197 protein-coding genes and 3 pseudogenes (1 of these 200 cut by a window edge) are annotated in these 225,337 nt (G+C 67.8%); 107 read left to right on the top strand and 93 right to left on the bottom strand.

What is annotated here, in order from left to right:
* Nucleotides 1-1,035 carry the 3' portion of an aldehyde dehydrogenase (NADP(+)) gene (locus ACIP1U_RS18385; RefSeq protein ID WP_400317481.1) on the top strand. It extends 492 nt beyond the left edge of the window, so the window shows 1,035 of its 1,527 coding nt (coding positions 493-1,527); the start codon falls outside the window, past its left edge; the stop codon is at nucleotides 1,033-1,035.
* Nucleotides 1,036-1,388: 353 nt separating this feature from the next.
* Here the strand turns inward: ACIP1U_RS18385 and ACIP1U_RS18380 are convergent, their stop codons facing one another.
* The 3 genes from ACIP1U_RS18380 to gudD form a co-directional block, all read right to left on the bottom strand.
* Entirely contained in the window at nucleotides 1,389-2,399 is a 1,011-nt protein-coding gene (locus tag ACIP1U_RS18380; protein ID WP_400317479.1) for a Bug family tripartite tricarboxylate transporter substrate binding protein, read from the bottom strand.
* Nucleotides 2,400-2,503: 104 nt separating this feature from the next.
* Nucleotides 2,504-3,529, bottom strand: a complete 1,026-nt coding sequence (locus tag ACIP1U_RS18375) for a Bug family tripartite tricarboxylate transporter substrate binding protein (RefSeq protein WP_400317477.1) — start codon at nucleotides 3,527-3,529, stop codon at nucleotides 2,504-2,506.
* A gap of 94 nt (nucleotides 3,530-3,623) precedes the next feature.
* Nucleotides 3,624-4,997 carry a glucarate dehydratase gene (gene gudD, locus ACIP1U_RS18370; RefSeq protein ID WP_400317475.1) on the bottom strand — a complete coding sequence of 458 codons (1,374 nt, stop codon included), beginning with the start codon at nucleotides 4,995-4,997 and terminating at the stop codon, nucleotides 3,624-3,626.
* Between the two features lie 112 nt (nucleotides 4,998-5,109).
* On the opposite strand from gudD, the gene ACIP1U_RS18365 reads away from it, so the two are divergent.
* Nucleotides 5,110-5,913, top strand: a complete 804-nt coding sequence (locus ACIP1U_RS18365; protein WP_400317472.1) for a FadR/GntR family transcriptional regulator — start codon at nucleotides 5,110-5,112, stop codon at nucleotides 5,911-5,913.
* A 74-nt stretch (nucleotides 5,914-5,987) separates the two neighbouring features.
* Here ACIP1U_RS18365 and ACIP1U_RS18360 read toward each other — a convergent pair whose 3' ends face one another.
* Nucleotides 5,988-6,617, bottom strand: coding sequence for a response regulator (locus tag ACIP1U_RS18360; RefSeq protein ID WP_400317469.1), 630 nt, complete (start codon nucleotides 6,615-6,617; stop codon nucleotides 5,988-5,990).
* A 245-nt stretch (nucleotides 6,618-6,862) separates the two neighbouring features.
* On the opposite strand from ACIP1U_RS18360, the gene fusA reads away from it, so the two are divergent.
* On the top strand, nucleotides 6,863-8,971 hold the full coding sequence (gene fusA, locus ACIP1U_RS18355) for an elongation factor G (protein WP_400317467.1): 2,109 nt from the start codon (nucleotides 6,863-6,865) through the stop codon (nucleotides 8,969-8,971).
* A 57-nt stretch (nucleotides 8,972-9,028) separates the two neighbouring features.
* Here the strand turns inward: fusA and ACIP1U_RS18350 are convergent, their stop codons facing one another.
* Nucleotides 9,029-10,096, bottom strand: a complete 1,068-nt coding sequence (locus ACIP1U_RS18350; protein ID WP_400317464.1) for a DUF1338 domain-containing protein — start codon at nucleotides 10,094-10,096, stop codon at nucleotides 9,029-9,031.
* Nucleotides 10,097-10,287: 191 nt separating this feature from the next.
* Between ACIP1U_RS18350 and ACIP1U_RS18345 the strand changes: the two genes are divergently transcribed.
* The 4 genes and pseudogenes from ACIP1U_RS18345 to ACIP1U_RS18330 form a co-directional block, all read left to right on the top strand.
* Nucleotides 10,288-11,214 carry a LysR substrate-binding domain-containing protein gene (locus ACIP1U_RS18345; protein ID WP_400317462.1) on the top strand — a complete coding sequence of 309 codons (927 nt, stop codon included), beginning with the start codon at nucleotides 10,288-10,290 and terminating at the stop codon, nucleotides 11,212-11,214.
* Between the two features lie 422 nt (nucleotides 11,215-11,636).
* Nucleotides 11,637-12,722: a porin gene (locus ACIP1U_RS18340; protein WP_400317459.1), complete on the top strand. Its 1,086-nt coding sequence runs from the start codon at nucleotides 11,637-11,639 to the stop codon at nucleotides 12,720-12,722.
* 173 nt (nucleotides 12,723-12,895) lie between these two features.
* Nucleotides 12,896-13,321 carry a PRC-barrel domain-containing protein gene (locus tag ACIP1U_RS18335; protein WP_400317457.1) on the top strand — a complete coding sequence of 142 codons (426 nt, stop codon included), beginning with the start codon at nucleotides 12,896-12,898 and terminating at the stop codon, nucleotides 13,319-13,321.
* 154 nt (nucleotides 13,322-13,475) lie between these two features.
* Nucleotides 13,476-13,703: pseudogene (locus ACIP1U_RS18330) on the top strand (hypothetical protein); the annotation flags it as partial.
* On the opposite strand, the gene ACIP1U_RS18325 reads toward ACIP1U_RS18330, so the two are convergent.
* The 5 genes from ACIP1U_RS18325 to ACIP1U_RS18305 form a co-directional block, all read right to left on the bottom strand.
* Nucleotides 13,655-14,482 carry a TonB-dependent receptor gene (locus ACIP1U_RS18325; protein WP_400317455.1) on the bottom strand — a complete coding sequence of 276 codons (828 nt, stop codon included), beginning with the start codon at nucleotides 14,480-14,482 and terminating at the stop codon, nucleotides 13,655-13,657. The pseudogene ACIP1U_RS18330 and the gene ACIP1U_RS18325 sit on opposite strands and share 49 nt — an antisense overlap.
* A complete protein-coding gene (locus tag ACIP1U_RS18320) occupies nucleotides 14,446-14,742 on the bottom strand; it encodes a hypothetical protein (RefSeq protein WP_400317452.1) in 297 nt (98 codons plus the stop codon). Before ACIP1U_RS18320 ends, ACIP1U_RS18325 begins: the two co-directional genes overlap by 37 nt.
* 322 nt (nucleotides 14,743-15,064) lie before the next feature.
* Complete coding sequence (locus ACIP1U_RS18315) at nucleotides 15,065-15,424, bottom strand: DUF3325 domain-containing protein (RefSeq protein WP_400317450.1); 360 nt, start codon at nucleotides 15,422-15,424, stop codon at nucleotides 15,065-15,067.
* The gene (locus ACIP1U_RS18310) at nucleotides 15,421-17,094 is read right to left on the bottom strand and encodes a PepSY-associated TM helix domain-containing protein (RefSeq protein ID WP_400317448.1); all 1,674 of its coding nucleotides are present in this window, start codon (nucleotides 17,092-17,094) and stop codon (nucleotides 15,421-15,423) included. The genes ACIP1U_RS18315 and ACIP1U_RS18310 overlap by 4 nt, the downstream gene beginning before the upstream one ends.
* A complete protein-coding gene (locus tag ACIP1U_RS18305; RefSeq protein ID WP_400317445.1) occupies nucleotides 17,094-17,387 on the bottom strand; it encodes a DUF3649 domain-containing protein in 294 nt (97 codons plus the stop codon). Before ACIP1U_RS18305 ends, ACIP1U_RS18310 begins: the two co-directional genes overlap by 1 nt.
* A gap of 997 nt (nucleotides 17,388-18,384) precedes the next feature.
* Between ACIP1U_RS18305 and fur the strand changes: the two genes are divergently transcribed.
* Together fur and ACIP1U_RS18295 are read left to right on the top strand one after the other, a co-directional pair.
* Entirely contained in the window at nucleotides 18,385-18,858 is a 474-nt protein-coding gene (fur, locus tag ACIP1U_RS18300) for a ferric iron uptake transcriptional regulator (RefSeq protein ID WP_400317442.1), read from the top strand.
* Between the two features lie 54 nt (nucleotides 18,859-18,912).
* A complete protein-coding gene (locus tag ACIP1U_RS18295; RefSeq protein ID WP_400317440.1) occupies nucleotides 18,913-19,218 on the top strand; it encodes a hypothetical protein in 306 nt (101 codons plus the stop codon).
* Nucleotides 19,219-19,222: 4 nt separating this feature from the next.
* Here ACIP1U_RS18295 and ACIP1U_RS18290 read toward each other — a convergent pair whose 3' ends face one another.
* Nucleotides 19,223-20,149, bottom strand: a complete 927-nt coding sequence (locus ACIP1U_RS18290) for a DMT family transporter (RefSeq protein WP_400317437.1) — start codon at nucleotides 20,147-20,149, stop codon at nucleotides 19,223-19,225.
* A gap of 532 nt (nucleotides 20,150-20,681) precedes the next feature.
* On the opposite strand from ACIP1U_RS18290, the gene ACIP1U_RS18285 reads away from it, so the two are divergent.
* Entirely contained in the window at nucleotides 20,682-21,002 is a 321-nt protein-coding gene (locus ACIP1U_RS18285; RefSeq protein ID WP_400317435.1) for a PadR family transcriptional regulator, read from the top strand.
* 79 nt (nucleotides 21,003-21,081) lie between these two features.
* Here the strand turns inward: ACIP1U_RS18285 and ACIP1U_RS18280 are convergent, their stop codons facing one another.
* On the bottom strand, nucleotides 21,082-24,270 hold the full coding sequence (locus ACIP1U_RS18280; RefSeq protein WP_400317433.1) for an EAL domain-containing protein: 3,189 nt from the start codon (nucleotides 24,268-24,270) through the stop codon (nucleotides 21,082-21,084).
* A gap of 371 nt (nucleotides 24,271-24,641) precedes the next feature.
* Between ACIP1U_RS18280 and ACIP1U_RS18275 the strand changes: the two genes are divergently transcribed.
* A complete protein-coding gene (locus ACIP1U_RS18275; protein ID WP_400317431.1) occupies nucleotides 24,642-26,633 on the top strand; it encodes a diguanylate cyclase domain-containing protein in 1,992 nt (663 codons plus the stop codon).
* 77 nt (nucleotides 26,634-26,710) lie between these two features.
* On the opposite strand, the gene ACIP1U_RS18270 is transcribed toward ACIP1U_RS18275, so the two are convergent.
* Entirely contained in the window at nucleotides 26,711-27,097 is a 387-nt protein-coding gene (locus ACIP1U_RS18270) for a hypothetical protein (RefSeq protein ID WP_400317429.1), read from the bottom strand.
* Nucleotides 27,098-27,574: 477 nt separating this feature from the next.
* Here ACIP1U_RS18270 and ACIP1U_RS18265 point away from each other — a divergent pair, with 477 nt between their 5' ends.
* Both ACIP1U_RS18265 and fumC read left to right on the top strand, forming a co-directional pair.
* Nucleotides 27,575-27,925: a four-helix bundle copper-binding protein gene (locus ACIP1U_RS18265; protein ID WP_342914535.1), complete on the top strand. Its 351-nt coding sequence runs from the start codon at nucleotides 27,575-27,577 to the stop codon at nucleotides 27,923-27,925.
* Between the two features lie 250 nt (nucleotides 27,926-28,175).
* Nucleotides 28,176-29,582, top strand: coding sequence for a class II fumarate hydratase (gene fumC / locus ACIP1U_RS18260; protein ID WP_400317426.1), 1,407 nt, complete (start codon nucleotides 28,176-28,178; stop codon nucleotides 29,580-29,582).
* Between the two features lie 50 nt (nucleotides 29,583-29,632).
* Here the strand turns inward: fumC and ACIP1U_RS18255 are convergent, their stop codons facing one another.
* Nucleotides 29,633-29,968 (bottom strand): hypothetical protein, encoded by a 336-nt coding sequence (locus ACIP1U_RS18255; RefSeq protein ID WP_400317424.1) that lies wholly within the window; start codon nucleotides 29,966-29,968, stop codon nucleotides 29,633-29,635.
* A gap of 239 nt (nucleotides 29,969-30,207) precedes the next feature.
* Between ACIP1U_RS18255 and ACIP1U_RS18250 the strand changes: the two are divergent.
* From ACIP1U_RS18250 to ACIP1U_RS18240, 3 genes and pseudogenes are all read left to right on the top strand, one after another.
* A pseudogene (locus ACIP1U_RS18250) lies at nucleotides 30,208-30,564 on the top strand (alpha-ketoglutarate permease); the annotation flags it as partial.
* Between the two features lie 99 nt (nucleotides 30,565-30,663).
* Nucleotides 30,664-31,587 (top strand): LysR family transcriptional regulator, encoded by a 924-nt coding sequence (locus ACIP1U_RS18245; RefSeq protein ID WP_400317421.1) that lies wholly within the window; start codon nucleotides 30,664-30,666, stop codon nucleotides 31,585-31,587.
* Nucleotides 31,588-31,685: 98 nt separating this feature from the next.
* On the top strand, nucleotides 31,686-32,159 hold the full coding sequence (locus tag ACIP1U_RS18240; protein WP_400317418.1) for an aminoacyl-tRNA deacylase: 474 nt from the start codon (nucleotides 31,686-31,688) through the stop codon (nucleotides 32,157-32,159).
* Between the two features lie 51 nt (nucleotides 32,160-32,210).
* Here ACIP1U_RS18240 and eutC read toward each other — a convergent pair whose 3' ends face one another.
* The 3 genes from eutC to ACIP1U_RS18225 all read right to left on the bottom strand — a co-directional run bounded on the left by eutC (nucleotide 32,211) and on the right by ACIP1U_RS18225 (nucleotide 35,736).
* Nucleotides 32,211-33,032 carry an ethanolamine ammonia-lyase subunit EutC gene (eutC, locus tag ACIP1U_RS18235; protein ID WP_400317415.1) on the bottom strand — a complete coding sequence of 274 codons (822 nt, stop codon included), beginning with the start codon at nucleotides 33,030-33,032 and terminating at the stop codon, nucleotides 32,211-32,213.
* A gap of 32 nt (nucleotides 33,033-33,064) precedes the next feature.
* Nucleotides 33,065-34,447 (bottom strand): ethanolamine ammonia-lyase subunit EutB, encoded by a 1,383-nt coding sequence (locus ACIP1U_RS18230; RefSeq protein ID WP_400317413.1) that lies wholly within the window; start codon nucleotides 34,445-34,447, stop codon nucleotides 33,065-33,067.
* A gap of 137 nt (nucleotides 34,448-34,584) precedes the next feature.
* Entirely contained in the window at nucleotides 34,585-35,736 is a 1,152-nt protein-coding gene (locus ACIP1U_RS18225; RefSeq protein WP_400317411.1) for a DotU family type IV/VI secretion system protein, read from the bottom strand.
* An 819-nt stretch (nucleotides 35,737-36,555) separates the two neighbouring features.
* On the opposite strand from ACIP1U_RS18225, the gene ACIP1U_RS18220 reads away from it, so the two are divergent.
* The gene (locus ACIP1U_RS18220; RefSeq protein ID WP_400317408.1) at nucleotides 36,556-37,593 is read left to right on the top strand and encodes an AI-2E family transporter; all 1,038 of its coding nucleotides are present in this window, start codon (nucleotides 36,556-36,558) and stop codon (nucleotides 37,591-37,593) included.
* A 156-nt stretch (nucleotides 37,594-37,749) separates the two neighbouring features.
* Here the strand turns inward: ACIP1U_RS18220 and ACIP1U_RS18215 are convergent, their stop codons facing one another.
* Nucleotides 37,750-38,421, bottom strand: a complete 672-nt coding sequence (locus ACIP1U_RS18215) for a FadR/GntR family transcriptional regulator (protein ID WP_400317405.1) — start codon at nucleotides 38,419-38,421, stop codon at nucleotides 37,750-37,752.
* A gap of 185 nt (nucleotides 38,422-38,606) precedes the next feature.
* On the opposite strand from ACIP1U_RS18215, the gene ACIP1U_RS18210 reads away from it, so the two are divergent.
* From ACIP1U_RS18210 to ACIP1U_RS18195, 4 genes are all read left to right on the top strand, one after another.
* Nucleotides 38,607-39,389, top strand: coding sequence for a (Fe-S)-binding protein (locus ACIP1U_RS18210; protein ID WP_400317403.1), 783 nt, complete (start codon nucleotides 38,607-38,609; stop codon nucleotides 39,387-39,389).
* Nucleotides 39,386-40,093, top strand: coding sequence for a lactate utilization protein C (locus tag ACIP1U_RS18205; RefSeq protein ID WP_400317400.1), 708 nt, complete (start codon nucleotides 39,386-39,388; stop codon nucleotides 40,091-40,093). The genes ACIP1U_RS18210 and ACIP1U_RS18205 overlap by 4 nt, the downstream gene beginning before the upstream one ends.
* A complete protein-coding gene (locus tag ACIP1U_RS18200) occupies nucleotides 40,090-41,535 on the top strand; it encodes a LutB/LldF family L-lactate oxidation iron-sulfur protein (protein ID WP_400317397.1) in 1,446 nt (481 codons plus the stop codon). Before ACIP1U_RS18205 ends, ACIP1U_RS18200 begins: the two co-directional genes overlap by 4 nt.
* A 240-nt stretch (nucleotides 41,536-41,775) precedes the next feature.
* Nucleotides 41,776-43,476: a lactate permease LctP family transporter gene (locus ACIP1U_RS18195; RefSeq protein WP_400317394.1), complete on the top strand. Its 1,701-nt coding sequence runs from the start codon at nucleotides 41,776-41,778 to the stop codon at nucleotides 43,474-43,476.
* Between the two features lie 176 nt (nucleotides 43,477-43,652).
* Here the strand turns inward: ACIP1U_RS18195 and ACIP1U_RS18190 are convergent, their stop codons facing one another.
* The 3 genes from ACIP1U_RS18190 to ACIP1U_RS18180 all read right to left on the bottom strand — a co-directional run bounded on the left by ACIP1U_RS18190 (nucleotide 43,653) and on the right by ACIP1U_RS18180 (nucleotide 47,801).
* Nucleotides 43,653-44,774 (bottom strand): CaiB/BaiF CoA transferase family protein, encoded by a 1,122-nt coding sequence (locus ACIP1U_RS18190; RefSeq protein WP_400317391.1) that lies wholly within the window; start codon nucleotides 44,772-44,774, stop codon nucleotides 43,653-43,655.
* A gap of 42 nt (nucleotides 44,775-44,816) precedes the next feature.
* Nucleotides 44,817-45,791, bottom strand: coding sequence for a Bug family tripartite tricarboxylate transporter substrate binding protein (locus ACIP1U_RS18185; RefSeq protein WP_400317388.1), 975 nt, complete (start codon nucleotides 45,789-45,791; stop codon nucleotides 44,817-44,819).
* A 213-nt stretch (nucleotides 45,792-46,004) separates the two neighbouring features.
* Nucleotides 46,005-47,801, bottom strand: a complete 1,797-nt coding sequence (locus tag ACIP1U_RS18180) for an acyl-CoA dehydrogenase family protein (protein WP_400317385.1) — start codon at nucleotides 47,799-47,801, stop codon at nucleotides 46,005-46,007.
* A gap of 133 nt (nucleotides 47,802-47,934) precedes the next feature.
* Here ACIP1U_RS18180 and ACIP1U_RS18175 point away from each other — a divergent pair, with 133 nt between their 5' ends.
* From ACIP1U_RS18175 to ACIP1U_RS18160, 4 genes are all read left to right on the top strand, one after another.
* A complete protein-coding gene (locus ACIP1U_RS18175) occupies nucleotides 47,935-48,885 on the top strand; it encodes a LysR substrate-binding domain-containing protein (RefSeq protein ID WP_400317382.1) in 951 nt (316 codons plus the stop codon).
* 398 nt (nucleotides 48,886-49,283) lie between these two features.
* A complete protein-coding gene (locus tag ACIP1U_RS18170; RefSeq protein ID WP_400317554.1) occupies nucleotides 49,284-49,613 on the top strand; it encodes a ferrous iron transport protein A in 330 nt (109 codons plus the stop codon).
* A gap of 13 nt (nucleotides 49,614-49,626) precedes the next feature.
* A complete protein-coding gene (locus ACIP1U_RS18165) occupies nucleotides 49,627-51,486 on the top strand; it encodes a ferrous iron transporter B (protein ID WP_400317379.1) in 1,860 nt (619 codons plus the stop codon).
* A gap of 13 nt (nucleotides 51,487-51,499) precedes the next feature.
* Nucleotides 51,500-51,814: a DUF6587 family protein gene (locus ACIP1U_RS18160; RefSeq protein ID WP_400317376.1), complete on the top strand. Its 315-nt coding sequence runs from the start codon at nucleotides 51,500-51,502 to the stop codon at nucleotides 51,812-51,814.
* Between the two features lie 451 nt (nucleotides 51,815-52,265).
* Here ACIP1U_RS18160 and ACIP1U_RS18155 read toward each other — a convergent pair whose 3' ends face one another.
* Complete coding sequence (locus tag ACIP1U_RS18155) at nucleotides 52,266-53,579, bottom strand: hypothetical protein (RefSeq protein WP_400317373.1); 1,314 nt, start codon at nucleotides 53,577-53,579, stop codon at nucleotides 52,266-52,268.
* 646 nt (nucleotides 53,580-54,225) lie between these two features.
* Here ACIP1U_RS18155 and leuA point away from each other — a divergent pair.
* Together leuA and ACIP1U_RS18145 are read left to right on the top strand one after the other, a co-directional pair.
* Nucleotides 54,226-55,923, top strand: coding sequence for a 2-isopropylmalate synthase (leuA, locus tag ACIP1U_RS18150; protein ID WP_400317551.1), 1,698 nt, complete (start codon nucleotides 54,226-54,228; stop codon nucleotides 55,921-55,923).
* A gap of 352 nt (nucleotides 55,924-56,275) precedes the next feature.
* On the top strand, nucleotides 56,276-56,920 hold the full coding sequence (locus ACIP1U_RS18145; RefSeq protein ID WP_400317370.1) for an OmpW family protein: 645 nt from the start codon (nucleotides 56,276-56,278) through the stop codon (nucleotides 56,918-56,920).
* 78 nt (nucleotides 56,921-56,998) lie between these two features.
* On the opposite strand, the gene ACIP1U_RS18140 is transcribed toward ACIP1U_RS18145, so the two are convergent.
* Entirely contained in the window at nucleotides 56,999-58,486 is a 1,488-nt protein-coding gene (locus ACIP1U_RS18140) for an AMP nucleosidase (RefSeq protein WP_400317367.1), read from the bottom strand.
* Between the two features lie 188 nt (nucleotides 58,487-58,674).
* On the opposite strand from ACIP1U_RS18140, the gene ACIP1U_RS18135 reads away from it, so the two are divergent.
* Nucleotides 58,675-59,064 carry a GNAT family N-acetyltransferase gene (locus tag ACIP1U_RS18135; RefSeq protein ID WP_400317364.1) on the top strand — a complete coding sequence of 130 codons (390 nt, stop codon included), beginning with the start codon at nucleotides 58,675-58,677 and terminating at the stop codon, nucleotides 59,062-59,064.
* A 49-nt stretch (nucleotides 59,065-59,113) separates the two neighbouring features.
* Here ACIP1U_RS18135 and ACIP1U_RS18130 read toward each other — a convergent pair whose 3' ends face one another.
* From ACIP1U_RS18130 to ACIP1U_RS18110, 5 genes are all read right to left on the bottom strand, one after another.
* The gene (locus tag ACIP1U_RS18130) at nucleotides 59,114-59,866 is read right to left on the bottom strand and encodes an NADPH-dependent F420 reductase (RefSeq protein WP_400317361.1); all 753 of its coding nucleotides are present in this window, start codon (nucleotides 59,864-59,866) and stop codon (nucleotides 59,114-59,116) included.
* 91 nt (nucleotides 59,867-59,957) lie between these two features.
* Nucleotides 59,958-60,950 carry an MBL fold metallo-hydrolase gene (locus ACIP1U_RS18125; protein WP_400317548.1) on the bottom strand — a complete coding sequence of 331 codons (993 nt, stop codon included), beginning with the start codon at nucleotides 60,948-60,950 and terminating at the stop codon, nucleotides 59,958-59,960.
* Between the two features lie 287 nt (nucleotides 60,951-61,237).
* Nucleotides 61,238-62,206: a Bug family tripartite tricarboxylate transporter substrate binding protein gene (locus ACIP1U_RS18120; RefSeq protein ID WP_400317359.1), complete on the bottom strand. Its 969-nt coding sequence runs from the start codon at nucleotides 62,204-62,206 to the stop codon at nucleotides 61,238-61,240.
* A gap of 35 nt (nucleotides 62,207-62,241) precedes the next feature.
* Nucleotides 62,242-62,598: a hypothetical protein gene (locus tag ACIP1U_RS18115; RefSeq protein ID WP_400317356.1), complete on the bottom strand. Its 357-nt coding sequence runs from the start codon at nucleotides 62,596-62,598 to the stop codon at nucleotides 62,242-62,244.
* Between the two features lie 13 nt (nucleotides 62,599-62,611).
* On the bottom strand, nucleotides 62,612-63,973 hold the full coding sequence (locus ACIP1U_RS18110) for an acyclic terpene utilization AtuA family protein (protein WP_400317353.1): 1,362 nt from the start codon (nucleotides 63,971-63,973) through the stop codon (nucleotides 62,612-62,614).
* 112 nt (nucleotides 63,974-64,085) lie between these two features.
* Between ACIP1U_RS18110 and ACIP1U_RS18105 the strand changes: the two genes are divergently transcribed.
* Complete coding sequence (locus ACIP1U_RS18105; RefSeq protein ID WP_400317352.1) at nucleotides 64,086-64,991, top strand: LysR substrate-binding domain-containing protein; 906 nt, start codon at nucleotides 64,086-64,088, stop codon at nucleotides 64,989-64,991.
* Between the two features lie 46 nt (nucleotides 64,992-65,037).
* Here the strand turns inward: ACIP1U_RS18105 and ACIP1U_RS18100 are convergent, their stop codons facing one another.
* The 8 genes from ACIP1U_RS18100 to ACIP1U_RS18065 all read right to left on the bottom strand — a co-directional run bounded on the left by ACIP1U_RS18100 (nucleotide 65,038) and on the right by ACIP1U_RS18065 (nucleotide 73,365).
* On the bottom strand, nucleotides 65,038-65,847 hold the full coding sequence (locus ACIP1U_RS18100; RefSeq protein ID WP_400317349.1) for an SDR family oxidoreductase: 810 nt from the start codon (nucleotides 65,845-65,847) through the stop codon (nucleotides 65,038-65,040).
* Nucleotides 65,848-65,923: 76 nt separating this feature from the next.
* Nucleotides 65,924-67,060 (bottom strand): ABC transporter substrate-binding protein, encoded by a 1,137-nt coding sequence (locus tag ACIP1U_RS18095; RefSeq protein ID WP_400317346.1) that lies wholly within the window; start codon nucleotides 67,058-67,060, stop codon nucleotides 65,924-65,926.
* Between the two features lie 275 nt (nucleotides 67,061-67,335).
* Nucleotides 67,336-67,848 (bottom strand): DUF1269 domain-containing protein, encoded by a 513-nt coding sequence (locus ACIP1U_RS18090; protein WP_400317344.1) that lies wholly within the window; start codon nucleotides 67,846-67,848, stop codon nucleotides 67,336-67,338.
* Between the two features lie 239 nt (nucleotides 67,849-68,087).
* Complete coding sequence (locus tag ACIP1U_RS18085) at nucleotides 68,088-69,524, bottom strand: acetate kinase (protein WP_400317341.1); 1,437 nt, start codon at nucleotides 69,522-69,524, stop codon at nucleotides 68,088-68,090.
* A 75-nt stretch (nucleotides 69,525-69,599) separates the two neighbouring features.
* A complete protein-coding gene (locus ACIP1U_RS18080) occupies nucleotides 69,600-70,514 on the bottom strand; it encodes a flagellin (protein ID WP_400317339.1) in 915 nt (304 codons plus the stop codon).
* A 10-nt stretch (nucleotides 70,515-70,524) separates the two neighbouring features.
* Entirely contained in the window at nucleotides 70,525-71,223 is a 699-nt protein-coding gene (locus tag ACIP1U_RS18075; RefSeq protein WP_400317336.1) for a C39 family peptidase, read from the bottom strand.
* Nucleotides 71,220-71,654 (bottom strand): hypothetical protein, encoded by a 435-nt coding sequence (locus ACIP1U_RS18070; protein WP_400317334.1) that lies wholly within the window; start codon nucleotides 71,652-71,654, stop codon nucleotides 71,220-71,222. The genes ACIP1U_RS18075 and ACIP1U_RS18070 overlap by 4 nt, the downstream gene beginning before the upstream one ends.
* A gap of 184 nt (nucleotides 71,655-71,838) precedes the next feature.
* Nucleotides 71,839-73,365 carry a hypothetical protein gene (locus ACIP1U_RS18065; protein ID WP_400317332.1) on the bottom strand — a complete coding sequence of 509 codons (1,527 nt, stop codon included), beginning with the start codon at nucleotides 73,363-73,365 and terminating at the stop codon, nucleotides 71,839-71,841.
* A gap of 710 nt (nucleotides 73,366-74,075) precedes the next feature.
* On the opposite strand from ACIP1U_RS18065, the gene ACIP1U_RS18060 reads away from it, so the two are divergent.
* From ACIP1U_RS18060 to ACIP1U_RS18045, 4 genes are all read left to right on the top strand, one after another.
* Nucleotides 74,076-74,858, top strand: coding sequence for a GntR family transcriptional regulator (locus ACIP1U_RS18060; RefSeq protein WP_400317330.1), 783 nt, complete (start codon nucleotides 74,076-74,078; stop codon nucleotides 74,856-74,858).
* Between the two features lie 97 nt (nucleotides 74,859-74,955).
* On the top strand, nucleotides 74,956-76,005 hold the full coding sequence (locus tag ACIP1U_RS18055; RefSeq protein ID WP_400317328.1) for a tripartite tricarboxylate transporter substrate binding protein: 1,050 nt from the start codon (nucleotides 74,956-74,958) through the stop codon (nucleotides 76,003-76,005).
* Nucleotides 76,002-77,321, top strand: a complete 1,320-nt coding sequence (locus ACIP1U_RS18050) for a 3-isopropylmalate dehydratase large subunit (protein ID WP_400317325.1) — start codon at nucleotides 76,002-76,004, stop codon at nucleotides 77,319-77,321. Before ACIP1U_RS18055 ends, ACIP1U_RS18050 begins: the two co-directional genes overlap by 4 nt.
* 54 nt (nucleotides 77,322-77,375) lie before the next feature.
* Nucleotides 77,376-77,897, top strand: a complete 522-nt coding sequence (locus ACIP1U_RS18045; protein WP_400317322.1) for a 3-isopropylmalate dehydratase — start codon at nucleotides 77,376-77,378, stop codon at nucleotides 77,895-77,897.
* A 26-nt stretch (nucleotides 77,898-77,923) separates the two neighbouring features.
* On the opposite strand, the gene ACIP1U_RS18040 is transcribed toward ACIP1U_RS18045, so the two are convergent.
* Nucleotides 77,924-78,619, bottom strand: coding sequence for a phosphoribosyltransferase (locus tag ACIP1U_RS18040; protein WP_400317319.1), 696 nt, complete (start codon nucleotides 78,617-78,619; stop codon nucleotides 77,924-77,926).
* Between the two features lie 300 nt (nucleotides 78,620-78,919).
* Between ACIP1U_RS18040 and ACIP1U_RS18035 the strand changes: the two genes are divergently transcribed.
* The gene (locus ACIP1U_RS18035; RefSeq protein ID WP_209762021.1) at nucleotides 78,920-79,099 is read left to right on the top strand and encodes a hypothetical protein; all 180 of its coding nucleotides are present in this window, start codon (nucleotides 78,920-78,922) and stop codon (nucleotides 79,097-79,099) included.
* Between the two features lie 8 nt (nucleotides 79,100-79,107).
* On the opposite strand, the gene ACIP1U_RS18030 is transcribed toward ACIP1U_RS18035, so the two are convergent.
* A complete protein-coding gene (locus ACIP1U_RS18030; RefSeq protein WP_400317316.1) occupies nucleotides 79,108-79,998 on the bottom strand; it encodes a LysR family transcriptional regulator in 891 nt (296 codons plus the stop codon).
* Between the two features lie 150 nt (nucleotides 79,999-80,148).
* Here ACIP1U_RS18030 and ACIP1U_RS18025 point away from each other — a divergent pair, with 150 nt between their 5' ends.
* Nucleotides 80,149-80,607 carry a nucleoside deaminase gene (locus tag ACIP1U_RS18025; RefSeq protein WP_400317313.1) on the top strand — a complete coding sequence of 153 codons (459 nt, stop codon included), beginning with the start codon at nucleotides 80,149-80,151 and terminating at the stop codon, nucleotides 80,605-80,607.
* A gap of 10 nt (nucleotides 80,608-80,617) precedes the next feature.
* Nucleotides 80,618-81,916, top strand: coding sequence for a cyanate transporter (locus tag ACIP1U_RS18020; RefSeq protein WP_400317310.1), 1,299 nt, complete (start codon nucleotides 80,618-80,620; stop codon nucleotides 81,914-81,916).
* A gap of 16 nt (nucleotides 81,917-81,932) precedes the next feature.
* Here ACIP1U_RS18020 and cynS read toward each other — a convergent pair whose 3' ends face one another.
* Both cynS and ACIP1U_RS18010 read right to left on the bottom strand, forming a co-directional pair.
* Nucleotides 81,933-82,376 carry a cyanase gene (gene cynS, locus ACIP1U_RS18015; protein WP_400317307.1) on the bottom strand — a complete coding sequence of 148 codons (444 nt, stop codon included), beginning with the start codon at nucleotides 82,374-82,376 and terminating at the stop codon, nucleotides 81,933-81,935.
* Nucleotides 82,377-82,444: 68 nt separating this feature from the next.
* A complete protein-coding gene (locus ACIP1U_RS18010) occupies nucleotides 82,445-82,582 on the bottom strand; it encodes a hypothetical protein (RefSeq protein WP_165971554.1) in 138 nt (45 codons plus the stop codon).
* 597 nt (nucleotides 82,583-83,179) lie between these two features.
* Here ACIP1U_RS18010 and ACIP1U_RS18005 point away from each other — a divergent pair.
* Nucleotides 83,180-83,305 carry a hypothetical protein gene (locus ACIP1U_RS18005; protein WP_400317303.1) on the top strand — a complete coding sequence of 42 codons (126 nt, stop codon included), beginning with the start codon at nucleotides 83,180-83,182 and terminating at the stop codon, nucleotides 83,303-83,305.
* A 74-nt stretch (nucleotides 83,306-83,379) separates the two neighbouring features.
* Nucleotides 83,380-83,697, top strand: coding sequence for a hypothetical protein (locus ACIP1U_RS18000; protein WP_400317301.1), 318 nt, complete (start codon nucleotides 83,380-83,382; stop codon nucleotides 83,695-83,697).
* Nucleotides 83,698-83,810: 113 nt separating this feature from the next.
* On the opposite strand, the gene ACIP1U_RS17995 is transcribed toward ACIP1U_RS18000, so the two are convergent.
* A complete protein-coding gene (locus tag ACIP1U_RS17995; protein ID WP_400317298.1) occupies nucleotides 83,811-84,077 on the bottom strand; it encodes a hypothetical protein in 267 nt (88 codons plus the stop codon).
* A 322-nt stretch (nucleotides 84,078-84,399) separates the two neighbouring features.
* Here ACIP1U_RS17995 and ACIP1U_RS17990 point away from each other — a divergent pair, with 322 nt between their 5' ends.
* The 3 genes from ACIP1U_RS17990 to ACIP1U_RS17980 all read left to right on the top strand — a co-directional run bounded on the left by ACIP1U_RS17990 (nucleotide 84,400) and on the right by ACIP1U_RS17980 (nucleotide 88,992).
* Nucleotides 84,400-85,350 carry a response regulator transcription factor gene (locus tag ACIP1U_RS17990; protein WP_400317296.1) on the top strand — a complete coding sequence of 317 codons (951 nt, stop codon included), beginning with the start codon at nucleotides 84,400-84,402 and terminating at the stop codon, nucleotides 85,348-85,350.
* Nucleotides 85,351-85,436: 86 nt separating this feature from the next.
* Nucleotides 85,437-86,390, top strand: coding sequence for a glycosyltransferase family 2 protein (locus ACIP1U_RS17985; protein WP_400317293.1), 954 nt, complete (start codon nucleotides 85,437-85,439; stop codon nucleotides 86,388-86,390).
* Nucleotides 86,391-86,907: 517 nt separating this feature from the next.
* Entirely contained in the window at nucleotides 86,908-88,992 is a 2,085-nt protein-coding gene (locus ACIP1U_RS17980) for a polysaccharide biosynthesis protein (RefSeq protein ID WP_400317290.1), read from the top strand.
* 94 nt (nucleotides 88,993-89,086) lie between these two features.
* On the opposite strand, the gene ACIP1U_RS17975 is transcribed toward ACIP1U_RS17980, so the two are convergent.
* From ACIP1U_RS17975 to ACIP1U_RS17955, 5 genes are all read right to left on the bottom strand, one after another.
* Entirely contained in the window at nucleotides 89,087-90,118 is a 1,032-nt protein-coding gene (locus ACIP1U_RS17975; RefSeq protein ID WP_400317287.1) for a GNAT family N-acetyltransferase, read from the bottom strand.
* A 2-nt stretch (nucleotides 90,119-90,120) separates the two neighbouring features.
* Nucleotides 90,121-91,170, bottom strand: a complete 1,050-nt coding sequence (locus tag ACIP1U_RS17970) for a hypothetical protein (RefSeq protein WP_400317285.1) — start codon at nucleotides 91,168-91,170, stop codon at nucleotides 90,121-90,123.
* A 94-nt stretch (nucleotides 91,171-91,264) separates the two neighbouring features.
* On the bottom strand, nucleotides 91,265-91,933 hold the full coding sequence (locus ACIP1U_RS17965) for a phosphatase (protein WP_400317283.1): 669 nt from the start codon (nucleotides 91,931-91,933) through the stop codon (nucleotides 91,265-91,267).
* Nucleotides 91,933-93,117, bottom strand: coding sequence for a DegT/DnrJ/EryC1/StrS family aminotransferase (locus tag ACIP1U_RS17960; RefSeq protein ID WP_400317282.1), 1,185 nt, complete (start codon nucleotides 93,115-93,117; stop codon nucleotides 91,933-91,935). Before ACIP1U_RS17960 ends, ACIP1U_RS17965 begins: the two co-directional genes overlap by 1 nt.
* A 56-nt stretch (nucleotides 93,118-93,173) precedes the next feature.
* A complete protein-coding gene (locus ACIP1U_RS17955) occupies nucleotides 93,174-93,773 on the bottom strand; it encodes a sugar transferase (RefSeq protein ID WP_400317279.1) in 600 nt (199 codons plus the stop codon).
* Between the two features lie 197 nt (nucleotides 93,774-93,970).
* Here ACIP1U_RS17955 and ACIP1U_RS17950 point away from each other — a divergent pair, with 197 nt between their 5' ends.
* From ACIP1U_RS17950 to ACIP1U_RS17925, 6 genes are all read left to right on the top strand, one after another.
* Complete coding sequence (locus tag ACIP1U_RS17950) at nucleotides 93,971-95,143, top strand: glycosyltransferase (protein ID WP_400317276.1); 1,173 nt, start codon at nucleotides 93,971-93,973, stop codon at nucleotides 95,141-95,143.
* A 123-nt stretch (nucleotides 95,144-95,266) separates the two neighbouring features.
* Nucleotides 95,267-96,418: a glycosyltransferase family 4 protein gene (locus ACIP1U_RS17945; RefSeq protein ID WP_400317273.1), complete on the top strand. Its 1,152-nt coding sequence runs from the start codon at nucleotides 95,267-95,269 to the stop codon at nucleotides 96,416-96,418.
* Nucleotides 96,419-96,568: 150 nt separating this feature from the next.
* Complete coding sequence (tviB, locus tag ACIP1U_RS17940) at nucleotides 96,569-97,846, top strand: Vi polysaccharide biosynthesis UDP-N-acetylglucosamine C-6 dehydrogenase TviB (protein ID WP_400317271.1); 1,278 nt, start codon at nucleotides 96,569-96,571, stop codon at nucleotides 97,844-97,846.
* 40 nt (nucleotides 97,847-97,886) lie between these two features.
* A complete protein-coding gene (locus tag ACIP1U_RS17935; RefSeq protein ID WP_400317269.1) occupies nucleotides 97,887-98,972 on the top strand; it encodes an NAD-dependent epimerase/dehydratase family protein in 1,086 nt (361 codons plus the stop codon).
* 19 nt (nucleotides 98,973-98,991) lie between these two features.
* Nucleotides 98,992-101,001, top strand: a complete 2,010-nt coding sequence (gene asnB / locus ACIP1U_RS17930; protein WP_400317266.1) for an asparagine synthase (glutamine-hydrolyzing) — start codon at nucleotides 98,992-98,994, stop codon at nucleotides 100,999-101,001.
* A 4-nt stretch (nucleotides 101,002-101,005) separates the two neighbouring features.
* Complete coding sequence (locus ACIP1U_RS17925; RefSeq protein ID WP_400317264.1) at nucleotides 101,006-102,148, top strand: glycosyltransferase family 4 protein; 1,143 nt, start codon at nucleotides 101,006-101,008, stop codon at nucleotides 102,146-102,148.
* Here the strand turns inward: ACIP1U_RS17925 and ACIP1U_RS17920 are convergent.
* A complete protein-coding gene (locus ACIP1U_RS17920) occupies nucleotides 102,111-103,676 on the bottom strand; it encodes a hypothetical protein (protein ID WP_400317261.1) in 1,566 nt (521 codons plus the stop codon). The genes ACIP1U_RS17925 and ACIP1U_RS17920 overlap by 38 nt on opposite strands.
* A gap of 305 nt (nucleotides 103,677-103,981) precedes the next feature.
* Between ACIP1U_RS17920 and ACIP1U_RS17915 the strand changes: the two genes are divergently transcribed.
* From ACIP1U_RS17915 to ACIP1U_RS17905, 3 genes are all read left to right on the top strand, one after another.
* Nucleotides 103,982-105,190 (top strand): carboxylate--amine ligase, encoded by a 1,209-nt coding sequence (locus tag ACIP1U_RS17915; RefSeq protein ID WP_400317258.1) that lies wholly within the window; start codon nucleotides 103,982-103,984, stop codon nucleotides 105,188-105,190.
* Nucleotides 105,187-106,500 (top strand): NAD(P)-binding domain-containing protein, encoded by a 1,314-nt coding sequence (locus tag ACIP1U_RS17910; protein ID WP_400317255.1) that lies wholly within the window; start codon nucleotides 105,187-105,189, stop codon nucleotides 106,498-106,500. The genes ACIP1U_RS17915 and ACIP1U_RS17910 overlap by 4 nt, the downstream gene beginning before the upstream one ends.
* A gap of 72 nt (nucleotides 106,501-106,572) precedes the next feature.
* Nucleotides 106,573-107,658 carry an acyltransferase family protein gene (locus ACIP1U_RS17905; RefSeq protein ID WP_400317253.1) on the top strand — a complete coding sequence of 362 codons (1,086 nt, stop codon included), beginning with the start codon at nucleotides 106,573-106,575 and terminating at the stop codon, nucleotides 107,656-107,658.
* Between the two features lie 51 nt (nucleotides 107,659-107,709).
* Here ACIP1U_RS17905 and ACIP1U_RS17900 read toward each other — a convergent pair whose 3' ends face one another.
* A complete protein-coding gene (locus ACIP1U_RS17900) occupies nucleotides 107,710-108,891 on the bottom strand; it encodes a hypothetical protein (RefSeq protein WP_400317251.1) in 1,182 nt (393 codons plus the stop codon).
* A 45-nt stretch (nucleotides 108,892-108,936) separates the two neighbouring features.
* The gene (locus tag ACIP1U_RS17895) at nucleotides 108,937-110,190 is read right to left on the bottom strand and encodes a lipopolysaccharide biosynthesis protein (RefSeq protein ID WP_400317248.1); all 1,254 of its coding nucleotides are present in this window, start codon (nucleotides 110,188-110,190) and stop codon (nucleotides 108,937-108,939) included.
* 610 nt (nucleotides 110,191-110,800) lie between these two features.
* On the opposite strand from ACIP1U_RS17895, the gene ACIP1U_RS17890 reads away from it, so the two are divergent.
* The 4 genes from ACIP1U_RS17890 (at nucleotide 110,801) to ACIP1U_RS17875 (ending at nucleotide 116,478) form a co-directional block, all read left to right on the top strand.
* Complete coding sequence (locus tag ACIP1U_RS17890) at nucleotides 110,801-111,970, top strand: polysaccharide biosynthesis/export family protein (RefSeq protein WP_400317245.1); 1,170 nt, start codon at nucleotides 110,801-110,803, stop codon at nucleotides 111,968-111,970.
* A 14-nt stretch (nucleotides 111,971-111,984) separates the two neighbouring features.
* A complete protein-coding gene (locus tag ACIP1U_RS17885; protein WP_400317242.1) occupies nucleotides 111,985-112,458 on the top strand; it encodes a low molecular weight protein-tyrosine-phosphatase in 474 nt (157 codons plus the stop codon).
* Complete coding sequence (locus ACIP1U_RS17880) at nucleotides 112,455-114,692, top strand: polysaccharide biosynthesis tyrosine autokinase (protein WP_400317240.1); 2,238 nt, start codon at nucleotides 112,455-112,457, stop codon at nucleotides 114,690-114,692. Before ACIP1U_RS17885 ends, ACIP1U_RS17880 begins: the two co-directional genes overlap by 4 nt.
* Before the next feature lie 238 nt (nucleotides 114,693-114,930).
* Complete coding sequence (locus ACIP1U_RS17875) at nucleotides 114,931-116,478, top strand: glycosyl hydrolase family 28-related protein (RefSeq protein ID WP_400317237.1); 1,548 nt, start codon at nucleotides 114,931-114,933, stop codon at nucleotides 116,476-116,478.
* Between the two features lie 121 nt (nucleotides 116,479-116,599).
* Here ACIP1U_RS17875 and ACIP1U_RS17870 read toward each other — a convergent pair whose 3' ends face one another.
* The 7 genes from ACIP1U_RS17870 to ACIP1U_RS17840 form a co-directional block, all read right to left on the bottom strand.
* Nucleotides 116,600-119,029: a polysaccharide biosynthesis tyrosine autokinase gene (locus ACIP1U_RS17870; RefSeq protein ID WP_400317234.1), complete on the bottom strand. Its 2,430-nt coding sequence runs from the start codon at nucleotides 119,027-119,029 to the stop codon at nucleotides 116,600-116,602.
* Between the two features lie 87 nt (nucleotides 119,030-119,116).
* Complete coding sequence (locus ACIP1U_RS17865) at nucleotides 119,117-119,839, bottom strand: Crp/Fnr family transcriptional regulator (protein WP_400317232.1); 723 nt, start codon at nucleotides 119,837-119,839, stop codon at nucleotides 119,117-119,119.
* A 305-nt stretch (nucleotides 119,840-120,144) separates the two neighbouring features.
* Nucleotides 120,145-120,933 carry a hypothetical protein gene (locus ACIP1U_RS17860; RefSeq protein ID WP_400317229.1) on the bottom strand — a complete coding sequence of 263 codons (789 nt, stop codon included), beginning with the start codon at nucleotides 120,931-120,933 and terminating at the stop codon, nucleotides 120,145-120,147.
* Entirely contained in the window at nucleotides 120,930-121,913 is a 984-nt protein-coding gene (locus ACIP1U_RS17855) for a DUF1839 family protein (protein WP_400317227.1), read from the bottom strand. Before ACIP1U_RS17855 ends, ACIP1U_RS17860 begins: the two co-directional genes overlap by 4 nt.
* A 701-nt stretch (nucleotides 121,914-122,614) precedes the next feature.
* Nucleotides 122,615-122,893 (bottom strand): hypothetical protein, encoded by a 279-nt coding sequence (locus ACIP1U_RS17850; RefSeq protein WP_400317225.1) that lies wholly within the window; start codon nucleotides 122,891-122,893, stop codon nucleotides 122,615-122,617.
* 158 nt (nucleotides 122,894-123,051) lie between these two features.
* Nucleotides 123,052-123,516: a DNA-binding response regulator gene (locus tag ACIP1U_RS17845; protein WP_400317545.1), complete on the bottom strand. Its 465-nt coding sequence runs from the start codon at nucleotides 123,514-123,516 to the stop codon at nucleotides 123,052-123,054.
* Between the two features lie 321 nt (nucleotides 123,517-123,837).
* Nucleotides 123,838-124,650: a response regulator transcription factor gene (locus ACIP1U_RS17840; RefSeq protein ID WP_400317223.1), complete on the bottom strand. Its 813-nt coding sequence runs from the start codon at nucleotides 124,648-124,650 to the stop codon at nucleotides 123,838-123,840.
* A gap of 604 nt (nucleotides 124,651-125,254) precedes the next feature.
* Between ACIP1U_RS17840 and ACIP1U_RS17835 the strand changes: the two genes are divergently transcribed.
* Nucleotides 125,255-126,925, top strand: a complete 1,671-nt coding sequence (locus ACIP1U_RS17835; RefSeq protein WP_400317220.1) for a phage integrase family protein — start codon at nucleotides 125,255-125,257, stop codon at nucleotides 126,923-126,925.
* 174 nt (nucleotides 126,926-127,099) lie between these two features.
* On the opposite strand, the gene ACIP1U_RS17830 is transcribed toward ACIP1U_RS17835, so the two are convergent.
* Both ACIP1U_RS17830 and ACIP1U_RS17825 read right to left on the bottom strand, forming a co-directional pair.
* Nucleotides 127,100-128,113, bottom strand: coding sequence for a ParB/RepB/Spo0J family partition protein (locus ACIP1U_RS17830; RefSeq protein WP_400317218.1), 1,014 nt, complete (start codon nucleotides 128,111-128,113; stop codon nucleotides 127,100-127,102).
* 3 nt (nucleotides 128,114-128,116) lie between these two features.
* Nucleotides 128,117-128,776: an AAA family ATPase gene (locus ACIP1U_RS17825; RefSeq protein WP_400317215.1), complete on the bottom strand. Its 660-nt coding sequence runs from the start codon at nucleotides 128,774-128,776 to the stop codon at nucleotides 128,117-128,119.
* A gap of 376 nt (nucleotides 128,777-129,152) precedes the next feature.
* Between ACIP1U_RS17825 and ACIP1U_RS17820 the strand changes: the two genes are divergently transcribed.
* Nucleotides 129,153-129,356, top strand: a complete 204-nt coding sequence (locus tag ACIP1U_RS17820; protein WP_006159056.1) for a cold-shock protein — start codon at nucleotides 129,153-129,155, stop codon at nucleotides 129,354-129,356.
* 115 nt (nucleotides 129,357-129,471) lie between these two features.
* On the opposite strand, the gene ACIP1U_RS17815 is transcribed toward ACIP1U_RS17820, so the two are convergent.
* Both ACIP1U_RS17815 and ACIP1U_RS17810 read right to left on the bottom strand, forming a co-directional pair.
* Nucleotides 129,472-130,566, bottom strand: a complete 1,095-nt coding sequence (locus ACIP1U_RS17815; protein ID WP_400317208.1) for a replication protein RepA — start codon at nucleotides 130,564-130,566, stop codon at nucleotides 129,472-129,474.
* 1,573 nt (nucleotides 130,567-132,139) lie between these two features.
* The gene (locus ACIP1U_RS17810) at nucleotides 132,140-132,343 is read right to left on the bottom strand and encodes a cold-shock protein (protein ID WP_400317206.1); all 204 of its coding nucleotides are present in this window, start codon (nucleotides 132,341-132,343) and stop codon (nucleotides 132,140-132,142) included.
* A 415-nt stretch (nucleotides 132,344-132,758) separates the two neighbouring features.
* Between ACIP1U_RS17810 and ACIP1U_RS17805 the strand changes: the two genes are divergently transcribed.
* The 3 genes from ACIP1U_RS17805 to ACIP1U_RS17795 all read left to right on the top strand — a co-directional run bounded on the left by ACIP1U_RS17805 (nucleotide 132,759) and on the right by ACIP1U_RS17795 (nucleotide 136,882).
* On the top strand, nucleotides 132,759-134,123 hold the full coding sequence (locus ACIP1U_RS17805; RefSeq protein ID WP_400317204.1) for an NCS2 family permease: 1,365 nt from the start codon (nucleotides 132,759-132,761) through the stop codon (nucleotides 134,121-134,123).
* Between the two features lie 792 nt (nucleotides 134,124-134,915).
* Nucleotides 134,916-135,389: a hypothetical protein gene (locus ACIP1U_RS17800; protein ID WP_400317202.1), complete on the top strand. Its 474-nt coding sequence runs from the start codon at nucleotides 134,916-134,918 to the stop codon at nucleotides 135,387-135,389.
* 125 nt (nucleotides 135,390-135,514) lie between these two features.
* The gene (locus tag ACIP1U_RS17795; RefSeq protein ID WP_400317199.1) at nucleotides 135,515-136,882 is read left to right on the top strand and encodes a sigma 54-interacting transcriptional regulator; all 1,368 of its coding nucleotides are present in this window, start codon (nucleotides 135,515-135,517) and stop codon (nucleotides 136,880-136,882) included.
* A gap of 155 nt (nucleotides 136,883-137,037) precedes the next feature.
* On the opposite strand, the gene ACIP1U_RS17790 is transcribed toward ACIP1U_RS17795, so the two are convergent.
* Nucleotides 137,038-137,445 (bottom strand): hypothetical protein, encoded by a 408-nt coding sequence (locus ACIP1U_RS17790; RefSeq protein WP_400317196.1) that lies wholly within the window; start codon nucleotides 137,443-137,445, stop codon nucleotides 137,038-137,040.
* Between the two features lie 1,218 nt (nucleotides 137,446-138,663).
* Here ACIP1U_RS17790 and ACIP1U_RS17785 point away from each other — a divergent pair.
* Nucleotides 138,664-139,680, top strand: a complete 1,017-nt coding sequence (locus ACIP1U_RS17785; protein WP_400317194.1) for a YihY/virulence factor BrkB family protein — start codon at nucleotides 138,664-138,666, stop codon at nucleotides 139,678-139,680.
* Between the two features lie 125 nt (nucleotides 139,681-139,805).
* A complete protein-coding gene (locus ACIP1U_RS17780) occupies nucleotides 139,806-141,419 on the top strand; it encodes a peptide chain release factor 3 (protein ID WP_400317193.1) in 1,614 nt (537 codons plus the stop codon).
* A 213-nt stretch (nucleotides 141,420-141,632) separates the two neighbouring features.
* Here ACIP1U_RS17780 and ACIP1U_RS17775 read toward each other — a convergent pair whose 3' ends face one another.
* Nucleotides 141,633-143,792 carry a TonB-dependent receptor family protein gene (locus ACIP1U_RS17775; RefSeq protein ID WP_400317190.1) on the bottom strand — a complete coding sequence of 720 codons (2,160 nt, stop codon included), beginning with the start codon at nucleotides 143,790-143,792 and terminating at the stop codon, nucleotides 141,633-141,635.
* A gap of 373 nt (nucleotides 143,793-144,165) precedes the next feature.
* Here ACIP1U_RS17775 and ACIP1U_RS17770 point away from each other — a divergent pair, with 373 nt between their 5' ends.
* Both ACIP1U_RS17770 and ACIP1U_RS17765 read left to right on the top strand, forming a co-directional pair.
* A complete protein-coding gene (locus ACIP1U_RS17770) occupies nucleotides 144,166-145,413 on the top strand; it encodes an MFS transporter (protein WP_400317187.1) in 1,248 nt (415 codons plus the stop codon).
* A gap of 227 nt (nucleotides 145,414-145,640) precedes the next feature.
* Nucleotides 145,641-146,531, top strand: coding sequence for a helix-turn-helix domain-containing protein (locus tag ACIP1U_RS17765; RefSeq protein WP_400317184.1), 891 nt, complete (start codon nucleotides 145,641-145,643; stop codon nucleotides 146,529-146,531).
* A gap of 194 nt (nucleotides 146,532-146,725) precedes the next feature.
* On the opposite strand, the gene edd is transcribed toward ACIP1U_RS17765, so the two are convergent.
* Nucleotides 146,726-148,561 carry a phosphogluconate dehydratase gene (gene edd / locus ACIP1U_RS17760; protein ID WP_400317181.1) on the bottom strand — a complete coding sequence of 612 codons (1,836 nt, stop codon included), beginning with the start codon at nucleotides 148,559-148,561 and terminating at the stop codon, nucleotides 146,726-146,728.
* Between the two features lie 206 nt (nucleotides 148,562-148,767).
* Here edd and zwf point away from each other — a divergent pair, with 206 nt between their 5' ends.
* The 5 genes from zwf to ACIP1U_RS17735 are packed head-to-tail and all read left to right on the top strand — an operon-like array spanning nucleotide 148,768 to nucleotide 154,043.
* The gene (gene zwf / locus ACIP1U_RS17755; RefSeq protein WP_400317178.1) at nucleotides 148,768-150,225 is read left to right on the top strand and encodes a glucose-6-phosphate dehydrogenase; all 1,458 of its coding nucleotides are present in this window, start codon (nucleotides 148,768-148,770) and stop codon (nucleotides 150,223-150,225) included.
* A 53-nt stretch (nucleotides 150,226-150,278) separates the two neighbouring features.
* Nucleotides 150,279-150,959, top strand: a complete 681-nt coding sequence (gene pgl, locus ACIP1U_RS17750; RefSeq protein ID WP_400317176.1) for a 6-phosphogluconolactonase — start codon at nucleotides 150,279-150,281, stop codon at nucleotides 150,957-150,959.
* Between the two features lie 38 nt (nucleotides 150,960-150,997).
* Nucleotides 150,998-152,017 (top strand): glucokinase, encoded by a 1,020-nt coding sequence (gene glk / locus ACIP1U_RS17745; RefSeq protein ID WP_400317174.1) that lies wholly within the window; start codon nucleotides 150,998-151,000, stop codon nucleotides 152,015-152,017.
* A gap of 2 nt (nucleotides 152,018-152,019) precedes the next feature.
* Nucleotides 152,020-152,715, top strand: a complete 696-nt coding sequence (locus ACIP1U_RS17740; RefSeq protein ID WP_400317171.1) for a response regulator transcription factor — start codon at nucleotides 152,020-152,022, stop codon at nucleotides 152,713-152,715.
* Nucleotides 152,715-154,043 (top strand): sensor histidine kinase, encoded by a 1,329-nt coding sequence (locus ACIP1U_RS17735; protein ID WP_400317169.1) that lies wholly within the window; start codon nucleotides 152,715-152,717, stop codon nucleotides 154,041-154,043. Before ACIP1U_RS17740 ends, ACIP1U_RS17735 begins: the two co-directional genes overlap by 1 nt.
* Nucleotides 154,044-154,066: 23 nt before the next feature.
* On the opposite strand, the gene ACIP1U_RS17730 is transcribed toward ACIP1U_RS17735, so the two are convergent.
* Nucleotides 154,067-155,002 carry a 2-hydroxyacid dehydrogenase gene (locus ACIP1U_RS17730; RefSeq protein WP_400317166.1) on the bottom strand — a complete coding sequence of 312 codons (936 nt, stop codon included), beginning with the start codon at nucleotides 155,000-155,002 and terminating at the stop codon, nucleotides 154,067-154,069.
* A 402-nt stretch (nucleotides 155,003-155,404) separates the two neighbouring features.
* Between ACIP1U_RS17730 and ACIP1U_RS17725 the strand changes: the two genes are divergently transcribed.
* Nucleotides 155,405-155,860: a YccF domain-containing protein gene (locus tag ACIP1U_RS17725; RefSeq protein ID WP_400317164.1), complete on the top strand. Its 456-nt coding sequence runs from the start codon at nucleotides 155,405-155,407 to the stop codon at nucleotides 155,858-155,860.
* Here ACIP1U_RS17725 and ACIP1U_RS17720 read toward each other — a convergent pair.
* From ACIP1U_RS17720 to ACIP1U_RS17710, 3 genes are read right to left on the bottom strand one after another with little or no spacing between them, the layout of a single operon-like run.
* Nucleotides 155,857-156,327, bottom strand: a complete 471-nt coding sequence (locus ACIP1U_RS17720; protein WP_400317161.1) for a MarR family winged helix-turn-helix transcriptional regulator — start codon at nucleotides 156,325-156,327, stop codon at nucleotides 155,857-155,859. The two genes, ACIP1U_RS17725 and ACIP1U_RS17720, sit on opposite strands and share 4 nt — an antisense overlap.
* Before the next feature lie 34 nt (nucleotides 156,328-156,361).
* A complete protein-coding gene (locus ACIP1U_RS17715; protein WP_400317158.1) occupies nucleotides 156,362-156,541 on the bottom strand; it encodes a hypothetical protein in 180 nt (59 codons plus the stop codon).
* Complete coding sequence (locus ACIP1U_RS17710; RefSeq protein ID WP_400317155.1) at nucleotides 156,531-158,231, bottom strand: FAD-dependent oxidoreductase; 1,701 nt, start codon at nucleotides 158,229-158,231, stop codon at nucleotides 156,531-156,533. The genes ACIP1U_RS17715 and ACIP1U_RS17710 overlap by 11 nt, the downstream gene beginning before the upstream one ends.
* 191 nt (nucleotides 158,232-158,422) lie before the next feature.
* Here ACIP1U_RS17710 and ACIP1U_RS17705 point away from each other — a divergent pair, with 191 nt between their 5' ends.
* The 3 genes from ACIP1U_RS17705 to ACIP1U_RS17695 all read left to right on the top strand — a co-directional run bounded on the left by ACIP1U_RS17705 (nucleotide 158,423) and on the right by ACIP1U_RS17695 (nucleotide 162,098).
* Entirely contained in the window at nucleotides 158,423-160,219 is a 1,797-nt protein-coding gene (locus ACIP1U_RS17705) for an OPT/YSL family transporter (protein ID WP_400317152.1), read from the top strand.
* A gap of 119 nt (nucleotides 160,220-160,338) precedes the next feature.
* Nucleotides 160,339-161,496, top strand: coding sequence for an acyl-CoA dehydrogenase family protein (locus ACIP1U_RS17700; protein WP_400317150.1), 1,158 nt, complete (start codon nucleotides 160,339-160,341; stop codon nucleotides 161,494-161,496).
* A gap of 32 nt (nucleotides 161,497-161,528) precedes the next feature.
* Nucleotides 161,529-162,098, top strand: a complete 570-nt coding sequence (locus tag ACIP1U_RS17695) for a hypothetical protein (protein ID WP_400317148.1) — start codon at nucleotides 161,529-161,531, stop codon at nucleotides 162,096-162,098.
* Between the two features lie 116 nt (nucleotides 162,099-162,214).
* Here the strand turns inward: ACIP1U_RS17695 and ACIP1U_RS17690 are convergent, their stop codons facing one another.
* Together ACIP1U_RS17690 and ACIP1U_RS17685 are read right to left on the bottom strand one after the other, a co-directional pair.
* Nucleotides 162,215-162,592, bottom strand: a complete 378-nt coding sequence (locus ACIP1U_RS17690; RefSeq protein WP_029045162.1) for a hypothetical protein — start codon at nucleotides 162,590-162,592, stop codon at nucleotides 162,215-162,217.
* 184 nt (nucleotides 162,593-162,776) lie between these two features.
* Nucleotides 162,777-165,626 (bottom strand): M16 family metallopeptidase, encoded by a 2,850-nt coding sequence (locus ACIP1U_RS17685; protein WP_400317145.1) that lies wholly within the window; start codon nucleotides 165,624-165,626, stop codon nucleotides 162,777-162,779.
* A gap of 184 nt (nucleotides 165,627-165,810) precedes the next feature.
* Here ACIP1U_RS17685 and ACIP1U_RS17680 point away from each other — a divergent pair, with 184 nt between their 5' ends.
* Genes ACIP1U_RS17680 through thpR form a run of 3 tightly spaced genes read left to right on the top strand, consistent with a single transcriptional unit; the run spans nucleotide 165,811 to nucleotide 168,374 of the window.
* Nucleotides 165,811-167,295, top strand: a complete 1,485-nt coding sequence (locus tag ACIP1U_RS17680; RefSeq protein ID WP_400317142.1) for an AlkA N-terminal domain-containing protein — start codon at nucleotides 165,811-165,813, stop codon at nucleotides 167,293-167,295.
* Nucleotides 167,292-167,795, top strand: a complete 504-nt coding sequence (locus tag ACIP1U_RS17675) for a methylated-DNA--[protein]-cysteine S-methyltransferase (RefSeq protein WP_400317140.1) — start codon at nucleotides 167,292-167,294, stop codon at nucleotides 167,793-167,795. Before ACIP1U_RS17680 ends, ACIP1U_RS17675 begins: the two co-directional genes overlap by 4 nt.
* 9 nt (nucleotides 167,796-167,804) lie before the next feature.
* Complete coding sequence (gene thpR / locus ACIP1U_RS17670; protein ID WP_400317137.1) at nucleotides 167,805-168,374, top strand: RNA 2',3'-cyclic phosphodiesterase; 570 nt, start codon at nucleotides 167,805-167,807, stop codon at nucleotides 168,372-168,374.
* Between the two features lie 141 nt (nucleotides 168,375-168,515).
* Here thpR and ACIP1U_RS17665 read toward each other — a convergent pair whose 3' ends face one another.
* Nucleotides 168,516-169,142 (bottom strand): LysE family transporter, encoded by a 627-nt coding sequence (locus tag ACIP1U_RS17665; protein ID WP_400317134.1) that lies wholly within the window; start codon nucleotides 169,140-169,142, stop codon nucleotides 168,516-168,518.
* Between the two features lie 152 nt (nucleotides 169,143-169,294).
* On the opposite strand from ACIP1U_RS17665, the gene ACIP1U_RS17660 reads away from it, so the two are divergent.
* The 3 genes from ACIP1U_RS17660 (at nucleotide 169,295) to ACIP1U_RS17650 (ending at nucleotide 172,416) form a co-directional block, all read left to right on the top strand.
* A complete protein-coding gene (locus ACIP1U_RS17660; protein ID WP_400317131.1) occupies nucleotides 169,295-170,209 on the top strand; it encodes a LysR family transcriptional regulator in 915 nt (304 codons plus the stop codon).
* Between the two features lie 189 nt (nucleotides 170,210-170,398).
* Nucleotides 170,399-171,166 carry a flagellar brake protein gene (locus ACIP1U_RS17655; RefSeq protein WP_400317128.1) on the top strand — a complete coding sequence of 256 codons (768 nt, stop codon included), beginning with the start codon at nucleotides 170,399-170,401 and terminating at the stop codon, nucleotides 171,164-171,166.
* An 89-nt stretch (nucleotides 171,167-171,255) separates the two neighbouring features.
* Nucleotides 171,256-172,416: an NAD(P)/FAD-dependent oxidoreductase gene (locus tag ACIP1U_RS17650; RefSeq protein ID WP_400317125.1), complete on the top strand. Its 1,161-nt coding sequence runs from the start codon at nucleotides 171,256-171,258 to the stop codon at nucleotides 172,414-172,416.
* On the opposite strand, the gene ACIP1U_RS17645 is transcribed toward ACIP1U_RS17650, so the two are convergent.
* From ACIP1U_RS17645 to ACIP1U_RS17630, 4 genes are all read right to left on the bottom strand, one after another.
* Nucleotides 172,413-173,261, bottom strand: coding sequence for an IclR family transcriptional regulator C-terminal domain-containing protein (locus tag ACIP1U_RS17645; RefSeq protein ID WP_116319139.1), 849 nt, complete (start codon nucleotides 173,259-173,261; stop codon nucleotides 172,413-172,415). The genes ACIP1U_RS17650 and ACIP1U_RS17645 overlap by 4 nt on opposite strands.
* A 147-nt stretch (nucleotides 173,262-173,408) precedes the next feature.
* Nucleotides 173,409-173,831, bottom strand: coding sequence for a DUF6691 family protein (locus ACIP1U_RS17640; protein ID WP_400317122.1), 423 nt, complete (start codon nucleotides 173,829-173,831; stop codon nucleotides 173,409-173,411).
* A 1-nt stretch (nucleotide 173,832) separates the two neighbouring features.
* Nucleotides 173,833-174,267, bottom strand: coding sequence for a YeeE/YedE family protein (locus ACIP1U_RS17635; RefSeq protein ID WP_400317120.1), 435 nt, complete (start codon nucleotides 174,265-174,267; stop codon nucleotides 173,833-173,835).
* Between the two features lie 268 nt (nucleotides 174,268-174,535).
* Nucleotides 174,536-176,860 (bottom strand): patatin-like phospholipase family protein, encoded by a 2,325-nt coding sequence (locus tag ACIP1U_RS17630; protein WP_400317117.1) that lies wholly within the window; start codon nucleotides 176,858-176,860, stop codon nucleotides 174,536-174,538.
* A gap of 243 nt (nucleotides 176,861-177,103) precedes the next feature.
* Between ACIP1U_RS17630 and ACIP1U_RS17625 the strand changes: the two genes are divergently transcribed.
* The 5 genes from ACIP1U_RS17625 (at nucleotide 177,104) to ACIP1U_RS17605 (ending at nucleotide 180,237) form a co-directional block, all read left to right on the top strand.
* The gene (locus ACIP1U_RS17625; protein WP_400317115.1) at nucleotides 177,104-177,340 is read left to right on the top strand and encodes a hypothetical protein; all 237 of its coding nucleotides are present in this window, start codon (nucleotides 177,104-177,106) and stop codon (nucleotides 177,338-177,340) included.
* Between the two features lie 65 nt (nucleotides 177,341-177,405).
* Complete coding sequence (locus ACIP1U_RS17620; protein WP_400317112.1) at nucleotides 177,406-177,732, top strand: hypothetical protein; 327 nt, start codon at nucleotides 177,406-177,408, stop codon at nucleotides 177,730-177,732.
* Between the two features lie 173 nt (nucleotides 177,733-177,905).
* Nucleotides 177,906-178,100 carry an oxidoreductase-like domain-containing protein gene (locus ACIP1U_RS17615; protein WP_400317542.1) on the top strand — a complete coding sequence of 65 codons (195 nt, stop codon included), beginning with the start codon at nucleotides 177,906-177,908 and terminating at the stop codon, nucleotides 178,098-178,100.
* Nucleotides 178,097-178,924, top strand: a complete 828-nt coding sequence (locus ACIP1U_RS17610) for an NAD-dependent protein deacetylase (protein WP_400317109.1) — start codon at nucleotides 178,097-178,099, stop codon at nucleotides 178,922-178,924. The genes ACIP1U_RS17615 and ACIP1U_RS17610 overlap by 4 nt, the downstream gene beginning before the upstream one ends.
* Nucleotides 178,925-179,322: 398 nt before the next feature.
* On the top strand, nucleotides 179,323-180,237 hold the full coding sequence (locus ACIP1U_RS17605; RefSeq protein ID WP_400317106.1) for a DMT family transporter: 915 nt from the start codon (nucleotides 179,323-179,325) through the stop codon (nucleotides 180,235-180,237).
* Between the two features lie 61 nt (nucleotides 180,238-180,298).
* On the opposite strand, the gene ACIP1U_RS17600 is transcribed toward ACIP1U_RS17605, so the two are convergent.
* From ACIP1U_RS17600 to ACIP1U_RS17590, 3 genes are all read right to left on the bottom strand, one after another.
* Entirely contained in the window at nucleotides 180,299-180,868 is a 570-nt protein-coding gene (locus tag ACIP1U_RS17600) for a DUF1439 domain-containing protein (protein ID WP_400317103.1), read from the bottom strand.
* A 110-nt stretch (nucleotides 180,869-180,978) separates the two neighbouring features.
* On the bottom strand, nucleotides 180,979-181,182 hold the full coding sequence (locus ACIP1U_RS17595) for a SlyX family protein (RefSeq protein WP_029045176.1): 204 nt from the start codon (nucleotides 181,180-181,182) through the stop codon (nucleotides 180,979-180,981).
* Between the two features lie 111 nt (nucleotides 181,183-181,293).
* Entirely contained in the window at nucleotides 181,294-181,719 is a 426-nt protein-coding gene (locus ACIP1U_RS17590; RefSeq protein ID WP_400317101.1) for a VOC family protein, read from the bottom strand.
* A gap of 263 nt (nucleotides 181,720-181,982) precedes the next feature.
* Between ACIP1U_RS17590 and ACIP1U_RS17585 the strand changes: the two genes are divergently transcribed.
* A complete protein-coding gene (locus tag ACIP1U_RS17585; RefSeq protein WP_400317099.1) occupies nucleotides 181,983-182,918 on the top strand; it encodes a LysR family transcriptional regulator in 936 nt (311 codons plus the stop codon).
* A gap of 19 nt (nucleotides 182,919-182,937) precedes the next feature.
* On the opposite strand, the gene ACIP1U_RS17580 is transcribed toward ACIP1U_RS17585, so the two are convergent.
* The 3 genes from ACIP1U_RS17580 to ACIP1U_RS17570 all read right to left on the bottom strand — a co-directional run bounded on the left by ACIP1U_RS17580 (nucleotide 182,938) and on the right by ACIP1U_RS17570 (nucleotide 185,963).
* Complete coding sequence (locus ACIP1U_RS17580) at nucleotides 182,938-183,714, bottom strand: enoyl-CoA hydratase (protein WP_400317097.1); 777 nt, start codon at nucleotides 183,712-183,714, stop codon at nucleotides 182,938-182,940.
* Nucleotides 183,715-183,762: 48 nt separating this feature from the next.
* Complete coding sequence (locus ACIP1U_RS17575; protein ID WP_400317540.1) at nucleotides 183,763-184,734, bottom strand: tripartite tricarboxylate transporter substrate binding protein; 972 nt, start codon at nucleotides 184,732-184,734, stop codon at nucleotides 183,763-183,765.
* 65 nt (nucleotides 184,735-184,799) lie between these two features.
* Entirely contained in the window at nucleotides 184,800-185,963 is a 1,164-nt protein-coding gene (locus tag ACIP1U_RS17570) for a CaiB/BaiF CoA transferase family protein (RefSeq protein ID WP_400317095.1), read from the bottom strand.
* Between the two features lie 303 nt (nucleotides 185,964-186,266).
* On the opposite strand from ACIP1U_RS17570, the gene argG reads away from it, so the two are divergent.
* From argG to ACIP1U_RS17545, 5 genes are all read left to right on the top strand, one after another.
* The gene (argG, locus tag ACIP1U_RS17565) at nucleotides 186,267-187,592 is read left to right on the top strand and encodes an argininosuccinate synthase (protein ID WP_116319124.1); all 1,326 of its coding nucleotides are present in this window, start codon (nucleotides 186,267-186,269) and stop codon (nucleotides 187,590-187,592) included.
* A gap of 129 nt (nucleotides 187,593-187,721) precedes the next feature.
* On the top strand, nucleotides 187,722-187,904 hold the full coding sequence (locus tag ACIP1U_RS17560; RefSeq protein WP_400317092.1) for a type II toxin-antitoxin system HicA family toxin: 183 nt from the start codon (nucleotides 187,722-187,724) through the stop codon (nucleotides 187,902-187,904).
* A gap of 22 nt (nucleotides 187,905-187,926) precedes the next feature.
* A complete protein-coding gene (locus ACIP1U_RS17555) occupies nucleotides 187,927-188,316 on the top strand; it encodes a type II toxin-antitoxin system HicB family antitoxin (protein WP_400317090.1) in 390 nt (129 codons plus the stop codon).
* A gap of 74 nt (nucleotides 188,317-188,390) precedes the next feature.
* Complete coding sequence (gene pip, locus ACIP1U_RS17550) at nucleotides 188,391-189,344, top strand: prolyl aminopeptidase (protein WP_400317088.1); 954 nt, start codon at nucleotides 188,391-188,393, stop codon at nucleotides 189,342-189,344.
* A gap of 38 nt (nucleotides 189,345-189,382) precedes the next feature.
* Nucleotides 189,383-190,036, top strand: coding sequence for a glutathione S-transferase family protein (locus ACIP1U_RS17545; RefSeq protein WP_400317537.1), 654 nt, complete (start codon nucleotides 189,383-189,385; stop codon nucleotides 190,034-190,036).
* Between the two features lie 178 nt (nucleotides 190,037-190,214).
* On the opposite strand, the gene ACIP1U_RS17540 is transcribed toward ACIP1U_RS17545, so the two are convergent.
* Entirely contained in the window at nucleotides 190,215-191,510 is a 1,296-nt protein-coding gene (locus tag ACIP1U_RS17540) for an SGNH/GDSL hydrolase family protein (RefSeq protein WP_400317086.1), read from the bottom strand.
* 134 nt (nucleotides 191,511-191,644) lie between these two features.
* Between ACIP1U_RS17540 and ACIP1U_RS17535 the strand changes: the two genes are divergently transcribed.
* Nucleotides 191,645-192,550 (top strand): LysR substrate-binding domain-containing protein, encoded by a 906-nt coding sequence (locus tag ACIP1U_RS17535; protein WP_400317084.1) that lies wholly within the window; start codon nucleotides 191,645-191,647, stop codon nucleotides 192,548-192,550.
* Nucleotides 192,551-192,565: 15 nt separating this feature from the next.
* Here ACIP1U_RS17535 and ACIP1U_RS17530 read toward each other — a convergent pair whose 3' ends face one another.
* From ACIP1U_RS17530 to ACIP1U_RS17520, 3 genes are read right to left on the bottom strand one after another with little or no spacing between them, the layout of a single operon-like run.
* Nucleotides 192,566-193,201 carry a cation:proton antiporter gene (locus tag ACIP1U_RS17530; RefSeq protein ID WP_400317082.1) on the bottom strand — a complete coding sequence of 212 codons (636 nt, stop codon included), beginning with the start codon at nucleotides 193,199-193,201 and terminating at the stop codon, nucleotides 192,566-192,568.
* Nucleotides 193,202-193,252: 51 nt separating this feature from the next.
* On the bottom strand, nucleotides 193,253-193,984 hold the full coding sequence (gene fabG / locus ACIP1U_RS17525) for a 3-oxoacyl-ACP reductase FabG (protein ID WP_400317080.1): 732 nt from the start codon (nucleotides 193,982-193,984) through the stop codon (nucleotides 193,253-193,255).
* Nucleotides 193,985-194,029: 45 nt separating this feature from the next.
* Entirely contained in the window at nucleotides 194,030-195,259 is a 1,230-nt protein-coding gene (locus ACIP1U_RS17520) for an NAD(P)/FAD-dependent oxidoreductase (RefSeq protein ID WP_400317078.1), read from the bottom strand.
* Between the two features lie 292 nt (nucleotides 195,260-195,551).
* Here ACIP1U_RS17520 and ACIP1U_RS17515 point away from each other — a divergent pair, with 292 nt between their 5' ends.
* A complete protein-coding gene (locus ACIP1U_RS17515) occupies nucleotides 195,552-196,586 on the top strand; it encodes an aldo/keto reductase (protein ID WP_400317077.1) in 1,035 nt (344 codons plus the stop codon).
* A gap of 272 nt (nucleotides 196,587-196,858) precedes the next feature.
* Nucleotides 196,859-200,122 (top strand): transglycosylase domain-containing protein, encoded by a 3,264-nt coding sequence (locus ACIP1U_RS17510; protein ID WP_400317075.1) that lies wholly within the window; start codon nucleotides 196,859-196,861, stop codon nucleotides 200,120-200,122.
* Here the strand turns inward: ACIP1U_RS17510 and ACIP1U_RS17505 are convergent.
* Nucleotides 200,095-200,346, bottom strand: a complete 252-nt coding sequence (locus tag ACIP1U_RS17505) for a GlsB/YeaQ/YmgE family stress response membrane protein (RefSeq protein WP_400317073.1) — start codon at nucleotides 200,344-200,346, stop codon at nucleotides 200,095-200,097. The genes ACIP1U_RS17510 and ACIP1U_RS17505 overlap by 28 nt on opposite strands.
* Nucleotides 200,347-200,480: 134 nt before the next feature.
* Nucleotides 200,481-202,037: a methyl-accepting chemotaxis protein gene (locus ACIP1U_RS17500; RefSeq protein WP_400317071.1), complete on the bottom strand. Its 1,557-nt coding sequence runs from the start codon at nucleotides 202,035-202,037 to the stop codon at nucleotides 200,481-200,483.
* Between the two features lie 340 nt (nucleotides 202,038-202,377).
* Here ACIP1U_RS17500 and chrA point away from each other — a divergent pair, with 340 nt between their 5' ends.
* From chrA to ACIP1U_RS17465, 7 genes are all read left to right on the top strand, one after another.
* A complete protein-coding gene (chrA, locus tag ACIP1U_RS17495) occupies nucleotides 202,378-203,601 on the top strand; it encodes a chromate efflux transporter (RefSeq protein WP_400317069.1) in 1,224 nt (407 codons plus the stop codon).
* A 265-nt stretch (nucleotides 203,602-203,866) separates the two neighbouring features.
* The gene (locus ACIP1U_RS17490; RefSeq protein WP_400317067.1) at nucleotides 203,867-204,523 is read left to right on the top strand and encodes a PepSY-associated TM helix domain-containing protein; all 657 of its coding nucleotides are present in this window, start codon (nucleotides 203,867-203,869) and stop codon (nucleotides 204,521-204,523) included.
* A 74-nt stretch (nucleotides 204,524-204,597) separates the two neighbouring features.
* Nucleotides 204,598-205,122: a DUF2271 domain-containing protein gene (locus tag ACIP1U_RS17485; protein WP_400317066.1), complete on the top strand. Its 525-nt coding sequence runs from the start codon at nucleotides 204,598-204,600 to the stop codon at nucleotides 205,120-205,122.
* A gap of 70 nt (nucleotides 205,123-205,192) precedes the next feature.
* Nucleotides 205,193-205,996 (top strand): DUF4198 domain-containing protein, encoded by an 804-nt coding sequence (locus ACIP1U_RS17480; RefSeq protein ID WP_400317534.1) that lies wholly within the window; start codon nucleotides 205,193-205,195, stop codon nucleotides 205,994-205,996.
* 33 nt (nucleotides 205,997-206,029) lie between these two features.
* Nucleotides 206,030-207,049, top strand: a complete 1,020-nt coding sequence (locus tag ACIP1U_RS17475) for an FAD:protein FMN transferase (protein WP_400317064.1) — start codon at nucleotides 206,030-206,032, stop codon at nucleotides 207,047-207,049.
* Complete coding sequence (locus ACIP1U_RS17470; RefSeq protein ID WP_400317062.1) at nucleotides 207,046-208,665, top strand: sulfite reductase subunit alpha; 1,620 nt, start codon at nucleotides 207,046-207,048, stop codon at nucleotides 208,663-208,665. The genes ACIP1U_RS17475 and ACIP1U_RS17470 overlap by 4 nt, the downstream gene beginning before the upstream one ends.
* A 115-nt stretch (nucleotides 208,666-208,780) precedes the next feature.
* Nucleotides 208,781-211,231 (top strand): penicillin acylase family protein, encoded by a 2,451-nt coding sequence (locus tag ACIP1U_RS17465; protein WP_400317060.1) that lies wholly within the window; start codon nucleotides 208,781-208,783, stop codon nucleotides 211,229-211,231.
* 228 nt (nucleotides 211,232-211,459) lie between these two features.
* On the opposite strand, the gene ACIP1U_RS17460 is transcribed toward ACIP1U_RS17465, so the two are convergent.
* Nucleotides 211,460-212,137 carry a type 1 glutamine amidotransferase domain-containing protein gene (locus tag ACIP1U_RS17460; protein WP_400317059.1) on the bottom strand — a complete coding sequence of 226 codons (678 nt, stop codon included), beginning with the start codon at nucleotides 212,135-212,137 and terminating at the stop codon, nucleotides 211,460-211,462.
* A gap of 115 nt (nucleotides 212,138-212,252) precedes the next feature.
* On the opposite strand from ACIP1U_RS17460, the gene ACIP1U_RS17455 reads away from it, so the two are divergent.
* Nucleotides 212,253-213,233, top strand: a complete 981-nt coding sequence (locus ACIP1U_RS17455) for a LysR family transcriptional regulator (RefSeq protein ID WP_400317057.1) — start codon at nucleotides 212,253-212,255, stop codon at nucleotides 213,231-213,233.
* On the opposite strand, the gene ACIP1U_RS17450 is transcribed toward ACIP1U_RS17455, so the two are convergent.
* Nucleotides 213,220-213,912, bottom strand: coding sequence for an SDR family NAD(P)-dependent oxidoreductase (locus ACIP1U_RS17450; protein ID WP_400317055.1), 693 nt, complete (start codon nucleotides 213,910-213,912; stop codon nucleotides 213,220-213,222). The genes ACIP1U_RS17455 and ACIP1U_RS17450 overlap by 14 nt on opposite strands.
* A gap of 198 nt (nucleotides 213,913-214,110) precedes the next feature.
* The gene (locus tag ACIP1U_RS17445) at nucleotides 214,111-215,067 is read right to left on the bottom strand and encodes a LysR family transcriptional regulator (protein WP_400317053.1); all 957 of its coding nucleotides are present in this window, start codon (nucleotides 215,065-215,067) and stop codon (nucleotides 214,111-214,113) included.
* A 216-nt stretch (nucleotides 215,068-215,283) separates the two neighbouring features.
* On the opposite strand from ACIP1U_RS17445, the gene ACIP1U_RS17440 reads away from it, so the two are divergent.
* From ACIP1U_RS17440 to ACIP1U_RS17410, 7 genes are all read left to right on the top strand, one after another.
* The gene (locus ACIP1U_RS17440; RefSeq protein ID WP_400317051.1) at nucleotides 215,284-216,231 is read left to right on the top strand and encodes a hydroxymethylglutaryl-CoA lyase; all 948 of its coding nucleotides are present in this window, start codon (nucleotides 215,284-215,286) and stop codon (nucleotides 216,229-216,231) included.
* Nucleotides 216,232-216,239: 8 nt separating this feature from the next.
* Nucleotides 216,240-217,397 carry a CaiB/BaiF CoA transferase family protein gene (locus ACIP1U_RS17435; protein WP_400317049.1) on the top strand — a complete coding sequence of 386 codons (1,158 nt, stop codon included), beginning with the start codon at nucleotides 216,240-216,242 and terminating at the stop codon, nucleotides 217,395-217,397.
* Nucleotides 217,398-217,467: 70 nt separating this feature from the next.
* A complete protein-coding gene (locus ACIP1U_RS17430) occupies nucleotides 217,468-218,457 on the top strand; it encodes a Bug family tripartite tricarboxylate transporter substrate binding protein (RefSeq protein ID WP_400317047.1) in 990 nt (329 codons plus the stop codon).
* Nucleotides 218,458-218,626: 169 nt separating this feature from the next.
* Entirely contained in the window at nucleotides 218,627-219,127 is a 501-nt protein-coding gene (locus tag ACIP1U_RS17425; protein WP_400317045.1) for a sigma-70 family RNA polymerase sigma factor, read from the top strand.
* Nucleotides 219,114-220,172 (top strand): FecR family protein, encoded by a 1,059-nt coding sequence (locus ACIP1U_RS17420; RefSeq protein WP_400317043.1) that lies wholly within the window; start codon nucleotides 219,114-219,116, stop codon nucleotides 220,170-220,172. The genes ACIP1U_RS17425 and ACIP1U_RS17420 overlap by 14 nt, the downstream gene beginning before the upstream one ends.
* 213 nt (nucleotides 220,173-220,385) lie before the next feature.
* Complete coding sequence (locus ACIP1U_RS17415) at nucleotides 220,386-222,887, top strand: TonB-dependent receptor (protein ID WP_400317041.1); 2,502 nt, start codon at nucleotides 220,386-220,388, stop codon at nucleotides 222,885-222,887.
* Nucleotides 222,888-222,932: 45 nt separating this feature from the next.
* The gene (locus ACIP1U_RS17410; RefSeq protein WP_400317039.1) at nucleotides 222,933-223,319 is read left to right on the top strand and encodes a DUF427 domain-containing protein; all 387 of its coding nucleotides are present in this window, start codon (nucleotides 222,933-222,935) and stop codon (nucleotides 223,317-223,319) included.
* Between the two features lie 14 nt (nucleotides 223,320-223,333).
* Here the strand turns inward: ACIP1U_RS17410 and ACIP1U_RS17405 are convergent, their stop codons facing one another.
* The 4 genes and pseudogenes from ACIP1U_RS17405 to ACIP1U_RS17390 all read right to left on the bottom strand — a co-directional run.
* Entirely contained in the window at nucleotides 223,334-223,639 is a 306-nt protein-coding gene (locus tag ACIP1U_RS17405) for a hypothetical protein (protein WP_400317531.1), read from the bottom strand.
* 56 nt (nucleotides 223,640-223,695) lie between these two features.
* Nucleotides 223,696-224,115, bottom strand: coding sequence for a cupin domain-containing protein (locus tag ACIP1U_RS17400; protein ID WP_400317037.1), 420 nt, complete (start codon nucleotides 224,113-224,115; stop codon nucleotides 223,696-223,698).
* A gap of 101 nt (nucleotides 224,116-224,216) precedes the next feature.
* Complete coding sequence (locus ACIP1U_RS17395) at nucleotides 224,217-225,023, bottom strand: GntR family transcriptional regulator (protein ID WP_400317036.1); 807 nt, start codon at nucleotides 225,021-225,023, stop codon at nucleotides 224,217-224,219.
* Nucleotides 225,024-225,112: 89 nt separating this feature from the next.
* Nucleotides 225,113-225,337 (bottom strand): annotated as a pseudogene (locus tag ACIP1U_RS17390) (allantoinase); the annotation flags it as partial.

Below are 225,337 nucleotides of genomic sequence, written 5' to 3'. Positions count from 1 at the left end.
GTCGCGGGCGGCGACACCGCCTCGGCGCTGGCCGCCGGTTGCCCGGTGGTGGTCAAGGCGCACTCTGCGCACCTGGGCACGTCCGAACTGGTCGGCCGCGTGATCCAGAAAGCCGTGCAGGACGCCGGCCTGCCGGAGGGCGTGTTCTCGCTGCTGGTGGGCGCGGGCAATGTCGTTGGCACGGCGCTGGTGTCGCATCCGGCAATCCAGGCGGTTGGCTTCACCGGTTCGCGCTCAGGTGGCTTAGCGCTGATGCAGGCAGCCAACGCTCGTCCGCAGCCAATTCCCGTGTACGCCGAGATGAGCAGCATCAACCCGGTGTTCCTGCTGCCCGCCGCACTGCAGGCGCGCGGCGCCGAGATCGGCCGCCAGCTGGTCGATTCGCTGGTGCTGGGCGTGGGACAGTTCTGCACCAACCCTGGCCTGGTGATTGGCATCGATGGCCCGGCGCTTGACCAGTTCCGTACCGCGGCACTCGACGCGCTGGGCGGCAAGCCGGCAGCGACCATGCTGACGCCGGGCATCCATGCCGCGTATGAAAAAGGCGTGGCGCAGTTGTCGTCGCTGGATGGCCTGCAGCGCATCGGCGACGGCGTTGCCGCCACGGGTGTCAACCAGGCCCGTCCGGTGATATTCGAAACCACCGCCGCGCAGTTCCTGGCCGACCACCGCATGCAGGCCGAAGTGTTCGGGCCGTCGACCGTGCTGGTGGTGTGCCGCGACCAGGAAGAAATGCTCGCGCTGGCGCGCGAGCTCGAAGGCCAGCTCACCGCCACCATGCAGCTCGACGATGCCGACCATGAGGCCGCACGCAGGCTGCTGCCGGTGCTGGAGCGCAAGGCCGGGCGCGTGCTATGCAACGGCTATCCGACCGGGGTGGAAGTGGCTTATGCCATGGTGCATGGCGGGCCATTCCCGGCGACGTCGGACGTGCGCTCGACTTCGGTCGGCGCCACGGCGATCGATCGTTTCTTGCGGCCGGTCTGCTACCAGAACCTGCCGCAGGGATTGCTGCCGGCGGCACTGCAGGGATAAGCGCAGCCGCTTGCAGTGGCTGGCCCCGCCTTGTGCGGACCAGATTGCTGACAAAGGGAAAATGCCAGGCTGTTTGCTCCCCTCTCCCGCTTGCGGGAGAGGGGCTGGGGGAGAGGGCTGGCGCATGGCAAGCACAGTGGCGCCTCACTTCGTGGCAGCTCCTGCCCTCTCCCCTGCCCCTCTCCCAAAAATGGGAGAGGGGAGACAACATTCGCAGACGTTGACTTTGTCAGCAACCAAGCCCCGCCTCGTGCGGGCTTTTTGCTTTGAATCGCCCGCGCAAGGACAAACGGCCCGCGTTCAACACGCGGGCCAGCGCCCCTGCGGGTGTCGGGGGCGAAGATCCCTGCGAATCAAGCCTCCAGCTTGATCCCCGCCTGCTTCACCACGCCCGCCCAGCGCGCCTGCTCGGCAACGAAGAACTTGCCGGTCTCGGCCGGCGTCATCGTCACCACTTCAGCCCCCTGCGCCACCAGTTGCGAACGCAGGTCCGGCGCGCGGATGATCTTGATCAGCTCGGCGTTGATCCGCGTCACCAGCGCATCGGGCATGCTGGCCGGCGCCATCACGCCCTGCCACGTGCCCGACTCAAAGTTGGGCACGCCCTGCTCGGCAATGGTCGGCACGTTCTGCAGCAGCGGCATACGGGTGCGCTTGGACTGGGCGATCAGCTTGAGCTTGCCCGACTGCACATGCGGCAGCGTGGCCAGCATGCCGTTCATCAGCACCTGCGCGCTGCCGCCGACGGTATCGGCGATCGCCTGCGAACCGCCCTTGTACGGAACGTATTGCCACTTCGCGCCGGTGGCCTGCTCCACCGCCACGCCGGCCAGGTGCGGCGCGCTGCCAATCGCGGTCACGGCAAAGTTCAGCTGGCTGCGCTTGGACAGCTCGACCAGTTCCTTCACGCTGCTGACCTGCACCGACGGATGCACCACCAGCAGGTGCGGCGAGTACGCCAGCATCGTCACCGGCTTCAGGTCCTTGGCGATATTGAAGGTCAGTTTGGTATAGACGGAGGGGCTGATCGCCAGCGCGCCGATATCGCACAGCATCAGCGTGTGGTTGTCGGTGGCCTGCGCGACCAGTGCCGCGCCGACGTTGCCGTTGGCGCCGGGCTTGTTGTCGACCACCACGGACTGGCCCAGCGCCTCGCCCAGCTGCTTGCTGATCAGCCGCGCGATGATGTCGGACGAACCGCCGGCGGTGTATGGCACCACCAGGCGGATCGGGCGCGTCGGCCAGGCGGGCTGCGCGGCATGGGCAACGTTCGCGCCGGTGGCCAGGCCGGCCAGCGGGCCGGCGGCAATGCCCGCGGCCAGCGCGGATGTGTGCTTGAGGAAAGTGCGGCGTCCCTGGGTCATGTTGTGTCTCCGTTGTTGTTGCAATGCGCCGGCACGGCACGGTGATCGTGCGGCGGCCGGCGCTATCGGTGTGTTGGTCAGGTAGAGTCGGTGCCTTGTTGCGCTCAGTCGAGCACGATGCGGCCCTTCTCGATCACGGTCTTCCAGCGCTGCAGTTCCTGCGCTTCAAACTGGCTGAACTGCTCGGGTGTGTTCGCGACCACCTCGAAGCCGTTCTCCGACAACTTCTGGCGCATCTTGGGATCGTTCAGCGCACCGACCAGCGCGCCATGCAGGCGCGTCTTCACATCGGCGGGCAGACCGCGCGGCGCGGCCACGCCCTGCCAGGAATAGACCTCGACTTCCTTGACCCCGGCCTCGGCCATGGTCGGCACGTTGGGCAGCACGGCCGAGCGCTTGTCCGCCGTTACCGCCAGCGCCTTGAGCTTGCCGGTGCGGATGTGCTGCAGCACCGCGTTGATGTTCTGGAACGACACATCTACCTGGCCGGCGAGCAGGTCGGAGATGGCCGGCGCGCCGCCCTTGTACGGCACGTGCAGGCCGTCGGTGCCGGTCTTCTGCCAGAACAGCGCCGCGGTCAGGTGGTCGGACGAACCCGCACCGGACGAGGCAAAGCTGACCTTGTCCGGGTTCTTTTTCATGTGCGCCACCAGTTCCTGCACGTTCTTCGCCGGAAATTGCGGATTGGCAACCAGTACATTGGGCGCGCGCACCGCCACCGTCAGCAGGTCAAAGTCCTTGACCGGGTCGTAGCCCAGGTTCTTCTGCAGGAACGGATTGACGGCAAAGACGCCGATCGACGCCACCAGCATGGTGTAGCCGTCCGCCGGCGCGCGCTTGACGAAGGTCGCGCCGATGGCGCCCGTCGCGCCGGGCTTGTTGTCGACCACGAACGGCTGGCCCAGCTTCTCATTGAGCGGCGCCGTCAGCATGCGCGCGATGGTGTCGGTTGAACCGCCCGCGGGGAACGGCACCACCACCGAGACCGGGCGTTGCGGCCAGTCTTGCGCAGCCTGGGCGTTGCCCGCCGCCAGCGCGGCCAGCGCCGCGACCGTCAGCACCGAGCCTACGGCAACCGCGCGCAGCCAGTCTTGCGGGCGCAGCGCGCCCGTGCGTTGGAAGGGATACATCGTTGTCTCCTGCTATGTCTTTATGTCTTGTCGATACCGGCGCGCCGCCGTCGCGGCGGCACGCCGTGCATGTCGGACCGGACTGGTGTCCGGATCAGCGCACCATGCAGGGCGCCTTGTTGTTGAACTGCCAGCCGGGAATCAGGAACTGCATGGCGATGGCATCGTCGCGCGCGCCCAGGCCCTTGCTCTGGTACAAGGCGTGGGCGCGGCCCAGCGCGTCCATGTCGAGTTCCACGCCCAATCCCGGCGTCTTCGGCACCTGTACCAGGCCGTTCTCGATCTTCAGCGGCGACTTGGTCAGGTTCTCGCCGTCCTGCCAGATCCAGTGCGTGTCGATGGCGGTGACGCGGCCCGGCGCGGCGGCGGCCACGTGGGTGAACATCGCCAGCGAGATGTCGAAGTGGTTGTTCGAGTGCGAGCCCCAGGTCAGGCCCCATTCGGCGCACATCTGCGCCACGCGCACTGAACCCTGCATGGTCCAGAAGTGCGGATCGGCCAGCGGGATGTCGACCGACTGCAGGCGCACCGCATGGCCCATCTGGCGCCAGTCGGTCGCGATCATGTTCGTTGCCGTGGGCAGGCCGGTGGCGATACGGAACTCGGCCATCACTTCGCGGCCGGAATAGCCGTCCTCGGCACCGCACGGGTCTTCCGCATAGGCCAGCACGCCGCGCTTGTCGCGGCACAGGCGCACGGCTTCGGCCAGCGACCAGGCGCCGTTGGGGTCGAGCGTGATGCGCGCCTTGGGGAAGCGTTCGGCCAGCGCCAGGATCGCCTGCATTTCTTCTTCGCCGCGCAGCACGCCGCCCTTGAGCTTGAAGTCGTTGAAGCCATAGCGTTCGTACGCGGCCTCGGCCAGGCGGACAACCCCCTCGGGCGTCATTGCGACTTCATTGCGCAGGCGGAACCAGGCGTTGTCGGCATCGGTTTCGGTGCGGTAGTCCAGCGTGGTGCGCTGGCGGTCGCCGACATAGAACAGGTAGCCCAGCATCTCTACGGCGTCGCGCTGCTGGCCTTCGCCCAGCAGTGCCGCCACCGGCACCTCCAGGTGCTGGCCGAGCAGGTCGAGCAGCGCCGACTCCAGCGCAGTGACGGCGTGGATGGTGATGCGCAAATCAAAGGTCTGCAGGCCGCGGCCGCCGGCGTCGCGGCTGGCGAAGGTGGCGCGCACGCGGTTCAGGATGGCCTGGTATTGACCGATGGGCTGCCCGACCAGCAGCGGGCGGGCATCTTCCAGCGTCTGCCGGATGCCTTCGCCGCCCGGCACTTCGCCCACGCCGGTGTGGCCGGCGCTGTCGCGCAGGATCACGATATTGCGCGTGAAGTACGGGCCATGGGCGCCGGACAGGTTCATCAGCATGCTGTCGTGCCCGGCCACGGGCACCACGGTGAGTTCGGTCACCACGGGGGTCTGGCCGGCACCGGCGTACGTGGCGGGGGCCGCGGAAGTGGCGGAATGGGTCATTCGGGTCTGGTCTCCGGCATTGCTATGTTATCGGTCATCGTATGACTGATAACCCAGTATAATAAGGCCATCTCGAACCGGTCAAGTCCGGGAAACCCCGCCCGTATCCGCCATGCCTACCGCACGCAACTCTGCCCTGCCCGATCCGTCCCTCGCTGCCGCCGGTGCGCCCAACGCTGGCGCAAGCCTGCCGTTGCGCCGCCGCGGCCGCACCCTGGCCGAGGAAGTGGTACAGGCACTCTCCGAAGAGATCCGCCAGGGCCAGCTCAAGCCCGGCGACAAGCTGCCGACCGAATCGGAAATCATGGCGACGCAGGGCGTAAGCCGCACCGTGGTGCGCGAGGCCTTGTCGCGGCTGCAGGCCAGCGGCCTGGTCGAGACCCGCCACGGCATCGGTACGTTCGTGCTGGCGCGGGCGGCGGAAGCGCCCTCGCCGTTCCGCATCGGGCCGGATACGCTGGGAACCGCCATGGATGTGATGGCGATGCTGGAATTCCGCGTCAGTCTCGAGGCGGAGGCTGCCGGACTGGCCGCAGCGCGCCGCAGCGACGCCCAGCTGGCGGCCATGCGCCAGGCGTTGGACGAACTCAAGCGCAATACCGGGGCCGGCAGCGATGCGGTGGACAGCGATTTTGCCTTCCACCTGGCCATCGCCCACGCCACCGGCAACCGCTACTTCACCGACCTCATGGGCCACCTGGGCACCATGCTGATCCCGCGCAGCCGGCTGCAGGTCAATACGCCGGAACGCGAGCAGTACCTGGAACGCGTCCAGTTCGAACACGAGAACATCTACGACGCGATCGAGCGCCGCGACCCGGACGCGGCCAAGGCGGCAATGCGCATGCACCTGACCAACAGCCGCGAGCGGCTGCGCAAGGCCTCGGGCTCGAGCTCGGGCACCGCGCAGGCCTGACGCCCGGACGCCACCCAAGGGCGTCTGGGCGCCGCTAGTCATACGATGTCTGAACAATGGCCGGCGGCCGGCGCCTACAAGGAGAGGCGGCAGCGGCGCGCAAAGTCGACCAGCTCCACCAGCGACGACACCTGCAGCTTGGCCATGATGCGCGCCTTGTAACTGCTGACGGTCTTGTTGCTGATAAACAGGCTGGCGCCGATGGCCTTGTACGACATGCCGCGCGCCAGCATCTGCAGCACCACCAGTTCCTTGTCGGAAAGACGGCGCAACATCTCGTCGTCGGCGGAAACGGCATGGCGCGAGCCGCCATCTCGCCCCATCGCGGGGAACACGGTATAGCCGGCCAGCACCGACTCGACCGCGCGCAGGATTTCCTTCAGGTCCTGCGTCTTGCTGACAAAGCCCTGCGCGCCGGCCTGCAACGCGCGGCTGACGAAGACCGCCGGGTCCAGCGCCGTCACCACCAGCAGGCGCACCTGCGGATGGATCGCCCGCAGGCGCGGCGCCAGTTCGAGGCCGCTCGAGCGCGGGATGTCGAGATCGAGCAGCACGAGGTCGGGCATGCGCGCGCGTGCCAGCTCGAGCGCGCTTTGCCCGTTGTCGGCCTCGATCACTTCATCGACGCCGAGCAGTTGCAGCAAGTGGGTCTTGAGAACCAGCCGCATCGCCGGGTGGTCGTCAACGATCAGGATGGTGGTCATGCATCGATTCGCGTGAATGGGTATGTCGGGGCATCGGCCGGCGCGATGCAGCCCCAGTATAGGGAGGCACGGCGGCGCGCAGGATGGGAGGATTCCGCAAGGTATTGCAGCGCCCGCCTCAGACGCTGCGCAGCGGGTTGCGTGCACGACCACGCGCCGCGCGCGCGTTCCCCTGCGTGCGGCAGGGGCAACGGCAAAGGTCCAGTGGTGCTACTCTATTCGGGAGGTGTACCCAGGAGAACACTGTGTCCCGCAAGACCCCCATCGAGCGCTACCGCAACATCGGCATCAGCGCGCATATCGACGCCGGCAAGACCACGACGACCGAACGCATCCTGTTCTACACGGGCGTCAACCACAAGCTGGGCGAGGTGCACGATGGCGCTGCCACCATGGACTGGATGGAGCAGGAGCAGGAGCGCGGCATCACCATCACGTCGGCTGCCACCACCGCCTTCTGGAAAGGCATGGCCGGCAACTACCCCGAACACCGTATCAACATCATCGATACGCCGGGACACGTCGATTTCACCATCGAAGTCGAGCGCTCGATGCGCGTGCTCGACGGCGCCTGCATGGTCTACGACGCGGTCGGCGGCGTGCAGCCGCAATCCGAGACGGTCTGGCGCCAGGCCAACAAGTACGCGGTACCGCGCATCGCCTTCGTCAACAAGATGGACCGCGTCGGCGCGGACTTCTTCCGCGTGCAGGCGCAGATCGCCGACCGCCTCAAGGGGCGTGCCGTGCCGATCCAGATCCCGCTCGGCGCGGAAGACCATTTCCTGGGCGTGATCGACCTGGTCAGGATGAAGGCCATCGTCTGGGACGATGCCAGCCAGGGCGTTCGCTTCGAGTACCAGGAGATCCCGGCCGAGCTGCTGCCGACCGCGCAGGCCTGGCGCGACAAGATGGTCGAAGCCGCCGCCGAGGCCGACGAGACCCTGCTCGAGCGCTACCTGTCGGGTGAGGCGCTGACCGAAGAGCAGATCAAGCGTGGCCTGCGCAAACGCACCATCGCCAACGAGATCGTGCCGATGCTGTGCGGCAGTGCCTTCAAGAACAAGGGCGTGCAGAGCATGCTCGATGCGGTCATTGACTACCTGCCCTCGCCCGCCGACGTGCCGGCCATTCTCGGCCACACCGAGGACGACCGCGAGGCCGAGCGCCATCCGAGCGACGACGAGCCGTTCTCGGCGCTGGCGTTCAAGATCATGACCGATCCCTTCGTCGGCCAGCTGATCTTTTTCCGCGTGTATTCGGGCGTGGTCAATTCCGGCGATACCGTCTACAACCCGCTCAAGTCCAAGCGCGAGCGGCTCGGCCGCATCCTGCAGATGCATGCCAACGTGCGCCAGGAGATCAAGGAAGTGCGCGCCGGCGACATCGCCGCGGCGGTCGGGCTGAAGGAGGCGACCACCGGCGATACGCTGTGCGATCCGGACAAGGTCATCATCCTGGAGCGCATGAGCTTCCCCGAACCCGTGATCTCGCAGGCGGTGGAGCCCAGGACCAAGGCAGACCAGGAAAAGATGGGCATTGCGCTGAATCGCCTGGCGCAAGAGGACCCGTCGTTCCGCGTGAAGACCGACGAGGAATCCGGCCAGACCATCATCTCGGGCATGGGCGAGCTGCACCTGGAAATCCTGGTCGAGCGCATGCGCCGCGAGTTCAACGTGGAAGCGTCGGTGGGCAAGCCGCAGGTGGCTTACCGCGAGACCATCCGCCAGGCGGTCAAGGACGTGGAGGGCAAGTTCATCAAGCAGTCCGGCGGCCGCGGCCAGTACGGCCACGTGGTGCTGAACCTGGAGCCGACACCGCACGGCGCCGGGTACGAATTCGTCGATGCGATCAAGGGCGGCGTGGTGCCGCGCGAGTTTATCCCGGCGGTGGACAAGGGTATCCGCGAAACCTTGCAGGCGGGCGTGCTGGCGGGCTATCCGGTGGTCGATATCAAGGCCACGCTGGTGTTCGGCTCGTACCACGACGTGGACTCGAACGAGAACGCCTTCCGCATGGCGGGCTCGATAGCGTTCAAGGAAGGCATGCGCCGGGCCCGGCCGGTGCTGCTGGAGCCGATGATGGCGGTCGAGGTGGAAACGCCGGAGGAGTTCACCGGCAACGTGATGGGCGACCTGTCGTCACGCCGCGGCATGATGCACGGCATGGAAGACATTGCCGGTGGCGGCGGCAAGATCGTGCGCGCCGAAGTGCCGCTGGCGACGATGTTCGGCTACTCGACCACGCTGCGCTCGCTGACGCAGGGGCGCGCGACGTTCACCATGGAGTTCAAGCACTATGCCGAGGCGCCGGCCAACGTAGCCGAAGCGGTGATTTCGGCGAAGAAGCTGGGGTAATCGCGTTGGCTTCTCTCTCTCTCCCGCAAGCGGGAGAGAGAGAACTCAATTTACGGCTCAACACGCCGCCGCGGTCATCCTGAAAATCCCCTGCGCGTTGCCCGCATCGAACCCGAGGTCATAACGCTGCGGCACAGCTTCCGCTTCGGCAAAGCGCTCGCGCGTGATGAACTCATAGAACGACCCCGGCACCTCGCGCTCGACGGACTCGCCCTGCGCACCGACGAACGTGCGGCGCACGGTATCGGCGCGAAACGCCGTCTGCTTGACGCGTCCGCTGCCCGACACCTCCACCTTGTCCTTCATCGGCCGGCCCAGCCGCTTCTGCTGCTCGGCCAGCGCGAACACATCGTCGACGCGGTCGGTGGCGTGGTTGAAGGCATTGCCTTCGGTGGCGATCCACGCCATTTCGGCAGATTCGCGCAGCAGCGCTTCGTAGTCAGCCAGGCGCGGCGCGGCGTGCTGGCGCTCGAAGCAAGGCACCAGCAGGCCGACCAGTTCAGCGCCGTCGGCCACTGCCAGCGCGCCGTCGCGCTCCAGTTGCCACAGCAGCGTCTGCGCGCGCGGCGTCAGCGGATCGACGGAACTGCCGGTGACGCGGCTGACCGCGGCGCGGAAGTCTTCACTGAAGCGCTCCGGGTGGAATTCGCTGACGAAGAACTGGGCAATGTCTTCCGGTGCGTCGGCGTGCGCGTACGAGCGCCCGGTCATGCCGATGCGGTCGAGCGGATAGGTGCCGTTGAGCACGTATCCCAGCGGGCGCAGGATACGGGTAAAAGCGGCCTCGCCTTCGGGCAACGCACCGTTATCGCGCCATTTGACGGTGCGCAGCGCGCCGTGGTCGAAAGTAACCGTGCCGCCGGCGGCGGCAACATCGTCGGTGTAGGCGCGACCGGTCGGCACGCGATCCAGGATGCCGCCAAACAGCACCATGTTCAGCGCCTGCGCGATCTCGGCGCGGGTGGCGCGGCCTTTCGAGTCTTGCGGGTCTTGCGGGTCTTGCGGGTCTTGCGGGTCTTGCGGGTCTTGCGGCAGGCTGGGCGGCAGCGTGACCAGCGACATCAGTTGCGCGGCGCGGGCGGCGCCGACATTGGCGGTGAGGAGCGTGGAGATATTGGATGACATGGGCGCTTGAAGGTAGGCGTCGCGGACCGGCTTCCGCCCCGGCGGGCGATAAGTCAACGACCTGCGGGGCAGGATAGTGGCCCGCGCAGCCCCCGCACAAGCGCGCTTTGCGCACAACGTTGTGCGCCTGGCGCACGACGTCCGGTGCCGCGCCGCTGTTTATACTGTCGGACTTCCTTCCCCGCCGCCCCATGAGAAACGACATCCCCAACCTGGGCGCGCTGCAAGCCTTCGAGGCCTCGGCGCGGCTGGGCAGCTTTACCCGCGCCGCAGCCGAGCTGGCGTTGACGCACAGTGCGGTGGGACGGCAGGTGGCGCAGCTCGAACAACGCCTGGGCGTGGCGCTGTTCACGCGTGTGCGGCGGCGCCTGGAGCTGACCGAGACCGGGCGCGAATATGCCGCGCGCATCCGCCGGCACCTGGACCACCTGCAGCGCGACACGCTGGAAATCAGCACCGGCCGGGCCATGGGCTACACGCTGGAACTGGCGGTGGTGCCCACCTTCGCCACGCAGTGGCTGATCCCGCGGCTGCCGGACTTTGCACGGCGCCACCCCAACGTCACCGTCAACCTGTCGGCGCGCTCGCAGCCGTTTTCGTTCCAGGAGTGCGCCTACGACGCCGCCATCTATTTCGGCGACCAGTTCTGGCCCGGCACGCGCGGCGGCGTGATCTTCCGCGAAGGCGGCATGGTGCCGGTGTGCAGCCCGGCCTTCCTCGCCGACCATGCCGACCATCCCGTCACCGATGCCGCCAGCCTGGCACGCTGCCGTCACTTGCACCTGAGCACGCGCGCCAACGCCTGGCGCGACTGGTACGCGGCGCAGGGCTGGGACTTCAGCCTCGCGGCCTCGCGCGGGCCGCGCTATGAGCTGTTCACGATGATGACGGCCGCCGCCGCCGCCGGGCTCGGCATCGGCCTGGCGCCACGACTGCTGATCGAGCGCGAACTGCAGACCGGCCAACTGGTGATCCCACTCGCCGGCATGCTGGACGAGCACCAGGGCTACTACTTCGCCTACCCCGACGGGCGGCCGGAATCGGAGGCGCTGGCGGCGTTCCGCGGCTGGATCCTGGGCCTGTCGCGCGACATTCCGGTCGACGCGTCCGACGCCTGACGAGACCCATCCGCACGGCGCCTGATGCGGCACTTTTTCAGAATGCCCGCGCGGACAGGGTAAACTAGCGCCTGTTCGCCGCCCCGGGACCGACCCGGAACCAGCCTGATACGTCACGCCGGCAGTTGCCGGCATGACCGCGAAGCGGGCGCCGGCGAACCTACCCCATGGCCTTCGGGCCACCCCCGTGGCGCTGTCCGACAGCGCCGCAACTGGCTTGCCCGGCCCCGCTGCCGGCATTCGCCGCCTCCTGGCTTCGCCGCCCGCTTCGCCCTTCGCCCGGGCCGCGCGTACCCATGCGCGCGCCCGAAGACGACCCGCGCGCTCCCGCGCGCGACTGGAACCCGCAGGCCAGCTGGCCTGCCCGGATCCATGCCGGTGCCGCACCCGCCCGGCCGGAATCCGCTTTCCGGAGGAAATCCATGCGCAAGACAGCCAGCCCCTGGCTGCTGGCGACCGGACTGTTGTCCGCTGCCGCCCCTTCTGCCCACGCCGAGCCGGGCGTGACCCTGTATGGCATCGTCAGCTCCGCGGTGCGCTATACGTCCAACCTGGACGGACACCACAACGACCAGGCCGCGCTGGTCTCCGGCGGCCTGGTCGGCAGCCGCTTCGGCCTGAAGGGCGACGAAGACCTGGGCGGCGGCAACCGCGCGCTGTTCCAGTTCGAGGCCGGCATCGGCAGCGACAATGGCCGCGTGAGCTACAACGCGTTGTTCGGCCGCCAGGCTTTCGTCGGACTGAGCGGCGACTGGGGCAGCCTGACCGTCGGGCGCCAGTACAACGCGCTGAACAATATCGGCTGGGCCTTCAACCCGCTGGCGCAGGGCTGGGGCAACTTCTGGTCCGATCCGCTGTATATCGGCGGCGATATCTTTTTCCAGGACTATCGCATCGACAACAGCGTGGTCTACAAGCGCGCCATCGGCCCGTTGACCGTGCAGCTGGACTATGGCGTGGGCGAGCAGCGCGGCAGCCTGGCCCGCGGCACCACCCTGGGCGGCGGCGTGATGTACCAGCAGGGCGCGCTCGCGCTGGGCGTGGCCTATGACCAGCGCAAGAGCGACGACGGCAGCAATTCGGTGCGCAACTATTCGGTCGGCGGTTCGTACGCATTCGGCAAGGCCACCGCATACCTCGGCCACATGGGGCGGCGAGAATCGGCGGGCGACGCGCGCTTCAACATCGCCTTTGCCGGCCTGGGCTACCAGCTCACGCCCGCGCTGCACCTGTCCGGCGCCTACTACCGCTACTGGCAGGGCGACAGCGTGACCACGCAGTTCCAGGACGTGCCGGCGCTGCTCGGCAGCGGCAACGCCGACAGCATTGCCGTGGTAGCCGACTACGCGCTGTCCAAACGCACCAGCGTGTACCTGGAAGCGGACGCCGTGCATGCGCGCGGCGGCGCGGTCGGCCGCGAGACCGAATACTGGGCCGGCACCCCGGCCGCCGGCGTGGACAGCAGCACGCGCGTGGGCGTCATGCTGGGGATGCGCCACCAGTTCTGAACGCGGCCGTCCCGACGCGCCTTTTTTGCAATCCGGCGCGAAAGAATTACGTTGCCGCGTGCCCGAACGCGATGCGACGGCCTTGCGCAGCCCTGTGTGTGGCTGCTTGCGGGTCAGGCATGGTCATTGCGCACGCCCCATGTTCCTGCGTTCAATGGCACAAGGAGCCCAACATGCAAACCCAAACTCCCAGCAGTCAAGGCGCGGCCATCGTCGGTTCGGGCGTGGGCGAAGGCCCCGGTCCGGAAGTCATGGCGGCATCCAGCCTGGACGGTACCAAGGCATACTCGTCCGACGGCGAACACGTCGGCAAGATCTCCGAGATCATGCTGGACGTGCCACACGGCCGCATCGCCTACGCGGTGCTGACCACCGGCGGCTTCCTCGGCATTGGCGACACGCTGCACGCCATCCCGTGGAACGCCCTGGTGATGGACACCGACGAAAAGTGCTTCCGGATTGCGGTGACGGCGGATCGCATCAAGTCCGCGCCCGGCTTCAACAAGGACAGCTGGCCGGCCATGGCCGATCCGCAGTGGGGCAAGTCGCTGCATGAGTACTACGGGCGCGACCCGTACTGGATGAGCCCGCCGCTGTAGGCCGTTTTGCCGGCTTGCGTTGCCCCCCAGGCTAGGCAAAGTCTTGCGAGACGCACGGTGCAACGCCGGCGCGGCTCGGGAGACCACCATGAGCAGACCCGACGGCACCGTGCCGCAAGCGCCCGCCACGGCCAGCGGCAGTGCCTCCGCAGACATGCCTGGCTTTCTGGCCGGAGGCGGCGAGATGGGCGCGCTGATCCGCGCGCACGACTGGTCCGCCACCCCGCTGGGGCCGCCGCAAGCGTGGCCCCACGGCCTGAAGACCGCAATCCGCATCATGTTGACCTCGCGCCAGCCGATCTGGATCGGTTGGCGCGAGGCGCTGCATTACTTCTATAACGACGCCGACAAATCCATCATCGGAGGCAAGCACCCCGGCGCGCACGCGGCGCGCAGCGTGTAGCGCTGCTGCGCTGTCTTGAAGCTGTAGCGCGCGCCCAGGTCGAAGCGGTTCCACGATGGCACCCGCACCCGGTTGGCGACATCGGCATACTGCGCGCCGGTCTGCAGGTAGCGGCCCGACACGGTCACTCCCGCCAGCCACGGCAGGTCCCATTCGGCGCTGGCGTTGAAGGTGTAGTTCGGCACGCCCACGCCATGCCTGCCCTCCGTCGTGGCCACGCCGATATTGGTCTGCTTGCTGTCGATATAGGCAATGCCGGCAATCACGCGCACGCCGCGCAGCGGCTCGCCGAAGCCGCTCAGCTCGATGCCGCGGTTGCGCTGGTCGCCGGACACCGAGAACACGCCGTTCTGCGTCACACCGACCGGCTGCTTGATCTCGTAGATCGCCAGCGTGGTGGCGACCTTGCCCGCATCCCACTTGATCCCGGCCTCGTTCTGCTTGCTCTTGATCGGCGCGAACACCTGGCCCGCGTTCAGCGCCGTGTTCGGCGCGGTCGGGCCTTGCGCCAGGCCTTCCATGAAGTTGTAGTACAGCGATACATTGCGCAGCGGCTTGACCACCAGGCCAAAGGCCGGCGAGGTCGCCGATTCGTTGTAGTCGGCGTTCTGCACGCCGGCGTAGCTGTAGCCGCGCACCTTGATGGTCTGGTGGCGCACGCCGCCGGTCAGCAGCACGCGCTCGTCGAAGAATGACAGCGTATCGGAGATCGCGTAGCTGCTCAGGTTGGTGCGGCCGGTGACGCCGGGGTCGGCCATGTTGCCGCCGACAAGATGGTGGCCTGCGTGATGGGCGCATCGGTGGGCGCATCGGTGGGCGCATCGGTGGCGTACTTCGGCACCAGGTTGATCGAGCCGCCCAGGCCGGTGCCGGTCGGGCTGACGCCGCCGAGGAAGGCGTTGGCACCGCGGAACACCTCGACCCGGCCGAGCCCCTCGACCGCCACCAGTTGGCGCGGCGCGATGCCGAACAGGCCGTTGTAGCCGATGTCGTCGCCGGAGAGCTGGAAGCCGCGCACGACGAAAGTCTCGGAAAAATTGCCGGCGGCGGCGCCTGGTCGGCATCGCCGCTGGCGCTGACGGTCACTGCAGGGAGCTCCGCCACATCGGGAGCGGCAGCGCCCTCGCTGGCCTGCGCCATGGCCAGCGCCGGCAATGCCAGTGCGATCGCGGCGACGAGCGGATGCAGGGTCATGCGCGCGGCACGGCGGCAGCGGCTGCGTGGGTGGCGCAGGTCGAGATGGGAATGCACAGGAAAACTCCGGAGAACCTGGACGACAGGATGCGCGTTGCCGCCTTGCGACGGCGGCAACGGCAAGGGATTCGGTCAGGACGGCATCCTCAGCCAGCGAACAAGCGGACGCCGGCCAGCGCGGCCACGCCGACGCCGGCCATGCCCGGCAGCAGCCGCTGCACCACACGCGGCGCATAGGAAAGGCCCAGCGCCACGGCAAATGCGCTGGCCGTCAGCGTGCCGAGCCATGACACCGTACCCAGCGGCCAGCCGTCGGCGCCGATATGGACCGACCAGGCCAAGGCCAGCGCCAACGCCCCCGCAGCGCGCAGCCGCAGCACCGCGGCCGGCGCCTGCACGCTGCCGCGCCCGTGCAGGTCGGCATGATGACGTTCTAGCGATAGCGCCAGCGCGACGAAACCGGCCATCGACAAGGCCAAGGCGGCAACCATGGCGAGCGCGCTCATGCGGCCTCCTGGCCAGCGGCCACCTTGGCGCCGCGTGCCTGCGCGCGCGCCTGGAGCGGGCTGCGTGCGGCGGGCTGGCGGCGTCCCGTCATCCACGCCGCGGCACCCAGCGCGATGCCCAGCGCCAGCGTGACCAGGTCAAATCCCGCCACGGCAGCCGGGCCCCGGCCTTGCAGCAGCGTCACGCCCAGGTGCGAATCCGTGGTCAGCGCATTGAGCACCGGAATGCCGCCGAACAGCAGCGCACCGGCCCACAGTTGCACGCGCCACATCGCGCCGGTCGGGCGAACTTGCGCCAGCAGCGCGCACACGCCCCAGGCGATGAAGAACCAGCGGATTTCGGTTTCCTGGCGTTGCAGCATCTCTGCCGGCAACAGCCGGTTGGCCCAGAAGTAACCGGCAAAGGCGACGGGCAATCCGGCGATGGCGCCGATGTTGAGCGCCTCGACCAGACGCAGGCCAACGCTCGGGCGTGCGCCCGCGCCAATCGCCTTGGCCTGTTGCTGGCGCGTGCGCGCCGCCCACAGGATCGCGCCGGTCGCCACCATGGCCGTGCCGGCGAGCCCACACAGGAAGAACAGCGCGCGCAGGCCCGGCGAGGCGAAGCCGGCGATATGCAGGCCGGTCATGACGCTGTGGGTCAGTTCCGCGCCGGGCTGGTCTTCGGCATAACCCTGCATCAGGGTGCCATCCTTGCCAGAGAACTCCAGCGTCGGCGCAACGTGCGCCAACGCGCGCGGCTCGGCGCGGGTAATGGAGACGGTGGCATTGGCATCGCCCGGCAGGTTGACCACCACGCGCTGCGGCTCGGCGCCTTGCCAGCGCTGCTGCGCCTGCGCCACCATCGCGCCGACCGGCGCCAGCTCGGCCGGTGTGCCGGCCGGCTTGCGCTGCGGCGGCCGCTGCATTGCCTCGGCCTGGAACGCGCGCTGGTCGCCGCGCGGATCGCCACGCTGGTCGCCACGATACGCCGCTTCGATGCCCCAGGGCATGTACATGAACAGCAGCGTGACCAGCCCGGTGTAGGTGATCATCAGGTGGAACGGCAGCGCCAGAACCGCCAGCGCGTTGTGCGCATCGAGCCAGGAGCGCTGGCCCTTGCCACGGCGGAAGGTGAAGAAATCGGCAAAGATGCGGCGGTGCGTGATCACGCCGCTGACGATCGCCACCAGCATGAACATGGCGCAGAAACCGGCAATCCAGCGCGCCCACTTGGCCGGCATGTAGTGCAGGTCGAAATGCAGCCGGTAGAGGAACTCGCCGCCGCGGGTCTCGCGCGCGGCCTGCAGCGGCGCGCCGGTGGCGGGGTCGAGCAGGCGCGTGTCGAAGCGCCGCGGCTTGCCCTCGGCATCGCGCGGCCCCTTGCCCGGCTGGTAGACCCACAGCACGCTGGCATAGGGCTGGCGCTCATCGGGCAGCGAGATAGACCAGCGCGCGGCATCGGGCGCCACGCTGTTCAGGTAGCGCACCGCACCTTCCGTCGCCTGCGCCGCCGGCACGTCAGGAGCGGCCGCCGCATTGCGATGCAGCTCCGGGCGCATCCACAGCGAGATCTCGTCCTTGAAATAGCTGGCGGTGCCGCCGCAGAACATCAGCAGCAACACCCAGCACACCAGCAGGCCGGTCCAGGTGTGCAGCCACGCCATCGATTGCCGGAAACCTGTTCGCATCACGCACCCTGCCCCAACGCCAGCAATCCCCACAGCAGCAAGGCCGGCAGGGCCAGGCCGGCCCAGGCGCGCCATGCGTTGCGTACCGCGAACACCCAGACCGCCGCGCCGGCATAGACGGCAAACGACAGCAGCGTCGCGGCGGTCACGGCCTCGGCGCGCGGCAGCGGCAGCGACACCGCCAGCGCGGCGGTCGACAGCGCAGCCAGGGCATAACCACCGCCGATCGCCGCGACCGCGCGCGATGCGACGCCCGCACGGTAGCGCCAGCCGATGGAATGGGCCTTGCTCATGTGCCGGCCTCCGGCGCGTCATGCAGGGTGTGCGCGCGTGGCAGGAACGAAGGTATTGAGCGGCCGGCCGGACGACGGCGAGGGGTGCGACGCATGACGAGAACGTGGATCGAAATCGTTATGAATGATAACAATTCTCATTAATATTCTCAATGACATACATTAGAAACATAGTCGCTGCTGCAGGACTTACGAATTGGCGTGCCGGCAGTCCCGTCGAAGTTCGGGCGCCATGAAGGTTCTGCGCGTCGGAATGCGCAAAGACGATCGCGCATTGCGCACCACCGTCTCGGCATCCGGCTTGGGGCGTGGGGTCCGTCACAGACGCCAACCTCGCGCAGAACCAGTTACTGCTGGCGCGCAATGCCTCCGCCGATGCCTACAGCGCAGCGCTTGCCGCGGCCGCAGGCCTGGCGTTCGCCACTGGCACGATCGGTTCGGCTCGCGAGTGGCCTGTCCGTTAGCCCTGCCCCAAGTGACAACGTCCAAAAAATCCGAAGCCTGCGAAAATTTTCCTTGTAATGAGATCGATTCCCATTTACTATTCGATCACTGCCTGACGCACGGTGCTTCACCACCCAGGCAGCCCGGCCAGCACCGAAGGCCGCCGCGGCAAGCGGCATTGGCCAGAACACTGGCAGGCACAGAATTTCCGGACGCCGCAACGTGGCAATCCCACGCGGCATCCGACACCGACTTTTGTGGGGACCGCTCCGTCACGCGGAGCGTTTGGCAGTAGCCAGTCTCAGGAAGATCGGGAAAGCAACCAGACCCCGCTTTCCCGATCGCGTCTTCCGGAGGCAAGCCAGGCCGCCTTTTTATTCAGCGCGTCGTGCAGGTACGGCGCGCCGCCAGGGACGCCAGCGCCGCGCGCGGCCGGCCCTGGCGCTCCATCCTGAATATCCCGCCAAGCCATCGACGCCGCCTGTGCGCGGCGCCGGGCACGGTACCGCCCTGCCCGCCGTGGGGCAATCGCAGCATCCCAATGTCATCCGCCATGTCATCCGAACGGTCCAGCCCGATCCACCTCAAGCGCGCCGGCCTGAAGGCCACGTCGCCACGGATGCGGATCCTTGAAGTGTTCCGCACCAGCGCACGGCGCCATCTCAGTGCGGAAGATGTCTATCGCATCCTGCTGACCCAGGACGAGGATGCGGGACTGTCTACTGTGTACCGGGTGCTTAACCAACTGGTGCAGGCCGACATCCTGCTGCGCCACACCTTCGAGTCCGACCACGCCGTGTTCGAACTCAACGAAGGCGGCCACCATGACCACCTGATCTGCGTTGCCTGCGGCCGCGTGGAAGAATTCCGCGACGAGAGCATCGAGCAGCGCCAGCGCCAGGTAGCCGCCGACAACGCCTTTGTATTGCGCGAGCACATGCTGGTGCTGTACGGCGTCTGCCCCGAGTGCCGTGCCAATGCGGCGGACGAATCGCACATGTCCGCGGCGCTGCCCACGCAAGCCTGAGTACGCCCGAGGTCCGCATTGGCAATATCGATGCCGCGCCCTGACGGAGCCATCATGGAGCGCCTGACCAAGCCGCTTTCCGAACTGAAACGCCTGCTCAGCGTGTACCTGAGGCAGGAACCCGGCTGCCATGACTGCCAGCTGCGGACGGTGTGCGTGCACCGGCCCGACCACACCGGCTGCAACTGGAGTGCCGAGGTCGATTTCCCCGAACGCACCGAGGCCGACGCCGTCCGTCACTGGCGCCAGGCGCGCCGCGTGGTGATGATGGTGCGGGAGCAGTACAACGTCGCCGCGGGAACTGGGGCGGGGACGAGGGCGGGGACGGTAACGGCGGCGCGCTCAAGGGCGGCTTGCTGACAGCTCAGCGCTTCGCGGCCGCCCGCACCGCCGCAGCCGCCGGCACGTCGGCGGCCACTGGCCGCAACACCAGCCACACCGCCAGGCCGATCAGCGCGCCGCCCACGGCATGGGCCCATGACAGCGCTTCCCCCAGAAACAGCGCGCCCCAGACAATGCCGAATGGCGGAATCAAAAAGGTCACGGTCAGCGAGCGCACCGGGCCAAGGTCGGCAATCAACCGGTAATAGAGGATATAGGCCAGCGCCGTGCAGAGCACGCCGACACCCGCCATGGCCCACCACACGCCAGCGCCGGCATCGGGCAGCGTGTTGTGGCGCCACAGCGCAACCGCGCAAAACGGCAGCAGGAACAGCGTCGCGCCGACCATGCTGCCGGCCGCAATCAGGCGGCTGTCCAGGCCGCCGCGCTGGGTGATCCAGCGTCGCGCCAGGAAGCCGGACAGGCCGTAGCAGGCGGTCGCCACCAGGCAAGCCAGGGCGCCGAGCAGCAACTCGGTCGAGAAAGCGACGGGGCCGGTGCGCGTCAGCACCGCCACGCCCGCCACGCCCAACATCACGCCCAGCGCCTTGGCGCGCGTCAGCCGTTCGGAAAAGACCAGCGCGCCGATCATGACGCCCATCAGCGGCGTCATGGCATTGAACACCGCCGAATAGCCCGCCGGCAGCCACAGCGCCGCCACCGCGTACATGGTGAATGGAATGCCTGAATTGGTCACGCCCAGCACCAGGACCGCCGGCCATTTGCCGCGCATGTCCCAGCGCAGGCCCAGCATGGGCAGGCACGCAGCCAGCGTGACGGCGGCAATCAGCACACGCAGGAAGGCGGCCGGCATCGGCCCGAGCACCGGCGCGCCGATGCGGATAAACAGGAAGCTGGCGCCCCAGATGGCGGCCAGCGCGAGCAGGCGTGCAAGATCGGCGGGTTTCATGGAAGGCGGTGGCGTACTGCGGCGCCACGGCAAGGTGGGGTGTCGCGATTTGACGCCCGTGGTGGCAGGGACGCAAGCCGGATCCGGACGTCTGAATCCGTTTACATGCGATTCATGCCGCACTTTAGCCGTCGCTTTTTCGCTGCAGTTGACGGATCTACCTCACATTAGCGCACCTTTTTGGGCACAATGGCAGACAATTGTCCGGCATTCCTTTCGAACTGCCTGCACCCATACCCCTCCCTAGGGGGGTGCCGAATCAGACAGGTGACAATCCGTATTCAATTAAATTAAACTCTGGTCTGCGCCAGAGTTAATTGACCCCTCCGACGCATTCCCGACAAGCCGCCAGGAACCCTGGCGGCTTCTTTTTTGCCCGCGTCACTTAAAGTGACTCTTAAGACACACATGGCACCGTAAAATCCCGGCTCCGGCACCGCTGCTGCGTTTGCCGGCACAACGTCTGCAAACCCGAACATCCAGCTCGCCGTCCGCGTCAACCGCCGGGACGGCTGCCGCGTTGCCAGATTTCATGAAACGACAGTTCCTTGGCCTGCTTGCCCGCGTTTACGTCCTGCAATTTGCCCTGGAAGTCCCCGCCACGGTGGCCACGCTCGCCGACATGCTGCTGGAGTACGGCTTTCAGGTCGACATCGGCACCGTGCGTCCCTTGCTGCGCGCCCTGCAGATGGAGGGCTACCTCGAAAGCGTGTTGCGCGACGGCATCGGCCGCGTCTATCAACTGACCGAGCGCGGCCGCGATGAGCTGGCCGCCAGCCGCCAGCGCATCGACGAACTGTACCGCCGCCTGCACGCCGACGTTCCCACCCCCGGCATTCCGCGCGAAACCTGACCGATCCGCGCGTTCCTCACTTCGTTCACCGAGACTGAGCGTACCCGTTTCTGCGGGGTTGCGGTCCGGCGCGGACGGCCTATTGCCGCGGTGACGCCTGGTCGGCCGGCGGCGTTTCCAGGCCGATCTCCATCAGCTGGCGCAAGGCCTGCGACGGCACCGCCTGGCAGAACAGGAAGCCCTGCACGCCGTCGCAGCCCTGCGACCGCAGGAACTCGAACTGCGCCGCGGTTTCGACCCCTTCGGCAACCACCTTCAGGTGCAGCTGGTGCCCGAGCGCGATGATCGCGGCAGCCACCGCCTGGTCGTGGCCAGGCGTGGCCACGTCGTCGACGAAGGACTTGTCGATCTTGAGCCGGTCGATCGGCAGCCGGGTCAGGTAGTTCAGGCCCGAATAGCCGGTACCGAAATCGTCGATCGACAGCGCCACGCCAAGCGCCCGCAGCCGGCGGAAGGTTTCGATGGTGGTCTCGCCACCGTCGACGAGGATGCCTTCAGTGACCTCGATCACCAGTTGCCGCGGCGGCAGGCCGGCCTGCTCGAGGCAGCGCGCCACGGTGGCCGGGAAGCCGGCCTGGCGCAACTGCAGCGGCGAGATATTGACCGCCACTTCGATGTCGCGGCCCAGCGCCTGGCGCAGCGCCTGGATCTCGCGGCAGGCGGTGGCCAGCGTCCATTCGCCAAGCTGCGCGACCAGGCCGCTCTGCTCGGCGATAGGGATGAACTCAGACGGCTGCATCGGGCCGCGTTCGGGTGTCTCCCAGGCGATCAGCGCCTCGACGCCGGTGATCGCTTTCGTGGCGGTTTCGACGATGGGCTGGTAACGCAGCCGGAATTCGTTGCCGCTCAGCGCACGGCGCAGCAGGCCCTCGATGGTGAAGCGCGCCAGTGAGGCCTCAGCCATCGACGCGGCAAAGCGGCACAGCTGCGCGCGACCGCCCTGCTTGGCGGCATAGACCGCGGCGTCAGCGGACTTCATCAGCTCGGTCAGCGAATCGCCGTCGTCGGGGAAGACCGCCATGCCGATCGACGGGGTCACGCGCAGGCGCTGCCCGCCGGCCAGCAGTTCTTCATTGACCCGTGCCTGGATCTTGGCGGCGATCAGCTCGGCCTCGCTGTCGGCGCGCAGACCGCCCAACACCACGCCGAATTCGTCGCCGCCCATGCGCGCCACCAGGTCGCCCTGGCGCACCGCGCCCTTGAGGCGGTCGGCCATGGTACGCAGCACGTCGTCGCCGACCGGGTGGCCGAGCGAATCGTTGATGTGCTTGAAGTGGTCCAGATCCAGCAGCAACAATGCCACGCGTTCGCCATGACGGCGCGCATGCAGCAGTACGGGTTGTGCGCGCTCGCTGAGCTCGGCACGGTTGGGCAGGCCGGTCAGCGGGTCATGCAGCGCCAGGTGGCGGATGTATTCGTCGACGCGGCGGCGCTCCGTCAGGTCGTAGGCGATGGCCTGGTAGCCTGCCGGCGACCCGTCCGGCTGCGCGGCCAGCGCCGACACGGATACCTGCACTGGCAAGCGCGAGCCGCCCTTGCGCACCCACGTCCATTCGCGTTCGTCGCTCAGGCCGAGCCGCGCCTTGGCGACCAGCGCGGGCATTCCGGCCGCCACTGGTTCGCCCAGCTCCTGGCTGAGCGCGCGTGCGTGCGCGGCCAGTTCGTCGGCGAGATGCAGGCCGGTGACCGGCATGCGGCCCACCAGCTCCGCGGCGGCGTACCACAGCATGCGGGTGCCCGCGGCATTGACGCTGGTGACCACGCCGTCGTCGCCAAAGGTGATGACGCCGAAGTTGGCATGGTCGACCAGGCCGGCATAGCGCGCCGCCTGGTGCGCGGCGGCCTGTTGCGCGCGGTACTGCGGCTCCACGTCCGTGATTGCCCACAGCCAGCGGGCGCCGCCCTCCGCGCCGGGCAGCTGCGCGGCGCTTGCGCGCAGCGGGAAACGACTGCCGTCGCTGCGCACACCGGTCAGTTCGCGCTGCGCGACGCCGCGACCCACGCCAGCGCCATCGGCGCCATCGGCACCATCCGCGACGCCGGTGGCACCAGGCGCAAGCAGATTGAGGTTGCGGCCGACCAGGTCGGCCGGCGCGATGCCGAACAGCTTGCCGGCGCGCTCGCTGGCACGCACGACCACGCCGTTGGCATCGGTGAGGACAAAGCCATCAGCGGATTGCGCCATGCATGCCTGCAAGGTGGCATTGTCGTCCTCCCCGGCGTGGACTGTCTGGGCCTCGCGTTGCCGGGCAGTGCGGCGCTGGCGTGCCAGCGCGTAGGTCATGCCGGCCAGCGCAAGCGTGGCCAGCGCGCCCGCGGCCAGCACGACATACGCCTGGCGCGGGCCATATGCTGCTTCGAAGGCGGGACGCGTGGCAGCACGCAGCGTCCACGCAGCGTCACCATAGTAGAACTGGCGTTCGCCGCGCAGCAGCGGGGCGTTGCCGTCATCGCGCTGCGCGGTGCCAGCCGTATCCGACAGCATCGGACCGGGCACGGCAAGCGTGCCCTCGTGCAGCGACAGCTCGAGGTCCGCCAGTGCCGGCGCACCGACCCCGCGCATCAGGTCGCCCAGCCGCAGCGACACATAGACATAGCCGACCACCGCCTCGCGCCGCTGCGCCAGCGTGCTGGCGGCCACGCCACCACCGTAGACCGGCAGGAACAACAGCGCGCCGCGCTGGCGCTCCATCGCCTCGGACTCGCGCACGAGATCCAGCCCGCGCGTCAGCCGGGGCTCGCCGCTGTCGCGCGCCGCTTCCAACGCGGCACGACGGGACGGCTCGGAAAGCAGGTCGAAGCCGGCGGCGCGGGCGTTGCGCCCCGCCAGCGGCTCCACATAGAGGATGGGTGCGTAAAGGCTGCGCGGGCCGGCGGGACGGATCGAATAATCGGCCAGGCCATCGGCGCGCGCGGCCGCGATCAGGGGTTCGACCTGCCCCGGTGCCGTCAGCGGTGCGTAGCCGATCGATTGCGTGCCGGGCGGCAGCTCGTCGAGCTGGGCGGTATAGAGATAGTTGCGCCATTGCGCGCGCGAAGTTGCCGGATTGGCCGTCATCAGACCCGCCACGCCGCGCAGGAGCCGTTCGTTCTCGAGCATGCGTTCGCGCAGTGCGCTGCTGGCCTGGCTCAGCTGCGCATCGAAATGCTGCTGGGCCAGCCGCTGCTCGAACCGCTGTACCTGGTGCCACGCCCCCGCGGTCAGCAGCGCCCCGCCTGCCGCGACCAGCAGCGACAGCAAGGCAGGAGGAAGCGCAGTCAGTCTCATGGTCTTCGGTAACGGTCCGGCGCCGGCGACGCGCCTGCCACGGAACCCGGCAGGCTGGCCAGCGTCCGGGAAACGGCTACTTGTCTTGCGCTGCGTGCCTTGCAATAACGCGGCACTATACCGCGCCGGATGCACAAGGCACAGTCTCGTGCGCCACCGATGACCCGAACGGGTGTAGGGTGTTGGCCCAATGTCTGCCCATGTCCCGCCGGGCCCACATTGCGTGCCGGCCATGTCGCGATGCGCTATGGTAGCTAGTAACCGAGGCGTCGCCGGCGAGGCGCCCGGCATGCCGCGCCATCCCGCAATCGACCCGGCGCTTGCGTTGCGCCCTGCCTCTCGCCCACCTTGCGCCTCCACCTCGCGCCCACATGCCTGTCTATACGCCCACGCTGAAAGCGCGCATTGCCTTCATCACCACCATCCTGGCCGCGGTATTTGGCACCGGCATCGTGCTGGCGGCACTGTATGACGCGCACCGCGACCTGCATGATGCGCTGCAGGACCAGCAGGACTCGGTGGTCAAGCTCACCGCCGACCAGCTCGACACTGCCATGTCGGACCGCATCATGCTGCTGTCGCACCAGGCCGCGCAGCTCGGCGGCCTGCTGGCGCAGGCACACGGCGCGCAAGCCGGCGCGGCCCGGCAGCAGGCGCTGCACGCGCTGTCCGCGGCGATCCCCCTGCCGGCCGCCTTCAATGCGTTGCTGGTTGCTGACGTGCAGGGCAACATCGTCAGCAATGTCGGTTCCGTTGCGGAAGTGAGCGACCGCGGCTATTTCCGGGAAGCGGCGCGCACGCTCGCGCCGGTGGTCTCGCCGCCGATCCGCTCGCGCACCACCGGCCAGCTCGGCATCATGGTGGCCGTGCCGGTACTGTCGCCGCAGAAAGCCTTCGTCGGGCTCGTCGGCGGCTGGCTGGACATGGCGAGCGCCAATTTCCTGGTCGAGATCCTGCACAACCGGCTCGGCACCACCGGCTACTACTGCCTGGTCTCGGCCGGACGCGATCCGGTCTATATCCGCCATCCGGACCCCGCGCAGGCACGCCAGCCGGCGCTGAGCGTGGGCGACACCTGCGGCGAGGACGACAGCCCGGCAACGCTGGAATTCGTGACGCCGGCGCGCCCGGTGATCGCGCGCTATCTGATGTCGACCACGGGCTGGGAACTGGTAGCGCTGCTGCCGGCACGCGAAGCCTACGCACCGCTGCGCCAGATGCAGCAGCGCTTCCTGGGCCTGGCCAGCCTGGCGCTGGCGCTGGTGGCCATGCTGATCTGGCTGGCGGTGCGGCGCCAGCTGGGACCGCTGACCCGGCTGCACAAGGTGGTACTGGCCAGCGCCAATGACCTGTCGGCGTTCGAGCGGCTGCCGGCACGGCCGCAGCGCGACGAGATCGGCGACCTGTCGCGCGCCTTCGTCAAGCTGATGCGCGACGTGCGCGAGCGCCGCCAGGCGCTGGATCGCAGCGAGCGGCGCCTGCGCGCGGTGACCGACACACTGCCGTCGCTGCTGGCCTTTATCGATCCCGACGAGCGCTACGTCTTCAACAACATCGCCTACGAGCACGTGTTTGGCCTGAAGCTCGACGAACTGCGCGGCAAGACCGTGCGCGAAGTGCTGGGCGAGGCGCGCTATGCGCGCGCGCAGCCCTTCCTGCAACGCGCGCTGGCCGGCACCGCGGTGACCTTCGAGTCCGAGGATCCAGAGCCGGAATACCACTGCATGGAGACCAGCCTGCGGCCGGAATGGAGCGGCGACGGCAGCGAAGTGGTCGGCGTGCATATCCACGTGCAGGACATCACCCAGCGCAAGCTCGAAACCCAGCGCCTGGCGCGCATGTCCCGCACCGATCACCTGACCCAGCTGATGAACCGCAGCGCCTTCGAAGGCCAGTTGCAGGCCGCCATGGCGCGCAGCCGCGACCACGGCAGCCTGATGGCGCTGCTGTACCTGGACATGGACCGCTTCAAGGCGGTCAACGACATCCACGGCCATGCCGCCGGTGACCAGCTGCTGCAGGCGTTCGCGCAACGCGTGCGCGCCTGCGTGCGCGCGACCGACACCGTCGCCCGGCTGGGAGGCGACGAATTCGCGGTGGTGCTGGAAGACCTGGCGCAGCCGGCGGCGGCGCGCCGCGTGGCGCAGGCGATCCTGCAGGCAATGGACGAGCCGTTCAGCGTCGAAGGCGTGTCAGCTGACGTCGACGTCAGCATCGGCGTGGCGCTCTACCAAGGCGGGCCGGCGCAGGACCGCGAGCTGATGCGGCTCGCGGACGTGCTGCTGTACCGGGCCAAGGGCGCAGGGCGCGGACGCTATGAAATCGGTCCTCCTGAACTGGCCGGCGAACTCAGCCACCAGTAGCGCCACCAGTAGGTCAGCCACCGGTAGGCCCGTGCAGAGCAGTTGCCGAGGCTGCCGGCCACAAAGGCCGGCGGCCCTCAGTGCAGCGTGCCGCCGGGCTTGCCGGGCACGGCGCCGGCAGGTGCCGCACCGCTGCCCTCCGGCTCGAACGGGACATGGCGCCCGTCGCTGGACTGGTAGCCAAGCTGGGCGTCGGCGCCCAGCATTTTCTCCCAGGCGATCATGGCCTGCGCCACGGCTTCCGGCGCGCCCTTGAACACCACCACGTCATTGCCGCAGCTGGGGCATTCCCCGCCGAACACGGCGTCGATGCCCGGCAGGCCCGGCACGTTGAGGGTGTCGAACTGCTTGAACGCAGTCTTGCAGTGCCCGCAGACCAGCTGCGCCGGACGCAAGGCTTCGATCTTCGCGCGCGCCTGTGCCGCGCGCTCTTCGGGGGTGCCCCGTTTTTTCGCCTCGCCCATGATGTCCTTCCTTCCCGTGCTGCCGGTGTGCTTGCCCCGGCGCGGCCACGGCGGCCGCGCGGTGCGGTGTGTTGTTGGATGGCCGCCTGGCGGCCTGTCGCATGCCGGGCCAAAGCCGAGGCGTGCGTCATGTTTTGTCTGCGGCTTCCTGTTAGATGCGATTCGGGGGACGGTGGTGCCCGACGACCGCGCCCGGTGCCTGGCACGCTACCCGCGCCCTCTTATCCGGAACGCCTGGCGCAGCCGGCATTGTAACCAGCACGGCGCTGCAAGTACCGGGCCCGCAGGATCGACTTTCGCCTGCTATTGTGGATAACGATGCCCCGTGACGGCACCTTTGCGGCGCCCGGGTCACTGCGGGCATGCCACGGGACCGCGCTTGCCGCCCCCAGGGCGGCGCGATGTGGGCCCGCGCGCCTGCCGGCCCCGCGCCGGCATTCACGGTTCCATCCACCTACCCCCGAAGGAGGACGCTCGATGATCCGACCCACCGTGCAGGAAAATGCCGCCCGCTACGCCGACTGCATCGCCGCGTGCAATGCCTGTGCCGCCGCCGCGCTGAAATGCGCCGCGGCCTGCCTGGAAGAGCAGGATGTGCGCAGGATGGCGCGCTGCATCGCGCTGGACATGGATGTCGCCGGCATCGCGCAGCTGGCCGCCTCCTACATGCTGCGCAACAGCGAGTTCGCGCCGCTGGTCTGCGAGGACTGCGCCGAAGTCTGCAAGTGGTGCAAGGAGGAATGCGAGCGCCATGACGCCGAGCACTGCCAGGAGTGCGCGCGGGCCTGCGCGGTGTGCATGGAGCAGTGCCTCAAGATGACGGCGTAGCCGCGCCCTCGCCCGCCGCATAGACCGCATAGGCCCCATCACGGCTAACCCGCGGTTAACCCGGCGGGCAGCATGGACTTGACCGCGTGCCGCGCGCCTGCGGCGTAATCTGGCGGACTGCGCGCACAGTTGCTGCGCGTGCCCTTCAGCCAGCGTGACCAGCCGGCGCCCGCGTTTTGCCACTGTTCCTTCTGTTTGGCGATACCGGGCGCCCGCAGCGGCGTCTCTTGCCTCGCAAAGGAGTCTGTCCATGTCCAACCCTTCCGCCAGCAACACCCGCATCGAGAAAGACAGCCTGGGCGATGTCCCGGTGCCCGCCGACCACCTTTGGGGCGCGCAGACCGAACGCTCGCGCCAGAACTTCCGCATCGGCGACGAGAAGATGCCGCCCGCGCTGGTCGAAGCCTTTGCCATTTTGAAGCTGTGCGCGGCCCGCGCCAATCGCGAGCTGGGCGTGCTTCAGCCCGAGCTGGCGCAGGCCATCGAGCAGGCAGCCACGGAAGTGATCGAAGGCCGCTGGCCGCAGGAGTTTCCGCTGTCGGTCTGGCAGACCGGATCGGGCACGCAGACCAACATGAACCTCAACGAGGTCATCGCCAACCGCGCGATCCAGATGCTCGGCGGCGAAATCGGCAGCAAGAAGCCGGTGCACCCGAACGACCACGTCAATGCCAGCCAGTCAAGCAACGACAGCTTCCCGACCGCGATGCACATCGCCGCAACGCGTGTGATCCAGCAACAGCTGCTGCCGGCGCTGGAGCAGCTGCAGCAGACCTTTGCGCGCAAGGTGGAAGCCTTCGCCGATATCGTCAAGGTGGGCCGCACGCACCTGCAGGACGCGGTGCCGCTGACGCTGGGCCAGGAGTTCTCGGGCTACATGACGCAGGTCGCCGATGCGCAGTCGCGGCTGCAGCAGGCCATGCTGCGTGCCATGCCGGTGGCGCAGGGCGGCACCGCGGTCGGCACCGGGCTGAACGCACCGCACGGCTTCGCCGCGGCTTTCGCGCGCGCATTGGCCGACTACACCGGACTGCCGTTCGAGCCCGCGCCCAATCGCTATGCGCTGCAGGCCTCGCATGACGCGCTGGCCGACCTGTCGGGCGCGCTCAACACCACCGCCTCGTCGTTCCTGAAGATCGCGCGCGATTTCATGCTGCTGGGCTCGGGGCCGCGCGCCGGCTTTGCCGAGCTGATCCTGCCGGCCAACGAACCGGGCTCGTCAATCATGCCGGGCAAGGTCAACCCAACCCAGGCGGAGGCGTTGGCCATGGTGTGCTGCCGCGTGATCGGCAACCACACCACGGTGACGCTGGCCAACGGCCTGGGCACGCTGGAGCTGAATGCGTACAAGCCGGTGATCATCTACAGCCTGCTGCAATCGGTCAGCCTGCTGGCGGGGGCGGCGTCGAGCTTTGCCGAGCATATGATCGAGGGCGTCGAGGCCGACCGCGAGCGCATTGCCGAGCTGCTGGAACGATCGCTGATGCCGGTCACGGCGCTCAACCCGCATATCGGCTATGACAAGGCCGCCGAGATCGCCAAGCTGGCGGTGCAGCGCAACCTGTCGCTGCGGGAAGCGGCGATCGCGTCCGGACATGTGACCGAGGCGCAGTTCCGCGAGTGGATCGACCTGGCCGGCATGACGCGGGAAGTGTGAGTAGTGTGAGCCGTGCCGACGCGACGGCCTGCTGATGGCCGTTGCGTAGCTCAGCCAGGCGCGCCGGCCGGCGGGTTGCAGCGCTGGCGCGCCAGCCCGTCGCGCGAATAGCCATGGCGTACGCGCAACTGGTGTTCGACCGCGTCCGCCTGGTCCAGGCAAGCGAACATCAGGTCGTCCTTGAAGCGCTGCGATACACCTTTGAGGCGTGGCGCTTCGTAGGCAACCTGGCGCGCGCGGCAGCGCAGGAACAGCAGCGTTTCCTGGGTGGCGGCAATCAGCTGGTCATGCTCGATCCGCTTGCATTCGACCAGGTCCTGGGCGGAGACGCTGGCGCCGGCAACGAACAAGGGCAGGCACAGCCAGCGGCGCATCAAGCGGTGCATGGCAAACGGGGGCGCGTCAGGCCGGTTGATGGTGTGGATCGCATCATTGCCCAGAGTTGCCCGCCGTGCAAGCGATGCGCAGCCGGAAAGCCGTCACCGGCGGCCGAAACGCGGAATACACTGTCCCGCTGACTGGACAATCCCCCACAAAACCCTGATGACACCGTGCCGCGCCTCGCGGCATGCTGCATTGCAGCACAAGCCGGGGGTGGGCAGGACCCGGCAGGCGCGCTACGCTTGCGCCCGGCACATTGTTCACGGTGCCGATCCTGACCGCGCTGGGCACGGTCAGCAGCCCCGAGCTGGCCTTCGTGCTGATCGCCGTTGCGCTGGCCATCGTCAGCTTCTACACGTCGATCAGCGGCATCGTGAAGGCCGAGATGTTCCCGGCCGAGGTGCGCGCGCTCGGCGTGGGCCTGGCCTATGCCATTGCCAACGCGATCTTCGGCGGCTCGGCCGAATACGTTGCGCTCGGCTTGAAGACCCTCGGCCACGAAACCGCGTTCTACTGGTACGTGACCGCGATGATGGCGATTGCCTTCCTGGTCAGCCTGCGCCTGCCGCGCCAGGCGAAGTACCTGCACCACGAGCACTAACGCACCGGCCATACTGCGCGTGCGCGCGCCAGCATGGCAATATACGGGGCCCGGCGCCCGCCACGCGGCGGCGCCGGCCCTTTTTCTTTCCTTCTAGCCATGGACCTCAACGCCTTGCGCCTGTTCGTCGACATCGTCGACGCCGGCAACCTGAGCGCAGCCGCGCGCAAGCTCAAGATGACGCGCGCCAATGTCAGCTACCGGCTGAAGGCGCTGGAGGAAGAGCTGGGCGTGCAGCTGCTGCGGCGGACCACCCGCCATGTCGAGCCTACGCCGGTGGGTGCCGGGCTGTACGAGCACGGACGCAATATCCTCGGCGAGGTGGCGGCAGCCAATGCGCTGATCAGCAACATGGGCAAGAGCCTGCAGGGCCATGTGCGGCTTTCGGTCCCTACCGGGCTTGGCCATACACTGCTATCGCCGCTGATGGTGCAGTTCAAGCAACGCTATCCCGACATCACCCTCGATGTCGTCTTCGACAACCGCGTGCACAACCTCGTGTCCGAGGATGTGGACGTGGCGCTGCGCATCATTTCCACGCCGCCCGATTCGGTGATCGCCACGGAAATTGGCACGGTAGACTGGGTCATCTGCGCTTCGCCCGCTTACCTGGCAAACCATCCCGCACCCCAGGCGCTCGCCGACCTGCAAGAGCATGCGATCGTTTGCGCCTCGCCGGTCGGGCAAAAGCTGAAGGTCGCGGGAACGCGGCCCGGCACCGAAGCGCAGGAAGCCCGCGACCAGGTGGTGCTGGAACCGACACTCAGTTCCGACAATTTCGGCTTCCTGAAGGAAGGAGTGGTGGCCGGCCTGGGCATCGGCATCACGCCGATCTACGCGATCGGCGAGGAACTGGCGAGCGGCGGGCTGGTGCAGCTGCTGCCGGATTACCGCATCAGCGTGTTCGGCAGCCGGCTGTACATGCTGACCATGCCAAACCGCTACCAGACGCTGGCGACGCGCTACCTGCTGAACTTCCTGAAAACGGAACTGCAGGCGGTGTGGCCGCGGCTGCACCGCTAGCATTGCAAGGCGGATCGGGAGCCGTTGGGCACGGCGCCAGGCACTATATTAGGAACACAAGGATAACCGTAGGTGTATCCCTGTCCTGAGGAGCAACCATGGCCCTGTCTAGCACACTCGCAAACTGCCTGAGTAGCAAGAATACCCAGTACGACATCATCCGCCACCCCTACACCCTCAGCAGCATGGCCACTGCCGAAGCGGCGCACATTCCCGGAGACCGTCTGGCCAAGACCCTGTTGCTCGAAGACGAGCGCGGCTATGTCGCCGCCGTGATCCCTTCGAGCCATCACCTGCAGCTGGCTGCAATCTGCGAACTGACCGGCCGCGACCTGGTGCTTGCGCACGAGGATGAAATCCGCGAGATCTTCAAGGATTGCGACCTTGGCGCGATCCCGCCGGTCGCCATGGCGTATGGCATGCAAACCTATGTGGACGACAGCCTGATGCAGCAGCCCGAAGTGTATTTCGAGGGCGGCGACCACCAGGAACTGGTGCACATGACACGGGACCAGTTCATGGACCTGATGTCGGATGCCACGCCCGGGCACTTCTCACGCCGCATGATGTAGCGCGGCGACGTTGCGCTGCGGCCACCGCGGATCCACCCGCGGTGGCCGTTTTCATTTTTGGTCCCGCAATGCCGCTGCCGGGGGCGCCTTGCCGGCCAAGGCGTGCTCGCTGTCGTCCTTCAGGTCCACGCCCGAGCGCCCGAGTGCCGCGGCACCGCGCAGCAGGAACACCAGGCGTTGCGCGGCCTGCGCATAGGACAGCCCTTCGGGCCGCACATTGGAGATGCAGTTGCGCTCGGCATCGGTACGCCCGGGTTGCGGGGCGTAGGTCAGGTAGATGCCGAGGCTGTCGGGCGAACTCAGCCCGGGCCGTTCGCCGATCAGCATCACCACCTGACGCGCGCCCAGCACGGCGCCGATATCGTCGCCGAGCGCCACGCGCGATTGTTCCGCTACCACCACCGGTCCGATACGCCATTCCCGCGGTAACCGCTGGCGCGTCATTTCCAGCACCGCCAGCGCGTGCGTTTGCGCGGCCAGAGCCGAAAGTCCGTCGGCGATCACGAACACGACATCGGGCGCCTGTTGCGGCCGCGCCGCGGCCAGGCGCTCCCTGCTCCCGCCATCCAGGGCCCGGCCAAGGTCAGGGCACCGCAGGTAATGGGTGCGGTCGGGCGCTGCGCTGTGCACAACCACGTGATCGAGCCCGCCCTGCCGCAGTGCGCCGGTGATGGCATCGGCGTCCAGCGGCAGGTGCACGGCATCGCGCGCTTGCGCATGGGCCAGGCCGAAAGCCAGCACGGCATCAGTGGTCTGGCTATGGCCGGTGCGGCCCAATGCGATGCGCGCGCGAGTGAACTGGCGCAGACGCTGCCAGGGATCGGCGTCGTGCGTATCGGAGATATTGGCAGGGGGCGAAGGGAGGTCGGACATGGGGTGTCGTAAAGAATGGCTCGGGGCCGGCCCTACAGGCTGTGCGCCATCTGCAGCAGCGGCTGGCGCTCGGACGGCTCCAGCAGCCTGCCGGCGGCATCGGCGATCCCCATGCGCTGCAGCCACTGCTCGAACTCCGGCGCGGGACGCAGGCCCAGGACTTCGCGCAGGTACAGCGCATCGTGGAACGAAGTGCTCTGGTAGTTCAGCATGATGTCGTCGGCGCCGGGCACGCCCATGATGAAATTGATGCCGGCCACGCCGAACAGCGTGAGCAGCGTATCCATGTCGTCCTGGTCGGCCTCGGCATGGTTGGTGTAGCAGACGTCGCAGCCCATCGGCACGCCCATCAGCTTGCCGCAGAAGTGGTCCTCGAGCCCCGCGCGGATGATCTGCTTGCCGTCGTACAGATATTCCGGCCCGATGAAGCCCACCACCGTATTGACCAGCAGCGGCGAAAACGCCCGCGCCACGGCGTAGGCGCGCGCCTCCATGGTCTGCTGGTCGACGCCATGGTGGGCGTTGGCCGACAGCGCGCTGCCTTGTCCGGTTTCGAAATACATGACGTTGTCGCCGACGGTGCCGCGCGCCAGGCCCTGCGCGGCGTCGTGCGCTTCGGCCAGCAGCGCCAGGCTGATGCCGAAGGCCGTATTGGCGCGTTCGCTGCCCGCCACCGACTGGAACACCAGGTCGACCGGCGCGCCCTGCGCGATCGCGCGCAGCGTGTTGGTGACGTGGGTCAGCACGCACGACTGCGTCGGGATATCGAAGCGGCTGCGCAGCGCATCGAGCATATGCAGCAGCGAGACAATGGCGCCCAGGTTGTCCGAGGCCGGATTGATGCCGATGGTGGCGTCGCCGCACCCGTAGAGCAGGCCGTCGATGATGGAAGCGGCGATGCCCTTGGGGTCGTCGGTAGGATGGTTCGGCTGCAGCCGCACCGCCAGCCGCCCGGGCAGGCCGACAGTATTGCGAAAGCGCGTCACCACCTGGCATTTGCGCGCCACCGTCACCAGGTCCTGGTTGCGCATCAGCTTGCTGACTGCGGCCGCGATCTCGGGGGTGATTCCCGCTGCGACGCGCGCCAGCGTGGCGGTGTCGGTCTCGTGCCGCAGCAGCCAGTTGCGCAGGTCGCCGACCGTCGTGGCGGCGATCGCGGCAAACGCAGAGGCATCGTGCCGGTCGACGATCAGGCGCGTGACTTCATCCTCTTCATAGGGCACCAGCGCCTCGTCGAGGAACCGGTTCAGGGGCACGTCGGCCAGCGCCAGGCGCGCGGCCATCCGTTCCTGCTCGCTGGCGGCGGCGATGCCAGCAAGCGCATCGCCGGAGCGCGCCGGGCTGGCCTTGGCCAGCAGCGTGCGCAGGTCGTCGAAAACATGGCGCTGGCTGCCAATGGTGTGCGTATATGCCATGGGAATGCCGTTCCGATATCGAGGCCGATGCCCCTAATATAGTCACCATTGGAGCACCTGGCCGGCGTGGCGATGCAAGAGGCGCCGCATTTCCCATGCCGGCTGGCGGGCAGCCGGCGCCGCGCCTGGCGCATGGTTTAGCGAATGCCGGCGAAGATCTCTAGCCGGCGGTTCAGCATCCGGCCTTCGGCAGTCCGGTTGTCCGCAACGGGTTGCGCGGCGCCCCGCCCAACAGCTTCGACCCGCACCTGCACCGGACTGCTTGCCCACAGGTAGCTGGCCACCGCTTCGGCACGCGCTTGCGACAAGGCCCGGTTCGACCCGTACGCGCCGCGGGCCACCGGCGAATCGTCGGCATGCCCGACCACCGTGATCCAGTCAGCCCGGCCCTCCAGCAGGTCCGCCAGCTTGTCGAGCTGTTCGGCAAGCGCCGGCGGCAGGTTCGCCTGCCCGGGCGGAAACGACAGGCCGTCCCGGAAGACGAGGTGCAGGCGGCCGCTACGCACATCGGCATGGATGGCTGCGCTGGCGACTTGCTGGGCGAAAGCCTGTTCGATGTCCCGCTCCAGCGTGCCTGCCGACGGGAAAACGGCTTGTGCCAGCCGCTCCACCCGCAGTGCAAGCGCATCGGTCGCAACGTGTTGGCGCGTAGCCTGGACCACCACGACGACGGCAACAACAAGAAAGACGGCCGCAGCGGCCGCAGCGACCGCAAGCAGCAGCAGCCGGGTGCCTGTGGGCGCCGGCACTCGCGGCGGCGCTTCGGGGTGCACTTCGGGCTGCACTTCCCTTGGCGGTACCGGCCTCAGCGCCATGATCTCGCGGGTCGCCGGCCGTAGCCGCGGCACCAGTTCTGCCGGTGGTCGCCCGTTCTCGTCAGTGAGTCCGCGTCCGACCAGGTACGCAATGACTTCAAGCGCGTCGGCGTGCGCGCCAGCCCGCTGTTGCAGCCTGCCGACCAGTGCGCGGCAGCGGCTGCCGCCATCCGCCTCGCCGTAGTGCGCCGGAAGCAGGCCGCGCCGCAGCCAGGCCCCACGGCAGGCGCCGGAGCGTCCCTGCACGCGGCGGCCCGCCTGGTCCAGCGCCGCGCACAGGCAATAGTGGACCGCCTCCGCATCCTCCGCCGGCAACGCCGCCGCGCGACAGGCCTGCCGGAAGTTCGCCAGGCGTGTGTGCGCGGCTTCCTGCAGCGTCTCCAGACGCGCCGCGGAATCGAGTTCCGGCGTCAGCTCGTCGAGCACCCAGATCACCGGCTGCGCCAGCCGGAGCAGGTGGTTGCTATTTGCCATCGGGAGCACCTCGATGTCGTTCCTGTGAGACGAATCCTGAGATTCGCCCTCGATGCCAATTCGAGTGCCTTGCGACTTCGACCATGGCTGCATGAGCGCTCGCTTTTTGTCGGCTTTTTGTTTTCTTAGACTATTGATAAATCTTCAGGACCGCAATCGCGTCGATAATCCGAATACTCATATCGCAACTCGAGAAATTTCTAATTACTACACTTGCGAAATAACTCGAACCGTCTCGCGCGCAATTACCATTGCCGGACTCATGCCACAATGATCTGCATCTCCCGCCGCGAATATTTTCATCGAAATACGTGGCAACGATGACAAACCACACAATTCTCCATGCAAAACAATAGGAGCCTTCATATTTACAATGAAATTGGATTAAATCTAATATCAAAAAGACAAGGAACGAACCTCGTCAGATATCATTTCCAGAGTCTGGGCTGGCGCGGAGGGTTACTCAACCTGACCAGAGGTGCTGGGACTCTCGCGCACTGGCAGCCCCGACCTCGAATACGACCCGGCGTTCGTCGTCCTGATGGCGAAGGCAGCACCCGGCGCCGAAGCGCACGACTCGGTCCAGAGCCCCTGAAGACCGCTACGATCCGAGGAGGCAATGGATACTTGGCCGCCAACCACCCCACCACTTGCCTAACCCCGCCACCGCCCCGACAATCGAGCGCTAGCCTGGCCAACCCAAACTGACAGGCAGCCTTACTCAGACCCGCCCATATCCGCCCTACCCGCCCTATCCGCTCTACGCGCCCTACGCGCCGCGCGCGTCGTGGCAGCCCATCAACGCCGGAGACCGTAAAAATGAAAGACCCCGACACGACCAACGCCCCGCGCCTGCTGCCGGCCGCGTGGTACAGCGTCGGTGCCGTCGCCTATGTCCTGACTGCTCTGGCGCTCTGGACGGCGCTCCATGTCAACCTGGTGGCAGCACTGTTGTCCGGGCTGCTGCTGTATTCGCTGGTGGATGTTCTGGCGCCGCGACTGAAGCGGCTGAACCAGCGGCACGATGCGCTGGCGGTGGCGATCCTGTCGGCGCTGATCCTGTTGGGGCTGTCGCTGGCCGGCTGGCTGCTGGTGCGCTTTGTCAGCGGGGAAGGGAATACGCTGGATGGCCTGCTCAATCATGTCGCGGACATCATCGACCAGTCGCGCGGACAGTTGCCACCGTGGCTCAGTGACGCGCTGCCCAACGGCGTGGACGAACTGGCCAATGCGTTGATCGAAGCCTTGCGCGCGCATGCGGCCATGGCGCAGAAGCTGGGGGCGGAGGTGTTGCGCACGCTTGTGCATATCCTGATCGGCCTCGTGATCGGCGCCATGGTGGCGCTTTACCGCGCGGTGGCGCGGCCGAACCGCCGGCCATTGGCTGCTGCGCTGGTGGCGCGGGCGCGAACGCTGCAACAGGCGTTCTCGCAGTTCATCTTTGCGCAGATCCAGATCTCGACGATCAACACCGTGCTGACGGCGATCTACCTGCTGCTGGTGCTGCCGCTGTTCGGCGTGCACCTGCCCCTGTCGAAGACGCTGGTGGTCATTACCTTCGTCGCTGGCTTGCTCCCGGTGCTGGGCAACCTGATTTCCAATACGGCCATCGTGGTGGCGTCGCTGTCAGTGTCGCTACCGATCGCGGTGGCGTCGCTGGTGTTCCTGGTGGTCATCCACAAGCTGGAGTATTTCCTGAACGCCCGCATCATCGGCGCGCGCATCCAGGCGGCGGCGTGGGAGCTGCTGATCGTGATGCTGTTGATGGAGACGCTGTTCGGCATCCCCGGCGTGATCGCCGGCCCGATCTTCTATGCCTACCTGAAGCGGGAACTGGCCGGTGCCGGCCTGATATGAGCACGGCGCCCTGACCGTTGCCCGCAGAACAACGCAACGGGACCAAGCGATCGCGCAGCACGCAGCAGTAGGGCAATGTGCCGCAGCCGTTGCTGGCACTGGCGACATTTTCGATGCCAGCATCGGAGCGCCAGCTGGTCGGACCAATTTTCGGCCTCAGCTGCCGTCCTGCTCGACCCGGCTGCGCACAAAGTCAATATGCGTCTGCATGGCCGTGCGCGCTTCTTCCGGCCGGCGCGCGCAGATCGCCTCGCATAGCGTCCGGTGCTGCAGCAGCAACAGCGCCGAGGCGCTGTCGTCCTGTTCGCGCAGCCCGGTGCCGTTGATGGTGATGTGTTCGCGCAGCATGCCGATCACGCTGGTATGCAGGTGCAGGAACATGGTGTTGTGCGAGGCCAGCGCGATGGCGTCATGCAGGCGCGCATCGGCATCGGCCTCGGCTTCCTTGTCGTCGGCGGCGCGGGCGCGTTCGAGTTCGTCCATCAGGGAGCGGATACGCTTGACGTCGGCGGCGTCGGCGCGCAGTGCGGCGAAGTAGGCCGTGGCGCCTTCCAGCACGCGGCGGAACTCCAGGATGTCGTCGCGCAGCGCGGGATGGTCGGCCACCAGCTGGCCCCATGGGGAAGCAATACCGGCGCGCAACTGGTCGGTGGCAAAAACGCCCGCGCCGCGCCGGCTTTGCAGCAGGCCGCGCGCGGCCAGGCGCTGGATGGCTTCCCGCACGGTATTGCGCGCCACCGCGTACTGCTCCGCCAGCACGCGCTCGGCCGGCAGCCGCGTGCCTGGCGGCCAGGTGCCGTCGAGCAGCGCGGTTTCCATCTGGCGCATGACCGCCTCCACGAGCCCGCGGGTGCGCCCGCTCCGTTGTGCCGCCACCGTCATGCCGTCCGTCCTCGCTCCACAGTTACGCCGCCGACTGGTCCAACCAATTTGAACCGCCGCGCGGAAGCGGGAATTATGCGCCCAAATGTGCGACGCCAAGCAGCGCAACCCCAGCACATCCGGAGCGAGACATGAAGGATCGTCAGTACCCCCCCGGCCCTGCCCCCACGCAGGCCTACCTCTTTGCCACCTGCCTGGTCGACCTGTTCGTGCCGCAGGCCGGGCTCGACGCTGTGCGGCTGCTCGAGCGCGAAGGCCTCACCGTACACTTTCCGCGTGCGCAGAGTTGCTGCGGCCAGCCGGCTTACAGCAGCGGCAACCCCGACGCCGCGCGTGCGGTAGCCCGCGCGCAGCTGGACCTGTTCAGCCAGCCGTGGCCGGTGGTCGTGCCGTCCGGGTCATGCGCCGGCATGATGCGCCACCACTGGCCGCAATTGTTCGCCGACGATCCCGTGGCCGGCCCGAAGGCGCGCGCACTGGCCGAGCGGATCTATGAACTGGGCGAATTCCTGCTCCACGTGCTCCACGTCGATTTCCATGACGCCATGCAGCCGGGCCAGGCGCCCGAGCGGATCGTGCTGCATACCTCCTGCGGCGCCCGCCGCGAAATGGGTACGCGCCAGCATGGCGTGGCGCTGGTCGACACATTGCCTGGCGTGACCCGCGTCGAGCATCAGCGCGAGTCAGAATGCTGCGGCTTCGGCGGCACGTTCTCGCTCAAGCATCCCGATATCTCCGGTGCGATGGTGCGCGACAAGGTTGCGTCCGCCTGCGCCACCGGCTGCGATCGGCTGGTGTCGGCCGACTGCGGCTGCCTGCTCAATATCGGCCACACCGCCGCGCATGACGGCGCGCCGCTGCAGGTCGAACACCTGGCCAGCTTCCTGTGGCGCCGTACCGGAGGTGCCGCATGAGCACGCCCGGCGCCCGCGAACGCATGCTCGGCAGGCTGCGCGCCGCTGCCCCCGCGCCTGCATCCTCCACCGCTGAACTCGATCGCCGCATCGATGGCCATTTCGAGGCGCGCCGGCCCGCGGCGCCGAGCGTCGACGAGTTGGTCGCTGCGATGCGTATTGCACTGGAAACCTCGCACGCAGAAGTCTGGTGCACCGATGCGCAAGCGTGGCCGGCATTGCTGGCCACCGCGCTGGCCGACGCCGGCGTCCGGCGCTTGCTGCTCGATCCCGCGAGCCGCGCCGGCGCGGCGCTGGCCGCCGCGCTGCCGCCGCAGGTTGAAGCCATCGGCTATGACCGCCCCATCGAAGCCTGGAAAGCAGAGCTGTTCGACACCGTCGATGCCGGCTTCACCGTGGCGCGCTCGGGCATTGCCGCCACCGGCACGCTGATCGTTGCACCGGACGCGGGATCGCCGCGCACGGTATCGCTGGTGCCGCCGCTGCACGTGGCGCTGGTGCGCGCATCGACGCTGCACCAGGACCTGCACCTGGCCGCGCGCGCCGAACGCTGGCGCGACGGCATGCCGACCAACCTGGTGATGATCTCGGGCCCGTCCAAGACCTCCGATATCCAGCAGACGCTGGCCTACGGTGCGCACGGCCCACGCCGGCTGTGGGTCGTCATCGTGCAGGACATCGACAATACGGAGGCCGCGCAATGAGCCAGGGCACACTGCATTTCGTCGCGCCGCAAGACTTCAAGGCGCGCGCGCGCGAGGCGCTGGACGATCCCAAGCTGCGCCAGAGCTTTCGCGGCGCGATGGACTTCCTGCAGGGCAAACGGCTGGCGCAGTTCCCCGACGCCGATGAGCTGGAGCGGCTGCGCGACGTGGGCGAAGCGATACGTCAGCACGCGCTCGCCAACCTGCCGGACCTGCTGGTGCAACTGGAGGAGAGGCTCACCGCCGCCGGTGTGCAAGTCCACTGGGCCGAGACCGCCGACGATGCCAACCGCATCATCCACGGCATCGCGGCAGCAAGGCAGGCCAGGCGCGTGATCAAAGGCAAGTCGATGGCCAGCGAGGAAATCGAGCTGAACCATTACCTCGCGGAGCGCGGCGTCGAATGCATCGAGTCGGACATGGGCGAGTACATCGTCCAGCTCGCGGGCGAGAAGCCGTCGCATATCGTGATGCCGGCAATCCACAAGACCAAGGGCGATATCGCCGCGCTGTTCGAGCAGCATATTCCTGATACGCCCTATACCGAGGACGTCGACGCGCTGATCCAGACCGGACGCCGCGCGCTGCGGCAGGCGTTCGTCGGCGCCGATATCGGCCTGTCCGGCGTCAACTTCGCCGCCGCGGACACCGGCACCCTGTGGCTGGTCGAGAACGAGGGCAACGGCCGCCTTTCCACCACGGTCCCCGATGTGCATATCGCCATCATGGGCATGGAAAAGGTGGTGGCGAAGCTCGAGCACATCGTGCCGCTGTCGAGCCTGCTGACGCGCTCGGCCACCGGGCAGGCGATCACCACGTACTTCAACCTCATCTCCGGCCCGCGCCGCGACGGCGAGCGCGACGGGCCGCGCGAGGTGCACCTGGTACTGCTCGACAACGGCCGTACGCAGGCCTACGCCGACGCGCAGCTGCGCGCCACGCTGCAGTGCATCCGCTGCGGGGCATGCATGAACCACTGCCCCGTCTATACGCGCATCGGCGGCCATGCCTATGGCACGACCTATCCCGGTCCGATCGGCAAGATCATTTCGCCCCATTTGCTGGGACTCGAAGCCACTGCGGACCTGCCCACCGCATCCAGCTTGTGCGGCGCCTGCGGCGAGGTCTGCCCGGTGCGCATCCCGATCCCGCAATTGCTGGTGCGCCTGCGCACCGAAGCCAACCGCGATCCCGAGGAACGGGTGGCCAACCCGCTGCGTGGCCAGGGCGCGAAGTACAGCAAGGGTGAGCACCTGGTGTGGCGCTTCTGGAGCGGGGCGTATTCGCACCCGGCCACCTACAGGCTGTTCCGCTGGGCGGCCACGCGGCTGCGTGCGCTGGCGCCGTCGAAGCAGATGGGATGGACGCAGCATCGCACGCCGCTGAAGCCGGCGGCGAAGAGCCTGGCGGATCTGCTCAAGGAGAAGGGGCAGCCGGAGTAGGCGCCCCGATCCCTCCAACTCCCGATTGTGTGCTCCCTCTCCCGCTTGCGGGAGAGGGTTGGGGAGAGGGCGGGAGCCTCCACGAAGTAAAGCGCTGTCGCATAGCCAGCGCCGGCCCTCTCCCCCGGCCCCTCTCCCGCAAGCGGGAGAGGGGAGCAAACGGGCGGCCGGAATCAAGCCGTCGCGCTTGCCAGAACAACAAACATTTTCCCGAAACACCACTGAAACAGGAGACTAACCGTGCAACCCTGGACCCAACTCTATACGCCGCTAGGCAGCCTGTGGCTGTCGGCGCTGGCGGCGGCCATTCCCATCCTGTTCTTCTTCATCGCGCTGGCCGTGTGGCGCATGAAGGGTCATGTCGCCGCCGCAGTCACGTTGCTGCTGGCGCTCGGCGTGGCGATCTTCGCCTACGGCATGCCGGTGCAGCAGGCGCTGGCCTCCGCCGGCTTCGGCTTTGCCTACGGGCTGTGGCCGATCGCATGGATCATCGTGACCGCGGTGTTCCTCTACAAGATCGTGGTCAAGACCGGCCAGTTCGACGTCATCCGCGCCTCGGTGCTCGCGATCACCGACGACCAGCGCCTGCAGATGCTGCTGATCGGCTTTGCCTTCGGCGCGTTCCTGGAAGGCGCGGCAGGCTTCGGCGCGCCGGTGGCGATCACCGCTGCGCTGCTGGTCGGCCTGGGCTTCAATCCGCTGTATGCCGCCGGGCTGTGCCTGATCGCGAATACCGCGCCGGTGGCATTTGGCGCGATGGGCATTCCCATCATCGTGGCCGGACAGGTCACGGGCATCGATCCCTTCCTGATCGGCGCCATGGCCGGCCGCCAGCTGCCACTGCTGTCGCTGCTGGTGCCATTCTGGCTGGTGTTCATGATGGACGGCGCCAAGGGCGTGCGCGAAACCTGGCCGGCGGCGCTGGTGTGCGGCGGCAGCTTTGCGGTGACGCAATACTTCACCTCCAACCATATCGGGCCGGAACTGCCGGACATCACCTCGGCGCTGGTCAGCCTGGTGTCGCTGGCCGCGTTCCTGAAGGTCTGGCAGCCGCGCAGCGCATCGCAACGCGCAGGCGGCACGGTCAGCGGCGGTACCGTGGCGCTGGCCGGCTTCGGCGGCGGCTTTGGCGCTGCCCCGGTAAGCCGCAAGGCATCGCCCTACACGCTGGCGCAGACGCTGCGCGCCTGGGCGCCGTTCGGCATCCTGACGGCGATCGTCACGGTATGGAGCCTGCAGCCGTTCAAGGCGCTGTTCGCCGCCAACGGCGCGCTGGCAGGCACGGTGCTGAAATTCAAGGTGCCGGGGCTGGACCAGATGGTGATCAAGGCCGCCCCGATCGTGGCCACGCCCAAGGCCTATGATGCCGTGCTAAAGCTGGACCTGCTGTCCGCGGTGGGGACCGCCATCCTGCTGACCGCACTGATCTCGGCCGTACTGCTGCGCATGAAGCCGCGCGATCTGGTTGCCACGTTCGGCGAGACGCTGGTGGAACTGGCGCGCCCGGTGCTGTCGATCGGGCTGGTGCTGGCCTTTGCCTTCGTCGCGAACTACTCCGGCATGTCCTCGACGCTGGCGCTGCTGCTCGCCGGCACCGGTGCCGCGTTCCCGTTCTTCTCGCCGTTCCTCGGCTGGCTGGGCGTGTTCCTGACCGGATCGGATACGTCGTCCAACGCGCTGTTCTGCTCGCTGCAGAACACCACCGCACACCAGATAGGCGTGTCCGACACGCTGATGGTGGCGGCCAACACCACCGGTGGCGTGACCGCGAAGATGATCTCGCCGCAATCGATCGCGGTGGCCTGCGCGGCGACGGGGCTGGTGGGCAAGGAGTCGGAGCTGTTCCGGTTTACCGTGAAGCACAGCCTGTTGTTTGCGGTGATCATCGGTGTGATCACGATGGTGCAGGCTTATTGGCTGCCGGGGATGATTCCCGGGTGAGTGTTTGCTCCCCTCTCCCGCCTGCGGGAGAGGGGTTGGGGGAGAGGGCCAGCGCATGCAAGAGCGACCGCCTTCACTCCGTGGAGACTCCGGCCCTCTCCCCCGCCCCTCTCCCATAAATAGGAGAGGGGAGGCAACACGCGCGGATCGGGCGTTGTCAGCAGACTCGGCTGCGCCTAATCCAAAAACGCATCCCCCTCCGTCAACGGCGCATGCCGGTAGGTGGCCGGCGTCCGGCTCAGCTTGACCGGCGCGCCCAGCCCCTTGTAGCCGCCCTCCATTTCCACCACCATCTCCCGATGCACGGTATGCGGATGCTGCAACGCATCGGCCACCGACAGCACCGGCGCGCACGGCACGCCCGCAGCCACCAGCGTGTCGGCCAATGCCTTGCCATCCAGCGCGCGCGTGCGCGCCTCCAGTTCGGCCTTCAGCGCCACCCGGTTCACCGAGCGCGCGCCTGCCGTGGCATAGCGCTCGTCGTCGGCCAGCGGCGCGACCTGCAGGTGTTCGCACAGGATGCGGAACTGCCGGTCGTTGCCGACCGCAAGAAAGATCGGGTCCGTGGCCGTGGCCACCGTGTCATACGGGTAGATGTTCGGATGGGCGTTGCCGGTGCGCACCGGCGTCTTGCCGCTCATGAACCAGTTGGCCGCATGCGGGTGCAGCAGCGACAGGCCGGAGTCATAGAGCGCCGCCTCGACGAACTGGCCGCGCCCGCTGCGCTCGCGTTCCTGCAGCGCCAGCAGCACGCCCAGGGCGGCATTCATGCCCGTGACCATGTCGACCACGGGCAGGCCCACGCGCAGGGCGTCGCCGTCGGCCTCGCCGTTGATGCTCATCAGGCCCGCCATGGCCTGCACGGCAGCGTCATAGCCGGGCAGCCCGCCGAGGGGACCGTCCGCGCCGAAGCCGGACACGCGGCAATGCACCAGGCGCGGGAAGCGCTGTGACAGCGTGTCGTAGCCCAGGCCCCATTTCTCCATGGTTCCGGTCTTGAAGTTCTCGACGAGCACGTCGGCGTCCGCGAGCAGCGCGAGCAGCACCGTGCGGTCGGCCTCGGTGGTCAGGTCCAGCCGCATCACGCGCTTGTTCCGGTTCAGGCCGAAGTAGTACGACGCCACGCCGTCCTTGAAGGGCGGGCCCCAGGTACGAGTGTCGTCGCCCTGCGGCGGTTCGATCTTGAGTACATCGGCGCCGTGGTCGCCCAGGATCTGGCCGCAGTACGGGCCGCCCAGGATGCGCGACAGATCGACCACGCGAATGCCGGCGAGCGCGCCGGGGCTGGATTGGGTCATGGCTGGCTCCTGTTCACTGGTCGCTCAAGTCGCTCAAGTCGCTTAGTCAAGTTGCGCGCCGGACTTCTGCACCACCGCGCGCCACTTGCCGACCTCGGCCTTGACGAAGCCGCCGAGCTGCTCCGGCGTGGTCGACGGCGCGAATTCCAGGCCCTGCGCCTGCAGCGTCTTGCGCACCTCGGGTTGCTTGAGCGCATCGGCGAAGGCGCGGTTGAGCTTGCCGATCACTTCGGGCGGCGTGCCCGCCGGCGCCACAACACCGAAGAACACCGAAACGTCGAAGCCCGGCACGCCCTGCTCGGCGACAGTCGGCACATCCGGCAGCGCCTGCGAGCGTGCCTTGGTGGTGACGCCCAGCGCGCGCACCTTGCCGCTCTTGATGAAGGGCATGGCGGTAAGCACGTCGGTGAAGGTCATGCTGACCTGGCCGCCGAGCAGGTCGTTCAACGCCGGGCCGGTGCCCTTGTACGGGATGTGCTGGAAGTCCGTGCCGGTGACGTTGTTGAACAGCACGCCCGCCAGGTGCGACGACGCGCCGTTGCCGGACGAAGCATAGGTCAGCTTGCCCGGATGCGCCTTGCCGTAGGCGATCAGCTCGTTGACGTTCTTCGCCGGCACTGCCGGGTTCACCACCAGCACGTTGGGCAGCTGGCCGATCTGGATCACCGGCGCGAAGCTCTTCACCGGGTCGTAGTTGATCTTGCGATAGAGGCTGACGTTGATCGCCAGCGGCGCCGAAGTGCCGAACATCAGCGTGTAGCCGTCAGGCTCGGCGCGCGCGACCACTTCCGCGCCGATGTTGCCGCCGGCGCCGGCACGGTTTTCCACCACCACCGGCTGGCCCAGGCTGGTCTTGAGCGCGGCGGCCAGCGTGCGGGCCATGGCGTCGGTCGGACCGCCCGGCGGGTAGGTGACGACCATCATGATGGGCTTGGTCGGGAAGTCTTTCTGGGCGAAAGCGGGGGCGATGCAGAGCGAGCACGCGGCAATGGCCGCGAGGCGGTGCCAGAGTTTCATGGCGTTGTCTCCTGGTGTAGGACGTCTCCCGCGGGGGCGGGATGGTTGGGGCGTCTTGGGGGGTGCTCCCTCTCCCGCTTGCGGGAGAGGGTTGGGGAGAGGGCGTGAGCATCAACGAAGCGAGGCGTATCGGTATGCCACCGCCTGCCCTCTCCCCCGGCCCCTCTCCCGCAGGCGGGGTAGGGGAGCAAACAAAGGGGAGTGGCTACCGCGTCAGAACACGTTGACGTCGGCGACCGCGCCGGCCGCGCGCACCACGCCATCGGCGGGAGGCGCCACCGTCTCGGCCAGCCATTCCGGCTCGGTGTTTGCCGCCAGCGGATCCTGCGGCAGCACGCGATGACGCAGCACCAGCTGCGCCAGTCGCATGCGGCGCACCGAGCCGATGCGGCCGGCTTCCCACGCCATTGCCACCGCGGTAGTCACGTGATACAGCGCGGAAGCAGCCTGGCGCGCCAGCAGGTCGCCATCGGCGCCGGCGTCGGCGGCATGCGCGGCCAGCTTCGCGGCAGCGGCGATGGCGCCTTCGAACGTGGCGCGTGCGTGCGCGTGCATCGGCGTATCGGCCAGCAGCCCGGCCAAGTGTGCCTGCAACACCGGCAGCGCGCCTTCGCGGCGGATCGCGCGCAGCACGTCGAGCGCGACGATATTGCTCGTGCCTTCCCAGATCGAGCCGAGGTGCGCGTCTCGCACCAGGCGCGGGTCGCTCCATTCCTCGATATAGCCGCAGCCGCCGCGGATCTCCATCGCGTCGCCGGTGACCTTGCGCGCGTCGCGGCAGGCGCGGAACTTGATCAGCGGCGTCAGGATGCGCATCAGCGGGTAGGCATCGGCCTCGCCGGCATCGGCGCGACGCAACGCCTCGGCGGTCTGGAAGACCATGGTGCGGGCCTGCTCGGTGGGCAGCGTCAGCTTGAGCAACTGGCGGCGCATCAGCGGCATGTCCTCCAGGCGCTTGCCGAAGGCGCGGCGTTCATGCGCGATAAACAGGCCCTCGGTCAACGCGCGGCGCATCAGGCCGGCGGCGCGCACGCCGTTGGACAAGCGCGAGTTGTTGATCATGTCGGCCATCTGCACGAAGCCGCGGCCGGGTTCGCCGACGAGATAAGCCTGCGCGCCTTCCAGGCGGATCTCGCCGCTGGCCATCGAGCGCGTGCCGAGCTTGTCCTTGAGCCGGATGATCCGGTAATGGTTGTCGCTGCCGTCGGCCAGCTTGCGCGGCAGCAGGAACAGCGACACACCCTTGTGGCCGGGGACGGCGTTGCCGGCTTCGTCCTCCACGCGCGCCAGCACCATCGCCAGCGCGGCGTCGGGGTTGGAGCAGAACCACTTGTCGCCATGCAGGCGCCAGCCGCCCTCGGCCTCTGCGTCGCGCACCGCGCGCGTGGCGGTGGCGGCCACGTCGGAGCCGGCGCCCTGCTCGGTCATGAACATGGCGCCCTGGTACAGGTCTTCGAACACCTGCGTGGTCAGGTTGGGCAGAAATTTCTCGACCAGCGCCGGATCGCCGAACTTGCGCAGCGTGCGCGTCAGCGAGTCGGTCATCGACAACGGGCAGCACAGGCCGAACTCGGCCTGCACGAACAGATAGGTGAGCGCGTACTTCGCCGCCGGCGGCATGGGCTTGTTCCAGCCGAGCACGCCACCGCGGTGCGAGGCAGCGGCCAGCCCGAATTCGGCAAAGGCCACGCGCTCCATTTCGACGTAGGCCGGATGCTTGTCGATGCGCTGCGCGTCGACGCCGCTGCGGGTGCGGTAGCTCAGCGTCGGGGGGTTATGGTCGGCTACGGCGGCCAGTTCGTCGAGCACGCCGCCAGCCAGCGCGCCCATGCGCTCCAGGTGCGGCAGCAGGTGGCTGAACAGGTCCGCCGGCAGGTAGAGCGGCAGCAGTGCGCGCAACTCGGGGTCGGCGGCGAACAGGCTGCCGCCCTGGCGATCGGGCACCGGATGGGCGGCGAGGCTGTCGGGCTGGGCGTGAGGTGCGCTATCGCGCACGGCGCTGGTCGGCATGTCTGGTCTCCTTGGGCGGGTGGACCGGCATGGTTGACGAACACGCTGCGGCCCTGTGGCCTGCATTATTCAAACCCCAAGGATTTGCGTCTAATTCTAAAATTGGCTCGATCCATATAAATTTTGTATCGCCATGGAATTCCGCCACCTACGCTATTTCCTTGTGCTGGCAGAGGAACTGCACTTCGGCCGGGCCGCGCGCCGGCTCGCCATTTCGCAGCCGCCGCTGTCGCTGAACATCCAGCAGCTCGAAGCCTCGGTCGGCGCCCGGCTGTTCGACCGCGACAGCCGCGGCGTGCGCCTGACCGCGGCCGGGCGTGCCTTCCGTGAATCGGCCACGGCATTGCTGGCGCAGGCCGAGGCGGCGCGGCTGCTGGCGCGCGAGATCGAAGCGGGCGCCATCGGCCGGCTGCGGGTGGGCTTTGTCGGCTCGATGCTGTATCGCGGCCTGCCGCAGATCCTGCGCGGCTTCGAGGCGGCTAACCCTGGGATCCAGGTGGCGCTGACCGAACTGAACTCGCAGGAGCAGATCGATGCGCTGCTGCACGACGAGCTCGACGCGGCCTTCATCCACACCGGCCGGGTGCCCGACGCGCTGCGTGCCACGCGGGTGCACGCCGAACCGTTCGTCTGCTGCCTGCCGGCGGACCACCCGCTTGCGGCCCAGCCGGAACTGGCGCTGGCGGATCTGCGCGGCGAGGCCTTCGTGCTGTTCTCGCGCAAGGCGTCGCCGGATTACTACAGCCGCATCTTCGATATGTGCGCGGTGCAGGGGTTTTACCCGCAGATCCGGCACGAAGTGCGCCATTGGCTCTCGGTGGTGTCGCTGGTTTCGCAAGGCATGGGCGTGGCCGTGGTGCCGGCGGCGCTGGCGCGCTCGGGCATGGCAGGCGCGGCGTTCCGGCCGCTGGCGGGCACGGCGGTGCGCTCCGAAGTCTATTGCGTGTGGAAGACGGCACCCGACCATCCCGCCCGCGACAACTTTGTGGCAATGGTGACCGCGCAGGTGGCGCCCGAGGAAGCGGCGTCCAAAGAAGCGGCGTTCAAAGAAAAAGCCACCGGCACGGCGGCCGATGGCTTGTGAAGTACGCGTGGAACGGGGTGTTCAGCGTGCTTGCAGCTTAACGCCGCAGGCTAGCGGCATCCAATAACGCAAATGTAGTAATTGCATAGCGCTGCATGAAACCTGTTGCATTAGGTTTCGGACAGCCGAACTTCGGAATGCCGACTGTATATGTGTGCCGCCGCGCTGACATGCGTCCGCCAGCCCCTAACCTTGTCCCTTCGGCGCGCACGTCTTCAACGGTTATCATTCGCCTCCTGCCGCGCTGGCGCGGCGGCTGGCGTGCCCGCCAAGTGTAGGGGCATTGTCATGCCTTATTTGCGATACAATGATAACGATTTTCATTTACGTATCTGGCGAGGTCATGCCGGCCGCATCACGGCCGAATTGGACGACCGCGCCAACGGACTGGAAGCATGATGCGGTTGTCTGAACTTCCACGGCGCACGCCCGCCGTAGTGCAATCGGTGGACGACGCCACGCCCGGCGACCCGGTTGCGCGCCGCCTGCGAGAGCTAGGCTTTGTCCCTGGCGAGATCGTCCAGATCATCGCCTATGGACCCTTCGGCATGGATCCGCTGGTCGCGCAGGTTGGCTTTACGCGCTTTGCGCTGCGCCGCGTGGAAGCGGCGCGCATCGGCGTCGAGCTTGCCAGCGCCTCGGTGACCAGCATCGCGCCCGCCGAGGCGGGCGAACAGGCCGGCGCCACGGCGTCCACACCGAACGAGCGGACCAAGCGGACCGCCTGAGCCCTTCCGGAATATGTCTGCAGCAGCCTCCCCGACACCTGCCCTGCGCATCGCGCTGGTAGGCAATCCCAATTGCGGCAAGACCGCACTTTTCAACCGACTGACCGGCAGCCGGCAGAAGGTGGCCAACTACGCCGGCGTGACCGTCGAGCGCAAGGAAGGCCATTTCGTCTCGCCGGCCGGACGCCAGGTGCGCATCCTGGACCTGCCGGGTGCCTACAGCCTGCACGCGGCGAGCCTGGATGAAGCCATCACGCGCGACGTCTGCCTGGGCGTGCGCGCCGGCGAGCAGCGTCCCGACCTGCTGGTGTCGGTGGTGGACGCAACCAACCTGCGCCTGCACCTGCGCTTCGTGCTGGAACTGCGCCGGCTGGGCCTGCCGATGGTGGTGGTGCTCAACATGAGCGACGCCGCCGCGCGCCGCGGCATCCGGATCGACCGCGACAAGCTGGCTGCCGCGCTGGGCGTGCCGGTGGTCAGCACCGTGGCGGTCAAGCGCGACGGCGCGGCCGCGCTGCTGGAGCTGCTCGACGACACCCTGCCTGCCGCGCCGCCGTCCACGCCCGAGCCCGCCAGCGATATTGACGTGCACGCCGAGGTCAACCGTTTGCTGGCCGCATCGGTCAGCATGCCGGCGCGCACCGCCGCGCTGGACGACCGGATCGACCGCATCGTGCTGCACCCGGTGTTCGGCCTGCTGCTGCTGGCGGTGCTGCTGTTCCTGATGTTCCAGGCAGTGTTCTCCTGGGCCGAGCCGCTGATGGACGGCATCGAGGGCGGCGTGCACTGGGCCGGCGAACTGCTTGGCGCGAATATGCCCGACGGCCTGCTCAAGAGCCTGCTGGTCGATGGCCTGATCGCGGGCCTGGGCAGCGTGGTGGTGTTCCTGCCGCAGATCCTGATCCTGTTCCTGTTCATCCTCACGCTGGAAGAATCGGGCTACCTGCCGCGCGCGGCATTCCTGCTGGACCGGCTGATGATGGGCGCGGGGCTGTCCGGCCGTTCGTTCATCCCGCTGCTGTCGAGCTTTGCCTGCGCGATCCCCGGCATCATGGCCACGCGTACCATCCAGGACCCGCGCGACCGCCTCACCACCATCCTGGTGGCGCCGCTGATGACCTGTTCGGCACGGCTGCCGGTGTATGCGCTGCTGATCGGCGCCTTCATTCCCGAACGCACGGTGATGGGCCTGTTCAACCTGCAGGGGCTGGTGCTGTTCGCGCTGTACGTGGCCGGCATCGTCAGCGCGCTGGCGGTGGCCTACGCGCTCAAGTTCTTCCGCCGCGACCGCACCGACCATCCGCTGCTGATGGAGCTGCCGTCGTACCGCATCCCCAATGTGCGCGACGTGGCCATCGGCCTGTGGGAGCGTGCCCGGATCTTCCTGGCGCGGGTCGGCAAGGTGATCCTGGCGCTGACCGTGCTGTTGTGGTTCCTCTCCACCTTCCCGGCGCCGCCGGAGGGTGCGACGTCGCCGGCCATCGACTACAGCTTTGCCGGCATGATCGGCCACGCGCTGCAGAAGGTGTTCGCGCCGGTGGGCTTCAACTGGCAGATCTGCATCGCGCTGGTGCCGGGCCTGGCCGCGCGCGAAGTGGCGGTGGGCGCGCTGGCGACGGTGTATGCGCTGTCGGGGAGCGAGGAAGCCATGGCCACGCAGCTCGCGCCGATGATCGCGGCGCAATGGTCGCTGGCTACTGCGCTGGCGCTGCTGGCCTGGTATGTATTCGCGCCGCAGTGCATCTCGACGCTGGCCGTGATCCGCCGCGAGACCAACTCCTGGAAGGTGATGGCCGCCTCGACCGCGTACCTGACCGGGCTGGCCTACCTGGCCGCGTTCGTGACCTATCGCGTCGCGCTGCTGTTCAGCTGACGCCATCGCCGCCATGACGCTCTACCACGCCATCGAAACCCTGCTGGTCCCGCTGATCGTGCTGGCGTGCGCGGTATCGGTGGCGGCGCGCTATGCGCCGCGCACGCGGGAGCGCGTCAAGGCGGCGCTGGCGGCGCGGCTGGGCGGCGCCGCCGCGAGCGGCTGGCGCGGCCGGCTGGTACGCTGGCTGGCGCCACAGGCAGCCTCCGGCTGCGCCAGCGGCTGCGACGACGGCGGCTGCAACACCTGCGGATCCAACACCGCAAACGTCACCGACGCGCAAGAAAGGCCTGCCGAACAGGTCGTGCGCTTCGTGCGCAAGCGCTGAACGGCGCGTCTTTTCCCTCCTTTTCCCCTCGGGGCGCCTTACGCAGAAACGGGTACGGCAACTGCTTGCACGGCATGCGCTGGCGGTGGCATGCGCGCGTCTGCGCGCGGGCTGATGGTGGTGCGTCAGGGGCAGTGAAGGCTTGCAAAGCGGCACGCAGAAATGGGTACGCTTTGGGAACGGAACATGGTCGACGCGGGCTGCGGCACTGGACGGTCGTGTGGTCGTGGGGCGGTTTTGGAAACTGTATTGGCAGCGGAGAGCGACTTTTTTTGCTGCGCAGAAATGGGTACGCTTTGGGGAGCACGCCGTTGCTTGTGGAGCCGCGGGCCCCTCCCCGGCTTGCGGGCGGGGGCGCAAAGCGGAGTGACGGGGGCCGCTGATCGCTGCGCCAATGCAAAACGCCCTCCGGATCGGAGGGCGTTTCACTTGCGCGCGGGAATGTTGCGGCTTACTTGACGGTACCGACAAAGACCAGCTTCAACGGCGTGTTGTCTGCAATCACCGTGCAAGTCGCGGTAATGGTGAAGTCGCCGGCGGCCGTGCCGGTCGCGCGCACCTGGTTCGGCAATCCCAGCATGCTAGGCGTCAGCGACACCGGACCGGTGCTGGTCCATGCCCAGTCCTTGCACTGGGTGTACTGCGCGTCGTCACCCAGGTGCCGCATGCGCGCGGTCACTTCCACCGGGATCGCCGGCATCAGCAACAGCGTCATCGGCTGCTGGTTGTCGTCGACCAGCGACCAGGTCGGATTTTCGGTCACGGACAGGGCGGCAGCCGGGCGCGCAGCCAGCTTGGTGCTCACGGCGGTCACCGTCAGCGTGCTCTGGACCGGACCAGTGCCCTTGGCCAGGCTGCTGCTGACCGTGGCGTCGCGCGTACCCGCGGCTTCGGCCGTCGACAGCGTCGGCGAGGTGGCGGTGTAGGTCCAGGTGCCGTCGAAGTCGGCCGTAACATCCTGGCCGTCGTTGCGCAGCACGCGCGAGGTGAACTTGGCCGGACGGTCGTTGAGCACCTGCAGCGCATCCACCGGCTGGCCATTGCGCGTGGTCACCACGCGATAGGTGGCCGAACCATTCTTCGCGACCGTCACCACGATGACGCCGCCGATCGCGCGGCCGTCCGGCGCCGTGACCGACACCGACACGTCAGCCGTCACCGCCGTGGTGGTCGAGCTGTTGCTCGCCTTCAGCGTGGCGCTGTTCTGGTTGGCCGTGACCTGGACCGCGGTGGCGCTGCTCGCCCACGCCCAGCTGTTGACGCTGGCCGAGACGTCATTGCCATTGCTGTCGATCAGCGACACCTTGACCGGCAATTCCTGGCCGTCGCTCATCGACAGGCTGGTATTGGGAACCGACAGGCTGTAGCTGACCGCGGAAGCCGGCACCACGGTAATGGTGGCGGTCTGCGCAGGCAGCGTGGTGGTGGTGGTGTCAGCGTTCTTGACGGTCGCGACTAGCTGCACGTTGGTGGTACCGGTGGCGACGCCGCGGACCACCGCATTGGCCGGCGTGGCCGCGACCGGTTCGACCGTGGCGACGCCATTGTCCGCGCTGGTCCAGGTGAACACCGTATTGCCGCTGACATCGACGCCGTTGCTGTCCACCGCCAGCGCGCTGATCGTGAGCGTGCGGCCCACGCCTACCTCGCCCGAGGTCGTGCTCATCTTGACGGTGAAGGTCAGCGGCGTGGTCGCGGCAGGCGTGGAGGGCGAGCTCGAGCCACCGCCGCCACCACCACCGCAGGCAGCCAGCAAGAATGTCATGGCAGTGCCTGCCAACCAGGTTGCCCACGTTCTCAGTTTCATGATGTTCCCCCGTTTGATTTTTTCCCGCGCTACCAGCCTAGGTACAAAGGCGCCAGCGCAATACCGGCCAGATGACTGAGGGATAACGTACGGAACGGCGCATGATTCATCCTTTCAGCGCACACGCGACCGTCCTTCGGTCGAGGCGGACCGGCGCGCCACCGCCGTTTGGTGCAGCCCTTACCCCGATCGGGTTCGGACGCGCCGCCGGCGCGAGCCAGGGCGTACCCGCGCGAGTCAGCGCTTGACCATCGGCGCCCTCGTCGTCTAATCTTGCCCAGTCATGTGGCACCCGCGCGGCACCCGCCGCGTGTACCCGCCGCGTGCACCCACCAAGAGCGGCTGCTGCCCTCACCATTCCGGCACGATGAACCTTTACGCCAGTACCCTCCGCCAGGCTGCCGATGCGACCCGCATCGTTGCCCGCGCGCGCGTGCTGGCTGCCCTGGCATCGCGCCGCGCGCTGCGCGCTTCCTCGCTACTGCTAAGCCTACCGATCGGTTGCCGGGCCTAGAGCCCCGTGGCAGTTCGGCAGCCATTCGCCACCCTTTTTCCGTTTTTCTTTTTTTATCTTCCTTAGCGAGGAAGGAGTCCGCTCATGCCCATGCTCAGCCATCCCGCCATCAAGTACCAGCCTGCCGCCACCGTAGACATTCCCGACCGAACCTGGCCCAGCCGCCGCATCACGCGTGCCCCGATCTGGATGAGCACCGACCTGCGCGACGGGAACCAGTCGCTGATCGAGCCAATGAACACCGCACGCAAGCTGCGTTTCTTCGAGCAACTGGTGAAGGTCGGCCTGAAGGAAATCGAGGTGGCATTCCCGGCCGCGTCGCAGACCGACTTCGACTTCGTGCGCATGCTGATCGAAGAGAAGCGCATCCCCGAGGACGTCACCATCGTGGTGTTGACGCAATCGCGCGAAGACCTGATCCGCCGGACGGTGGAATCGGTGCGCGGCGCCGCGCGCGCCACCGTGCATCTCTACAATCCCATCGCGCCGGCATGGCGGCGCATCGTCTTCAATGCCACGCGCGAGGAGATCAAGGAAGTCGCGGTCTCGGGCACGCGCCTGATCAAGTCACTGACCGATGCCATGCCGGAAACCGCATGGACCTACGAATATTCGCCCGAGACCTTCAGCCTGGCAGAACTCGATTTCTCGTTGGAAGTCAGCGACGCGGTATCCGCGACGTGGGAAGCCGGTCCCGGGCGCCCCATGATCCTGAACCTGCCGACGACGGTGGAATGCAGCACGCCCAATGTGTTTGCCGACCAGATCGAATGGATGCACCGCCGCCTGGCACGGCGCGAACACATCGTGCTGTCGGTCCATCCGCACAACGACCGTGGCACCGCGGTGGCGGCCGCCGAGCTGGCGGTGATGGCGGGCGCCGACCACGTGGAAGGCTGCCTGTTCGGCAACGGCGAGCGCACCGGCAACGTCGACCTGGTGACGCTGGCGCTGAACCTCTACACGCAGGGCGTGGCGCCCGGCCTCGATTTTTCAGATATCGATGAAGTGCGCCAGTGCGTCGAGCATTGCAACCAGCTGCCGGTGCATCCGCGCCATCCGTACGTGGGCGACCTGGTCTTCACCGCATTCTCCGGCTCGCACCAGGATGCGATCCGCAAGGGCTTTGCGCAGCAGCAGCCCGGCGGCATCTGGGAAGTGCCGTACCTGCCGATCGATCCCGCCGACCTGGGCCGCAGCTACGATGCGGTGATCCGCGTCAATAGCCAGTCGGGCAAGGGCGGCATGGCCTTTCTGCTCGAACAGGCGCATGGCATCTACATGCCGCGACGGCTGCAGATCGAGTTCAGCCGCGCGGTGCAGGCCATGACCGACGACACCGGGCTCGAAGCGAGCGCGGACGACTTGTATGCGCTGTTCAGCCGCGAGTACCTGGAGCAGCAAACGCCGTTGCGCTATGTCTCGCACCAGCTGGTGTCTGACAGCGGCGGCGCGGTGGAGATCGAAGTGCAGATGGTGCGCGACGGCCAGCCTTGCAGCGTGCGCGGCACCGGCAACGGGCCGATCGATGCCTTCGTCAATGCGCTGGACCTGCCGGTGCGCGTGATGGACTACCACGAACACGCGATGACCGCCGGCGCCGATGCGCGCGCGGCTTGCTATGTGGAGGTGCGGGTGGGCGATTCGCCGACGGGCTTCGGCGCGGGCATCGATGCGAACCTGGTCACGGCGTCGCTGCGTGCGGTGGTCTCGGGCGTGAACCGGCACCTGCAGGCAGGCTTTGGCGTAACACCGCGCCAGCCGGCAGACGAAGCCGCCGCGGCCTGACACGGCGCTCGCCGAGAGGGATCCGAAGAAAACCGGTGTGCCCCGCCCCCACGGGACACACCCGGAAAGACGCCCTTGCGGACGCCCACGACATGCCCGGTGCCACGGCGCCCGCCTTCGCGCGGAAGCTTGCGGGCGCTGATCTCCTGCACAGCGTAAGGGCTGGCGCGCCGGCGTGCCACGAATGATTCCGCATGTGGTTATTAGCGGAGGATTGCTGCCGCAACAGCGTTGTCGCGCGATCGCGACGCACCGTGTGTGGCGGCTTCCCGACTTGTTCTGCATCAAGGTCCGTACGGACCCGCTCGGCCAAACTGGCCACGGACTCCTTACCAGACCAAGACAAAACATCATGAACAAGCTCTCTCTCCGTACCCGGGTCACCTGCTCCGCCATCGCCGCCTGCGCCATGCTCGGCGCCTTTGCCACGCCCGCCCTGGCCGCAGACGACGGCCAGGGCAACTGGATGGTGCGCCTGCGCGGCACCTATCTCGACATGAGCAAAAGCTCCGATCCGGTCGGCGGCGTGGGCGCTTCGAATCGCATCACGGTCAACAACAAGTGGATCCCCGAGCTCGACGTCACCTATTTCTTCACGCCGCACTTCGCCGCCGAGCTGGTACTGACCGTGCCGCAGAAGCAGAACGTCTATCTCGACGGCAACAAGGTCGGCACCTTCAAGCACCTGCCGCCGACGTTGCTGTTCCAGTACCACCTGATTCCGAACGGCACGTTCCGCCCGTATATCGGCGCCGGCCTGAACTTCACGCGCATCTACGGCGAGAACATCGCCAATGACACGCTGACGCTCGACAGTTGGAGCGTGGGCCCGGCGCTGCAGATCGGCATGGACTACAAGCTGACCAAGAACTGGTTCCTGAACGCCGACATCAAGAAGATGTGGCTGCAGAGCGACGTCAAGGCCGGCGACGTCAAGGTGTCGCACGTCAGCCTGGATCCGTGGGTCTTCAGCATGGGCGTGGGTTATCGCTTCTGAGCCTGGTGGCTTGCCATGCAAAAAGGCCGGCGCCCGATGGCGCCGGCCTTTTGCTTTGGCGAGACAGGACGTCGCGGCCTAGCGGAATGCGGGCTCGTCGAAGCTGCGCAGCTTGCGCGAATGCAGCTGCTCGACGCCGTTCTCGCGCAGGATGCGGATCGCCTCCAGCCCGATGGTCATATGCTGGCTGACACGCTGCCGGTAGAAGGCATTGGCCATGCCGCGCAGCTTGAGTTCGCCGTGCAGCGGCTTGTCCGAGACGCACAGCAGCGTGCCATAGGGCACGCGCAGGCGGAAGCCGTTGGCGGCCACCGCGGCGCTCTCCATGTCGATGGCGATGGCGCGCGACTGGTTGAAGCGCGCGTACAGCGACTTGGACTTCAGCTCCCAGTTGCGGTCATCGGTGGAGACCACGGTGCCGGTGCGCATGCGCGTCTTCATCTCGTTGCCGGACAGGCCGGTGACACGCGCCACCGCTTCCTGCAGCGCCACCTGGATCTCGGCGATCGGCGGCACCGGCACCCACGGCGGCAGGTCGTGGTCGAGCACGTGGTCGTCGCGCACGTAGGCGTGCGCCAGCACGTAGTCGCCCAGCTGTTGCGAGCGGCGCAGGCCGCCGCAGTGGCCAACCATCAGCCAGCAATGCGGGCGCAGCACGGCGAGATGATCGGTCATGGTCTTGGCGTTGGACGGGCCCACGCCGATATTGACCAGTGTCACGCCGAGCTTGTCCTCACGCACCAGATGGTAGGCCGGCATTTGCGGCAGCGCGCGCGGGCGGGTCGCGTCTTCCGGCTCGGCGCCGCCGAGGTCCTGTGCCACGTCACCGGGCTCGACGAAGCGGGTGTAGCCGCCGCCGTCGCTGCTGCCCATCAGCGCACGGCCCAGCGCGACGAATTCATCGACATAGCGCTGGTAGTTGGTGAACAGCACGAAGCGCTGGAAATGCTGCGGGGCCGTGCCGGTGTAGTGGTACAGCCGCTGCAGCGCCAGGTCCACGCGCTCGGCGGGGAACAGCGACAGCGGCCAGGCCTCGCCCGGGATCGGCTCGTAAGTGCCGTTGGCGATGCCGTCGTCAATGCGGCTCAGTTCGGGCAGCACAAACGAGGCTTCCAGTTCGCGCGCCTGGGTATAGCTGATGTCGGTGGTCGAGGCCTCGATCACGAACGGCAGCGGGATCGGGCGCCGGCTCAGGCCAACGACCACCGGGACGCGGTGGTAGCGCATCAGCCGTTCGATCTGGTCGCGGTAGTAGTCTGCCAGCAGGTCGGGACGGGTCACCGTGGTGCCGTACACCCCGGGGTAGGCCACCGTGCCCCAGGAGGGGCGGCTGTCGGTGACCATGGTCTCGATGTTCACCGAGATCCCCAGGTACGGATAGCAGGCGTGTGCGGCGGACGGCAGCGGCTTGCCGCTGGCGAATGCATCGAAGCGCGCGCGCACCGCGCCGACCGAGGCGTCGTAGATCTCGCGGATGCGCGCCAGCGCCGCATCCGCGTCAGAAAATTCGGCGAGCTGGTCGGCCGGATGGGCTGAGGAGAAGACGGGGGCATTCATGCAGGCCATGATACCGCGCTCGCGCGCTGGCGTGAGCGGCATCCCCACCCAGCCGGAAGCCAAATTGACGCGCCCGCGCCCGCTCGCTACACTCCGCCAATTGCGCGGCACGGGTTCCCGTGCCGTTCTCGACTCGCGGCGCCCCTGGTGGCAAGGGGCGGCGAGGGGCCGTACATGCTTGACTGGGAGAGCCGCCAATGGAAATCCGTAACCTGTTGCCCGGGGACATCGAGGCAGCCAGACAACTACTGATCGCCAATGGCTGGTCCAACCGGATAGGCGGACCCGACAAGTTCGCGCGGCTGTTGGCCAATTCCCAGCGCGTGGCCGTGGCGGTGGAAGGCGGCGAGATCGTCGGCTTCGCCCGGGCCCTGTGCGACGACGTCTCCGACGGCTTCCTGTCGATGGTTGCCGTGGCCCCGAGCCACCGCCGGCGCGGCATCGGCCGCGCGCTGGTGCGCTACGTCATGGGCAACGATCCCGATATCACCTGGGTGCTGCGCGCGGCGCGCTCTTCCGAAGCGGCATTCTTCGGCCAGCTCGGCTTTACGCCGTCGATGGTGGCGATGGAGCGGCGCCGGCCCTGAGCCGGCACGGCAGCCGGCCTGTTCCGGCCGCCATCCACACTTGCGCGCCTCACTGCGCGCCCATCTTGCGCCGGAATTCCTCGGCCGTACCAACCTGCCTGAACAGCGGCCCGCCCGGCGCAAAGCGGTCGGCGCTGGACAGCGGCCCCACCACCACGGGCTCGAAGCCCGCATCCCGCACCAGTTGCGCCGCCACGTCGAGCGCAGCCTTGTCATCGCCCGCGATCGGCACCGCGACCAGCCCGCCTTGCCGGTGGTGCTCGCTGGCGAACTGCGCCGCCCCCATGAAGTTGAACGCCCGCACCACGCGCGCGCCGCGCAGGTAGCGCGCCGTGGTCAGGCCGATGCCGTCGCGCCTGGTCTCTTCGGCGATCGGCCCGTCGCGGTGGTCGAAGGCGTTGGTGGCGTCGAGCACGATCTTGCCCCGCCACGCGTCGGCATGGTCGCGGCTAAGCTGCGGGAGTGCGCCATAGGGCGTGGCCAGGAACAGCACGTCGGAGAAGGCGATGGCCTCGGCCACGGTGCCGGCCCGGGCAAGCGTACCCATTTCTGCGACCATTGGCTTAAGGGCTTCGGGGTGGCGCGAGGAGAACAGCACGGGGTGTCCGGCCTTGACCCACAGCCCGCCGATGGTGCCGCCGATGCGGCCCGCGCCGATCACACCGATGGGCTGCGCCGCGGCATTGCGGCCGGCACTTTGCGACCTCGCCGGGCGCGGCAGGCTGACGGCGAGCGCGGTGCAGGCCGCGGCGCCCAGCAACAGGCGCCGTTTGGGATTGAGCGGGGATGCAGGGATAGCCATGGCGCGCCTCCGGCAGGGGACGGCGGCCCGTGCCGGTCCGGCGCGGGCCCATGGCATGACTCTAGGCGAAAAGCCGGGCGTGCGCTCCGGACTATCGATCCGCGCGGATTGGGCCGAATTCGGCAGGCACCCAGGTATAGCCGGCGGTGTCGCGGCGCACATGGCCCAGCCCGGGGAATGGCAGGTGCGCGCCGCCCACCCACAGCTTGCCCTTGGCCGCATCGGCCAGGATGCGCCGGCGCGTGATCACCGCGGTATGGCTGTCGGTATCGAACTCGATCGCCACTTGCGGGCGGCGGAACTGGACCGCATGGCTGTGGATGATGTCGCCCCACAGCAGCAGGCTCTCCTTGCCCGAGGTGAACAGGTAGCCACTGTGGCCCGGCGTATGCCCGTAGGCGGGCAGCGCACGCACGCCCGGAATCGGTTCGGCGTGGTTGCCGCCGGTGAAGGTACGGAACCGGTTCGCGGCCTGGTACGGCGCAACCGCGGCGCGTGCCATCGCGAACAGCCCCTGTGCTTCCTTCGGCGCTGCGGCGGCATTGGCTTCGCTGAGCCAGTAATCGGCGTCGGCCTTGTCGACATGGACCGTCGCGTTGGGGAAGACCGGCTGCCCGTTCGCGGCGAGGCCGCAGGCGTGGTCGCCGTGCAGGTGGGTCAGCAGCACGGCATCGACCTGCTCCGGCGCATAGCCCGCCGCGCGCAGGTTGTCGCCGATGCGCCCAAGCGTGGGCCCGAAGCATGCGGCCGCGCCGGTATCGACCAGCACCAGGCGGCTGCCGGTATTGACGAGGTAAGCGTTGACCGCGGTCTGCATGCCCGGCGTCGACTCGACAAACATCCGTGCCAGCAGGCTTTGCACCTCGCGCGCGCTGGTGTACTTGAGGATCTTGGGGTCGAGGTCGATGTAGCCGTCGTACAGCGCGGTGACTTCCAGCTGGCCGATCATCATGCGGTAGTAGCCCGGCACCTGCGTCTTCTGCTGCGCCGCGGCGGCATGTGCGGTGCCGGTCGTGGCCGGCAGCAGAGCCGTTGCCATCGCGGCGGCCAGCACGATGGCAGGCAGGCGCAGAGCCTTGTGCATGGCGTGGCCAGGTCGGCCGATGGCGTGGCGCGCGGCGGACTGTGGCTTCATGTCTGGTTCCTTGTTGTTGGTTGTTGTCGAGGGAGACAAAAGCGTATGTTAAGCCGGATGTCGACGCACCGGAAAACCACGCAGGACGCGAAGGACCGCGGCAATGAACGACACGGAACCACACAGGACAGCCACGCAGAAATGGGTACGCTCGACCAAAGCGTACCTACTTCTGCGTAAAAAACGGGGCCACGTGGCCCCGTTTTCCATTCATGCAAGCTTGCAACGGCTCGTCGTCACTCAGGCTGGATATTCGCCGCCTTGATGATGCGACCCCACTTGCCAGACTCCTGCGCCTGGAATTTCGCGAGCTCGGCGGGCGTGCTGGTAAACACTTCGGTGCCTGTCGATTGGTAGAAGCTGGCCGCGGTGTCGCTGCGCGCGGCCTTCACCATCATCGCGTTGAGTTTGGCCACCACCGGCTGCGGCGTACCGGCTGGCGCATACGCCGCGAACCAATAGCTCATCTCGTAGCCCTTGATGCCGGCCTCGTCGATGGTCGGCACGTCGGGCGCCAGCGGCGAGCGTGCCTTGCCCGATACGCCCAACGCGCGCAGCTTGCCGCTCTTGACCTGCGGCAGGCCCGTAGCGGTGTCGGTGATCATCATCTGGATCTGGTTGCCGAGCAGGTCGGTGATGGCCAGGGGGTTGCTCTTGTACGGCACGTGCAACAGCTCGACGTGCGCCATCTGCTGGAACAGCTCGCCGGCAATGCGCGACGACGAACTGCCGCTGCCGAAGCTGAGCTTGCCCGGTTGCTTCTTTGCCAGCGCGATGAACTCGCCCACGGTCTTGGCGGGCACCTGCGGATTGACCACCATGATCTGGCCGCCGCGGCCGAGCGCGGTCACCGGCGCATAGTCCTTGACCGGGTCGTAGGGCAGCTTCCTGAACAGGTGCTCGTTGGCGGCATGCGTCGTGTTGGTGCTGATCAGTACGGTGTAGCCGTCAGGCGCGGCCTTGGCGACGTCAGACGCCGCGATAAAGCCATTGGCGCCGGGCTTGTTGTCGACCACCACGGTGACCTTGCTGTCCAGCGTGATGGCCTGGCCAATGGCCCGCGCGAGCTGGTCGGTGGCGCTGCCCGCGGCGAACGGCACCACGAAGCGGATCGGCTTGTCGGGGAATTCGGCCCACGCCTGTCCGGCGGGCAGGACCAGCGCGCACAGCGCGGCGGCGGCCAATGGCTTGAGGAATCGGTGCATCGTTGTCTCCTGTCGAAATCGTTGTTGGTGTGGATTCAGGGTGCGGGCGGCACCAGCCGCGGCGGCAGCGGGATCTGCAGCTGCAGCAGGCGGAACGACAGCGCCTTGCCGTGGGTGTCGAGGTTGAGCGCATCATTGACGCCGCCGTCGAGCACGCCGTCGATGACGAAGTTCATGGCGTGCAGCGATGGCACCAGGTAGCGCGTGACGGCGCTGGGCCGGCGCTCGCTGAACAACGCGCGCACGGCGTCCTCGGTCACGTGGGCAACCAGGTGCTCGTAGTCGCGCGCATCGTAGGCGATCACGCTGATGTTGGAACGGTCACCCTTGTCGCCGGTGCGGCCGTGGGCGAACTGGTAGAGCGCGGCGGTGGCAGTATCGATCGTGGTCATGGCGTCGTCCTCCTCAGGCGATGAAGCGATGCGTGGCGGTGATGGCTTCGCGCGGCACCAGGCACGACACCGCGTTCAGGCGCGCGCGCTGTCCCGTGCGCACGCCGCCGCCGCCTGCGGGGCCACAGGTGTAGAGCGCGTTGACCTCGCGCAGCAGCGTCTGCGCCACCGCGGCATCGTCATGCGCCAGCGCCGCGCGCAGGCGCACGTCCTGCACGTCGGCCTCGTTCGACTGGCGCCGGGCAAGCATCGCGCCGGCATCGTCCGCGAATACGCTGAGCACGCCGATCAGGTCGAAGCGGATCGGCGCGTCATGGCCCAGCATCTCCATGCGCCGGCGCAGGATGTCGGCCGCCAGGCGCGCGCGGGCGGCGGCATTGGGGCCGGCATAGGAGATCTCGCCTTCGGCCAGCCAGCCACCGTGGCTGAAGACGTTGGCCTTGAGCTGTGCCGGCCGTGCGTGCCCGCGCACGTTACGCACCCCCACGCGGTCGGGGCCTAGCTGCGTGACGGTGACGGCGCTGATGTCGGCGACCACGTCCGGCGTCAGGTACGCGGCGGGATCGTGGACTTCGTACAGCAATTGCTCCTTGACCGTGCGCAGGTCGACGCAGCCGCCGGTATCGGCCGCCTTGAAGATCTCGATGCTGCCGTCGCCGTCAAGCTGCGCGATCGGGAAGCCGACTGCGTGGACATCGGGTACGTCCTTCATGCCCGGATCGGCAAAGTAGCCGCCGGTGACCTGGGCCCCGCATTCGAGCAGGTGGCCGGCCATGGTGGCGGCGGCAAGCCGGTCCCAGTCGTCCCACGACCAACCGTGATGCGCCATCGCCGGTCCCACCGCCAGCGCCGGGTCGGCTACGCGGCCGCACACCACCACCTGCGCGCCGTCGGCCAGCGCCGCGGCAATGCCTTGCGCGCCGATATAGGCATTGGCGCAGACAAAGCGATCGGCATCGAAGGCGTCGCCAAGGATGCCCTGCAGCAGCGAGCGGCCGGCATCGTGCGAAAGATCGTCGCCCTCCACCACTGCCACGCGCGGGTTAGGCAGGCCCAGTTCGCCCGCAAGCTGCAGCACGCGCCGCGCCGCCGCGTGCGGATTGGCCGCGCCGAAATTGCCGACGATGGGAATGCCGTGCCGCAGGCACAGGCCGAGCACCGGCGCCAGCAGCGCATCAAGCAGCGGCTCGTAGCCGTGCGCCGGGTCGTTGCGTCGCGCCAGTTGCGCCAGCGCCAGCGTGCGTTCGGCCAGCGTCTCGAAGATCAGCGCCGCGGGCTGCGCGGCGGCGATCAGCGTGCGCACCACCGGCAATGCGGCGTCGGTGCGGTCGCCGGAGAAGCCGGCGCCGGAGCCGATCAGCAAGGGAGCAGTCATGGTCGGGGCAAGGTTGTTGGCTGAGTCGAAGCCATTCTAGGTCGAGCCCGTCCAGCCAAAAAACGGATTATTTGGATTAATCTATCGACTTGCTGGATAAGTAAAAATCTCGATGAACCTGTCGGTCAAGCACCTGCGCGCCTTCGTGGCGCTGGCAACCTACCGCAACTTCACCCGCGCGGCGCGCGCCTGCCACCTGTCGCAATCGGCCTTCAGCGCATTGGTGCAGACGCTGGAGGAGCAGGCCGGCAGCCGCCTGTTCGAGCGCACCACGCGCCACGTGGAGCTGAGCACTGATGGCGTGCGCTTCGAGCAGACTGCGCGGCGGTTGCTTGCGGATTTCGAAGCGGCGTTCGAAGACCTGCGCGCGCATGCCGAGCGGCGCAAGGGCCGCGTATCGATCGCCGCGCTGCCGTCGCTGGCGGGCGGCGACCTGCCGCCGCTGCTGGCGCAGTTCCGCGCACGCTACCCGGGCATCGTGCTGGAGCTGTTTGACCAACTCGCCGATGGCTGCATCGAACTGGTCCGGCAGGGCCGCGCCGACTTTGCGCTGGCACCCGCGCCGGCGCAGGACGACGACCTGCGCGTCGAGCCGCTGGTGCGCGACACCTTCCACCTGGTATGCCCGGCCGACCATCCGCTGGCGCGCAAGCGCCGCATCGCACCGCAGGCCCTGGCGGGCGAGCCGTTTATCCAGCTGTCGCGCACGACCAGCGTGCGCCAGCATCTCGACGCGGCGCTGCACCCGTTGCGGCTGCACAGCGTGATGGAGGTGGAGCATCTGGCGACCGTGGCGGCGCTGGTGCAGGCGGGGCTCGGGATCAGCGCGGTGCCGTCGCTGGCGCTGTTCCAGTTCCGGCGCGAGGGCCTGGCGATCCGGCCGCTCCAGCTGCCGTCACTGGTGCGCGATATCTGCCTGGTGCGCATGAAGGACCGCGGCGACTCCGCGGCCGCCGCGGCGATGATCGAAAGCCTGCAGGCGTTCTACCGTGGCGGCAAGGCGCCGGCGCGGCGCTGAAACGCGGCACGCAGAATTGGGTACGCTTTGCCGTCTGGAGGAGGTGTCAGAAGTGCCCGAGGTAGCCGCCGTCGACCGCCAGCACATGCCCCGTGATGTACGACGCCGCCGGCGATGCCAAGAACACTGCTGCGCCTGCGATTTCTTCGGGCCGGCCCCAGCGGCCCAGCGACGTGCGCTGTCGCAGCCACTCGGCCACGCCCTCGTCGTCGACCATCGGCTGGTTCGGTTCAGTGGCGAAGTAGCCGGGGGCGATCGCGTTGACGGTGACGCCGTAGCGGCCCAGGTCCGCGGCCAGCGCGCGCGTCAGCGCATCCAGCCCCCCTTTGGTGGCGGGATAGAGCACGTCGCCCGCGCGCGCGACCTGGCCCGCGATCGAACTGACGTTGACGATGCGGCCGTACTGCCCGCGCTGCATCCGTTGCGCGGCGTGGCGGCACAGCGTGTAGGGCGCGACCAGGTTGGTCTCGAGCATGGCGCGCAGGTCGCCGGCATCGAGATGCGCCATCGCGTTGCGGTTGCGCGCGCCGGCGTTGTTGACCAGGACATCGAGCCGGCCGTGGGCGGAGTCGATCCGCGCGAACGCTGCCTCGACTGCCGCTTCATCGGTGATGTCCAGCACCAGCGCCTCGGCGCTGCCACCGCGCGCGCCCAGGGTGGCGACCGCGTCATGCACGCGTGCCTCGCTGCGCGCCGCCACCAGTACGTGAGCCCCGGCATCGGCCAGCCCGGCGGCGATCGCCAGGCCCAGACCCTGCGCGCCGCCGGTTACCAGCGCGACGCGGCCATGCAACGAGAACGGGGTACGCGCGGCGGCGTCGGGAGATGAGGTAGGAGATGAGGTAGGAGTAGCCATGCGGGCGAATATACCGCAGCAGGCCGGGCCGCGTTGCGTGGGCCAGCCTGCTGCAAATGCCGCAAAGCCCGCCCGCTCAGCGGATCAGCTTGCCGGTGGACGAGACGATCGACATCTCGACGAAAGACGACCCGGTATGGCGCGTGGCGCTGTAGCTGATCAGGATGCCGCCGAGATCGTAGTCACGCAGGCCCTCGAGCGCGCTGACCAGGCGCTCGCGCGTCGGCTCGGGCCCGGCGCGGCGCAGTCCTTCCACCAGCACCTTGGCCGACATGAAGCCTTCCATGCCAGCGTTTGACGGCTCCACGCCCTGCTGCCGGGCCTGACTGCGGTATTCGCTGGCGAGCGTCATCTGGCTGGAGTTGGTCCCCGGCACCACCTGCGTAATGATCAGCCCGCGCGCATCGTCGCCCAGCTCGCGGATAAAGGAGTCGGCGGCGTTGTTCGACAGCGTGACGAACTGCGCCTGGCTGCCGGCGCGGCGCAGTTCGCGGATGATGCGCGCGGCTTCCGAGCCCGAGCCGATCACCAGCACGGCCTGCGGGTTGGCCTTGTTCATGGTCGCAACGCCCTGGCTGATGTCGCCCATGGGCCGCGCAAAGCTGACGCTCGCCGCCGGCTGCACGCCGCGCGCCTGCAGCGCGGTGGTATAGCCTTCGAGCACGTCCTGGCCGAAGCCGTCGGTGGTGTGGAAGATGCCGATCCGGCTCATGCCGGTGGTGGCCAGGTGGTTGATCGCGCGCGCGACTTCATCCTGGTACTTGGCGCGCACGTTGAACACGTAGCGGTTCACCGGCCGGTGCAGCGTGATCGCGCCGGTCAGCGGCGCCACCAGCGGCACCTTGTGCTCGGCGACCAGCGGCAGGATGCTCTCGTTCTGCGGCGTGCCGCGCACCATGAACAGCGCGAACACCTTGTCTTCGTCGAGCAGCTTGCGCACATTGTCCGGCGTGCGCTTGGCATCGAAGCCATCGTCGTAGGTGACCAGCTCGATGCGCCGGCCCGCCACGCCGCCGCTGGCGTTGATCGTGCGCAGGTACACCTGTGCGCCGGCGATCTGTTCCCTGACCGAACCGGCAACCGGGCCGGTGATGCCGGCCGACTGGCCGATACGGATGGTGTTGCGGGTCACGCCCGGTTCCGCCTGCGCCGTTTGCGCGGCCCATCCCAGCGTGGCGGCCAGCACGCCGCACGCGATCCATTTCGCCTTCATCGTTGTCCCCTCTCGTATGTCGTTCTTCTGTGGCGCGCCTGCGCGCGCTACGCACGGCAAGGGCCATGCGCCGTTGCGAAAATTACCGCATGCGTCACGTCAGGGCAAACAAGAGGGAGGGGGGTGTTGCAGCGGCATCACACCGGAACCGGATGTCGGTTCCGGCGTGGCCAGCTACGCGCTAAGAGATGCGCGTCAAGGCGCGCCGCGCGGGCGCGCGCGAGAGACTGCGAATGGCCTTTGCCATCGCGACGGCAAGGCTTGCTGCGGACGGATCAGGGGAAGGCCGGCACGGCTGGATCGAGACCGGCGAAACGGGCTTCCGGGTGCGCGTTCTGCAGCAGCGTTTCGATTTCCTCGACGCGGCCGCGCGGCACGTCGACCATCAGCAGGATCTTGCCCGCCTCGATGTCCTTCTCGAACGCCCGCAGGCGGCTGTTGGGCGCGGAACTGCCGATCATGCTTGCGGCCCAAGCGCCGAACACCGCGCCGAGTACCGCCAGCACGCCGACCAGGCCCCACTGCGGCGTGTCGCCAACGATCGGGAACATGGCCACCACCACGCCAGCCACCACGCCCACGCCGCCGCCGACCATCAGGCCCATTTCCGCGGCATGGACGATGTCGGACGTCTGGAACAGGTTGGCTTCGTGCAGGCCCGTCATGTCTTCGCCGTCGCGCGCCACGAAGTGGATGCGGCGGTTTTCGACGCGGGCGAGCAGCAGGTCGTCCATGGTGCGGCGGGCGCTCGCCAGGTCGGGCAACAACCAGAAGATGCGTTTGCGCATGTCTCTCTCCTTGTTCAGGCCGCGCCGATGGTGTGGGTAGACCGGGTGAGAAAGTACCGCTGACGGCGCGGGGTTATTTCGTTGTACGCGGTTCGGGGGGCAAGCGCAAGGCAACTGGGGGAGCGCTTTGCACGCACGCGCGCATGTGACGCGCACGCGTGCCCTGCTGGTGCAAGGCACGCGTCACGTGAGAAAAAAGCGCCTGGAAAAACGCTTGCAAGCGCGCGGCGAACGCCGTCTCAGAAAGTGATCGGCAGGCGCAGGTTGACCTGCAGGTCGGGCGTGTCGCGCGTCAGGCCCGCACCCACCGACAGGTTCAGCGTGTAGCGATCGTTGAAGCGGTACGAGTAGCCCACCAGCAGCGTGCCTTGCGTGATGCGCACCGAGCCCGGCACGGTCTGTCCGTTCTGCTTGGTCGGCCAGATGATGGCCTGGTCATAGCCGATACTGAACGACGCCTTCTCGTTGAGCGACAGGCCCATGCCGAAGCTGAACTCGAAGATATCGCCCGGGGCGATCTTGCCGAGGCTCTCCTTCTCGCCGTTGAGCACGGTACGGCTGACGTTGTTGCGCGCAAAGTTGTGCAGATAGCTGAAGGTGCCGAAGAACACCGCCGGATCGGTCGGCAGCAGCCAGGTGATACCGGGCTGGATTGCCTGGAAGCCGGTACCGGTCGGCAGCCCGAGCGGCAGTCCGGTGCCGGTGGTATTGCCCACGCAGCGCGTCACGCAATCGGTCACCACTTCGAACGGATCCTTGCCAGTGGCCGACTTGTAGCGCAGCCACCCGACGAAGTACGGCATCTTCTCGTTGCCGTAGTTGAGCTGGTAGCGCACCGTCGCCTCGACATCGCCAAGGCCGGCGCCGCTGGCATTGAACACGTTGTCGACGGCGGTGCCGGTGAAGACTTCGCGGCTGATGGTCGAGCCCGAGGTCTTCACGTAAGGCACCTTGGCTTCGACTTCGAGCCGCTTGGTCACGCCATAGCGCAGCGCGATCGACGGAATGTAGGTCGAGGTCTTGACCTCGCGCACATCGAGCAGGCCGATCAGGATCGCGGGGATCACCGTGTAGCCGACCAGCGCGACGCGGTTGTTGGACGAGTAGCCGTACTGGAAGCCAGGCTCGACCACCAGCTTGCCCTGCGCGGTCAGCACGCCGGGCTGGTCGATGATCGGCGCGATCTCGGGCGGCCGGGTCTGGCTTTCGGGCGGACGGCCCACGGGCTCTTCCACGGCCACGGTCTGCGGGTTGGCGGACTCGCCCGCCTGCGGGCCCTGCGCGACATCCTGCGGCGGCTGCAGCGTGATCTGCTGCGGGTTGTTGACCGCGTTGGGCGGGCTTTGCGCCGCGCTGGCCGCCGCCGCGGCGGTGGCGGCATTGGTGGCGTTGTTGGACGGCGACACACCGGCGCCGACACCCTGGCCGCCGCGCTTGGTGGCCAGCACTTCATTGCTGATGACGCTGCGCAACTCGCGGATCACTGCTTCTTGTTCGGCCAGCGCCCGCTTCATGGCGTCGAGCTGGGTGGCCTGTTCGGCGAGTTCCCTTTGCAGCGTTTCCAGGCCTGCCACGGGTCCCCCCGCATCCGGCGTCTGGGCCTGCGCCAGGCCGCCGAGCAACAGCAACGTCGAGCATCCGGCGTTCCGGATGCCCTGCATCGACCGCTTCTTCATCACGTCTTCCTCCCCCGGGACGGGCGGGCTGTTGTCAGGAGCCCGCAACCTGCACTGCCTGCTGCTTCGCTACGATTACCTCATGCTGGCGGCCCGCATCAACGCATCCTGCAGCGTCGTGTTGGCCAATTGCGACCGGAAGGCCTGCAGCGTATTCACGCTTGCGTCGATTGTCATCAGGCTCCGGATGCTCTGGTTGTCCATGCTGTTCTGAATCACCGTGGTGGGCGTGCCGGCCAGCGACCCCACCGCGGCCGAGTTGCCAGGGCCGTTCTGGATCACGTTCAGCAAGCCGTTGGTCACCACCTGGCCGGTGCCGGTCGTCACCACGGTAGTGGGCATGCCGGCCGCGCCCGCTGCCCCGCTGGCGCCGCTTGCACTGGCGCTGCCGCCGTTGGCTGCAGCCGACGTGGCGGAGCCAGCCCCGGCCGCACCGCTGGCCGACGCCGCGGCGCCCGTGCTCGCGCTTCCGGCGCTCGAACTGCCGGCACTCGAACTACCGGGGGAGCCGTTAGCGCCGCCCGTGAGGCCCGCCAGCGCGCTTGCGACGGCGGCGTTGGTAGATGCAACGATAGCGGGGCCCAGCGTCATCGCCAGGCGCGCCGCCTGGTCCGCGGTGATGCGTCCGACGTCCGGGATGTTAATGCTGGTTGCGACGACCAGGGCCCCATTGATGTACACCGCGCGTTCGATTCCGAACGAAACCTGCAGGCCCGGCATCTCGAAGCCGCCCCGCATCTCGTCGAGCTTGTCATGTGCGACCGGTTTCCAGCCGGCCATGCTGCCGCGTGCGGCAGCCACGGGTGTAGGGTCCCGGTCGCGGGCAGAAGCGGCCTGCGACGGCAGCGCCGACGGGTCGAGGCTGTCGGGCTGGGGTAACGAACTGGCATGCGCCACGCCGGCACAGGCCAGACCGGCACCAAGCAGCATCGCGGCCGCCGCCGTGGCGGTGCGGGGCGCTGCAGGGGTCGGGAGGGAAGTCTGCAACATGATGCATTCCTCAGAAGTCGCCAACGCCATGCTTGGGCATGACGGTGAAGAAGAGGCTATCCCGGTTGACTCCCATCCAGTAAGGGCCGCTGGGCGCCAGGCGCCAGTCCGCGGCCAGGTTGAAGCGTGCGTTGTCCGTGCGGTTGTGGATCACGAACAACAGCTGGCTCTGCCAGATCTTCTCGAAGCGCTCGCGTGAAATGGCACGGGTTCCCCGCGCGGGATCGCCAACCAGCACGCGGTCGCCTTTCACACCCTTGACCACCACGAAATGGTGGTAACCCTCTTCCACGATCAGCACGATGGCCGGGATCTGCGTTTCCTCGAGCTTGGACAGCGGCAGCTCATAGCCGTCCGCCTCATAGCCGAGCGCTCCCAGGAAGCGCTTCATGTCCAGCAGCGAGAACCCCTCGGCGCGGATCTTTGCCTGGTCGCCGTTGAGGTACATGTTCTGGAACACCGTGGCCTCGTTCATCGGATGGCCGTACTGGTATGTCAGCAACGTGGCCACCGCGGCCGAGCCGCAGCTGAAATCGTATTGCTGGCGGATCGTGGACTTGAAGCGCGCTTCGCGAACGCTGGTGACCCTGACGTTGTAAGGTTCGCCAACCGGACCGTAGATGTAGACATCCGCAGCATCGGCACAGGGGATGAACCCCGCGGCCAGTGCGAACGGCACACACGCCAACAGGTTGCGCAGCAGCTTCATGGTCTGAACTGGACGTTCACGATCGTTGCGTTCTGGATCAACACGTTGGAGCCGGAGTTCTGAATCGCGGTAGGTATCCCCGCCGCATTCGCGAACGCCCCTTCAGTGATCCGGTTTGCGCCGGATACGATATCGACCGCAGCGTTTTCAGCAACCGTGCCATGCAGGCGCATATCGTTCACGGTGACCTCCGCGCCACCGCGGATATCGTCTAGTTTAGACACGGGTACAGCTTTCGCCACCCCGCCAAACAAACTATTGACTGCGGCGGGATGCGTCGTATCTGCAACCGCCTCCTGAGTGCTTGCCGCGGCACTGCGCGCGGCAGCCATGGCAGCTTCCAGCCCTGGCGGCTCCGCGCGGGCCTGCAGCGCTGGCCAGGCCAGCAGGACCGTCGTGAATGCCCCGACGGCAAAGCGGACCGATTGCATGGTGTCATCCTCCCCTGCCTCGTGCGCACCCCCATCCGGGCGGCAGCGAAGGCATTTAGGTGCGTAGGCATGACAGGGGCCGAACGCCCGCACACAGGATGCGGGCGCCGGTCCTGCCGGCAAGACATCGAAGTGCCGGCCCGTCCTGGCACAGGGCTCAGGCCAGGCCGATGCTGCGCGCGTCTTACCTGCCCGCGTTGACGTTGGCCTGCACGTTCACGCTCATTTGCGTCAGCGAGGCGGCGCCGCTGTTCTGGCTCGCCATCATGATGCCCGCCGCGGTCTGACCAACGCTGGTCATGACGTTGGACATATTGAACGTACCTGCGTCGACGTAGTTGTAGCCGCCAGCGCCGCCAGTGCCGCCGTTGCCGATCCCGCCGGCACCACCGGTACCGCCGGTACCACCGCCTGCCGCACCGCCAGCGCCACCGGCACCGCCTGCGCCGCCGCTGCCCGTGGTAGCGCTGCCGTTCGAGGCTTGCGTGCTCGCCGCGCCTGCGGTGGCAGCACCGCCAGCGCCACCGGCGCCGCCGTTGGCAGTCTGCGTGCCGCCTGCACCGCCAGTGCCAGTGCCCGAGCCAGCCGTTGCCGCCGAGCCCGCGCTGCTCGAACCACCGGCACCGCCACTGCCGCTGCCAGCGCCACCGGTCGCGGTAGCCGTGGCGGTGCCCGCACCGCCCGTCCCACCGGCTGCGCCCGCTGCGCCGCCCGTGCCAGAGCCAGCACCAGCCGTGTTGGTCCCGGTCGCGCCTGCGCCGCCACCCGCACCACCTGCACCGCCCGCGTCATTACCGGAACCGTTGGCGTTGCCACCCGAACCGCCCGAGCCGCCGGCCGCAGCGGCAATACCGCCCAGGGCACCGCTGGCACCCAAGGCATCACCACCGATCGCGCCAGCGCTGCCGCCACGCCCGCCAGCGCCGAGCGAGGCGCTCAGAGCGCCGCCGCCCTTGCCGTAGCCGTCGCCGCCGCTGCCGCCCTTGCTGCCCGCCGCGCTAATCGCGCTGCCGCCCTTGCCATAGCCGTCGCCGCCATTGGCACCCCAGTTCGAGGCTTTGCCGCCGTCGCCGCCGTCGCCGCCGATAGCCTTGCCGCTGCTGGCGTAGCCGGCACTGGCGCTGCCGTTGGTTGCCCTGGCGTCGCCACCAACTGCGCCCGCAGCGCCGTCTCCGCCGCTGCCACCGAAACCGCCTAAGCCGGTGCCGCCCGCACCACCCTTACCACCCTTGCCGGTGCCACCGTTGGCGCTACCGGAGTTCGACGCATAGTTGCCGATGTTGTGGACATAGTTCCCGCTCACCGTGCCGCTCAGCTTGCTCAGCGCGATGGCGGTGGTCTTGTTGAAGGAGCCGGAGATGCTGGACGATGCGGCACCACCGATGGCGGCGGCGCTACCAAGCCCGTCAGCCACGGCCTTCAGGTGGTTGTCGGAATTGGTCTTGGTCTTATTGTTCGAATTCGTCTTCGACTTGTCGACCGTGACCGAGGTGCTCTTGCTGTGCGAGCTGTTGTCAGTGCTGTTGTCGTTCTTCTGGACCGCCACGGAGAATTCATTGGCATTTGCGCCGCTCCCGCTCTGCTGGGAGTTGGCCGTCGCTGTCTGGTTGTTGTCACCGTCCCAGACCTTGTCGTTGTTGTTGGTCGGATTTGCCCATGCCTGCCCGCCAAAGGCGAGTGCGATGGCCGACGCAAGTAGTGTCTTTTTCATTCGATGCTCCCAGGAGAATACACAGTGTCACTGCGGCTCAGCCTCCGGCCGGCGCTCAAGTCCGGAACGACGGCTGGAGGTTCAGGTCCGGCAACTGCCAAACCGACCAGCCCTAGCGCATAATCGGTGCCAGCCTCGCCACGTGAGGCGGCAAACCCTTGTAATACAAGGCCTGCCCGGTGCCAGCCGGGGAACTTTCTGGCCGCTTGCGCCATCAACGCGGCCCCGCCCCCTGTGCACGTCAAACGACATGTCACACCGCTGTGACAGCGCCCCCCAAGGTGGCTCAGGGGTATCGCTGGGGCCAAGAAAAAATCCATTAGATTTCAAAGCCTTAACGGCAGACCTAGGAGTTGCCCGATGCGCCATGCCACGTATCGGGCCTGAAACACGATTCCCGAGGTGCCGCCGCCGTCTCCCATGTGGGCTGCCTCACATAGCGGCGATGTCCGTTTTTCGCCGCCCGGTTCCGGTCATCGGCGCCTTCACACTGAAGCATTCCGCCGGCCACCGGCGCGGCGCCACCGGCACGCGCACGGTCGCCGCCGTGTGATCGGCCACTGGCTTGGCGCAAAGCGGAGGTCATGCCGCAGCGCCACGCTCGCATGTTGTATCCGAAGCGCCTCAGCCACTATCCTTGCTAGGCTCTATGTCTGATTTAAAGTACATTAGAGGCATTACAGACTTGTCATCTCTCCACAAGGGAAACCATGAGTGAAGCCGTCGTTCCCCTGTATCACCAGATTTACGTGGTACTGCGCCAGCAGATCGTCGAAGGACGCTTCGGCCAGGGCCCCTTGCCGGGAGAGATCGACCTGGCCAAGCAGTTCCACGCCTCGCGCGTGACCATGCGCCGCGTGTTCGACCGACTGGTGCAGGAAGGCCTGGTGCGGCGCCATCGCGGGCTCGGCACCTTCGTCAACCCGCACCCCGTGCGTCCGGCCTCGGCCACCGAGGACCGCAGCTCCAGCCTGCTCGACAACATCATCGACATGGGCCAGAAGACGTCGGTGAAGGTGATCTCGATCGACGAAGTCCACGCCACGCCCGACGTAGCCGAGTCACTGGGAATCCAGCCCGGCGATCCGGTGATCAAGATCGTGCGCGTGCGCCACTACCGCAACCGGCCGCTGTCGCATATCACCGTCTACCTGCCCGCGGACCTGGGCCGCCCGATCACGCGCAAGGCGCTCGAGGAAACCCCGGTACTGCGCCTGCTGGAAGCCGGCGGCGTCAAGCTGGGCCGTGCCAGCCAGGTGCTGTCGGCGCGTCTGGCCGATGTGGTGGTGGCGCCGTTGCTGGACGTGCCGGTGGGTGGCGCGCTGCTGGCGGTGCGGCGCGTGGTGAAGGACCAGGGCGGGCGGCCGGTGCAACTGCTTCTGGGGCAGTACCGTCCCGACCGCTACGAATACCGCATGGAACTGTCGCCCGCCGGCGTGGACAGCGCCAACGTCTGGGTGGAAAGCGAAACCCGCCCCGGCCTGCGCGACTGATCCCGTCCGCGCGCGGCAAGGGGCAAGGCAAGGGATGCGCGGACACCCGAGTCGGGCGATACTGCGCACTCCCGATCACATCAAGCGAGGAATCGTCATGCCAGTGTTCCGCCTGGTTTCGTCCAGCCCGACCCGTCAGTCTCCACCTGTGCCCGCTCGCCGCACCGCGCTGCGCCGGGTTGCCGCCCTGGTCGCCTGCGGGCTGATCCTGCCGCTTGGCGCCGCGGCCCAAGGGCAGGCCCAGGGACAGGGGATTGCCGGCGGCAAGCCGATCCGCATCCTGGTGGGCGCCCCCGCCGGCGGCACCACTGACACGCTGGCGCGCACCATCGCCCAGGAGATGTCGCAGTTGCTGGAGCAGTCGGTGGTGGTCGAGAACCGGCCCGGCGCTGGCGGCAATATCGCCGCCGACCTGGTCGCCAAGAGCGCGCCGGACGGCAGCACGCTGCTGATGAGCTTCACCAGCCACACCATCAACGCCACGCTGTACAAGAAGCTGCCCTTCGACCCGGTGCAGGATTTCACGCCGGTCACGCTGGTTGCCACCGTGCCCAGCGTGCTGGTGGCCACGCCGAAGCTGCCTGCCAACAACGTGCCCGAGCTGATCCGGCTGGCACGCTCGGAGCCGGGCAAGCTGAACTTCGCCATCGGTTCGGTCGGCTCGTCGCTGCACATGGCCGGCGACATGTTCAAGATGATGACCGGCACTTATATCGTCAACATCCCGTACAAAGGCACCGCGCCGGCGCTCACCGATGTGCTGGCCGGGCAGTGCGACCTGATGTTCGCGAGCACGATCAACGTGCTGCCGCACGTGCGCGCCGGCAAGCTCAAGGTGCTGGGCGTGACCAGCCCGGCGCCGATGTCCCAGTTCCCGGGCGTGGCGCCGATCGGCGCGACCGTCAAGGGCTTCGAGTCGAGCGCGTGGTTCGGCCTGTTCGGGCCCGCCGGCATGCCTGCGGAGGTCACGCAGGCGCTCTACCAGGCGGCGCGCAAGGGGCTGGAGTCACCCGCGGTGCGCAAGCGCCTGGAAAACGACGGCGCGCAGCCGGTGGCGATGGCGCCCGAGGCGTTCGCTGCCTTCGTCAAGCAAGACGTCAAGCGCTGGGCCTCGGTGGTCAAGTATTCGGGGGCATCGCCGGAATGAGCGTGCCTGCGGCCCCCCCTGGCGCCGAGGCAACGGCCAGGCCGGCGACGCTGGCCCAGAAGCTGGTCGCCCGCGCGGCCGGGCTGGACTATGCCGAGATCGGCACGGTGGCGATCTGCCGGGTCGACCTGGCGATGTCGCACGACTCCAGCGGCCCGCGCCGCGTTGCGCCGCTGCTGCTGGAACTCGGCGTGGGCGTGTGGGACCCGTCGCGCTATGTCGTGGTGACCGATCACTTCGTCCCGGGCGGCGATGCCCAGGCCGAATCGATCCTGCGCTTCACGCGCGACTGGACGCGCCAGGCCGGCGCCGAGCTGATCGATGCCGAGGGCATCTGCCACGTGGTACTGCCTGAGCGCGGGCATGTGCTGCCGGGCCGCCTGATCGTCGGCGGCGACAGCCACAGCCCGACCGGCGGCGCGTTCGGTGCCTACATGTTCGGCGTGGGCGCCACCGAGATGGCCGGCGTGCTGGCCACCGGCGAGATCTGGCTGCGCGTGCCGCACACGATCCGGCTGGAATGGGACGGCGTACTCGCCCCCGGGGTCTGCGCCAAGGACATCAATCTGTTCCTGTGCGCGACCCTCGGCCTGGGAGGCGGACGCTACGAAGCGCTTGAATACACTGGCAGCGCCGTCGCCGCGCTGCCGATGCAGGAACGCATGACGCTGACCAACATGAGCGCCGAACTGGGCGCGCAAACCGGCCTGGTCGCCCCCGATGCGGTCACGCTGGACTGGCTGGCACAGGCCGGCGTGCCGGCGCAAACGCTGGCACAGATCGACCTGGCGCACTGGCGCACCGACGCGCAGGCGCCGGTGCTGGCGCACCACCGCTTCGACGCCGCCGCGCTGGCGCCGCAGGTGGCCGCGCCGCATTCGCCGGCCAATAGCGCGCCGGTCGACCAGGCCGCCGGCGAGCCGGTGCAGATCGCCTACCTCGGCGCCTGCACGGGTGCCAAGCTGGAAGACCTGCGCATGGCCGCGCGCGTGTTGCGCGGACGCCGGGTCGCGCCGGGCGTCACGCTGCAGGTGGCCGCCGCATCGCGCCGCGACCAGCAGCAGGCCGAACGCGAAGGCACGCTCGCCATCCTGGCCGAGGCCGGCGCCAGCCTGCTGCCCAACGCCTGCGGCGCCTGCGCCGGCTATGGCGCCGCGCGCTTCCCCGCCGGCAGCCGCGCCATCGCCTCGACCGCCCGCAACTTTTCCGGCCGCATGGGCGATGCCGGCAGCGCGGTGTGGCTGGGTTCGCCGATGACCGTGGCCGCCAGCGCCGTTACCGGCCGCATTACCGACCCGCGCACCTTGCTGGCATAAATACGTAACAACGCGGCCTGACACGTGCCCGCGCAAGTGGGCCTGACCTCTTGCATGACTGCTCCTGCTGCCCCCACTCCGGCCCCCACCCCCGCCGGCCGCATCTGGCGCTTCGGCGACAACGTCGACACCGATGCCATGGCCCCCGCCGTGCTGATGAAATCGCCACTGCCCGTGCTGGCACGGCACTGCCTGGCGTCGCTGCGCCCCGAGTTTCCAGGCAGCGTGCAGCCGGGCGATGTGGTGGTAGCGGGCGCCAACTTCGGCATCGGTTCCTCGCGCGAGCAGGCGCCGCAGGCGCTGCGCGAACTGGGCGTGGGCGCGGTGGTGGCGCTGTCGTTCGGCGGGCTGTTCTACCGCAACGCGATCAACCTGGGACTGCCGGTGCTGGTGTGCGCGGAGGCCGCCCGGCTGGCCGACGGCGCCCGGGCGGCGCTGGACCTGGACACGGCACTGCTGCGCCTGGACGACGGCAGCACGGTGGCATGCGAGCCGATCCCCGATTTCCTGCGCGAAATCCTCGGCGCCGGCGGGCTGGTGCCGCACCTGAAGCGGCGCCTGGCCGTCCGGGCCTGACGCTGACGCTGACACTGCCGCTGGCGTCAGCCCGCGCGCGTGCTGGCCGCCTGGCGCAGCAGCCCGAGCGCCTCGTCGTCGCTGGTCTGGGTGAAATCCAGGTAGAAGGAGCCGACCGCGCCGAAGTTGGGCGGTGTATTCAGGCAGATCACCTCGTCGGCCGCCAGCTCCAGGCTGGCCAGCCCTTCCTGCGCGCCGACCGGCGTGGCCGCGATCACCCGCGCGGCGCCGGCCATGCGCACGCCTTCCAATGCGGCGCGCATGGTCGCCCCGGTGGCAACGCCGTCATCGACCACGATCACGGTACGCCCGGCCCGCGCCGGCACCGGCGCGCCGCCACGATAGCGCTGCTGGCGGCGGGCGATCTCGTCGAGCTGGCGCCCGCGTTCGGCATCGAAGCTGCCGCTTTCCACCGCACGGCGCGCCCAGGGATCGTCGTTCACCACCGTATGCGGCCCGCCGCCGCCGGCATCGCCCTCGACCACGGCGCCCAGCGCCAGTTCCGGGTAGCCGGTGGCGCCGATCTTGCGCACCAGCAGCACATCAAGCTGCGCACCGAGCGCGCGCGCCACCTCGAAGGCAACCGGCACGCCGCCGCGCGGCAGCGCCAGCACCAGCACCGGCTGGCCGAGCTTGTCGGCGCCGAAGCCCAGTTCCGCCAGGCGGCGGCCAAGGTAATGGCCGGCTTCGCGGCGATCGGCAAAGCACGGTGGGACTGGCATGGCGCGCTCCCGGTTTGGCTGGCCGGCAGGCAGGAGTCCCGACCGGGCCGGGGCCCCGCACGGTGGCCCTTCGGCCAATATAGACCTTGCCGCGCAAGGCGTCGGCGCAACCGGAGAATTGCCCTCATCCGCCCACAACGTCACGCAAACCGCCCCGATTGAACGCGATTGCGCAACAGTGTGTTCAACAGCACGGGGGCTGATCCCGGCGTGCGGGCGCATTAGCATGGTTGCGTTGCCAATCGCCGGCCCGGCCGGCCTCTCTCTCGACCTTCCGACCTTCCGACATATCGCAGCAAAATGACTTCGCAAGCCCACGCCCAGCATCCTGCCCACCCATCCGACGCCACCGAAGCCGCCAGCCTGAACGCGCCCGACATCCCCTTCGGCTCGCTCGAAGCCGCCGCGCTGGCCGAATTGCCGTACACCTTCCGGCCGTCCGGCACCTGCACCCGCTACTACAACGAATACTTCGGCTGACGCTTGCGCTAGCCGGCGTCCGGCTCCGCCGCGCCGGCACGCATGACTCGCTCGCACAGTGCGGCCAGGCGCGCGGCCATGTCGCGCGCCGGGGCCGGCAAATCCGGCTGCGCGTGCAGGCTCAGCTCGACGTCCGGCACTGCCGCCGGCCAGCCGCCGCCATCCAGCACCTGGTGATGCGCCGTGGCCAGGCGCCGCGGCAGCAGCGTGATGCCGAGCCCGTCCGCCACCGCGGCGAGGATGCTGGCCAGGCTCGCGCTGACGAAGGCGATGCGCCAGGGCCGCCCGCCGGCGTCGAGCGCGTGCGTCATCTCGCCGCGGTACAGCCCGCCGGCGGGAAACGCCACCAGCGGCACCGGATCGCGCGCCACCGCCGGGCGGCTGCGGCTGTCGATCCAGCACAGCGGCTCGGGCCAGTTCGCCAACCCCGGCGCTTGCGCCACGCGCTGCTTGACCAGCACCAGGTCGAGCTCGCGGTCCTGGAACCGCTGCCACAACTCGTGACTCATGCCGCTGGTCACCTCCAGGCGCACCCCGGGCCAGTCGTCGGCAAACCCGGCCAGCACCGGGGTCAGCGGCCGCGCGGCAAAATCCTCGGGCACGCCGATGCGGATCTCGCCCTGGCCTGCGCTCTGGCGCAGCTGCCCGACCGCCTCGGCCATCAGCTGCTGCAGGCGGCGCGCGTAGCCCAGCAGCCGCTCACCCTCCGGCGTCGTCACCACGTAGCGCCCGCCGCGGTCCAGCAGCACGCAGCCAAGCTGGTCTTCAAGCCGCCGCACCTGCTGGCTGACGGTCGACTGGGTCAGGTGCACGCGCTGCGCGGCGCGGGTAAAGCTGCCGCTTTCCGCCACGGCGACAAAGCTCTGCAACAGCACGGGATCGAGTCGGGGGTCCTGCATGGCCGGGCCTTCCATTGGGTTTTCCACTGCCGGCGATTTCATCATTTAATTTCCCAATCACCAACCCCCGGCGTACAGTTGCGGCCTGCCAACTGCCATGCCGCAAGTCTTGCGAGCGTGGACTCACTTACTGGGATCCCTGCACAAACGATGACCACTCACCAGGAATTCATGCGAGAGGCGGTGCGCCTTGCCGCAGCCAACCGCGACCGCGGCGGGCGTCCCTTCGGTGCCGTGCTGGCGATCGACGGCCAGGCCGTTGCCACCGGCGTCAACGACATCGTGCACAGCCACGACCCGACTACCCACGCGGAAATGGAAGCGGTACGGGCCGCGGCGCGCAAGCTGGGCCGTCCGGACCTGCGCGGCAGCGTGGTCTACGCCAGCGGCCACCCCTGCCCGATGTGCCTGGCCGCGATGACCATGGCGGGGGTACAGGCGGTCTACTACGCCTTCGACAACAACGACGCCGCGCCCTACGGCCTGTCCAGCGAAGCCGCCTACCAGGCAGTGCGCCTGCCGCTGGATCCGCCGCCGCTGCCGCTGACGCGCGTGCCGGCAGACCTGTCCGCCGCCCAGCTCTACGGCCCGCGCGCCCCGCGCGTCTGACATGGCGGACATGGCACAGGCGCCAGACCGCGCCGGCGCCGCGGCATGCACGCGCAGCGCCAGGGCACCGGCGCGCTGGCTGGTGCTGGCCGCCGTGGCAGGAATCGGCCTGAACCTGCGGCCCTTCCTGACTGCGGTGGGGCCGCTCGCGCCGTCAATCCGCGCCGGCACCGGCCTCACGTACCAGGGCATGGCCTGGCTCACCTTGCTGCCGATGCTGCTGATGGGCGTGGGCGCGTTCTTCGGCCCCGCGTTGCGCGCGCGCCTGGGCGCGCGCAACGCCGTGCTGGCTGCGCTGGCGCTGCTGGGCGCGGGCTGCGCGCTGCGCCTCGGCGTGACCGACGGTGGCTGGCTGATCGCCTCGGCGGCGCTGTGCGGGCTGGGCGTGGCCGTGGTGCAGGCGGCCTGCCCGGGACTGGTCAAGCAGGAATTTCCCGGCCGCGTGGCCCCGGTAATGGGGCTGTACTCGGCCGCGCTGATGGGCGGCGGTGCGCTGGGCGCGCAACTCTCTCCCTACGTAACGGCGCTGTCCGGCAGCTGGCGCGAGGCGCTGGCGCTGTGGTCGCTGCCGGCGCTGGCCGCGCTGGCGCTGGCCTGGGTGGCGCTGCCGCGCACGCATCGCAAGGACCGGCTGCCGGACCACGCAGCGTCGCGCAGCCAGTCCGCGGGCGCGGCACGCGCCCTGCTGCGCCGGCCTCGCACGTGGCTGCTGATGGGATGCTTTGGCGTGATGAATGGCGGCTATGCCTCGCTGGTGGCGTGGCTGGCGCCGTTCTACCAGGGACACGGCTGGAGCGCACCCGCCAGCGGCGCGCTGGTTGCCCTGATGGCGGTGGCGCAGGCCGGCGCGGCGCTGCTGCTACCGGCGCTGGCGGCACGGCGCGTCGATCGGCGCGCGTGGATGGTGCTGGCGCTGGCGCTGCAGGTGACCGGCTTTGCCGGGCTCGCGCTCTGGCCCGACGCGGCGCCGTACGCATGGGCCGTGATCGGTGGCGCCGGACTGGGCGGCTGCTTTGCGCTGTACCTGGTGGTGGCGCTGGACCACCTGCCCGACCCGGACAGCGCCGGCGCGCTGAGCGCACTGATGCAGGGCGGCGGCTTCCTGCTGGCGGCACTGGCGCCCTGGCTGACCGCGATGCTGCAAGCCCATACCGGCGGCTTTGCCGCGGGCTGGTGGTACCACCTCGGCTGTGCCGCGCTGGTAGGCGTGCTGACGCTGCGACTGAACCCGGCCAGCTACGGCGCGGCCTATGCCGCGCCGGCGTCCGCGGTCACGCCGTCCGCCGTCCTCCGAGAAAGCCGTCGATAACCGGCCCCGAAAGCCCTCAGTAAGTCTTGTAGGGCAGGAACTTGCCCGACATCTCGATGCGCACCCGATCCCCGTTGGGGTCGGATTCGCGCTGCAGGTCCATGCGGAAATCGATCGCGCTCATGATGCCGTCGCCGAACTCCTCGTGGATCAGTGCCTTGAAGGTGGTGCCGTACACGCTGATCAGCTCGTAGAAGCGATAGATCAGCGGATCGCTCGGCACCGCTGTTGGCAGCGAGCCCTTGTATGGCACCTCGCGCAGCCAGGCCTGCGCCTCGGGCGGCAGCCCGAAGATTTCCGTCACCGCGCGCGCCCCGGCCTCGTCGAAAGCCATCTGGCCGAGGCAGGCGGCCGTCGTCCATTCCTTGCTGCGGCCGACGCGCCCGGCAACCTGCGCCCAGGTGATGCCGCGCCTGACCTTGGCTTCGATGATGAGATCGGTAACGTCGCTGCGGTTCATGCTGCCTCCGTGACAATGGCGTGAATGGATGGAAGCCATGCGGAGCGCCACCGCCCGTTGGCGGCAGGTCAGCGAGTCAGCGCGGTTTCGACCGTGGCCGTGGCATCTGGCGTCTCCAGTTCCTGGGGCAGCGCGAACAGCGCCGCGGCGGGTGGCGACAGCCCCTGCAAGAACTGCAAGGCAAGCACGATGAGCATGATTGGCATGGCGCCTCCTTCAAGCACACGTGGCAGATTCCGCTTCCTGGCCCGACCGGGCTCCGTCTGGCACTCCGCCAGGCGCAAGCTTCATGCCATTGGCGCGGTGCCGCTGAGCGGCCGTACTGGCAACCCGCGCGCACCGTAATGAGCCTGCCCGGCACGCAGCGCGAGCCATGTTGAAGCATGCTGCACCGTCTCGGCCATTCCCTGCAAGGACTCGGGCAAGGAATCGGGCAAGAAATCGCGGCTAGGCTTCGGCATTGCCACCGGCCGTACCCGTTTCTGCGTCAGCGTTGCAGAGCGCCCGCCGCCAGGCCGGTACGCTGGCGCCTGCCTCGCAGCGCCCGCGTTTGCTTGCGAGATCCATTTCCGATGTAACGTCACATTACGCCATCCGAGGGCTTGCCGCATCCTTCCGCGGTGCCGCTCCGGCGTCCGGCGCGCCTTGCCACATAAGGCTCCACAGGCATCGCCCGGCATCGCGTACCCGATCCCGCACGGTTCAGCCCTATGTGAGACAGCCTTACAAGTGCAAGCACGCAGCGAGGGGGCCGGTCGCTACATTGAAGCCGTGTCCAACGCGATCCCGCCAGGAGCCCAGAAATGAAACGAGCCCTTTCCCTCGTCGTGCTGCTGTCCACCACGGCCGCATTGCTTTCCGCCTGCATCGTAGTGCCACCGCGCGGCGGCGCGCCGCACCGCCACCACCATCACTACGACCGGTATTGATCCTTGGATTGATCGCCGGATCGATGATCGATTGCCTGATTGCCTGACAACGACCGCCCCCAAGGAGCCATTCCATGAAACGCCAGCTCATGCTTGCCGCAGCCGTCCTCGCCACGGGCGGCGCCTTCGGACTCATCGCCCCCGCCGAAGCCCATCCCACCGCCGTGGCCCACGGCTATGGCCATCCGCCGCCGCCGCCGCGCTATGAGCCGCATCCCGCCGCGCGCCGCGGCCAGGTCTGGGTGCCCGGCCACTGGGTCGGCGCGCGTGGCCGCTACGACTGGCGCCCCGGCTACTGGCAGGCGCAGCGCCCGGGCCACCGCTTCGTGCCCGACCGCTGGGTGCGCGGACCGCATGGCTGGGTGATGCGTCCGGGCCACTGGGCCCGCTGACGGACGGGGTTCCGATACCGGCTTGCCACCTTGGCGGACGCAGTTGGTGGCAAGCCGGGTGCAGACCGGTGCAGTGGCCTTGCCAGGTCTCATTCCGAGGGTGTAGCCACCCCTCATCCAGAAGCACTAGGCCATGCGCCCGAGCGGGCCATAAATCGCGCAGATATATTACGAAACATCGCATCAAACTGCCGTTTCATAATTGCGCCACCTGCATGCGCCATATATTCCGTACACCCCACTATAGGGTTACCAACCCCTCTCATGCGGGCTTCTGATAATGCGATCTGTTTCAACGCTGCAACCATTTTAAATTCAGGTGTCACATCGGTGAAACTGCCGAAACCCGGCACCAGGGCGGCGTTTGCGGAACCTGGCATGGCGCATTTGGGTGAATTCTTTAAGGATTATGACGAGCCTGTCATTCCCACTCTGTCTCGTCCCAATTCAGCTCGCTTGCAATCCACTCAACCAGCCCATAAGATGAATTTAAGCCGATTTAGGAGCGAGAATCTTTCGGGTTCGGGTTCGGGTCAACCATCCAGCCTTCAACAAGTTCCAACCAGAAGAACGGGACTGCCGGGGCATGGAAGCAAGGGGGTCACACACGCGGACAGACACCAATGGTGGCTGCCGTCCTGTACTGCCCTCCATACGCAAAGCGCCCCGCAGTCCGCTCCCGAGTAACGGGGAGTGAAGTCAATGAACGCGTTGCTGATCGAGGAGCATCCGCTGCTCCGGCTCGGGCTGTTGCAGATGCTCGAGAACATCCAGGAATCCGCCCAGGTGGCAGCCATTGCGCCCGCGGACATCGCCAGGCTGGATAGCCGGCACCACCATGCAGACCTGCTCGTGTTCGGCATGCCCGCCGAACCCGGTCCGGGCTGGGCACAACTCGAACAGGCCCAGGCCGTGCTGCAGCCGCAGCGCGTGCTGATCCTGGCCGACGTGCTGCCCTTGCACGTGCCCGATCCGGAAAGCGCCCGCGGCGTTTGCGGCTGCCTGCCGAAGACAGCCTCGCTGGCGGTGATCGAGGCGGCCATCCGCCTGGCCATATCGGGGGTGCAAGGCCTGCTGTTCTCGGCCGAGACCGGGACCACGCCTTCCGCCTCGCGTTCGGCCATGCCGGCGGTGCAGTCGCTCGCCTCGGCCGCGCCGCTGCCCTTGCCGGCGAACCTGCCCACCGACTCGCTCTCACTCGCCTCTTGCGCCAGCACGCAGCGCAGCACGCCGCGCGCTACCGTGGCGGTGCGCGACCTCACCGACCTGAGGCCGGGCCAGCCATTGCCCGCGCCAGCTGCCGCCAGCGCCGTGCCGATCCCCGAGGAAGAGCCGAGCTACGGCGAAGCGGAAATGCTCAAGATCACGCCGCGCCAGTACGAGGTGCTGGTGCTGCTGGCACGCGGTTATCCGATCAAGACGGTCAGCCGCATGCTGAATATCTCGGTGGCCACGGTGAAAAGCCACGCCTGCACGCTGTACCAGCGGCTCAAGGTGCGCAACAAGGGTGAAGCGGTCTACGCCGCCCTGCAGCGCGGCGCGACGCTGGAGTGGGTCAGCGGCGACGAGCCGTTCACGCGTGACAGCAGCCGCACGGTGGTGGGTTCGCCGCGCGCAGAAGCCGCCTTCCGCAGCACCAGCCAGACGCTGTAGCAGCATCACTGGCACCGCGCCGTGCCCGCGCCAGACGGCGCCGGCGCACGTGCCAGCTTTCACGCCGAACATCGGAGGGGTCAACCATGCCGGCAAGCACATTCCTGCCCACCTTTTCGGTGTGCATTCTCACGTGCGACCATCCCGAGGGCCTGCAGCGCGCGCTGCAGGCGGTCGCTGAATCCACCATGCCGCCGCACCAGCTGATCGTCACCGACGACAGCAGCGGCTACGCCACGCGCGAGATGATGCGCCGCGACCATCCGGACATCACTTACCTGGAAGGGCCGCGCCGCTGCCGGGCGGCCAACCGGAATCGCGCCTTGCGCGCGGCCACCGGCTCGCACGTGCTGTTCCTCGACGACCAGAGCTTGCTGGGCCCGACCTTCCTGCAGCAGATGGCCGAGTGCATTGCCGACGACCATATCCGCCGGGCTACGGCCGGCTGCGCGACGCCGTTGATCCTGACCGGTACCGAGGTATGCCAGGGGCAGCCAGGGCGCCCACGCAAGCCTGCCTTCCTCGGCGATCCCACGCAGGACTACCGGCGCGGCGAACGCCTGCGCTCGGTGCTGCTGCACAGCGCGGTGTTCCCGCGCGCGCTGTTCGAGCACGCCAGCTTCGACGAGCAGCTTGCCGGCGGCTACGACGAACTCGAACTGACTGGCCGCGCGGTGCAGGAACTGGGCTACCGCATCGAGCTGGTCGCGAGCGCCGTCAACCAGCGCCTGCCTGACACACACCCCACACGCCCCGCGGCACGCGCCGAACGCGCCGGCCCGGCCTGCGACGCCGCGCGCCTGTACGTGGCCTGCCAGCGCTACCGGCGCGGCCATCGGCGCCCGGTGAAGGCGGCCCTGTTCCTGCTGCTGGCGCTGCCGCATGCGCTGGGCCGCGACCTGCGTACCGCCGGCGCGCGCGGCGCCGGCGATTTCTACGCCACCGCGGGCTGCCTGTGGCAGTTGCTGCGCGGGCCGCGCGCCGACCTTGGCGAAGGTGCGGCGGCGGAAGGCCTGGGCGTGCCGCTGCCGCGCGACTGAGCGGCGCACCAGCCCGGGGCATGCCCCGGGCGTACCCATTTCTGCGGATGCGCGAGCGCCCCATGCATATCGGGTCGCCAAGGCATCGGCGGTGTCCGTTCCCCCACCTGCAGTGCCTGCATCGTCGCACCGGGGCGTTCCGACACCGTCTTGCGCAACCGGCATGCGTACCCGTTTCTGCGCACGCCGCGCCACCCGCCCCCCTTCGCCGAAGCCGCGTTCGGCAGCGCACGTAGCCTAATTGCGCCACCCCGTGCAGACACGATAGCTTTCCAGGTAAGCGAATCACACCGGCACGTCGTGCCGGGTGCAGCGCCGCCAGCACCACGGCATGCAACGTGCCGGCGGATGGCGTGCGCGCTGACGGGAAGAAGAAGAGCCGTGCCATGAACACACCGATATGGATGCATCGAGCGGAAACCGCCCCCTGCCGGTCCCAGGGAGTGCGCCAGGCAGTGACGACGTTGAAGGCGATGCCGGCCGGCATCGCCCAGCTGACGTGGCAGGAGGTGCGGCCATGAGCGGCCTGCGCTTGCCAAGCCCCATATCCCTGACGCGCCGGCAGAAGATCGTCGTGATGATGACGATCGACATGCTCGCGTTGCCACTGTGCTTCACGCTGGCGCTGCTGCTGCGTGCTGGCGACGATGGACTGATCAGGCAGTATGGGATGCTGCCGCCGCTGTTCATCGCGGTGCTGACGATCCCGGTGTTCGCCTTCAGCGGGCTTTACCGGACCGTGCTGCGGTATATCGACCTGAAGGTGCTATGGGCGGCTGGCATCAGCATGGCGGCTCTGGTCGGGCTGACCTACGCGATATCATTCCTGATCAACGATAGCCGCCTGCCGCGCGCGGGCCTGCTGATCTACTGGTTCATCGCCTTCGCCTACGTGGTGATCTCGCGCTTCCTGATCCGCGCCCTGGTGCGGCGCACCCAGCTGTGGCGCAACTCCCGCGGCCATCCGACCCGGCATGTCGCCATCTACGGCGCCGGCGAGGCGGGCTTCCAGCTGGCCAACGCCATGCGCGCCAGTGTCGACCACGAGGCCGTCTGCTTCTTCGACGACGATCGCTCGCTCGGCAACCACACGTTCGCCGATTTGCCGGTGTTCCATACCTCGCGCCTGAGGACGGAGCTGCAGCGGCTGTGCGTCGATGAAGTCGTGCTGGCGGTGCCATCGCTGTCGCCGGAGCAGCGCAAGCGGATCCTGGACAAGCTGCACCGGTGTGCGGTGAGCGTGCGCACCCTGCCTACGCTGCTGGAACTGGTAGACCGCAAGATCACCATGCAGTCGATCCGTGAAGTCAAGCTTGAGGACCTGCTCGGCCGGCCCCCCGTGCCGCCGCGTGAGGCGTTGTTCGCTAAGTGCACGCACCGCAAGGTCGTCATGGTGACTGGCGCAGGCGGTTCCATCGGCAGTGAGCTGTGCCGCCAGGTCGCCTCGCAGCAGCCAGGCAAGATCATCTTGTTCGACCATTCCGAGTGGGCGCTGTACATGATCGAGCAGGACCTGCGCCGCAACTTTCCCGGGGTGCCGCTGATGGCGCGCATCGGCTCGGTGTGCGACGCCAACGCGGTAGCCGCGGCGATGCAGGGACAGCAGGTCGATACGATCTACCACGCCGCGGCGTACAAGCACGTTCCACTGGTCGAAGACAACATGCCAGAAGGCATTCGCAACAACGTGCTGGGGTCGCTCACCATCGCCAACATGGCCGATCGCTTCGGCGTGCAGACCTGCGTGCTGGTCTCGACCGACAAGGCCGTCCGGCCCACCAATGTGATGGGCGCGAGCAAGCGCATCGCGGAGCTGATCTTCCAGGCCGCCGCGGCCAGGCCCGGTACCCGCACGGTCTACGCGATGGTCCGCTTCGGCAACGTGCTCGGGTCTTCCGGCTCGGTGGTTCCGCTGTTCCGCAGCCAGATCGAAGCGGGCGGGCCGATCACGATTACCCACCCGGATGTCATCCGCTTCTTCATGCTGATTCCCGAGGCCTCGCAACTGGTAATCCAGGCGGGGGCCATGGCTCGCGGCGGCGAAGTGTTCGTGCTGGACATGGGGCAGCCGGTTCGGATCGTGGACCTGGCCAGGACAATGATCGAGATGGCGGGGCTGGTGGAACGCACCAGCAAGAACCCGAACGGGGACATCGAGATCGCGTTCGTCGGCCTGCGCCCGGGTGAAAAGCTCTATGAAGAGCTGCTGATCGGCGGGGACGTCACGCCGAGCGAGCACGAACGCATCATGTGCTCGGAAGAGCCGCGCCTGGAGGAAGCAGAACTGCGGCAAAAACTGACCCGGCTCTACGCGGCCTGCGACTCCCGCGACGAAGTGAGCATTCAGTCGGAGGTGCAGTCGATCGTGCCGGAATACGCCCCGTACTCCTCGCTCGGCGATGCCTCGCGCAGGCCGGAGCGGGCCGCCCCGGCAGACAGCAGCCTCGGCAGCCAGGATGTGCAGGACGACACCAGGGCGCCGCGGCAGCTCGGGCCGCGGCCGGTCGCGCTGCACCGGGTCGCGTTCCAGGCGGGGAGCCCACCCGACCCAGGCGGCGAAGTCGAACCGGCGCGGCTGCTGGGCTCAGGCAAGCTGCTCTGATCCGCAGCGGCCGGCGCGCGAATCTCCCTGGCGCGCGGACAAGAAGAAGGCCGACTCAACGGGCGGCCTTCTTTTGCTGCTGATTCCCAAGCGACTATTCGCCTGACTTGCGATAGGCCGGGAAGAACCCGCTCAGATCCTCCAGCACCGTCGGCGTGCCGCCGCACAGCGCCTGGTACTTGTCGGCATCCACCACCACGCGCTGTGTGCAAAATACATGCGTGTCCGGCGAAAACCCGCGCTTGAAGCGGAACAGCGAATCCTCCGCCGATCCGCCGAGGCCTCCGCCGAGGTGGTAGTACCGGTGCCCCTGCTCCCGTCCCCACTGCCGGATGGCGTGCAGCATGATCTTGCTGGGCTGCCGGTGCCGGTAGCGGGCGTCGATGCCCATCAGGTGGCCCTGCAGGATGCCGCCGTCGCCGGATACCGTGACCGTCGCGCCGCCGATGATGACGCCCTCCTCCTCCGCCACAAACAACCGCAGCCGGTCTCCGAGCTCCTCGGCCAGGCTGTAGTGATAAGCGTCGTCGAAGAAGTAGTAGTCGGATGCACGCAGCCTGTCCATCGACGCATTGTAGAGACGGATGAAATGTGGCAGCGTTTCCAGCGTCTCATCCATGCGTACCGTGACCCCTGCCCGCATGGCCTTGGAAATCTCCAGCCTGTGCCCATGCGAGGTGTCCCGCCAGTGCTCGGCCTCGCTCTTGGACAGGTCAATCGAGATCGTCTGGCCATGCTCGATCAGCGTGCCAACGGCACCGCGCCAATGCGCATTGACGATCGGATTCAACCGGATAAAGCACGAGACACATCCTTGCCCGCGCAGCGTTTCCATGGCCGTCGCCATGGCCTCGTCAACAAACGAGTCCGGGGCGTCGTCGCTGACAAGCGGGCCGGCAAACCCGTAGGGCGAACTCGCGTCCCAGTCCTTGCCGTTGATGTCCCGGTTCAGCAGTGGCAACAACAGCTCATGGCTGCCGTCCGTGACGTGGACGGCAAACGGCTTGCCGCCGCCTTCATGCTGCGACGCCCGCAGCCATCCCGGCATGTGGTGGCTGTCATGCCGGCAACGCTGGAGCACCGCGAGCCATTCGGCGCTGGAAGTCTCCAGTAGATTGGTCTTCATCATCATCGATCCTCGTCGGAAGTATCGGGACTGGTGGCAATGTGCAGAATGATTTCGCCAAGGCGCTCGATGTCGCGCGGGCCATAGCGATGGTCGGCATGCACGACCAGGATGCGCCCGGACAGCCGGCGGTTGTCCTCGGTGGCGGCGGGCCAGGTCATGGGCCACAAGACCGCCGGGTAGACATCCCTCGCGATCAGCCGTTGCCGGAGGCGGTCGCGCTGTGATGCGTCGGCGCACAGCAGGATGCCGTACGCAGGTGTTACCTGCCATTGCAGGCCAGCGGGCAGGCCGGCCATGCAGGCCGCCAGCAGCGCCAGGTTATCGTGCCGCCGCTGCCGCATCCGGCGCAGATCAAGCGCCGGCGCCAGCACGCGCGTTAGCGCCGACGGCCCGGAGACCTCGGCATCGCTGCGCAGGTTGCCTTCTGCTTCGCCCGCGAGTGCCAGGAAGGTTGCTTTGGCGACCTCCGCGCCTGCCAGGTAAGCGGCCTTCATCGACATGGCGGCGGCCATGCCGGCGGCGGCGCGCACATGCCCTGGGGTAGGCGCCATGGCGTGCGTGAACGGCTGCCCGGCCGGCGGCCGCACCAGCCCCCCGTCGGGTACGGGCAAGGTCTTGCGCAGCGACGCGAACACGTAATCCGGCGCACGGGCATATGACCAGTCGGCAAGCAGATCGTGCGAGCGGTCGAGCAGGACGCTGCCGCCCTGCACGTCAACACCCGCCCGCAGGCCGAAGTATTCGGGAACGATCGCAGCCTCGTCCGGCGCCAGCAAGAGCGGCGTGGGGTCTTCGAACGGGGCATGTGGATATATGCGGACGTCGATGTCGCCGGCGAGATCGTCAAGCACCGCGTGACAGTAGTAGCTTGGCGCGTAGATCCGCCGCCAGCCGCGTGAGCGCCCCTGCGCCACAATCGCCCGCAGCGCATCGCGCCCGGAGCCGGTCAGCAGGTCGCCCGGGCGCAGCCACGGCGCTCCGCCCGGGGGCGACAAGGGGGCCGCCGGATCGAGATGAAAGAATGAGCCGAATTCCGAGGCAGGTTTCATGGGTGCCATATCGCGTGCTCAACGAGAAATCCGTGTGAAGCCCAGGCACCCGCCCGATGTGCCTCTCGGCATGCGGCGCATGCCCTGCTCGGTCTCACGCGCCGCCTGCCCTGAAGAACCCGACGGAGACAACCCGCCTCCCCGTTGCAGGATCCGGGTCAATACTGCGCCAGTATTCGCCGCTTGCTCCGGTCCATTGCATGGCGCGGCTGTGCAGCGCGTCGCGCATGTCTTCGACGGCGTCGCGCGGATCGAACAGCAGCGCCAGCGGCAGCAGCATTGCCACGGTCGCGCCGGCGTGGCGCAACCGCACCGGCTGCCAGCGCCACAGCGTCATGCCGGCCACCGCAAGGCCGACACACAGCCCGATCAGCGACTCGCCCACCGTATGGTGGAAATCCGTCACCAGCACCACCGGCATGAACAGCGCAAGCCCCACTCCCGTCGCCAGCCCGAGCCAGGCCGTGTACCTGCCCAGCACAGAGCCCCACAGCATCAGCAGCACGGGATACACCGCGGCTGTCAGCATCGCATGCCCGCTCACGCTGTAGACGCCGATCGACGGGAGCGACCAGCCCGAGTAGCTGAACGCGGACTTGGCCGCCATCACCAGCGCGGCACCGATGCCGAACGATACCGTCCAGCGCAGCGCGCGCGCGCCGTGGCCGGCCACCGCCAGGCAGACTGCGATCCAGACCGCCAGCGGCAATGCCACGCGGCTCTCGCCGAAATAGAGGTAATGGTTCCACAAGAAATTCGTCATCAAGCTGCCGCGCGCGTCGCCTGCTCCATCACGCTGAGCACCACCTGCCCGGTCCTGTGCACTTCATCCTGCGTCAGCGTGGGATGCACGAGGAACATCAGGCTGGTCTCGCCCAGCGCGCGCGCCACCGGCAAGCGTGTGGGCGGGCGCCATCCGGTTCCGTCAAAAGCCTTTTCCAGGTAGACCTCGGCACAGCCGCCTGTATAGCAAGGCACCCCCGCCGCGTTGATGGCAGCCATGATGCTGTCGCGGTTCCAGCCTTCGGCGAGACGCTGCGGCTGCACGAACGCATGGAACTTGTACCAGGCATGCTGCACGCCCGCAGGCGGCAACGGCACGTACAGGCCGTCGCAAGCACCAAGCGCGTCTGCCAGCGCCATCGCGTTGGCGGTGCGCCGGGCATGCCAGTCCGCCATGCGCCGCAGCTGGATGCGGCCGATCGCGGCCTGCATCTCGGTCATGCGCCAGTTCGTGCCGAAGGAGTCGTGCACCCAGCGAAAGCCTGGCGGATGCGCGCGGTCGTACATGGCCTCCCAGCTCTTGCCATGATCCTTGTACGACCACATGCGCGACCACAGCACGGGATCGTTGGTGGTGACCATGCCGCCCTCGCCCCCCGTGGTCATGATCTTGTCCTGGCAGAAGGACCAGGCTCCGACATGGCCGATGGTGCCAACCATGCGCCCCTTGTAGACGGCCCCGTGCGCCTGCGCGCAATCTTCGATCACCTTGAGCCCATGCTCGCGTGCCAGCGCCATGATGGGGTCCATGTCGCATGGCAAGCCCCCAAGGTGCACGCAGATGAGAGCGCGCGTGCGCGGGGTCAGTACGGCGGCGACGGTTCGGGCGCTGAGGTTGCCGCTGTCGGCGTCGACGTCCGCGAACACCGGCGTCGCTCCCGCGTTGACGACGCAGGAAACGCTGGCCAGGAAGGTCCGGGGCGCGACCACCACTTCGTCGCCCGGCCCGATATCCAGCGCACGCAGCGCGACATCGAGCGCCAGCGTGCCATTTGCCAGCGTGATGGCGTGCCCGGCGCCGCACCAGGCGGCGAACTCCCTTTCGAAGTCGCGGCACTCGGTGCCGGTCCAGTAGTTGACACGGTTCGAGAGCAGCACGCGTTGCACTGCCTGCGCCTCTTCCTGGCTGAAGCTCGGCCAGGGTGAGAATCCGGTATTGAGCATTGCCGATTTCCAAGGTTTGCGATGCGGGCCACGGGGCCTATGGCACCTGTGGCGGCCTATGGTGTCTTCTCGCTCCCGCAGAAGCGGGTCGCGGAAACTTCGCCTTCTGCGCTGATGTCTTCCTTGGCAAGCACGGTGCCGATCGTGCGCCACAGGATTCTGAGATCCAGCCAGATCGACTGGTGATCCACGTACCAGACGTCCAGCCGGAACTTCTCCTCCCAGCTCAGCGAATTGCGGCCGTTGACCTGGGCCCAGCCCGTGATGCCCGGCTTGACCGCCAGCCGCCGCGCCTGTTCCGCCGAGTAAAGCGGCAGGTAGAACGTAGGCAACGGGCGCGGCCCGACCAGGCTCATCTCTCCCTTCAGCACGCACCAGAGTTCGGGGAGTTCGTCGATGCTGGTGCGCCGGATCGTCCAGCCGAACGGCGTGATGCGTTGCGCGTCAGGCAGCAGCTCGCCATCGGCGCCGCGCTCGTCCGTCATGGTGCGGAACTTGATGACTTGAAAGGGCTTGCCATCGAGACCGGCCCGCGTCTGCCGGAAAAAGACCGGGCTGCCCAGCTTGCGCCGGACCAGGCCCATCACGATCAGAAGAGGTAGCGCCAGCACCAGCAGCGCCAGCGACGCGAGGACGACATCCAGTACACGCTTCATGATCGCTCACACCTTCCGGACAGTATCGAGGAGATATCTAATCGGATTCGTCCGCCCCTGTGAAGCGTCCAGGGCCGCCGGAACGTGGCTTGCACCACAATGCCGCGCCGATCATCCGCCTGGGTTCGGCAGCGAACAGATGCGGGCCCTGCGGTGCGATAGGGTGCGTGGCGCCAGCTCATGCCGCGGGAGACAAGATGAATCAGGGCCAACACGGGAAGCACAGCGAACCGATGCGGATCATGCTGCTCGTCACCTGCCTGCAGCTGGGCGGCGCGGAGCAGCAAGTGGCTGCGCTCGCGCGCGAGTACGTGGCGCTGGGACACCGGGTATCCGTGGTCAGCCTGCTGCCGGGCAACGAGGTGGCGCTGCCCGCAGGCGTCGAAACCGTGATGCTGACGATGCACAAGACGCCGCTGTCATTGCTGGCAGCGCTCATGCGGGTGCGCCGGTTCGTGCGGCAATGGCGCCCGCACGTCGTGCACGCCCACATGATCCACGCCAACCTGTTCGCCCGCATGCTGACGCGCGTGTGCCCGGGGCCGGCAACGATTTGCACGGCGCACAGCTTCTTCCAAGGCGGCGCGCTGCGCATGCTGGCCTACCGGCTCACCGATCGCTGGAGCGATCTCACCACCCATGTCAGCGCCGAGGGCCGCCAGGTCATGATCGAGTGCCGCGCGGCGCCCGAGCAACGGATCATCGTCGTCCCCAACGGCATCGATACGGCCCGCTACCGCCCAAGCGCGCCGGCTCGGACCGCCGCCCGTGCCGCGCTCGGACTGCACGGCGACGATCAGCTCGTCCTCAACGTGGGTCGGCTCGTCTGGGAAAAGGCGCAGACCGACCTGATCGATGCTTTTGCGCAACTGTCCCCCGCCCCCAACACGGTGCTGATGATCGCCGGCGATGGCCCGCTGCGCGACACGCTGGCGCAGTGCATCGCCGCACATGGCCTGGACGGCCGGGTGCGGTTGCTGGGCAGGCGGCAGGACGTGCCAGCCCTGCTGAACGCAGCGGACCTGTTCGTGCTGTCGTCACGGATCGAAGGGATGCCGCTGGTGGTGGGCGAAGCGCTGGCGTGCGGCTGCCCGGTCGTGGCCACGGACGCCTCCGGCGTGGCGGCGATGGTGGGCGGCGCCGGCACCGTCGTGCCGCGCGGGGATCCGGCCGCACTGGCGCCGGCCATCCGTGACGCGCTCTCGCGAGGACGGGGCACGGCCGCGGACGAAGCGGCGCGGCATCGGCACATTGATTCCGCTTACAGCATCGAGGCCATCGCCCGCACCTGGCTGCGACTGTATGCGGCCTACGCCCGCACCGGCGCAGCGCCCCACCTGGCGTCACATGGCACCGCGCACTGGCAGTGATCCGGCAGGTTCGGCGGCCCTGCGCAGCGGGCGGTCCGGGCTAGCGTTCGACGCCGAACGGATTCCGACCTGCCGGTGCGATAGCGTAACTGGGTTCGCACCAACCATGCCGCCGGAGTCAAGATGGTTCATCCCCATATGATGCACGCCAACCCGGGCGCGGCACGAGGGCCTGCGATCTGCTTCCTGACCGGAACGCTGAATGTATTCGGCGGCGCCGAGCGCATGACCGCCACGGTAGCGAACGAGCTGGCCAGGCGCGGGCACCGTATCCACATCCTCAGCTTGAGCGATCGCCGCAGTTGCTTTCCGCTCGACCCGGCGGTCCGGCATGAGACGCTGTTCGACCAGCGCCCCTCCTTCCGCACGCACTTCCTGCACACCGTCGCCGGCATCCGCCGCTACGTCAGGCAGCATGGGATTACCTTGCTGGTGGAAGTCGATCCACTGCTGACCCTGTTCACACTGCCGGCGTGCCTCGGGCTTGGCGTACGCCGCATTGCCTGGGAGCACTGCAACCTCGACCAGGACCTGGGGCTGCGGTTGCGCCGCCTTGCGCGCCGCCTGAGCGCACGCACTTGCGATCGAATCGTGGTGCTGACCGAGCTGGACCGCGAGAAATGGGTACGCAGCCTGCACTGCAGCAATGTCGAGGTCATCCCCAATTCGCTGACGTTTCCCCTCCCCGCGGAGCCCGCTGCCCGCACGTCCCGTACCGCAGTCGCCGTGGGGCGCCTGACCGACGTCAAGGGTTTCGATGTGCTGCTGCAGGCGTGGGTGCCGATTGCCGATGCCTTTCCTGACTGGCGGCTGCGGATTGTGGGCAACGGCGAGCTACTGGCACCGCTGACACGGTTGCGTGACCGGCTTGGCCTGCAGGAATGCGTGCGCCTCGAACCGGCGCGCAGCGATATCGAATCGGTGTACCGCGACGCCGCCATGTTGTGCCTCAGCTCCCGGTATGAAGGCTTCTCGCTGGTACTGGTGGAGGCCATGGCATACGGCCTGCCGATCGTTGCCACCGACTGCGAGACGGGCGTAAGGGCCTTGCTCACCCATGGCGAAAACGCCCGGCTCAGCCCGGTCGACGATCCCGCCGCGCTGGCGCGCGAGATCGCGGCTGTCATCGCCAGTCCCGAACTTGCCGCCCGCCTGGCCAACGCCGGCCGCCGCGACGTACACAAGTTCGCGCCGGCCGAGATCGCCGTGCGCTGGGAAGGCCTGTTGTCCCGCATCTCAGGGGAAACAGGCCGCAACGAAATCGGGGTGGCATGACACAGGCTGCAACTGCCGCAAGCATGCCGGCTTGTGTACGCCAAGGCACGAACCCCCGCGCACGGTGTGCTGGCTGCACACGATAATTTTCACGAACCTGGCTTTCCACGCCACCGCCGGCAGGCTCGCAAAACTCGGAAGATCACTGTCATGGACTTCAGTCACGCACAAGTCGCCATCATCGGGCTGGGCTATGTCGGCCTGCCTCTCGCCGTGGAGTTCGGCAAGCAGCAGCCGGTCGTGGGCTTCGATATCAATGGCGCGCGCATCGAAGAACTGCGCACCGGCCATGACGCCACGCTGGAGGTCAGCGCGGACGAACTGCGCAGCGCACGCCACCTGCGCTACAGCAGCGATCCCGGCGCACTCAAGGATTGCCAGGTCTTTATCGTGACCGTGCCCACGCCGGTGGACCGCGCCAAGCGCCCCGACCTGACGCCGCTGATCCTGGCGAGCGAGACCGTGGGCAAGGCGATGGCGCCGGGCGCGGTGGTGATCTATGAATCGACCGTGTATCCGGGCGCTACCGAGGAAATCTGCGTGCCGGTGCTGGAGCGCCACAGCGGCCTGAAATTCAATGAAGACTTCTTCTGCGGGTACAGCCCGGAGCGCATCAACCCCGGCGACAAGGAGCACCGGCTGCCGGATATCCGCAAGGTCACCAGCGGCAGCACGCCCGAGGCCAGCGAAGCCATCGACGCGCTCTACCGCAGGATCATCGTGGCCGGCACGCACCGGGCCAGCAGCATCCGCGTGGCGGAAGCCGCGAAAGTCATCGAGAACACCCAGCGCGACGTCAACATCGCGCTGATGAACGAACTCAGCCTGCTGTTCCACAAGCTCGATATCGACACGCTCGAAGTGCTCAAGGCCGCCGGCACCAAGTGGAATTTCCTGCCGTTCCGCCCGGGCCTGGTCGGCGGACACTGCATCGGCGTCGATCCCTACTACCTCACGCACAAGGCGCAGGAGGTCGGCTACCACCCGCAGGTCATCCTTGCCGGCCGGCGCATCAACGACCGCATGGCGATCCATGTCGCCGACGAGGTGGTGAAGCTGATGCTGCGCCGGGGCATTCCCGTGCTTGGCAGCCGCGTGCTGGTGCTCGGCCTGACATTCAAGGAGAACTGCCCGGACGTGCGCAATACCAAGGCGGTCGACATCGTGACGACGCTGCGCGGCTACAACGCCGAGATCGACGTCTACGACCCCTGGATCAATGTCGAGGACGCCGAAGCGGAGTACGGGCTGGCATGCCTGCGCCAGGCGCCTCGGCACGACCACTACGATGCCATCGTGCTGGCGGTCGCACACCACCAGTTCGTCACCATGGGCGTGCGGGCGATCAAGGCTTTCGGCAAATCGCACGCGGTGTTGTTCGACGTGAAGGGCATCTTGCCGAGGAGCGAGGTTGACGGACGCCTGTAGTCACGCACCCACCCGAAACCGCGCCATGGAGTCACAGCCCATGCATGAGAACGCCTACGCGCATCTGAAGGCCCGCCTGGCCGCCACGCCGCGCACATGGCTCATCACCGGCGTCGCCGGCTTCATCGGCAGCAACCTGCTGGAAATCCTGTTGCGGCTTGACCAGCGCGTGGTCGGCCTGGACAATTTTTCCACCGGGCACCGCCGCAACCTGTGCGAGGTCGAGGCGCTGGTGCCGCCCAGGCAATGGGCCAACTTCCAGTTCATCGAGGGGGACATCCGCAACCCGGAGCACTGCCGCAACGCCATGCTGTTCCGTGCGCCCGCGCGCGTGGGCGCGGCCGCCGGCCTGCATCCGGTGGACTTCGTGCTGCACCAGGCGGCGCTCGGCTCCGTGCCCCGCAGCCTCGAGGATCCGGTCTCGACCCACAGCGTGAATATCACCGGATTCCTGAACATGCTGGTCGCCGCCCGCGACGCGCAGGTCAAGACCTTCGTCTATGCAGCCAGCAGCAGCACCTATGGCGACCATCCGGGCCTGCCCAAGGTCGAAGACCTGATCGGCAAGCCGTTGAGCCCTTATGCGGTCACCAAGTACGCCAACGAGCTGTACGCCGACGTGTTCCACCGGTGCTACGGCGTGCATGCCGTCGGCCTGCGCTATTTCAACGTGTTCGGGCCGCGCCAGGATCCGGACGGTGCCTACGCGGCCGTGATCCCGAAATGGATCGCGGCACTGCTGCGGCACGAGGCCGTTTGCATCAACGGCGACGGCGAGACCAGCCGCGACTTCTGCTACGTCGCGAACGCCGTACAGGTCAACCTGCTGGCCGCCACCAGCGAACACCGCGAGACATCCAGCCAGGTCTACAACGTCGCGGTCGGCGATCGCACCACGCTGAACACGCTGTTCGAACTGCTTCGCGACGGGCTGCTGCCCTACGGCGTTGCCGCCGGTACCCAGCCGGTGTATCGCGGCTTCCGGGCAGGCGACGTGCGCCACAGCCAGGCGGACATCAGCAAGGCGCAGAGCCTGCTGGGATACCAGCCCACGCACCGCATCCGCGACGGGCTGGTCGAGGCCATGCGCTGGTACGTGCAGAGGCAGCAGGCATTGAAGGCCTGAGCGCAACCGGAAAACGACAATGTGCGGACTCGCAGGATTCCTAGGCGGCTCACCTACCCCTTTGGCCGACCGCGCGGCCCTGCTGGCCGAGATGGCCAGACAGATCCGCCATCGCGGACCGGATCACGGCGACACCTGGTGCGATCCGGACAAGCCGTTCGGCCTGGCCCACCGGCGCCTGGCCATCGTGGATCTGTCTGCGGCCGGGCAACAGCCGATGACGGCAGCCAGCGGCCGCTACGTCATTGCGTACAACGGCGAGATCTACAACCATCTGCAAATCCGCGCCGAGCTGGAGCGTGCGGGGGCCGCGCCGCGCTGGCGGGGCCACTCCGATACGGAGACGCTGCTGGCCGGCATCGACGCCTGGGGCGCCGAGGCTACGGTCCGGCGTGCGCAGGGCATGTTCGCGTTCGCGTTGTGGGACCGGCACACGGGCGTCCTGACACTGGGACGGGACCGGCTCGGCGAGAAGCCCCTCTACTACGGCTGGCAGGGAACAGGCCAGGCGCGCACTTTCCTTTTCGGGTCGGAACTGAAGGCGCTGCGGCGGCACCCGGCGTTCGAGGGCGGCATCAACCGCGACGCGCTGTGCCTGTTCATGCGCTACAACAATGTGGCCGGCAGCCATTCGATCTACCAGAACGTCGCCAAGCTGCCGCCCGCGCATCTGCTGACCCTCTCGCTGCGGGCGCCCGAACCCGTGCTGCGCCCTTATTGGTCGGCCGCCGCGGCGGCGCTCGAAGGCGTGCGGCATCCGTTCACCGGCACGCCCGAGGATGCCGTGGACAGCCTGGAGACGCTGCTGCGCGACGCGGTGGGCCGCCAGATGATGGCGGACGTGCCGCTCGGTGCCTTCCTGTCCGGTGGCGTCGATTCGTCAACGGTGGTGGCGCTGATGCAGGCGCAATCGTCGCAGCCGGTGCGCACCTTTTCCATCGGCTTCCACAATTCGGACTACAGCGAAGCCGCGTACGCCAAGGCGGTCGCGCAGCATCTGGGCACCAGCCACACGGAGCTATACGTCACGCCGGAACATGCGATGGCGGTCATTCCGGGACTGCCCGGCAGCTACGACGAGCCGTTCGCCGACTCCTCGCAGATCCCGACGCTGCTGGTCAGCCAGCTGGCGCGGCGGCATGTCACCGTGTCGCTGTCCGGCGACGCCGGCGACGAGCTGTTCGGCGGCTACAACCGCTACCAGATCACTGCCGAGCTGTGGCAACGGCTGTCGCGCATCCCCTCTCCCATGCGCGCCGCCGCGGCATGGGGACTGACGCGTTTCTCTCCGCATAGCATCAACCAGCTCGCCGCCGCCTTCCCTATCGCTTCGCGCTGGAACAATCTTGGCGAAAAGATCCACAAGGGAGCCGGCGTCATGGCCGCGCACTCATCGGCCGAGCTGTATCGCGGCATGGTGTCCCACTGGCACCACCCGGAGACACTTGTCATCGGCGGCACGGAACCGGACACAGTACTGGACGACGCCGCGCGGCCCCTCGGTGCACTGAGCGATGTGGAGCGCATGATGGCGCTGGACATGCTGGGCTACCTGCCCGACGACATCCTGACCAAGGTGGACCGCGCCGCGATGCGCCACAGCCTGGAGACGCGCATACCATTCCTGGATCACCGCGTGGTCGAGTTCGCCTGGCGCCTGCCGCTGGCCTGCAAGGTGCGCAAGGAAGCCGGCGGATACACCACCAAATGGGTATTGCGCCAGGTACTCGACCGCTATGTGCCCAAGGCGCTGATCGAGCGTCCGAAGATGGGCTTCGGCATTCCGATCGACGCGTGGCTGCGCGGGCCGCTGCGCGACTGGGCAGAGGATCTCCTTGACGAGCGGCGCCTGCGCCAGGAGAGCTACCTGCATCCGGAACCGATCCGCAGCCGTTGGGCCGAGCACCTGTCCGGGCGGCGCAACTGGCAGCATCCGCTGTGGTGCGTGCTGATGTTCCAGGCGTGGCTGGAGCAAGAGCGTGTACAGCAGCCAACCTTTGGCAATGAGGCCTGCGAGGCCGTTGCCTAGTGTCATGAGTTGGGAGACCGGCATGCGCTTCCTGATGATCGCCAGCTTCGGCGAATCACTGCTCAATTTTCGCGGTCCGCTCATCGCAGCCCTGCAGGAAAAAGGCGTGGAAATGCATGTGGCGGCGCCGGGCCTGACCGCAGGAGCCCCGGTGCGCACCGCGCTCGAGTCGCGCGGCGTGATCGTGCATGACGTTTTCCTCGAACGCACCGGCATGAACCCGCTGGCCGATGCGCGCTCCCTGCTCGCGCTGCATCGGCTGATGCGGCGGATCCGGCCCGACAGCGTGATGTGCTACACCATCAAGCCGGTGATCTATGGCTTGCTGGCCGCCTGGCTGGCGCGCGTGCCGCGCCGCTTCGCGCTGATTACGGGGCTTGGCTACGCGTTCCGCGAGGACAGCGGCAGAAGCAGGCTGCGCGCGGTGGTACAGCGGCTCTATGCGCTGGCGCTCAGCCGCGCGCATACGACCTTTTTCCAGAACCCCGACGATGAGGCGCTGTTCCGCCGGCTAGACATCCTGCCCCCCGGCAAGCGTTCATGCATCGTCAACGGCTCGGGCGTGGACGTGGGGAGTTTCCAGGTGGCACCGCTGCCCGACGACGGTCCGCGCTTTTTGCTGATTGCCCGCCTGCTTGGCGACAAGGGCGTGCGCGAGTATGCCGAAGCCGCGCGGCGGGTCCGGGCCCGCCGGGCCGGCGCCGGCGCCCGCTTCAGCCTGGCAGGCTTCATCGACACCAGTCCCGATGCCATCGCCCAGCATGAGCTGGACGGGTGGATCGCAGACGGCACCGTCGACTACCTCGGGCGCCTGTCGGATGTTCGTCCCGCCATCGCCGGCTGCAACGTCTATGTGCTGCCCTCGTACGGTGAAGGCACGCCACGCTCCGTGCTCGAAGCCATGGCAATGGGCCGCCCGGTCATCACCACCGATGCTCCCGGCTGCCGCGAGACCGTGGTCGACGGCGACAACGGCGTGCTGGTGCCGGTCAAGTCCGTCAGCGCGCTGGAGCAGGCGATGATGCAGCTGATCGAGGACTGGGAGCGCGTCGTGCGCATGGGCCAGCGCTCCCGCCAGATCGCCGAGACCAAGTACGACGTGCACAAGGTCAACGCCGTGATGCTTCGCGAGATGGGCTTCGAGTAGGCGCCGGCAGGCGCAAGGCACGGCTGGCACGGGCCACGATCCGGTGCCAGAGCAAGCCCGCGCGGAACAGGTGGCGCTTGCCATCGACCACGACGCGGTCGCCCCAGTCCGACATGGTATGCAGGCCATCCGGGTTGAGCCGATCGCCCTCGGGGCTGACGCACCCCACGGTCTCTTCCCGATAGAACTCCGGCGTGCAATGCACGATGCGGTTGACCGCGATGGCCTGCCCGTAGCCGCTCTTGCACACCTGCGCCACCCGCAGCAGCTGGCCGGCATCGCGCACGACCGAGCCGGCCGCGCGCGCCGATCCGTTGTCGAACCTGACGGGATTCTGCGCGTGCGCCTGCCATGGTCCGAGCAGGTTGTCGGCATGGCACAGGCAGACGTTGTCGAACTGCCCCATCGCGACATCGGTGTAGAGCAGCCAGAAGCGGCCGTCATGCTCGAAGATGGTGGGGTCGACCGCCGCGACATCTTCCAGCAGCACGGCGACCTGCTGCCAGCTGCCGGCCTCGTCCTGGCGATTCAGCACGCAGCGCCGGCTCCGCGAGGACTCGGCCACGCAATACAGCGCGCCGTCGTGGCGGAACAGGTACGGAAACGACAGATGCCCCGGCAGTCCCAGATCGACCGGCCCGGCACCGGTGGGCACATCGTGCGCGCCCAGCTTCAGCCTGACGATGCGGCCGAGGCCCTGCCGCAGGTCGACTTCCTCGCAATAGATTTCATCTGGCCTGCCTGGGACGCCGAAGGGATCGGCCCAGCAATGCGAAGCCATGCGCGTGCCGAGCCAGCGCACCGGCAGCCGCTGTGCACGCACGGCCTCGGCAAACGTCATGTCGACGAGCCCGATCATCCAGTACTCGACCAGCATGAACCCCTTCAGCTGGATGGCAGCGTGAGCAGCGCGCGCGCGCGCGCGCCAGAGCCAGCGCTGCCATGCGGCAGGGCGCGCGCGCTCGCGCCGCTCACCCTGCCACGCCGCGCGCCCCGCCAGGCCGCCAAGGGCACGGATTTCGCGCAGCGCGCCGTCGAGCAACGACGCGCCCATGAGGGCAAGGCGTTCGCGCGGAATCTTCTCGCAGGGTTCGGCGTAGCCCCGGGCCGTGTCGACCAGGAACACGCCGGAGTCCTTCCAGGCCACCAGATCCAGCACGATGCCGGCGCCGTTGGCGTGGGTCTCCAGGCCGTGGTGCGGATCACCCAGTGGGAGCCCGCGCCCGTCGCAGAGGCGCCACACGCCTTCAACGGCGTGGCCGCACCAGCCCGTATCGAGCTCACCGGTGAGGTCGACGATCGCCGTCACCGGCCCGGATACCTGTTGCGCATGCGCGCCATCGGTGACACCGCCGGGCTTGCCAGGCAGACGCATCGCGTCCGCCGCACGCACGATGATGCGGCTCGTGCCGGAGGCTCGCAGGCGCTGTATCACCGATCCCTCCCAGCCTGCGGGCTCGTGCGCGGTCACCCCGACCACGATGACCAGGCTGTGCGGCGCAGCGGCCTCCGGAAACTGACCGGACATGTCTCCCCCTTGGCGATCGAGTGCAACGCCATTTCCTTGCATTTGGCACCATCATGCGCGGCGCCGACACTAGCCTTAGGGTGGAACTGCCTTCATGCTTCAGTAGGTAGGAGGCCGCGGACAAGGCCGCCCGCAGCGTGTTGCTGTGACGAAGCCGGCGTATGTGTGGCCCCGCACGGATACCCCGTTTGCGTCGATCTAGATTTGCAGTGTTGGCCCGGTGCACACCTCCTTGCCCGCGGGCCAGATCCGGCACGCTGCTGCGCACCCGCTGTCCTGGACAGCCTTGTTCCCTCCTGGAGATCATGATGAAAAGCAGGCTCGATGCGGCAGAGATGCCCGCGGCGGTAGTCGTCGGCGGTCAACTCGGCGGGCTTGGACTGGTGCGGTCTCTGGCAAACCAGGGGATTCCCGTCATCGTGGCAGAGACCAGGCGCGCCGCGGCAGCACCCTGGTCCCGCCATGCCCGCCGGCACGGCATTCGCAGCTTCGTGGGGCGCGGCTTCATCGACGACATGATTGCGCTGGCGCGCCGGCTGGGGCACCGGCCGGTGTTGTACCTGACGGACGAAGATGCCGTCCACAGCGTCTCGGAAGGGCGCGAGGAACTGTCGCGGTGGTACCGGTTCCGCCTGCCATCCGCACAAGGCGTGCGGATGCTCAGCAGCAAGGCCGCCTTCCACCGCTTTGCGCAGGACCATGACTTCCCGGTGCCCCGCACGGTCATCCTGAACGGCCAGTTCGACGTGCCCCAACTCTCTTCCCTGCGCTTTCCCTGCGTGATCAAACCCGACGACAAGCGCCAGGCGCTGAGCGGGGACAAGGAGCGCGCCATCCGCGTGGAATCGCTGGCCGAGGGGCAGGAACATGCCCGCGTCATGCTGCGCACGCCTGGCGGCATCGTCGCGCAGGAGTGGATCGAAGGCCCGCAGAGCAATATCTATTTCACCCTCTTCTACCGCGGCGAGGATGGCAAGGCGGCAGCAGTGTTTACGGGCAGGAAGCTGGCCTGCTGGCCGCTTGACATCGGCAGCACCGCCGTCTGCGTCGGCGCGCCGGAAGCCCATGCGGAACTCGGGCGCATCACGCTTGACTTCGCCACGAGTGCCGGCTTCGACGGCATGGGCAGCATGGAATACAAGTGGGACGACAAGCACCAGCGCTTCGTGATGATCGAGCCAACCGTCGGGCGGATTGACTGGCAGGAAGAAATCGCCACGCTGTGCGGCGTCAACATCCCGCTGGCGGCGTATCGCCATGAGCTGGAACTGCCCGACCTGCCTTGTGCCCCGACCTGGCCCGACGCAGTCTGGCGCGCCACGTTCATCCGCGGGGCGCCGGCCGGCCTGATGCCACCCGGGGCACAAACCTTTGACGGCTATTTTCGCTGGGATGACCCGCTGCCGGCCGTCCACCACTACTGCCTGAACCCACCGCTCGAACGCTTTCGTCAGCGGTGGAACGGCTGGTTTCCTTCCAATCGTCGCGAGCAGGTCCAACAGGAACAGCAATGACGTCGACCACAGATACCGCGATTATCGGGGCCGGCCCATATGGCTTGTCGATCTCGGCCCACCTGAGTCATCTTGGCGTGCCCCACCAGGTGCTCGGCGAGCCGATGCTTGCCTGGCGCAACTTCATGCCGCCCGGGATGCTGATGCGCTCTGAGGCCTTTGCCTCGGACCTGTATGCGCCCCTCGCCGGCTACAGGCTGGAGGACTACAGCCGCCGCATGCATCTGCCATATGCCCCGATCGGCATGCGTTTGCCGCTGGAAAGGTTTGTCGAGTACGGCCTCTGGTTCCAGTCGCAGCTGGTCAGCCACGTGCGCCCGGTGGAAGTCACGGAGCTGCGCCGCCAGCATGACGGCTTCCGCGTATGCCTGAGCGACGGGGGGGCACTGCTTGCGCGGCGTGCGGTAATTGCCCTCGGGCTCAAGGGGTTCGAGCACATGCCGCCGTCCTTGCAAGGGCTGCCCAGGCCGCATGTGCTGCACTCCGGCGAGATCGGCAACCTGACGTGGGCGCGCGGCAAGCGCATCGTGATCATCGGCGGCGGGCAGTCGGCCCTCGGCCTGGCGGCGCTGTTCAACGAGCTGGGTGCCCATGTCCGCGTGCTGGTCCGCGACAGCATCATTACCTGGAACAAGGATCCGGAGATCGACCGCAGCCTGATCTCGCGGGTGCTCTACCCCGAGGGCGGGCTGGCCCAGGGATGGTACCCGTATGTGCTGTCGGAATTTCCCTATGTGTTCCGGGCGCTCGGGCAGCGGCTGCGCAAACGTATCGCCGAGACTTCGTTCGGCCCTTCGGGCGCGTGGTGGCTGCGCGACCGCGTGGCCGGCAAGGTCGATGTCCAGATGCACACCACCGTCCGGCATGGCACGGTCCGCAACGGCGAGGCGGTGCTGGAGGTGAGCAATGACAGCGGCCCGGCAACCGTCACCGGCGACCACGTCGTAGTCGCCACCGGCTTCAGGGTCGACCTGGCAAGACATCCCTTCCTGTCGCCAGAGATCGTCGCGGGACTGTCGCTCGTCGATGGCTGGCCTGAGGTGTCGCGCAACTTCGAGTCCCACGTGCCCGGCCTCTACGTCACCGGCCCCGCGGCAGCGATGAGCTTCGGCCCGGTACTGCGCTTCGTCTACGGCGCCAAGTATGCCGCGCCCCGCATTGCACAGCATGTCAGCGTTCGCCATGCCGAGGAGGGTGGCATCCGTCCTTTCGAGCCGCTTGGCGTGCCGCAGGGCCATGCCGAAGCCGGACCCGGCGCGTTGCCGCACCCGTCGGCGGCCTTCCAGGAAGCCAAGCTCCCGGCCGAATAGGACGCACGAGCGTGCCATGGCACCCCCGACCGGGTGCCACCGGCCCTGGCAACGAGCGCACGGAGGCCTCTCATGCATCAATTCAAACCTCTCACGAGCCTGCGGCTGTTCCTGGCCTTATGGGTACTGTGCAGGCACTGGTTCCATGCCTATGGGGCGGACGGTACGTTCTTCGATATCGGCTTCACCAGCACGTGGTTCGACCACGGCTACCTGGGCGTCGACGGCTTCTTTGTCCTCAGCGGCTTCATCCTCGCTTACAACTACGATCCGGCCCCGGGTAAGCGGATACAGTGGAAGCGGTTCATCGTGGCGCGAATCGCCCGCATCTACCCGGTCTACCTCGCCTGCCTGCTCGCCTTCGTGCTCGCCGCGATCGCCCGCGACCTGCTCCTGCACACGCACAACGTCGGCACGGGCGGCTATACCGCATCCAACTTCCTGAGGGAAATGCTGATGCTGAGTGCGTGGCGCTACGCCGGCGGCAGCGGATGGAACGACGTCGGCTGGTCGGTCAGCGCCGAGTGGTTCGCCTACGTATTCTTTCCGCTCTTTTTGCTGGCAGCGCCTCGCCTGAACCGGGCCCGCATCCTGCTGGCCGGCGGCATGGCCCTGGCGGCGCTGGCAGCCGTGGAAGCCACCTCCCCCGATCACTTGTCGCTGAGCGGCGGCGTGGCGCGGCTGGTCCCCGAGTTCCTGCTGGGGGTTCTGCTCTGCCGATTGCGCGAAGCGATGCCGCCGCGCCATGAAGGCTTCCGCGCTGGCGGCATGCTGTCGCTATGCGTCTGCCTGCTGGGCATCAGCCTTGGCGTGGATGTCCTGTTCGTGGCGGGCGCGGCCGGGCTGGTGTTCTGCCTGTCCTACAACAAGGATGCACTGACCCGTGTGCTGTCGCTGCGCAGCCTGGTGTTCCTCGGCGAAGTCTCGTACTGCATCTACATCGTGCAACGCATTCCCCAATACATGTTCGAGTTCGCACGGGCCAAGGTGGCAGCGTTGGCGACCCTGCCGGGGATCGTGCAGGCGGCATTGCTGCTTGCGCTGACTGTCGGCATCGCTATCCTGCTGCATCTCGCCATCGAGAAGCCAATGCGCAGCTATATCAATCGCCGGATCGCCGGGAAGGCCCGGCTTGTCAAGACAATGGCCAACACGTGACTGCGGGACAGGGGCCGCGCGGCGCCGGTCCGGTGACCAGCGGCTGGCAATTCAGCGGCTGGTGGTGCGGGCCCCGTACTCCGCCGCCGGGGCGCGGCGCCTGACCTGCCTCTCCCTGATGCTGCAGATCAGCAGGCAAACCAGCATCGGCACGAACATCCACTTCTGCCGCACGGAGATGCCCAGGTTCGCAGTCATCGGCGCCAGGATCAGCCAGGCCCCGAGGCAGTAGATCCAAAGGAACGCCTGGTTCTTCAAAATCACACGGCTGCCACGCCGGTGGATCATGCCCCAGATGCCAAGCACGGCAAGCAGCAGCAGCACCACGTTGTCCAGCGACGCTGCCAGGCCGAAGATGCCGTTCGCCTCGTACGGCAAAGGCCGGAAGACATAAGTGAAGAGCTGCATCGGCAGCGACATGCCGGCGATGTCGATACCGCCCCCGCCCTGCTGGTTGTAGCCCTGGCGCGTTTCGATATACGCCTCGATGGTGGCGGCATCCTTCGCCTCGCCCAGGCCTGCGTACTGCATGGTGAACGGCACGACGGCCGCGGTCGCGACCATTGCCACGCTGACGAGGGCGAGCCGCCACTTCCAGGCCATCTTCGCCGAGATCACCATCGCGGCCGCGAGCGACAGGATCATCACCGCCGCGATGTGCGGCCGCACCAGGAACATGCAGGCGATCGCGATGATCATGAGCCAGTTGCGGCGCGGCATGGACAAGCTTGCCCACAGCGCGAGGCTGGTCGCCATGAAGGCAACCGAATCCTTGCCGATGGCGGCGCTCCAGAAGCTGACCGAAGGCAACAGCACAATCACCATCGCCAGGCCTTGCAGAAACCGGCTCCTGCCGGCAGTCACCGTCCGCAGCACGGCATCGAATGCCAGCAGGCCGATCGTCCCGAAGATGTTGAAGACAAGAAACACCCCCAGGTAGGAGAGGCCAAGGTAGCTCGTGAAGATATGCGTGAAATAGGTCACGGCGTGCGTGCCGATCGCGAACTCCGGCGACGGCGCCAGCGAAGCCTCGAAGTAGTCCGCTGCATCGCCGCCAGTCTCCATCACCAGCTTCGCGTAGAAGATGCAGAAGATCGTGTGCCAGGCATAGAGCAGGAGCCCCCATTTGGGCCCGGTACCGAACTTTCGGCCCATGCTCACCGTCACCAGCGCGCCTGCCAGCAGCACGAGCGTCGCGCTAAGTACATGCCACGCGGAAGATGCGTATTCCATGGTCGAAGCCCTAAGCAAGAATTGGTCACTGCAGGCGCGCTACGGTCACGCCACCTGCTCCACCGCGACCGGCTCGCGGGACCGGAGGAAGAACCCGATGCCGGCGAGCACGGCCACCGCATTGCCCGCGATATAGCCATAGACGGCACCGCGGGCACCGTAGGTCGGGATCGCTATGAGGTCCACCACGACCATGGTGGAAAGCACCAGGAGCCATTTCTCCACCAGCCAGTTCGGCTTGCGCAGGTAGATCACCAGCAGCGTCAGCGCCGCATCGGCAAACACCAGTCCGGATGCCATCGCGGAAAGGCGCAGCAAGCTTGCCGCAGCCGCATAGTGGTCGCCGTAGATCAGGGCAATGATCCACGGCGCGCAGTAGCCCAGCAGCGCGCCTCCCACCACGCCCATCGCGACCATGCCGGCGACAACGATCATCACGTTGCGCCGTACCAGGGTCAGGCTCGGTTGCGCGTAGATCATCATCGGTGCCACCGAGCTCGCGACGATCGCGCCGAGCATCATGAAGTTGTCCAGGACCTGCATGCTGGCCGCATAGCCGCCCAGCTCGAAGAGGGAAATGTGCGGTTTGAGCAGCAGCTGATCGATGCGTTTCGCACAGAGCATCAGCATCATGCCCATCCAGAACACGGTGCCGTCGCGCAGCAGCGTCCGGGCCAGCGACCAGTCAAACTGCACCGCGACGCGGGGACTGCGCTTGTGGTAGTAGCGGCCCAGCAGCACGGCAAACAGCAGGGACTCCACGGCGACCACCCAGGCATAGTCGGGCGCCGAGCTAGTGCCTGCCAGGTATAGCGCCCCGACCGCAACCATCCGGAAGGCAAGGCCAACCATGCCGAAAATTACCCCGGGGCGGCTGTCCGTGCGCGACTGCAGCCATGAGCGGACCGCGCCGAACGGTTCGCGGAACAGCATGGGAATGCCCACGATGATGACGATCACGACGATGACCTGGTTCTCTTCCGTCATCGCCACGACCAGCACGAGCAGCACATAGCCCGCCATCGCGGCAAGCTCGCGCAAACCGAAGACATGGGCCAGCAGCTTGTGCTGTGCGGCCGGCACCTGGTCAGCGACCAGGCGTGGGACGACCACTTCGTTGCCGCAGATCAGTGCGAACGCTGAGGCAATCAGCACCAGCGACTGTGCGTACTGGAACTCCGCAAAGCCTTCAGGCCCGACGGCGCGTGCAATCAGGGCCACGCTCACGATGCCGAACACCACCTGAAGGCCCCGCTCCAGCACCAGCCAGAGCACATTGCGGGCAATCTGCATTCGCATGCCAGGTTTCTCCGGAAAGAAGATCGGTAACATCGTTGCCGGCGCGGCCGGCGGGTGTACCGTGCGGCCTGCCGGGCTTGCCGGCCTTCAGTGGAACCCTTCCGCAAAGGAATCGATCAGGCATCGTTACGCGGCGCTGCCCTGCAAAGCTTGCTGTTGCTGGCCACGTGCCCCGCCCGAGTCGCCCTGACAGCGCCCTGGTTCTGAAGGTCCGCCCCCCTAGCCTGCACCGATTCTAAGCATTCTGTCAGTGTCGCCGCCGCGCTCACTGTTGTCCCCCGCACACTGCGGGACATCCTGCCGTGTCGGTCTCACGGACCATTGCCTATGCTCGATTCGCTGACCAGACATGTTGCCGTAGCGACGGTGGTTCCCCGCAGATTACAGCCTTGCCCTGGCAGCGGCATCGTCCAGATGGCCCATCTCCTCCTGATGGAGGAGCCCGGCCGCGGTCCGTGCCGTGCTGCCTTGGCTCCGGCAGCCTTGGGGCATCTCCGCCCGCATGCAATGTGTGTCAGCGCACCGAGCTTTCTGGCCGGCATTCCTACGATCAGCGCATCGTGGGTGCAGTGCCGGCTTGGGTGCTTGCCCGCTTCGCGAGGAGATCGCCGTGAGATCAATCTGCAGTCGTAACATCCAGCGTCGTCCCAACCAAGCCGGGCGCCGCGGCCCGGCGGCATTGCTGCTGCCGCTTCTGAGCGCAGCGCTGCTGTCCGCTTGCGCCGCCTCTCCCGGCATGGTTTTCGACAGCAATGCCCCGATCAAGGCGGTCGGGCCCGACGCGAAGCCAAGCGTGACGCCGATCACGCTCGACCTCGTGCGCGAACTGCGCAGCAAGAGCAAGCCGGCCAACGAGCGCGTCGAAGAGCTGTTCGCCAAGGCCGAGCCGTACCGGATCGGCCCGGGCGACATTATTTCCGTGGTGGTCTGGGACCACCCGGAGCTGGTGTTCCCGACCCAGACCTACAGCCCCGCCGCCAGCCTGGAGATCCCGCAGTCAAGCGGCGGCTCCAACCTGCCCGGCTACGTGGTGAGCCCGCAGGGAGACATCCAGTTCCCCTATGCCGGCGTCATGAAGGTTGCCGGCAGGACCGCCAACGAAGTGCGCAAGGAGATGGCCCGCATCCTGTCCCGGGTGGTGCGCGACCCGCAGATGACCGTGCGCGTGCTGGGCTTCCGCAGCCAGCGGGTCTACGTCGACGGCGAAGTACGCACCCCGGGCATGCTTGCCATCGACGACGCGCCGATGACGCTGGTCGAAGCGCTCAACCGTGCCGGCGGCGTGCTCAACCTGACCGGCGACAACAGCCGGATACGGGTGACACGCGGCGAACGCAGCTGGTACGTCAATATCCCGGCGATGTTGGCCAAGGGAGTCGATCCGGCGCGCATCATGCTGCGCTCCGGCGACATCGTGCGCGTGGAGCAACGCGAGGACAACAAGATCTTCGTGACTGGCGAAGTGGCAAAGCCATCGTCGCTGCTGATGCGCAACGGCCGCATGACACTGAACGAGGCGCTGGGTGACGCAGGTGGCGTCAACCCGGGCACGGCCAACGCCGAGCAGATCTTCGTCATCCGCAAGGAGGCGAGCGGCGAGCCCAAGGTGTTCCACCTGGACGGCACGTCGCCGGCTGCGCTGGCCATCGCCGAAGGCTTTGAGCTGGAGCCGAAAGACGTAGTCTATGTCGACGCCCGCGACCTGGTTCGCTGGAGTCGGGTGATGAACCTGCTTCTGCCGTCCACATCGCTGTTGGGCACGGCGTCAGGACTCAAATAAGCGAGTGAACCGGTATGCAAAGAACCATCCTCGTCGTCTGCCTCGGCAATGTCTGCCGCAGCCCGATGGCGGCCGTGCTGCTCAACCGCGCCCTGCCTGACTGCAGGGTGACCTCCGCCGGGCTGGCGCCACCGGTCGGCGCCGCGGCGGATCCGCGCGTCGTGCGCTTGCTGGCCAATGAAGGCTGCAGCCTGGCCGGCCACCGCGCCCGCGCCGTGGACAATGCCCTGGTGGAATCCGCGGACCTGGTACTGGTCATGGAGAGCCTCCAGCGGGAAACGCTGGAGGAGCGCTTCCCGCAATCGCGCGGCAAGACGTTCAGGCTTTGCGAAGGACTGGACCTCGACATACCCGACCCATACGGCTGCTCGCAGCAGATGTTCAGCATCGTCCTGGAATTGATCAAGCAGGGAATCTCGTCATGGTCGTCGCAACTGGAGAGGGAGAGCTCCGTTGCCGCGACTGACAGCCACAGGGAGGCGACATGAGAACGATAAGCAAGCGCGATGACGCGATCGAGGAAACCGTCGAGCGCGAGAAATCCATCGACCTGACCTCGTATCTCGACATCCTGGTCCGCTACCGCTGGACGTTCCTGGGCACCGCCGTCGTCATCGTGGCGCTGGGCCTGCTCTATGCGATGGTCGCCACGCCGGTCTACCGCTCCGACGTCGTGGTCCAGGTGGAAGAGACCAATAGCCCGCTGAGCAATGCCAGCAAGCTGTCCACGTCGATATCGCCCGGGCTGGACATCAAGCCGGAGGCCTCGGCGGAGATTGAACTGCTGCGCTCCCGGATGGTCGTCGGCAAGGCCATAGCGGCGCTGCGTCTCGATATCGAAGCACGGCCGCGCTACTTTCCGCTGGTCGGTCCCGCCATCGCGCACTTCAACCAGCGCTTGTCCGAGCCTGGCCTGTTCGGATGGGGTGGCTACGCCTGGGGCCGCGAAGCGATTGCCGTGCAGCAGCTGGACGTGCCGGAGTCGATGGAGGATCGCAGGATCCTGCTGACGGCGACCGGCGACGCAGGCTACTCGGTGTCGTTCAATGGCGGCGAGGTCCAGGCCAACGGCAAGGTTGGCCAGCTTCTCTCTGTCGCCACCCCGGCTGGTCCGATGCACCTGCTGGTCAGCAAGCTCGACGCGCGCAGCGGCGTCCGCTTCGACCTGCGCCGGGTGCCGCGCAGCGCGGCAATCGCCAGCTTGCAGAGCAGGCTGGTGATCACCGAGCGCGGCAGACAAAGCGGCGTGATCGGCATCTCGCTGGAAGGCGGCGACCCCAGGATGGTGGCTGGCACCCTCAACGAAATCGCCAACGCCTACGTGGAGCAGAACGTGCTGCGCAAGGCCGCCGAAGCGGAGAAGTCGCTGGCCTTCCTGGAGCAGCAGCTGCCGCAGCTCAGGCAGCAGGTCGAAACCTCGGAGAACCGCTACAACGCCATGCGCAACCAGCGCGGCACCGTCGACCTGCCCGAGGAATCCAGGCTGATGCTGAACCAGTCGGTGCAGCTCCAGACCAAACTGCAGGAGCTGCGCCAGAAGCGGCAGGAACTGGACGCACGCTTCACGCCCAGCCATCCGATCATCTCGCTGATCGACGGCCAGATCGCCAGCGTCAACGCGCAGATCAACGGCCTGGCCGGCCGCATCCAGAAGCTGCCTGACGTCGAGCAGAACGTACTGCGCCTGATGCGCGACGTGAAAGTCAGCACCGAGATGCTCCAGTCGCTGCTGAACGACATGCAGCAGCTCAAGCTGATGAAGGCCAGCAAGGTCGGCACCTCGCGCCTGGTCGATGCGGCGGAAGTGCCGATCAACCCGATCCGCCCGAACCGCGAGGTGATTGCCACGCTGGCGGTCGTGCTCGGCCTGTTCGCCGGCCTGGCGGGGGTCATCCTGCGCCACGCCTTCAACGGCGGCGTGGCGGATGCCGATGAGATCGAGCGGCGCACGGGCATGGTGGTCTACACCACGATCCCCTTTACCGCGCAGGAGGCACAGACGCAGGACGACGCCAACGGTGGCGGGCTGCTGGTGCGCCGGCAGCCTGACGATCCCGCCGTGGAGACGCTGCGCAGCTTCCGCACCGCCCTGCAGTTCGCACTGGCCGGGAACAAGAACCGGACCGTGGTCATCACCGGGCCCGCGCCCGGTGTGGGCAAGTCCTTCATCTGCGCGAACTTCTCGGCGATCGCCGCCAGCGGCAAGCGCGTGGTGCTGATCGACGCCGACCTGCGGCGCGGGTCCCTGCATCGCCGCTTTGGCGCCCGGCGCACGCCGGGGCTCACCGAACTGCTGCTGGGTGCGCCGTTCGAGCAAGTCGTGCAAAGGGAAGTGGCGCCCGGCCTGGACTTCATTTCGACGGGCAGCGAGCCGCCGCATGCCGCGGATGTCCTGCTCAGCCCGGCGATGGAGAACCTGATCGACACGCTCACGCTGCGTTACGACCTGGTCATCATCGACACCCCGCCGATCCTGGCGGCGACCGACGCCGGCATCCTTGCCGGCAAGGCAGCCGCCGTGTTCCTGGTGGCGCGCGCGGAGAAGACCACCGTGAGCGAGCTGCAGGCATCCCAGCGGATGCTCCAGCAGAGCGGAGCGGACGTCAAAGGCGTACTGCTCAACGGCCTGCGCATCGAGGGTCGCTGGTACCGCGCCCATTACTACTTCGGCAAGTACCGTTACCTCGGCGAATACAGCGGGAAACCGGCCAAGCGCGCCTGAGGGCGGCAAGGACTTGTCGCCGCGCTCCCGGCAATTGCTGGCTTGATTGCCGGCTTGATTGCCGGCTTGGCCGCCCTCCGTTTGCTGCCGGACCGGAGGGCTTGCCATTCGAATTCGCGGCGGCAGGCGAATGCGGCAGCCGGCTCAGGCAGCGCACTTGCATAGCCCGGTCCGCCATGCCGATGCCGGCCCTGGGCCGAGGCTGGCAAATCCACCGCGTCACTCAAAGGGGAGCGCCATGTCTGCTTCGCCGAAGCGAACCAAGCCGAAGCTGGTCCGGACTGCCATCGCCGCGGCAGTCTGCTGTGCATGCCTGCCGCTTGCGGGCCATGCGCAGACAGGATTCCAGGCTGCTGCCAGGAGCCCGAATGAAGCCGGAGATCCTTGCCCGCTGCTGACCGCCGAGAAACGCGCCTATCCCGGCGCGATCGTGAAGTCCATCACCGCCTACGGGGCCAGGGGGGATGGCGTGACGGACGACTATGCTGCCTTCCAGAGAATGGCGGCAGAGATTTCCAACTACAGGTATATCAAGCGCAAGATCGTTTATTTCCCCAAGGGCACCTACAACATCGATCGCTTCGCGATCGCCGGCGGCCCCGCCGCGAACGGCATCCAGAATATCCGGCTGGCGAAAGCCAGCAACTTCAGCCTGATCGGCTGCACCGGTTCCGTGGTTTCCTTCAAGGGAGACTTCACCATCACCAACGACAAGAGCGGCGGTCAGTCCTGGTATTCCTACCGGCACCAGCTCGGGTTCGAGATCAGGCATTCCACCAATTTCAAGATTTCGGGCCTGGAGCTCTACGGCAACGTGGACAAGATGTCGCGGCCGCCGTCGCCGGATGGCAGGCCGCTGAGTGAAACGTCTTCACACGGCATCCAGACGAACGCGAGTTCCAACTATGAACTCAGCCACCTGAAGATCCATCACTTTGCCTGCGACGGCCTGTACATCGGCGGGGAGTTCACCGCCGATCGCAACGGCATCATCCACAATGTGGATTCGTACAACAATGCCCGCCAGGGGATGAGCATCATGCAGGCCAGGGGCTTGCGGGTCACCAGGTCCTCGTTCCGCGACACTGGCGTCACCGGTGGGGCCTACCCTACGCATGCGCCCGCCGCCGGAGTGGATATCGAGCCCGACGCGCCAGCCGAGCGGGTGACGGCGCGAACGGGCGACATCGTCTTCGATGCCTGCCGCTTCGTGAACAACAAGGGCTCGCAGTTCGTCGGCGGCGACAATGGCAGGAACACCGAGAACGTCACCATCCGGAACTCGGAAATCGTGGGCCGCGCCGGCAACAAGCATCCCTACGTGATGATCCTGTCAGCGCCGGGATCGGTCATCGAGAACAACGTGATCGATACCGTCGATGGCGGGGTCTACCCCTCGTTTTCAGAGGGTATCGGCGACATGAACACGGTGAACACCATCGTCCGGGGCAACACCATCAGGAGCAGCGGCGTCGGGCTCCAGGCACTCGATGTCGGGGCCAGGGTCCTGATCGAGAACAACACGCTCATCAGCACCCACACGCCGGACTACCGTGACGATTTTCCCAATATCAGGGCCGGCGTTGCCAGCTTCTCCGGCAACAGGATCGCCTATCCCCGGCAGAATTTCGGCACCAAATCCGTGGTCGGCATCATCAAGGCATCCACGTTCAGGAACAACTCGATTACGACGGACCTGACTGGCGGCAACTACACGATCAAGGTCGGCGCAGGCACCGATACGGCAAACAACGACGTTGGCGCGCACATCCGGTTTGCGCCGTAATGCCTGCGGTAACGCCAGCGCACCGCCGTTCCTGGCGGTGCGCTTCATCCCCTGGTAGCCGGCACGCGCGCGGACCGCACGCAGAAACGGGTACGCCGGGGTACGCCCGCGCTCGGCCCGCTCAGGATCGCTTCGGCGCTTCCGCCTTTTCCAGGGCAAGGTGCTTGTTCTGCGCCAGCGGCAACGGCATGCCCAGGTAAGGGTTGATCGTATTGAAGTCCGACCGGTTGCTGCGCCGTGGCATGACCCCGTTCAGGATCCCGCCCGCCAGCCGCGCATTGGCATGCGCCAGGCGCTTGAGGGTGTCGTCGACATGGCCCGCCGCCGTCACGTCCGCGCGCACTACCACCAGCGTGGAGCCCGCCAGGTTCGCCACCAGCGTGGCATCGGCCACGGCCAGCACCGGCGGCGTGTCGACCAGTACCAGGTCGAAGCGGCCCGCGCACAGCCGCAGCGTTTCCGCCAGTGCCGGCAGCATCAGCAACTCGGACGGGTTCGCCGGCGCCGCGCCGCGGTTGAGCAGGAACAGGCCGCTGACCACGCTCGGCCTGACCGCATCGGCGATGGCGGCGCGCCCCGCCAGCACTTCGGCCAGGCCCGGCTCGACCGGCTGGTCGAACCAGTCCGCCACGCGTCCGCGGCGCAGGTCGGCGTCGATCAGCAGCACGCGCTGGCCGGCCTCGGCGAACAGTACCGCGAGGTTGACCGCGGTAAAGGTCTTGCCTGCGCCGCTGGCCGGGCTGGTCACCGCCACCACGCAATTGGGCGCATCGCGCAGCGCGAAGTGCAGCGCCGCGCGCAAGGTGCGCAGGCCCTCCACCGCCAGCGAATGCGGCGCGCGCCGCGCCAGCAGGTACTGGTCGTGCAGGCCCTGGCGCAGCAGCCGTTCGGCGCGCGCGCGCTCACCCTCGGGCGCCTCCGCGGTGTCGGCATCGATCATCTCGGTGCCTGGCTCGGGCCAGCCCAGGCGCGCTTCGGTCGGCAGCGTGAAGCCCGCGGCAATGCCCAGGCGGCGCTTGGTTTCGATCTGGCGCTCCAGCTCGCCCTGCTCGTTGCTGAAGGCGATGTCGCCGAGCATCGCCATGCCAAGCCGCTCTTCGGCATCGGCCGCGCTGGCCACCGACGGGCGCAAGCGCTGGCGCAGGTTGACGCCGGCCACGCCCAGGCACAGCCCGAGCAGCGCGCCCACGGAAGCAAACGGCCACGTGCCGATCCCGACCGACGTCACCGGTGCGATCGCGGCGTCGATCACGCGCAGCTGGCTGGAGCTGTCGGACAGCATCAGCGACAGCTGTTCGACCTTGCTGCGCAGGGTCATGTACATGTCCTCGGCCACCTTGACGTCGCGCGTCAGCGCCACCGATTCGCGCTCGGAGGCCGACAGGCTTTGCATGCGCGCATCGATCTCGGCGCGCTCGCGCGTCATCTGCTGGATCTGGCTGTCGACCATGCGCACTTCATTGGCTTCGGTGGTAAAGCGCTGCAGCAGCCGCGTGCGCTCGAGCCGCAGCGCGGCGATCTGGCGCTGGTATTCCATGCTGTTGTTCAGGAACGATTGCGCATCGCGGCTGGGCGCGAGCGAGCCGGTGCGCGCGCGGTAGCGCGTCAGCGCCTCTTCCGCGCGGGTCAGCTCGGCCTGCACGCGCGGCAGTTCGTTCGACAGGAAGGCCAGCGTGCCGGCGGCGTCCTCGCGGCGCTTGGTGGTCTGTCCGTCGATATAGGCGCGCGTGACGCCGTTGACCAGCTCGGCGGTAAGCTGGCGGTCCGCATACTGCCAGCCCACGCGGACCGTGCCGCCCGGCTGCGCCGGTGCGCTGCCCGGACTCGCGGACGTCTGCGCGCCTTCGCTCTCGACCTGCAGGCCCCTGCGCACGGCCTCGGCGGTGCGCGCGAGGTCATGCCGCGTCAGCGCGAAGCGCGTGCCGGGCGCGGCCTCGATGCGGTCCACGCGCAGCGTCACGCCGTTGCCGCTGGCGGTCTGGCCGACACGGCCCTCGAGCAGCAGCACGTCCTGGTTGAAAAGCCGGTAGGCGCCGTCGCGGCGCGTCTCGAACAGCAGTGGCTGGTCGACCAGGTCTTCGGGCACGGTCATGGTGTCGACCACCAGGCGTTCGCCGCCCCACGCATAACCCTGGCTCACCGGCCAGGTTCCGCGCACTTGGCCAGGCGTGGCAAAGCGGTCCACCAGCGAGCCCACCAGCGGCGCGCGCAGCGGCCGCGCGGTGATATCCAGCCGCAGCCGCTCGACGACAGGCCCCACCACGGCGCGGCTCTTGAGCAGCCCGGCGTCGAAGCCGGCGGCGCCCTGCGTCTGCGCCACGCTGCGCACGCCGCTGTCGCGGCCCTCCACCTGCACCAGCGCCTGCGCGCGGTATTGCGGCGGCTCGGACAGCGCCACCAGCGCGCCGACGCCGGCGCCGACAACGCCCGCAGCGACGATCCAGCCCATGTGGTCCATCAGTGCGCGCGCCTGGCGCGTGCTGGCGGGCTGGGCTTCGCGCCGGGGGGCCGCACCTTCCGCCGGCGCACCGGCATATGACAGTCTGCTCACGGGTACCGCTCCTCAAATGGGATCAGCGCGGCGTCGTGCGCCGCGCGTGGTCAGCCGCACGCCGCCAGTGGCAGCCGGCAGCGCCGTTCAGGCGCTGGCCAGCGCGGGCAGCAGCCGGTCATATTCGCGCTTGACCAGCTTGTAGCATTCGCACGAATGCTTCTCCAGGCCGCAGCGGTCCAGTACCGTGATATGGCCGCGGCTGTGGTGGATCAATCCCAGGTCCTCCAGCTTGCCCGCGGCCTCGGTCACGCCTTCGCGGCGCACGCCGAGCATGTTGGCGATGACCTGCTGCGTGATCACCAGCTCGTTGGAACTGAGCCGGTCGATCGCCAGCAGCAGCCAGCGGCACAGTTGCTTGTTCAGCGAGTGGTGGCGGTTGCACGCGGCAGTCTGTGCAATCTGCGTCAGCATCGCCTGCACATACAGCAGCGTCACGCGCTGCAGCGTGGGCAGGCGCGGCAGCTCGGCGCGCAGCATGCGTGCGGGAATGCGGTAAGCCAGGCCGGGGCTGCGCACTTCGACGCGGCTGGGCATGGTGTCGCCGCCGGTGACCACCGGGATGCCGACCAGGCCTTCATGGCCGACCGCGGCGATCTCGACGGTCGCGCCGTCTTCGAGCAGCGACAGCAACGAAACCACCGCGGTGGTTGGAAAGTAGACGTGGACGATGCGCTGGCCGGAATCGGTGAGCAACTCCCCGGCGCGCAGCCGGACCAGCTCGAAATGCTGGGCCAGCGTTTCCCACTCGCCACGCGGCAACGCGCTGAGCAGGTGATTGACATGCAGTTCCGACCGATGCGTAATCATTTTTCGTACCCCCTGTCCAAACCCGTTTTCGGGAACAACGTTCTGCCAGCTCGGCGAACGCCACTCGGGAAAACGGGCTTCAGCCTTGCCGGTCGCCGTTCAGCGCCGGCATGGCCGGCATGACTGGTATCCGACTGCCTGGCTGCGCCGCGTTGACCCTGTTGACCTGCCGCGGCGCTGACTGCAAGCCAGTGACTCTATTTAGCGTCATGGAAAGACGCTGCGACAGTAGGCGAATGGTTGGGAAGCGCTCATCCATCGGGAGGTTGGCCGGAAAGCCGAGCGGAAGGCCCGGCCGCGCCCGATCAACGTGCGGCGCGCGGCATCGGTGCCGGCAGGCGCCGGGACCTCGTGCAAAAGTCGGAGACGAGGGCAAGCGCGGGGCGGCAGGCGGAGACGTCCGGTGCCGGAAGGGGTGCAGGGGGTAATAGGGGAAAAAGGGGCGCGAGCAATTCGACAGGCTGGCATGGCCCGACCGCATCCAGCGGCAAGGCACGCGGAAGAAAGCCAGCCACGTTCCCGGCGGCGGCCACCACGGTGCAGCGCCAGCCACGCACTGCCGCCGCGGCAGGATGCAGCACCCGCGGCGCGCGGAAGCACAGGTGGATCGTGTTCATGCCCGACAGTTCGATCGCGGCCTCGTGCAGCGCATGCAGCTCATGCTGCTCATGCAACTCGGCGCCGCGGCCGATCGCATCATCCACGGCAATCACCAGACGCCCGTTGAACCACGCTTCGGCGCCGCGCACCAGGCCGCGCAGGCGCAGCAGCCGCAGCCCGTGTCCGGCAAAGCGCAGCCGGTACCAGTAATCGTGGCAGTGCAGCGGCACCGGTGCGCCTTCGCGCAAACGGCCCGCCGCATGCATGGCCATCGCGACCGAACCGGGCACCGGCGCCGGCAGCCAGCACGCGCCGTCGTCAAGCACCGCGGGCGACGGGGCCGCGCCGGGCAACGTCTGCAGCCATCGCCACGGACCGCCAGGCGCGCGCGGCTCTACGTCGGTGAAGGCGGTGATGGGTGTGACGGCGGTAACGGCCGTGAACGCGGCGAGGGCAGTGGCCGGCCGGCCGGTGGCCGCGACGTCGGCGGTCATGGCGCGTACTCGCCGAAATGCCGGGCCAGCGCCGGCACGCTGGCCTGGTAGGAGGCCTCGAGCTGGTCCAGGCAGTCTTCGCAGCGATCAGGCTTGCGGCTGATCACGGCGCGCATCAGCCGGAACTGCATCACCATCGCTTCCGACGCCATCGTGTAGCACGCTTCGGCCGCCTTCTCGGGAACATCCTGTCCCTGCATCACCAGCCAGCGCAGGTAGCGCGCAAGCAGCTCGAAGTTGGCGCCGAGCTGGCGCAGCACGCCCGATGCATAGTGGTGGAAGCCCGGCTCGCCGCGCGCCATCAGCCGCTCCAGGTGCGCGGGAAACACGGCGCGGAACTGTGTCACGGGATTCTGCTGCGGGCGGTTGCCGAGGTGCGTGCGCAGCAGCGCCAGCGAAGCGTCGAGCAGCGGCTCGCGCCCGCGCAGCCGGCCATCGCGGCGCACCACGTCGGCATGCACGAAGGGCAGCGTCTCGGCGCTGCGCGCTCCCGGCGCCAGCCGGAAGATCGCGGCGTAGTCCTCGCCGCTGGCCGTGTGGTAGCCGTCGGTGTGGTAGTAGCCGACTGCGCCCGCCTCCGGGATCAGCACGTCGACGGCGATGCAGGTTGGCGTGCGGTGGCGCTGGTAGCCCGCACCTGGCGGCGGCGGCAGCTGGCTGCTGTCGAGCTCGATCACGACGAGATGGCCGCGCGCGGTCTGCGCCGCCACGTGCGACTCGAGCGAGTCGTACAGCGTCAGCGCATGCGCGGTCAGCCCATAGAGCCGCTCCAGGTCCGCCACCGGAAAGCGACACTGCGTGAAATGGTCGGCCTCGAAATCCTGGCGCACTGCGCACGGCAGCGCGGCGACCGGTGGCAGTTCGAGTCCGTGCAGCAACTCGATCCACAGGTCGATATGGCAGTTGACGTGCGACCACACCGGATTGCCGCCGCGCAACCCGGGCCCGCCACGTCCACGCATCTTGGTGTCGCCGTACACTAGAGACCTCCGCGCCTGCCATGCCGATCCGTTTGCGGGTGTGCACGGTCCGCGCCGGACGCGCGCCCTCGCGCTCGCGTTCCGGTTGCCGTGCACTGACTGTCTGTTGTCATGCCCGCCTTCTCCCTGCACCGAGCCAAATGCTTGCGCCATCGGTCGTGACGGCGATCTTGGCGCGCGCGGTTCAGGACAGTCTGTTGGACGGCGCACAAACCTTGCAAAGGCTCTCAGGTCCAGCCATCGTTGCGTGGCGCAAGACCGCGCATGCCAATGGCACGCGCGCCTGTGCTGGTCGCCGCAGAGGTTGAGTTCCGGTTGAGCCGGTTGAGCCGGTTGAGTGGCATTCAGCCGCATGCGTGACGCGCATGCTGCTTCTGGTTGATACAGGCGCGCGTGCCGATTGGATATCGTCAAGAGGACGTGTGGGCGGGCAGTATTGCCCGCACGCCTTCAAAGCCCGCATGGTCCCCCGGTCGGCGGGCTTCTTTTTTTGTGGCATGGCACGGGGACGCGACGGCGTTCGCCAGCACGAGCGACGCCAGCATGCATGGGCATGACGTGTGGGTGCACGGCAATGGTTGGCGAGCGGGACTGGAAGCAGGCAGCACTGCTGCAGATGACGGCAGCAGTGATCGCGCCTCGCCCTGGCGCTGGTGCTGGCGAGGCATGCGGAACACAGCAAGGCGCCGCAGCGCCCTGGCTCAGGGCAGCGTGGCTGCCGGCAGGCGCAGACGATACTGCGCCATGATCAATGCGCGCAGGCTTTCCACGCGCAACACCGCTTCACGCTGTCCTGCTTCATGCGCGGCCTGCGCCGCGGCATGCTCGCAATCGAAGCGGCGACCATGCAGTTCTCCGCGATACAGCAGCGGCTGCTCGCCCGCACCAGCCAGCCGGATCTCGAAGCAGCAAGCCCATTTGCCCCGGCCCTCGCGCACGGCGAAGCCATGCACGACCAGGTAATCCATCCCGCCTTCCATACGACCCCCTAGCATCCCGGTGCGGCATGCCTCTTGGAACGGGGCCGCTCGCACGCCGGGCATCTCAAGCATAGTGCTTGCGCGCACAGAGCGCCCTCATCCGCAGGCTGTAATCCTGTGGTGGCCGAAGGAGTGAAGCGCGTGAGGGACCGGCAGATTCAGGCGGCGCCGACGCTGTCCTGGGGCGTTGCCTGAATCTGCGAAAGCGCCATGCGCGGGAAGCACTGGCCGCCAGCCCACACCAGCGCGGTCGCGGCGCAGACGATTTCGGCAGGCGCTGGCACCGCCAGGCAACCGCTCGCGCCCAGCAGCGCGGCGTGTACGATCAGGCCGGCGTCCAGCCGGTCTGACAACACCAGCCAGCGGCGCGGCGCAAGCCGGGAGTGCATCTGGTCGAGCAACTTGCGCGGATCACCGTCCAGTCCGCTGCAATCGATCAGCGCGATATCGGCCGGATCGCTGCCGGGCTCGTCCGCATCGGGATGACGCTGCCGGCCGGCAGCGCACTCCTGTAGCCATTGCGGCGCGCGCCACCGGATCGGGCGCGGCAGGCCCAGCGCTTCCAGGCGCCGCACCAGGGTGCGGCACATCATTTCGTTGCTGGCAATCAGGTAGGTCGGCATCGATTCGGCAATGGTGCCCACGGCCGGTGCAGCGTGTTGGGCCCAGGGTCAGAAGGTCAAGTGGCCGGATGGCCCGCCGTGGCGAACATGGCGAGCCTCGCGGCGAGCGCGCCCTGTCGCCGGGCGCCTGACGCATGGCGTGCGGCAGGCGGCGGCGAACGCCTCCCTGTCAACGTAGCAAGCGCTCCCCGCCACCGCCTCATGCTTTTGGTGGAGGCCGCCACGTCAAAAGGATGACCTGCGGGGATGGCCGCGGCACCGGTGCCGACCAGCGCCGGGATCGCTGCAACCGATGCCCCCCGGAGCCCGCATGCAGGGACGTCAGGCGGCCTGGCACGCGCCGAGCGGCCGCACCGCCGGCGGGCCGGCCCAGTCCAGCGTGGCGCCGCGCTGCAGCGCCACGTATACGGCTTCGCCCTTGTTGCGGACATGAAGCCGCTGGTACAGCGTGCAGGCATGGGTCTTGGCCGTGGCGACGGAGATATTGAGCATCCGGCTGACGGTCTTGATCGGATAGCCGCGCGCGAGCAAGGCCAGCACCTCGTACTGCCGTTCGGTGATATTGAGCAGATGCGCACCGCTCGACGGCGTTTCGCTCGTATGCACAGGCCGCGCAACTGGCGCTTCGCCGCGCAACGCATGCAGGGGCACCACCACCGGGGCGGCGGCGTGGCTGGTCGGCGCGGTCGGCACGGAAATGGCGAGCGTGCCGGCGGCGTCGCCGCGTCCGCTGACCGGCTCGGACAGCAGCAGCGACGGGAAGCACTCCCCGCCGGCCAGCACGAGCCGCACCGCGGCGTCGAGCGCTTCGGCGCTGGCGGCCTTGTGCAGGCAGCCGCGTACGGACTCCGGCAGCGCCTGCCGTGACAGTGCGGCGGCGGGCTGCTCGGTCAGCAGCAGCACGCGCCGGGGCCGCAGGCGCTCGCACAGGTCGTCGAGCTGCGCCCAGCCTGCCGCGGCGTCGGACGGTAGCCCGTAGACCAGCAAGTCGGCGTCTATCAGCCAGAGGTCGGGGTCGATCGGCGCGAGCGGATCGATATCGATCAGGTCGCCCGGGAGATGCGCTTGGGCCAGGAGGTGGCGAAGACCCAGGCGCAGCAGTGGATGGTGTTCGATCAAGAGGATGCTGGCCATGGCCGCTCTCCTTCTTATTACGGCAAGTCCAGGCCCTGCGACAAACCCGTTCTTGCTGTTGGACCGGCTTCCGCTATGCTGCGGCTCGTCAATCCATACGATCCGGCTTGTTCCTGGCCTGGTACGGCGTCCCGTCGGTTGCCGTGCCTGTCCCTTCCCTTGGAGTGCCGAATCGCCCCGTTTGCGCCGTTCGAGCCGTGCCTCGCCGGCTGGTGCCGGGCCGCGCAGCTCATGACTAACGCTTTAGTCACTTTCCAATCAGATTTAATAGAATCTAATTCTGATATTCAGCTTATGAAACAGGGGCGTCGAAAGCAAGCCACTGTTGCATTGCAGCGGGTATTCCCGAACGGAGACCTCCCTTCGTCCCGGCGCTGTCACCGGCAACCCACTGCGACCCTGTTTGCGCAGCTTAACCGCGCAAACAGGTGTTCGGGTGGCGCGTGACTGGCAGAATGCCGCTTACCTCGCATAGAATTATCGGCATTGCGCTTTGCTGTGCATTTTCGGCCGGATGGATTTCCGCTGAGTTTAAGTGCCTTATTAATCAAGGAGTTACGGCAAATAATGTGCCCTCCCCCACCGACCCTCCCGCGCCGCTGACATGTTGCCCGGATCGCACACCGTCAGCCTGACTCGCAGCGAATTCGCCGCCGTCCGCGCGTATGTCCAGGGCATGCCGGCAGCCATGGTCGTTGGCCGCTATCTGGCCGACGACGGCGATGAGGACGATGCCGGTGAATCGGCGCTGCGCACGCTGCTGGGCCTGCGCGACCGCATGGTCCAGCTGGCGCATCTCCATGGCCGCGCCGATCTGGCCGAACTGCTGGTGGCCGGTCCGGGCCGTTCCAACCGCGGCATGGATCGCCGGGTGGACGCGCTGGCGGAACTGGAACGGCTCGGTACGGCTGCGCCGCGGGCGGAGCATGGCGTGGAACTGTGGTTCGGGCCGTCACTGGCACGCCGCCTGCGCAACGCTGAAATTGTTACTATTAAGGCACTTATTGGATTAAGCAATGCTCGCGGCGCGGGGTGGTGGCGGCGCGTACCGGGTATCGGCGCCCTCGCCGGCCAAGCCATCAACCGCTGGCTGGCGGAGCACCGCGAACTGGTTCGCACTCCCCAGGGCAAGCCCATGCTGGCCGCGCACGTGGGTAACCGCACGCCGCTGGCGCGCGGCGCGCTCGCGCCGGACATGCCGCACCTGCTGCCGCTGGAACTTCTCGCCAGTGATGCCGGGGCACCGCCCGCCTGTCCCTTTGCCCACGGCGTCGTCACGGTGCGCAAATGGCTGCACGCCAGCGCTCACCCTGCCGGCACCACGTATGCGGCGTACCGGAAGGAGGCCGAACGGCTGCTGTTGTGGTCTGCGACCGAGCGTCGCAAGGGTCTCGCCATGTTGGACGAGCAGGACCGCCAGGCATACCTGGCCTTCCTTGCGGATCCGCAGCCGGCGGCGCGCTGGTGCGGACCGCGGGCTCCGAGGCAAGTCGGGGCCTGGCGGCCATTTACCGGGCCGCTGGGCGACGCCAGCCTGCGCCATAGTATGCGTGTCCTGGGCGCCTTGTGGGCGTGGATGGCGCGCAATGGCTACGACTCAGCCGCGCGATGGCTGCCAGTGGGCGGTGCGGCAAGAGGTGCAGCAGCGGATATCGGCATGGCGCCGGAGGCCGGGGATATGGCATCCGGACCGGGCACCGGCAGCGCTGGCGGTGGGGGAATTGTCGACGAGATGGGGCTGGCGCGCTTCACTGCCTGGCTGGACGACGAAAGCCGGCGGCCGGACGGCATGCGCTACCGAACCGCGGCCGCGGCGGTCGCGCTGCTCCGGGAATGCCGGCCGCGCTTTGCCGGGCTGGTGGCGCTTCGCTGGAAAGACCTGCAGGTCCTCCACCGGGCGCCAGAAACGAAGGGGGAGGAAGCGCCGGACGAGGATCGGCTTGCGCTCAGCGACATGGCGCTGGCGGCGCTACGCCGGCACTGGCAAGACCGGGGGCTGGATCTGGACGCGCCCGCTACTGCGGATGTGCCCCTGCTCGGCCCGCCCGCTGCGCCGCCCACCCGGCGGGCGCAGCGCAAGCTCGCCAGCACGACCTACCCGCCCTATTCGGTGCGAGGGCTGCATGCATTGCTATCGGCGGCAATTACCCGTTATCACAGGCTGGATGCGGCCTTCCCGGTCTGGTCTCCGCGTGACCTCGTTCGTGAGGCACAACATTGCCGGACTGCGCTGGCGTCCGCCGAAGAAGTTGGTACGGAGCGAGAGATGCCGTAGGGCTGGCGGTACGGGACTGGATGGGTGGCGTTTCGTTTACCACCGAAGAACTGGGTACGCTGCAGGATCTTGCGTGAGCGATCCTGCCACGGCCGGGACCTGGGGGCCCCGGGATTGGGAGGCTCCAGGAGTGCGGTGGTCTGCCATGGTCCGCCCCCCCGGCATCCAACTCATTCAGAGCAAGGTCTTGTCCAGCCCGAAGCGAGCCTTGAGCAGCTCGACCAGGTCCTCGCGGGCGCTGCGGTCGCCCAGTTGGACATCGAGGACGACGCGCCCCGAATCCCACTCCTTGATGGTCCCGAGCAGCTGGCCGCTGTCGGTCCGGATCTTGTATTGCCGGCTGTTTTCCTTGACCTTGCGCGACTTGCCTTCCTGAGCCTGCTTGCGGATCGCCTCGACTTCGCGGCTCGACAGGCCATCGTTGATGATCCGTGTCGCCAGCTCGCGGGTGCGCTCCTCCCCCGCCAGCTTGCAATACAAAGTCAGCTCATACCCCGCGGCAATACCGATCGCGCTCGGCCGCTCACGCATTACGCCAAGCACGGACTCGGGCAGGCGCAGCAGCGCCAGCGTCTTGTTGACCGTTCCGGCGGATATCCCGGTCAGCTCGCAGATTTCTTCTTCCTTCTGAACCTTGCCTTCGTCGAGCAGCTGCCGCCACGCGATCGCATTGTCCAGCGCCGACTGGTCCGAGCGCTGCTCGTTGAGCATGAACGACAGCCGGTAGAAATCCAGGTCGCTCAGGTCGTCCTCGACAAAGCACTCCATCTCGAGCTTGCCGGCTGACGCCAGCGCTCGTTTACGGTAGTGGCCGTCGATCAGGATGTAGTGGCCGGGACGCGACGGGTCGGGTGCAGCGAGGCCAGGGGTCTTCTGTCCATGCGTGGCGATCGACGCCGCGCGCTCCTGCACGACCGCAGGGTCATAGATCCGGCGGGCATTCAGCGGATTGTCGTGAAGCAGCGCCAGCGGGATGCGCACAAGCTGTCGGCCGGGCGCCATCTCTCCCACACTTTCAGCGCTGAAAACGCCAGCAGCATCGTTCGCCCTGCCCTGCAGCAGTCCATTCGGATGCTGCGAAATCGCTGCCTCGGCCCGCGCAAACCGGTCAAGCGTGTCGTTGCGGTGCTTCTCTGCCACCATGCCGGCGAGCATGCCGGCCTTGAGGCTTTTCAATTTTGTAGCCATGCCTTATTGCTCAATCAAAGACAACACTTCGTCGACCATCATGTCGACCTCCTGCACCGCCTCACGCGCCCCGGCAACGCCATGGACGGTACAGCCGATCGCCTGGCATTCACGGAATGCCGAGCGCGATCCAATCATCGAATTCAAAAGCGGCACCTCGCCGTCGTCCCCCAGGATTTCGATGGCCTGTCGTGCGATCGACACGCGCCGCTGCACCATATTGGCCATCACCCGAATCACCAAGGTTTCATTCTGGACTTGCGCATGCTGCGCCAGCGTTTTTGCAGCAACTGCCGCCCAGAGGTCCGGAGGCGACGGCACCACCGGGATGATGGCAAGGTCGGAAATCAGCAGGGCACTGGACGGCGCCGCCGAATGGACCGCAGGCGGACAGTCGACAACGATGTAATCGTAGTCGTGCACAAACTTCCGGACTTCCCGGTGCATGGCGCCGCCCGATGGCGCCAGGCCGATCACTGACGCGGGGAACGGGCGCTCATCGCTGGCCTGGGCCGCCCAGCGGGTGGCGGTGCCTTGCTCGTCCATGTCGACCAGCATGGATCGGGCACCCCTCAGGCCGAGCGTTCCCGCCAGGTGCATGCTGACCGTGGTCTTTCCGCAACCGCCTTTCTGGTTGAAGACGGTGATGATTTTGGCTGCCACTGCGACCTCTCTTTCAGCGCTGAAAGCGCGGTTGACTCTTAAGGCGCAACTGTAGCCAAAAGGAGGTGGCGCATCAACCATTTTAAAAATTTACAAATATTTCTTAAAGTACCCAAGGATGTCATGCAGTTTTTTGACAAGAGGCCACGCTTCGACAATAAATTTGCTTGAAATACGGCCGCCCCTGTGTCTAAAGTATTTGTAGTGCGCATTACGCCGCACATGACACCGCAATCCAAAGTGGTTATGATGCGCGCTACAGTCGAGTCAAGTCGTGTCAACCTCGTCGGCTTCCGTTCGGTATCTACGAGAACTCAACGTGCTTGAACGGTTGTTTGCGTGGTGTACTAGAACTTGCTTCGAAAAGGAAATTCTTATGGCAACCGGTACGGTCAAGTGGTTTAACGAGACCAAGGGCTTCGGCTTCATTACCCCGGACGACGGCGGTGCAGATTTGTTTGCGCACTTCTCCGAAATCCAGGGCTCTGGCTTCAAGACCCTGAAGGATGGGCAGCGCGTCACGTTTGAAGTCAAGCAGGGTCCGAAGGGCTTGCAGGCTTCGGCGATCAAGCCGGCCTGATCCAGCTCATTTGTCCGCCGCAGCATCCCTGCCGCGGCGGACAAACAAAAAGGCAAGCGTTCAACGCTTGCCTTTTTTGCATCTGCCTTTGGGTCAGGCGCTCAGGGGCCAGGGCTCAGCCCAGCTTGCGCACGCTGGTACGGGATGGCTGCAGGATCAGCGCCTTGGACGAATCGGCGTCGACCTTGGCCCCCGGATAGACTACCAGCACGTCCTTCAGCGCCTTGCGGAACAGCGCGCGGAACTTGCGCTCGCTTTCGGTCTCGGTGCCAAACTGCATTTGCAGGGCTTCCCAAGGGATCTCTGTGCGCCGCTGGATCGTGAAGAAGCGGTAGGTCAACCACGAATAAACGTCCAGCGCGAACGGCGACTGCTTCAGCGCCTTCAGTGCACGCATGTCCACCGGTACCGGGCGGTTGACCAGTTCGTTGAAAAACGGCTCGGACAGCACCACAAAGCTCTCAAACATCGAGCCCTGCCCTGGTTGCATCGGGTCCCACCAGGTCGACAACTGATCGGCCAGCAAGTAGCCGACACGGTCGATCGATAACGGCTCGTGGCTCGGGTTCTGGTTCTGGCTGGGCGTGGATTTGTTCTGCACGATCGCAATGGTCGCAGAGAACAGCCGGATCATCTGCTGGCGTACCAGCGTCATGGTGCCCCGCTTGCCGCCGGTAGCCATCGGGATACCGAGGTTGTACATGAACTCGGACAACGAATTGCCCAGCGAGATGCGTCGGTCTTCCACTGTCCCGGTGAACTCCCCCCGCTTCTTCTTCGCCATGATCTCCTTGCCGATCCAGGCAAGCATCAGGCGCGGATAGGAGCCATAGGGATAACCCAGCGAAACCGTCTCTGACACCAGCTTCTGGCGGCCGTTGGTGGCACGCTCCGAGCGCTGCTGCGTGAAGTAGCCAGGCTGGATCATCAGCGAGATATTGCCACTGGTGCGGGTCCATACCGGCGGCGCGCCCTTGGGCGCCCGATATGGCAGCGTGACCTGAACGCTGGCGCGGCTGAGAAAGCCAACTTCGCCACTTTGCCAGGCGTCTTCGCGTTCCATGGCCTGCGCCTCGTCAAACAGGCGCTGGAATTTCTCGGACGGAACCAGGCTGTTCTCGTTGCCGGGAACAATGATGCGGGAGGGCTCGGCATCCATGTCGAGGACACTTCGATCCCCCGTGGCGGCCGGGGAGCGTTTGATGGGCATATTGGCGTGCTTCGGATTACCCGCCTTTGTACGCGAAGCCGCAAAGGTTGTCACGCAGAAACAGGTACGCTGAAGTTCTGCCTTGCTTGCTGGGTTTTGTCGTGCGGGGACTCTCACGACTGGCAGCTGGGTGGCGGACGGTGGGCAACCCGCGAGGGTTGTCCACGGTGCGCAACCCAGTGACTACCAGTAAACGATACCGATACGGGTTAACTACTTGTAAACCGTATACGTGAAGTTCAGGGCCCTGATTCGTAAGGGAAAAAACCCCCTCTGCGAACCTGATTCTGCGGACAAACGTACTCGATTCTGCGAAGGCCCGAACCCGTATCTGCGACACACCGAACCTGTATCTGCGGAACCCGCGTACTGGTTTCTGCGGGGATAACCCCGTGTTTCCACAGGCTTTTCCACAACGGCGACCGCCCAAAGCGTACCCATTTCTGCGCCAGCCCGGGCGGTATACGCCGTTTACGCCTGGTTTACCGCTGGATTGCGCCGCCGAGAGGCCTGCGGCCCGGGTTATCCACGCAGAAAAGGGTTCGAACCCTGGATTGCCTTCAGCCGCCTGGCCGCAACAGCGTACCCATTTCTGCGCCAGACAGCTGGAAACCGTACCTGATTCTGCGTGACGAAGAAGAACCACCACGCTTTTGCTTCTGTGCACCCGTTTCTGCGGCGTACCCAATTCTGCGTCGATTGGCCTGTAGGCCAGAAGTTAAGCCTGCGTACTCATTTCTGCGGGGCGATCCCGAGCGGACGCGCCCCAACCGTACCCAATTCTGCGACGAAAACAGAGGGCTGCGGATAGGCGCATTCCCAATTCTCCATTCTACACGGCTCTCTCAACAAAAGCTAGCACTCACACTCAACGTATACGTCGATATGTCGTCGCTTGCGCAGGCGTACCCGTTTCTGCGAGCCAACCGGGCTATGCTTCGTCCCAACCTGGGTCGATGTGCCCGAAAGCTTCGGACGCCGTACCCGTTTCTGCGCGAGAAGGCGATGTGCAGGCCCGTGCGGGCGTACCTGTTTCTGCGGAGAGTCGTTTCGAACTTCTGGAGGACGGGACCTTGTGCACTGCAATAGGGTGCGTACCCGTTTCTGCGTGCTGTCCGCGGCCTATTCGTGTGGATATCTCAGCGGTCGGGCTGCCATTGGTGCGCCTATTGATGTGGCAAGCCGGCAACGTGGCGATGCCAGGCGTACCCGTTTCTGCGAAGGGCGCGAAGACTTGCCGGGTAAGCCCTGCGCCAGGCGTACCCGTTTCTGCGTGTTCGGCGGTGAGTGGCGAGGCTTCGGGGTGGCGTGCGTACCTGTTTCTGCGTAAGCCGACAGCAGCAATCCCGACTTGCAGCGCAGCAAGGCGTACCCGTTTCTGCGGACGGGGGCGTGGGAGCAGAAAGTGCGCGCCAGGACCGGCGCATTGGAAGGGGGAGGGGAGAGTGCCCGGGCTCGCTTACCTCGCGAGCCCGGCGCCACAGGCGGGCTCAAGCCGCCGGAAAACAAAAAACCCCGCCGAGGCGGGGTTTTTCAGTTGCGTGGCGCGCACATGGCGCGCCATGGGCAACGCTTACAGCGGGGTGATGTTCGCTGCCTGCAGGCCCTTCGGGCCGTTCTTGACTTCGAACTGCACGCGCTGGTTTTCCTGCAGCGTCTTGAAGCCGTCGGCGCGGATTTCCGAGAAGTGGGCGAAGAGGTCGTCACCACCTGCGTCCGGCTTGATGAAGCCGAAACCCTTGGCGTCGTTGAACCACTTGACGATACCGGTTTGCATGATTTGCTTTCCAGAAAAGGGATATAAAACGTCGCATGACGCACGCGCCATCCGACAAGGGAACTCAAGGAAAGGACACCATGGACAACCGAAGTACCAGACGGTGGCTAACGAATGAACTGTTGCCTCGTCGCTTGAATCTAGCCGGGTTTATACGGGGGATTGGGGCCAGCGTCAAGTTGGGGCCAGACCCGAGCGGGCCACGCGGGTGGGTCGGCGCCGTGCGCAGCCCTGTGCGCCCGAAATCCGCTGTGGGATCATCACGCCTTTTGTATATCGCTAATTCGTGTGCGCCGTACTGTATCCGGCCCATGCTCGACGAGAGTACGCTTGCCGCATGTGTGGCGCGCCAAGCGGCCAACGCCGCACCGGAATGCCTGCCGCGGACACGATAACGATACCAGGAGACTTAGTCATGTCGATGCCGGAACCCGCTTCCAAGCCGGGTACGCCTTCCGTCAACCCCTCGCGCGGCCAGCCGCCGCTGCTCGAGCGCCTGTTCAAGCTGCGCGAGCACCAGACCGATGTCCGCACCGAGGTCCTCGCCGGCATCACCACCTTCCTGACGATGGCGTACATCATCTTCGTCAACCCGTCGATCTTGGGCGATGCCGGCATGCCCAAGGATGCGGTCTTCGTCGCGACCTGCGTGGCCGCGGCGATCGGTACGCTGATCATGGGGTTCTATGCCAACTACCCGATCGCGATGGCGCCTGGCATGGGCCTGAACGCGTACTTTGCCTACACCGTGGTGAAGGGCATGGGCTTTCCGTGGGAGGCGGCGCTGGGCGCGGTCTTCATCTCAGGCTGCCTGTTCCTGCTGGTGACGCTGTTGCGCGTACGCGAAATGATTGTCAACGGCATCCCGCATTCCATCCGCGTCGCGATTACCGCGGGCATCGGCTTGTTCCTGGCGATCGTCGCGCTGAAGAATGCAGGCATCGTGGCGGCGAGCCCGGCAACGCTGGTCACCATCGGCGACCTGCATCAGCCTCCGGCGGTGCTGGCCATTGTCGGCTTCTTTGTGATCGTCGCGCTGGACCACCTGCGCGTGAAGGGCGCGATCCTGATCGGCATCCTGCTGACCACGCTGCTCAGCTTCGCCTTTGCCGGCAATACCTTCCACGGCGTGTTTTCCGCCCCGCCTTCGCTGAGCCCGACGCTGCTGAAGCTCGATATCTCGGCGGCGCTGTCGATCGGCATCATCAATGTCGTGCTGGTGTTCTTCCTGGTCGAGCTGTTCGATGCCACCGGCACGCTGATGGGCGTGGCCAACCGTGCCGGCCTGCTCAAGGCCGGCCGCATGGACCGGCTGAACAAGGCGCTGATGGCTGACAGCACTGCCATCATGGCCGGCTCGTTCCTCGGTACGTCGTCGACCACTGCGTACATCGAAAGCGCTTCCGGCGTGCAGGCCGGCGGGCGTACGGGGCTCACTGCGGTGACGGTGGCCGTGTTGTTCCTCGCGGCGCTGTTCATCGCGCCGCTGGCGGGCACGGTTCCGGCTTATGCCACCGCGCCGGCGCTGCTGTATGTGTCCTGCCTGATGTTGCGCGAGCTGCTGGAGATCGACTGGAACGACGTCACCGAAGTCGTGCCGGCGGTCATGACCGCGCTGGGCATGCCCTTTACGTACTCGGTCGCCAACGGGGTGGCCTTCGGCTTCATCAGCTACGCGGCACTCAAGCTGCTGACCGGGCGCGCGCGCAGCGTGCCGGTGATGGTCTGGATCATTGCCGCGGTCTTTGTCTTCAAGTTCTATTATCTGCCGGGCCACTGAGCATTCCTGGCGGCCAGAGCGGACGTGGGCAGCACCGGCCGCCCATTCTTTATCGCACCCCTTGCCCCACCGCGATCGGAGCGCAGGAAGGCCCGCAAAGCGTACCCGTTTCTGCGGGACGCCCAGGGCCGCACGAGCGTTCGCAGCGAACCCGTTTCTGCGGGCAGCGATTCAAGGTTCCTTGAATCGCGCGATACCACCTCGCCCACCACTTGTGCGTGCAATCGAGACCGCTGTCATCACCCGTTCGGGGCGCGAAAGCGTACCCGATTCTGCGTACCATGCCGGCATGGAAATGGCGCTCCGGCGGAACGACGGACGGGCAGCTATCCCATCCGAAATTTAGTCCGAAATTCGGTCCGAAATTTGGCTCGCATCCGGTCCCGAATTTGTCGCGGATCGCGCCCGCAAACCGCTTCCGACCGGCCAAATTGGCGGTGTGCAGGCCGGCTCATACCAAAGTATGAGATTGGGTGTAAGTCACCCACTCAGGGCTGGACAAACCGCCCCAAATGCACTGAACTATAGGCGTGGCAAAGAGGGGCGCGGCAAGGCGCCCCTTCTTGACTCCGGTGCATGCGGGGCTGGATTGCCGGAGTACACCGAACGCGCGTTGGCGCCGTCCGCCAGTCCGGGGACAGCTCGGATGAGACCGCCAGACAAGGCGGCAGGGCCACGACACAGGGAGCGTGCGGAAAACACGTGCGCCACGCAGACACAAATAACTCCAAGACTGACAAGTGGTATCCGCAGACGTGTAGTGCCGGGGGATGTTGTTCAACGGGGATAATCATGACCGCAGGAGAGATCCGGCGACCCGCCATCGGGCCCGTCAGGGAGTCCATAAGCCGATCCACTAGCCGATCCATTCACCACGCCTGGGCTGCTCTGGGGGAAGCCGCAGGTGAAACGCCCGCAAACCGTGCCAGCCGTGACGGCGCCACTGCCGACGTGGCGGCCCTGCTGGCTGACGACAGTGCGCTCAGCGACAGCGCCCGTGCCGCGGTGGAAAACCTGCTGCGCCGCCATCGCTTGCTGGAGGGCGAGCTGGCACGCCAGCGTGCCATGCTGCAGGAATGGATCCTGAGCCAGCTCACCTACAAGTCGCTTTACTACCAATACTCCGGACAGACTCCCGAGGCACCGCGCGTAGAGCTGATGCGTGAGAAGGAGGCGGTGCGGCGACGCATCCGCGATCAGCTTCAGGGGGGCAGCGGCTATCTCGCCGCGCCCGAGGAGCCGTCCCGCAGTCTGTCCACCTCGTGATACCGACGTTGCTAGCGGGCGCCAACCCGCAGCCAGTCCAGCCCCAGTCCGCGCCACGGCCACAGGCCCCCGCGCAGTCCACGGGTGCCGGAACCAAGAACAAGCCAAACGTCCGGGAGATCGTGATGGACCGACTGTGCAAGGCGTCACGCACTGCGCAGATCGTGGTCGTGTCGCGTCATGAAGATTTTGGTTTTGACCCGTCCAGCTTCGGCCCGGGATGGGAACTGCGCCGCGTGCAGCAGATCCGCGACGTCGAACGCGTGGTGCGGGCGAGCCCGCCCTCCGCTGGCGTGATCGACCTGCAGGCGGAGTACAGCGACGCCGAGCTCGGCCAGCTCGAACTCGCGCTGCAGCATTTGCATGTCACCTGGGTGGCCATCACCTGCGATGCGATGCTCGCCGACGAGCGCGTGCGCCGGCTGATCCGCGACTACTGCGTGGACTACGTGCGCACGCCGTTCTCGGTGCAGGAGCTGATCTACACGCTCAAGCACGCGCATGGCATGGCGTCGCTGCATGGCGCGCGCGTGCAGGAGACGGCGTCGCGCGGCACCATGATCGGAGAGTGCGCGGCCATGCGCGCCATGTTCCGCTCGCTGGCCAAGGTGGCGCACAACGAGGCGCCGGTATTCATCTCCGGCGAATCCGGCACCGGCAAGGAACTGGCGGCCCAGGCGATCCACGATGCCTCGAGCCGGCGCAAGGGGCCGTTCATCGCCATCAACTGCGGCGCCATCCCCTCGCACCTGGTGCAGTCGGAACTGTTCGGCTACGAGAAGGGCGCGTTCACCGGCGCCAACCAGCGCAAGGTCGGCTGGATCGAACAGGCGCAGGGCGGCACGCTGTTTCTCGACGAGATCGGCGACCTGCCGCTGGAAAGCCAGGTGGCGCTGTTGCGTTTCCTGCAGCAGGGCACCATCACGCGCCTGGGCGGGCACCAGTCGATCCCGCTGAACTTGCGCATCATCTCGGCCACGCACGTGGACCTGGTGGCCGCGCAGGGCGACGGCCGCTTCCGCTCCGACCTGTTCCACCGGCTGTGCGTGCTGACGCTGAGCATTCCGCCGCTGCGCGAGCGCGGCGAGGACATTCTCCAGCTGGCCAACGCCGTGCTGGCCGAGCACGGGCACGAGGCGCACCGGCGCATCCGCGGCTTCTCGGCATGCGCGACCCAGGCCATGATGCAGTACGCGTGGCCGGGCAACGTGCGCGAGCTGATCAACCGCGTGCGCCGCGCCATCGTGATGACCGACAACCGCAAGATCACGGCCGAGGACCTGCAACTGCACGGCGGTGCCGAACTGCCGCGCAAGACCCTCGACGCGATCCGTGAGGAGGCCGAACGCGAGGCAATCCGCAACGTGATGGCTAGCCATGGCTTCCACGTGGTGCCCGCCGCGCGCGAGCTCAACGTGTCGCGCGTGACCCTGTACCGGCTGATGCACAAGCACAATATCCGCGTGGAAAGCCAGCCCGCCGCGGGCGAGTAAGCGGCAAGGCGGCTTCGCAAGCGCCCTCCGCCGCCATCCGCCGCTTCTGAGGACGCGGGTGAGCACGCCGTTGAGCACCACGCAGCGCGCCACAGGAAAGGGGAACCGCCGACGTCCGCTCGCCGGTTCCGCCTTTCCTCGTGCCCGCTGGCACGTCAGCGCACAACCGCGCGGGGCTGGCCGGCCCCGCTCCCGCCTATGGCCGCATCCGTCGGGGCGGCCGCGAGGTTCATGCTGATCTTGCCGCGCGGCGTGCGTGGCGGGCCGTTGTCGTCCCGTTGCAGCCACGGCGGCGCGTCGCGCCGGTCCGGGTGGTCGCGCGCCTGCCGGCCGCCTTGCGGCGCCGCAGGGCCGGCCGCGCCTGGCGAAGTGTCCTGCTGCATATGCAGTTCGCCCCAGGCCCAGCCGAAGCCGCGCACATAAACATCATTGCTGACCGCCGCATGGCTGTTGGCGCTGGCGTCGTCGGGACGATCGAACCAGGTATAGCTGGCTGCCACGGCAGGGGCCGAGAAGACCGCCAAGGCGGCCAGCACGCCTGCGGCAGGGATTGCGGCTTTCATGGCGTCTCCTCCTTGTGGAAAAAAGTGCCCGCCGGGGGACGGAGCACAAATCCGCGCAGACAAGCCGGCTGGCATGCCCGCTTGATTCCGCACTAACTCCCGGTCAGGCGCGCCGCCTTCCGGCCGGGCGCCCGCAGGCTGCGCGCGTGCAGGCCGGACCCCTGGCCCGCCGCGCTCCGCCGGGGCAAGGTGCGCTGGCCGTGGCCAACGGTGCCGCCTCGACCCGCGCGCGCGGGTAGGGCAGCAGCGGCGGCGAAAGCAGGTCAGTCACCGAAGGCGGGGGGCCCGCCAACCGGTATGAGCGCCGGCGCGCCGTCATGCGTGAAGGCGGATGACGCATGGCTGATCTCTCTCCGCAGTAGTGTGGCTGGTTGATGGTCCGGACGCGCGCGGCGTCCCTGCGGATGCTGAGCGACAAGTGTGCCAATGGCCGCAAACGCTTGTGCCATGCGGGTTTGCAGCCCGCCCGGTCGCGCCTTGCGCGGCCGCGGCGGTGCCACGGGACCATTCGGTTTCGCCGTTGCAACGCACGCAGCGAGCGCCACCGCTGGCCGCGTGCGCGCATGTGCGGGCATGGCCGCCTGACACGCACGCCGGGTGCGGGAAAGCGCGCCCCGGCAGCGGCGCATTCGCCGCACTGCACCGAGTTGCATGTTTGAAACCGGAGTTACATCAGCCTTGCATTGCGTAACAGTGGGGAACACCGGCGAGCACGCTGCCCGCGCGGCGCCATGGCGCCGCGCAGCGTAGTAATAGCACGCAGAAACGGGTACGCCGCGGGCGTCCCTCGCGGCAGCGGCTGCCGTGATCGTCAGCGAGCCTGGCCAGGCGGGCTGGGTGCCGCTGGCAGGGTGGGAGCGGCAGTGGACGACGAGGTCGTGGCAGTGCCTGAGATGGGTTTGGGGCCGGGCTGGCTGCGCTCGCAGCCGGCAACGCCCAGCATCCCGACCACGAGTATGGCGGCCACCGGTCGTGCGGAAAGGAAACGGGTCACTGATGCCTCCTTGCGCCGGCGCGCTGGCACGGGATGCGCCGGCAGGTGTGCCTAGTCTTACTGTAGCAGGTCGCCTCAGGGGTGCCGCTTGGGCAAGCCACGCGATGCGCAGTATGATGAACGCAAGCACCCTCGCTGCCGGGGCGTCCCGCGGCCGCTTGCGCCAGGCTTTCCGGTTACCGGTCTCTGCGCACGAGGGCTCCCGAACCGGCAAACCCAAGGCCGTGAACGACAACACCGAACACCAACCCGCATCGTCCGCCGGCAGCGGCGCCCCGCAGCCGCGACCTCACCGCCCTCACTGGCTGCCGGACCGGCACACCGGCGCGCGCACGCTGCGCGTGGTCACTGCGGCGGTCACCTCCTGGTTCGACCACCGCGCCGCCAGCAAGGGCGCGGCGCTTTCCTTCTACATGCTGTTCTCGCTGGCGCCGATCCTGGTGCTGGTGATCTCCATCGCCGGCCTGTTCTTCGGCGCCGAGGCGGCGCGCGGCGAGATCTTCGCCCAGATCGAAGGGCTCGTCGGCGAACAGGGCGCCACGGCGATCCAGCAGATCCTGGCCGCCACGCACCGCGCTGGCGGCAGCGGCATGGCCGCGCTGATCGCCATGGGCATCCTGTTCGTCGGCGCCACCAGCGCCTTTGCCGAGCTCAAGAGCAGCCTCGATGACATCTGGCATGTGCCGGTGCCCAAGACTGCCGGCTGGCAGACGCTGCTGCGCGCGCGGCTGCTGTCGTTCAGCCTTGTGCTGGTGCTGGCCTTCATGCTGCTGGTGTCGCTGATCGTCAACGCCGCGCTGGCGGTGATCGAGCGCGTCTGGGGCCAGCTGTGGACGCAATCCTGGTTCGCCCCGGTGGCCGACGTGATCTCGACGGCGTTTTCCTTTGCCGTCGTGACCGCGCTGTTCGCCGTGATCTTCAAGATGCTGCCCAACGCGCGCATCGCCTGGCGTGACGTGACCATGGGCGCCGTCATTACCGCGCTGCTGTTCTCGGTGGGCAAGCGGCTGATTGGCCTCTATCTGGGAAATAGTGCCGTGGCGTCCTCATACGGCGCGGCGGGCTCGGTGGTGGCACTGATGCTGTGGATCTATTACTCGGCGCAGATCTTCTTCTTTGGCGCCGAGCTGACGCGCCAGTACGCACTGCAGTTCGGCAGCCTGCGCGGTGTGCCGGGCATGGGAGGGGAGGGGATTGGCAAGGGCGAAGGCAAACCCCCGGCCTGGCCCGTGAACCGGTAAAATAGCGCCCCATTCCCTCCGTAAGTCCCGCATGGCCTGGCGCAGTGCCGCCTGCGGCGGCGCCGGTCCGGGTGCCGGCTCATGCCGCGCCCTCTACTCCCTCTACTAATTCCCAGCCAGATTCCGTGAGCTCGCTCGTATCCGAAATTGCGCGTCGACGCACCTTTGCCATTATCTCCCACCCCGACGCGGGCAAGACGACCCTGACCGAAAAGCTGCTGTGGTTCGGCGGCGCCATCCAGGTCGCGGGCGAGGTGCGCGCGCGCAAGGCCGACCGCCATGCCACCTCCGACTGGATGGAACTGGAAAAGCAGCGCGGCATCTCGGTGACCTCGTCGGTGATGCAGTTCCCGTATCGGCGCGGGCATGCCAGTAACAGCGCCGACGGCAACGCGCAGGAGAACATCGTCAACCTGCTCGACACGCCGGGCCACGAGGACTTCTCGGAAGACACCTACCGCACGCTGACGGCGGTCGACTCGGCCGTGATGGTGATCGACTCGGTCAACGGCGTGGAAGCGCAGACCATCAAGCTGCTCAACGTCTGCCGCCTGCGCGACACGCCCATCCTTACCTTCATCAACAAGCTCGACCGCGAGGGCCGCTCGCCGATCGAGCTGCTCGATGAAATCGAAGACGTGCTGCAGATCCAGTGCGCGCCGATGACCTGGCCGATCGGCATGGGCAAGCAGTTCCGCGGCGTGTACCACCTGATCGACGACAAGGTGCAGCTGTTCGACCCGAAGGGCGACAAGGGCACCGCGGCGATCCTGGACGGCCTGGACAACCCGGAACTTGACCGCATCCTCGGCAGCCAGGCCGACGAGCTGCGCGTCGAGATCGAACTGGTGCGCGGCGCGTCGCACACCTTCGACAAGGAGGCGTTCCTCTCCGGCAAGCAGACCCCGGTCTACTTCGGCTCGGCGATCAACAACTTTGGCGTGCAGTCGCTGCTGGACGCGCTGTGCGAGCTGTCGCCGCCGCCGCTGGCGCGCAACACCGACACGCGCGTGGTCGAGCCGAATGAAGGCAAGTTCACCGGCTTCGTCTTCAAGATCCAGGCCAACATGGACCCGCGCCACCGCGACCGCATTGCCTTCGTGCGCGTATGCTCGGGCCGCTTCGAGCGCGGCATGAAGCTGCTGCACGTCTCCGCCGGCAAGACCGTGGCGATCAACAACGCCATCACCTTCATGGCGCAGGACCGCAACACGACGGAAGAGGCCTACGCCGGCGACATCATCGGCGTGCCCAACCACGGCACCATCCGCCTGGGCGATGTCTTCACCGAGGGCGAGCCGCTCAAGTTCACCGGCATCCCGTCGTTCGCGCCGGAATTTTTCCGCCGCGCGCGCCTGAACAACCCGCTCAAGGTCAAGCAGCTGCAGAAGGGCCTGCAGCAACTGGCGGAAGAGGGCGCGACGCAGATGTTCCGACCGCTTGTCTCCAACGACCTGGTGCTGGGCGCGGTCGGTATCCTGCAGTTCGACGTAGTGGCGCACCGGCTCGAGCATGAGTACGGTGTCGATGCCATCTTTGAGTCGCACGAGTGCGCCACGGCGCGCTGGCTCAAGGGTTCGCCCGCGGAGATCGAGAAGCTGATCGCCAAGGCCGGGCATAACGTGGCGCTGGACGGCGCCGGTGACCATGTGTACCTGGCGCCGAGCATGGTGAACCTGCGACTGACGCAGGAGCGGTTCCCCGAGCTGCAGTTTTTGGAGACGCGCGAGATCGTCTGACGATCCCGTCGCTGACAACGCAAAACGGCTCGCCATGGCGAGCCGTTTTGCATCGGGGGTTTGCTCCCCTCTCCCGCTTGCGGGAGAGGGGCGGGGGAGAGGGCAGGCGGTGCTCGACGCGATGACACTTCGTGGATGCTCCGGCCCTCTCCCCCGGCCCCTCTCCCATTACATGGGAGAGGGGAGCAAACACGCCGCCTTACTTGCGCCCCCTCAATACGCCAGCGACGCCTGGATATAGAAAGTCCGCGGCATCCCCACGTACTTGCCCAAATTGTTGTCCGTCGAGCGCGTGAAATAGCGCTTGTCAAACAGGTTCTTCACCCCGACCGCCAGCTTCAGGTTCTGTGCCGACTTGCCGAAGTCGTAGCCCAGCCGCATGTTCAGCAGTGCGTAGCCCGGGATGTCGCCCAGCGCGCCATTGGCGCTCTCCGCGGTCTGGTACCTGGTCGACGTGCTCGGGTCGCCCGGCGAATGCTGCTTGGACTGTGCGTAGCCGTCGATATTGAACGCCCAGCGGTTGCGCGCATAGCGCATGCCCACGGTGGCCACATGCCGCGAATAGAACGGCAGGTCGCGTCCGGCGAAGTTGCCCTGGTTGTAGGTGGCTTCGGTGAAGGTGTAGGTCGCGTACGCCGACAGGCCGGCCAGCGACTTGTCGAGCGCGCCGAAGTCATAGCGCAGAGAAGATTCCACGCCGCGGTGCGTGGTGGCGCCGAGGTTGGTCCAGGCATCCGGCGCGCCGCCGGTGCCGCCGCGCAGCTGCAGCTCGTCGTCGAAGTCGATATTGAACAGCGTCAGCTCGCCGCCCCAGCCGTTGCTGTTGAAGTGCGTGCCGATTTCGTACGTCTTCGCCTTCTCGGGCGTCAGGCCGTTGGTGGTCTGCGCGATCTGGAAGTACTGCAGCGGCCCGAACGAGACGCCGGCGTTGGCGAACAGTTTCCACTGGTCGCTGACGTGGTACATCACCGCCAGCGACGGCAGCGGCTCGTTGGACGAGACATCGTTGCGCGCGCCGGTGAAGTTGTCGGTCACGTACGATCGGATGAATTCGTAGCGCAGGCCCGGCGTGATGGTCCAGCTGCCGACGTTGATGGTGTCGTCGATATAGACCGCGTTGGCGGTGGTGCCGCCCGTGCGCGACTGGTACACCGGCGACGGCAGCGTGGTCGGATCGATGGTGCCCGGGGTGTAGAACACTGTGCGCGAGGCCTTCTCGTCGCTGGCTTCGCGCAGGAAGCGGTAGCCGACGCTGACCTCATGGCTCATGTTTTCGCCGCGGAACAGCTGCGAGTAGCGCGGCTCGATCGCGAACGTATGGTAGTTGCGCGGCGCAGAGGTCAAGCGGCGCAGGTTGGCCGATGCGCCCGTGCCTTGCTGCTCGATATTGCTGCCGCGGAAGCTGTCGGTGTAGTACGTCAGCACCTCGAACTTGCGGTTGTTATCGTTGTGGCTGTATTTCAGGCTGAAGTCGTTGCGGCGGCCGTCGAAATTGTCGTAGGGCCGCACCGACTGGAACGGATCGGCGGCGTACTGCGCCGACGTCAGGCCGCCTGGCATGCCGGCCCTGCCCTCGTAGTAGTGGAAGGCTGCGCTCAGTTCGTCGGTCTTCGAGATCCGGTAGTTGCCCTTGAGCATCAGGTCGTCGATATTGACGTGGTCGTTGCTCTCGCGATAGCCATTGCCATGGATGCCCGAGTACAGCAGCGCGCCACCCAGCCCGTTATCGTTGGTGCCGCCGATAAACGCGGTCGGGTTGGTCTTGACGTTGCCGCCGTGGCTGTAGATGTCGGTCGATACCGAGGCATCGGCCGCAAAGGCCTTCGGGATCGACCGCGTCGCGAAGTTGATGATGCCGCCCACGTTCTGCGGACCATAGCGCACCGAGCCCGCGCCGCGGACCACGTCGATGCTTTCCAGGTTGCCCAGCGACAGCGGTGCCATCGACAGCTGCGGCTGGCCATAGGGCGCTACCGCCAGCGGCACGCCGTCCATCAGGATGGTCGAGCGCGGCGACAGCCGCGAAGTCAGGCCCCGCACGCCCACGTTCAGCGACACATCGCTGCCGCCGGTGCCGTTATTCTCCTGCACCTGCACGCCGGGGACGCGGCGCAGGACCTCGCGCACGTTGTTGGCGCCGGCTTCCTGGAAGGTCACCCGGTCGACGATGGTGCGTGCGCCAGGATGTTCCAGCACTTTGGCTTCATCGGCGTTGTCGAGCCAGTTGCCGACCACGGTGACGGCGTTGAGGGTGGTTTCCGCATTGGCGCTGCCGGTGGCGGTGGCCGTGGCGGCAGTCTGGGCGTGGGCTGAGAGGGTGAACAACAGGGCGGCGCCGATGGCACCGGCGGTGAGACGGAAAGCGGGCTGCAAGATGAGGGTCCTGGATAGGCAGCGCATTCCACCGGACGGATGCGCCGAATGAGGCGGGATTATAGGTGCGAGTGATTCTCAGATGCGATTAGTCAGATCAAACCCGGAACGTTTGTCGCATCCATGCATCATGATTGATACATTTGCACGTCAAATGTGACAAGAAGGACGCGTCAGCCGGCCATCGGATCGCAACGCATGCATGTGTATGCACTAATTCAGCGGTCACCGTAAAATCGTGGCTTTATGTCGTCGCTTGCCGCGGCGATTGCCGCTGCAAGTGTCACCGCAATAGCCACCGCAATTGCCACCGGTATCGCTGTAGCGCCTGCGTGGCGCCAACCCGCTGTCTGAAACCCCGCCTCCAGCATCCATGTCTTCCCCTGCCACCGTCCCGGCCGTCGAGCCGGATAGCGTCTTCGGCGACGCCGCGTTCCGCCGCTACTGGTTTGCCCGCCTGTGCACCACCATCGGCTACCAGATCTTTACCGTGGCAGTGGGCTGGCAGATGTACGACCTGACGCGCGACCCGCTGATGCTGGGCATGGTCGGGCTGGTGCAATTCCTGCCGTCGGTGGTGCTGATCCTGATGTCCGGCCACGTCGCCGACCGCTTTGACCGGCGCCGCATCGTGCGCACTTGCCAGTCGATCGAAGCGCTGCTGGCCGTCGGCATGGCCGTGGCCAGCCTCACCGGCTGGATCGACAGCCATCACATTTTTGTCTTCGTCGCGCTGATCGGCGCCACGCGCGCGTTCGAAAACCCCACGCTGCAGGCGCTGCTGCCCAGCGTGGTGACGCCACGCCAGTTGCCGCGCGCGGTGGCGCTGGCCAGTTCCGCCGCGCAGACCGCGATCATCATCGGCCCGGCCATCGGCGGCTTTGCCTACGTGGCGGGCCCCGGCGTGGTCTATGCGCTGAGCGCGACGCTGTTCGTCATCGCCGCGGTGCTGGTCAGCGGCATCACGCTGCGGCAGGCCGCGCAGCGGCTGACCGCGCCGGTCAGCGTCAGCACGGTGTTTGCCGGCTTCGCCTATATCCGCAGCCGGCAGGTGCTGCTAGGCGCGATCTCGCTGGACTTGTTCGCCGTGCTGCTGGGCGGTGCGGTGGCACTGCTGCCGATCTATGCGCGCGACATCCTGCATACCGGACCGTGGGGCCTGGGTCTGCTGCGCTCGTCGCCGGCGGTCGGTGCGCTGGTCATGGCGCTGTGGCTGGCGCGCCACCCGCTGAACCGCCGCGCCGGGCGCATCATGTTCGGCGCGGTCGCGCTGTTCGGCGTTGCCACCGTGGTCTTCGGGGTGTCGACGTGGTTGCCGCTGTCGATGGCCGCGCTGGTGGTGCTGGGCGCCTCGGACATGATCAGCGTGGTGGTGCGCTCGACGCTGGTCCAGCTCGATACGCCCGACGACATGCGCGGGCGGGTCGGCGCGGTCAACTCGGTATTCATCGGCGCCTCCAACCAGTTGGGCGAGTTCGAGTCCGGCGTGACCGCGGCGCTGTTCGGCCCGGTGGGCGCGGTGATCCTGGGGGGCGTCGGCACGCTGCTGGTGGTGGCGGTGTGGATGCGGCTGTTCCCGGCGCTGGCCTCGCGCGACCGGCTGCACGAACACGCCACCTGACCATCGCGGATCGTTCGCCGCCCAGGCCAGGCCAGGCTGTGGCGGGGCCGCGAAGCGTACCCGTTTCTGCGTAGTTGTTGCCTGGCTCCTGCATGAGCGGCCAGTGCACGGCTGACGGTATAGTCCAGCCTTGTGCGGTGGCTTTCCGGCCCGACTTTCGTCGCTGAAAGTTGCCCCCAGGCTCCCCGCCGACGTCGCCCCGCCAGTTTCCTATTCGTCCCCGCCACATGGCCGCTCCGTCCGACCCGCTCCAGCGCCACGCGGTCTTTGCCGCGCTCACCGGCTCGCGCGCGTCGCTCGAACGCGCGGCCGTGCTGGGCGATGGGCTGGGCCTGGCGCTGTGGCGCAACCGGGACGACGATACCGCCTACGCCCATCCCGGCCACCACACTATTTCGGTCTACCTGGAAGGCGGCCTTGGCACCTACAGGCGCGACCAGCCCGGCAACAAAGGTGCGCCCGGGCGGCTCTGCCTGCTGCCGGCGGACCATGAGTCGCGCTGGCACGTGGGCGGCCCGCAGCGATTCGTTCACCTGTATGTCAGGCCGGAGCTGCTGGCCTGGCACTGCGTGCGCCTGCTCGACCGCGAGCCGCGTTCGGTGGCGCTGCGCGACCTGACCTTTGCCGACGATCCGTTCCTGTACGCATTGAGCCAGCGGCTGGCCGCGCTCGACTGGCACCAGCCCGAGGCGCGCATGGCCTGCAACGCGCTGGCGCATGAGGCGGTCAGCCACCTGGTGCTGCACCACGCCGGGCGCCCCGCGCCGACGGACTGGCGCGGTGGCCTGTCGGCGCAGGCACGGCGCACCGTCCGCGACTGGATCGAAAGCCATCCCGCGCACAACCCGACCCTGGGCGAACTGGCGGCCCTGGCGGGCCTGTCGGAATTCCACTTCGCGCGCATGTTCCGGGTCTCGTTCGGGATGCCGCCCCATGCATGGATCCTGCGGATGCGGCTCGAGCGCGCCCGCCAGCTGCTGGGCGAGCCACGGCTTGGCCTGCGCGACGTGGCCGCGCGCGCCGGGTTTGCCTCGGCCAGCCACCTGAACCACCGCTTCCGCGCTGCGTTCGGGGTCACGCCCGGCAGCTGGCGCTCGGGATTGTTGCCCTCCGACTGAATCGCCACGGCCCATTGTCGGACAAGGGCTGCGAGTCAGTGTCTTGTCTTTGTCGGTGATCATCTGACATCGCGCGTTCAAAAATCACTAATTTCTGGAAAATTTGACGCGCCGCCCGCTATCGCCGAGGCGCCGAATTCCCGGTGACCGCACGCAGAAACGGGTACGCCCCGCCGTCTCATCGCCATGCTCGGCTAGCTGGCCTTGCCCTCGTCGGCAAACAGCGTGCAGGCGCCGCTTTCGGCCGTGCTCACGTTGCTGCGGAAGGCCGTGAACAGGTCGCGGCCGACGCCGTGCCGGTTGGCGCTGAGGTCCGGATGGGCCGCCTCACGCGCGCGCCATTCGTCGTCCGGCACCAGCACCTCCAGCACGCCCGCGGGCGCATCCACGCGCATCAGGTCCCCGGTGCGCACGCGCGCGATCGCGCCGCCGCGCAGCGCTTCCGGACAGACATGGATCGCTGCCGGCACCTTGCCCGACGCGCCCGACATGCGCCCGTCGGTGACCAGCGCGACATGGAAGCCGCGATCCTGCAGCACCGTCAGCGTCGGCGTCAGCTTGTGCAGCTCGGGCATGCCGCACGCTGCCGGGCCCTGCCATGGCAGCACCGCGACAAAGTCGCGTTCCAGCTCGCCGCGCTTGAAGGCGTGCAGCACGTCGTCCTGATGCTCGAACACGATCGCCGGCGCCTGCACCACCTGGTGCTCGGGCTTGACCGCAGAGGTCTTGATCACCGCTCGGCCCAGCTTGCCGTCGAGCACCTTGATGCCGCCGTCCGGCGCGAACGGCTGGCCGGCGCTGCGCACGATGCTGTCGTCAAGCGGCGCCGCGGGGCCGTCGATCCAGCTCAGCTTGCCGTCGCGCAGCACTGGCTCGCGCGTATAGTCCTCCAGCCCGCGGCCGAAGATGGTGGTGACGTCGTCATGCAGCAGTCCCAGCGACAGCAGCCCGCGGATCACCACAGGCAGCCCGCCGGCGGCCTGGAACTGATTCACATCGGCCTTGCCGTTGGGGTACACGCGCGCCAGCAGCGGCACTACCGCGGACAGTTCGTCGAAGTCGTCCCAGCCCAGCACAATGCCGCCCACGCGCGCCATCGCAATCAGGTGCAGCGTGTGGTTGGTCGAGCCGCCGGTGGCGAGCAGCCCGACGATGCCGTTGACGAAGGCATGCTCGTCCAGCACCTCGGCCACCGGCGTGTAGCGCTCGCCGCCATGCACCAGCTTGAGCGCCTGGCGCGCGGCCTCGCGCGTCAGCGCCTCGCGCAGCGGCGTGCCGGGGTTGACGAAGGCGGTGCCCGGCAGGTGCAGCCCCATCATTTCCATCAGCATCTGGTTGGAATTGGCGGTGCCATAGAAGGTGCAGGTGCCGGGGCCGTGATAGGAGCGGGTCTCGGCTTCGAGCAGTGCTTCCCGCCCGATCTTGCCTTCCGCATAGAGCTGGCGCGTGTGCGCCTTTTCGTCATTGCTGATGCCAGTGGTCATAGGCCCGCCCGGCACGAACACCGCGGGCAGGTGGCCGAACGACAGCGCGCCCATCACCAGCCCCGGCACGATCTTGTCGCACACGCCCAGGTACAGCGCGGCGTCGAACATCTGGTGCGACAGGGCCACGGCCGAGGCCAGCGCGATCACGTCGCGCGAGAACAGCGACAGGTCCATGCCGTCCTGGCCCTGCGTCACGCCATCGCACATCGCGGGCGTGCCGCCTGCGAACTGCGCGGTGCCTCCAGCCTCGAGCGCCGCCTCCTTGATCCACTGCGGATAGGCCGCCAGCGGCTGGTGCGCCGACAGCATGTCGTTGTAGGCGGAGACGATCGCCAGGTTTGGCCGCTCGTCGGCCTTCAGGCGGATCTTGGCTTCGTCAGGCATCGCGGCCACCGCGTGGGCCAGGTTGGTACAAGAGAGCTGGGCGCGTTCCACTTTCTGCCCGGCCATGGCGCGCGTGCGGTCCAGATACGCCTGGCGCGTGGCGGCACTGCGGGAGACGATGCGGGCGGTGACCCGCTCGAGCACTGGATGACGTGGCATGGGGTTCTCCTGCGGGGGAGCTTTCAGCCTAGCGCACTTTGCCGGGCGCTGCACGCCGGAGGCTCGCGCGCGGTCCGGGCGAGCCACGCAGAAATGGGTACGCTTGCCTCGCCAAGCCGTAGCGACTCACGTAAACTGGCCGCAACACGGCCCGCCATCGCGCGATGGCCGCGACAACTCGAATCCTCAAGGAGCGCAGGGTGAGCATGCCTGATTTCGACATGGTGCTGTTCGGCGGCACCGGCGACCTGGCGCGGCGCAAGCTGCTGCCTTCCTTGTTCGACGCGCACCATGCCGGCCTGCTGCATCCGGCCGCGCGCATCCTCGCCACCGGCAGCCAGCCGTTGTCGACCGAGGACTACCTTGCGTCGCTGGAGCAGACCGTGCGGCCCGCACTGGCCCATGCGCCGCCGGAGTCATGGGAAAAGTTCTGCGCGCGCATCAGTTACGTGCAGGCCGACGCACGCGTGCCCGCGCATTTCGACGCGCTGGCTGACAAGGTGCTGTCGCGCAAGCCGGAAGTGGTGGTGTGCTATCTCGCCACCGCGCCGCACTTGTTCGTTTCGATCTGCGAACAGCTCGCGCGTACCGGCCTCAATACGCGCACGGCGCCCAACGTACGCATCGTGCTGGAAAAACCGCTGGGCCATGACCTCGAATCGAACGAGGCGATCAACTCGGCGGTGGCGAATTTCTTCGCCGAAGAACAGATCTACCGTATCGACCACTACCTCGGCAAGGAGTCGGTGCAGAACCTGATGGCGATCCGCTTCGGCAATGCCTTGTTCGAGCCGCTGTGGCGGCGCGAGTGGGTGCAGGACGTGCAGATCACCATCGCCGAAGAACTCGGCGTGGAGACGCGCGGCGATTTCTACGACCAGACCGGGGCGCTGCGCGACATGGTGCAGAACCACCTGCTGCAGCTGCTGTGCATGGTCGCGATGGAGCCGCCCGCCAGCCTGTCGGAAGATGCCATCCGCGACGAGAAGATCAAGATCCTGAAGGCGCTCAAGCCGATCACGCCGCAGGACGTTGCCGAGAAAACCGTGCGCGGCCAGTACCGCGCCGGCGCCATCGGCGGCAAGCCGGTGCCGGGCTACACGGATGAGGCCGGCATCGCCCCCGAGAGCCGTACCGAGACCTTCGTCGCGGTCAAGGCCGAGATCGCCAACTGGCGCTGGGAGGGCGTGCCGTTCTATCTGCGCACCGGCAAGCGCATGCAGGCGCGCGTGGCCGAGATCGTGATCCACTTCCGCGACGTGCCGCACGCGATTTTCCCGCGCCCGCTGACGCTGTCGCCGCAGAACCGGCTGGTGATCCAGCTGCAGCCCGAAGAAAGCATCCGGCTGTATTGCCTGGTCAAGCAGCCCGGCGACACGCTGGAACTGACGCCGACCTCGCTCGACCTCGACTTCGCCAACTCATTCAAGGTGCGCCGCGCCGGCGCCTACGAGCGGCTGCTGCTCGACGTGATCCGCGGCCGGCTGGGTTTGTTCGTGCGCCGCGACGAGCAGGTGCAGGCGTGGCGCTGGGTCGAGCCCATCATCGATACCTGGGAAGCCAGCACGGTCCCGCCCAAGCCTTACACCGCCGGCACGTGGGGCCCGGCCGCGTCATCGGCATTGATGTCGCGCGACGGCGCCTTATGGCACGAAGAAGCCTGATCCGCACGAAGAAGCCTGATCCGCACGAGGAAGCCTGAACCAGAGGAAACGACATGCGCCTGTTCGAACATCCCACCCCGATGGACCAGGCCGAGGCATTGGCCATCTCTATCAGCCATGCGCTCGAACTCGCCATCCGCGTCAACGGCTGGGCGGTACTGGCGGTGTCCGGTGGACGCTCGCCGGTGCCGATGTTCGAGCGGCTGCGCTACCGTCCGCTGCGCTGGGAGGCGGTGACGGTGACGCTGGTCGACGAACGCGTGGTGCCGCCCGACCACCCCGACAGCAATGCCGCGCTGGTGCGCGCGCACCTGCTGCGCGAGGCCGCCGGCAGTGCCGCCTTCATCCCGCTGGTAGCCGACGCGCAAGACGTGGCCGACCCGGCCGCGGCGGTGGCGCGCGCGAATCGTGCGTTCCGCCAGCCCGACGTCGTGGTGCTCGGCATGGGCGAGGATGGCCATACCGCGTCGCTGTTCCCGGACGCGCCCGAACTGCAGGACGCGCTGAGCGATCCGCAGCCGGGCTACCTGCTGGCGCACCCTGGCACCGCACCGCATGCGCGCATCACGCTGAACCTGGCCGCGCTGCTGGCGGCGGAGCGCGCCTTCCTGGCCGTCACCGGGGAGGCGAAGGCCCAGGTGCTCGAACGCGCGCTGCAGGGGCCGACACCCGCGCTGCCGGTGAGCCTGGTGGCGTCGCGACACCGGCACGGGTTTGATGTGTTCAAGGCCTGATTTGAATTCTGACTCTTGAAGGGGATGTGACCGACGCTATGGCTGACACCGCCTCCACTCCCGCCACCGCCACCTTCCCGCGCCTGCTCGGCGATATCGGTGGCACCAACGTGCGTTTCGCGCTGGAGACCGCGCCGATGCAGATCGGCCCGGTGACCGCGCTCAAGGTCGCCGACTTTCCCTCGCTCGAAGCCGCGCTGCGCCAGTTCCTGGATGGCCTGGCCGGCACCGGCCAGCCCCTGCCGCGCCATGCTGCGATCGGGCTGGCCAACCCCGTCACCGGCGACCAGGTCAGACTGACCAACCACAACTGGTCGTTCTCGATCGACGGCATGCGCCGCGCGCTCGGCCTGCAGACGCTGGTGGCGCTGAACGACTTTACCGCGCTGGCGCTGGCCTTGCCGCACCTGCCGGCGGATGGCCTGGCGCAGGTGCGCGCCGGCGCCGCGGTCGCGACCGCGCCGCTGGCGCTGGTGGGACCGGGCACGGGGCTGGGCGTGTCGGGCCTGGTTCCGGCCCCGGGCGGGCAGATGGTGGCGCTGGCCGGCGAGGGTGGCCATATCGAGTTGATGCCGTCCACCGATGATGAATGGGTGGCGTGGCGCGCGGCCCATCGCCAGGTCGGACGGGTGTCCGCGGAACGGCTCTTGTCGGGCGCCGGGCTGTCGCAGATCCATGCCGCGCTGGCCGCAGAAACGGGTACGCTCTTGCTCGCGCCGCTGCAGCCGGAGCAGGTCACCGACGGCGCCTTCCAGCGCAACGACCCGTTGTGCCAGCGCACCATGACAGTGTTCTTCGGGCTGCTGGGCTCGGTCGTGGCGGATATCGCGCTGGTGCTGGGCGCGCGCGGCGGGGTCTACCTGGGCGGCGGCATCCTGCCGCGCTTCGTGCCGGCGCTGCGGGCCTCTGCCTTCGCCGAGCGCTTTGTTGCCAAGGGCCGCATGCGCGGCTGGCTCGAAGACTTGCCGGTCCATGTCATCACCGCGCGCCACCCGGCGCTGCCCGGGCTGGCGCGGGCGTTGGCCGATCGCCTGGATCGCGAAGCGGGGAATGCCTAGCCATGCGCGTTCTGCTGGTGGAAGACGACGCCATGATCGGCGACAGCGTCAGGCAGGCGTTGCGGCAGGAGGGCTTCACCGTCGACTGGGTGCGCGACGGCGACGCGGGCCTGGCCGCAGCCACGTCGTCGCAGGACGGCGAGGCCTGCTACGACCTGGTGCTGCTCGACATCGGCCTGCCGCGCCGCTCGGGGCTTGACGTGCTGCGCACGCTGCGCACGCGCGGCGTGCCAACGCCGGTGCTGATCCTGACCGCGCGCGACGCAGTCGCGGACCGCGTCGCCGGCCTCAATGCCGGCGCCGACGATTACCTCGTCAAGCCATTCGACCTGCAGGAACTGGCCGCGCGCATGCATGCGCTCGCACGCCGCGCCGCGGGCCGGGCCGAGCCGCTGGTGACCTATGGCGAGATCGTGCTCAACCCGTCCACGCGCGAGGTCACGCACCGCGGCGAGCCGGTGCGGCTGTCGGCGCGCGAGTTCGCGCTGCTGTCGGCGCTGATGTCGCGGCCGGGCAAAGTGTGGTCGGTGCCGCAGCTGCAGGAGCGCCTGTATGGCTGGGACGACGAGGTGGGCAGCAATACCGTCGAGGTCTATATCCACGCGCTGCGCAAGAAGTTCGGCGCCGCGCTGATCCGCAATATCCGCGGCGTGGGCTACGTGGTGCCGCGTCTGGATGGCGAGGGAGAACCCGGCTGATGCGCTCCATCCAGCGGACCCTGCTGTGGTGGCTTGCCGCGGGACTGCTCGCCGGCATTGCCATTGCCACCGCGTTGATCTACGGCCAGGCGCGCCAGGAAGCCAATGCGCTGTTCGATTACCAGATGAAGCAGATGGCCGCGGCGCTGCCGAGCCAGTTTGCCGACCCAATGGCGGCGCCCTTTATCGGCGCGCCCGGCGACCTGACGCATGCCGACGAGGATGTCGTCATCCATATCTGGGACGGTTCCGGGCGCAGCCTGTACTTGTCGCATTCGCACCCGGCGCTGCCCGCGCGTGCCGAGCTGGGCTTCTCCAACGTGACCACGCAGCAGGGCGAGTGGCGGCTGTACAGCATGCAGCTGGGGCCGACCGTGGTGCAGATCGCGCAGCCCATGAGCGCGCGCCGCACGCTGGCCGCGCGCATGGCGCTGCGTACCGTGGCGCCGCTGCTGTTGCTGCTGCCGCTGCTGGGCTGGCTGGTGTGGATGGCGGTGGGCCGCGGGCTGCGGCCGCTGCGCGAGATCGCAGCCGAAGTGCGCTCGCGCGACGCCACGGCGCTCGCCCCGCTGGCGGTGCGGCAGATGCCGGACGAGATCGCGCCGCTCAGCGCCGCGCTGAACCAGCTGCTGTCGCGGCTCTCGCACGCCATCGACACGCAGCGCGCCTTCGTGGCCGACGCCGCGCACGCGCTGCGCACGCCGCTGGCCGCGCTGCAGCTGCAAGCCCAGCTGGTCGAGCGCGCCGATAGCGGCACGGCGCGCGACGAGGCGCTCGCAAAGCTGCGCCAGGGGCTGGAGCGGCTGACCCACCTGGTCACGCAGCTGCTGACGCTGGCGCGGCAGGAGCCCGGCGCTGCCACGCCACCGCACGAGCCGGTCGAGCTGCGCGCGCTGGCCACCGGCGTGGTGGCGGAACTGGCCCAGGCCGCGCTGGATCGCGATATCGACCTGGGCGTGGATGGCGACGCCGACGCGGCGCCGGCCATCGTGCGTGGCGATGCCGATGCCTTGCGCATCCTGCTGACCAACCTGCTGGACAACGCGCTGGCCTATGTCCCGGCCGGCAGCCGCATCGACGTGCAGGTGGCACGCGGCGGCGACGGGCGGCCGGTCGAGCTGATGGTCAGCGACAACGGCCCCGGCATTGCGGCCGGGGAGCGCGAGCGTGTGTTCGACCGCTTCTACCGCGTGCCCGAGGCGCCGACCGGCGGCAGCGGACTGGGCCTGGCGATCGTGGCGGAAATCGCGCAGTCGCATGGGGCGCGCGTGGCGCTGGAAGACGCGCGGCCGGGGCTGCGTGTCAGGGTCGTATTCCCGGCCGGTTGAGGGGGGCGGTCAGCGTACCGGCGTCAACCCACGGGCGTCAGTAGTGCCTCGCCGGCAAAATGCCGGCGCGCATTCTCCAGGAACTGCACCACCGACGCCGCGATTGCCTCCGGCGACCAGCCGGCCACGTGCGGCGTCAGCACGACGTTTGGACAATCGAACAACGCTACCGGCGGCGCCGGTTCGCTCTCATAGACATCCAGACCGGCGCCGCCCAACGTACCGGCGCGCAGCGCCGCCGCCAGCGCCTGCGTATCGACCACGCTGCCGCGCGCGATATTGACCAGGAAGCCCGACGGCCCCAGCGCGGCCAGCACGCCGGCGTCGACCAGGTGGCGCGTCTCGCCGCCGCCCGGCGTGGCGATCACCAGGTAGTCGGCCCAGTCGGCCAGCGCGCCGATGTTGTCGAAATAGCGGTAGCCCACGTCCTCGCGCGGCTTGCGGTTGTGGTAGCCGATCTCCAGGTCGAAGCCTTCGCCGCGACGCGCGATGCGCCGGCCGATGGTGCCCAGCCCGACGATTCCCATGCGTTTGCCCGAAACATTGGGTCGCAGCGGCAGCGCCGTGCGCCAGGTGCCGGCGCGGGTGGCGGCGTCGAGCTGTGGCAGCCCGCGCACTGTCGCCAGCAGCAGCGCGAGCGCGTGATCGGCGACGCAGCTGTCGTTGGTGCCGGCGCCATTGGCCACGGCGATGCCGCGCGCGCGGGCGTGGGCGACGGCGATGTTCTCGAACCCGGCGCCGAGCGCGCACACCAGTTCCAGCGCCGGCATGGCGTCGATCTCGGCCGCGGTCAGGCCGGTGGAGCCGATCGTCAGCACTGCGCGGATACGCGCGCCTTGCATGGCGATCTGCGTGGCGCGGCCTTCGGCATCGGGCGCGTAGGCGATTTCAAACTGTTTGGCGATGGCGTCGCGGTGGTGCGGAGCGACCTGGGTCAGGATCAGCAGCGTGGGTTTCATGGCGGGGACAGCGGGGTGTGGAGGCGTGGATTCTGCGAAGGGATGGCCATGCCGGTCCACCCGGCGTTCCGGATCACGGATCGCGGGTCAATGGTCAGCGGGCGTCACATTTTAGCGCCGCAGGGCGCGGCTTGCCGGCGGCGGCCGTGGCTGGCGCAGGCGTGGGGAGTCACGCAGAAATGGGTACGCTTTGCTGAGGCGGAGCAATGCCGGGCAGCGCGCGCTGTGGGTTTGCGATCGTAATCCACGCCCGCGAACTGTGCGCGGGCGGGCTCGGAGGCCATGCGCAGCAGTCATTGCCGGTCGCGGTCGAGCAGTCAGAAACGGGCACGCAGAAACGGGTACGCTCCCGCGCCGCGCGTATCATCGGAGTTCTCTTCTGCTCACACACAAAAGGCTGGCATGCGTGCAATCGGCAACTTCCTCTGGTTCATCCTCGGCGGCGTGGTGATGGGCCTGGCCTGGTGGCTGGCTGGGCTGCTCTGCTTTATCTCGATCGTCGGCATCCCGTGGGGCAAGGCCTGCTTCGTGATCGGCAGCTTCACCTTCTTCCCGTTCGGCAAGCAGGCCATCAGCCGGCGCGAGCTGACCGGGCGCGACGATGTCGGCACCGGCGCGCTGGGGCTGGTGGGCAATGTGCTGTGGTTTGTGATTGCCGGCGTGTGGCTGGCGATCGGCCACGTGATGGCGGCAGTTGCCAACTTTGTCACCATCATCGGCATCCCGTTCGCGATCCAGCACCTGAAGCTGGCCGGCATCGCGCTGGCGCCGATCGGCCAGACCGTGGTCACCAATGAGATAGCCGAAGCCGCGCGCCGTGATGGTGCGCGCGCGCACGTAGACGGCTTGCGTCGCTAGGTTTCGTCGTCGCTGTCCGCCGCGCTATCCTGCTGCGCGGCGTTCGTGACCAGCCGGTCGAGCAGGCTGCCCAGCAGCGCCTGCTCATCCTCGCTCAGGCAGCCGAAGATCTCGTCATTGCGCCGCGCAATCATGGCGATCGCCTGCCGGTACAGCGGCTTGCCTTGTGCGGTCAGCGACAGCACAACGCCGCGGCCATCGGCGGCGCTGGTTTCCTTGCTGACCAGTCCCCGTTCCACCAGCGCCTGCGCCGAGCGGCTCGCCTGGCCCTTGGTCAGGTTGGCGCGGTGCGCCAGCGCGTTGACCGACAGCGGCGCGAACGCGCCGATCGCGGCCAGGCAGCGGCCCTCGCTCAGCAGCAGGCCGCACTGCTCCAGGTAGGCGGCGGCGCTGTCCTTGTCGCTGAGCTTGTTGACCTGGTGCAGGCGGTAGGTCAGGAACTGGTCCAGGCGTGGCAGTGGTTTCATGGCGATGTCCGGTCGGGCGTCGGCATTGTAGTGCCTAGGCCTGGCTGCGCGCCTCCGCCTCGTCGATCAATGCAAGCACCGGTGCCAGCGATTCCTGGCGGCTCATCAGCCCAAGGCACATCATCGCCAGCAGCAGCGGGGATCGTTCTTCGCCAACGCGGCCCATGGCCTCGCACAGGCGGCTATAGGCGAGGTCGAGGTCTTCAGCTTGCATGGCGGGCTCCGGGCTGCTGGGATTGCTGGGATTGCATCAGGGGGGCGAGGGCTGCGCCGACGTCGTCCCATGCGGGCGCGCGCCAGCGCGACAGCACGTACCCGTCGGGGCGGATCGCGTAGAGCGTGCCGGGCCGAGCGCCGTAGCGCGCTTGCGCCTGGCCGGCGACATCGGCGAGCGCGCCCTCCGCGAGGGCGGCGGTGCCGTTGACGATCACGCGGGCCTGCAGCGTTTGCGGATGCGCCTGTACGAGCGCGGCCAGCGGTGCCGGCAGCGCGGGCGAGTCACCGAAGTACAGCAGCGTGAAGCGCTGCCCGAAGCATTGCGTCAGGTGGCCGATGCCTTCCGCGCTGGCGACGCGCGCCTCGGGAGCAGGCAACCCGGGTGCCGCGCCGGGGCAGTCGGCGCCGAAGTCGCTGGCACCATTCAGCGGCGAACCGCTATAGGCGATCGGTGCCGACTGGCGTGGGTTGATCAGCGAACGCACCGGGCTGCCGCCCTGCGCCAGCCGCAGCGTGGCCTCGCGCATCAGGCGGAAGGCAAAATCGGGCGGCGCCATGAATTCGGTGCTCTTGGCGCCGTAGGCGATGTTCTGCCGGGTGGCGTGGACGCGCTCGACCGAATAGGAGTCGAGCAGGCTGTCCGCAGCCTGGCCGCGCACTACCGCGGCCAGCTTCCACGCCAGGTTGCCGGCATCATCCAGCCCCGAGTTAAGCCCGCGCACGCCGAAGATCGGCACCAGGTGCGCGGCGTCGCCGGCGAACAGCACGCGGCCGTGGCGATAGTCCTGCACCGTCAAGCACTTGGCGTTGTAGATGGAGATCCACAGCGGCTGCCAGGGCTCGGTCTCGCCGATCATGTCAAGGTGGCTCTGCACGCGCGGCAGCACGTTTTCCGGCTTGACCGCCTCATCGGGGTCTTCGTCGTCGCGGATCTGGTAGTCGATGCGCCAGACGTCGTCGGGCTGGCGGTGCATCAGGATGGTCGAGCCCGGATTCGAAGGCGGGTCGAACCACGCGAGCCGCTCTACCTCGCGCCGGCTCTTCTGCATGATGTCGACGATCACATAGCGGCCTTCGTATTGCGTGCCTTCCATGCGCAGGCCCAGTTGCTCGCGCACCGTGCTGCGGCCGCCGTCGCAGGCCACCAGCCATTGCGCGTCGACCTGCACCACGCCGTCGGCGCTCTCGATTTCCGCGACCACGCCGCCGTCATGCGGACGCACCGTGCGCACGCGCGCGCCGAAGCGCACGTCGGCCGGCGTGGCGCCCCGCAGCGTGGCCTCGTGCGCGAACGCTTCCAGGTAGTACTGCTGGATATTGACCATCGGCGCAAAGCGCTCGCCCGGCTCGCTCGGCATGCGGAAGTGCAGCACCTCGGCGTCGCGGAAGTAGCTGCGGCCGCCTACCCAGGGCAGCCCCGTTTCGACCGTTTGCTGGTCCGCGCCGACCCAGCCCAGGATTTCGAGCGAGCGGCGCGAGATGCAGATGGCGCGGCTGCCGGCGCAATAGCCGTCGTCGGCCTCGACCACCAGCGTCGCGATGCCGTAGCGCGCCAGCAGCGCCGCCAGCGCCAGCCCGACCGGGCCGCCGCCGGCGATCAGCACGGGTACGTGTCGCGGCCAGGGGCGCGGCGTAACGGGAGGCGGTGCCGGTGGCACGGCCGCGTGCAAGGCGGTGGAGTCTGTCATGGCTGATCTCGCTCGATGCAATTGGTTTCGTGCGCAACTATATCGCAGATGGTTGCGCACGAAACTAGTGTTTACCCGCTTGGCTCAGCGGCTCCGTCCGCAAAGGGAGACAAGTCGCACATCGCCCACCCGGTGCCGTGGCCTATGCTTCGCAGAGCGCAACCTGCCACTGCTTGCCCCGAGCCTTCGCCATGCCGATCTTGCCCACCGACGCCGTGTCCCGCGCCAGCTGGCTGCCCGCAGCCGGCAGCTGGCGCTACCACGCGCTGCTGGGCGCCGCCGGGATGCTGGTGCTTGGGCCGCTCGGCGGCATTGCTGCGGCTTACATGAATTTCTCGCTGGGATTTTTTGTCGGTGGCCAGGTGCTGGCCGGCATACTCGGCTCGGTGGTGACGGCCGGTTACGGCGCACCGGGCCGGCATGGGGCCAACTACATCCAGACCGCGGCAGCGTCGGTGGCTGGCATGGGCGGCATGGCGGTGGTGCTGCAGGCGATGACCTGGCTTGGCCTGGCGCAGCCGCCGCTGTGGCAACTGGTGCTCTACATGCTGTGCATCGGCATGTACGGCGTGGGCATCGGCATGCTGTACACGCCGGTGCTGGTGGACCGGATGCAGCTGACGTTCCCGTCGGGACTGGCGGTTGCCAATATCCTGCGCGCGCTGACCGACCCGGTGCTGCTGCGGCGCTCGGTGGCGCGGCTGGGCGGCGGCATGGCGCTGGGACTGGCCAGCGGCCTGGGCGCCGCGCGCGTGCCATGGCTGGCGGCGCTCGACCTGTCGGCGGCGACCTTCGGCGCCGGCATGATCGTCGGGGCGCGTATCGGTATTGCGGCGCTGATGGGCGGGCTTGCCGGCTGGGCGCTGACGCCGTGGTTCCTGTCCGTGGGGTGGCTCGTGCCCGGCGAACCGTATCGCAAGGCCACCTTCCTGGTGGCGCTGGGCATGATCATGGGCGCGGCCGCGCTTGATGTCGCACTGCTGCTGGCGCAGGCGTGGCGACAGTGGCGCAGCCCGGCCCCGCGGGAGGCGCAGCCGCGCCGTGGGCCCGGCATGGCCTGGGTGGCCGCGTGGGCGCTGCTGTGGGGCACCGCCACAGTCGCGGCGGGCGTCGCGTGGTTCGGCCAGCCGCTGGGCTTCCAGCTGATGGCGGTGCTGCTGGTGCTGGTGTTCGCGCTGGTCAACGGCATCTCGGTCGGCATGGTCGACCAGAATCCGATCTCGTCCGCCTTCGTGCTGACGGTGATCCTGATGGCCGCGGCCGGGTTGCGCGCGCCGCATGTCGGCCTGATCGCGGCGACCGTGCTGCTGGTGGCGACCGCCGAAGCCAGCGACATGCAGCAGGACCGCTCCACCGGCTGGCGCCTGGGCAGCGACCGCATGGTGCAGTTTGGCTACCAGGTCGCAGGCATCGTGGTGGGCGCCCTTGTGGCCGTGGCGATGGCGCGGCTGTTCATGCAGGCGTATCCGGTGCTGGCGCTGGACCAGACCCGGCTGCCGGCAGACCAGCAGCCGGCGCGCTGGGCCTCGGCCATGACCTACAAGATCGTCGGCGTGCTGCACGGGCTGGCGCAGCCGCGCGCCGCCCAGCATGCCGCGGTGGCGCTCGGGCTGGCACTGGGGCTGGCAACGGCGGTGCTGCGCAAGGTCATCCTGGGCGGCGCGGCATGGCAGCGCTTCGCGCAGTCCGGCCGGCGGGGCAGGGTGGCGGACTTCCTGCTGGATGCGGTGCTGCTGCCGTCACCCTATGCATCGTCCTTCGGAGGCTTCGTCAACCTGGCGGCGGCGGGCTGGATAGCCGCTGGAGGCGTGGTGGCAAGTGTCGGCGGCACCATGGTCGGGCGCAAGCCGGGGGCCAGGCGCGATCGGCAGGCGCTGCCCGAGGACATGAGCACCGCATCGCTGCTGGGCGGCGGCCTGATCGCCGGCGACGCGCTGGCGGCGCTGGCGCTCGGTCTGGCCGGACTGCTCGCGGTGACGTGGCGTTGACACGGGCGGATTGTCAAATTCCATTGACGCTTCTGTCCAATCTCCAGTGGATTGTCAAATCGCGCGGCCGGCGTACCATGTCGGCCAGACAGACGTATCGCCAGACCCGGAGAATCCTCATGGCCCTTGACCAAGAATCCTTTGCCCTGCTGCGCGCCTCGGTGCAGCGCTTCATCGACGAACGCCTGAAGCCCGCCGAGGACACGCTGGAAGAGACCGACGACGTCCCCGCCGATATCGTCGCGGACATGAAGGAAATGGGCCTGTTCGGCATCTCCATTCCCGAAAACTACGGCGGCATCGGCCTGTCGATGTCGCAGGAATGCGATGTGGTGTACGACCTCGGCCACACCGCGTTTGCTTTCCGTTCGGTGTTCGGCACCAACGTTGGCATCGGCTCGCAGGGCATCCTGATGGATGGCACCGAAGCGCAGAAGCAGTCTTACCTGCCGCGTATCGCCAGCGGCGAGCTGATCATCTCGTTTGCGCTGACCGAACCGAATGCCGGCTCCGACGCAGCTTCGCTGCAGACCAAGGCCGAGCTGGACGGCGACCACTACGTCATCAACGGCACCAAGCGCTTTATCACCAACGCACCGCGCGCCGGCGCTTTCACGCTGATGGCGCGCACCGGCGGTCCGGGTGCCTCGGGCATTTCGTCGTTTATCGTGCCGGCCGACACTCCGGGTCTCTCGCTGGGCAAGCCGGACAAGAAGATGGGCCAGCGTGGCACCAAGACCTGCGATGTGGTGCTGGAAAACGTGCGCGTGCCTGCGGCCAACATCATCGGCGGCGTGCCGGGCGTGGGCTTCAAGACCGCCATGAAGGTGCTCGACCGCGGCCGCCTGCATCTATCGGCGCTGGCCTGCGGCATGGCGCATCGCCTGATCACCGACGCGGTGGCCTATGCCAAGGAGCGCAAGCAGTTCGGCAAGCCCATCGGCGACTTCCAGCTAATCCAGGCCATGCTGGCCGACAGCCAGGCTGAACTCTATGCCGGCCTGTCGATGATGCGCGACTGCGCGCAGCGCTACGACGCCAAGCCCGCCGGCAAGAGCGATCCGGAAGTCAGCATGCTGGCCTCCTGCACCAAGATGTTCTGTACCGAGATGGTGGGCCGCGTGGCCGACCGCGCGGTGCAGATCCACGGCGGCGCCGGCTATATCGCCGAGTACAAGGCAGAGCGCTTCTACCGCGACGTGCGCCTGCTGCGCCTGTATGAAGGCACCACGCAGATCCAGCAGGTGATCATCGCCAAGCAACTGCTGCGCGACTGACCATGCAACCGCCAGGCGCGGCAGGAGTCGACATGAACGATTGGCAGGATCGCGGGCCGGCAGGCCATGACGTTGACACGCCGCACCGCCTGCGCGCGGTGGTGGCGTCCTATCGCACTGCGCTGCAGGCGTACACGCTGGCGGTATCGCCCGCGGAACTGATGGCGCTGGGCGCGGTGCCGGCCAACATGGCGCAGGGCAGCGACCCGCGCGCGCAGGCGCACCTGGCGCGCTTGCGCGGCGAAGTGCAGGCCAGCGGCGTCGCGCTGCCTGGCGCGATCGTGCTGGCGGTAAGCGGCGGCAGCCTGCATTGCGAATGCGATCACCTGTACACGCTGCAACTGCAGCCGAGCCGCGGCGACCGCCTGATCGTCATGGAGGGCTACGAGCGCCTGCTGGCGCTGGCGCATGGCGAACGCCGCCAATGCAAGACGCTGGTGACGGCAGTCATGTGGCGCACTGCACTGGACAGTGTCGCGCAGGTGTCGTTGGCCAATGCCGGGCAGCACGCCGAAGCCGAGGATGCGGCCGAGACGATCGCCGCTGTCGCCACGCAGTCGTGCGCGGCGCGATGGGCCAACGCGATGCGGGTCTGGCACTGATCGCGCCACATGCCATGAGAAGATCGAAGGCCGCCGGCAAGGCGGCCTTTATTTTTGATTGGAGCGCTTACTGCAGCAGCTTGTTGTCGCGCTTATTGCCGCGCTTGTTGTTGCGCTTATTGCTGCGGCCACACCCCATCGACATCGCGCAGCAGGTGGCCGGCGAGAATATAGTCCCCGAGCCGCGTGGCCTTGGCCTCGAGTTCGAGCAGTTCATGGTCCGCCAGCGTGCCGAGATCGAACTGGCAATAGAGATTGCGTTGGCGGAACGTGCCCTTGGGTTTGGCGAGCCCTTCGATCAGGGCTTCGCGGGAGCGGACGGCGATGCTTTCCTGTCCGCGATACTGCACCTTGATACCGCGCTTTTCTCCGAGCCTGCCGAGTTCGACCGCATCCTGCCAGCCTGTCTCGTAGTCCAGCTCCAGCGCCAGCACGTCTTCCGAGGCCAGAAGCCGGAGCGCTTCTGCCTTGCTGCCAGCTCGCACGATTGACATCCACACCTCTTATATCGACTTATACTGTACGAATATACAGTCAACCCGGGGTCGCGGCAAGAGCCTGCACCGCGGCGGTGCCTGCCTGCCCTCCCGGCCTTGCGCGTCCGGCCGTTAGTTTGGTCGTTAACCGGCCGGTCTTGCGCTTTCCGCCAGTGCAGCCGAACTTTGTTTCCCTGGTATGTCAGGGCTGCGCGGCCGGCGTGGCGCCGGCGGCTTCGGTGTTCGAGCCGCCTGCCTGGCTGCCGCTTGCCGCATCGCGTGTGCGGGTCGGCTGCGCGGCGGGCGCGCCGCTAAAGTCACCCGCATAGACGCGGGACATTCCCCCCGCCTGCATATAGCGCCGGATCGCGGCGTTGACCGATTCCGTCGTGGCTCCGCGCAGGCGTGTCTCGAGTTCCACGGTGAAGGCCATGGTGCGGCCCAAATAGAGCTGGTTGGCAAGCGTACCCGCCAGCGCTGCGTCATTGCTGCGGCTGACCGTGCCCTGCTGCAGCAGGCCGCTGACCGCTTCTGCCAGTTCTGGTGCGGTGATGCCCTCGCGCGTGAAGCGCTCGAGCTCGTCGGCGACCGCGCGCTGCAAGCGCGCCAGGTTCTGCGGCGCGTACTGGGCCTGCACGCCAAAGCGGCCAGCCCGGTCGAGCGCGCCCACCTGTACCCAGCTGCTGGCGCCATAGCTCAACCCTTCCTGCTGGCGCAGGCGGTCGGCCAGCCGGCTGCGCAGGCTGGCACCACCCAGCACGCGGTTGGCGATCATCATCAGCGCATAGTCTGGCGAGTCGCTGGTCAGGTCGATCGGCGCGGCGGCCACGTAGACGGCATTGGCCTTGCCCGGCGCGGGCAGCGTGAATTCGGCCGGCGGAATCGGCACGAACGGCCGGTCGACGCGCGCAAACGGCTGCGCCGCGGTCCAGTCGCCGAACAGCTGCGCGGCCTGCGCCGCCGCGGCCGGCGCGTCGAAGTCGCCGACCAGGCTCAGTTGCGCATGGCCCGCGCCGTAGAAACGCGCGTGGAAATCGCGCACCTGCGCCAGCGTGGCCGCGCGCAGGTCGGCGATGTTCTCGGCAAAGCTGCGCGCGTGGCGCGGATCGCCCACGGGATAAGGGTCGCCGTGACGGCCCAGTGCATTCGACGCCATCACGCCCGGCTGGCTTTTGATGCTTTCGATATCCGCGATGCTGGTCTTGCGCAGCGTCTCGAATTCCGCTTCGGGAAAGTCCGGCGCGCGCAGGATCTCGCGCAGCAGTGCCAGCAGCTCGGGCAACTGCGCCCGGCGTGTCTCGAAGCTCACGGTCACGCGCTCGGAACTGCCGCCGATGCCGACGCGCGCGCGCAGCGCCTCGATGCGGTCGGCGATCTGCTCGCGGTTCATGCCGCCGGCGCCACGCCGAAGCATCGACGCGGTCATCGACCCCACCGTGGTCAGTCCTTGCAGGCTCTGCTCGTCGCCCATGCGCAGCACCAGCACGCCATGCACTACCTCGCCGCGCGCGGGTTTGGGCAGCAGGGCCAGCTGCATGCCGTTGACCAGCGTCTGGCGCGTGGTATGTGCCTCGATGTTGGCGGGGCTGGGGTCGAACGGCGCGACCGCCGCCATCGCCGGCTTGCCCTGGTAGCCGCTGACCATCGCGGCCACATCCGCGGTAGCGGGTACCTGCGCGCGGGTTGGCTGCGCGGACGGCACGAACAGGCCCACGGTGCGGTTTGACGACTGCAGATAGTTCTGCGCCACGCGCTGCACGTCCGCCAGCGTGGTGGTCTCGATGCGATCGCGATTCAGGAAGAACAGCCGCCAGTCGCCCTTGGCTATGGCCTCGGACAGGGCGATGCCAAGCGCGCCCGGGTCGCTCATGTAGTGGTCGTAGGCATTGCGCATGCGCACGCGTGCGCGTTCCAGCTCGGCTTCGGTCACGGGGGCCTCGGCAAAGCCTTCGACCTGCGTGATCAGGCCTGCGCGCGCGGCGGCCAGCGACTGGTCCCTGGACGTCTCCGCCATGAACAGCAGCGTGCCGGGATCCTTCATTGCATAGAACGCGCTGCCGATCGAGGCGGCCTGGCCGCGCTCGACCAGCGCCTTGTACAGGCGCCCGCCCGGCGTGTCGCCGAGGATGATCGTCAGCAGCGACAGCGCCGTGGTGTCGGGATGTGCGCCGGGGCTGACGTGGTACTGCGCGGCGACCAGGCTGTTGTCGCCGGGCCGCATGATCACCAGTTCGCGCGCGCCTTCCTGCGCCGGCTCGACCGTATGCTCCGGCGGCAGCACGCGCGTGGGACGCGGAATCTGTCCGAAGTAGCGCTCGATGCGGGCCAGTGTGACGGCGGGATCGAACTTGCCCGCCACCACCAGCACCGCATTGTCGGGCTGGTAGTAGCGCCGGTAGAACTCGCGCAGGTTGTCAATGCTGACGTTCTCGACATCGCTGCGCGCGCCGATCGGTGCCTTGCCGTAGTTGTGCCAGCGGTATGCGGCGGACATGGTCTGCTGCATCAGCATGCGCGACGGGCTGTTCTCGCCCATTTCCATCTCGTTGCGCACCACGGTCATCTCGCTGTCGAGGTCGGCTTTGGACAGCACGCTGTTGACCATGCGGTCCGCTTCCATGCGCAGCGCCCAGTCGAGGTTTTCGTCGCTGGCGGCAAAGGTGCCGAAGTAGTTGGTACGGTCCTGCGTGGTGGTGCCGTTGACGCTCATGCCACGCCGCGCGAATTCGGTCGGAATCGCCTTGCCCGGCAGCGAAGGCGTGCCCTTGAACAGCAGGTGCTCGAGCAGGTGGGCCATGCCGGTCTCGCCGTAGTTCTCGTGGCGGCTGCCCACGAGGTAGGTGATGTTGACCGTGGTGGTGGGCTTGGCCGCGTCCGGCGCCAGTACGATGCGCAGCCCGTTGGGCAGGCGGTACTCGGTGATGCCCTCCACGGTGGCGACCTGCCGCGCCAGCGCAGGCGATGCCGCCTGCACCGGCTGCACGGGTTGCGCCGGCGCGGGCAGCGGGGCCAGCGAGGCAAGCATCGACAGGTGCAGGGCAAAACGGCGCATGGCGTCTCCGGTGTGAGCTGGCTGCCGGGTGATGAGAAAGAAAGGCGATAGGCAGGCAGTGGCGCAAAGCGCAATTCTAGCCGCCGCCCGTACCCGGAACTGTGCCGCAGCCCACCTCTGCATGCCAGAGGGAAATGTCCGAATCCAGCCGGTGCCCGGGTTGCCGACGCGGTAGCATGCCGGCATGAACCTCGATCCCGACACCTGCTACAAGGCCGTGGCATCGCATGACCGCCGCTTCGACGGGCGCTTCTTCGTAGGCGTGTCCTCGACCGGCGTGTACTGCCGGCCGGTGTGCGCAGTACGCACCCCCAAGCGCGAGAACTGCACCTTCTATGAAAGTGCCGCCGCCGCCGAGAAACACGGCTTCCGCCCCTGCCTGCGTTGCCGCCCCGAATTGGCGCCCGGACACGGGCTTGCCGATATCTCGGGCCGGCTCGCGCAGGCCGCCGCCACGCTGATCGACGAAGGCTTCATGGCCGAAGGCAGTGTCACCACGCTGGCCGCGCGCATCGGCGTCACCGAGCGGCATTTGCGGCGCCTGTTCGATGCGCAGTTCGGTGTCTCGGTGCTCGAGTACGCGCAGACGCAGCGGCTGCTGCTGGCCAAGCGCCTGCTGGCCGACACTGCGCTGCCGGTGACCGAAGTGGCGCTGGCTGCTGGCTTCGGCAGCGTGCGCCGCTTCAATGATGTGCTGAAGACGCGATACGGCCTGACCCCGCTCGCGCTGCGCCGGCGCGCTGCCGACGGCGTGGCCGACCGGCTCGTGTTCGAGCTTGGCTACCGGCCGCCGCTGGCGTGGGAGGCGCTGCTGCGCTTTTTAGCTGCGCGCGCGGTGGATGGGATCGAAGAGATCCGCGACGGCGCCTATGCGCGCACGCTGCGCGTGGAAGCGGGCGGCACCGTGCATGCCGGCTGGGTCCGCATCGAGCATGTGCCGCGCCGCATGGTGCTGCGCGTGACCTTGTCTGCGTCGCTGGCGCGCACGATCCCGCAGACGCTGGGCAAGGTGCGGCGGCTGTGCGACCTGGGCTGCCGTCCCGACGTGGTCGACCGCCATCTCGGCGAACTTGCGCAGGCCGTGCCGGGCATGCGGCTGCCGGGCAGCGTCGATGGGTTTGAGATTGCCGTGCGCGCAGTGGTGGGGCAGGTCATTTCAGTCGTGCACGCGCGCCGCATCCTGGCCGCATTGGCGCAGCGCACGGCTTCGGCGGGAACGCTGCCCGATGCAATGCCGGGCAGTCTGCGCCACCTGTTCCCGAGCGCCGCCGCCATCGCCGCCATGCCGCCGCAAGACCTGCGCGACGCCGGCGTGCCCGCGGGCAAGGCGCGCACATTGCAGGCGCTGGCGCAGCGCGTGGCCGACGGCACACTCGCGCTTGACGCGCACGCGCCGCCCGATGCGACCGTCGCGGCGCTGCGCGCCATCGACGGCATCGGCGACTGGACCGCGCAGTACGTCGCCTTGCGCGCGCTCGGCTGGCCCGATGCCTTCCCTGGTACCGACTATGCGCTGCGCAAGGTGCTGGGCGTAGACACAATCAGTGCGATGCACGCGCGCACCGCGCAGTGGGCGCCGTGGCGCGCCTATGCGGCGGTCCACCTGTGGCATCGCTATGAGTCCATGAAGGACGCGTCCGCCGCGTCCGAACCGGAGACCCTGACATGAGCAGCTATCGCCAGATCGACAGCCCGCTGGGCGCCATGCTGCTGCGCGCGGAAGGGACGCACCTGACCGGCGTCTTCTTCGCGGGGCAGAAATACTATCCCGCCAACGTGGCAGCGAGCAGCGGCGAGGCATCGCCGCAGGAAGCGGCCGTGCTCGAACGCGCCGCGCTGGAGCTGGCCGAATACTTCGCCGGCAAGCGCGACGCCTTTACCGTGCCGGTGCGCTTCGCGGGCAGCCCGTTCCAGCAGCGCGTGTGGCAGGCGCTGCAGGCCATTCCGTGCGGCGCAACGGCGTCCTACGGCGAACTGGCCGGCGCCCTCGGCCTGCCGCCGACGCACGCGCGCGCGGTCGGCGGCGCGGTGGGGCGCAACCCGCTGTCGGTGATCGTGCCCTGCCATCGCGTGCTCGGCACCGCCGGCGCGCTGACCGGCTACGCCGGCGGCATCGAGCGCAAGCGCGCACTGCTGCGGCGCGAGGGCGTCGGTCCGGCTGGCAGTTGAGCCGGCGTCATGCCGCGCCTGTTTTTCGCCGTGGAAGTCCCGCCCGCGCAGGCGGCGCGGTTGCTGTCGACCCTGCCGGCGGCGAGTGGCCTGCGCCCGGTGCCGGCCACCCAGGTTCATCTCACCCTGCATTTCCTCGGCGAATGCGGCGTGCCCGAGGCGCAGCTGAACGCCGCGCTCGACGGACTCGCGGCGCCTGCCTTCACACTGCAGGCTGCAGGCACCGGCCGCTTCCGCAGCGGCCAGGGATCGGTGCTGTGGGCCGGCCTCGCGCCGGGTCCCGGGCTTGACGCGCTGCGCGCGCTGCACGCGGCGGTGGGGCAGGCGCTGGCGCAGGCTGCCGGCATTGAGCCGGAGCGCCGCCGCTACCACCCACACCTGACGCTGGCACGCTGCCGTCCGACGGTACCCGAGGCCATGTTGCGCGCCTGGCTGGACGCACAACGCATGCTCGCCAGCGACCCCTGGCCGGTGCAGCGGCTGGTGCTGTTCGAGAGCCGCCTGGGACTGCAGGGCGCGGAGCATCTCGTGCTGCAGGCGTGGCCTCTGGCCCGGCCCGCTGCTACGTCAGCGTCATGAGTTGCAAGTTCGTTGCATAAGTCTGCCGATAAGACGCACGATCCGTCGTTGCGAATGCTCGCAAGGCTCCAGCCCTGCTGCGCTTCGCTCCTGGTCTCGCACGCCTTCGCGACAGGCTTATTTCCGCAACGAACTTCCAACTCATGACACTACGCTGCTGAGCCCCAGGGCGACCCCGAGCCCGCATAGCGCCGACCCGATGGCGCCGTCCAGCAGCCGCTGCCGGCGCAGCATCGCCGCCCGCAACGCCGGCGCGGTGAACGCACAGGCTACCAGGCTGAACCACGCCAGGTGCGCCAGCGACATGAACGCGCCATAGCCGACCTGCACCGGCACCGGCGTGTGCGCATCGACTACCTGCGTATAGGTGCTGACGACGAACAGCGTGCATTTCGGGTTCAGCGCATTGGTCAGGAAGCCCATGCGCAAGGCCGCCGCCGGCCGCAGTGCCGGCGCACCGTGCAGGTCGACCGCCAGCGGTGCGCGCCGGCGCAGCGTCTGCAGGCCGATCCACACCAGGTAGCCAGCGCCCAGCGTCTTCACTACCGTCAGCACGCTGTGCGCATGCGCCATCAGCAGCGCCACGCCGAACATCGTGTACAGCACATGGACCTGCACCCCCAGCGCGATGCCGAGGGCGCTGAGCAGCCCGGCGCGGCGGCCGTACAGGTAGCTGTTGCGGGTCACCATGGCGAAGTCCGGTCCGGGGCTGACCACGGCGAGCACGGTGACGGCGGCGACCGCCAGCGACTCGGTGACTGGAATCATTTTGTGTGAGATTGCGTTGTGGTTGAGGGCGGATCGCCGCTCCCAGCCTGGGCCGGTGCGGCAAAGCGTACCCAATTCTGCGTGCCATCAACGGCCCTCACAACCGATATATACTTGCGCAAATTCGTGAGAAAAACTGACTAAAAATCCTGATGCACTGGCTGGGCTGGATCCGCTTTTTCGAGGCTGCCGCACGCCACGAGAGCTTCGTGCGCGCGGCCGAAGAACTGCACCTGACCCACGGCGCGGTCAGCCGGCAGATCCGCCAGCTGGAGGACACGCTGGGCGTGGCACTGTTCGAGCGGCGCAACCGCGGCGTCTTCCTGACCGAGGCCGGGCGCACGCTGTTCGCCGCCGCCTCCCAGTCAATGGAGACGCTGGCCGGCGCTGCCGCGCGCATCCGCACCCAGCCGCCCGGCCGCGCACTGGTGCTGTCGTGCGAGCCGACCGTGGCGATGCGCTGGCTGATCCCGCGCTTGCCGCGCTTTGCCGCGCGCCACCCTGACATCCCGCTGCACCTGATGGCGGCGGGCGGGCCGATCGATTTCGCGCGCAGCGGCGCCGACCTGGCGCTGCGGCGCAATGACTTTGCCTTCGAGCCGCGCTGGCACGCGCGCGAGGTGGCGCAGGAATGGGTCGGACCGGTGTGCCGCCCGTTGCTGGCCCAGGGCGCCGCCGCCGTCCCGGCACGGCTGCATACACGCACCCGGCCTGATGCCTGGCAACGCTGGCTGGGGGCGGCCGGCCCGGCCGCGCAAGCCGCCAGCTTCGAGGGCGATGCCTGGTACGAGCACTTCTACCTGAGCCTGCAGGCGGCCGCGGCGGGTCTCGGCTGGGCCATGGCTTCGCGGCTGATGGCCGCCGACGAAATCGCCGACGGGCGCCTGGCCGCGCCATTCGGCTTTACGCTGGACGGATCGGCGTACCATCTGTTGTCGCCGGCGCCGTTCGAGCACGACACGCGCCGGCTGTTGCTGCTGGCGTGGCTGCGCGAAGAGGCGCAGGCGACCCTGGCAGCGCCGGCCACATCCCCTGCGGCCGCGTCACTGGAGTCGAAGGGAGCCTGAAAGCGGCGCAGGCGCTACCCCCCGTAAGTCTGTGCTCAAGTTCTGCCACAGTTTTGCCGAAGGTGTCGCTATGAGCCTTGCCGGGCGCGGGGGCACGCGCTTAACATGCGGCGCGCGGCCGGCAGGCCGACTGGCTGCCGCGCCCCCTCCCCCGGCGGCATCCCGCTATACCAGACGTTGCGTGAATCCATGAATCAGCACGAAGCCCCCGGGGCCGGCACCGGAACCGATACCGACACAGTCGCCGCCGCCACGCCGGCGGACGAGCGTTACCGCCTCACGCACAACTCCCAGATCGGCACCGTGCTGCGCGACCTGTCGTGGCAGAAGTGCATGCTCAGCGTGCGCACCCGCACTGGCCACCAGTTTGTCACCTCGGTCCTGCATGTCGATCCGGTCAACCGGACTTTCGTGTTCGACTGGTGCAATGCCGACGCCGAACGGCAGTCGCTGATGACCTCGGAGGAGAATGCGTTTTCGGGTTTGCTGCGCGGCGTGCCGGTGAACTTCATGGTCGGTCAGCCGGCCGCGACCCGCTTCGAGGAAGGCCCGGCCTTTGTCGTCGAATTTCCGGAAAAGCTCTATCACTTCCAGCGCCGCCGCCATTTCCGCGCGCGCACGCTGGTGACCAAGGGCTACCGCTGCGAGATCCGCGGCGCCGACAATGCGCTGCAGTGCCTGGACATTGCCGACCTGTCGCTGTCCGGCGTGGGGCTGCGTTCCAGGAGCGTCACGGAAGAGCAGTTGCCGGTCGGCACCAGCGTGGCCAAGTGCCGCCTCGACTTCCGCGAACTGGGCAAGGTCGAGCTCGACCTGCAGGTGGTCGGCCACTGGCTGGTCGGCCACGACGACAGCGCCATCCACCACTACGGCTGCGCCTTTATCAATCCAGACGGCCGCATGGAGAATTTCCTGCAGCGGCTGGTATTCGCGCTGGAACTGGCACACCGGGGCTGAATCGCCCCGGCCCGGGCGCGGCCTGTGCCCGGTGCCACGTTTACGCTACATTGCCCGCCATCTTCGAGTCAGGCAGGAGGCGCCCGGCAATGACCCATCACGATCCGGCATCGGCCGGCAAGACGCTGTCAGCGGACTACCTCGTCATCGGTGCCGGCATTGCCGGGGCGTCGGTGGCTTACTGGCTGGCGCAGGCGGGAAGCGTGATCGTGCTTGAGCGCGAGGCGCAGCCTGGCTACCACTCGACCGGCCGTTCGGCCGCCCTTTACCTGGAAAGCTACGGCACGCCGCAGGTGCGCGGGCTGACCATGGCCAGCCGCGCCTTCCTCGATGCACCGCCGGCCGGCTTTGCCGCGCACCCGGTGCTATCCCCGCGCGGGGCCATGATGCTGGCCCGACCCGGCGAGCAAGACCAGCTCGACGCGCACTGGCAGTTGCTGGCCGACCAGGGCGCCCGCGCGCAGCGCCTGGACCGTGCCGGCGCGTGCGCGCTGGTGCCGGTGCTGCGGCCCGAGCGTGTTCTGGGCGCGGTGCTGGAGCCCGATGCCGCCGACATGGATGTCCATGCCTTGCACCAGGGCTACCTGCGCGGCGTGCGGCACCGCGGCGGCGTGCTGGCCTGTGGTGCCGAAGCCAGCGCGATCGAACGGCGCGACGGGCTCTGGCAGGTGCAGGCCGGTGCCGATACCTACCGTGCTCCCGTGCTGGTCAATGCCGCCGGCGCATGGTGCGACGTGGTCGCGGCCATGGCGGGCGTCACGCCGGTCGGGCTGCAGCCGTGCCGCCGCTCGGCCTTTGTCTTCGCGCCGCCGCCCGGCATGGACGTATCGCGCTGGCCGATGTTCTATGGGTTTGACGAAACCTGGTACGTGAAGCCCGACGCGGGCATGCTGCTGGGCTCGCCCGCCAATGCCGATCCGGTGCCGCCGCATGACGTGCAGCCGGAGGTGCTCGATATCGCCACCGGCATCCACCATATCGAGGCGGTCACCACGCTGTCGATCCGACGGCCGGCGCGCACCTGGGCCGGGCTGCGTTCCTTTGTTGCCGACGGCGACCTGGTGGGCGGCTTCGATCCCGATGCCGAGGGCTTCTTCTGGGTGGCCGCGCAAGGCGGCTATGGCATCCAGACCTCGGCCGCGATGGGCGAGGCCTGTGCCGCGCTGGCGCAGGGTCGGCCGCTGCCGCAGCATATTGCCGACCACGGCGTGACCGCGGCCATGCTCAGCCCGGCGCGGCTGCGCGGTTAGGATCCGATCAGCCGTCCGATCGCCGCGGCGGCTTCGCGCATCGGCGGCAGCAGCCGCGTGACCATCTCGCTTTCCGGCACGCGCGCGGCGCGCACGCTTACGCTCAGGCCGGCCAGCACGATGCCCGAGGCCGAGCGCACCGGCACGGAAATCGCGCGCAGGCCTGGCTCCAGTTCTTCATCGACGATCACGTAGTCGACTTCGCGCGCCCGCGCGAAGCATGCCTCCAGCTCCTGCCGCGACACCTTGGTCTGCAGCGTGCGCGGGCGCAGCTCGGCATGCTCGAAGAAGCCGTCGAGCACCGTAGCCGGCTGGTGCGCCAACAGCAGCCGGCCGTTGGAAGTGCAGTAGGCCGGCAGGCGGCTGCCCATGCCCAGCGAGTAGTTCAGCACGCGCTGCACTTCGGAACGGACCAGGTAGAGGATGTCGGTGCCGTCGAGGATGGCGAGTGCGCAGGTCTCGTGGATGCGCGCGCTCAGGTTGTCCAGGATCGGCTGCGCCAGCGACACCAGCGAAGTCGAAGAAAAATACGCATGCCCGAGGTGCAGCACGCGCGGGCGCAGCGCGAACTGGCCGTCCTGCTGGCTGACATAGCCGAGCTGCTCCAGCGTATAGAGGCAGCGCCGCACCGAAGCGCGCGACAACTGCGTGCGCTGCGCCACCTGCGAAATGGTCAGCGGACGCTTGCGTTCCGAGAAGGCCTCCAGCACGGTCAGCCCGCGCGCCAGCGACAGCATGAAATTGGGATCGCCGGCAAAGCTGCTCAGCAAGTCGGCGTGCGGCCGGGCGACGCGGACGGTGTCGGCCTGTGCATGACCGAGACCGATGGGGCGGAGGACTTCCATTGGGCTGTGCTTGTCCGGGTTCGTTGTTCGATAATCGCGCAATCTTAAACCGGCTTGGCGCAACGGGCCAGCATTGCGTGCATCCACGTGTGTCCCGGTGGGCACGACGCGTGCTTTGTGATCGATGCTTACCCCTGGATGGCGGACTTAGCGCCGGCTGCGTACCCGCTCCACCACCTCGAACAACGCCATGCCGGCCAGCATGGCGCCGACGAAACCCCAAGCCTTCGCATAGCCTGCGCCAAGCGCCACCAGCGCGGGGCCCGGACAGAAACCGGCCAGCCCCCAGCCCACGCCGAACGCAGCGCTGCCCAGCACCAGCCGCGGCGTGATCGCGGATGCGGTGGGCCACTGCATCGGCTGGCCCAGCCACGCACGCGAGCGCCGGCGCGCCAGCGCAAACGCCAGCGTGCCCACCAGCACGGCGCCAGCCATCACGAATGCCAGCGAAGGGTCCCAGGCACCCGCCAGGTCCAGGAATCCAAGCACCTTGCCCGGATCGGCCATGCCGGACACGATCAGCCCGATGCCGAACACCAGGCCGGCCAGCAGCGCAAACCAGAACGTCATGTCAGCCTCCGAGCAGGTGGCGTTGCACCAGCATCGTCAGGAAGCCCGCCGCCATGAAGGTCAGCGTGGCGACCAGCGAGCGCACCGAACCGCGCGACAGGCCGCATACGCCGTGGCCGCTGGTACAGCCGCCGGCATAGCGCGTGCCGATCCCCACCAGCAGCCCCGCGGCCAGCACCGTGCCCCAGCCCGCGTCGATGCGCGCCTGCGGCATGGCCCCGAAGGCGCCGGCAAGCCACGGCGCCAGCAGCAGCCCGGCGATAAAGGCGGCGCGCCAGGCGGTGTCGCCGTGCGGCAGCGACAGCATGCCGCCGACGATGCCGCTGATGCCCGCAATCCGGCCCAGGCCCAGGATCATCAGCGCCGCGGCCAGCCCAATGACCAGCCCGCCGGCCAGCGACAGCCACGGCGTGAAATGGGGGAAATCGATCTGCATGGAAATCTCCGCAAGTGCGGCCGGCTGCGCGGCCCAAGGCGGGGATTATAGGAGGCGGACAAACATGCACTCGCGGTCATTGCCCGGCACGCGGCGGCCGCCCATAAAAAAGTCGCCGCTGGGGTGGCGGCGACCGGGGAAGGGTCGTCATTCAAGAGGGGTCTTGGTGACAGGGAAAAGTATAGACATTTGAATTAAGACATTACATACAACTTTGGTGGGGTGCGCACGCATCACACGCCGGCCCTGCTGGCAAAGGCCCCGCGCCTCAGAACGGCTTGCCCAGGAAGAGATAGAAGCTGTACGTCCCGGCCGCCGCGCGGCCATAGGCCAGGTAGAGCGGCCCCAGCGGGCTGTCCAGCGCCAGGAACAGCGACCCCGACTTGAGCAGCCCGGTCGGGCTGCCCGGCACCAGCGGCGCGCCCATGCGGCCCGCCTCCAGCGAGAAGCCGGCGTAGATGCCCTGCAGCAGCATCTGCCGCGCCAGCTTGTTGTAGTAGACCAGCCGCGCAAACTGCAGGTTGCCGCCAAGCAATTGCCCGGTCGCATAACCGGATTGCTGCAGGAAACCGCCCCACTGGAACAGGTCATAGCGCGGCAGCGGGTTGCCGATATTGGTGCCGGCCTTGAGCCCGAGCGAGACGGTATGGTTGCCGATCGAATGCGCGTACACCGCTTCAACCTGCGCCTTGACATAGGAATCGTCGGCACCGAGCCCCGGTTGCGAGGCATAGACGCGCATCGAGCCCGAATAGCCGAAGCGTGGAAAGTCGACGCTGTCGAGCTGGTCGAAGAAAAGCCGGCCGGTAATGGCGCCGCGCTTGATCCTGCCGGGGCCTGGCGACAGCGCCTCTGGGCCAGTGCTCAGCGTGGCGTCCAGCGTGCCAGTCTGCACGCCCACCCGCAGCTCGCCGTACTTGGTGAACTGGCTGCCCACGTCCAGCGCTATGTCAAAGCGGCGCAGGTCATAGGTGGCCAGGCGGGTGCTGCCCTGGAACACGTTGACCGGACGCCGCTCCAGCTCGACGCGCGGGGCGATGAAGAAATACTGGCGCGTGTCCAGCGGCTGGTAGAACTCGCTCATCAGCGACGTGGTCTGGCCCAGCTGGGCATCGGTGCGCCATTCGGCGCCAAGCGAGTTGAGCCAGGTGCGACGGTAGCTGCCGACCAGGTTGAAGAATGCATCGCCGCGGAAGTCGCTACTGAGCCCGAGACCGAAGCGCAGATAGTCCGGCCCGTACGATTTCTCGACCGCATTGACCACCAGGATGCGCTTGCCCGGCTCTTCCATGATGCCGTAGTTGACGTGCTCGAAGTCGCCGGTGCCGAACAGCCGCCGCATGTCCTGGTCAAGCGTGGCCTGGTCGAGCGGCTCGCCCGGCTTGGTCGCCATCACCGCCGTGGCAACCTCGGGGTTGACGCGGTGCAGCGGCGCCAGCTCGATCGCATCGATCGGCCGCGTGTCGGGCGGCGGCACCGCCTGCTGCGCCGCGCGCAGCTGCGCATACTGCGCTGGCGGCAGTGCCAGCGGCACGAGGCGCTCGGCCACCTTGCGCGCCGCGGCTTCGCCGATGGGAATGGTGCGGGGCAGGTGATCAAAGTCGGTCGCGGAAAAATCGCCGAGCGCGGGCTCGATCAGCACGTCGGCAGGGCCCAGCGAGGCCAGCGAGGCACGCACGTTCTGCTCGGTCAGGATGTTGAGCATCTGGCCCGTCACGCCGATGATCGAGGTCAGCTCCGCGCGCTTCATCAGCGGCGTGCCGAGGTTGACGGCAATGACGACGTCGGCGCCCATTGCGCGCGCCACGCCGACCGGCAGGTTGTCGGTGAGCCCGCCATCGACCAGCAGTTTTCCCTCGTATTCCGCCGGCGCCACCGCGCCCGGCACCGACATGCTGGCGCGCATCACGTTGGCCAGCTCGCCGGCGCTGAACACCACCGGCGTGCCGGCGACCAGGTCGGTGGCGACGGCGCGGTAGGGAATCGGCAGCTTGTCGAAGTCGCGGTACCCGGGCGTGCGTGCCAGCTGGCGCAGCACCGTTTCCAGCTGCACCCCCGAGACCGCGCCCTTGGGCAGCAGCAGCCCGCTCGCCTGCACGCCGATCTCGGGCGTGATCAGGTTGGTGAAGTCGTCCTGCTTGCGGCGGATGGTCAGGTCCTTGCGCGGGGGGCGTTCCTTGAACAGCTTTTCGGTGCTCAGCCCGCCGACCAGCCGCTCCATCTCGGCGGGCGACATGCCGGTGGCATAGGCGCCGCCGACCAGCGAGCCCATGCTGGTGCCGGCGATGCAGTCCACCGGCACGCGCAGATCCTCCAGCACCTTGAGGACGCCGATATGCGCGGCGCCGCGCGCACCGCCGCCGGACAGCACCAGGCAGATGCGCTGACGCGCGCCGCGGGGTGGCGCGGCGGTGGCGGCAGGCGTGCCGAGCGCTGCCGGCGCTGCGGGCGCGATCGCTGGTGCCGGCACGTCCGCTGCGCCCGATACGGTGGCTGCGTCCGGCGCGGCACGGGCGCCCACGGCAAGGCACGCCGCCAGCGCGAGCGCTGCCAGCCGCAGGATCCGCAACCCATGGGGTGTGGCTGCCTTCATGTCGTCGTCCGTTCAGCAGGCAGCCGCAATGCGGCGCCGGTTGCCCGGTCTGTGCGCGGCCGGGATGGGCGTCGGCTTATCTTCGGGCAAAAACGCGGCGCACGGGCCGCCTGGCGCGCGTGCCGCAAAACAATTCATCATGCCGCTCGGAAGCGTGCAGATCGGCATTCACTGCGGGAAGCGCACTGCGCAGGACGCGTGCAGTGACTAAGATGAACGCAGGCCAAGGCGGGTGGGGAATGCATGTACGGTTATTTCTTTTGCCAGACCGCAGCGGGGCAACTGACGCTGATTCCCCGCGAGAAGGACTGGATGCTGATGCTGGGCAATGGCGTGATGGGGCGGTACCCGAATGCCCAGGCAGCGGTGGATGCCCTGTACGACGGCGCATTATGCGTGCGGGGCCGGCGCATCGATGCGAGCGCGCTGGGCGTGCCACCACGCGCGCACGACTGGCTCTACCATGTACTGAGCCGCTGAAGCAGCCAGCGGCGTACCCGGCGGGCCGCATGGGACCGCACGGACCGCGCAGAGGGAGAATCGCCATGACCGCACTGGTGGAGTGGACCCGCGAACATACCAGCCGGCTGTTCCCGATGTCGGCCGAATACCATCGCGCCGGGGGCAGCGAGGTACAGGTAAGCTGGCAGGCCGAGCCGCCTGGCTCGCCGGGCCGCTGCCGCATCTGCGCGTCGCTCGCGTTCGACCAGGACGTGATCGATGCCGTCTATCTGGCCGACCCGCCCGAACTGGCTCGCATCGGCACGCGGCTGGCCGACCTGGTGGCGCGCTGGCTTGCCGATGACGACATCGCCTGCCTGTCAGGCACGGCGCTGGTGATCCCGGTCGGAAACGTGCTGCTGAGCCACTGAGCGCTCTGGCTCGGCATTGCAGCTACGCAGCGGGGTCGGCGGCGTGGTTGGCGCCGGCGGCATATACTGGCGGCTGATCCGCCTATTCCGCCCGCAGCGGCGTGCAGTCCGTGTCCCAAGCGTCTCCCGTCAGCCCTGCCGCCAGCCCTGTCGCCAACCCTGTCGCCAACCCTGTGGATGACCCGCGCCCCGTACCGCCCGAGCGGCCCGGCGACGACGAATGCTGCGGCTCCGGCTGCGATCCGTGCATCTTCGACTACTACTACCAGGAGCTGGACCGCTACCGTGAGGAACTGCGCGCGTGGGAAGCGCGCCAGGCCGCGCGGCACGCGGAGGATCCGGCCAGCGCGGAGGATCCGGCCAGGTGAACGCGCTGCTCGACTTCGTTCGGCGCCATCCGCGCCTGTTCGTGCTGACCGGCGCCGGCATCAGCACGGATTCCGGCATCCCCGGCTATCGCGACGCGCGAGGCCAGTGGCAGCGTTCGCAGCCCATCACGCTGCAGGCATTCCTCGGCTCGCACGCCGGGCGTCAGCGCTACTGGGCGCGCAGCATGCTGGGCTGGCCGGTGGCATGGCAGGCGCGGCCCAATGGCGCTCATCAAGCGCTGGCCCGGCTGGGTGAGCAGGGCCGCCTGGGCGCGCTGGTCACGCAGAACGTCGACGGCCTGCACCAGCGTGCCGGCAGCCGCGACGTGATCGAGCTGCATGGCAGCCTGGCCAGCGCCATCTGCCTGGACTGCGGCGCGCGCCATGACCGCGCCGGCCTGCAGGACTGGCTGCTGGACCAGAACGCCGCGTTGCGCGAGGTGATCGCCGAGCCGGCCGCCGATGGCGACGTGCATTTCGAATCGCCGCTGTTCGCACACTTCCGCGTGCCCGAGTGCGGGCGCTGCGGCGGCATCCTCAAGCCGGACGTGGTTTTCTTTGGCGAGTCGGTCCCGCGCGTGCGCGTCGATGCCGCGCGTGCGGCGCTAGAGGCCGCCGATGCGGTGCTGGTGGTGGGCTCGTCGCTGATGGTCTACTCGGGCTACCGCTTCTGCGTCTGGGCCGGGCAGATGGGCAAGCCGGTGGCGGCGCTCAACCTCGGCACCACCCGCGCGGACGACATGCTGGCGCTGAAGGTGGAAGCAGGCTGCGCGCCGGCGCTGCAGGCGCTGGTGGCGCAGCTCGATTCAGGCGCTGCAAACTGAGCGGTAGCCGGATCATGCATGCCGCCTTGACGCGAGCGCCGCACCGGCATAGGATCGCCAGACCTTCGCATCAAATTCCCGATTTTGTCATGACCGCAGACCGCCATCGCCCCGTCAACGCCGCGCCGTGCGATGCGTTGCCGTGCGTGCGGCGCCAGCCTGCGTTCGTCTCTGTCGCACCCCCGCCGTTCTCCGGCGGCGTGCATCCGCCCCCGCCGCCACGCGGCTGACGGGCGCGCTCGCGGCCCGCTTCCTGGTCCGCACCCCGGCACTTTCGTCCCCGGTATTCACGCCTGCGCGTGCCTGACGGCACGGCAGCCGCGCGCGTCGCGCGCCGCTGCCTGTCGATTCGCGCGCCCGCGCGCCGGGGTCTGCCATGCCTTCGACAGATGACATCCATGACCATCGATAAAAACTGCGCGGCGCAACTGGGCGCCGCGAACGACGCCCGGCATGCCGCATCCGCCGCGTTCTGGGCCACACCCCTGTTCGTGCTGCTGTGGAGCAGCGGCGCCATTGCGGCGCGCCTCGGGCTGGACCATGCCACGCCCTTTGCCTTGCTGACGCTGCGCTTCGCTATCACGCTGGCGGTGCTCGGCGCCATCGGCCTGGCACGCGGCCACGTGCTGCCGCCGCGCGGCGAACGGCTGCACGTGGCGCTGACCGGCCTGCTGCTGATTGGCGGCTACGCCGTGTTCTACTTCCTTGCACTCGACCATGGCATGACGCCTGGTGTGCTGGCCACCGTGCTGGGTGCGCAACCGATGCTGACCCTGTTGCTGACCGAACGACGCTACAGCACGACCCGCATGGCGGGCCTGGTGCTCGCGCTCGCAGGATTGGCGATGGTGGTCGCGGACAGCATGCTGCTGGCACGGCTTTCCCTGGCGGGCGTGTTGTGCGGGCTGGCATCGCTGGCTTGCATGACCGTCGGCGCCATCCTGCAGAAGCGCATCACGCGCGAGCCGGCGCAGGTGCTGCCGCTGCAGTACGGCGCCAGCCTTGCGGCATGCTTGCTGTGCCTGCCGTTCCAGCCCTTTGCTTTCGAGGTATCGCTGGCGTTCGCGCTGCCGCTGCTGTGGCTGACGCTCGGCATCTCGATCGGCGCCACGCTGCTGTTCTACCGGCTGATCCGCGCGGGCAACCTGGTCAATGTGACCAGCCTGTTCTACCTGGTGCCTGCCGGCACCGCGGTGCTGGACTACCTGCTGCTGGGTAACCGGATGGCGCCGCTGGCGATTGCCGGGATGGCGGCGGTGCTGGCGGGACTGGCGCTGGTGTTCCGCGGCGGGCGCGAAACGGCGCGGCGTTAGGGGGCGGCGTTAGGGGGCGGCGTTAGGGGGGCGCATTGGGGGCGGCGTTAGGGCCGCAGCCTTAGCGGTTCTTCACTTCGACCCGCACTTCGTCCTGGCCGACCGTGATCGTCCCCGGCTCGACCTCCTTGCCGCCGAAGCGCAGTTCCTCGGGCTTGAAGGTATAGACCGGATAGTCCTTCAGCAACTGCTGCGCAACGACTGCGCCAATGGCATTGAGCTGCTCGCGGTACTGGGCCATGCCGGCGACTTCCACGTGTTGCACCGTGGGGTTGTCGAGCAGCACGGCGCGCTTGCCGGGGTCGTAGCGCACGCCGCTGTTGAGCGCCAGCTTGCCGTCGACTGGCGGCGAGGGCAGCAATGCGTTGGTCAGGCGTGCGTCGACATGGGTGGTGAGCCGGTTGCTGGCCTCGTCGAGCACCAGCCGGGGGTGGCTCAGATGTACGGTCACCACCTCCGCATAGCGGAGCGTGGCGGGAAAGCGTTGCTCCAGCGCGGCCTGCAGTTCCTGGCGGGTCAGCGTGTATTCGCCGGTCCAGACGTTGTAGCCGGCCAGCGCGGGCGTGGCGGCCGTGCAGACGGCCGCGAAGACGGCCGCGGCGGCAAGGAGCAGGGAGGGGCGCAGGCGCATGTGGCGGATGGTGCGCGCCTCGCCGGCGCGCGGTGGATGGAGTCAGCCAGTCAGACCGCGCGCGTGAGGTGGCGTTCCGTCACATGGCGGATGCGCGCATCGGCGCCGCATCAGTAGTGCGGCGGGATTTCCTGCAGGGGATCGGACTCTGCCGCCGTCGACGTGGCGCTGCGCAACTGCTGGTACAGCGCGCGGAACTGCCCCTGCAGCAGGTCGATCTGCTGCTGCTGGCGCGCCACCGTGGCGTTGAGCGTTTCGAGCAGGTCTTCCTGGAAGGCGAGCTTGATTTCGAGTTCCGTGATGCGTTCGTCCATGGCGCGTGGCTGTCGTGGGTTCGCCGGTTTCTCCGGCTGGCGGCGCGCATTGTAATCCGCGCATGGAAATCCCGTATGCCGCTGCCGCCGGCGAAACCACGTGCGCCGCGCTTACTTCTGCTCGGTGATCAGCATCCACATGACGCCGAAGCGGTCGCTCACCATGCCAAATTGCTCGGCGAAGAAAGTCTTGTCCAGCGGCATCACCACCTGGCCGCCTTCCTTCAGGCCGTCAAAGGCCTTTTCCACCGCGGCCTTGTCGGCAAAGCTGACCGTCAGGCCGAAGCCCTCGAACTTGGGCTGGTTCGAGCAGCGGCCGTCGGACGCCATGATCACGCTGTCGCCGATCTGGAACTCCATATGCATGACCTTGTCTTCCGTTCCCGGAGGAGCCTGGCAGCCGGGGTCGGCCTTTTCGGGCTCGGGGTTCTCCTTGAACGTCATCCGCATATTGACCTTGGCGCCAAGGGTCTTCTTGTAGAACTCCACCGCTTCATCGCAACGACCTTCAAGAAAGAGATAGGGCTGGACTTGCATGACAACTCCTGTAAAGGGGCCACCCGGGCTGGGCAACCAGGGAGAACGCAGCCATCGTACGGACGATGGCCGTGAGAATCCGGCAACGGGGGTGCAATGTTCTTGTGTACGCCGTCCACAATACCTTAGCAAACAAAGTGGGCGGTGTCCACATGAATGCGAAACCGGTCGTTGACGAGGCCTTGCGTGCCGGCTGCACTAGAATGCCCGCGAACCGTCTCGATCCGGCTCTCGCCTGACCACTTTAGACACCCGGGGCTGCCTTGCGTTACGAACTGACCGACCTGCGCCTGTTCCAGGCGATCGCCGATGCACAAAGTCTTTCCGGCGGCGCTTTGGCCACGCATATCACTGCATCGGCGGCAAGCTACCGTCTGAAGAACCTTGAACATGCGATGGGCACGCCGCTGTTCGTGCGCACTGCGCGCGGCATGGAGCTGACGCCGGCAGGGGAGACACTGCTGGTTCATGTGCGCGAACTGCTGCTCGGAGTCGAGCGCATGCACGGCGAGGTGGGCCGTTTCTCGGCGGGCCTGAAAGGCAATATCCGCCTGCTGGCCAACAGCAGCTCGCTCAACGGCTTCATCATCCCGAGCGTGAGCCGCTTTCTGCTGGCCAATCCGGACGTGAACATCGACCTCGAAGAACGCGCCAGCCAGTCGATCCTGACCGCAGTGGCGGCGCACGAGGCCGACGTCGGCATCCTCGCCGGCGATTTCGAGACTACCGGCGTGCGCTCGGCGCGCTATGCGCGCGACGAGCTGATCCTGGCAGTGGCCGCGGAGCATCCGCTGGCGCGTGAGCCGGAGGTGCGTTTCGGCGCGGCGCTGGCCTTCGACTTTGTCTGCATGAGCCGCACCAGCAGCAACTTCCTGTTCCTGCGCGACATGGCGCAGCGCGCGGGCAAGAGTCCCAACGTGCGCCTGCATGCGCACAGCTTCGACGCGGTGCTGTCGCTGGCCGAGGCGGGGGTAGGCGTGGCACTTGTGCCGCGCAGCGTGGCGGCGCTGGCACTGCGCGAAGCGCGCGTGGTGGGGGTGAGGCTGGCCGAGCCCTGGGCACTGCGCGAACTCAACCTGATCGTGCGCGCCGACGGCAAGCTGCCGGCTTTTGCCGAGGCGTTCGCGCAGTTCCTGCTCAACGATCCGCGCGTGGTGGCCACGCGCGAGGGTGGCGCCGTGGCCGGCACGGCGCCGTAATCACGTATCCAGGCGCAGGTCAGCGCTTCCGGTTCAGGAACGTGGCCATATGCTGCTGCGGCTCGCCGGTGTCGAACGCGCTGGCGAATTCCGCCACGCTGTTGTTGATCGACACATCGACCGGCGCATCTTCCCACTCGCGCAGCAGGCGCTTCTGCTGGCGCACCGCAACGGGACCGAAGCCCGCCAGCAGCGCGGCCACGCGCTCGACCTCCTGGTCCAGCGCATCCAGCGGCACCACGCGGCTGACCAGTCCCCACTGCAGCGCGTCTTCGGCGTTGGCGATCTCGCCCGTCAGCAGCAGCCATGACGCGCGCGCATTGCCGATCAGGCGCGGCATCAGCGCCGCGTGGATGACCGACGGGATGCCGACCTTGACCTCGGGCATGCCGAGCTGCGCATTGTCGGCGGCGATGCGGATATCGCAAGCCAGCGCCAGTTCCAGCCCGCCGCCCAGGCACCAGCCCGGCATGCGCGCGATCACCGGCGCCGGGCAATGGCGCACCGCGTCGCACAAGCGGCGCAGGCCGCTGATGAATGCCTGCGCGCTGGCGCGATCCAGCGCGGCCATCTCCTTGATGTCGGCGCCGCCGATAAAGCCCTTGTCGCCGGTGCCGCGCAGCACCACCACGCGCACGGCGTCGTTGGCGGCCAGCGCCTCGATCGCGCGCGTGACCGAGGCGATCACCGGCGTGCCGAGGATATTGAGGGAACCCGCGTCGCGGATGGTGACGGTGGCAATGCCGCGCGCATCGATGTCGACGCCGGCGTGCTGTTCCTGGATGGTTTCGCTCATGTCGGTCCTTGAGGCTTCCTTTACTGTGGCTTGCTTACTGGAGCTTGCTTACTGGAGCTTGGTGAACTGGATATCGTCGACGACCTTCTTCCAGTGCGCATTCTGCCCGCGCACCAGTTCGGAAAACGCCTGGCGCGAGGTGGGTGCCGGAATCGCACCCTGCTTCTCGATCGCCGCGATCACGTCGGGCTCGGCGAGCGCCTTGCGCACGGCCTGGTTCAGCTTGTCGAGGATGGGGGCGGGCGTGCCGGCCGGCGCGCCCAGTCCGAACCACGACGGATTGTTCATCGCCGGCAGGCCGGCTTCGGCATAGGTCGGCACGTTGGGCAGTACCTTCAGGCGCTGCTTCGCCGCAACCGCCAGCGGCTTCAGGCGTCCGCCCTGGATCAGCGCGGACGACGAGGGGATGTTGTCGAACACGACCTGGATCTGGCCGGCGACCGCATCATTGAGCGCCGGGCCCAGGCCCTTGTAGGGCACGTGCAGCATGCGCGTGCCGGTGGCGTTCATGAACAGCTCGCCGTTCATGTGGCTCAGGCCGCCATTGCCCGACGAGCCGAACGAGTACTTGCCCGGATTGGCTTTCAGCAGCTTGATGAAGGACTGCAGGTCTGCCGCGGGGAACGAGGCGTTCACCACCAGCACGTTCGGCACGTCCGCGAGGTTGCTGATCGGCGCGAAATCCTTCGCCGGGTCATACGCGGTCTTGACGTAGACGTTGGGGTTGACCGCGTGCGAGCTTTCCACCTCCATCACCAGCGTGTAGCCGTCGGCAGGCTGCTTGGCGGCATAGGCGCTGCCCACGGCGCCGCCGGCGCCCGGGCGGTTCTCGACCACCACCGGCTGGCCCAGCACCGTGCCCAGTTGGGTGCCGACGATGCGGGCGATGATGTCGGTGGTGCCGCCCGCGGCGTAGGGCACGATCAGCTTGATCGGGCGGTCGGGGTAGGCGCTGGCCTGCGCGGCGCTGGCCGAGGCGAGCGCGGCGAACAGGGCAACGGTGGTAAGGACTGGCTTCATCGGGGTGTCTCCGGAGCAGGGTTTGTCGGTCTTGTAGGTCTTGTAGGTCTTGTAGGGGGCGGGCATCAGTTGGCGGCGTTGTGCTCGTCCAGCAGCGGCGGCGGCACGAGCGGGCCGTCGTGGCCGGCCAGCATCGGGTTGCGCACCATTGGAACGCGGCCCATGACGGGATGCTCCGCCACCTGCATCAGGCCGCGGTGCTGCACCTGCGGGTGGGCGAAGACTTCCTCCATGGTGTGGATCGGGCCCCACGGCACGCCGTTGGCGTCGAACGCTTCGGTCCAGGCGGCGCGCGTGCGGGTGGGGAAGCGTTCGGTCAGCAGCGCGCGCAGCGCCGGCAGGTGCCCGATGCGCGCCGAATTGGTGGCGAAGCGCGGATCCTGCGCCAGTTCCGGCATGCCGGCCACCGCGCAGAAGCGCGCGAACTGGCCGTCATTGCCGATCGCCAGGATCAGGTGGCCGTCGGCGCAGCGGAACACTTCATATGGCGCGCAGTTGGGATGCGCGTTGCCGCTGCGCTGCGGATTCTGGCCCGAGACCAGGTAGTTGGCAGCCTGGTTGGCGTTCATCGCCACCGCCACGTCGAGCAGCGCGATGTCCAGATGCGTGCCGACGCCGGTCGATTGCCGCTGGTACAGCGCGGCCAGCACCGCCGAGGTCGCATACATGCCCGTGCTCAGGTCCACCACCGCCACGCCGGTGCGCAGCGGCCCCGCGCCCGGTGCGCCGTCGGGCTGGCCGGTATAGCTCATCAGGCCGCCCATGCCCTGGAACACGTAGTCGTAGCCGGGTTTGTCGGCCATCGGCCCGTCCTGGCCGAAGCCGGTGATCGACAGGTAGACCAGTCGGGGGTTGATCGCCTTGAGGGATGCATAGTCGAGCCCGTAGCGGCCCAGCGTGCCGACCTTGTAGTTCTCGACCAGCACGTCGGCCTCGCGCGCCAGCGCACGCACCTGCGCGGCGCCTTCCGGCGTGCCGTAGTCGATTGCCACCGAACGCTTGCCGCGGTTGCAGCAGATGAAATAGCCCGACAGGCGCGGATCGCCTTCAGTGCCGGCCGGGGCGTCGAGGTAGGGCGGGCCCCAGCCGCGCGTGTCGTCGCCGTGCCGGGGGTGTTCGACCTTGGTCACCTCGGCGCCCAGGTCGGCCAGGTTCTGGGTACACCAGGGACCGGCGAGAATGCGCGACAGGTCCAGGACCCGGATCCCTTGCAGGGCGCGATGCAGCATGACGACTCCGCTCTCAAAACAACGATGCGGCGCAGTATAGGGAGGGGTCCCCGGCGCTAACCAGTCGAGAGTTTTGAAAGGCGCGTTCGCGGGATTTCAACACGCCGCCGGGGTGCGGCCGACGACCCGGCATCGGCCTGCGTTTGGCGCGTGGGCGCTGCCGTGTCACAATTCGCGTTTGGCACTGACTCGGCCCGTGACTCGGCCGGCCGCGTCGCCGTGCTCCCGCGCGCGCAGACGCCTTCCCGGGCAACGCGGCGGAAGCCCGCCCAAGAGCCGACAAATTCACTTAGATTTCTGGCGATGACTACCATCCTGCAGCACATTCCTACCGGCCAGCGCGTCGGTATCGCCTTCTCCGGCGGCCTTGACACCAGCGCGGCGCTCCTCTGGATGCGCCAGAAGGGCGCCGTCCCCTACGCCTACACCGCCAACCTGGGCCAGCCCGACGAGCCCGACTACGACGACATCCCGCGCCGCGCCAAGGCCTACGGCGCCGAGGAAGCCCGCCTGGTCGACTGCCGCACGCAGCTGGTGGCCGAGGGCATCGCCGCCCTGCAGTGTGGTGCGTTCCACATCTCCACCGCCGGCATCACCTACTTCAACACCACCCCGATCGGCCGCGCTGTCACCGGCACCATGCTGGTCGCCGCGATGAAGGATGATGGCGTCAACATCTGGGGTGATGGCAGTACGTTCAAGGGTAATGACATCGAGCGTTTCTACCGCTACGGCCTGCTGACCAACCCCGGCCTGCAGATCTACAAGCCGTGGCTGGACCAGCAGTTCATCGACGAACTGGGCGGCCGCGCCGAGATGTCCGAGTTCATGCGCCAGAACGGCTTCGACTACAAGATGTCGGCCGAAAAGGCGTACTCGACCGACTCCAACATGCTGGGCGCCACCCACGAGGCCAAGGACCTGGAACACCTGGACTCGGGCATCCGCATCGTCCAGCCGATCATGGGCGTGCAGTTCTGGCGCGATGACGTCGAAGTCAAGCGCGAGGAAGTCACCGTGCGCTTCGAGGAAGGCCAGCCGGTCGCGCTGAACGGCCAGACCTTCGCCAACGCCGTCGACCTGTTCATGGAAGCCAACCGCATCGGCGGCCGCCATGGCCTGGGCATGAGCGACCAGATCGAGAACCGCATCATCGAAGCCAAGAGCCGCGGCATCTATGAAGCCCCGGGCCTGGCGCTGCTGTTCATCGCCTACGAGCGCCTGATCACCGGCATCCACAACGAAGACACCATCGAGCAGTACCGCGACAACGGCCGCCGCCTGGGCCGCCTGCTGTACCAGGGCCGCTGGTTCGACCCGCAAGCCATCATGCTGCGCGAAACCGCCCAGCGCTGGGTGGCCGGCGCCATCACCGGCGAAGTCACCATCGAACTGCGCCGCGGCAACGACTACTCGATCCTGAACACCACCTCGCCGAACCTGACCTACAAGCCGGAACGGCTGACGATGGAAAAGGGCGAGTCGATGTTCACGCCGCTGGACCGCATCGGCCAACTGACCATGCGCACGCTGGATATCGTCGATACGCGCGAGAAGCTGCAGACGTATGCGAAGAGCGGCCTGCTGTCGACGCAGGTGAGCGCTTCGCTGCCGAAGCTGGAAGACTGAGTGGGGTCGCGCCGGTTGGCGCGACTTGCTTGGCAAGGAAAACCGGCACCTTTGGGTGCCGGTTTTTTTTGCGCCGCCTCATGCAACGCTGGGTGGACGGTTCATTCGATGTTGTGTAGAGTTGCGCAAATGAAGAGCGCGGACCTGATCAGGCAACTGACGTCCGGCGGCTGGTATTTGACGCACATCGTCGGATCGCACCATCAGTTCAGGCACCCCACCAAACCAGGAAAGGTAACGGTGCCTCACCCGAAGAAAGACCTGCCACTCGGCACGGTGCGCAGCATCCTCAAGCAGGCCCGCCTCCGGTAACAGAAAATTTTTCTGATCGCCCATGCTATATCCCGTCCATATCGAGCCTGGCGACGCGAAGCACGCGCACGGCATCTCGTTTCCGGATTTCCCCGGATGCTTTTCCGCTGCCGATGACTGGGCGGACATTCCAGCCAACGCGCAAGAGGCTGTCGAAGCCCACTTTGCCGACGGAGAGCCGGTTCCGGAGCCATCCAGTCCGGAGCGGTGGTTTCATCATCCGCAGTATCAGGGCGGCATCTGGATGCTGGTTGATATCGACTTGTCGCGCGTCAACACGAAAGCCGTACGGGTGAATATCAGCTTGCCAGAGCGGTTGGTCCAGCAAATCGATGATGCTGCCAAGAGCCGGCATATGAGCCGATCGGCATTTCTGGCGCTGGCGGCACAGCATGAGATGGAACAGGGCTGATCACGCCGGCTGACGCGACCCCCCGTTCTGGCGGCGTACACTGTGACCTCGAGACCACCAGAGCTCCATCACCCATGCCCTCCCTCCGCACCCTCTACCCCGACATCGAGCCCTACCAGACCGGCACGCTCGATGTCGGCGATGGCCACGTCATCTACTACGAGCGCGTCGGCACTCCGGGCGCCAAGCCGGCGGTGTTCCTGCACGGCGGCCCTGGTGGGGGGATCTCGGCAGACCATCGCCGGCTGTTCGACCCGGCGCGCTATGACGTGCTGCTGTTCGACCAGCGCGGCTGCGGACGATCGACGCCGCATGCGGGGCTGGACAACAACACGACTTGGCACCTGGTCGACGATATCGAGCGGCTGCGCGAACTTGCCGGCGCGGAGCGCTGGTTGGTATTTGGCGGTTCCTGGGGTTCGACGCTCGCGCTGGCCTATGCGCAGAAGCATCCGCGGCGCGTCAGCGAACTGGTGCTGCGCGGCATCTACACGGTGTCGCAGGCAGAACTGGACTGGTACTACCAGTATGGCGTGTCCGAGATGTTCCCCGAGAAATGGGAGCGCTTCCAAGCACCGGTGCCCGAAGCGGAACGCGGCAACATGATGGCCGCCTACCGCAAGCTACTGACCGGCGACGACATGGACAAGCAGATCGAAGCCGCGCGTGCCTGGAGCGTGTGGGAAGGCGAGACCATCACGCTGCTGCCGAATGCCGACAACAGCGCCAGGCATGACGACAGCCACTTCGCGCTGGCCTTCGCCCGGCTGGAGAACCATTACTTCACGCACCGCTGCTGGCTGGGGGATGGACAACTGCTGCGCGATGCATGCAAGCTGGCCGATATCCCCGGCGTCATCGTGCACGGCCGCTATGACATGCCATGCCCGGTGCGTTATGCCCATGCCCTGCACAAGGCGTGGCCAAAGGCGGATTTCCACCTGATCGAAGGGGCGGGCCACGCTTGGACGGAACCAGGGATCACGGACCAGCTGATCGCCGCCACCGACCGCTTCGCCGCGGCGTAGCGCAGGCGGGCCAACAGGAGACCACGATGCAGCCCGCAATACAACTCTACGCCCACCCGTTTTCCTCCTACTGCCAGAAGGTGCTGATCGCGCTGTACGAGAACGCGATTCCATTCGAGTTCTGCATGCTGTCGCCCGAACATCCCGACCATGCGGCCGAACATGCGCGGCTATGGCCAATGAAGCGGATGCCGGTGCTGGTCGACGGCTCCCGCACGGTGTTCGAGTCCAGCATCATCATCGAATACCTTGATCAGCATCGCCGCGGCGTAGTGCGCTGGCTACCTGATGCGCCCGATGACGCGCTCGAAGTCCGTTTGCTGGACCGCTTCTTCGACCAGTACGTGATGACGCCGATGCAGCGCATCGTGCTCGACCATCTCCGTCCCGCCGGCCAGCGCGATCCCCATGGCGTGAACGAGGCGCACAAGCTGCTGGAAAACGCCTACGCCTGGTTGGACACCAGGCTCGCCGGCCGTGATTGGGCGGCAGGCACTGCCTTCACGCTGGCCGATTGCGCGGCGGCACCGTCGCTGTTTTATGCGGACTGGGTGCATGCCATTCCTGCGGCGTGCCCCCATGTGCGCGCATACCGTACCCGGCTGATGGTGCGCCCGTCCTTCGCGCGCGCCGTCGACGAGGCGCGGCCGTACCGTTCCTTTTTCCCGCCGGGCGCACCGGACCGGGACTAACGCAGCGAGCGCCCGCGTCAGCCAGCCTTGCTCCCGCCGCTGGTGCATCGGCGATCTCCGCCACGCAGCAGTGGGTGGCCGAGCTGGCCGGCGAAGGCGTCTTCACCGGCCAGTCCGAAGGCGACGGCTGGCGCGCCTACGCCGACTGCATTCTGCAGGCGCGCAAGCCGTAAGCCGCTCAGCGCGGCGTGGCCGCCGCGTGTTGCTTAGCTGGAATGCCGAGCACCGCTGCATCGACGCGCGCCGCCATGGCGCGATAGCCGGCGTCGCCGGGGTGCAAATGATCGCCGCTGTCGAACGCCGGCAGCAGCGCCACGGGCCGCGCGGGATCGCGTACTGCTGCGTCGAAGTCCGCCACGGCATCGAACGCGCCGCCATGGCGGATCCAGTCGTTCACCGCCTGCCGCACCGCTTCCTTGGCGGCACCGTAATAGCCGCGGATCGGCGTGTCGCGCAGCGCTCCCGCGAACGGCGTGATGGTTGCGCCGATCACGCGCACGCCGCGCGCATGCGCTTGCGCGATCAGCCTGCGGTAGCCATCGATCAGTTCCGCCGCCTGCGGCACCGCGTCGGCCGGGGCGAAGGTTGAGCCGGGCCAGCCAATGTCGTTGATGCCGATCGCCACGATCACGGCGCGCACATGCGGCTGGTCCAGGACATCGCGCTGCAGCCGCGCCATTGCCGACACGCCCATGCCGTCGCGCAGCAGCCGTCCGCCCGAGATGCCGGCATTGAGTACGGCCACGCTCTGGCCGGCCAGCTGCTGCGCCAGCACGTCAGGCCAGCGACGGTTGGCGTCAGGCGTGGAGCCGTTGCCCTCGGTGATGGAGTCGCCGAGGGCAACGACGGCGCCGGCTTGTCCGGCGGCATCAACCTGGATTTCGCTGAGCAGCACGCGCGCGTTGAACGCCGTAGGCCGGGTCAGCGCGGATCGCCCCGTGACATTGCCAGGTGCAAGCCATGCGGTCTGGCGACCGTCCCAGTGGAATGAACCGATTGCGGTGCCGGCGGGCAGGTAGAGGCTCAGGACAAGTTCTCCAAGCGCCGGCGCCGCAAGTTGCAGCGCATCGCTGGCGACGGACCCGCCGGCCGGGATCGTGACGGCGGCGCGGCCGCCGAAGGTCAGCGGCTGGCTGCCAGGCGCCGCGACGCCACCGCCTGCGTGGCGCGCAAGCTGCGCAGCAGCGACCGTGACCGCTTTGCGCCCATACGTGTTCGCCAGCACCACGCGCACCTGCTTGCCACCAACGCTGAGACGCGCCACCTGGCGCACGGTCTGCCCCGACAGGTTCGCCGGCAGACCGGTGGCCAGCGGCAGCTCGGCAGGTTGCCACACGGGCTGCTGGCTGGCCATCCAGCTGGTCAGCCAGGCATGGTCGTGCAGCGGTTCGGCCCACGCATTCGGCGCGGCGGCGTACAGCGGGACGGAAAGCGCCAGCGCGGAAAGGGCGCGCAGCATGCGGACTGGAAACATAGGACGTTCCTCGCGTTATTGGCCGGCAACCGTGCCGGGACAGGGCAACGTTAGGCTATTCCCGTTCCACGCAGTAGCAGGCAGAATGGCATAGCATTTATGCCAATTCGGAATGAGCACGCGAAAGGAGAAAGATGGACACCCTGCGCGCCATGCGCGCCTTCGTGCGTGCAGTCGACCTGGGCAGCCTGTCTGCCGTGGCGCGCGAGCAGCGCACGACCCAGCCGACCATCAGCAAGGTTATCGCCGCGCTGGAGCACGACCTCGGCGTACGCCTGCTCGAACGCAGCACAACCAGCCTGTCCCCGACCGAAGCCGGCCGGCGCTTTTACGACCATGCCCGGCGCGTGCTCGACGCCTATGGCGAAGCCGTCAACGACGCGCGCGGCCTGACCCAGCGGCCCGCCGGCCGCGTGCGCATCAGCGCGCCTGCCAGCTTCGGCGTGTTGCGGCTCAATGCGCTGATGCTGGCGTTCCAGCATCGCTACCCGGAAGTGGAAGTGGAGTTGCTGTTCGATGACCGCTTCGTCGACCTGGTCGAGGAAGGCGTCGATATCGCCGTGCGTCTCGGTGGCACGCTGCCGCCCGACGTGGTCGCGCGCAGGATCGCGGTGTCGCCGCGGCTGCTGGCGGCCGCGCCGGGCTACCTCGCGCAGCATCCCCGCATCCGCCGGCCCGCCGACCTGGCGCGCCACCAGATCCTGCGCTTCACCTGGCTTGCCGCCGGCGAAGAGATCGTGCTCGATGGCCCCGACGGACACGCGCTGGTCGAGGCGCCGTGCCGCTACCACGTCAATCATTCGCTGGCCATGCGCGAGAGCTTTCTTGCCGGGGCGGGCTTTGGCCTGACACCGGCGTGGCTGGTGCAGGACCTGCTCGACACTGGTGCCCTCGAGCGCGTGCTGCCGCGCTGGAACGGCCAGGCGCAGGAGGCCTTCCTGGTGTATCCGTCGCGGCGCTACCAGCCGGCGCGGGTGCGGGTGCTGCTCGAGTTCCTCGCCGCGGAAATCCCGCGCCTGCCCGGATTCCGGGCGGCGTAGCGCGCCCCCCGCCGTTCAGCGCAGGCGGCCATGGGTCGCGAGCAAGGTCAGCGGACGCGCCAGCAGCGTGCTGGCCAGCGCCATCAGCAGCAGTCCCGAGAACGCCGTCGTGCTGATGACGCGCGCATCCAGCAGCAGGGTGAGAACCACCACCTCGACCAGTCCCTTGGTCTGCAGCAGCGCGCCCAGCACGGGCAGCGCGGTGACCGCGGTGCAGATCCCCATCGCGCAGGCGAACCAGTAGGGATCGGCATGCTCTCCCGCCACCGGCCAGCCGGCGCGGGTCATCCACCACCCGGTTACGCCGCCGAGCACGAACGGCGCGGCGATGCTGCCCAGCGAGATACGCAAAGTGTCGTGCCAGTGCGTCGTCGCCGCGTCTTCGCGCAAATGCAGGCCGGTCAGGAAGCAGAACAGCGTCACGGCGAGCCATTGCAGGCCGGAGAGCATCGGCAGGTGATCGGGGCCGAACAGCGTCGACCAGCCCTGCGGCGCCAGCTGGCCGAATACCGATGGCCCGAGCATGATGCCGGCCAGCACCTGCACGGCTACCAACGGAAAGGCGGCCTGCAGGCCCGCCCCGCGCCACAGCAGGTAGGGAAGCGCGACCACCAGCATGGCCTGCAGGAAGAAGATGCTTGCCGAGCTCATTGGCACTCCGCGTTGGACATGGCCATGGGGAAGGGCGGATGCGGCCCCGCCTTACCCGAACATCCCGCCGTTGACCGAGATCACCTGCCGCGTGATATAGCCGGCGTCGGGCGACAGCAGGAAGGCCACGGTGGCGGCAACCTCGTCCGGTGTGCCCATGCGCCGCGCCGGGATCAGGCGCAGCGCCTCGTCGCGCACGTGCGGTTCGACCATGTCGGTGTCGATCAGGCCGGGCGCGACGCAGTTGACCGTGATGGCGCGCTTGGCCAGTTCAATGGCAAGCGCCTTGGTGGCGCCGATGATGCCTGCCTTCGCGGCGCTGTAGTTGGCCTGCCCGCGGTTGCCGACCAGTCCGGAGACCGACGACAGCGTGACGATGCGGCCGGGCTGGCGGCGCTGCACCATCGGCATCACCACGGGGTTGAGCACGTTGTAGAAGGCGTCGAGGTTGGTGTGCACCACTTCGTCCCACTCGGCGCCGGTCATGGCCGGGAACGCGGCGTCGCGGGCCAGCCCGGCATTGCAGACCACGCCGTAGTAGCAGCCGTGCGTGGCGATGTCGGCCAGCAGCATGGCCGCTGCCTCATCGCGGCGACTGATGTCGAAGCACAGCACGCGCGACCTGCTGCCATGGGCGCGCACCGCGTCGGCCACGGCTTCGGCCTCGTCGCGGCGTGCGCGGCAATGCACCACCACGTCATAGCCGTCACGCGCCAGGCGCAGTGCGATGGCGCGGCCGATGCCGCGCGAAGATCCGGTGACCAGTACGGTCGGATTGGTCATGCTTGTTTTCCTGGCAGTTGGGCCATGCCGGCTCGGCGGCGGCCGTCAGACGTTGCAGAATTCTTCGAGCACCGCCATGCGGCGGCGCGGATCGGCGACGAACGGGTTGTTGCGGTCCCATGCATACCCGGCCAGCACCGCGCTGATCATGCCGCGGATTTCCGGCGTGGCATTGGGGTGGAAGATCAGCTTCTGGAAGCGGCCTTCATACCATGCCTCGACAAAGACGCGGAAGCAATCGACGCCCGCGCGCAGCGGCTGCGCGAAATCCTTCTCCCAGTCCACCGTTTCGCCGCCGAGCTGGCGCACCAGGCAGTCCGCCGCCAGGCTGGCCGACTTGAAGGCGATGGTGACACCGGAGGAAAACACCGGATCGAGGAATTCGCCGGCATTGCCGAGCAGCGCATAGCCGTTGCCCCACAGCGTGCTGACGTTGGCCGAGTAACCCGCGATCTGGCGCGCCGGGGTGTCCCAGCAGGCATCGGCAAGCAGGCTGGCCAGCCCGGGCTCCTCGGCCACCAGCGCGCGCAGCCGCTCGGTCTCGGTGCCGGTGTAGTTTTCCAGGAACGCCTTCTCCGCCACCACGCCAAGCGAGCAGCGGCCGTCCGAGAACGGGATGGTCCAGTACCAGACGTCCGGGTGCTGCGGATGCACGCTGATCAGGATCTTGTTGCGGTCGAAGGTCCCCGGCGCGATCCGGTCTTCGACATGGGTGAAGAGCGCGCTGCGCACCGGGAAGCCCGACGGCGACTCCAGATTGAGCAGGCGCGGCAGGATGCGGCCGAAGCCCGAGGCATCGAGCAGGAATTTCGCGCGCACCCGGTACTGGCTGCCATCGGGGGCGCGCACCGTCACCTCGGGTCGCGCGCCGCTGACATCGACATGCTCGACCAGATGCGCAAAGCGGACTTCGGCGCCCTGGCGTGCCGCCTCGCGGATCAGCACATCGTCGAAGCGGGCACGCTGCACCTGGTAGGTCGTGCCCCAGCCGGGAGAGAATTTTTCCCGGAAGTCGAAAGCGGTGTGCTGGCCGGCGCGGGAGAATGCAGCGCCGTTCTTGTACTGGAAGCCGGCTTCCACCACCGCACGCAGCATGCCGGCACTTTCGATATAGGCCATGCTCTGCGGCAGCAGGCTCTCGCCGATCGAAAAGCGCGGGAAGATTTCCTTCTCGATCACCAGTACCGGGATGCCGTGCTTGCGCAGCAAGCCCGCCGCGACCGAGCCGGCCGGGCCAGCGCCGATGATGACGACGTCCGTGGTTTCCGTTTGCATCGTGTCCGATCCTTGTTCTTGGTCAGGCCGGCGGAGGGGGCGCCGCCGGCAAACGCAAGAATATGGCGGCAAAACGCCACCAGTTGGCGTGCCAGCAACATCTTGAAACCATTTCAGGCGGCTGTCGCGCGGAATGATGCAGGCAGCGAAAGTGCAACAAAAGGCGCAATAAAAGGAAGTTGGGCGTCGCGCTTATTTCGCTGCCCGCCATCCGCCAGGGCCTTGCCGGCACGATTGCCGCTCTGCCGGCAAAATGTGGGACCGTGGTCACACGTCCCTTCCGGAGATTCCCATGCCAGCCACCACCATGCCCTACCGCCGCCTCGGCGCCAGCAACCTGCGCGTCTCGGCGCTGTGCCTGGGCACCATGATGTTTGCCGACCAGACCGACGAAGCCGAGGCAGCGCGCATCGTGGCCAGCGCGCGTGACCACGGCGTGAATTTCATCGATACCGCCGACGTCTACACCAAGGGCGCGTCGGAGCAGATGGTCGGCAGGCTGCTGACCGCCGGGCGCCACGACTGGGTGCTGGCTACCAAGCTCGGCAACGCCATGCAGTCCGCGCCCAACCATTCGCACTACTCGCGCGTGTGGATCACGCGCGCGGTCGAGGACAGCCTGCACCGGCTGGCGACCGACTACATCGACATCCTCTATCTGCACCGCGACTATCCCGGCGAGAACCTGGAAGAGGCGGTCCGGGCGATGGGTGACCTGGTGCGCAGCGGCAAGATCCGCTACTGGGCAGTGTCGAACTTCCGCGGCTGGCGCATTGCCGAGATCGCCAGGCTGTGCGGCGAGCTGGGCGTGCCGCGCCCGGTGGCCTGCCAGCCGTACTACAACCTGCTGAACCGCGTGCCCGAGGTGGAGATCCTGCCGGCTTGCGAACACTACGGCCTGGGCGTGGTGCCCTACAGCCCGGTGGCGCGCGGCGTGCTGACCGGCAAGTATGCGCCCGGCCAGGCACCGGAACAGGGCACGCGCGCCGGCCGTGCCGACCGCCGCATCATGGAAACCGAGTTCCGCGAGCAATCGCTGGTGATCGCACAGCAACTCAAGGCGCATGCCGAGGGGCGCGGCCTGACACCGGGGCAGTTCGCCACGGCGTGGGTGCTGGCCAATCCCATCGTCTCGTCGGTCATCGCGGGGCCGCGCACGCTGGCGCAGTTCGAGGACTACTTTGGTGCGCTCGGGGCCGCGATCACGCCGGACGAAGAATCCATGATCGATGCGCTGGTCGTGCCGGGGCATGCGTCGACCCATGGCTACAACGACCCGGGCTACCCGTTCGGGGGAAGGCCGGTGGCACGCGCGCAGAAGGCATGAGTGCGACGCACGCCGGCGATGCAAGCCGGCGGCGCAGGATCGCGCCGGCATGTGGCGCAAGCGCGTCTCCACATAGCGTGCGTTAACAACAGCGCGAGATCGGCGCTGTCAATGGCGCGATGATCCCGCGCATGCTTGCTGCACGCCGGCCAGACTCCTACTAATATCAAGACAGGCGGCACGCGCAATGCGCGTGCCGCGAGAACATTGCGCTTCGAGCCGGTGCGCGGATCCCGCTGCGCGCAACGCCGGCCAAACAGGGAAGCCCAAACGTGTCGCGTCGTGGCTGGATCTTCGCTGGCTTGGCGGTCGCCCTCACCGGGGGCGTCTACGTCGTGTATAGCCTGGTCGCGAGCGAAGTGCGCAATTCGCACTGGCAGGCGCGGCTGATCGGCGGGCTCGGCCAGCGGCTGACATTCGAGATCCAGCCGGGCGCCAGCGACAGCATCCGCTTCCCGCATTCCGGCCCCTACGACGCACGCATGGGCTACGGCATGCTGCCGCAATTCGCGCAGCGTCTTGAGCAGCGCGGCTACGTTCCCGCCGAGCAGGCGCGCATGTCGCCCGACATGGTCAGGCTGATGGACCAGGGCTTGTTCGCGCCGTACCGCGAGAAGAACCAGGCCGGGCTGTTGCTGCGCGACTGCAACGGGCTGACGCTGGCGTTCGAGCGCTATCCGCAGCGCCAGTATCCCGATTTCGCCACGGTGCCGCCGCTGCTGGTAAGCACGCTGCTGTACGTCGAGAACCAGGGCCTGCTCAACCCCGAGTACCCCAACATGAACCCGGCGCTGGACTGGCGCCGGCTGTCGCGCGCGGTGCTCGACCAGTTCATCCGGCTGGCCGACCGTTCGCACGATGCGCCAGGCGGCAGCACGCTGGCCACGCAGATCGAGAAGTACCGGCACTCGCCCGAGGGACGCACCGCGTCGATCCCGGAGAAATTCCGGCAGATGGCGTCGGCGTCGCTGCGCGCTTACCTGGACGGGCCCGACACGCAGCGCGCGCGCGAGCGCATCGTGGTCGACTACCTCAACACCGTGCCGCTGTCGGCGCGCGAGGGCGTCGGCGAGATCAACGGCATCGGCGACGCGCTGTGGGGCTGGTACGGCGAGGACTTCGGCGAGGTCAACCGGCTGCTCAAGGAAATGGACCAGCGCGCGCCCGAGCCGCGCCAGGCGCAGGTATTCAAGCGTGCGCTGTCGCTGATCATCTCGCAGCGCCGGCCGTCTTACCATTTGCGCCGCGACGACACCAACCTGGATGCGCTGACGGCCAGCTACCTGCGCCTGCTGGCCGCCAACAGCGTCATCACCGCCGCGCTGCGCGACGCGGCGCTGGCGCAGCCGCTGGACAAGGCCGCGCCGCCGCAGCGCGGGCTGCAGGAGCCTTTCGTCACGCGCAAGGCCGTCAATCGCGTGCGCGCCGACGTCACCCGCCTGACCGGAGTGGAAAGCCGCTACGACATGGACCGGCTCGACCTGACGGTCGACAGCACCATCAACCGCGAGGCGCAGCGCATCGTCACCGAGACGCTGCAGCGCGTGAACAACAAGGCGGATGCGCGCGCCATGGGCCTGTACGGCCACAACCTGCTGCGCGACAACGACGACCCGTCGAAGCTGATGGCCAGCTTCACGCTGTTCGAGCGCGTCGGCAACGCCAGCGTGGTGCGGGTGCAGGCCGACAACATCGACCAGCCGTTCGACGTCAACAGCGGCGCACGGCTGAACCTCGGTTCGACCGCCAAGCTGCGCACGCTGGTGACCTACCTGGAAATCATCAGCGAACTGCATGCGCAATACGCCGGCATGGGCCGCGCCGAGCTGGCCGGGGTGCGGCTGGCACGGCAGGATATGCTCGCCCACTGGGCGGTGGAGTACCTGTCCAAGGCGAAGCAGCCCGAGGAGCGCGAGCTGATGGCGATGCTCGAGGCCGCGTTGGAGCGCAAGTACTCCGGCAGCGCCGGGGAAGGCTTCTATACCGGCGGCGGGCTGCAGAGCTTCACCAACTTCGAGCGCCAGGCGGGCGAGCGCAACATGACGGTGCGCGTCGCGTTCCAGCAATCGGTCAACCTGGTCTTCATCCGCATGATGCGCGACATCGTGCGCTACGAGACCTTCCACGCCAACCCGGACATCGGCGACCTGTTCGAGGACCGCAACGCGCCGGGGCGGCGCGAGTACCTGGAGCGCTTCGCCGACCAGGAAGGCAGCGCCTACATGACCAGCTTCTACCAGCGCTACCGCGGCAAGACCTCCGAGCAGCGGCTGGACACGCTGCTGGGCCGCGTGCGCATGACCACCCCGCACATCAACGCGGTGCGCATGTCGGTGACGCTGCTGAGCGCGCGCCCGTACCTGGATGAGGACAGCTATATCCGCATCATGCGTGCGCGCCTGGGCGACAAGCAGCTGGCCAAGGAAGACCTGTCCGCGCTGTACCGCAAGTACGGCAAGGACAAGTTCAACCTGAACGACCGCGGCTACCTGTCACGGGTGCATCCGCTGGAACTGTGGATGGTGGAGTACCTGGACCAGCACCCCGAGGCCACGCTGACGGAGCTGCTGCGCGCCAGCACGGCGGAGCGCCAGGAAGTCTACAAGTGGCTGTTCAAGACGCGCAGCAAGGCGGGCCAGGACAACCGCATCCGCACGCTGCTGGAACAGGACGCCTTCACCCGCATCGCCAAGCGCTGGCAGCGGGTGGGCTATCCGTTCGATTCGCTGACGCCGTCGTACGCCAGTGCGATCGGCGCGGCGGGCGACCGTCCGGCGGCGCTGGCCGAACTGGCTGGCATCCTGCTGGCAGGCGGCGTGGTCACGCAGAGCGCCGCGGTGCGCAGCCTGGCCTTTGCCGACGGCACGCCGTACGCCACGCGCTACGTGCTGCAGCCGGGGCCGGGCAAGCGCGTGCTGCCGGCCGAGGTGGCAGAACTGGCGCGGCGTTCGATGCTGGACGTGGTGGAACGCGGCACCGCCAAGTCGATCCGCGGCGCCTTCACGGTGCCGGGCCGCGACGGCACGACGCTGACGGTGGCGGGCAAGACCGGCACCGGCGACCAGCGCTTCCAGGTGTACGGGCCGGGCGGGCGGCTGATCTCGTCGCGCTCGGTGAACCGCTCGGCAACTTTCGTCTTTACGCTGGGCGAGCGCTTCTTTGGCACCGTGGTGGTCAATGTGCGCGAACCGTACGCGGTGCGCTACAGCTTTACCAGCGCGCTGGCGGTGCGGGTGCTGCGCGCGGTCGCGCCGCAGGTGTCGGCGATGGCGCCGGGCGGCGACCGCGCACTGCTGCGCTGCCGCGATGCCGCGCCGGGCCTGCGCGCGCCGCGCATGCCGACCATGGCGGCACCGGCCGAAGCCGTGCCGGGCGCCACGCTGGCGCAAGGGCTGGAAGCGCCGCCCCGCGCTGACGCGGTGGCTCAGCCGGCAGCCCCTGCGTCGCCCAAGTCCGAGGCGCCGAGCCTGGCCGACGCCAACGATGCCATCACCGTGCGCAAGGCCAGTCAGCCCTTGCGGCGGACCATGCCGTAGATCACCAGCAGCACGATCGCGCCGATCACCGAGGCGACCCAGCCAGCCGGTTCGCCCGGCTGGTACCAGCCCAGCGCGCGGCCGACGTAGCCGGCCACCACCGAGCCGAGCACGCCAAGGATGATGGTCATGATCCAGCCCAGCTTGTCGTCGCCGGGCTTCACTGCCCGTGCGATCAGTCCGACGATGAGGCCAACGAACACGGTGCCGATGAATGCCATCATGGTGCGCTCCCGGTAGTGGACTGCTTAAGATGGGACCGGCTGCATGGTGCAGCCGGCTGCGCTTCATGATACACGCAGCCGGGGGCCGCGTATGACGTCCACGTGACCTCGCCGACGTGACAGCGCCGCCGGGGTCAGGCTCGCGCCAGCCGGAACTGGCCGACAGCCCGGTGCAGCATGTCGGCCTGGTCTTCCAGCGACGCCGCCGCGGCCGCCGCCTCTTCCACCAATGCCGCGTTCTGCTGCGCCATCTGGTCCATCTGCGACACCGCCTGGTTGACCTGCTCGATGCCGCCGGTCTGCTCTTCGGTGGCGGCCCGCATCTCGCCCATCAGGTCGGTCACGCGCTTGACCGCTTCCACGATCTCGTCCATTGCCTTGCCGGCGCTTTCCACCAGCACCGCGCCGTCTTCCACGCGCTGCGCCGAGTCGCCGATCAGCGCCTTGATCTCCTTGGCGGCGGTGGCGCTGCGCTGCGCCAGCGTGCGCACCTCGCCGGCCACCACGGCGAAGCCGCGGCCCTGCTCGCCGGCACGCGCGGCTTCCACCGCCGCGTTCAGCGCCAGGATGTTGGTCTGGAAGGCAATGCCCTCGATCACGCCGATGATGTCGACCACCTTGCCCGAGGCCTGCTTGATCTCGCCCATGGTGCCGACCACCTGGTTGACGATGGTGCCGCCGCGCACGGCGATGTCGGAGGCACCCTCGGCCAGGCGGCTGGCCTGGCGCGCGTTGTCGGCGCTCTGGCGCACGGTGCTGGTGAGCTGCTCCATGCTCGCGGCGGTTTCCTGCAGCGAGGCGGCCTGCTCTTCGCTGCGGCGCGACAGGTCGGCATTGCCCGCGGCGATCTGCTTGGCCGCGCCGGCGATCGAATCGGCCGAGCCGCGGATGCTGCCGATCGCGCCCGTCAGGCGCGCCTGCATGCGCTGCATCGCGAACAGCACGCTGTGCTCGTCGCCGGGGCGCACTTCGACATGGCCGGCGAGGTCGCCCTCGGCAATGCGGCCGGCGATCTGCGCGGTGGTGGCCGGCTCGCCGCCGAGCTGGCGGTGCAGGCTGGCGGAGACGCGCACCATCACCAGCGACATCAGCGCGCCGACCGCCAGCAGCAGGCCCAGCGCCTTCCACAGCTCGGTGCGGAACGCCGCCTCGATGTCATCCAGGTACAGCCCGGCGATGAAGTTCCAGTCCCAGGGGCGGAAGTTGGCCACGTAGCTCAGCTTCGGCTGCGGCGCCTCGGCGCCCGGCTTGGGCCAGAGGTATTCGACGAAGCCCTTGCCGGCGCCCTTGCCGATCTCGGCGATGTCGCGGAACAGGTAGACGCCGTTGGGATCCTTCATCCCCTCCATCGCCTTGCCGTTCATCTCAGGCTTGAAGGGGTGCATCAGCACCACGGTGTCGGAACGCATCAGCGTGAAGTAGCCGTCGGCGCCGAAGCGCATCGCGCGCACGCGCTCGATGGCCTGCTGCTTCGCCTCGTCGGCGGGCAGCTTGCCCGTCCTGGCCAGCGCCTCGTACTCGGCCACCACCGAGACCGCGGTGTCGGTGACGTGGGCCAGGTCGAGCCGGCGCTCATCCATGCGCAGCGTGCGTATGTGCCAGGCGTTCCACAGCGTGATGCCGAGCAGGCAGACCCAGCTCAGCACCAGCGGCAGCAGCAGTTTTTTCTTCAGGCTCAGGTTGTCCAGCATGCTTTTCACTCCTCCTTCAGCGCATTGCGCATTGCTCATCGGTGACACGCGTCTGCGGCGTCATTCATGGTTGACGCCTGTCGAGGCATGCGTGTGCGTCAGCGGGCTAACGGCGGGGCGGGAAACTAACTTGATTGGGGTAATACCGTCCATGCTGAGCGTATGGTTGATTGGTTTTAACAATTGCGAAACGTAAGTGATGTAAATGGCCCTTACATTCGCCGATGGCGTGCGCAACGTGATTCGGGCAGCTCTTGTCACACCGTAGCCCCCTGAAATCCGGCAGAATCTGCGCGTTGTACCCACGCAACCCTTCTCCTTACGCCTGCCCCCCGCACGAATGGCCACCCTGCCAAGCCCCTCTGAAGACAGCCGCCGCCATGACGGCCCGCTTGCCGTGTTCCTGGTATTCCTGCGGCTGGGGCTGACTTCGTTCGGCGGGCCCGTCGCGCACCTGGCGTTTTTCCGCGAGGAACTGGTGCGGCGCCGGCAGTGGCTGAGCGAGGCCGCCTATGCCGACGTGGTCGCGTTGTGCCAGTGCCTGCCCGGCCCGGCCAGCAGCCAGACCGGGATCGCACTGGGGCTGTCGCGCGCGGGGTACGCCGGCGCGCTCGCCGCATGGGTGGGTTTCACGCTGCCGTCGGCGCTGCTGATGATCCTGTTCGCGCTGGGCGTCTCGCACTACGGCATGGCCGCGGCACCTGGGGTGCTGCACGGGCTCAAGCTGGTCGCGGTGGCAGTGGTGGCGCAGGCGGTGTGGGGCATGGCGCGCACGCTGTGCCGTGGCCCGGTGCGTATCGCCATCATGGTTGCCGCCACAGGCGCGGTGCTGGCGCTGCCGGGATCGTGGACGCAGTTGGCGGTGATGGCCGTTGCGGCGCTGGCGGGCGCCTTGCTGCTGCGGCCAGCGCTGGCCGGTACGCATGAGCCGCTCAGACTGCCGGTCAGCCATCGTGCCGGCGCGCTGCTGCTGGTGGCGTTCGCTTTGCTGCTGGCGGGTCTGCCGGTGCTGGTGCAGTTGAGCGCCGATCCCGCCGTGCGCCTGTTCGACGCCTTCTACCGCGCCGGCGCGCTGGTCTTCGGCGGCGGCCACGTGGTGCTGCCGCTGCTGGACGCCGAAGTGGTGGCGCCCGGTTGGGTCGGCAAGGAAACCTTCCTCGCCGGCTATGGCGTGGCCCAGGCCATGCCCGGCCCGCTGTTTACGTTCGCCGCCTTCCTGGGCGCCTCATCGCAGTTGCCGCCGACCGGCTGGGCTGGCGGGCTGCTGTGCACGGCGGCAATCTTCCTGCCCGGCGCGCTGCTGGTGGTCGGCACGCTGCCTTACTGGGAAAGCCTGCGCCGCAACCGCCGGGCGCAGGCGGCGCTGGCCGGCGTCAACGCGGCCGTGGTCGGGCTGCTGCTGGCGGCGCTGTGGCAGCCGGTGTGGGTCAGCGCGGTGCGCGGGCCGCTTGATGTCGTGCTGGTCGCGCTGGCGCTGGTGGCGTTGATGGTGTGGAAGCTGCCGCCCTGGCTGGTGGTGCTGGCCAGCGGCGTGGCGGGGTGGGCGGCAGGAATGTGGCTATAACGGCGCTGCGAGGCGTGGCGCCGCCTGGAGACCTGGGCGCGTGAATGCTGCTGCTGCTGCTTGACCCTTGTAATGCGCCGTAACCTGCCGCGCCGTGGAACCGTTTGCGCATTCAAATGCGAACGATTATCCTTCACTCCGGCGTTCGTTATTGTGATGACAATGGCACAACCTCCGCGTCCTGTGCGCAAGGTGACGCTCCAGCTTCCCAGGATCCCAGCAGGGCCGGCCGCCGGCTCGACCGGGCCACCCGCTTACCACCGCAATGACCGAAACCCAGCCAGCCTCCGGCCAGCAGCGCCGCGCGTTCTGGCTCAAGCACCTTCACCAGTGGCACTGGATCAGTTCCGCGATCTGCCTGATCGGGATGATGCTGTTTGCCGTGACCGGTTTCACGCTCAACCACGCATCGCAGATCGAGGCAAGGCCCGCGGTCGAGACGCGCCACGCCACCGCGCCCGCCGCGCTGCTCGACACGCTGCGCGCGCAGGAGCCCGCCGGCGAAGGCAAGTCCCGCGATCGCAAGGCACCGGTGCCCGAAGCGCTGGCCGACTGGCTGGTGCAGGCGCTCGATGTCGATGCCGGCGGACGTGAGGCCGAATGGTCGGCCGACGAAATCTACGTGGCGCTGCCGCGCCCGGGTGGCGATGCCTGGGTCAGCCTTGAGCTCGACAGCGGCGAAGCCCAGTACGAGAAAACCACGCGCGGGGCGATCTCCTACCTGAACGACCTGCACAAGGGCCGCAACACCGGCCAGGCATGGAGCCTGTTCCTCGATGTGTTCGCGTTCGCATGCCTGGTCTTCAGCGTCACCGGCCTGTTCTTGCTCAAGCTGCATGCGGGCGGACGCCTGGCGACCTGGCCGCTGGTCGGCCTGGGGCTGGTGGTGCCGCTGCTGCTGGCGGTGTTGTTCATTCACTGAGCATGGCATTCACCAGATCGCCGGCATCCCAAACGATTTTCCTGCTGCATCTCACTGACGAGGTTTCCCTGAATATGCGCCGACTGCTCTCCGTCACCCTGACCGGCATGGCCACGGTCCCGTTCGCGGGCCCCGCGCTGGCCGCCGACCTGAACGTCAAGGTGGAAATCCCGCGACTCAACGTGGCCGAGTACCACAAGCCCTATGTGGCGATGTGGGTCGAGCGCGCCGACCAGAGCCCGGTGCAGACCCTGGCGGTCTGGTACGACGGCAAGCTCAAGGAAAACGAGGGCACCAAGTGGCTCAAGGACATGCGCCAGTGGTGGCGCAAGGCCGGCCGCGACCTGAACATGCCGGCCGACGGCATCTCGGGTGCGACCCGCGCTCCGGGCGAGCACACGGCCAGCTTCCGCGACGGCAAGAATCCGCTGGGCAAGCTGCCGGCCGGCGACTACCAGCTGGTGGTGGAAGCCGCGCGTGAAGTCGGCGGGCGCGAACTGGTGCGCGTGCCGTTCACCTGGCCGCCGCAATCCGCACAGACCGCCCGCGCCAAGGGTGACCATGAACTCGGCGGTGTCACCGTCGAACTGAAGCCGTAATCCTTTCCGGAGCCTGACGATGAAACCCACCGCCAACCTGTTTGCCTTCCTGTCCCCCGCTCGTTCCCGCATGGCTAGCCGCGTGGCCGTGCTCGCCCTGGCCGCGCTGGCGCCGCTGGCCGCGCACGCGCACCGCCAGTGGCTGCTGCCGTCGGCCACCGTGCTGTCGGGCAATGACCCGTGGGTGACCGTGGACGCCGCCGTTTCCAACGACCTGTTCTACTTCGAGCATGTGCCGCTGCGCCTCGATCACCTGCAGGTGACCGCACCCGACGGCAGCGCCGTCAAGGCCGAGAACGCCGCCACCGGCAAGTACCGCAGCACCTTCGACCTGCATCTGACGCAGCCGGGCACCTACCGCGTGGCGGTGGTCAACCAGGGCCTGTTTGCCAGTTACAAACTCGACGGCCAGGCCAAGCGCTGGCGCGGCTCGGCCGAGAACTTCGCCAAGGAAGTCCCGGCCAATGCCCAGGACCTGACGGTGACGCAGGCCGAAGGCCGCGTCGAGTCCTTCATCACCGCCGGCAAGCCCAGCGACAAGGGCCTGCGCACCACCGGCCGCGGCCTGGAACTGGCGCCGATCACGCACCCCAATGACCTCGTCGCCGGCGACACCGCCAGCTTCCGCCTGCTGCTCGACGGCAAGCCGGCCGCCAACCTGAAGGTCGAGGTGGTGCCGGGCGGCATCCGCTATCGCGACAAGCTGCAGGAGTTCAGCGCCACCACCGACGCCGACGGCAAGTTCAGCGTCAAGTGGCCGGCGCCGGGCATGTACTGGATGGAAGCCGAGGTGCGCGACGACAAGGCCACCTTCAAGCAGGCCAAGTCGCGCCGCGCCACCTACGCGGTGACGGTGGAAGTGCTGCCGCAGTAAGCCGCAGTAAGCCGCAGTCAGCATTCCGCTGCGTTGAACCGCATCCTGGTCCCCGTTGCGCTGCTAGCGCCCCCGGTGCCGCCCGCGCACGATGCGCGGCAGCACCGCTGGAGGGGCGAGAGCATGGGCACGACCTGGTCGGTCGTGGCCATGCTGCCGCCTGCGGCGGATGCCGACGCCATCGGCGCGGGCATCGTCGCCGTGCTCGACGGCGTGATCGCGCAGATGAGCAACTGGGAAGCGGGCTCCAATATCAGCCGCTTCAACCGCGCCGCGCCGGGCAGCTGGCACGACCTGCCGCCCGATTGTTTCGCTGTCCTGCAATGCGCGCTGCAGGTGGCGCGCGACAGCGGCGGTGCCTATGACCCGAGCGCCGGGCCGCTGGTCGACCTGTGGGGCTTCGGCCCGGCACCGCGGCGCAGCGCGCCGCCGTCGCCAGATGCCGTGCAGGCGGCACGCGGCCGCTGCGGCTGGTCGCGCATCGAACTCGACGCCGACGCGCGGCGCGCGCGCCAGCCCGGCGGCGTGTCGCTGGATTTCTGCGCCATCGCCAAGGGCTTTGCTGTTGACGCGGTGGCGCGCTACCTCGACATGCAGGGTTTGGCCCACCACCTGACCGAGATCGGCGGCGAACTACGCGGCCATGGCGTCAAGCTTGACGGCATGCCCTGGTGGGTCGCACTGGAAAAGCCGCCGGGTCTCGCCAGCGACGAACAGGAAAAACAGGACGGGCAGACCCTGGTGGCGCTGCACGGCCTGTCCGTCGCCACCTCCGGCGACTACCGCCGCTACTTCGACCGCGACGGCCGGCGCTATGCGCATACCATCGACCCGCGCACCGGCTACCCGGCCAGCCACGCGCTGGCGTCGGTCACGGTGATCCACCCGCAGTGCATGCTGGCCGATGCGCTGTCCACCGCGCTGACCGTGCTCGGCCTGGAAGCCGGCATGGCGCATGCGCGCCGCCACGGCATTGCCGCGCGTTTCCTGGTGCGTACGCCGGGCGGCTTCGACGAACATCTTTCCCCGGCTTTTGCCGCGATGCTGGCATGAGCCGCTTCACCTTTTCACCCGTTGTTTCACCGTTTGCCGGCGCCAGCTGGCTGGCCCTGGCCGGCGGCGTGGCGTTGTCGCTGCTGGGACCGTCGCGCAGCGCCATCGCCGCCGGCGTGGTGGCCGCCTATGCCGGCTTCTGCGGCTCGGTGCTGGCGCACCACCGCCAGCGGCGCGCGCGCGTGACGGCACTGGCCAATGCCACGGACACTACGGACGGCGCCACGCTGGTCGCCTATGCCAGCCAGACCGGGTTTGCCGAGCAGCTCGCGCTGCAGACCGCGACCGCGCTGCAGGGCGCCGGCATGCCGGTGCAATTGCTGTCGCTGGCCGAGATCGATGCCGGCCGGCTGGCCGCGTGCCGGCAGGCGCTGTTCGTGGTCAGCACCACCGGCGAAGGCGACGCGCCCGACAGCGCGTCCGGGTTTGCGCGTCGGCTGCTGGCTGGCCGCGCGGACGGCCTGCGCGAGTTGCGCTACGGCATCCTGGCGCTTGGCGACAGCAGCTATGCGCGTTTCTGTGCCTTTGGCCATTCGCTCGACCACTGGCTGCAGCACCATCGCGCGCAGCCGCTGTTCGACCTGATCGAGGTCGACAACGGCGATGCCGGCGCGCTGCGCCACTGGCAGAACCACCTGTCGGCGCTTAGCGGCGGCGCGGAGATCGCCGACTGGGAGCGCCCGCGCTACGGCAACTGGGTGCTGGCGCAGCGCCACCACCTGAATCCCGGCAGCCAGGGCGCTCCGGCGTTCCATCTGGTGCTGGCGCCGCAGGACCGCGACGCGCTCGACTGGCAGCCGGGCGACATCGCCGAGGTCGGTCCGTGCCATGCGCCGGCCGAGGTCGCGCGGCTGCTGGCCCGGCTCGCGCTGGACGGTGCCACGCCGGTGCGTTGCGACGCCCGCGACCTGACGCTGGCCGAAGCGCTGGCCACGCGCATGCCGCTGCCCGACGCCCATTTTGCCGCGATGCAGGGCGTGCCGGCGCAGCAGCTGGTCGATGCGCTGTCGCCGCTGCCGCACCGCGAGTATTCGATCGCATCGCTGCCGCAGGACGGCAAGCTTGATCTGCTGGTGCGGCAGGCGTGCCGCGACGACGGCCGCCTGGGGCTGGCCTCCGGTTGGCTGACCGAGCATGCGGCCGTGGGCGCGCACATCGCCCTGCGCGTTCGCGCCAACCGCAGCTTCCACCCGCCCGCTGACGACCGGCCGCTGATCCTGGTCGGCAACGGCACCGGCCTGGCCGGCCTGCGCGCGCACCTGAAGGCACGTGCCGTTGCGGGTCGGCGCCGCAACTGGCTGCTGTTCGGCGAGCGTTCGTCGCAGCACGACGCCTTTTTTGCCGACGAACTGGCCGCCTGGCAGGCCAACGGCACGCTGCAGCGCGTCGACCATGCCTGGTCGCGCGACGGCGGGGCACCGCACTATGTGCAAGACGCGCTGCGCGCCCAGGCGCCGCTGGTGCGCGAGTGGGTGGAGGAAGGCGCGGCCATCTATGTCTGCGGCAGCCTGCAAGGCATGGCCAGCGGCGTCAACGACGCGCTCACGGAAATCCTCGGCGAATCCGCGCTGCGCCAGCTTGCCGACGACGGCCGCTACCGGCGCGACGTCTACTAATTGCGCCAGGCGCCGTGCGGAGATCGGCCGCGCGGCTCGCGCCCCGGCCCCGCATGCACTATCTTCGGTGTGGACTGCAAAGCATTTGCAGCAAACATAAAACCGAGGAGACCTGATGCGACGCACCCCGTGCCGCCTTGCCGCTGCGCTGGCTTTGGTTGCCACCACCATCGCCACCACCATTCCCGCCGCCCTGGCCGAGGCACCCACGCGCGCCGACCGCCTGGCCGTATCCGGCCTGGAAAAACCCGCGACGGTGCTGGTCGACCGCTGGGGCGTGCCGCACATCTACGCCGGCACACTCTATGACGCTTTCTACGTGCAGGGCTTCATGGCCGCGCGCGACCGCCTGTGGCAGATCGACCTGTGGCGCAAGCGCGGCCTCGGCGAGATGGCAAAGGACTTCGGTCCCGCCTACGCCGACGGCGACCGCATGGCACGCGCGGTGCTGTTCCGCGGCGACATGTACCGCGAGTGGCTGGCCTACGGCTCCGACGCCAAGCGCGTCGCCGAGGCCTTCGTCGCCGGCGTGAACGCCTACGTGGCACTGACCGAGCAGAAGCCGGAACTGCTTCCGCCCGAGTTCCGCAAGCTCAACTACAAGCCCGCGCGCTGGCAGGCCGAGGATATCGTGCGCATCCGCCACCACGGCCTGACGCTGAACTTTACCGGCGAGATCGATCGCGCCCGCCTGTTCTGCGAAGCCAAGGCCGATGCCGTGCGCGCCGACTGGATCCGGCGCGAGCTCGACCCACCGGTCGAGCCCAGGCTCAGCGCCGGCCTCGACCCCTGTACGGTGCCGGCCGCCGAACTGCGCCGCGCCTACGAACTGGCTACCGCCGCGGCGCGTTTCCCCAAGGAGGCATGGAGCGGCGCGCAGTCCGCCAGCATCCCGCTCGACCAGCCGCTCGACCAGCTCTATGCACTGGTCGATCCCAACAGCGACACCGGTCGCAGCCTCGGCTCCAACAACTGGGTCATCGGCGGCAAGCGCACCACCACCGGCCGGCCGATCCTGGCCAACGACCCGCACCGCTCGCATGGCACGCCCAGCCTGCGCTACATCAGCCACCTGAACGCACCCGGCATGTCGGTGATCGGCGCGGGCGAGCCGTTCCTGCCGGGCATCTCGATCGGGCACAACGGCACGATCGCGTTCGGCCTGACGCGCTTCTACATGGACCAGGAAGACCTCTACGGCTATGAACTGAACCCGGCCAACCCGCGCGAGTACAAGTACAAGGGCCGCTGGGAGCCAATGGAGACCGTCACCGAGGAGATCGTCGTCAAGGGCGAGTCCGCGCCGCGCAGGGTCTCCCTCGACTTCACCCGCCACGGCCCCGTGCTGCACGCCGATGCCGCGCGCGCCTGGGTGCTGCGCGCCGCGTGGCTCGACTACGGCATGGCGCCGTACTTCGGCTCGATGGACTACATGCGCGCCCGCAACTGGGACCAGTTCCGCGCCGCCATGAACCGCTGGGGCGCGCCCGGCGAAAACCAGGTCTATGCCGACACCGGCGGCAATATCGGCTGGATTCCCGGCGGCCTGACCGTCAAGCGTCCCAACTGGGACGGGCTGACGCCGGTGCCGGGCGACGGCCGCTATGAATGGGCCGGCTACCGCAACATGGACGAGCTGCCGTGGGCCTACAACCCGACGCCGGGCTATATCGTCACCGCCAACGAGAACAACATCCCGCCCGAGCATCCGGCGGCGAAGCTGGGCGTGGGCTACGAATGGAGCGACAGTTCGCGCGCGCGGCGCCTCAAGGCGGTGGTGGGCGCCAATCCGCGCAGCTCGGTGCAGGACTCGATGGCGTGGCAGAACGACACAGTGTCGCTGCCGGCGCAGCGCGTGGTGGCGCTGCTGCGCGACGTCCGCAGCGATGATGCGCAACTGGCGCGCGGGCTTGATCTGCTGCGCGGCTGGGACGGCAACGAGCGCGCCGACAGCGCCGCGGCGGCGTTGTTCGAGGTCTGGTTCAGCAAGCACCTGCGTCCGGCGGTGGTGCGCGCGGCATTGCCCGCAGATGCTGCCCGGCTGGTCGGCGCCGGCGATGCGGCGCGCGTGGTCGCGGTGCTGGAGCAGCCCGATCCGTGGATGCCGGTGGCGCGGCGCAACGCGGTGATGCTCGAATCCCTGAAGGCCGCGATGGCGGAGGTGGAAGGCAAGCTCGGCCCGGACCCGCGCGGCTGGCAATGGGGCAAGCTGCACACCGCGGTGTTCACGCATCCGATGGACCCGATCCTGAACGACGCCGAGCGGCATCAGTTCAACGTCAACGCCGGCCCGATCGGCGGCTCGGCCTTTACGCCGATGAACACCAGCTACCGCAACAACGATTTCCGGCTGACCGCGGGGGCATCGTTCCGCATGGTGCTGGATGTGGGCAACTGGGATGGCTCGCGCGTGATCAACACGCCGGGGCAGTCGGGGAATCCGGCCAGCGCGCATTACCGGGACCTGGCGCCGTTGTGGGCGAAGGGGGAGTATTTCCCGCTGGTTTATACGCGCAAGGCGGTGGAGAAGGCGAGCAGGGAGAGGTTGGAGCTGGTGCCGCAGTGAGAACCTTCAGCCGGCTTCAACCGGCGCATCGCAAGCTTGGCCGGTTTCCGCAAGCTACCACCGCCGGCAAACGCTCCCCTCTCCCGCGAAGTGGGAGAGGGGCGGGGGAGAGGGCAGGAGCATCCACGAAGTCAAGCGCCTCAGCATTTCACCGCCCGCCCTCTCCCCCGGCCCCTCCCGCAAGCGGGCGAGGGGAGCAAACCGGCAGCGGTGTGAATTTGGTGGGCCTTACTTCAACAACCCCAACACCGCTTCCGCCCCCGCCTCCGACGACGCCGGGTTCTGCCCAGTCACCAGCCTTCCGGCCACCGCAACGTGGCTGGCCCAGTCGTCCCCGCGCGTAAACCGCCCGCCGCTGGCCTTAAGCACATCCTCCACCAGGAACGGCACCACCTCGGTCAACTGCACCGCCGCTTCTTCGCTGTTGGTAAAGCCGGTGACTTCCTTGCCCTTCACCAGCGGCTGCCCGTCCGCGCCCTTGACGTGACGCAGCACTCCCGGTGCATGGCACACGGCGCCCACCGGCTTGCCGAGCCGGTCAAACTGCTCGATCAGCGCGATCGAACGCTTGTCTTCCGCCAGGTCCCACAGCGGGCCATGGCCGCCGGGATAAAACACTGCGTCGAAGTCGTCGGCCTTGACCTGGTCCAGCGTCTGCGTGCTGGCCAGCGCCCGCTGCGCGGCGGCATCGGTGCGGAAGCGGCGGGTCGCATCGGTCTGCGCATCCGGATCGTCGCTCTTGGGATCGATCGGCGGCTGGCCGCCCTTGGGCGAAGCCAGCGTGATGTCGGCGCCTGCATCCTTGAAGACGTAGTAGGGCGCGGCGAATTCTTCCAACCAGAAGCCGGTCTTCTTGCCCGTATTGCCAAGCTGGTCGTGCGAGGTCAGCACCATCAGGATTTTCATGTTCGTTCTCCGGTTTGCGTCCACGGTCGGCCGGGGCAGCCCCGGCATTGGCAACATCCTACGCAGATGGCTATGATTCGAAAACTTCGAATCTTCGATTCCTGCCATCCAAAAAATGAATATCGGCAGCAAGGACCTGAACCTGCTCTACGTCTTCCATGTGCTCTACCAGGAAGGCAGCGCCTCGCGCGCGGCGGCGCGCATGGCGCTGAGCCAGCCGGCGCTGAGCCACAAGCTGAACCGGCTGCGCGACGAACTGGGCGATCCGCTGTTCGTGCGCGCGCCGCGCGGCCTGACGCCGACGCCGCGCGCGCATGAGCTGGCACCGCAGGTGCAGCGGCTCGTGGCGGAACTGGATGCTTTCTACGACGCCTGCGATGGGCGCGATTTCCTTGCGCGCAGCGAGGCCGTCCATCTCTACACCACCGACTACATGGAGCAACTGCTGCTGCCCGCGCTGTTGCCGCGGCTGCGGCGCGACGCGCCCGGGCTGGTCGTGGTTACGCACAATACCCGCGGCGAGCTGCCGCGGGAGGAACTGGAAAAGGGCACATGCGACCTGGCGATCGCGGGCTTCTACGAGAACCTGCCGGATACCTTCCACCAGCAGCGGCTGTGCAGCGAAGACTTCGTCGTGCTGGCATCGAAGTCCAACCCGCACCTGGCGCGTGGCCTCGATCTCGATGCGTTCCTGGCCTGCGAGCACCTGCTGACGACGCTGACCGGCGACCTCAACGGCGTGGTCGACCGCGCGCTGGCGGCGCAGGGACGAAAGCGCAGGGTGGTGGCGGGGCTGTCGAGCTTCCTGGCGCCGAGCCGGCTGGTGCGCGGCACGGCCTTGCTGCTGACCTGCCTGCGGTCGGTGGCGGAAGAGGCGGTCGCGCGCGACCCGGACCTGTTGCTGCTGCCGGTGCCGTTTGCCTTGCCGAGAGTGGAGATGATGCAGATCTGGCATGCGCGCACCGACGCCGACCGGATGCGGCGCTGGCTACGCCAGCAGATCCAGGAAGTGGCCGGCTCGTTGCAGCCGCAGCCACAGCCGCCGCGCAGGCCGGCTGTACGCAAGCCGGCCCGGCCAGCGGTCAGGCGCGGTTGACCACCGGCACCAGCGCGCCTTGCACCGCACGCGCGGCGTCGGAGGCGAGGAACAGGATGACGTCGGCCATTGCGTCCAGGCTGACCCAGCGCGAGGTGTCGGCATCCGGCATGGCCTGGCGGTTCTCGGGCGTGTCGAGAATGCTGGGCAGCACCGCGTTGACGCGGATGCCCTGGTCGCGCAGCTCGGCCGACATCGATTCGGTGACACGCGCCAGCGCGTCCTTCGACGCGCAGTAGGCGCCCATCTGCGCCAGTCCGCGCGCCGCCGAATTGGCGCCCACGTTGACGATGGCGCCGCCGCCGGCGGACAGCATGTGCGGCACCACCGCGCGCGCCATGTTCAGCACCGTGCCCACGTTCATGTCGAACAGTCGGTTCCAGTCGGCCGCGCTGGTCTCGTGGATGCCCGTGCCCATGGCGAAGCCGCCGGCCAGGTTGCACACAACGTCGATGCGCCCGCACGCCTGCACGGCTTCGCCGATGGCCTTGCCGAGGCTGTCCGCATCGAGCAGGTCGGCCTGCAGCGCCAGATGGCCGCTGCCGACTTCCGGCAGCGGTGCGGCATGGCAGTCCAGCAGCACCACGCGCGCGCCGGCCTGCGCGAAGGCGTGCGCGACCGCGCGCCCCAGGTTGCCGCCTGCGCCGGTGACCAGTACGTTCTTGTCGTTGAAGTTCATTTGCGTCTCTCCTGCGCCGTGGCGGCGCGCATTGTCGTGATCAGGCTTCGCCCGGCCTTTTTTCTTTTCTAACCATCGTGGCCGGCAGCGAAAAACGCAAGCCAGTCTACGCAACGGCACGCAACATAAGCTTGCGAAAACGCCTCGGGGTTACCCTCGAAACGCACAGGAAGTTGCGCGCGGGATTTACCGCGGGAATTACTGTTTACGCCGTGCCGGGGTCTTCGCGGGCACAACGCCTGAAGCCGTCGCTTCCTTCGCCGCGGCTTGCTCCAGGAACTGCACCAGCAGTTGTGCCGCGGGCGACAGCAGCGAGAAGTCGCGGCAGCAGATCGCAAAGCGCCGCCGCGCCCAGTCGTTGCGCAGCGGGATGACGCGCAGGCCAAAGGCCGTGGCGACGAGCGTGGCGATCTCTGCCGGGATGATGACGATGCCGAGTTCCGCGCGCACGCAGCGCAGCGCGGCGTCGAAGGTCGACACCACCGCCCTATGCGCCATGCGGCGGCCCAGGATCGCGGCATAGCGCGTCAGCATGATCTGCACCGCAGTCTGCGCCGGCATGGCGATCTGGTCGTAGTCCAGCGTGTCCTCGAACAGGCAGGTATCCGCCCGCGCCAGCGGATGCCCCGCATGGACCACGGCGGCGAGGTGGTCGGTGCGGTAGGGGCGGGTCTGGAAGCCTTCCAGGTCTGCCGCGTCCCAGCAAATGCCCAGCGGAGCCGTGCCGTCGCGCAGCGCGCGTACCACTTCGCTGCTCAGGCTCTCCTCGATTGTCACGCGCACGTCGCGGTGCGCCGGCAACTGCATGAAGGCGGCGATATCGTCCGGCAACGATTCCGCCATCGTCGACACCGTGGCGAGCAGCCGCACCTGCCCGCGCACGCCGGAGCCATAGTCGGCCATGTCGCGCGTCACGCGATCGGCCGCGGCGAGCATCGCGCGCGCATGCGCCAGCACGATCTCGCCGGCGGGCGTGGGGATGACGCCGCGGCGGCGGCGTTCCAGCAGCGTGGCGCCGACGGTCTCTTCCAGTTGCGCCAGGCGCTTGCTGATGGCGGAAGCCACGATGTGTTCCTGCTCGCCCGCGCGCGCCATGTTGCGGGTTTCGCAGACGGCGACGAACAGGCGCAGCGTGGTGAGGTCAAGGTCTCGCATAACGGTTGGGGGCGGCGTTTCCGAATGGGAATGTTACGCGCGCTATGGGACCAATGACATCGCATCCGGGAAATCCCGCGGCGGAAGCGGGCGGCGCATCGGTGACTTTCCGATTCGGCATGTTTGGCTGCACCAATCACCGCTTCAGCTTGCCAACAGAAACTCATAGAGTTGTTCCGTCGTCCCCGCCGAGGGACGCCTCAGTCCCAGAGAACCATGACCCACCCCTTCCCCAGCCACGCCGTGATCCGCGAAGTCGGTCTGCGCGACGGCCTGCAAAGCATCCGCACCATCCTGCCCACCGCCAGCAAGCTCGCGTGGATCCGCGGCGCACACGCCGCCGGCCTGCGCGAAGTGGAAGTCGGTTCGTTCGTTCCCGCGCGCCTGTTGCCGCAATTGGCCGATACCGCCGAGCTGGTCGCGTTCGCGCGCACGCTGCCCGGTATGTTCACGTCGGTGCTGGTGCCCAACCTGCGCGGCGCGCAGGACGCGCTGGCATGTGGCGCCGACCTGATGATCGTGCCGCTGTCGGCCAGCCATGCGCACAGCCTTGCCAACCTGCGCAGGACGCCCGATGAGGTGGTCGCCGAAGTGGCGCGCATCCGCGCCGCGCGCGATGCCAGCGGCGCGAAGACGCTGATCGAAGGCGGCGTCGGCACGGCATTCGGCTGCACGCTGCAGGGCCATGTCGATGCCGATGAGGTGCTGCGGCTGATGCAGGCACTGCTCGACGCCGGCGCCGACCGCGTCAGCCTGGCCGATACCGTCGGCTATGCCGATCCGGCGATGGTGCGCGAGCTGTTTGCGCGCGCCATCGCCATCGCCGGCGATCGCTTCTGGTGCGGTCATTTCCACGACACGCGCGGGCTCGGGCTGGCCAACGTCTATGCCGCGCTCGAAGCCGGCGTGACCCGCTTCGACGCCTGCCTGGCCGGTATCGGCGGTTGCCCGCATGCGCCCGGCGCCAGCGGCAACGTGGCCACCGAAGACCTTGCCTACCTGCTCGGCAGCATGGGCATCGATACCGGCATCGATATCGGGCGCCTGCTGGCGCTGCGTGAAGACGTGGCCGGCTGGCTGCGCGACGAAACCCTGCATGGCACGCTGTGGCGCGCCGGCCTGCCCAAGACCTTCGCGGCCCCGCGCGCCGCGGCCACTGCCTGAGAACGAACATGCATCAAGACAGCAACAGCAACAGCCTGCCGCTCGCCGGCGTCCGCGTGGTCGAATTCACGCACATGGTGATGGGCCCCACCTGCGGCATGATCCTGGCCGACCTGGGCGCCGAAGTGATCAAGGTCGAGCCGCCCGGCGGCGACAAGACGCGCAACCTGCCGGGCCTGGGCATCGGCTTCTTCCGCGCCTTCAACCGCAACAAGAAAAGCGTGGTGCTCGACATCACCACCGACGAAGGCCGCGCTGCCGCCGCCGAACTGGCGGGCCAGAGCGACATCCTGCTGGAGAACTTCCGTCCCGGCCTGATGCAGAAGCTGGGGCTGGACTACGCCACGCTGTCGCGCGACTACCCGCACCTGATCTATGTCTCGCACAAGGGCTTCCTGCCCGGTCCGTACGAGAACCGGCTGGCGCTGGATGAAGTGGTGCAGATGATGGGCGGCCTGTCCTACATGACCGGCCCGAGCGGCCGGCCGCTGCGCGCCGGCACCTCGGTCAACGACATCATGGGCGGCATGTTCGGCGCGATCGGCGTGCTGGCCGCGCTGCGCGAGCGCGATCGCACGGGCAAGGGGCAGGAGATCCAGAGTGCGCTGTTCGAGAACTGCGTGTTCCTGGCCTCGCAGCACATGCAGCAGTACGCGATGACCGGCGAGCCGCCGCCGCCGATGCCGTCGCGCGTGTCGGCATGGAGCGTGTATGACGTCTTCACGCTGGCGCAAGACGAGCAGCTCTTTATCGGCGCGGTCAGCGACAAGCAGTTCGTCACGCTGTGCCACGTGCTGGAACATCCGGAATGGATCGACAAGCCGGAGTACGCCAGCAACACCTCGCGCGTCGCCGTGCGGCCGCAACTGCTGGAAGAACTGGGCGCGATCCTGCGCCACCATCGTTCCGCAGAACTCGCGCCGAAGCTCGAAGCGGCCGGCATTCCCTATGCGCCGATCGTGCGCCCGGACCAGCTGCTCGACGATCCGCACCTGCTCGCCAGCGGCGGACTGGTGCCGATGCAGGCCGACGACGGCTCGACCACGCCCACCGTGCTGCTGCCGCTGCTGATGGGCGGCCGCCGTCCCGGCGTGCGCAGTCCGCTGCCCAAGGCCGGCGAGCACAACGAAGAGATCCTGGCGCAGCTCGGCAAGGGCCGCGGCTGAAGCGCCTGACCGGCAAGCCGCGATACAGCGGCGCCAACAAAGCCCTACGATAACGAATCGGAGACAAAGCATGCAACGTCGCACCCTGCTCAAGTCCGTGCTGGCACTTTCCGCCACGGTCGCCGCCACCCTCGCCGCTCCCGGCTTCGAAGCGCTCGCACAGGGCGCATCGGGAAAACCCGTGCGCCTGATCCTGCCGATCAGCGCTGGCTCCGGCGTCGACACCATCGCTCGCGCCGCGGGCCCGGCGCTGGGCAAGGCATTCGGCCAGCCGGTGGTGATCGAGAACCTGCCCGGTGCGGGCGGCATCACCGGCGCCGCAGCCGTGGTCAAGGCACAGCCCGACGGCAGCACGCTGGGACTGGTGTCGAACAACCACGTGATCAACCCCAGCGTGTTCCGCGCGATGCCGTTCGACGCGATCAAGGACGTTACGCCAATCAGCCTGATCGGCACCACGCCGCTGGTGCTGGTGGTCAACCCCAAGGTGCCGGCGAAGAACGTGAAAGAGCTGGTGGCGCTGCTCAAGGCCAAGCCCGATAGCTACAACTACGCCTCGTCGGGCAACGGCACCATCATCCACCTTGCCGGCGAGATGTTCCTGGACGAAGCGGGCGTCACGGCGCGCCATGTGCCATACAAGGGCACCGGCCCGATGGTCAACGACCTGCTTGCCGGGCAGGTGGAAATGGGCGTGGTCGCGCTCAACGCGGTAGCGCCGCACCTGAAGGCGGGCACGCTGCGCGCGATCGGCCTGTGCGGCGACCAGCGCACGCCCGCCGCGCCGGACATTGCCACGATCGCCGAACAGGGTTTGCCGCGCTACAACGTCGCGGGCTGGTTCGCTCTCATCGGCCCCGCCGGCATGCCGGCGGCGGAAGTCAAGCGCGCGCACGATGCCTTTGCCAAGGCCTTCACGTCGCCCGAAGTGCTGGAAGCGATGAAGAAGCAGGGCACGGTGATCGAGCCCGGCACGCCTGAGGCCGCTGCCGCGTTCTTCCGCAGCGAAGCCGCGCGCTACGCCGCGTTGGTGAAGAAGGCCAACGTCAAGGTCGAATAGGCCGGCAGGCTTTCCCGCTGCCGCAGGTGCGGCGGACGACGCGCTCCTCTGAGCGGCTGCGACAGCGGGCAGGACCAGTGTCGTGTCAGACGCTTGACACGGCGCGATCGAAATGATAATAAGTCGCATTCACTCGAATCGCACCGTTTCCGCTTCCGCGTTCTCCACAATGCCGTCCCCATCTTTGCGCGCGTTGGGCCTGTTCGCCTATTACGAGGAACTGGTCGATACCTGGACGCGCCGTCTCAGGGACCGGCACCAGGCGGAAGATCTCACGCAAGATGCCATGCTGCGCATGCTGGAGACCAGCACGGTGCCACAGCAACCGCGTGCCTACCTGCATCAGACAGCCCGTAATATCGCCATCGACGGCTTTCGCCAGCAGGGCGGACGCGAGTCCGTGACGCTCGATGTTCTCGAGACGCTTCCGGCAATATCGGGAGACCCGGTGGCGAACCTTCACGCTGTGCAACTTGCGGGCCGCATCGAGCAAGCTCTGGCCGAACTGCCGCTGAAATGCCGGCAGGTTTTTGTCTGGCAGCGCCTCGATGGTTGCTCGCAACAGGAAATTGCGGACCGCCTCGATATTTCCAAGAACATGGTCGAAAAGTACATGATCCGCGCGATGCGGCACTTGCGCGAGCGTGTGGGATCGCTTGACCAGCACTAATTTTCTGCCGCACATGAGCACACCCGACGATCCGCGAGCCGCGGCAGAGCGCTGGTTCGCACGGGCACAGGACGCTGGCTTCCGTCCCGAGGAGCAGCGGGCATTGGACGACTGGCTCGCCGCGTCCCCGCGGCACCGATCTGAATTCAAGGCGCTGGAACGCCTCTGGCAAGCGGCGGGTATGGTGGATCCGGCGCGCCTCCGGGCGCTGGCCGAGCCGGTATCCGATTCCGTTCCTGGCATCGCCGCCGCCGGCGGACACGTGCGGCGCCGCTGGCGGACGGCGGCGGCAGGAGCGGCCTGCGCAGTCGCCGTCGGAGCGGGCTGGCTGCTTTGGGCAGGCGGCTCAATGCCCGACGCCCGCTTCGCCCCGACCATGGCGGCCGCGAAAGGGCACTATGCCGCAAGCTTTGCAACCATCGCGGGCGAACGCCGCATATTAAGCCTGCCCGACGGTTCTCGCGTTGAGTTGAATACCCGCAGTCGCGTGTCGGTGCAATACAGCGAGGGCTCACGCCTGGTCGAACTGCTGGAGGGCGAGGCCATGTTCGAGGTGGCGCCCGACGCTGCATGGCCATTCGTGGTAGTTGCCGGGGCAGGACGGGTTACCGTTACCGGAACCCGCTTTGACGTGCGGCGCGATGCGGTCGGTGGTGCTGCCGTAGCCGTTTACGTCGAGTCCGGCTCGGTGAAGGTCCAGGGAGCGCGCGTGAATGCCAGCGTCCCGTTGACGGCGGGGCTGGGCACCACGGTCACGAACGACGGCGCCGTGGCCCCTGCGGCGCCCATCAGCCTCTCCTCGGCACTTGCGTGGCGTGAAGGCAAACTCGTATTTCAAGACGCGCCGCTGGAAGAGGTGGCCGCAGAAGTGTCGCGCTATCGCCGCGAACCGGTCCGCGTGGCAGGCAGCGCGACTGGCCGCTTGCGCGTGAGCAGCGTGCTAAGGACGGATGACACCGACGCACTGCTTTCCGCGCTGCCACAGTTCCTGCCGGTTGGCGTGCGCACGCTGCCGGACGGCAGTACGGTGATCTTCGCGCAATAGTCCGGCACGGCAATTTGCAAAATTAGTCGTTTCGATTCAGGTTTTCGCTCCGGGTTTCGTCTTATCCCCGACACGCGCGGCCCGCGCCGCGCATGTCGCCGTGCTGATACCTTCCGACGCAACCCGAAACTGACTGCCGTGAATCCGTCTCGTCCAAACGCCCCGGCGCGCCGCCGACCTTCCGACTATCGCGACGCCGCCATGCGGCCGTCCATGCTGGCCTGGCGCCGCGGCTGCATGGCCGCCGCCGCTGTTGTCACCGTGGCTCTTGCCGGTGCCCTGCCGGCGATGGCGCAGCCCGCCGATGCGCTGACCGCCCGCCCCGTTGCCGTGGACATCCGTGCGCAGCCGCTTGGCGAAGCCCTGGTGCAGCTTGGCAGGCAGACCTCGCTGCAGCTCTTCTTTGCGCCTTCGCTGGTGGCCGGCAAGCAGGCGCCCGCCGTACGCGGCAATATGGCGCCCGAGGCGGCCCTCGAGGCGCTGCTCAAAGGGAGCGGCATCCGCTACCAGCGACAAGACGGCAAGGGATATGTTTTGCAACCGGCGGCCCGGCAGCACGCCCTGGACGCCGCGGTCACGCCGGCGTCCGCCGACGCGTCGGCCCATAGCCCGGCCGGCATGGATGCCACGGCCATGCTGGCGCCGGTGGAAGTCACGGCGTCGCGCGTGTCCAGCGATCTGGTTCGCCCGACTCGCCAGGCAACCGTGATCGAGCGCGCGGAACTTGAAGAACTGAAGACTGGCTCCGACAGCCTCGCTACCGTGCTCGCCAAAGTCGTGCCGGGGATGGCCGATTCCAGCCACACCATTACGGACTTCGGCCAAACCCTGCGCGGCCGCGGCATGCTGGTGCTGGTCGACGGCGTGCCGCTCAATACCAACCGCGATTCGTCGCGAAATCTCGCCAACATCGATCCGGCGCTGGTGGAACGCGTGGAAGTGTTGAGGGGAAGCAATGCGATTTATGGCGGCGGCGCTACCGGGGGCATCGTGTCGATTACGACGCGCCCCGCCGGCGGACCGCCGCAGGCGGACACCACGGTGTCGTTCGGCACGCCGCTCACGCGGCTGCGGGCCGATGGCCTGAATGGCAGCGTTCAGCAACATTTCGCTGGCAGTGAGGGCATTGTTGACTACGCCTTTGATGCAGGCGTGCGCCATACCGGCAATTCGTATGATGCGAAGGGGCAGCGGATCGCGCCAGAGCCCAGCCAGGGCGACATGTTTCAGTCCAATGCCTACAACATCGGGGGCAAGCTGGGCCTGCGCTTCGCCCCGGATCAACGTGTGCAGCTCGCAGTGAGCCATTACGATGCCATTCAGGACACCAAGTTCGCTTCCGATCCGAGCGTGGCGAAACTTCCGGCCGGCAGCGTGCCAGCGCGCGACATCGGCGGGCTGCAACTCGATGACCAGAACCGGATTCGCAACACGCTGGTAAACCTGGAATACGAGCATCGCGACCTGCTCGGCAGCATGCTCTCGGCACAGTTCTACTATCGGGATTACTTCGCCCGTTTCACGCCATTCGATGCGCGTGCCGTCTCGACGCGTGGTGGCAATGTCGACCAGGCCACGCAGAATTCAGAGGTATTTGGTAGCCGGCTGACCATCAAGACGCCGCTGACAAGCGACCGGCGTACCAGGCTGGTATGGGGCATGGACTTCGAGCAGGAGCGCAGCGACATGCCGATCGACATCTTCGATCCGGCCGCCTACGACGCGAGCGGCGGGCGCGTGTTCAGGAAGACAGGAACGCTCACCTATATGCCCCCGATTACCACGCGCAGCCTGGGCGGCTTTGGCCAGCTTCAGCACAAGTTCAATGAGCGCTGGTCGGCCGAGGGAGGCCTTCGCTACCAGTACGCTCGCGCCAGCTTTGACGACTTCGTCCCGCTTTCCCAGTCGCGACTGGCGGTGCCGGCGACAGTCAAGGGCGGATCGGTGGACTACAGCGCGCTGCTGGGTAACATCGGCATCGCTTTTCGGCCGGTGAAGCAGCATGAATTCTATGCCGCATTCAGCCAGGGTTTCAACCTGCCGGACATCGGCTTGCAGGTGCGCAATGCCAGGGCCGGCTTCAATATCGGCTCGTCGGATCTGCAACCGGTCAAGACCAACAATTACGAAATGGGCTGGCGCGGCGCCTTTGATAACACGCTGGCGTCGTTTGCACTCTTCTACACGACCTCGGACCTGGGCGACGTCCAGAGCTTCAATAACGGACTGATTCTCACCAGAACCGCCGAGCGCATCTACGGGGCGGAGGCCGCCGTCGACTACCTCTCCGATAACGAGCAATGGGGTGCCGGCGGCACGTTCACGTGGATGCGCGGGCGCGAGACGCCGCAGGGCAGCAGCAGCCAGCAGATGAGTGGGTACCGCATCCCGCCTCTGAAGCTGACGGGGTACGTGCAGTACCGCCCCGTGCCTGCCTGGAACAACCGGCTGCAAGCGACCTTCTTCGCCGGTCACGATTACAGGCTCAACGGCGTGAACAGTTTTGGCCGGCGTGACGTGAGCAGCTACACAACGCTCGATTTCATCAGCAGCTACAAGCTTGGTAAAAAGGACACTGTCACGGTTGGTATCCAAAACCTGCTGAACCGCTACTATTACCCCCTTTACAGCCAGCTCCTGCGCAATAGCAACAATACCAGCCACTTGCCGGCGGCGGGCATTACCCTGACGGCGACGTACCAGCATCGCTGGTAAGCAGCGCCTAGAATGTCCTGTATCCCTCGATGCAGGAGTACGACGATGCTAGCCAAGCCCGTCAGGATCCCCGGCCCCGACCATCCCATCACCATCACGCCGACGCCGGGCCGCGTGGTGGTCAAGGTGGCGGGCCGCGTTGTCGCCGACAGCACCGCGGCGCTGACGTTGCAGGAAGCCAGCTACGCGCCGGTGCAGTACCTCCCGCGCGCCGATGTCGACATGGCGCAGCTTGCGCGCAGCGATCACGCCACCTACTGCCCCTACAAGGGCGACTGCAGCTACTTCTCCATCCCGGCCGCCGGCGAGCGCGGGCGCAATGCGGTGTGGAGTTACGAGACGCCTTACGATGCGGTCGCCGCGATTGCGTCGCACGTGGCCTTCTACCCGGATCGCGTCGACAGCATCGACATCAGCGGTGCGGGGGCCTGAATGTGCCGGCGGCGTCAGGGTGACAGCGCCGCGTCGATCATTGCCACGGCGAGCCCCGTCAGCAACGCCAGTGCGGAAGCGATAAACCACCGCACGGTCTTGCGGTATTCCTCGACCGCATCGTCCTCGATGCGCAGCGCGCGGAACAGCGCGACGATCTGCAGCGATACCGCCGCCAGCAGCGAGATCGCGGCGAACACCGCGCGCACGTTCCAGTGGCCCGGGCTTTCGAAGCCCCAGAAGCGCCAGAAGGCCAGCGAGAAGCCCAACAGCACCGTGATGGCGGTGATGATGCCCTGGCGGTAGCCGCTGGGCACCATCGGCGGCGCGGGCTTCGGTGGAGCAGCGGGTTCGGCGGGATATTCCACCGGGCGCCTCAGCCGCGGCCATCCGGCAGTTGCACCGCGGCCAGCATGGCGTCGCCAGTGCCGATGACCCGGCTGACGTGCCCCTTGCCCGTGGTGTCTTCCAGCAGCAGCGCGCTGCCTGCCGGCAGCGGCCGGCGCTCGCCATCGCTGGCTTCGAACTCCATCGCACCGGCCAGCATGAAGATCCACATGCGGATCGGTGACGGGTGCAGCGCCCCGAGCCAGCCCGCCGGCACCAGCAGGAAGCCCTGCCGCGAGGCTTCGGCCAGCGGCGATACCCAGAAGGCCCGCGCCGGCGGGGCAAACAGCCTTTGCGTGATGGCTACGGAAACGGGACCGAAGTGGGATTCGCCGTCGGCATCGGCATAAAGACGCTCGAAGACCAGCGGCGGACGCTGCGTTGTGACGGTTTCGGCAGTGGCGGCCATGACACCTCCCTGCGGCGCATTGCAAGCGCGGGTTGTTATCCAGGCAGTCTAGGCTGTCATGCGCCGAGTGCAATACCGGGCCGCCGGAGCCGGCGCTTCAGTCAACCCTTGCTGAAGATGCTGTAGAAGTCGGGCGCGCCGCTGTCGGGCATGCTCAGGTCGAGCGAGGCTTCGATGTGCTCTAGGTGCTCCGCCATCAGTGCGCTCGCACGCGCGGCATCCCGTTGCTCGATGGCGTCGATCAGCTGGCGGTGCTCGTGCTCGGCGCAGGCGGGCGCGCCGGGCCGGTCGTACAGCGTGATGATCAGGCAGGTGAGCGAGACCATCTCGCGGATCAGCTTTTCCAGGATCGCATTGCCGGCCATCTCGGCCAGCAGGATATGGAATTCGCCGGACAGCCGGATCATCGCGGCGCGGTCGCCACGGGCGCGTGCGTTGTCCTCTTCCATGGCATGGCGGCGCAGGCTGCGAACCTTGGCCGGCGTGGCGCCAAGCGCCAACTCGGCGGCCAGCGCGGGCTCGACCACGCGGCGGGCCTGGAAAACCTCGCGCGCCTCGTCCACCGTGGGGCTCGACACGAAGGCGCCGCGGTTGGGCACCAGCGTGACCAGCTTTTCATGCGCCAGGCGGGCGAACACCTGCCGGATACGCGCACGGCTGGCGCCGGTGACTTCGCACAGGCGTTCTTCCACCAGCTTGGTGCCGGCCAGCAGGCGGTGCTCCATGATCGCGGTCAGCAGGCCAAGGTAGATGGCCTCGGTGGCGGAGGCCTCGCCGGCGGCGGAGTCGTTGCCGGCGGGTTCCTCCGGGGTGGCCGGCGGGGCGGCCTTGGGTGCGGCTTTGGGTGCGGGCCGGCGCGGCGTTTTTGCCGCCGCGCCGGGCGCCGCCTTCTTCGATTTGGTTGCCATATCGGGGTACGGACAGTCGGGGTGTCGCCGGAAGTGGCGACGAAACACGGCTATATCGTACACAAATATGGCGACGGGGACGGCGCGGGTCAGGCCGTGGCGGCTTCCCTCGCAGCGCTGGCGGCTGCAGAGCCAGTCGTCGCGGGACGGAACGGATGCACCTGCGCCCAGTGCCGCGCGATGTCGACACGGCGGCAGATCCACACCTTGTCATGGTCCTGCACATAGTCGAGGAAGCGCTGCAGCGCGCGGAAGCGGCCAGGGCGGCCGAGCAGCCGGCAGTGCATGCCGATCGACAGCATCTTGGGGCTGTC

This window comes from Cupriavidus sp. NPDC089707 (genome assembly GCF_044748965.1).
In the GTDB taxonomy this organism is placed as follows: Bacteria; Pseudomonadota; Gammaproteobacteria; order Burkholderiales; family Burkholderiaceae; genus Cupriavidus.
The sequence above is the reverse complement of the archived record's forward strand: the minus strand, read 5'-3'. Positions and strand labels throughout refer to the sequence as shown.

Coding starts and splice junctions, on each gene's coding strand:
- ACIP1U_RS18365 (WP_400317472.1), top strand. CDS start 5,110: ATGCCTACCGCACGCAACTCTGCCCTGCCCGATCCGTCCCTCGCTGCC.
- pgl (WP_400317176.1), top strand. CDS start 150,279: ATGCGCCTGTTCGAACATCCCACCCCGATGGACCAGGCCGAGGCATTG.
- tviB (WP_400317271.1), top strand. CDS start 96,569: ATGGACTTCAGTCACGCACAAGTCGCCATCATCGGGCTGGGCTATGTC.
- ACIP1U_RS17830 (WP_400317218.1), bottom strand. CDS start 128,113: ATGGCTACAAAATTGAAAAGCCTCAAGGCCGGCATGCTCGCCGGCATG.
- ACIP1U_RS17640 (WP_400317122.1), bottom strand. CDS start 173,831: ATGACGTTCTGGTTTGCGCTGCTGGCCGGCCTGGTGTTCGGCATCGGG.
- ACIP1U_RS17850 (WP_400317225.1), bottom strand. CDS start 122,893: ATGGAAGGCGGGATGGATTACCTGGTCGTGCATGGCTTCGCCGTGCGC.
- ACIP1U_RS17580 (WP_400317097.1), bottom strand. CDS start 183,714: ATGAGCGAAACCATCCAGGAACAGCACGCCGGCGTCGACATCGATGCG.
- ACIP1U_RS18125 (WP_400317548.1), bottom strand. CDS start 60,950: ATGCACAAGGCTCTGCGCCTGCCTGCCATCGTGCTGGCCGCCGCGATG.
- ACIP1U_RS17445 (WP_400317053.1), bottom strand. CDS start 215,067: ATGCGAGACCTTGACCTCACCACGCTGCGCCTGTTCGTCGCCGTCTGC.
- ACIP1U_RS18025 (WP_400317313.1), top strand. CDS start 80,149: ATGACCACTCACCAGGAATTCATGCGAGAGGCGGTGCGCCTTGCCGCA.
- fumC (WP_400317426.1), top strand. CDS start 28,176: ATGTCCAACCCTTCCGCCAGCAACACCCGCATCGAGAAAGACAGCCTG.
- ACIP1U_RS17800 (WP_400317202.1), top strand. CDS start 134,916: ATGACCGCAGGAGAGATCCGGCGACCCGCCATCGGGCCCGTCAGGGAG.
- ACIP1U_RS17715 (WP_400317158.1), bottom strand. CDS start 156,541: ATGCAAGCTGAAGACCTCGACCTCGCCTATAGCCGCCTGTGCGAGGCC.
- ACIP1U_RS18230 (WP_400317413.1), bottom strand. CDS start 34,447: ATGGCATATACGCACACCATTGGCAGCCAGCGCCATGTTTTCGACGAC.
- ACIP1U_RS17700 (WP_400317150.1), top strand. CDS start 160,339: ATGGCCCTTGACCAAGAATCCTTTGCCCTGCTGCGCGCCTCGGTGCAG.
- ACIP1U_RS18280 (WP_400317433.1), bottom strand. CDS start 24,270: ATGAGACTGACTGCGCTTCCTCCTGCCTTGCTGTCGCTGCTGGTCGCG.
- ACIP1U_RS18275 (WP_400317431.1), top strand. CDS start 24,642: ATGCCTGTCTATACGCCCACGCTGAAAGCGCGCATTGCCTTCATCACC.
- ACIP1U_RS17415 (WP_400317041.1), top strand. CDS start 220,386: ATGCTGGCCTGGCGCCGCGGCTGCATGGCCGCCGCCGCTGTTGTCACC.
- ACIP1U_RS17815 (WP_400317208.1), bottom strand. CDS start 130,566: ATGCCCATCAAACGCTCCCCGGCCGCCACGGGGGATCGAAGTGTCCTC.
- ACIP1U_RS18200 (WP_400317397.1), top strand. CDS start 40,090: ATGAGCCAGGGCACACTGCATTTCGTCGCGCCGCAAGACTTCAAGGCG.
- ACIP1U_RS17730 (WP_400317166.1), bottom strand. CDS start 155,002: ATGAAACCCACGCTGCTGATCCTGACCCAGGTCGCTCCGCACCACCGC.
- ACIP1U_RS18175 (WP_400317382.1), top strand. CDS start 47,935: ATGGAATTCCGCCACCTACGCTATTTCCTTGTGCTGGCAGAGGAACTG.
- ACIP1U_RS18325 (WP_400317455.1), bottom strand. CDS start 14,482: ATGGCCGACCCCGGCGTCACCGGCCGCACCAACCTGAGCAGCTACGCG.
- ACIP1U_RS18040 (WP_400317319.1), bottom strand. CDS start 78,619: ATGCCAGTCCCACCGTGCTTTGCCGATCGCCGCGAAGCCGGCCATTAC.
- ACIP1U_RS17795 (WP_400317199.1), top strand. CDS start 135,515: ATGGACCGACTGTGCAAGGCGTCACGCACTGCGCAGATCGTGGTCGTG.
- ACIP1U_RS17770 (WP_400317187.1), top strand. CDS start 144,166: ATGTCTTCCCCTGCCACCGTCCCGGCCGTCGAGCCGGATAGCGTCTTC.
- ACIP1U_RS18315 (WP_400317450.1), bottom strand. CDS start 15,424: ATGAGCGCGCTCGCCATGGTTGCCGCCTTGGCCTTGTCGATGGCCGGT.
- cynS (WP_400317307.1), bottom strand. CDS start 82,376: ATGAACCGCAGCGACGTTACCGATCTCATCATCGAAGCCAAGGTCAGG.
- ACIP1U_RS18205 (WP_400317400.1), top strand. CDS start 39,386: ATGAGCACGCCCGGCGCCCGCGAACGCATGCTCGGCAGGCTGCGCGCC.
- ACIP1U_RS17710 (WP_400317155.1), bottom strand. CDS start 158,231: ATGACAGACTCCACCGCCTTGCACGCGGCCGTGCCACCGGCACCGCCT.
- ACIP1U_RS18100 (WP_400317349.1), bottom strand. CDS start 65,847: ATGGCTACTCCTACCTCATCTCCTACCTCATCTCCCGACGCCGCCGCG.
- argG (WP_116319124.1), top strand. CDS start 186,267: ATGACTACCATCCTGCAGCACATTCCTACCGGCCAGCGCGTCGGTATC.
- thpR (WP_400317137.1), top strand. CDS start 167,805: ATGCCGCGCCTGTTTTTCGCCGTGGAAGTCCCGCCCGCGCAGGCGGCG.
- ACIP1U_RS17740 (WP_400317171.1), top strand. CDS start 152,020: ATGCGCGTTCTGCTGGTGGAAGACGACGCCATGATCGGCGACAGCGTC.
- ACIP1U_RS18265 (WP_342914535.1), top strand. CDS start 27,575: ATGATCCGACCCACCGTGCAGGAAAATGCCGCCCGCTACGCCGACTGC.
- ACIP1U_RS17575 (WP_400317540.1), bottom strand. CDS start 184,734: ATGAAGCCAGTCCTTACCACCGTTGCCCTGTTCGCCGCGCTCGCCTCG.
- ACIP1U_RS17845 (WP_400317545.1), bottom strand. CDS start 123,516: ATGCCGACCTACCTGATTGCCAGCAACGAAATGATGTGCCGCACCCTG.
- ACIP1U_RS17460 (WP_400317059.1), bottom strand. CDS start 212,137: ATGAAAATCCTGATGGTGCTGACCTCGCACGACCAGCTTGGCAATACG.
- ACIP1U_RS17945 (WP_400317273.1), top strand. CDS start 95,267: ATGGTTCATCCCCATATGATGCACGCCAACCCGGGCGCGGCACGAGGG.
- ACIP1U_RS18270 (WP_400317429.1), bottom strand. CDS start 27,097: ATGGGCGAGGCGAAAAAACGGGGCACCCCCGAAGAGCGCGCGGCACAG.
- ACIP1U_RS17515 (WP_400317077.1), top strand. CDS start 195,552: ATGCCAGCCACCACCATGCCCTACCGCCGCCTCGGCGCCAGCAACCTG.
- ACIP1U_RS18310 (WP_400317448.1), bottom strand. CDS start 17,094: ATGCGAACAGGTTTCCGGCAATCGATGGCGTGGCTGCACACCTGGACC.
- ACIP1U_RS17520 (WP_400317078.1), bottom strand. CDS start 195,259: ATGCAAACGGAAACCACGGACGTCGTCATCATCGGCGCTGGCCCGGCC.
- ACIP1U_RS18090 (WP_400317344.1), bottom strand. CDS start 67,848: ATGCGCAAACGCATCTTCTGGTTGTTGCCCGACCTGGCGAGCGCCCGC.
- ACIP1U_RS17595 (WP_029045176.1), bottom strand. CDS start 181,182: ATGGACGAACGCATCACGGAACTCGAAATCAAGCTCGCCTTCCAGGAA.
- ACIP1U_RS18105 (WP_400317352.1), top strand. CDS start 64,086: ATGAACCTGTCGGTCAAGCACCTGCGCGCCTTCGTGGCGCTGGCAACC.
- ACIP1U_RS18225 (WP_400317411.1), bottom strand. CDS start 35,736: ATGGCAAATAGCAACCACCTGCTCCGGCTGGCGCAGCCGGTGATCTGG.
- ACIP1U_RS17955 (WP_400317279.1), bottom strand. CDS start 93,773: ATGAAGCGTGTACTGGATGTCGTCCTCGCGTCGCTGGCGCTGCTGGTG.
- ACIP1U_RS17920 (WP_400317261.1), bottom strand. CDS start 103,676: ATGTCCGGTCAGTTTCCGGAGGCCGCTGCGCCGCACAGCCTGGTCATC.
- ACIP1U_RS18020 (WP_400317310.1), top strand. CDS start 80,618: ATGGCACAGGCGCCAGACCGCGCCGGCGCCGCGGCATGCACGCGCAGC.
- ACIP1U_RS17400 (WP_400317037.1), bottom strand. CDS start 224,115: ATGGCCGCCACTGCCGAAACCGTCACAACGCAGCGTCCGCCGCTGGTC.
- ACIP1U_RS18145 (WP_400317370.1), top strand. CDS start 56,276: ATGAACAAGCTCTCTCTCCGTACCCGGGTCACCTGCTCCGCCATCGCC.
- ACIP1U_RS17440 (WP_400317051.1), top strand. CDS start 215,284: ATGACCCACCCCTTCCCCAGCCACGCCGTGATCCGCGAAGTCGGTCTG.
- ACIP1U_RS18135 (WP_400317364.1), top strand. CDS start 58,675: ATGGAAATCCGTAACCTGTTGCCCGGGGACATCGAGGCAGCCAGACAA.
- ACIP1U_RS17630 (WP_400317117.1), bottom strand. CDS start 176,860: ATGAAGGCAGCCACACCCCATGGGTTGCGGATCCTGCGGCTGGCAGCG.
- ACIP1U_RS17695 (WP_400317148.1), top strand. CDS start 161,529: ATGAACGATTGGCAGGATCGCGGGCCGGCAGGCCATGACGTTGACACG.
- ACIP1U_RS17560 (WP_400317092.1), top strand. CDS start 187,722: ATGAAGAGCGCGGACCTGATCAGGCAACTGACGTCCGGCGGCTGGTAT.
- ACIP1U_RS18185 (WP_400317388.1), bottom strand. CDS start 45,791: ATGAAACTCTGGCACCGCCTCGCGGCCATTGCCGCGTGCTCGCTCTGC.
- ACIP1U_RS18180 (WP_400317385.1), bottom strand. CDS start 47,801: ATGCCGACCAGCGCCGTGCGCGATAGCGCACCTCACGCCCAGCCCGAC.
- ACIP1U_RS18305 (WP_400317445.1), bottom strand. CDS start 17,387: ATGAGCAAGGCCCATTCCATCGGCTGGCGCTACCGTGCGGGCGTCGCA.
- leuA (WP_400317551.1), top strand. CDS start 54,226: ATGCTCAGCCATCCCGCCATCAAGTACCAGCCTGCCGCCACCGTAGAC.
- ACIP1U_RS18340 (WP_400317459.1), top strand. CDS start 11,637: ATGCGCAAGACAGCCAGCCCCTGGCTGCTGGCGACCGGACTGTTGTCC.
- ACIP1U_RS17635 (WP_400317120.1), bottom strand. CDS start 174,267: ATGCAGATCGATTTCCCCCATTTCACGCCGTGGCTGTCGCTGGCCGGC.
- ACIP1U_RS17600 (WP_400317103.1), bottom strand. CDS start 180,868: ATGCGCCTGCGCCCCTCCCTGCTCCTTGCCGCCGCGGCCGTCTTCGCG.
- ACIP1U_RS17500 (WP_400317071.1), bottom strand. CDS start 202,037: ATGCTGGACAACCTGAGCCTGAAGAAAAAACTGCTGCTGCCGCTGGTG.
- ACIP1U_RS18000 (WP_400317301.1), top strand. CDS start 83,380: ATGAAACGCCAGCTCATGCTTGCCGCAGCCGTCCTCGCCACGGGCGGC.
- ACIP1U_RS17965 (WP_400317283.1), bottom strand. CDS start 91,933: ATGACGAATTTCTTGTGGAACCATTACCTCTATTTCGGCGAGAGCCGC.
- ACIP1U_RS17605 (WP_400317106.1), top strand. CDS start 179,323: ATGACCATCGATAAAAACTGCGCGGCGCAACTGGGCGCCGCGAACGAC.
- ACIP1U_RS18285 (WP_400317435.1), top strand. CDS start 20,682: ATGAAACGACAGTTCCTTGGCCTGCTTGCCCGCGTTTACGTCCTGCAA.
- ACIP1U_RS17625 (WP_400317115.1), top strand. CDS start 177,104: ATGTACGGTTATTTCTTTTGCCAGACCGCAGCGGGGCAACTGACGCTG.
- ACIP1U_RS17885 (WP_400317242.1), top strand. CDS start 111,985: ATGCAAAGAACCATCCTCGTCGTCTGCCTCGGCAATGTCTGCCGCAGC.
- ACIP1U_RS18060 (WP_400317330.1), top strand. CDS start 74,076: ATGAGTGAAGCCGTCGTTCCCCTGTATCACCAGATTTACGTGGTACTG.
- pip (WP_400317088.1), top strand. CDS start 188,391: ATGCCCTCCCTCCGCACCCTCTACCCCGACATCGAGCCCTACCAGACC.
- ACIP1U_RS18165 (WP_400317379.1), top strand. CDS start 49,627: ATGTCTGCAGCAGCCTCCCCGACACCTGCCCTGCGCATCGCGCTGGTA.
- ACIP1U_RS18295 (WP_400317440.1), top strand. CDS start 18,913: ATGGAGCGCCTGACCAAGCCGCTTTCCGAACTGAAACGCCTGCTCAGC.
- ACIP1U_RS17675 (WP_400317140.1), top strand. CDS start 167,292: ATGAGCAGCTATCGCCAGATCGACAGCCCGCTGGGCGCCATGCTGCTG.
- ACIP1U_RS18080 (WP_400317339.1), bottom strand. CDS start 70,514: ATGTTGCAGACTTCCCTCCCGACCCCTGCAGCGCCCCGCACCGCCACG.
- ACIP1U_RS17535 (WP_400317084.1), top strand. CDS start 191,645: ATGGACACCCTGCGCGCCATGCGCGCCTTCGTGCGTGCAGTCGACCTG.
- ACIP1U_RS18335 (WP_400317457.1), top strand. CDS start 12,896: ATGCAAACCCAAACTCCCAGCAGTCAAGGCGCGGCCATCGTCGGTTCG.
- ACIP1U_RS17860 (WP_400317229.1), bottom strand. CDS start 120,933: ATGACCGCCGACGTCGCGGCCACCGGCCGGCCGGCCACTGCCCTCGCC.
- ACIP1U_RS17790 (WP_400317196.1), bottom strand. CDS start 137,445: ATGAAAGCCGCAATCCCTGCCGCAGGCGTGCTGGCCGCCTTGGCGGTC.
- ACIP1U_RS17995 (WP_400317298.1), bottom strand. CDS start 84,077: ATGCCAGGTTCCGCAAACGCCGCCCTGGTGCCGGGTTTCGGCAGTTTC.
- ACIP1U_RS18075 (WP_400317336.1), bottom strand. CDS start 71,223: ATGAAGCTGCTGCGCAACCTGTTGGCGTGTGTGCCGTTCGCACTGGCC.
- glk (WP_400317174.1), top strand. CDS start 150,998: ATGGCTGACACCGCCTCCACTCCCGCCACCGCCACCTTCCCGCGCCTG.
- ACIP1U_RS17645 (WP_116319139.1), bottom strand. CDS start 173,261: ATGGAAGTCCTCCGCCCCATCGGTCTCGGTCATGCACAGGCCGACACC.
- ACIP1U_RS17985 (WP_400317293.1), top strand. CDS start 85,437: ATGCCGGCAAGCACATTCCTGCCCACCTTTTCGGTGTGCATTCTCACG.
- ACIP1U_RS18375 (WP_400317477.1), bottom strand. CDS start 3,529: ATGTATCCCTTCCAACGCACGGGCGCGCTGCGCCCGCAAGACTGGCTG.
- ACIP1U_RS17530 (WP_400317082.1), bottom strand. CDS start 193,201: ATGAGCTCGGCAAGCATCTTCTTCCTGCAGGCCATGCTGGTGGTCGCG.
- ACIP1U_RS18095 (WP_400317346.1), bottom strand. CDS start 67,060: ATGAAGGCGAAATGGATCGCGTGCGGCGTGCTGGCCGCCACGCTGGGA.
- ACIP1U_RS18170 (WP_400317554.1), top strand. CDS start 49,284: ATGCGGTTGTCTGAACTTCCACGGCGCACGCCCGCCGTAGTGCAATCG.
- ACIP1U_RS18045 (WP_400317322.1), top strand. CDS start 77,376: ATGACTGCTCCTGCTGCCCCCACTCCGGCCCCCACCCCCGCCGGCCGC.
- ACIP1U_RS17950 (WP_400317276.1), top strand. CDS start 93,971: ATGAATCAGGGCCAACACGGGAAGCACAGCGAACCGATGCGGATCATG.
- ACIP1U_RS18350 (WP_400317464.1), bottom strand. CDS start 10,096: ATGTCATCCAATATCTCCACGCTCCTCACCGCCAATGTCGGCGCCGCC.
- ACIP1U_RS17970 (WP_400317285.1), bottom strand. CDS start 91,170: ATGAAACCTGCCTCGGAATTCGGCTCATTCTTTCATCTCGATCCGGCG.
- ACIP1U_RS17910 (WP_400317255.1), top strand. CDS start 105,187: ATGACGTCGACCACAGATACCGCGATTATCGGGGCCGGCCCATATGGC.
- ACIP1U_RS17705 (WP_400317152.1), top strand. CDS start 158,423: ATGCCGATCTTGCCCACCGACGCCGTGTCCCGCGCCAGCTGGCTGCCC.
- ACIP1U_RS18065 (WP_400317332.1), bottom strand. CDS start 73,365: ATGAAAAAGACACTACTTGCGTCGGCCATCGCACTCGCCTTTGGCGGG.
- ACIP1U_RS17430 (WP_400317047.1), top strand. CDS start 217,468: ATGCAACGTCGCACCCTGCTCAAGTCCGTGCTGGCACTTTCCGCCACG.
- ACIP1U_RS17555 (WP_400317090.1), top strand. CDS start 187,927: ATGCTATATCCCGTCCATATCGAGCCTGGCGACGCGAAGCACGCGCAC.
- ACIP1U_RS17450 (WP_400317055.1), bottom strand. CDS start 213,912: ATGAACTTCAACGACAAGAACGTACTGGTCACCGGCGCAGGCGGCAAC.
- zwf (WP_400317178.1), top strand. CDS start 148,768: ATGCCTGATTTCGACATGGTGCTGTTCGGCGGCACCGGCGACCTGGCG.
- ACIP1U_RS18190 (WP_400317391.1), bottom strand. CDS start 44,774: ATGACCCAATCCAGCCCCGGCGCGCTCGCCGGCATTCGCGTGGTCGAT.
- ACIP1U_RS17660 (WP_400317131.1), top strand. CDS start 169,295: ATGCACTGGCTGGGCTGGATCCGCTTTTTCGAGGCTGCCGCACGCCAC.
- ACIP1U_RS17570 (WP_400317095.1), bottom strand. CDS start 185,963: ATGCTGCATCGCGCCCTGCAAGGGATCCGGGTCCTGGACCTGTCGCGC.
- eutC (WP_400317415.1), bottom strand. CDS start 33,032: ATGTCCGACCTCCCTTCGCCCCCTGCCAATATCTCCGATACGCACGAC.
- ACIP1U_RS17410 (WP_400317039.1), top strand. CDS start 222,933: ATGCTAGCCAAGCCCGTCAGGATCCCCGGCCCCGACCATCCCATCACC.
- ACIP1U_RS17900 (WP_400317251.1), bottom strand. CDS start 108,891: ATGGAATACGCATCTTCCGCGTGGCATGTACTTAGCGCGACGCTCGTG.
- ACIP1U_RS18005 (WP_400317303.1), top strand. CDS start 83,180: ATGAAACGAGCCCTTTCCCTCGTCGTGCTGCTGTCCACCACGGCCGCA.
- ACIP1U_RS18140 (WP_400317367.1), bottom strand. CDS start 58,486: ATGGCCTGCATGAATGCCCCCGTCTTCTCCTCAGCCCATCCGGCCGAC.
- ACIP1U_RS17490 (WP_400317067.1), top strand. CDS start 203,867: ATGACCGAAACCCAGCCAGCCTCCGGCCAGCAGCGCCGCGCGTTCTGG.
- ACIP1U_RS17485 (WP_400317066.1), top strand. CDS start 204,598: ATGCGCCGACTGCTCTCCGTCACCCTGACCGGCATGGCCACGGTCCCG.
- ACIP1U_RS18050 (WP_400317325.1), top strand. CDS start 76,002: ATGAGCGTGCCTGCGGCCCCCCCTGGCGCCGAGGCAACGGCCAGGCCG.
- ACIP1U_RS18070 (WP_400317334.1), bottom strand. CDS start 71,654: ATGCAATCGGTCCGCTTTGCCGTCGGGGCATTCACGACGGTCCTGCTG.
- ACIP1U_RS17680 (WP_400317142.1), top strand. CDS start 165,811: ATGAACCTCGATCCCGACACCTGCTACAAGGCCGTGGCATCGCATGAC.
- ACIP1U_RS17395 (WP_400317036.1), bottom strand. CDS start 225,023: ATGGCAACCAAATCGAAGAAGGCGGCGCCCGGCGCGGCGGCAAAAACG.
- ACIP1U_RS17435 (WP_400317049.1), top strand. CDS start 216,240: ATGCATCAAGACAGCAACAGCAACAGCCTGCCGCTCGCCGGCGTCCGC.
- ACIP1U_RS17725 (WP_400317164.1), top strand. CDS start 155,405: ATGCGTGCAATCGGCAACTTCCTCTGGTTCATCCTCGGCGGCGTGGTG.
- ACIP1U_RS17540 (WP_400317086.1), bottom strand. CDS start 191,510: ATGTTTCCAGTCCGCATGCTGCGCGCCCTTTCCGCGCTGGCGCTTTCC.
- ACIP1U_RS18220 (WP_400317408.1), top strand. CDS start 36,556: ATGAAAGACCCCGACACGACCAACGCCCCGCGCCTGCTGCCGGCCGCG.
- ACIP1U_RS17875 (WP_400317237.1), top strand. CDS start 114,931: ATGTCTGCTTCGCCGAAGCGAACCAAGCCGAAGCTGGTCCGGACTGCC.
- ACIP1U_RS17820 (WP_006159056.1), top strand. CDS start 129,153: ATGGCAACCGGTACGGTCAAGTGGTTTAACGAGACCAAGGGCTTCGGC.
- ACIP1U_RS17735 (WP_400317169.1), top strand. CDS start 152,715: ATGCGCTCCATCCAGCGGACCCTGCTGTGGTGGCTTGCCGCGGGACTG.
- ACIP1U_RS18030 (WP_400317316.1), bottom strand. CDS start 79,998: ATGCAGGACCCCCGACTCGATCCCGTGCTGTTGCAGAGCTTTGTCGCC.
- ACIP1U_RS18035 (WP_209762021.1), top strand. CDS start 78,920: ATGACTTCGCAAGCCCACGCCCAGCATCCTGCCCACCCATCCGACGCC.
- ACIP1U_RS17765 (WP_400317184.1), top strand. CDS start 145,641: ATGGCCGCTCCGTCCGACCCGCTCCAGCGCCACGCGGTCTTTGCCGCG.
- ACIP1U_RS18160 (WP_400317376.1), top strand. CDS start 51,500: ATGACGCTCTACCACGCCATCGAAACCCTGCTGGTCCCGCTGATCGTG.
- ACIP1U_RS17935 (WP_400317269.1), top strand. CDS start 97,887: ATGCATGAGAACGCCTACGCGCATCTGAAGGCCCGCCTGGCCGCCACG.
- ACIP1U_RS17865 (WP_400317232.1), bottom strand. CDS start 119,839: ATGATTACGCATCGGTCGGAACTGCATGTCAATCACCTGCTCAGCGCG.
- ACIP1U_RS17805 (WP_400317204.1), top strand. CDS start 132,759: ATGTCGATGCCGGAACCCGCTTCCAAGCCGGGTACGCCTTCCGTCAAC.
- ACIP1U_RS17960 (WP_400317282.1), bottom strand. CDS start 93,117: ATGCTCAATACCGGATTCTCACCCTGGCCGAGCTTCAGCCAGGAAGAG.
- ACIP1U_RS17650 (WP_400317125.1), top strand. CDS start 171,256: ATGACCCATCACGATCCGGCATCGGCCGGCAAGACGCTGTCAGCGGAC.
- ACIP1U_RS17810 (WP_400317206.1), bottom strand. CDS start 132,343: ATGCAAACCGGTATCGTCAAGTGGTTCAACGACGCCAAGGGTTTCGGC.
- ACIP1U_RS17590 (WP_400317101.1), bottom strand. CDS start 181,719: ATGCAAGTCCAGCCCTATCTCTTTCTTGAAGGTCGTTGCGATGAAGCG.
- ACIP1U_RS17980 (WP_400317290.1), top strand. CDS start 86,908: ATGAGCGGCCTGCGCTTGCCAAGCCCCATATCCCTGACGCGCCGGCAG.
- ACIP1U_RS18110 (WP_400317353.1), bottom strand. CDS start 63,973: ATGACTGCTCCCTTGCTGATCGGCTCCGGCGCCGGCTTCTCCGGCGAC.
- ACIP1U_RS17880 (WP_400317240.1), top strand. CDS start 112,455: ATGAGAACGATAAGCAAGCGCGATGACGCGATCGAGGAAACCGTCGAG.
- ACIP1U_RS17465 (WP_400317060.1), top strand. CDS start 208,781: ATGCGACGCACCCCGTGCCGCCTTGCCGCTGCGCTGGCTTTGGTTGCC.
- ACIP1U_RS17655 (WP_400317128.1), top strand. CDS start 170,399: ATGAATCAGCACGAAGCCCCCGGGGCCGGCACCGGAACCGATACCGAC.
- ACIP1U_RS18380 (WP_400317479.1), bottom strand. CDS start 2,399: ATGACCCAGGGACGCCGCACTTTCCTCAAGCACACATCCGCGCTGGCC.
- ACIP1U_RS17620 (WP_400317112.1), top strand. CDS start 177,406: ATGACCGCACTGGTGGAGTGGACCCGCGAACATACCAGCCGGCTGTTC.
- ACIP1U_RS17505 (WP_400317073.1), bottom strand. CDS start 200,346: ATGATGGCATTCATCGGCACCGTGTTCGTTGGCCTCATCGTCGGACTG.
- gudD (WP_400317475.1), bottom strand. CDS start 4,997: ATGACCCATTCCGCCACTTCCGCGGCCCCCGCCACGTACGCCGGTGCC.
- ACIP1U_RS18010 (WP_165971554.1), bottom strand. CDS start 82,582: ATGCCAATCATGCTCATCGTGCTTGCCTTGCAGTTCTTGCAGGGGCTG.
- ACIP1U_RS17455 (WP_400317057.1), top strand. CDS start 212,253: ATGAATATCGGCAGCAAGGACCTGAACCTGCTCTACGTCTTCCATGTG.
- ACIP1U_RS18345 (WP_400317462.1), top strand. CDS start 10,288: ATGAGAAACGACATCCCCAACCTGGGCGCGCTGCAAGCCTTCGAGGCC.
- ACIP1U_RS18055 (WP_400317328.1), top strand. CDS start 74,956: ATGCCAGTGTTCCGCCTGGTTTCGTCCAGCCCGACCCGTCAGTCTCCA.
- ACIP1U_RS17895 (WP_400317248.1), bottom strand. CDS start 110,190: ATGCGAATGCAGATTGCCCGCAATGTGCTCTGGCTGGTGCTGGAGCGG.
- ACIP1U_RS18290 (WP_400317437.1), bottom strand. CDS start 20,149: ATGAAACCCGCCGATCTTGCACGCCTGCTCGCGCTGGCCGCCATCTGG.
- ACIP1U_RS17905 (WP_400317253.1), top strand. CDS start 106,573: ATGCATCAATTCAAACCTCTCACGAGCCTGCGGCTGTTCCTGGCCTTA.
- ACIP1U_RS18155 (WP_400317373.1), bottom strand. CDS start 53,579: ATGACATTCTTGCTGGCTGCCTGCGGTGGTGGTGGCGGCGGTGGCTCG.
- ACIP1U_RS17480 (WP_400317534.1), top strand. CDS start 205,193: ATGGCTAGCCGCGTGGCCGTGCTCGCCCTGGCCGCGCTGGCGCCGCTG.
- ACIP1U_RS17470 (WP_400317062.1), top strand. CDS start 207,046: ATGAGCCGCTTCACCTTTTCACCCGTTGTTTCACCGTTTGCCGGCGCC.
- ACIP1U_RS18130 (WP_400317361.1), bottom strand. CDS start 59,866: ATGGCTATCCCTGCATCCCCGCTCAATCCCAAACGGCGCCTGTTGCTG.
- ACIP1U_RS17720 (WP_400317161.1), bottom strand. CDS start 156,327: ATGAAACCACTGCCACGCCTGGACCAGTTCCTGACCTACCGCCTGCAC.
- ACIP1U_RS18215 (WP_400317405.1), bottom strand. CDS start 38,421: ATGCGCCAGATGGAAACCGCGCTGCTCGACGGCACCTGGCCGCCAGGC.
- ACIP1U_RS17665 (WP_400317134.1), bottom strand. CDS start 169,142: ATGATTCCAGTCACCGAGTCGCTGGCGGTCGCCGCCGTCACCGTGCTC.
- ACIP1U_RS17915 (WP_400317258.1), top strand. CDS start 103,982: ATGATGAAAAGCAGGCTCGATGCGGCAGAGATGCCCGCGGCGGTAGTC.
- ACIP1U_RS17685 (WP_400317145.1), bottom strand. CDS start 165,626: ATGCGCCGTTTTGCCCTGCACCTGTCGATGCTTGCCTCGCTGGCCCCG.
- edd (WP_400317181.1), bottom strand. CDS start 148,561: ATGCCACGTCATCCAGTGCTCGAGCGGGTCACCGCCCGCATCGTCTCC.
- ACIP1U_RS17975 (WP_400317287.1), bottom strand. CDS start 90,118: ATGAAGACCAATCTACTGGAGACTTCCAGCGCCGAATGGCTCGCGGTG.
- ACIP1U_RS18120 (WP_400317359.1), bottom strand. CDS start 62,206: ATGCACCGATTCCTCAAGCCATTGGCCGCCGCCGCGCTGTGCGCGCTG.
- ACIP1U_RS18085 (WP_400317341.1), bottom strand. CDS start 69,524: ATGAAGAAGCGGTCGATGCAGGGCATCCGGAACGCCGGATGCTCGACG.
- ACIP1U_RS18115 (WP_400317356.1), bottom strand. CDS start 62,598: ATGACCACGATCGATACTGCCACCGCCGCGCTCTACCAGTTCGCCCAC.
- ACIP1U_RS18210 (WP_400317403.1), top strand. CDS start 38,607: ATGAAGGATCGTCAGTACCCCCCCGGCCCTGCCCCCACGCAGGCCTAC.
- ACIP1U_RS18240 (WP_400317418.1), top strand. CDS start 31,686: ATGGCCCTGTCTAGCACACTCGCAAACTGCCTGAGTAGCAAGAATACC.
- fur (WP_400317442.1), top strand. CDS start 18,385: ATGTCATCCGAACGGTCCAGCCCGATCCACCTCAAGCGCGCCGGCCTG.
- chrA (WP_400317069.1), top strand. CDS start 202,378: ATGGCCACCCTGCCAAGCCCCTCTGAAGACAGCCGCCGCCATGACGGC.
- ACIP1U_RS18360 (WP_400317469.1), bottom strand. CDS start 6,617: ATGACCACCATCCTGATCGTTGACGACCACCCGGCGATGCGGCTGGTT.
- ACIP1U_RS18245 (WP_400317421.1), top strand. CDS start 30,664: ATGGACCTCAACGCCTTGCGCCTGTTCGTCGACATCGTCGACGCCGGC.
- asnB (WP_400317266.1), top strand. CDS start 98,992: ATGTGCGGACTCGCAGGATTCCTAGGCGGCTCACCTACCCCTTTGGCC.
- ACIP1U_RS17835 (WP_400317220.1), top strand. CDS start 125,255: ATGTTGCCCGGATCGCACACCGTCAGCCTGACTCGCAGCGAATTCGCC.
- ACIP1U_RS18255 (WP_400317424.1), bottom strand. CDS start 29,968: ATGCACCGCTTGATGCGCCGCTGGCTGTGCCTGCCCTTGTTCGTTGCC.
- ACIP1U_RS17990 (WP_400317296.1), top strand. CDS start 84,400: ATGAACGCGTTGCTGATCGAGGAGCATCCGCTGCTCCGGCTCGGGCTG.
- fabG (WP_400317080.1), bottom strand. CDS start 193,984: ATGACCAATCCGACCGTACTGGTCACCGGATCTTCGCGCGGCATCGGC.
- ACIP1U_RS17840 (WP_400317223.1), bottom strand. CDS start 124,650: ATGGCCAGCATCCTCTTGATCGAACACCATCCACTGCTGCGCCTGGGT.
- ACIP1U_RS17425 (WP_400317045.1), top strand. CDS start 218,627: ATGCCGTCCCCATCTTTGCGCGCGTTGGGCCTGTTCGCCTATTACGAG.
- ACIP1U_RS17690 (WP_029045162.1), bottom strand. CDS start 162,592: ATGTCAATCGTGCGAGCTGGCAGCAAGGCAGAAGCGCTCCGGCTTCTG.
- ACIP1U_RS17925 (WP_400317264.1), top strand. CDS start 101,006: ATGAGTTGGGAGACCGGCATGCGCTTCCTGATGATCGCCAGCTTCGGC.
- ACIP1U_RS17405 (WP_400317531.1), bottom strand. CDS start 223,639: ATGGTGCCCAGCGGCTACCGCCAGGGCATCATCACCGCCATCACGGTG.